Origin of the sequence: Agrobacterium sp. P15N1-A (genome assembly GCF_044626815.1) — a bacterium.
GTDB classification, from domain to species: domain Bacteria; phylum Pseudomonadota; class Alphaproteobacteria; order Rhizobiales; family Rhizobiaceae; genus Agrobacterium; species Agrobacterium leguminum.
The window spans coordinates 505,143-726,502 of sequence record NZ_JBIUPF010000001.1 but is presented as its reverse complement, the minus strand read 5'-3'; the positions used below and the strand labels follow the sequence as shown (position 1 = coordinate 726,502).

229 protein-coding genes, 1 tRNA gene and 1 riboswitch (2 of these 231 cut by a window edge) are annotated in these 221,360 nt (G+C 61.2%); of the genes, 134 read left to right on the top strand and 96 right to left on the bottom strand.

Annotation, left to right across the window (positions count from 1 at the left end):
- Positions 1 to 72: the 3' portion of a YafY family protein gene (locus tag ACIK7D_RS03595; protein WP_059753971.1), read on the top strand. It extends 636 nt beyond the left edge of the window; only the last 72 of its 708 coding nucleotides appear in the window; its start codon lies off the left edge, out of view; its stop codon occupies positions 70 to 72.
- A 48-nt stretch (positions 73 to 120) separates the two neighbouring features.
- On the top strand, positions 121 to 489 hold the full coding sequence (locus ACIK7D_RS03590; protein WP_020813099.1) for a VOC family protein: 369 nt from the start codon (positions 121 to 123) through the stop codon (positions 487 to 489).
- A 2-nt stretch (positions 490 to 491) separates the two neighbouring features.
- Here the strand turns inward: ACIK7D_RS03590 and tam are convergent, their stop codons facing one another.
- Positions 492 to 1,262 carry a trans-aconitate 2-methyltransferase gene (tam, locus tag ACIK7D_RS03585; RefSeq protein WP_400155642.1) on the bottom strand — a complete coding sequence of 257 codons (771 nt, stop codon included), beginning with the start codon at positions 1,260 to 1,262 and terminating at the stop codon, positions 492 to 494.
- 338 nt (positions 1,263 to 1,600) lie between these two features.
- On the opposite strand from tam, the gene ACIK7D_RS03580 reads away from it, so the two are divergent.
- Together ACIK7D_RS03580 and ACIK7D_RS03575 are read left to right on the top strand one after the other, a co-directional pair.
- Positions 1,601 to 2,482 carry a branched-chain amino acid aminotransferase gene (locus ACIK7D_RS03580; protein ID WP_065654247.1) on the top strand — a complete coding sequence of 294 codons (882 nt, stop codon included), beginning with the start codon at positions 1,601 to 1,603 and terminating at the stop codon, positions 2,480 to 2,482.
- 172 nt (positions 2,483 to 2,654) lie between these two features.
- Entirely contained in the window at positions 2,655 to 5,021 is a 2,367-nt protein-coding gene (locus ACIK7D_RS03575) for a methyl-accepting chemotaxis protein (protein WP_400155641.1), read from the top strand.
- 227 nt (positions 5,022 to 5,248) lie between these two features.
- Here ACIK7D_RS03575 and ACIK7D_RS03570 read toward each other — a convergent pair whose 3' ends face one another.
- Positions 5,249 to 6,136: a LysR family transcriptional regulator gene (locus ACIK7D_RS03570; RefSeq protein WP_400155640.1), complete on the bottom strand. Its 888-nt coding sequence runs from the start codon at positions 6,134 to 6,136 to the stop codon at positions 5,249 to 5,251.
- Positions 6,137 to 6,232: 96 nt separating this feature from the next.
- Here ACIK7D_RS03570 and ACIK7D_RS03565 point away from each other — a divergent pair, with 96 nt between their 5' ends.
- Positions 6,233 to 6,775 (top strand): GNAT family N-acetyltransferase, encoded by a 543-nt coding sequence (locus ACIK7D_RS03565; RefSeq protein ID WP_400155639.1) that lies wholly within the window; start codon positions 6,233 to 6,235, stop codon positions 6,773 to 6,775.
- A gap of 4 nt (positions 6,776 to 6,779) precedes the next feature.
- Here ACIK7D_RS03565 and ACIK7D_RS03560 read toward each other — a convergent pair whose 3' ends face one another.
- Entirely contained in the window at positions 6,780 to 7,142 is a 363-nt protein-coding gene (locus ACIK7D_RS03560) for a hypothetical protein (protein WP_162936705.1), read from the bottom strand.
- A gap of 220 nt (positions 7,143 to 7,362) precedes the next feature.
- Here ACIK7D_RS03560 and ACIK7D_RS03555 point away from each other — a divergent pair, with 220 nt between their 5' ends.
- Complete coding sequence (locus ACIK7D_RS03555; RefSeq protein WP_003522258.1) at positions 7,363 to 7,965, top strand: superoxide dismutase; 603 nt, start codon at positions 7,363 to 7,365, stop codon at positions 7,963 to 7,965.
- A 129-nt stretch (positions 7,966 to 8,094) separates the two neighbouring features.
- Complete coding sequence (locus ACIK7D_RS03550; RefSeq protein WP_400155638.1) at positions 8,095 to 8,940, top strand: metallophosphoesterase; 846 nt, start codon at positions 8,095 to 8,097, stop codon at positions 8,938 to 8,940.
- Here ACIK7D_RS03550 and ACIK7D_RS03545 read toward each other — a convergent pair.
- Entirely contained in the window at positions 8,929 to 9,639 is a 711-nt protein-coding gene (locus ACIK7D_RS03545) for a helix-turn-helix transcriptional regulator (protein ID WP_400155637.1), read from the bottom strand. The two genes, ACIK7D_RS03550 and ACIK7D_RS03545, sit on opposite strands and share 12 nt — an antisense overlap.
- A 133-nt stretch (positions 9,640 to 9,772) precedes the next feature.
- Between ACIK7D_RS03545 and ACIK7D_RS03540 the strand changes: the two genes are divergently transcribed.
- The 6 genes from ACIK7D_RS03540 to ACIK7D_RS03515 all read left to right on the top strand — a co-directional run bounded on the left by ACIK7D_RS03540 (position 9,773) and on the right by ACIK7D_RS03515 (position 13,772).
- Positions 9,773 to 10,402: a LysE family translocator gene (locus ACIK7D_RS03540; RefSeq protein WP_400155636.1), complete on the top strand. Its 630-nt coding sequence runs from the start codon at positions 9,773 to 9,775 to the stop codon at positions 10,400 to 10,402.
- Positions 10,403 to 10,520: 118 nt separating this feature from the next.
- Positions 10,521 to 10,955, top strand: coding sequence for a c-type cytochrome (locus tag ACIK7D_RS03535; RefSeq protein WP_400155635.1), 435 nt, complete (start codon positions 10,521 to 10,523; stop codon positions 10,953 to 10,955).
- Between the two features lie 90 nt (positions 10,956 to 11,045).
- Entirely contained in the window at positions 11,046 to 11,966 is a 921-nt protein-coding gene (locus ACIK7D_RS03530) for a cytochrome c (protein WP_262534948.1), read from the top strand.
- Positions 11,967 to 12,151: 185 nt separating this feature from the next.
- A riboswitch (cobalamin riboswitch) is annotated at positions 12,152 to 12,388 on the top strand.
- Between the two features lie 160 nt (positions 12,389 to 12,548).
- Entirely contained in the window at positions 12,549 to 12,731 is a 183-nt protein-coding gene (locus tag ACIK7D_RS03525) for a CbtB domain-containing protein (protein WP_003522264.1), read from the top strand.
- Positions 12,732 to 12,742: 11 nt separating this feature from the next.
- Entirely contained in the window at positions 12,743 to 13,453 is a 711-nt protein-coding gene (locus tag ACIK7D_RS03520) for a CbtA family protein (RefSeq protein WP_174022224.1), read from the top strand.
- Between the two features lie 4 nt (positions 13,454 to 13,457).
- Complete coding sequence (locus tag ACIK7D_RS03515; RefSeq protein WP_127756191.1) at positions 13,458 to 13,772, top strand: hypothetical protein; 315 nt, start codon at positions 13,458 to 13,460, stop codon at positions 13,770 to 13,772.
- 162 nt (positions 13,773 to 13,934) lie between these two features.
- Here ACIK7D_RS03515 and ACIK7D_RS03510 read toward each other — a convergent pair whose 3' ends face one another.
- The 4 genes from ACIK7D_RS03510 to ACIK7D_RS03495 all read right to left on the bottom strand — a co-directional run bounded on the left by ACIK7D_RS03510 (position 13,935) and on the right by ACIK7D_RS03495 (position 16,103).
- Positions 13,935 to 14,501: a type 1 glutamine amidotransferase family protein gene (locus tag ACIK7D_RS03510; protein ID WP_400155634.1), complete on the bottom strand. Its 567-nt coding sequence runs from the start codon at positions 14,499 to 14,501 to the stop codon at positions 13,935 to 13,937.
- Between the two features lie 21 nt (positions 14,502 to 14,522).
- Complete coding sequence (locus tag ACIK7D_RS03505; protein WP_003509304.1) at positions 14,523 to 15,011, bottom strand: GNAT family N-acetyltransferase; 489 nt, start codon at positions 15,009 to 15,011, stop codon at positions 14,523 to 14,525.
- Between the two features lie 204 nt (positions 15,012 to 15,215).
- Positions 15,216 to 15,629: a helix-turn-helix domain-containing protein gene (locus ACIK7D_RS03500; RefSeq protein ID WP_003522268.1), complete on the bottom strand. Its 414-nt coding sequence runs from the start codon at positions 15,627 to 15,629 to the stop codon at positions 15,216 to 15,218.
- Between the two features lie 111 nt (positions 15,630 to 15,740).
- Positions 15,741 to 16,103, bottom strand: a complete 363-nt coding sequence (locus tag ACIK7D_RS03495; RefSeq protein WP_400155633.1) for a hypothetical protein — start codon at positions 16,101 to 16,103, stop codon at positions 15,741 to 15,743.
- Positions 16,104 to 16,230: 127 nt separating this feature from the next.
- Here ACIK7D_RS03495 and dmeR point away from each other — a divergent pair, with 127 nt between their 5' ends.
- Together dmeR and dmeF are read left to right on the top strand one after the other, a co-directional pair.
- Positions 16,231 to 16,503, top strand: coding sequence for a Ni(II)/Co(II)-sensing transcriptional repressor DmeR (dmeR, locus tag ACIK7D_RS03490; protein WP_400155632.1), 273 nt, complete (start codon positions 16,231 to 16,233; stop codon positions 16,501 to 16,503).
- A 20-nt stretch (positions 16,504 to 16,523) separates the two neighbouring features.
- Positions 16,524 to 17,549 (top strand): CDF family Co(II)/Ni(II) efflux transporter DmeF, encoded by a 1,026-nt coding sequence (gene dmeF, locus ACIK7D_RS03485; RefSeq protein ID WP_400155631.1) that lies wholly within the window; start codon positions 16,524 to 16,526, stop codon positions 17,547 to 17,549.
- A 10-nt stretch (positions 17,550 to 17,559) separates the two neighbouring features.
- On the opposite strand, the gene ACIK7D_RS03480 is transcribed toward dmeF, so the two are convergent.
- The 5 genes from ACIK7D_RS03480 to ACIK7D_RS03460 all read right to left on the bottom strand — a co-directional run bounded on the left by ACIK7D_RS03480 (position 17,560) and on the right by ACIK7D_RS03460 (position 24,061).
- Positions 17,560 to 17,847 carry a hypothetical protein gene (locus tag ACIK7D_RS03480; protein ID WP_003522271.1) on the bottom strand — a complete coding sequence of 96 codons (288 nt, stop codon included), beginning with the start codon at positions 17,845 to 17,847 and terminating at the stop codon, positions 17,560 to 17,562.
- A gap of 355 nt (positions 17,848 to 18,202) precedes the next feature.
- Positions 18,203 to 19,309 carry a glycine betaine/L-proline ABC transporter ATP-binding protein gene (locus tag ACIK7D_RS03475; RefSeq protein ID WP_400155630.1) on the bottom strand — a complete coding sequence of 369 codons (1,107 nt, stop codon included), beginning with the start codon at positions 19,307 to 19,309 and terminating at the stop codon, positions 18,203 to 18,205.
- Complete coding sequence (locus tag ACIK7D_RS03470; RefSeq protein ID WP_400155629.1) at positions 19,302 to 20,210, bottom strand: ABC transporter permease; 909 nt, start codon at positions 20,208 to 20,210, stop codon at positions 19,302 to 19,304. Before ACIK7D_RS03470 ends, ACIK7D_RS03475 begins: the two co-directional genes overlap by 8 nt.
- A 243-nt stretch (positions 20,211 to 20,453) precedes the next feature.
- Positions 20,454 to 21,464: an ABC transporter substrate-binding protein gene (locus tag ACIK7D_RS03465; protein ID WP_400155628.1), complete on the bottom strand. Its 1,011-nt coding sequence runs from the start codon at positions 21,462 to 21,464 to the stop codon at positions 20,454 to 20,456.
- 497 nt (positions 21,465 to 21,961) lie between these two features.
- Positions 21,962 to 24,061 (bottom strand): S9 family peptidase, encoded by a 2,100-nt coding sequence (locus tag ACIK7D_RS03460; RefSeq protein ID WP_400155627.1) that lies wholly within the window; start codon positions 24,059 to 24,061, stop codon positions 21,962 to 21,964.
- Positions 24,062 to 24,285: 224 nt separating this feature from the next.
- Here ACIK7D_RS03460 and ACIK7D_RS03455 point away from each other — a divergent pair, with 224 nt between their 5' ends.
- From ACIK7D_RS03455 to ACIK7D_RS03440, 4 genes are all read left to right on the top strand, one after another.
- Positions 24,286 to 24,687: a DUF930 domain-containing protein gene (locus tag ACIK7D_RS03455; protein ID WP_400155626.1), complete on the top strand. Its 402-nt coding sequence runs from the start codon at positions 24,286 to 24,288 to the stop codon at positions 24,685 to 24,687.
- A gap of 105 nt (positions 24,688 to 24,792) precedes the next feature.
- The gene (locus ACIK7D_RS03450) at positions 24,793 to 25,701 is read left to right on the top strand and encodes a dihydrodipicolinate synthase family protein (protein WP_400155625.1); all 909 of its coding nucleotides are present in this window, start codon (positions 24,793 to 24,795) and stop codon (positions 25,699 to 25,701) included.
- Between the two features lie 50 nt (positions 25,702 to 25,751).
- On the top strand, positions 25,752 to 26,477 hold the full coding sequence (locus ACIK7D_RS03445) for a polysaccharide deacetylase family protein (protein ID WP_400155624.1): 726 nt from the start codon (positions 25,752 to 25,754) through the stop codon (positions 26,475 to 26,477).
- Between the two features lie 249 nt (positions 26,478 to 26,726).
- Complete coding sequence (locus tag ACIK7D_RS03440; protein ID WP_137452211.1) at positions 26,727 to 27,806, top strand: bifunctional transcriptional activator/DNA repair enzyme AdaA; 1,080 nt, start codon at positions 26,727 to 26,729, stop codon at positions 27,804 to 27,806.
- An 88-nt stretch (positions 27,807 to 27,894) separates the two neighbouring features.
- On the opposite strand, the gene ACIK7D_RS03435 is transcribed toward ACIK7D_RS03440, so the two are convergent.
- Positions 27,895 to 29,091, bottom strand: coding sequence for an AI-2E family transporter (locus ACIK7D_RS03435; protein WP_080817409.1), 1,197 nt, complete (start codon positions 29,089 to 29,091; stop codon positions 27,895 to 27,897).
- 86 nt (positions 29,092 to 29,177) lie between these two features.
- Positions 29,178 to 30,038 carry a VOC family protein gene (locus ACIK7D_RS03430; RefSeq protein WP_400155623.1) on the bottom strand — a complete coding sequence of 287 codons (861 nt, stop codon included), beginning with the start codon at positions 30,036 to 30,038 and terminating at the stop codon, positions 29,178 to 29,180.
- Between ACIK7D_RS03430 and ACIK7D_RS03425 the strand changes: the two genes are divergently transcribed.
- The 5 genes from ACIK7D_RS03425 (at position 30,021) to ACIK7D_RS03405 (ending at position 32,709) form a co-directional block, all read left to right on the top strand.
- Complete coding sequence (locus tag ACIK7D_RS03425) at positions 30,021 to 30,269, top strand: hypothetical protein (RefSeq protein WP_400155622.1); 249 nt, start codon at positions 30,021 to 30,023, stop codon at positions 30,267 to 30,269. The two genes, ACIK7D_RS03430 and ACIK7D_RS03425, sit on opposite strands and share 18 nt — an antisense overlap.
- Before the next feature lie 47 nt (positions 30,270 to 30,316).
- On the top strand, positions 30,317 to 30,727 hold the full coding sequence (locus tag ACIK7D_RS03420) for a universal stress protein (protein ID WP_003522284.1): 411 nt from the start codon (positions 30,317 to 30,319) through the stop codon (positions 30,725 to 30,727).
- A gap of 61 nt (positions 30,728 to 30,788) precedes the next feature.
- On the top strand, positions 30,789 to 31,109 hold the full coding sequence (locus ACIK7D_RS03415; protein WP_035260908.1) for a TraR/DksA C4-type zinc finger protein: 321 nt from the start codon (positions 30,789 to 30,791) through the stop codon (positions 31,107 to 31,109).
- A gap of 318 nt (positions 31,110 to 31,427) precedes the next feature.
- Positions 31,428 to 32,096 carry a hemolysin III family protein gene (locus ACIK7D_RS03410; RefSeq protein WP_400155621.1) on the top strand — a complete coding sequence of 223 codons (669 nt, stop codon included), beginning with the start codon at positions 31,428 to 31,430 and terminating at the stop codon, positions 32,094 to 32,096.
- A gap of 115 nt (positions 32,097 to 32,211) precedes the next feature.
- The gene (locus tag ACIK7D_RS03405; RefSeq protein ID WP_080852484.1) at positions 32,212 to 32,709 is read left to right on the top strand and encodes a GNAT family N-acetyltransferase; all 498 of its coding nucleotides are present in this window, start codon (positions 32,212 to 32,214) and stop codon (positions 32,707 to 32,709) included.
- A gap of 187 nt (positions 32,710 to 32,896) precedes the next feature.
- On the opposite strand, the gene msrB is transcribed toward ACIK7D_RS03405, so the two are convergent.
- Complete coding sequence (gene msrB, locus ACIK7D_RS03400; protein ID WP_400155620.1) at positions 32,897 to 33,304, bottom strand: peptide-methionine (R)-S-oxide reductase MsrB; 408 nt, start codon at positions 33,302 to 33,304, stop codon at positions 32,897 to 32,899.
- Between the two features lie 201 nt (positions 33,305 to 33,505).
- Here msrB and ACIK7D_RS03395 point away from each other — a divergent pair, with 201 nt between their 5' ends.
- From ACIK7D_RS03395 to ACIK7D_RS03350, 10 genes are all read left to right on the top strand, one after another.
- On the top strand, positions 33,506 to 35,875 hold the full coding sequence (locus ACIK7D_RS03395) for a putative monovalent cation/H+ antiporter subunit A (RefSeq protein ID WP_400155619.1): 2,370 nt from the start codon (positions 33,506 to 33,508) through the stop codon (positions 35,873 to 35,875).
- The gene (locus ACIK7D_RS03390) at positions 35,872 to 36,291 is read left to right on the top strand and encodes a Na(+)/H(+) antiporter subunit B (protein WP_400155618.1); all 420 of its coding nucleotides are present in this window, start codon (positions 35,872 to 35,874) and stop codon (positions 36,289 to 36,291) included. Before ACIK7D_RS03395 ends, ACIK7D_RS03390 begins: the two co-directional genes overlap by 4 nt.
- The gene (locus tag ACIK7D_RS03385) at positions 36,291 to 36,668 is read left to right on the top strand and encodes a Na+/H+ antiporter subunit C (protein WP_003512021.1); all 378 of its coding nucleotides are present in this window, start codon (positions 36,291 to 36,293) and stop codon (positions 36,666 to 36,668) included. The genes ACIK7D_RS03390 and ACIK7D_RS03385 overlap by 1 nt, the downstream gene beginning before the upstream one ends.
- A 19-nt stretch (positions 36,669 to 36,687) precedes the next feature.
- Positions 36,688 to 38,265 carry a Na+/H+ antiporter subunit D gene (locus tag ACIK7D_RS03380; protein ID WP_400155617.1) on the top strand — a complete coding sequence of 526 codons (1,578 nt, stop codon included), beginning with the start codon at positions 36,688 to 36,690 and terminating at the stop codon, positions 38,263 to 38,265.
- Complete coding sequence (locus ACIK7D_RS03375) at positions 38,262 to 38,741, top strand: Na+/H+ antiporter subunit E (protein WP_137003092.1); 480 nt, start codon at positions 38,262 to 38,264, stop codon at positions 38,739 to 38,741. Before ACIK7D_RS03380 ends, ACIK7D_RS03375 begins: the two co-directional genes overlap by 4 nt.
- The gene (locus ACIK7D_RS03370) at positions 38,738 to 39,124 is read left to right on the top strand and encodes a cation:proton antiporter (RefSeq protein WP_080817403.1); all 387 of its coding nucleotides are present in this window, start codon (positions 38,738 to 38,740) and stop codon (positions 39,122 to 39,124) included. Before ACIK7D_RS03375 ends, ACIK7D_RS03370 begins: the two co-directional genes overlap by 4 nt.
- Positions 39,121 to 39,453 (top strand): monovalent cation/H(+) antiporter subunit G, encoded by a 333-nt coding sequence (gene mnhG / locus ACIK7D_RS03365; protein WP_059753870.1) that lies wholly within the window; start codon positions 39,121 to 39,123, stop codon positions 39,451 to 39,453. The genes ACIK7D_RS03370 and mnhG overlap by 4 nt, the downstream gene beginning before the upstream one ends.
- Before the next feature lie 433 nt (positions 39,454 to 39,886).
- Positions 39,887 to 40,315: a MucR family transcriptional regulator Ros gene (gene ros / locus ACIK7D_RS03360; RefSeq protein ID WP_400155616.1), complete on the top strand. Its 429-nt coding sequence runs from the start codon at positions 39,887 to 39,889 to the stop codon at positions 40,313 to 40,315.
- 391 nt (positions 40,316 to 40,706) lie between these two features.
- The gene (locus ACIK7D_RS03355) at positions 40,707 to 41,129 is read left to right on the top strand and encodes a helix-turn-helix domain-containing protein (protein WP_269314487.1); all 423 of its coding nucleotides are present in this window, start codon (positions 40,707 to 40,709) and stop codon (positions 41,127 to 41,129) included.
- Positions 41,122 to 41,949, top strand: coding sequence for a DUF6456 domain-containing protein (locus ACIK7D_RS03350; RefSeq protein ID WP_400155615.1), 828 nt, complete (start codon positions 41,122 to 41,124; stop codon positions 41,947 to 41,949). The genes ACIK7D_RS03355 and ACIK7D_RS03350 overlap by 8 nt, the downstream gene beginning before the upstream one ends.
- Before the next feature lie 3 nt (positions 41,950 to 41,952).
- Here ACIK7D_RS03350 and ACIK7D_RS03345 read toward each other — a convergent pair whose 3' ends face one another.
- Positions 41,953 to 42,369, bottom strand: coding sequence for a SufE family protein (locus ACIK7D_RS03345; RefSeq protein WP_080817400.1), 417 nt, complete (start codon positions 42,367 to 42,369; stop codon positions 41,953 to 41,955).
- Positions 42,370 to 42,551: 182 nt separating this feature from the next.
- Positions 42,552 to 42,977 (bottom strand): DUF5330 domain-containing protein, encoded by a 426-nt coding sequence (locus ACIK7D_RS03340; RefSeq protein ID WP_400155614.1) that lies wholly within the window; start codon positions 42,975 to 42,977, stop codon positions 42,552 to 42,554.
- A gap of 488 nt (positions 42,978 to 43,465) precedes the next feature.
- Between ACIK7D_RS03340 and ACIK7D_RS03335 the strand changes: the two genes are divergently transcribed.
- From ACIK7D_RS03335 to ACIK7D_RS03325, 3 genes are all read left to right on the top strand, one after another.
- Positions 43,466 to 44,998, top strand: coding sequence for a HAMP domain-containing sensor histidine kinase (locus ACIK7D_RS03335; RefSeq protein WP_269314490.1), 1,533 nt, complete (start codon positions 43,466 to 43,468; stop codon positions 44,996 to 44,998).
- On the top strand, positions 44,970 to 45,869 hold the full coding sequence (locus tag ACIK7D_RS03330; RefSeq protein ID WP_400155613.1) for a peptidoglycan-binding protein: 900 nt from the start codon (positions 44,970 to 44,972) through the stop codon (positions 45,867 to 45,869). The genes ACIK7D_RS03335 and ACIK7D_RS03330 overlap by 29 nt, the downstream gene beginning before the upstream one ends.
- A 259-nt stretch (positions 45,870 to 46,128) precedes the next feature.
- A complete protein-coding gene (locus tag ACIK7D_RS03325) occupies positions 46,129 to 46,482 on the top strand; it encodes a DUF1491 family protein (protein WP_080817396.1) in 354 nt (117 codons plus the stop codon).
- 56 nt (positions 46,483 to 46,538) lie between these two features.
- Here ACIK7D_RS03325 and ACIK7D_RS03320 read toward each other — a convergent pair whose 3' ends face one another.
- On the bottom strand, positions 46,539 to 47,474 hold the full coding sequence (locus ACIK7D_RS03320; protein WP_400156007.1) for a DUF2336 domain-containing protein: 936 nt from the start codon (positions 47,472 to 47,474) through the stop codon (positions 46,539 to 46,541).
- A gap of 561 nt (positions 47,475 to 48,035) precedes the next feature.
- On the opposite strand from ACIK7D_RS03320, the gene ACIK7D_RS03315 reads away from it, so the two are divergent.
- The gene (locus ACIK7D_RS03315; protein WP_035261156.1) at positions 48,036 to 48,224 is read left to right on the top strand and encodes a hypothetical protein; all 189 of its coding nucleotides are present in this window, start codon (positions 48,036 to 48,038) and stop codon (positions 48,222 to 48,224) included.
- Positions 48,225 to 48,243: 19 nt separating this feature from the next.
- Here the strand turns inward: ACIK7D_RS03315 and ACIK7D_RS03310 are convergent, their stop codons facing one another.
- Complete coding sequence (locus ACIK7D_RS03310; RefSeq protein ID WP_080817394.1) at positions 48,244 to 48,792, bottom strand: DUF1254 domain-containing protein; 549 nt, start codon at positions 48,790 to 48,792, stop codon at positions 48,244 to 48,246.
- A complete protein-coding gene (locus tag ACIK7D_RS03305) occupies positions 48,785 to 49,372 on the bottom strand; it encodes a DUF1214 domain-containing protein (protein ID WP_003522305.1) in 588 nt (195 codons plus the stop codon). The genes ACIK7D_RS03310 and ACIK7D_RS03305 overlap by 8 nt, the downstream gene beginning before the upstream one ends.
- 111 nt (positions 49,373 to 49,483) lie before the next feature.
- On the opposite strand from ACIK7D_RS03305, the gene ACIK7D_RS03300 reads away from it, so the two are divergent.
- On the top strand, positions 49,484 to 50,872 hold the full coding sequence (locus tag ACIK7D_RS03300) for a M20 family metallopeptidase (RefSeq protein ID WP_400155612.1): 1,389 nt from the start codon (positions 49,484 to 49,486) through the stop codon (positions 50,870 to 50,872).
- Here the strand turns inward: ACIK7D_RS03300 and ACIK7D_RS03295 are convergent.
- Positions 50,869 to 51,477, bottom strand: coding sequence for a LysE/ArgO family amino acid transporter (locus tag ACIK7D_RS03295; protein ID WP_080817392.1), 609 nt, complete (start codon positions 51,475 to 51,477; stop codon positions 50,869 to 50,871). The two genes, ACIK7D_RS03300 and ACIK7D_RS03295, sit on opposite strands and share 4 nt — an antisense overlap.
- 377 nt (positions 51,478 to 51,854) lie before the next feature.
- Between ACIK7D_RS03295 and ACIK7D_RS03290 the strand changes: the two genes are divergently transcribed.
- Positions 51,855 to 52,754 carry a LysR family transcriptional regulator ArgP gene (locus ACIK7D_RS03290; RefSeq protein WP_400155611.1) on the top strand — a complete coding sequence of 300 codons (900 nt, stop codon included), beginning with the start codon at positions 51,855 to 51,857 and terminating at the stop codon, positions 52,752 to 52,754.
- A 228-nt stretch (positions 52,755 to 52,982) separates the two neighbouring features.
- Here ACIK7D_RS03290 and ACIK7D_RS03285 read toward each other — a convergent pair whose 3' ends face one another.
- The gene (locus ACIK7D_RS03285) at positions 52,983 to 55,175 is read right to left on the bottom strand and encodes a transglycosylase domain-containing protein (RefSeq protein ID WP_080817389.1); all 2,193 of its coding nucleotides are present in this window, start codon (positions 55,173 to 55,175) and stop codon (positions 52,983 to 52,985) included.
- A 267-nt stretch (positions 55,176 to 55,442) separates the two neighbouring features.
- Here ACIK7D_RS03285 and ACIK7D_RS03280 point away from each other — a divergent pair, with 267 nt between their 5' ends.
- The 9 genes from ACIK7D_RS03280 to ACIK7D_RS03240 all read left to right on the top strand — a co-directional run bounded on the left by ACIK7D_RS03280 (position 55,443) and on the right by ACIK7D_RS03240 (position 61,918).
- Positions 55,443 to 55,922 carry a YcgN family cysteine cluster protein gene (locus ACIK7D_RS03280; RefSeq protein ID WP_065654208.1) on the top strand — a complete coding sequence of 160 codons (480 nt, stop codon included), beginning with the start codon at positions 55,443 to 55,445 and terminating at the stop codon, positions 55,920 to 55,922.
- 170 nt (positions 55,923 to 56,092) lie between these two features.
- The gene (gene blaOXA, locus ACIK7D_RS03275) at positions 56,093 to 56,917 is read left to right on the top strand and encodes a class D beta-lactamase (protein WP_400155610.1); all 825 of its coding nucleotides are present in this window, start codon (positions 56,093 to 56,095) and stop codon (positions 56,915 to 56,917) included.
- 357 nt (positions 56,918 to 57,274) lie between these two features.
- Entirely contained in the window at positions 57,275 to 59,857 is a 2,583-nt protein-coding gene (locus ACIK7D_RS03270; protein WP_400155609.1) for a heavy metal translocating P-type ATPase, read from the top strand.
- Entirely contained in the window at positions 59,854 to 60,276 is a 423-nt protein-coding gene (gene cueR / locus ACIK7D_RS03265; protein WP_127758198.1) for a Cu(I)-responsive transcriptional regulator, read from the top strand. The genes ACIK7D_RS03270 and cueR overlap by 4 nt, the downstream gene beginning before the upstream one ends.
- Before the next feature lie 53 nt (positions 60,277 to 60,329).
- Positions 60,330 to 60,530 carry a heavy-metal-associated domain-containing protein gene (locus tag ACIK7D_RS03260; protein ID WP_400155608.1) on the top strand — a complete coding sequence of 67 codons (201 nt, stop codon included), beginning with the start codon at positions 60,330 to 60,332 and terminating at the stop codon, positions 60,528 to 60,530.
- Positions 60,531 to 60,598: 68 nt separating this feature from the next.
- Positions 60,599 to 60,865, top strand: coding sequence for an AbrB/MazE/SpoVT family DNA-binding domain-containing protein (locus ACIK7D_RS03255; protein ID WP_059753836.1), 267 nt, complete (start codon positions 60,599 to 60,601; stop codon positions 60,863 to 60,865).
- Positions 60,865 to 61,224, top strand: coding sequence for a type II toxin-antitoxin system PemK/MazF family toxin (locus tag ACIK7D_RS03250; protein ID WP_400155607.1), 360 nt, complete (start codon positions 60,865 to 60,867; stop codon positions 61,222 to 61,224). Before ACIK7D_RS03255 ends, ACIK7D_RS03250 begins: the two co-directional genes overlap by 1 nt.
- A 69-nt stretch (positions 61,225 to 61,293) precedes the next feature.
- The gene (locus tag ACIK7D_RS03245) at positions 61,294 to 61,563 is read left to right on the top strand and encodes a type II toxin-antitoxin system ParD family antitoxin (protein ID WP_262534972.1); all 270 of its coding nucleotides are present in this window, start codon (positions 61,294 to 61,296) and stop codon (positions 61,561 to 61,563) included.
- Positions 61,553 to 61,918, top strand: coding sequence for a type II toxin-antitoxin system RelE/ParE family toxin (locus ACIK7D_RS03240; RefSeq protein ID WP_127758203.1), 366 nt, complete (start codon positions 61,553 to 61,555; stop codon positions 61,916 to 61,918). Before ACIK7D_RS03245 ends, ACIK7D_RS03240 begins: the two co-directional genes overlap by 11 nt.
- Here ACIK7D_RS03240 and ACIK7D_RS03235 read toward each other — a convergent pair.
- Positions 61,915 to 62,163: a hypothetical protein gene (locus tag ACIK7D_RS03235; protein WP_080817381.1), complete on the bottom strand. Its 249-nt coding sequence runs from the start codon at positions 62,161 to 62,163 to the stop codon at positions 61,915 to 61,917. The two genes, ACIK7D_RS03240 and ACIK7D_RS03235, sit on opposite strands and share 4 nt — an antisense overlap.
- Before the next feature lie 191 nt (positions 62,164 to 62,354).
- On the opposite strand from ACIK7D_RS03235, the gene ACIK7D_RS03230 reads away from it, so the two are divergent.
- Complete coding sequence (locus ACIK7D_RS03230) at positions 62,355 to 63,764, top strand: MFS transporter (RefSeq protein ID WP_400156006.1); 1,410 nt, start codon at positions 62,355 to 62,357, stop codon at positions 63,762 to 63,764.
- Here the strand turns inward: ACIK7D_RS03230 and ACIK7D_RS03225 are convergent.
- A complete protein-coding gene (locus ACIK7D_RS03225) occupies positions 63,755 to 63,928 on the bottom strand; it encodes a hypothetical protein (RefSeq protein WP_127758205.1) in 174 nt (57 codons plus the stop codon). The two genes, ACIK7D_RS03230 and ACIK7D_RS03225, sit on opposite strands and share 10 nt — an antisense overlap.
- 68 nt (positions 63,929 to 63,996) lie before the next feature.
- Complete coding sequence (locus ACIK7D_RS03220; protein ID WP_400155606.1) at positions 63,997 to 65,715, bottom strand: glycoside hydrolase family 32 protein; 1,719 nt, start codon at positions 65,713 to 65,715, stop codon at positions 63,997 to 63,999.
- A 168-nt stretch (positions 65,716 to 65,883) separates the two neighbouring features.
- Here ACIK7D_RS03220 and ACIK7D_RS03215 point away from each other — a divergent pair, with 168 nt between their 5' ends.
- Complete coding sequence (locus ACIK7D_RS03215) at positions 65,884 to 67,344, top strand: YdiU family protein (protein WP_400155605.1); 1,461 nt, start codon at positions 65,884 to 65,886, stop codon at positions 67,342 to 67,344.
- A 92-nt stretch (positions 67,345 to 67,436) separates the two neighbouring features.
- The gene (locus ACIK7D_RS03210) at positions 67,437 to 67,898 is read left to right on the top strand and encodes a hypothetical protein (protein ID WP_400155604.1); all 462 of its coding nucleotides are present in this window, start codon (positions 67,437 to 67,439) and stop codon (positions 67,896 to 67,898) included.
- A 139-nt stretch (positions 67,899 to 68,037) separates the two neighbouring features.
- On the opposite strand, the gene ACIK7D_RS03205 is transcribed toward ACIK7D_RS03210, so the two are convergent.
- Complete coding sequence (locus ACIK7D_RS03205) at positions 68,038 to 69,138, bottom strand: saccharopine dehydrogenase family protein (protein WP_137003121.1); 1,101 nt, start codon at positions 69,136 to 69,138, stop codon at positions 68,038 to 68,040.
- A 142-nt stretch (positions 69,139 to 69,280) separates the two neighbouring features.
- Between ACIK7D_RS03205 and ACIK7D_RS03200 the strand changes: the two genes are divergently transcribed.
- Positions 69,281 to 69,712, top strand: a complete 432-nt coding sequence (locus ACIK7D_RS03200; protein WP_052817598.1) for an Lrp/AsnC family transcriptional regulator — start codon at positions 69,281 to 69,283, stop codon at positions 69,710 to 69,712.
- A gap of 232 nt (positions 69,713 to 69,944) precedes the next feature.
- Here ACIK7D_RS03200 and ACIK7D_RS03195 read toward each other — a convergent pair whose 3' ends face one another.
- Positions 69,945 to 70,313: a winged helix-turn-helix transcriptional regulator gene (locus ACIK7D_RS03195; protein ID WP_400155603.1), complete on the bottom strand. Its 369-nt coding sequence runs from the start codon at positions 70,311 to 70,313 to the stop codon at positions 69,945 to 69,947.
- A gap of 142 nt (positions 70,314 to 70,455) precedes the next feature.
- On the opposite strand from ACIK7D_RS03195, the gene ACIK7D_RS03190 reads away from it, so the two are divergent.
- Positions 70,456 to 71,295, top strand: a complete 840-nt coding sequence (locus ACIK7D_RS03190) for an SDR family oxidoreductase (protein ID WP_400155602.1) — start codon at positions 70,456 to 70,458, stop codon at positions 71,293 to 71,295.
- A 23-nt stretch (positions 71,296 to 71,318) separates the two neighbouring features.
- Here the strand turns inward: ACIK7D_RS03190 and ACIK7D_RS03185 are convergent, their stop codons facing one another.
- Positions 71,319 to 72,959 carry an alpha/beta hydrolase gene (locus tag ACIK7D_RS03185; protein WP_400156005.1) on the bottom strand — a complete coding sequence of 547 codons (1,641 nt, stop codon included), beginning with the start codon at positions 72,957 to 72,959 and terminating at the stop codon, positions 71,319 to 71,321.
- A gap of 446 nt (positions 72,960 to 73,405) precedes the next feature.
- Between ACIK7D_RS03185 and ACIK7D_RS03180 the strand changes: the two genes are divergently transcribed.
- From ACIK7D_RS03180 to ACIK7D_RS03130, 11 genes are all read left to right on the top strand, one after another.
- The gene (locus ACIK7D_RS03180; protein ID WP_400155601.1) at positions 73,406 to 73,933 is read left to right on the top strand and encodes a hypothetical protein; all 528 of its coding nucleotides are present in this window, start codon (positions 73,406 to 73,408) and stop codon (positions 73,931 to 73,933) included.
- Positions 73,930 to 75,189 (top strand): DNA-packaging protein, encoded by a 1,260-nt coding sequence (locus ACIK7D_RS03175; protein ID WP_400155600.1) that lies wholly within the window; start codon positions 73,930 to 73,932, stop codon positions 75,187 to 75,189. Before ACIK7D_RS03180 ends, ACIK7D_RS03175 begins: the two co-directional genes overlap by 4 nt.
- A gap of 568 nt (positions 75,190 to 75,757) precedes the next feature.
- A complete protein-coding gene (locus ACIK7D_RS03170; protein ID WP_400155599.1) occupies positions 75,758 to 76,396 on the top strand; it encodes a hypothetical protein in 639 nt (212 codons plus the stop codon).
- Positions 76,397 to 76,454: 58 nt separating this feature from the next.
- Positions 76,455 to 76,763 carry a Dabb family protein gene (locus tag ACIK7D_RS03165; RefSeq protein WP_003522330.1) on the top strand — a complete coding sequence of 103 codons (309 nt, stop codon included), beginning with the start codon at positions 76,455 to 76,457 and terminating at the stop codon, positions 76,761 to 76,763.
- Between the two features lie 254 nt (positions 76,764 to 77,017).
- Entirely contained in the window at positions 77,018 to 78,184 is a 1,167-nt protein-coding gene (locus ACIK7D_RS03160) for a phage portal protein (protein ID WP_400155598.1), read from the top strand.
- A gap of 196 nt (positions 78,185 to 78,380) precedes the next feature.
- On the top strand, positions 78,381 to 78,701 hold the full coding sequence (locus tag ACIK7D_RS03155) for a DUF6107 family protein (RefSeq protein WP_400155597.1): 321 nt from the start codon (positions 78,381 to 78,383) through the stop codon (positions 78,699 to 78,701).
- Between the two features lie 28 nt (positions 78,702 to 78,729).
- Complete coding sequence (locus ACIK7D_RS03150) at positions 78,730 to 79,302, top strand: HK97 family phage prohead protease (protein ID WP_400155596.1); 573 nt, start codon at positions 78,730 to 78,732, stop codon at positions 79,300 to 79,302.
- A 30-nt stretch (positions 79,303 to 79,332) separates the two neighbouring features.
- The gene (locus ACIK7D_RS03145) at positions 79,333 to 80,601 is read left to right on the top strand and encodes a phage major capsid protein (protein ID WP_400155595.1); all 1,269 of its coding nucleotides are present in this window, start codon (positions 79,333 to 79,335) and stop codon (positions 80,599 to 80,601) included.
- Positions 80,602 to 80,791: 190 nt separating this feature from the next.
- Positions 80,792 to 81,361: a head-tail connector protein gene (locus ACIK7D_RS03140; protein ID WP_400155594.1), complete on the top strand. Its 570-nt coding sequence runs from the start codon at positions 80,792 to 80,794 to the stop codon at positions 81,359 to 81,361.
- 3 nt (positions 81,362 to 81,364) lie between these two features.
- A complete protein-coding gene (locus ACIK7D_RS03135) occupies positions 81,365 to 81,700 on the top strand; it encodes a phage head closure protein (protein ID WP_020808625.1) in 336 nt (111 codons plus the stop codon).
- Positions 81,697 to 82,092: a DUF3168 domain-containing protein gene (locus ACIK7D_RS03130; RefSeq protein ID WP_400155593.1), complete on the top strand. Its 396-nt coding sequence runs from the start codon at positions 81,697 to 81,699 to the stop codon at positions 82,090 to 82,092. The genes ACIK7D_RS03135 and ACIK7D_RS03130 overlap by 4 nt, the downstream gene beginning before the upstream one ends.
- Positions 82,093 to 82,099: 7 nt before the next feature.
- Here ACIK7D_RS03130 and ACIK7D_RS03125 read toward each other — a convergent pair whose 3' ends face one another.
- The gene (locus tag ACIK7D_RS03125; protein ID WP_400155592.1) at positions 82,100 to 83,299 is read right to left on the bottom strand and encodes an MFS transporter; all 1,200 of its coding nucleotides are present in this window, start codon (positions 83,297 to 83,299) and stop codon (positions 82,100 to 82,102) included.
- A gap of 90 nt (positions 83,300 to 83,389) precedes the next feature.
- Between ACIK7D_RS03125 and ACIK7D_RS03120 the strand changes: the two genes are divergently transcribed.
- The 21 genes from ACIK7D_RS03120 to ACIK7D_RS03020 all read left to right on the top strand — a co-directional run bounded on the left by ACIK7D_RS03120 (position 83,390) and on the right by ACIK7D_RS03020 (position 103,256).
- Positions 83,390 to 83,797 carry a phage major tail protein, TP901-1 family gene (locus ACIK7D_RS03120; RefSeq protein ID WP_262534987.1) on the top strand — a complete coding sequence of 136 codons (408 nt, stop codon included), beginning with the start codon at positions 83,390 to 83,392 and terminating at the stop codon, positions 83,795 to 83,797.
- Positions 83,797 to 84,156, top strand: coding sequence for a gene transfer agent family protein (locus tag ACIK7D_RS03115; RefSeq protein WP_137003136.1), 360 nt, complete (start codon positions 83,797 to 83,799; stop codon positions 84,154 to 84,156). The genes ACIK7D_RS03120 and ACIK7D_RS03115 overlap by 1 nt, the downstream gene beginning before the upstream one ends.
- A complete protein-coding gene (locus tag ACIK7D_RS03110; RefSeq protein WP_080817366.1) occupies positions 84,153 to 84,362 on the top strand; it encodes a rcc01693 family protein in 210 nt (69 codons plus the stop codon). The genes ACIK7D_RS03115 and ACIK7D_RS03110 overlap by 4 nt, the downstream gene beginning before the upstream one ends.
- 70 nt (positions 84,363 to 84,432) lie before the next feature.
- Positions 84,433 to 85,014 carry a phage tail tape measure protein gene (locus ACIK7D_RS03105; protein WP_400155591.1) on the top strand — a complete coding sequence of 194 codons (582 nt, stop codon included), beginning with the start codon at positions 84,433 to 84,435 and terminating at the stop codon, positions 85,012 to 85,014.
- Between the two features lie 42 nt (positions 85,015 to 85,056).
- Entirely contained in the window at positions 85,057 to 85,695 is a 639-nt protein-coding gene (locus tag ACIK7D_RS03100) for a TIGR02217 family protein (RefSeq protein ID WP_080817364.1), read from the top strand.
- On the top strand, positions 85,692 to 86,576 hold the full coding sequence (locus ACIK7D_RS03095) for a DUF2163 domain-containing protein (protein WP_400155590.1): 885 nt from the start codon (positions 85,692 to 85,694) through the stop codon (positions 86,574 to 86,576). Before ACIK7D_RS03100 ends, ACIK7D_RS03095 begins: the two co-directional genes overlap by 4 nt.
- On the top strand, positions 86,573 to 87,007 hold the full coding sequence (locus ACIK7D_RS03090; RefSeq protein ID WP_400155589.1) for an NlpC/P60 family protein: 435 nt from the start codon (positions 86,573 to 86,575) through the stop codon (positions 87,005 to 87,007). The genes ACIK7D_RS03095 and ACIK7D_RS03090 overlap by 4 nt, the downstream gene beginning before the upstream one ends.
- A 15-nt stretch (positions 87,008 to 87,022) precedes the next feature.
- The gene (locus ACIK7D_RS03085) at positions 87,023 to 90,832 is read left to right on the top strand and encodes a glycoside hydrolase/phage tail family protein (RefSeq protein WP_400155588.1); all 3,810 of its coding nucleotides are present in this window, start codon (positions 87,023 to 87,025) and stop codon (positions 90,830 to 90,832) included.
- A 34-nt stretch (positions 90,833 to 90,866) separates the two neighbouring features.
- Positions 90,867 to 91,073 carry a hypothetical protein gene (locus tag ACIK7D_RS03080; RefSeq protein ID WP_400155587.1) on the top strand — a complete coding sequence of 69 codons (207 nt, stop codon included), beginning with the start codon at positions 90,867 to 90,869 and terminating at the stop codon, positions 91,071 to 91,073.
- A 137-nt stretch (positions 91,074 to 91,210) separates the two neighbouring features.
- Positions 91,211 to 91,465, top strand: a complete 255-nt coding sequence (locus tag ACIK7D_RS03075) for a hypothetical protein (protein ID WP_003497070.1) — start codon at positions 91,211 to 91,213, stop codon at positions 91,463 to 91,465.
- Between the two features lie 94 nt (positions 91,466 to 91,559).
- A complete protein-coding gene (locus ACIK7D_RS03070; protein WP_003509815.1) occupies positions 91,560 to 92,231 on the top strand; it encodes a response regulator transcription factor in 672 nt (223 codons plus the stop codon).
- Positions 92,221 to 93,621 carry a HAMP domain-containing sensor histidine kinase gene (locus ACIK7D_RS03065; protein WP_003521230.1) on the top strand — a complete coding sequence of 467 codons (1,401 nt, stop codon included), beginning with the start codon at positions 92,221 to 92,223 and terminating at the stop codon, positions 93,619 to 93,621. The genes ACIK7D_RS03070 and ACIK7D_RS03065 overlap by 11 nt, the downstream gene beginning before the upstream one ends.
- Positions 93,622 to 93,726: 105 nt before the next feature.
- Positions 93,727 to 94,155, top strand: a complete 429-nt coding sequence (locus ACIK7D_RS03060) for a membrane protein (protein WP_031233367.1) — start codon at positions 93,727 to 93,729, stop codon at positions 94,153 to 94,155.
- A gap of 160 nt (positions 94,156 to 94,315) precedes the next feature.
- Positions 94,316 to 95,479, top strand: a complete 1,164-nt coding sequence (ccmI, locus tag ACIK7D_RS03055) for a c-type cytochrome biogenesis protein CcmI (protein ID WP_400155586.1) — start codon at positions 94,316 to 94,318, stop codon at positions 95,477 to 95,479.
- Positions 95,476 to 95,988 (top strand): cytochrome c maturation protein CcmE, encoded by a 513-nt coding sequence (ccmE, locus tag ACIK7D_RS03050; RefSeq protein ID WP_020808640.1) that lies wholly within the window; start codon positions 95,476 to 95,478, stop codon positions 95,986 to 95,988. Before ccmI ends, ccmE begins: the two co-directional genes overlap by 4 nt.
- Positions 95,985 to 97,976, top strand: a complete 1,992-nt coding sequence (locus ACIK7D_RS03045; protein ID WP_400155585.1) for a heme lyase CcmF/NrfE family subunit — start codon at positions 95,985 to 95,987, stop codon at positions 97,974 to 97,976. The genes ccmE and ACIK7D_RS03045 overlap by 4 nt, the downstream gene beginning before the upstream one ends.
- A 26-nt stretch (positions 97,977 to 98,002) precedes the next feature.
- The gene (locus ACIK7D_RS03040) at positions 98,003 to 98,470 is read left to right on the top strand and encodes a cytochrome c-type biogenesis protein CcmH (protein ID WP_400156004.1); all 468 of its coding nucleotides are present in this window, start codon (positions 98,003 to 98,005) and stop codon (positions 98,468 to 98,470) included.
- A 156-nt stretch (positions 98,471 to 98,626) separates the two neighbouring features.
- Positions 98,627 to 100,180, top strand: a complete 1,554-nt coding sequence (locus tag ACIK7D_RS03035) for a Do family serine endopeptidase (RefSeq protein ID WP_080817358.1) — start codon at positions 98,627 to 98,629, stop codon at positions 100,178 to 100,180.
- 300 nt (positions 100,181 to 100,480) lie between these two features.
- Positions 100,481 to 101,239 (top strand): response regulator transcription factor, encoded by a 759-nt coding sequence (locus ACIK7D_RS03030; RefSeq protein WP_269314511.1) that lies wholly within the window; start codon positions 100,481 to 100,483, stop codon positions 101,237 to 101,239.
- Positions 101,240 to 101,248: 9 nt separating this feature from the next.
- Positions 101,249 to 102,658: a sensor histidine kinase gene (locus ACIK7D_RS03025; RefSeq protein ID WP_400156003.1), complete on the top strand. Its 1,410-nt coding sequence runs from the start codon at positions 101,249 to 101,251 to the stop codon at positions 102,656 to 102,658.
- A 172-nt stretch (positions 102,659 to 102,830) separates the two neighbouring features.
- Positions 102,831 to 103,256, top strand: coding sequence for a thiol-disulfide oxidoreductase DCC family protein (locus tag ACIK7D_RS03020; RefSeq protein WP_137003153.1), 426 nt, complete (start codon positions 102,831 to 102,833; stop codon positions 103,254 to 103,256).
- 117 nt (positions 103,257 to 103,373) lie between these two features.
- On the opposite strand, the gene ACIK7D_RS03015 is transcribed toward ACIK7D_RS03020, so the two are convergent.
- A complete protein-coding gene (locus ACIK7D_RS03015; protein WP_400155584.1) occupies positions 103,374 to 104,237 on the bottom strand; it encodes a MipA/OmpV family protein in 864 nt (287 codons plus the stop codon).
- A 287-nt stretch (positions 104,238 to 104,524) separates the two neighbouring features.
- Here ACIK7D_RS03015 and ACIK7D_RS03010 point away from each other — a divergent pair, with 287 nt between their 5' ends.
- On the top strand, positions 104,525 to 107,494 hold the full coding sequence (locus ACIK7D_RS03010) for a bifunctional [glutamine synthetase] adenylyltransferase/[glutamine synthetase]-adenylyl-L-tyrosine phosphorylase (RefSeq protein ID WP_400155583.1): 2,970 nt from the start codon (positions 104,525 to 104,527) through the stop codon (positions 107,492 to 107,494).
- A 215-nt stretch (positions 107,495 to 107,709) separates the two neighbouring features.
- Here ACIK7D_RS03010 and ACIK7D_RS03005 read toward each other — a convergent pair whose 3' ends face one another.
- From ACIK7D_RS03005 to pepN, 3 genes are all read right to left on the bottom strand, one after another.
- Positions 107,710 to 110,046, bottom strand: coding sequence for a PAS domain-containing sensor histidine kinase (locus ACIK7D_RS03005; protein ID WP_174023923.1), 2,337 nt, complete (start codon positions 110,044 to 110,046; stop codon positions 107,710 to 107,712).
- A gap of 237 nt (positions 110,047 to 110,283) precedes the next feature.
- The gene (locus ACIK7D_RS03000) at positions 110,284 to 110,604 is read right to left on the bottom strand and encodes a carboxymuconolactone decarboxylase family protein (protein ID WP_080818773.1); all 321 of its coding nucleotides are present in this window, start codon (positions 110,602 to 110,604) and stop codon (positions 110,284 to 110,286) included.
- Positions 110,605 to 110,734: 130 nt separating this feature from the next.
- Positions 110,735 to 113,383, bottom strand: a complete 2,649-nt coding sequence (gene pepN, locus ACIK7D_RS02995; RefSeq protein WP_400155582.1) for an aminopeptidase N — start codon at positions 113,381 to 113,383, stop codon at positions 110,735 to 110,737.
- A gap of 440 nt (positions 113,384 to 113,823) precedes the next feature.
- On the opposite strand from pepN, the gene ACIK7D_RS02990 reads away from it, so the two are divergent.
- Positions 113,824 to 114,759 carry a DMT family transporter gene (locus ACIK7D_RS02990; RefSeq protein WP_080817349.1) on the top strand — a complete coding sequence of 312 codons (936 nt, stop codon included), beginning with the start codon at positions 113,824 to 113,826 and terminating at the stop codon, positions 114,757 to 114,759.
- A 428-nt stretch (positions 114,760 to 115,187) separates the two neighbouring features.
- On the opposite strand, the gene ACIK7D_RS02985 is transcribed toward ACIK7D_RS02990, so the two are convergent.
- From ACIK7D_RS02985 to ACIK7D_RS02975, 3 genes are all read right to left on the bottom strand, one after another.
- Positions 115,188 to 115,379 carry a hypothetical protein gene (locus tag ACIK7D_RS02985; RefSeq protein WP_003509784.1) on the bottom strand — a complete coding sequence of 64 codons (192 nt, stop codon included), beginning with the start codon at positions 115,377 to 115,379 and terminating at the stop codon, positions 115,188 to 115,190.
- 151 nt (positions 115,380 to 115,530) lie between these two features.
- Positions 115,531 to 116,442 carry a uracil-DNA glycosylase family protein gene (locus tag ACIK7D_RS02980; protein ID WP_400155581.1) on the bottom strand — a complete coding sequence of 304 codons (912 nt, stop codon included), beginning with the start codon at positions 116,440 to 116,442 and terminating at the stop codon, positions 115,531 to 115,533.
- 43 nt (positions 116,443 to 116,485) lie between these two features.
- Positions 116,486 to 117,784, bottom strand: a complete 1,299-nt coding sequence (locus tag ACIK7D_RS02975; RefSeq protein WP_080818772.1) for an Hsp70 family protein — start codon at positions 117,782 to 117,784, stop codon at positions 116,486 to 116,488.
- 407 nt (positions 117,785 to 118,191) lie between these two features.
- Between ACIK7D_RS02975 and ACIK7D_RS02970 the strand changes: the two genes are divergently transcribed.
- Positions 118,192 to 119,169: a diguanylate cyclase domain-containing protein gene (locus ACIK7D_RS02970; RefSeq protein ID WP_400155580.1), complete on the top strand. Its 978-nt coding sequence runs from the start codon at positions 118,192 to 118,194 to the stop codon at positions 119,167 to 119,169.
- 18 nt (positions 119,170 to 119,187) lie between these two features.
- On the opposite strand, the gene ACIK7D_RS02965 is transcribed toward ACIK7D_RS02970, so the two are convergent.
- Positions 119,188 to 119,976 (bottom strand): SDR family oxidoreductase, encoded by a 789-nt coding sequence (locus ACIK7D_RS02965; RefSeq protein ID WP_142846221.1) that lies wholly within the window; start codon positions 119,974 to 119,976, stop codon positions 119,188 to 119,190.
- Positions 119,977 to 120,157: 181 nt separating this feature from the next.
- Here ACIK7D_RS02965 and ACIK7D_RS02960 point away from each other — a divergent pair, with 181 nt between their 5' ends.
- Positions 120,158 to 121,078: a cation diffusion facilitator family transporter gene (locus ACIK7D_RS02960; protein WP_003524087.1), complete on the top strand. Its 921-nt coding sequence runs from the start codon at positions 120,158 to 120,160 to the stop codon at positions 121,076 to 121,078.
- Positions 121,079 to 121,136: 58 nt separating this feature from the next.
- Here the strand turns inward: ACIK7D_RS02960 and ACIK7D_RS02955 are convergent, their stop codons facing one another.
- Positions 121,137 to 121,910 carry a hypothetical protein gene (locus ACIK7D_RS02955; protein WP_400155579.1) on the bottom strand — a complete coding sequence of 258 codons (774 nt, stop codon included), beginning with the start codon at positions 121,908 to 121,910 and terminating at the stop codon, positions 121,137 to 121,139.
- Positions 121,911 to 122,290: 380 nt separating this feature from the next.
- Here ACIK7D_RS02955 and ACIK7D_RS02950 point away from each other — a divergent pair, with 380 nt between their 5' ends.
- The 3 genes from ACIK7D_RS02950 to ACIK7D_RS02940 all read left to right on the top strand — a co-directional run bounded on the left by ACIK7D_RS02950 (position 122,291) and on the right by ACIK7D_RS02940 (position 126,315).
- Entirely contained in the window at positions 122,291 to 123,004 is a 714-nt protein-coding gene (locus tag ACIK7D_RS02950) for a DNA helicase (protein WP_400155578.1), read from the top strand.
- A gap of 450 nt (positions 123,005 to 123,454) precedes the next feature.
- Positions 123,455 to 125,119 carry an electron transfer flavoprotein-ubiquinone oxidoreductase gene (locus ACIK7D_RS02945; protein WP_262535011.1) on the top strand — a complete coding sequence of 555 codons (1,665 nt, stop codon included), beginning with the start codon at positions 123,455 to 123,457 and terminating at the stop codon, positions 125,117 to 125,119.
- 455 nt (positions 125,120 to 125,574) lie between these two features.
- Positions 125,575 to 126,315, top strand: a complete 741-nt coding sequence (locus ACIK7D_RS02940) for a pentapeptide repeat-containing protein (protein WP_400155577.1) — start codon at positions 125,575 to 125,577, stop codon at positions 126,313 to 126,315.
- Positions 126,316 to 126,402: 87 nt separating this feature from the next.
- Here ACIK7D_RS02940 and ACIK7D_RS02935 read toward each other — a convergent pair whose 3' ends face one another.
- Positions 126,403 to 127,419, bottom strand: a complete 1,017-nt coding sequence (locus tag ACIK7D_RS02935; protein ID WP_400155576.1) for a zinc-binding alcohol dehydrogenase family protein — start codon at positions 127,417 to 127,419, stop codon at positions 126,403 to 126,405.
- A 103-nt stretch (positions 127,420 to 127,522) separates the two neighbouring features.
- Between ACIK7D_RS02935 and ACIK7D_RS02930 the strand changes: the two genes are divergently transcribed.
- Complete coding sequence (locus tag ACIK7D_RS02930) at positions 127,523 to 127,912, top strand: helix-turn-helix domain-containing protein (RefSeq protein ID WP_078054238.1); 390 nt, start codon at positions 127,523 to 127,525, stop codon at positions 127,910 to 127,912.
- Positions 127,913 to 128,032: 120 nt separating this feature from the next.
- A complete protein-coding gene (locus ACIK7D_RS02925; RefSeq protein ID WP_137003171.1) occupies positions 128,033 to 128,869 on the top strand; it encodes an undecaprenyl-diphosphate phosphatase in 837 nt (278 codons plus the stop codon).
- 231 nt (positions 128,870 to 129,100) lie between these two features.
- Here ACIK7D_RS02925 and mgtE read toward each other — a convergent pair whose 3' ends face one another.
- Together mgtE and ACIK7D_RS02915 are read right to left on the bottom strand one after the other, a co-directional pair.
- Positions 129,101 to 130,477 carry a magnesium transporter gene (mgtE, locus tag ACIK7D_RS02920; RefSeq protein WP_400155575.1) on the bottom strand — a complete coding sequence of 459 codons (1,377 nt, stop codon included), beginning with the start codon at positions 130,475 to 130,477 and terminating at the stop codon, positions 129,101 to 129,103.
- Positions 130,478 to 130,724: 247 nt separating this feature from the next.
- Complete coding sequence (locus ACIK7D_RS02915) at positions 130,725 to 131,969, bottom strand: MFS transporter (RefSeq protein ID WP_400155574.1); 1,245 nt, start codon at positions 131,967 to 131,969, stop codon at positions 130,725 to 130,727.
- A gap of 235 nt (positions 131,970 to 132,204) precedes the next feature.
- On the opposite strand from ACIK7D_RS02915, the gene ACIK7D_RS02910 reads away from it, so the two are divergent.
- From ACIK7D_RS02910 to ACIK7D_RS02900, 3 genes are all read left to right on the top strand, one after another.
- On the top strand, positions 132,205 to 133,122 hold the full coding sequence (locus tag ACIK7D_RS02910; RefSeq protein ID WP_080817338.1) for a diacylglycerol kinase family protein: 918 nt from the start codon (positions 132,205 to 132,207) through the stop codon (positions 133,120 to 133,122).
- A 275-nt stretch (positions 133,123 to 133,397) separates the two neighbouring features.
- Positions 133,398 to 134,774, top strand: coding sequence for an aspartate aminotransferase family protein (locus ACIK7D_RS02905; protein WP_164865559.1), 1,377 nt, complete (start codon positions 133,398 to 133,400; stop codon positions 134,772 to 134,774).
- Positions 134,775 to 134,833: 59 nt separating this feature from the next.
- Positions 134,834 to 135,304 (top strand): OsmC family protein, encoded by a 471-nt coding sequence (locus ACIK7D_RS02900; protein WP_080817336.1) that lies wholly within the window; start codon positions 134,834 to 134,836, stop codon positions 135,302 to 135,304.
- A gap of 3 nt (positions 135,305 to 135,307) precedes the next feature.
- On the opposite strand, the gene ACIK7D_RS02895 is transcribed toward ACIK7D_RS02900, so the two are convergent.
- The 7 genes from ACIK7D_RS02895 to ACIK7D_RS02865 form a co-directional block, all read right to left on the bottom strand.
- Positions 135,308 to 135,697 carry a PIN domain nuclease gene (locus ACIK7D_RS02895; RefSeq protein ID WP_400155573.1) on the bottom strand — a complete coding sequence of 130 codons (390 nt, stop codon included), beginning with the start codon at positions 135,695 to 135,697 and terminating at the stop codon, positions 135,308 to 135,310.
- Complete coding sequence (locus ACIK7D_RS02890) at positions 135,694 to 135,924, bottom strand: type II toxin-antitoxin system VapB family antitoxin (protein ID WP_080818769.1); 231 nt, start codon at positions 135,922 to 135,924, stop codon at positions 135,694 to 135,696. Before ACIK7D_RS02890 ends, ACIK7D_RS02895 begins: the two co-directional genes overlap by 4 nt.
- Positions 135,925 to 135,990: 66 nt before the next feature.
- Positions 135,991 to 137,496 (bottom strand): AMP nucleosidase, encoded by a 1,506-nt coding sequence (amn, locus tag ACIK7D_RS02885; protein WP_400155572.1) that lies wholly within the window; start codon positions 137,494 to 137,496, stop codon positions 135,991 to 135,993.
- A gap of 105 nt (positions 137,497 to 137,601) precedes the next feature.
- Positions 137,602 to 137,775 carry a hypothetical protein gene (locus ACIK7D_RS02880; protein ID WP_003509979.1) on the bottom strand — a complete coding sequence of 58 codons (174 nt, stop codon included), beginning with the start codon at positions 137,773 to 137,775 and terminating at the stop codon, positions 137,602 to 137,604.
- A 10-nt stretch (positions 137,776 to 137,785) separates the two neighbouring features.
- Entirely contained in the window at positions 137,786 to 137,968 is a 183-nt protein-coding gene (locus ACIK7D_RS02875) for a hypothetical protein (RefSeq protein WP_020809511.1), read from the bottom strand.
- A gap of 158 nt (positions 137,969 to 138,126) precedes the next feature.
- On the bottom strand, positions 138,127 to 138,723 hold the full coding sequence (locus ACIK7D_RS02870; protein WP_400155571.1) for a hypothetical protein: 597 nt from the start codon (positions 138,721 to 138,723) through the stop codon (positions 138,127 to 138,129).
- A gap of 162 nt (positions 138,724 to 138,885) precedes the next feature.
- Positions 138,886 to 139,224, bottom strand: coding sequence for a DUF2147 domain-containing protein (locus ACIK7D_RS02865; protein WP_080817333.1), 339 nt, complete (start codon positions 139,222 to 139,224; stop codon positions 138,886 to 138,888).
- 601 nt (positions 139,225 to 139,825) lie between these two features.
- On the opposite strand from ACIK7D_RS02865, the gene ACIK7D_RS02860 reads away from it, so the two are divergent.
- A complete protein-coding gene (locus tag ACIK7D_RS02860; protein ID WP_003524109.1) occupies positions 139,826 to 140,089 on the top strand; it encodes a sel1 repeat family protein in 264 nt (87 codons plus the stop codon).
- Between the two features lie 434 nt (positions 140,090 to 140,523).
- Here the strand turns inward: ACIK7D_RS02860 and ACIK7D_RS02855 are convergent, their stop codons facing one another.
- Together ACIK7D_RS02855 and ACIK7D_RS02850 are read right to left on the bottom strand one after the other, a co-directional pair.
- A complete protein-coding gene (locus ACIK7D_RS02855; RefSeq protein WP_400155570.1) occupies positions 140,524 to 141,636 on the bottom strand; it encodes a pyridoxal phosphate-dependent aminotransferase in 1,113 nt (370 codons plus the stop codon).
- Positions 141,637 to 141,792: 156 nt separating this feature from the next.
- On the bottom strand, positions 141,793 to 142,140 hold the full coding sequence (locus tag ACIK7D_RS02850) for a hypothetical protein (RefSeq protein WP_035240153.1): 348 nt from the start codon (positions 142,138 to 142,140) through the stop codon (positions 141,793 to 141,795).
- Positions 142,141 to 142,446: 306 nt separating this feature from the next.
- On the opposite strand from ACIK7D_RS02850, the gene ACIK7D_RS02845 reads away from it, so the two are divergent.
- Complete coding sequence (locus tag ACIK7D_RS02845) at positions 142,447 to 143,664, top strand: NAD(P)/FAD-dependent oxidoreductase (protein WP_400155569.1); 1,218 nt, start codon at positions 142,447 to 142,449, stop codon at positions 143,662 to 143,664.
- Positions 143,665 to 143,671: 7 nt separating this feature from the next.
- Positions 143,672 to 144,472 carry an aldolase/citrate lyase family protein gene (locus ACIK7D_RS02840; protein ID WP_400155568.1) on the top strand — a complete coding sequence of 267 codons (801 nt, stop codon included), beginning with the start codon at positions 143,672 to 143,674 and terminating at the stop codon, positions 144,470 to 144,472.
- A 1-nt stretch (position 144,473) separates the two neighbouring features.
- Here the strand turns inward: ACIK7D_RS02840 and ACIK7D_RS02835 are convergent, their stop codons facing one another.
- Both ACIK7D_RS02835 and ACIK7D_RS02830 read right to left on the bottom strand, forming a co-directional pair.
- Positions 144,474 to 144,650 carry a hypothetical protein gene (locus tag ACIK7D_RS02835; RefSeq protein ID WP_162936695.1) on the bottom strand — a complete coding sequence of 59 codons (177 nt, stop codon included), beginning with the start codon at positions 144,648 to 144,650 and terminating at the stop codon, positions 144,474 to 144,476.
- Between the two features lie 89 nt (positions 144,651 to 144,739).
- Complete coding sequence (locus ACIK7D_RS02830) at positions 144,740 to 145,081, bottom strand: hypothetical protein (RefSeq protein ID WP_003509967.1); 342 nt, start codon at positions 145,079 to 145,081, stop codon at positions 144,740 to 144,742.
- Between the two features lie 162 nt (positions 145,082 to 145,243).
- Here ACIK7D_RS02830 and ACIK7D_RS02825 point away from each other — a divergent pair.
- The 4 genes from ACIK7D_RS02825 to ACIK7D_RS02810 all read left to right on the top strand — a co-directional run bounded on the left by ACIK7D_RS02825 (position 145,244) and on the right by ACIK7D_RS02810 (position 149,355).
- Positions 145,244 to 145,334, top strand: a tRNA-Ser gene (locus tag ACIK7D_RS02825).
- A gap of 363 nt (positions 145,335 to 145,697) precedes the next feature.
- Positions 145,698 to 146,006 (top strand): hypothetical protein, encoded by a 309-nt coding sequence (locus ACIK7D_RS02820; RefSeq protein WP_400155567.1) that lies wholly within the window; start codon positions 145,698 to 145,700, stop codon positions 146,004 to 146,006.
- Positions 146,007 to 146,691: 685 nt separating this feature from the next.
- Positions 146,692 to 147,714 (top strand): porin, encoded by a 1,023-nt coding sequence (locus tag ACIK7D_RS02815; protein WP_080817327.1) that lies wholly within the window; start codon positions 146,692 to 146,694, stop codon positions 147,712 to 147,714.
- 597 nt (positions 147,715 to 148,311) lie between these two features.
- Positions 148,312 to 149,355 carry a porin gene (locus ACIK7D_RS02810; protein WP_080817326.1) on the top strand — a complete coding sequence of 348 codons (1,044 nt, stop codon included), beginning with the start codon at positions 148,312 to 148,314 and terminating at the stop codon, positions 149,353 to 149,355.
- Between the two features lie 177 nt (positions 149,356 to 149,532).
- Here the strand turns inward: ACIK7D_RS02810 and ACIK7D_RS02805 are convergent, their stop codons facing one another.
- Positions 149,533 to 151,605, bottom strand: a complete 2,073-nt coding sequence (locus tag ACIK7D_RS02805; protein ID WP_400155566.1) for a lytic transglycosylase domain-containing protein — start codon at positions 151,603 to 151,605, stop codon at positions 149,533 to 149,535.
- A gap of 465 nt (positions 151,606 to 152,070) precedes the next feature.
- Here ACIK7D_RS02805 and dapA point away from each other — a divergent pair, with 465 nt between their 5' ends.
- Together dapA and smpB are read left to right on the top strand one after the other, a co-directional pair.
- Positions 152,071 to 152,955 (top strand): 4-hydroxy-tetrahydrodipicolinate synthase, encoded by an 885-nt coding sequence (gene dapA, locus ACIK7D_RS02800; RefSeq protein WP_003524121.1) that lies wholly within the window; start codon positions 152,071 to 152,073, stop codon positions 152,953 to 152,955.
- Between the two features lie 161 nt (positions 152,956 to 153,116).
- Positions 153,117 to 153,599: an SsrA-binding protein SmpB gene (gene smpB / locus ACIK7D_RS02795; protein ID WP_003524122.1), complete on the top strand. Its 483-nt coding sequence runs from the start codon at positions 153,117 to 153,119 to the stop codon at positions 153,597 to 153,599.
- Positions 153,600 to 153,793: 194 nt separating this feature from the next.
- Here smpB and ACIK7D_RS02790 read toward each other — a convergent pair whose 3' ends face one another.
- A complete protein-coding gene (locus tag ACIK7D_RS02790; RefSeq protein WP_400155565.1) occupies positions 153,794 to 155,293 on the bottom strand; it encodes a methyl-accepting chemotaxis protein in 1,500 nt (499 codons plus the stop codon).
- A 217-nt stretch (positions 155,294 to 155,510) separates the two neighbouring features.
- Positions 155,511 to 156,080 (bottom strand): NYN domain-containing protein, encoded by a 570-nt coding sequence (locus tag ACIK7D_RS02785; RefSeq protein WP_003521125.1) that lies wholly within the window; start codon positions 156,078 to 156,080, stop codon positions 155,511 to 155,513.
- A gap of 392 nt (positions 156,081 to 156,472) precedes the next feature.
- Between ACIK7D_RS02785 and rpoZ the strand changes: the two genes are divergently transcribed.
- From rpoZ to recO, 11 genes are all read left to right on the top strand, one after another.
- A complete protein-coding gene (gene rpoZ / locus ACIK7D_RS02780) occupies positions 156,473 to 156,862 on the top strand; it encodes a DNA-directed RNA polymerase subunit omega (protein WP_003521126.1) in 390 nt (129 codons plus the stop codon).
- A 132-nt stretch (positions 156,863 to 156,994) separates the two neighbouring features.
- The gene (locus tag ACIK7D_RS02775; protein WP_003521127.1) at positions 156,995 to 159,229 is read left to right on the top strand and encodes a bifunctional (p)ppGpp synthetase/guanosine-3',5'-bis(diphosphate) 3'-pyrophosphohydrolase; all 2,235 of its coding nucleotides are present in this window, start codon (positions 156,995 to 156,997) and stop codon (positions 159,227 to 159,229) included.
- 197 nt (positions 159,230 to 159,426) lie between these two features.
- Positions 159,427 to 159,573: a DUF3563 domain-containing protein gene (locus ACIK7D_RS02770; RefSeq protein ID WP_162180472.1), complete on the top strand. Its 147-nt coding sequence runs from the start codon at positions 159,427 to 159,429 to the stop codon at positions 159,571 to 159,573.
- A gap of 443 nt (positions 159,574 to 160,016) precedes the next feature.
- A complete protein-coding gene (locus ACIK7D_RS02765) occupies positions 160,017 to 160,580 on the top strand; it encodes a DUF2062 domain-containing protein (protein WP_080817323.1) in 564 nt (187 codons plus the stop codon).
- Between the two features lie 120 nt (positions 160,581 to 160,700).
- Complete coding sequence (gene acpS / locus ACIK7D_RS02760) at positions 160,701 to 161,105, top strand: holo-ACP synthase (protein WP_003521129.1); 405 nt, start codon at positions 160,701 to 160,703, stop codon at positions 161,103 to 161,105.
- A gap of 208 nt (positions 161,106 to 161,313) precedes the next feature.
- Positions 161,314 to 162,060 (top strand): signal peptidase I, encoded by a 747-nt coding sequence (gene lepB / locus ACIK7D_RS02755; RefSeq protein ID WP_003496938.1) that lies wholly within the window; start codon positions 161,314 to 161,316, stop codon positions 162,058 to 162,060.
- The gene (gene rnc, locus ACIK7D_RS02750) at positions 162,057 to 162,776 is read left to right on the top strand and encodes a ribonuclease III (RefSeq protein WP_078054122.1); all 720 of its coding nucleotides are present in this window, start codon (positions 162,057 to 162,059) and stop codon (positions 162,774 to 162,776) included. The genes lepB and rnc overlap by 4 nt, the downstream gene beginning before the upstream one ends.
- Before the next feature lie 77 nt (positions 162,777 to 162,853).
- Entirely contained in the window at positions 162,854 to 163,804 is a 951-nt protein-coding gene (era, locus tag ACIK7D_RS02745) for a GTPase Era (protein ID WP_162936692.1), read from the top strand.
- 258 nt (positions 163,805 to 164,062) lie between these two features.
- Positions 164,063 to 164,815, top strand: a complete 753-nt coding sequence (locus tag ACIK7D_RS02740; RefSeq protein WP_080817321.1) for a Crp/Fnr family transcriptional regulator — start codon at positions 164,063 to 164,065, stop codon at positions 164,813 to 164,815.
- A 138-nt stretch (positions 164,816 to 164,953) separates the two neighbouring features.
- The gene (locus ACIK7D_RS02735; protein WP_080817320.1) at positions 164,954 to 165,331 is read left to right on the top strand and encodes a response regulator; all 378 of its coding nucleotides are present in this window, start codon (positions 164,954 to 164,956) and stop codon (positions 165,329 to 165,331) included.
- Positions 165,332 to 165,400: 69 nt separating this feature from the next.
- Positions 165,401 to 166,180, top strand: a complete 780-nt coding sequence (gene recO / locus ACIK7D_RS02730) for a DNA repair protein RecO (RefSeq protein ID WP_400155564.1) — start codon at positions 165,401 to 165,403, stop codon at positions 166,178 to 166,180.
- On the opposite strand, the gene ACIK7D_RS02725 is transcribed toward recO, so the two are convergent.
- Positions 166,181 to 167,395 carry an MFS transporter gene (locus ACIK7D_RS02725; RefSeq protein WP_162934057.1) on the bottom strand — a complete coding sequence of 405 codons (1,215 nt, stop codon included), beginning with the start codon at positions 167,393 to 167,395 and terminating at the stop codon, positions 166,181 to 166,183. It lies immediately after the preceding gene.
- A 180-nt stretch (positions 167,396 to 167,575) separates the two neighbouring features.
- On the opposite strand from ACIK7D_RS02725, the gene ACIK7D_RS02720 reads away from it, so the two are divergent.
- Positions 167,576 to 168,310 (top strand): class I SAM-dependent methyltransferase, encoded by a 735-nt coding sequence (locus ACIK7D_RS02720; RefSeq protein ID WP_400155563.1) that lies wholly within the window; start codon positions 167,576 to 167,578, stop codon positions 168,308 to 168,310.
- 113 nt (positions 168,311 to 168,423) lie between these two features.
- On the opposite strand, the gene ACIK7D_RS02715 is transcribed toward ACIK7D_RS02720, so the two are convergent.
- From ACIK7D_RS02715 to ACIK7D_RS02700, 4 genes are all read right to left on the bottom strand, one after another.
- A complete protein-coding gene (locus ACIK7D_RS02715) occupies positions 168,424 to 169,266 on the bottom strand; it encodes an MOSC domain-containing protein (RefSeq protein WP_400155562.1) in 843 nt (280 codons plus the stop codon).
- Between the two features lie 11 nt (positions 169,267 to 169,277).
- Entirely contained in the window at positions 169,278 to 169,922 is a 645-nt protein-coding gene (locus ACIK7D_RS02710) for an HD domain-containing protein (RefSeq protein ID WP_400155561.1), read from the bottom strand.
- Positions 169,919 to 172,699, bottom strand: a complete 2,781-nt coding sequence (locus tag ACIK7D_RS02705) for a DUF2339 domain-containing protein (RefSeq protein ID WP_400155560.1) — start codon at positions 172,697 to 172,699, stop codon at positions 169,919 to 169,921. The genes ACIK7D_RS02710 and ACIK7D_RS02705 overlap by 4 nt, the downstream gene beginning before the upstream one ends.
- A 196-nt stretch (positions 172,700 to 172,895) precedes the next feature.
- Positions 172,896 to 174,455 (bottom strand): VOC family protein, encoded by a 1,560-nt coding sequence (locus ACIK7D_RS02700; protein WP_400155559.1) that lies wholly within the window; start codon positions 174,453 to 174,455, stop codon positions 172,896 to 172,898.
- Positions 174,456 to 174,745: 290 nt separating this feature from the next.
- Here ACIK7D_RS02700 and ACIK7D_RS02695 point away from each other — a divergent pair, with 290 nt between their 5' ends.
- From ACIK7D_RS02695 to ACIK7D_RS02685, 3 genes are all read left to right on the top strand, one after another.
- Positions 174,746 to 175,789, top strand: a complete 1,044-nt coding sequence (locus ACIK7D_RS02695; protein WP_400155558.1) for an ABC transporter substrate-binding protein — start codon at positions 174,746 to 174,748, stop codon at positions 175,787 to 175,789.
- A 208-nt stretch (positions 175,790 to 175,997) separates the two neighbouring features.
- On the top strand, positions 175,998 to 176,786 hold the full coding sequence (locus tag ACIK7D_RS02690; protein ID WP_162936689.1) for an ABC transporter ATP-binding protein: 789 nt from the start codon (positions 175,998 to 176,000) through the stop codon (positions 176,784 to 176,786).
- Complete coding sequence (locus ACIK7D_RS02685) at positions 176,783 to 177,601, top strand: ABC transporter permease (protein WP_400155557.1); 819 nt, start codon at positions 176,783 to 176,785, stop codon at positions 177,599 to 177,601. The genes ACIK7D_RS02690 and ACIK7D_RS02685 overlap by 4 nt, the downstream gene beginning before the upstream one ends.
- 52 nt (positions 177,602 to 177,653) lie before the next feature.
- Here ACIK7D_RS02685 and ACIK7D_RS02680 read toward each other — a convergent pair whose 3' ends face one another.
- From ACIK7D_RS02680 to ACIK7D_RS02640, 9 genes are all read right to left on the bottom strand, one after another.
- On the bottom strand, positions 177,654 to 178,340 hold the full coding sequence (locus ACIK7D_RS02680; protein ID WP_400155556.1) for a metal-binding protein ZinT: 687 nt from the start codon (positions 178,338 to 178,340) through the stop codon (positions 177,654 to 177,656).
- A gap of 166 nt (positions 178,341 to 178,506) precedes the next feature.
- Positions 178,507 to 179,331, bottom strand: coding sequence for a mechanosensitive ion channel family protein (locus tag ACIK7D_RS02675; RefSeq protein WP_400155555.1), 825 nt, complete (start codon positions 179,329 to 179,331; stop codon positions 178,507 to 178,509).
- 74 nt (positions 179,332 to 179,405) lie between these two features.
- Positions 179,406 to 179,924, bottom strand: a complete 519-nt coding sequence (locus ACIK7D_RS02670; RefSeq protein WP_137003213.1) for a tyrosine phosphatase family protein — start codon at positions 179,922 to 179,924, stop codon at positions 179,406 to 179,408.
- Entirely contained in the window at positions 179,921 to 180,544 is a 624-nt protein-coding gene (locus tag ACIK7D_RS02665) for a YfbR-like 5'-deoxynucleotidase (protein ID WP_400155554.1), read from the bottom strand. Before ACIK7D_RS02665 ends, ACIK7D_RS02670 begins: the two co-directional genes overlap by 4 nt.
- 2 nt (positions 180,545 to 180,546) lie before the next feature.
- Entirely contained in the window at positions 180,547 to 181,395 is an 849-nt protein-coding gene (locus ACIK7D_RS02660; RefSeq protein ID WP_400155553.1) for a YgfZ/GcvT domain-containing protein, read from the bottom strand.
- A gap of 122 nt (positions 181,396 to 181,517) precedes the next feature.
- Entirely contained in the window at positions 181,518 to 182,285 is a 768-nt protein-coding gene (locus ACIK7D_RS02655) for a hypothetical protein (protein ID WP_269314546.1), read from the bottom strand.
- Positions 182,286 to 182,299: 14 nt separating this feature from the next.
- Entirely contained in the window at positions 182,300 to 182,557 is a 258-nt protein-coding gene (locus ACIK7D_RS02650; RefSeq protein WP_003501987.1) for a hypothetical protein, read from the bottom strand.
- 105 nt (positions 182,558 to 182,662) lie between these two features.
- Positions 182,663 to 183,100 (bottom strand): TIGR02301 family protein, encoded by a 438-nt coding sequence (locus tag ACIK7D_RS02645; RefSeq protein ID WP_400155552.1) that lies wholly within the window; start codon positions 183,098 to 183,100, stop codon positions 182,663 to 182,665.
- A 113-nt stretch (positions 183,101 to 183,213) separates the two neighbouring features.
- The gene (locus ACIK7D_RS02640) at positions 183,214 to 183,630 is read right to left on the bottom strand and encodes an NUDIX hydrolase (protein ID WP_127757629.1); all 417 of its coding nucleotides are present in this window, start codon (positions 183,628 to 183,630) and stop codon (positions 183,214 to 183,216) included.
- Positions 183,631 to 183,762: 132 nt separating this feature from the next.
- Between ACIK7D_RS02640 and ACIK7D_RS02635 the strand changes: the two genes are divergently transcribed.
- A complete protein-coding gene (locus ACIK7D_RS02635; RefSeq protein WP_400155551.1) occupies positions 183,763 to 184,086 on the top strand; it encodes a YnfA family protein in 324 nt (107 codons plus the stop codon).
- Between the two features lie 10 nt (positions 184,087 to 184,096).
- Positions 184,097 to 184,861, top strand: coding sequence for an SOS response-associated peptidase (locus tag ACIK7D_RS02630; RefSeq protein ID WP_400155550.1), 765 nt, complete (start codon positions 184,097 to 184,099; stop codon positions 184,859 to 184,861).
- A gap of 15 nt (positions 184,862 to 184,876) precedes the next feature.
- Here ACIK7D_RS02630 and ACIK7D_RS02625 read toward each other — a convergent pair whose 3' ends face one another.
- The 6 genes from ACIK7D_RS02625 to ACIK7D_RS02600 all read right to left on the bottom strand — a co-directional run bounded on the left by ACIK7D_RS02625 (position 184,877) and on the right by ACIK7D_RS02600 (position 192,723).
- Positions 184,877 to 186,169, bottom strand: a complete 1,293-nt coding sequence (locus ACIK7D_RS02625; RefSeq protein WP_400155549.1) for a diguanylate cyclase — start codon at positions 186,167 to 186,169, stop codon at positions 184,877 to 184,879.
- A 389-nt stretch (positions 186,170 to 186,558) separates the two neighbouring features.
- Positions 186,559 to 186,690, bottom strand: a complete 132-nt coding sequence (locus tag ACIK7D_RS02620; protein WP_003496883.1) for a hypothetical protein — start codon at positions 186,688 to 186,690, stop codon at positions 186,559 to 186,561.
- A 174-nt stretch (positions 186,691 to 186,864) separates the two neighbouring features.
- The gene (pssA, locus tag ACIK7D_RS02615; protein WP_035237101.1) at positions 186,865 to 187,734 is read right to left on the bottom strand and encodes a CDP-diacylglycerol--serine O-phosphatidyltransferase; all 870 of its coding nucleotides are present in this window, start codon (positions 187,732 to 187,734) and stop codon (positions 186,865 to 186,867) included.
- A 22-nt stretch (positions 187,735 to 187,756) separates the two neighbouring features.
- Complete coding sequence (locus tag ACIK7D_RS02610; protein WP_003520681.1) at positions 187,757 to 188,455, bottom strand: phosphatidylserine decarboxylase; 699 nt, start codon at positions 188,453 to 188,455, stop codon at positions 187,757 to 187,759.
- 264 nt (positions 188,456 to 188,719) lie between these two features.
- Positions 188,720 to 190,606: an ABCB family ABC transporter ATP-binding protein/permease gene (locus tag ACIK7D_RS02605; RefSeq protein WP_400155548.1), complete on the bottom strand. Its 1,887-nt coding sequence runs from the start codon at positions 190,604 to 190,606 to the stop codon at positions 188,720 to 188,722.
- 110 nt (positions 190,607 to 190,716) lie between these two features.
- Positions 190,717 to 192,723: a LysM peptidoglycan-binding domain-containing protein gene (locus ACIK7D_RS02600; RefSeq protein WP_400155547.1), complete on the bottom strand. Its 2,007-nt coding sequence runs from the start codon at positions 192,721 to 192,723 to the stop codon at positions 190,717 to 190,719.
- 155 nt (positions 192,724 to 192,878) lie between these two features.
- Here ACIK7D_RS02600 and ACIK7D_RS02595 point away from each other — a divergent pair, with 155 nt between their 5' ends.
- Both ACIK7D_RS02595 and ACIK7D_RS02590 read left to right on the top strand, forming a co-directional pair.
- A complete protein-coding gene (locus tag ACIK7D_RS02595; RefSeq protein WP_400155546.1) occupies positions 192,879 to 193,499 on the top strand; it encodes a TIGR00730 family Rossman fold protein in 621 nt (206 codons plus the stop codon).
- A 188-nt stretch (positions 193,500 to 193,687) separates the two neighbouring features.
- Positions 193,688 to 195,448: a peptidoglycan D,D-transpeptidase FtsI family protein gene (locus ACIK7D_RS02590; RefSeq protein ID WP_400155545.1), complete on the top strand. Its 1,761-nt coding sequence runs from the start codon at positions 193,688 to 193,690 to the stop codon at positions 195,446 to 195,448.
- A 54-nt stretch (positions 195,449 to 195,502) separates the two neighbouring features.
- Here ACIK7D_RS02590 and rarD read toward each other — a convergent pair whose 3' ends face one another.
- The 14 genes from rarD to alr form a co-directional block, all read right to left on the bottom strand.
- On the bottom strand, positions 195,503 to 196,411 hold the full coding sequence (gene rarD / locus ACIK7D_RS02585; RefSeq protein ID WP_149146662.1) for an EamA family transporter RarD: 909 nt from the start codon (positions 196,409 to 196,411) through the stop codon (positions 195,503 to 195,505).
- A gap of 216 nt (positions 196,412 to 196,627) precedes the next feature.
- A complete protein-coding gene (gene pip, locus ACIK7D_RS02580) occupies positions 196,628 to 197,584 on the bottom strand; it encodes a prolyl aminopeptidase (protein WP_400155544.1) in 957 nt (318 codons plus the stop codon).
- Complete coding sequence (locus ACIK7D_RS02575) at positions 197,581 to 198,066, bottom strand: GFA family protein (RefSeq protein WP_400155543.1); 486 nt, start codon at positions 198,064 to 198,066, stop codon at positions 197,581 to 197,583. The genes pip and ACIK7D_RS02575 overlap by 4 nt, the downstream gene beginning before the upstream one ends.
- On the bottom strand, positions 198,063 to 198,527 hold the full coding sequence (locus tag ACIK7D_RS02570) for a GFA family protein (protein WP_400155542.1): 465 nt from the start codon (positions 198,525 to 198,527) through the stop codon (positions 198,063 to 198,065). Before ACIK7D_RS02570 ends, ACIK7D_RS02575 begins: the two co-directional genes overlap by 4 nt.
- The gene (locus ACIK7D_RS02565; RefSeq protein WP_400155541.1) at positions 198,527 to 199,000 is read right to left on the bottom strand and encodes a GFA family protein; all 474 of its coding nucleotides are present in this window, start codon (positions 198,998 to 199,000) and stop codon (positions 198,527 to 198,529) included. Before ACIK7D_RS02565 ends, ACIK7D_RS02570 begins: the two co-directional genes overlap by 1 nt.
- The gene (locus tag ACIK7D_RS02560) at positions 198,997 to 199,305 is read right to left on the bottom strand and encodes an endonuclease domain-containing protein (RefSeq protein ID WP_400155540.1); all 309 of its coding nucleotides are present in this window, start codon (positions 199,303 to 199,305) and stop codon (positions 198,997 to 198,999) included. The genes ACIK7D_RS02565 and ACIK7D_RS02560 overlap by 4 nt, the downstream gene beginning before the upstream one ends.
- A gap of 315 nt (positions 199,306 to 199,620) precedes the next feature.
- Positions 199,621 to 201,006 carry a cysteine--tRNA ligase gene (cysS, locus tag ACIK7D_RS02555; RefSeq protein WP_127757619.1) on the bottom strand — a complete coding sequence of 462 codons (1,386 nt, stop codon included), beginning with the start codon at positions 201,004 to 201,006 and terminating at the stop codon, positions 199,621 to 199,623.
- Between the two features lie 217 nt (positions 201,007 to 201,223).
- Positions 201,224 to 201,982 carry an SDR family NAD(P)-dependent oxidoreductase gene (locus tag ACIK7D_RS02550; protein WP_262535071.1) on the bottom strand — a complete coding sequence of 253 codons (759 nt, stop codon included), beginning with the start codon at positions 201,980 to 201,982 and terminating at the stop codon, positions 201,224 to 201,226.
- A 146-nt stretch (positions 201,983 to 202,128) separates the two neighbouring features.
- Entirely contained in the window at positions 202,129 to 203,637 is a 1,509-nt protein-coding gene (gene purF, locus ACIK7D_RS02545; protein ID WP_003520704.1) for an amidophosphoribosyltransferase, read from the bottom strand.
- Positions 203,638 to 203,776: 139 nt separating this feature from the next.
- Complete coding sequence (locus tag ACIK7D_RS02540; protein ID WP_035261832.1) at positions 203,777 to 204,364, bottom strand: CvpA family protein; 588 nt, start codon at positions 204,362 to 204,364, stop codon at positions 203,777 to 203,779.
- Positions 204,365 to 204,453: 89 nt separating this feature from the next.
- Entirely contained in the window at positions 204,454 to 205,860 is a 1,407-nt protein-coding gene (gene radA / locus ACIK7D_RS02535) for a DNA repair protein RadA (RefSeq protein ID WP_003520708.1), read from the bottom strand.
- A gap of 6 nt (positions 205,861 to 205,866) precedes the next feature.
- On the bottom strand, positions 205,867 to 206,157 hold the full coding sequence (locus ACIK7D_RS02530) for a type II toxin-antitoxin system RelE/ParE family toxin (RefSeq protein WP_142169811.1): 291 nt from the start codon (positions 206,155 to 206,157) through the stop codon (positions 205,867 to 205,869).
- Positions 206,114 to 206,425, bottom strand: coding sequence for a type II toxin-antitoxin system ParD family antitoxin (locus tag ACIK7D_RS02525; RefSeq protein ID WP_020810635.1), 312 nt, complete (start codon positions 206,423 to 206,425; stop codon positions 206,114 to 206,116). The genes ACIK7D_RS02530 and ACIK7D_RS02525 overlap by 44 nt, the downstream gene beginning before the upstream one ends.
- Positions 206,426 to 206,490: 65 nt before the next feature.
- A complete protein-coding gene (alr, locus tag ACIK7D_RS02520; RefSeq protein WP_400155539.1) occupies positions 206,491 to 207,666 on the bottom strand; it encodes an alanine racemase in 1,176 nt (391 codons plus the stop codon).
- Positions 207,667 to 207,752: 86 nt separating this feature from the next.
- On the opposite strand from alr, the gene ACIK7D_RS02515 reads away from it, so the two are divergent.
- From ACIK7D_RS02515 to ACIK7D_RS02500, 4 genes are all read left to right on the top strand, one after another.
- Positions 207,753 to 208,610 (top strand): AraC family transcriptional regulator, encoded by an 858-nt coding sequence (locus ACIK7D_RS02515; RefSeq protein WP_065654096.1) that lies wholly within the window; start codon positions 207,753 to 207,755, stop codon positions 208,608 to 208,610.
- A gap of 137 nt (positions 208,611 to 208,747) precedes the next feature.
- Complete coding sequence (locus tag ACIK7D_RS02510; RefSeq protein WP_080817287.1) at positions 208,748 to 209,452, top strand: AzlC family ABC transporter permease; 705 nt, start codon at positions 208,748 to 208,750, stop codon at positions 209,450 to 209,452.
- The gene (locus ACIK7D_RS02505) at positions 209,449 to 209,751 is read left to right on the top strand and encodes an AzlD family protein (RefSeq protein WP_127757615.1); all 303 of its coding nucleotides are present in this window, start codon (positions 209,449 to 209,451) and stop codon (positions 209,749 to 209,751) included. The genes ACIK7D_RS02510 and ACIK7D_RS02505 overlap by 4 nt, the downstream gene beginning before the upstream one ends.
- A 188-nt stretch (positions 209,752 to 209,939) precedes the next feature.
- Positions 209,940 to 211,634, top strand: a complete 1,695-nt coding sequence (locus tag ACIK7D_RS02500; RefSeq protein ID WP_400155538.1) for an ABC transporter ATP-binding protein — start codon at positions 209,940 to 209,942, stop codon at positions 211,632 to 211,634.
- A gap of 64 nt (positions 211,635 to 211,698) precedes the next feature.
- Here the strand turns inward: ACIK7D_RS02500 and ACIK7D_RS02495 are convergent, their stop codons facing one another.
- Positions 211,699 to 213,195: a replicative DNA helicase gene (locus tag ACIK7D_RS02495; RefSeq protein WP_400155537.1), complete on the bottom strand. Its 1,497-nt coding sequence runs from the start codon at positions 213,193 to 213,195 to the stop codon at positions 211,699 to 211,701.
- A 312-nt stretch (positions 213,196 to 213,507) separates the two neighbouring features.
- Here ACIK7D_RS02495 and ACIK7D_RS02490 point away from each other — a divergent pair, with 312 nt between their 5' ends.
- Genes ACIK7D_RS02490 through ACIK7D_RS02480 form a run of 3 tightly spaced genes read left to right on the top strand, consistent with a single transcriptional unit; the run spans position 213,508 to position 216,795 of the window.
- Positions 213,508 to 213,963, top strand: a complete 456-nt coding sequence (locus ACIK7D_RS02490) for a MarR family winged helix-turn-helix transcriptional regulator (RefSeq protein ID WP_400155536.1) — start codon at positions 213,508 to 213,510, stop codon at positions 213,961 to 213,963.
- Entirely contained in the window at positions 213,960 to 215,708 is a 1,749-nt protein-coding gene (locus ACIK7D_RS02485; protein WP_400155535.1) for an MFS transporter, read from the top strand. Before ACIK7D_RS02490 ends, ACIK7D_RS02485 begins: the two co-directional genes overlap by 4 nt.
- A gap of 19 nt (positions 215,709 to 215,727) precedes the next feature.
- On the top strand, positions 215,728 to 216,795 hold the full coding sequence (locus ACIK7D_RS02480; protein WP_400155534.1) for an HlyD family secretion protein: 1,068 nt from the start codon (positions 215,728 to 215,730) through the stop codon (positions 216,793 to 216,795).
- A 258-nt stretch (positions 216,796 to 217,053) separates the two neighbouring features.
- Here ACIK7D_RS02480 and rplI read toward each other — a convergent pair whose 3' ends face one another.
- The 5 genes from rplI to ACIK7D_RS02455 all read right to left on the bottom strand — a co-directional run bounded on the left by rplI (position 217,054) and on the right by ACIK7D_RS02455 (position 220,869).
- The gene (gene rplI / locus ACIK7D_RS02475; RefSeq protein WP_003520720.1) at positions 217,054 to 217,629 is read right to left on the bottom strand and encodes a 50S ribosomal protein L9; all 576 of its coding nucleotides are present in this window, start codon (positions 217,627 to 217,629) and stop codon (positions 217,054 to 217,056) included.
- A 14-nt stretch (positions 217,630 to 217,643) separates the two neighbouring features.
- On the bottom strand, positions 217,644 to 218,618 hold the full coding sequence (locus ACIK7D_RS02470; protein ID WP_080852341.1) for a DUF2232 domain-containing protein: 975 nt from the start codon (positions 218,616 to 218,618) through the stop codon (positions 217,644 to 217,646).
- A gap of 187 nt (positions 218,619 to 218,805) precedes the next feature.
- A complete protein-coding gene (gene rpsR, locus ACIK7D_RS02465) occupies positions 218,806 to 219,054 on the bottom strand; it encodes a 30S ribosomal protein S18 (protein ID WP_003502063.1) in 249 nt (82 codons plus the stop codon).
- Positions 219,055 to 219,070: 16 nt separating this feature from the next.
- A complete protein-coding gene (gene rpsF / locus ACIK7D_RS02460; RefSeq protein ID WP_003520723.1) occupies positions 219,071 to 219,532 on the bottom strand; it encodes a 30S ribosomal protein S6 in 462 nt (153 codons plus the stop codon).
- A gap of 293 nt (positions 219,533 to 219,825) precedes the next feature.
- On the bottom strand, positions 219,826 to 220,869 hold the full coding sequence (locus tag ACIK7D_RS02455) for an aldo/keto reductase (RefSeq protein WP_400155533.1): 1,044 nt from the start codon (positions 220,867 to 220,869) through the stop codon (positions 219,826 to 219,828).
- A gap of 224 nt (positions 220,870 to 221,093) precedes the next feature.
- On the opposite strand from ACIK7D_RS02455, the gene fabD reads away from it, so the two are divergent.
- Positions 221,094 to 221,360, top strand: the 5' portion of a protein-coding gene (gene fabD, locus ACIK7D_RS02450; RefSeq protein WP_137452112.1) for an ACP S-malonyltransferase. The gene runs 678 nt beyond the window's last position; 267 of the gene's 945 nt are visible here — the first part of the coding sequence; its start codon is at positions 221,094 to 221,096; the stop codon falls past the right edge of the window.

Below are 221,360 nucleotides of genomic sequence, written 5' to 3'. Positions count from 1 at the left end.
CGCCAGGCGCTGCTGAAAGAATGGCGCGAAAGGGAAAAACAGCGGCGGCGGCATCATGCTGACAAAAACTGACAACAGCGGGGTCTAGAAACCGTTCATCCGCAACACAGGAGAACAGCCATGACCCACCCCGATTTCACCATCCTTTACGTCGACAACCCGCCGGCCAGCACCGAATTTTACAAGGCGCTGCTGGGCGCGGAGCCGGTCGAAGCCTCGCCGACATTCTCGCTCTTCGTGCTTCAGAACGGCATGAAGCTCGGCCTCTGGTCGCGACATACCGTGGAGCCGAAGGCATCCGTTACGGGCGGCGGCGGCGAGCTTGCCTTCCGCGTTGAAAACGATGCGCGGGTGGACGAGATTTTTGCGGATTGGAAGGCGAAGGGCATCGACATGCTGCAGCAGCCGGCGGGCATGGAATTCGGCTACACCTTTACCGCCGCCGACCCCGACAACCACCGCCTCAGGGTCTATGCTTTCGCGGGCTGAAGCTACTTCTTCACCGCCACCACAAAAAGGCGGGGAAAGCGCAGAAGCAGGCGGCCGTCCGCCATCGGCGGATAGGCCACCCTGATGCGCCGCGTATAGTCGGCGAGGAAGGCTTCGCGGTTTTCCTCGCCGGCGGCGGTGAGATAGGGACGCAGCCCCGTGCCCTTGACCCATTCGACGATGCTTTCCGCATCCTTCATCGGATGATTATAGATGGTGTGCCACACATCCACCCGCGCGGATTTCGGCACCAGCGCATCGAAATAATCCGAAGGCGCGGGCAGGGGTTTGCGGCGCAGCCTGCCATCTGCAAACGTGTCCTTCCAGGAACCGTTCGCTCCGGTTTCCTCCATGGCGCGATGCGTCGGCTCCTGCAGATTGTCGGGCATCTGCACGGCCAGAACGCCGCCGCTTTCCAGCTGGTCCATCAGTTGCGAAAGAACGTTGAGATGATCCGGCACCCATTGGAATACGGCATTGGCATAAAGCAGGTCTGCCTTCTGCGCCGGCTTCCACTGGGAAAGATCGGCCTTGCCGAAGCGCGTGGTCGGCAGCCGGTCCGCCGCCTTTTCCAGCATGTCGTCATCGCTGTCGATGCCAGTAATGACATTGACGCCGTAACGGTCGGTCAGAAGCTCGGTGGAATTGCCGGGGCCGCAGCCGAGGTCATAGCCGTTCAGCACCCGCTCCAGCGGCACCTGCGCCAGAAGATCCCGTGCGGGACGCGTCCGCTCGTCTTCGAATTTCAGATATTGGTGGGCGGACCATGCCATGATTTTCCTCCTGCAGACTGCCGTCAGATCGCCAGCATCGCATGGGGCAAATCACGCCGCCATCATCCGACGCATGAATTATTGTGATGAATCTATTCATCAACCTTTTGTTTCACCTCATAAAACGTGCTTGCGGGGCCGTCGCTTTGTTATTTTCCATCAAATTCAGAAATCGCTGCAATTAAAACTTGACCTCGTCAGGGGAGAGGCATTCACTCCGGCCGATTTCCAGCACATGCCCCGTTGAGAGCGCGCAGCACTCTTCATCCGGCAATGCATCAGAACAAAAAAGACGGAGCGTTTTTACCGAATGAAAACGCTTGAGACAGGAGACCATCATGAGCGTCGATACCGCACCCCGATCAACCACCTGGACCTATGTTGACGGTCAATGGCTGCCCGGCAATCCGCCGCTCATCGGCCCGACCTCGCATGCCATGTGGCTGGCCTCCACGGTGTTCGACGGTGCGCGCTGGTTCGATGGCGTGGCGCCCGATCTCGATCTGCACTGCCAGCGAGTCAATCGCTCCGCCGTCAATATGGGCATGAAGCCAACCATGACGGCCGAGGAGATCGAGTCCCTGGCACTCGAAGGCGTCAAGAAATTCGACGGCAAGATGGCGATCTACATCAAGCCCATGTATTGGGCCGAACACGGCATGCCCGGCAGCGTCGTGGCGCCCGATGCCAGCTCCACCCGGTTTGCGCTTTGCCTTTTCGAAGCGCCGATGGATGCCGGCAAGCCGCTGACGCTCACCGTCTCGCCGCTGCGCCGCCCTTCGCCGGAAACCGCCATGACCGACGCCAAGGCCGGCAGCCTTTACCCCAACAGCGGCCGCGCCATTCTGGAAGCGCGCTCGCGCGGCTTCGACAATGCCCTGATGCGCGACATGAACGGCAATGTCGCCGAATCCGCTTCGGCCAACATCTTCATGGTCAAGGACGGGGTCGTCCTTACCCCGGTTCCGAACCGCACTTTTCTTGCCGGCATCACCCGTTCGCGCGTGATCGGCCTTCTGCGCCAGGCCGGTTTCGACGTGCGGGAAGCAACGCTTTCGGTCGAGGATTTCCGCGAGGCCGATGAAATCTTCTGCTCCGGCAATTATTCCAAGGTTTCGCCCGTCGTGAAGCTCGATGATCGCGAATTGCAGGCAGGCCCCGTCGCCCGCAAGGCGCTCGATCTCTATATGGACTGGGCGCGTCTCGGCGCGGACGTTTAAGGTCGGGTAAAACCCATAGTTTCAAAAGGCCGCGGCAGGCTCATCCCTGCCGCGGCCTTTTGTTTTTAACTGCATTATTTCCCCATAAAAATTCAGGGGGAATTTAATCCAATTTTAGAGGACCACAGGCTAGCTTGCGGCATTACCGATCCGGGCTAGTGGGGGCCGCCAAATGTCTTTCAGCATACGCAATATACTTGTGGGATTTTTTCTGCTCGTCGGCATCGCGCTGGCAGGCTTCGTGGGCAACGGCATGTTGCAGTCCGTGCAGCGTGCCCGCAGTTTTTCGGAGGTGGCGCAGCTCGTTTCGCTGGACAGGCTGCTTTTCAACGCCTTGCTGAATTTTCGCAGTGAACGCGGCAACAGCGCCTCGGCGCTGACGGTCGATCCGGCGAAGACGGCCAACACCATCGCCAGCGTGCAGGCGTCGCGCCAGAAGGTGGATGCCGCCATGGGCGCCTTTCTCGAACAGTCCGCCGCGCTCGATCAGGCTGGCCTCAAGGCTCCGCTTGCCCGCGTGAAGGATATCTACACGCAATTCCTGGAGCTGCGTAAAAAGGTTGACGCCAACGTCACCCTGCCGCTCGACCGTCGTGAAAACGGGCTGGACAAGACCGTGCTGACGCTCGGTCAGGATTTCCTGACGGCGCTCGAAGCGGGATCGACGGCGGTGGAAGGTGAGGTTCGCTCGCTGGACCAGAGCCTGACCGGCCTCATCCAGTTGCGGTCCTATGGCTGGTCGGCGCGTGCGCTGGGCGGCAGCGCCACCGTTGTCATCAATGCGGTCGTGGCCCAGCAGCGGCCGCTGACCCCGCAGGAAACCCAGCAGCTTGGCAATTTCGATGCCGGCGCGGCCTTTGCCTGGAAAGCCACCGGCGACCTCGTCGCGCATGAATCGACGCCGAAGGCGCTGAAAGACATCTATGCCGTTGCCGACAGGACCTATTTCAAGGGTGATTTCGTCACGCAGCGCGCAAAGCTGATCGACGATCTGAACAATGGCCGCACGCCTGCCTTCACCATCGATACATGGCGCAATACGGTCACCGAAAGCCTCGATACGGTCGCGAAAATCGCCTCCGAAGCGATGGATGTTCTCAACGCCAATGCCGAAAAGGCCAGACAGGACGCCTTTATCGGCGCGATGATCTATCTCGCCGCATTCATCCTCACACTTGGCGTCTGCATTCTCTGCCTTGCCGTCATCGTCGGCCGCGTCACCCGTCCCATCAGCCGCCTGACCAAGGCGATGATGGAATTGTCCACCGGCAACCTGACCATCGATGTGCCCGGCGCAAAACGCGGCGACGAGATCGGCGAGATGGCCCGCGCCGTGGAAATTTTCCGCGAAGCGGCCATCCGCAACCGGCAGCTTGAGGACGAAGCCGTCGGCAGCCGCGAGCAGGCCGAGCGCGACCGTATCGAGCTGCAGCAGCGCGCCGAGGCGGAGGCGGAAGAGCGTCTCAATCAGGCCACGGGGTCGCTGGCTGGCGGTCTTCGCCGGCTGGCCTCCGGTGATATGGTCTGCGAGATCGCCACGCCGTTTTCGCCGCAATTCGAGACGCTGCGGCACGATTTCAATAGTTCCGTGCACCAGCTGCGCGAAGCGCTCACCAGCGTCGGCCAGTCCGTGCAGACCGTGAACGGCGGCGCTCACGAGGTGTCGTCGGCATCCGACGATCTTTCCCGCCGTACCGAACAGCAGGCCGCTTCTCTCGAAGAAACCGCCGCGGCGCTGGAAGAGATCACCGCCAATGTTTCCGCCACCTCCAAACGGGCGAGCGATGCGCGCGACACGGTGCGCGAGGCAAGGACAAAGGCCGATCTTTCCGGCAAGGTGGTGCGCGATGCCGTCGCCGCCATGGAGCGCATCGAACATTCCTCGCGCCAGATCGGCCAGATCATCGGCGTCATCGACGAAATCGCCTTCCAGACAAACCTTCTGGCGCTGAATGCCGGCGTCGAGGCGGCAAGGGCGGGCGATGCGGGCAAGGGCTTCGCCGTCGTCGCGCAGGAAGTGCGCGAACTGGCGCAGCGCTCCGCCAACGCCGCCAAGGAAATCAAGCAGCTCATCACCGCGTCAGCCGTTGCGGTGGGTGAGGGCGTGAAACTGGTGGCCGATACCGGCGTCGGCCTTTCCGAGATCGAGCAGCTGGTGCTTTCGGTCAACACCCATATGGATGCCATCGCCACGGCGGCGCAGGAGCAGTCGGCCGGTCTTTCCGAGGTTAACACCGCCGTCAACCATATGGATCAGGCCACGCAGCAGAATGCCGCCATGGTCGAGGAAATGAATGCGGCCGGTGCGGGGCTTGCACAGGAATGCACCAACCTCCACGCCCTGCTTGCGCAATTCCAGCTCGGCCAGCAGACCTCGGCATTGCGGGAGACGGCACGGCATATGCAGCGCGCCGCAAGTCCGGTCCCCGCGCCCGCCGCACCGGTCGCACCGGTCGCACCGGCGCCGAAGGCTCGCCCCGTCGCCGTACGCGGCAATGCGGCGCTGGCCGCGAAGGGGGATGAGTGGACGGAGTTTTGAGAACGAACCTCGTGGACTGAACGTGTGGGTGGAGGCTTGGTTATGGGCTCCGTCACCCCGGACTGGATCCGGGGTCCAGCGCGATCAAGTCCTTGATCGCGAAAGACTCTCTTCACGGCGCAGACGCGCCGTGGCTGGATGCCGGATCCAGTCCGGCATGACGGAGGAGAGAGTACGGTTCCTTGTCGTCAACAAGTCGAAGCCCGCCCTCGCAACCGGCGCGAGCTTCACCTTTTCCCCACATCCGGCAGCGCAGCGGCAAGCGCCCGCAGCGGCGCGGTCATGTGTTTGTCGCGCCGCATCGCCAGCGCGATCCGCCGTTCAAGCGGCGGTGCGAGCGAGCGCCATTCGAGCCCGGATGCCGCGCCTTCATGCTCCATCGCCATGCGCGGCACGATGGCAAGGCCAAGGCCTGCACCTGCGAGCTTCTTGATCGCCTCGACGCTGCCCAGTTCCATGGCGGGCTGCACGGTGCGGCCGCTCGCCGAAAACCATTGATCCACCAGCCGGCGCGTATTGCCGCCCTCGTAAAGCAGCAGCGGCCGCGCCGAAAGCGTCTCGGCGTTGAGCGCCGTTGTGTCAGAGACGGAGCCTTGCGGGAAAACCGCGACCAGCTCGTCGAGATGGATGTCGCTGATATCGAGGCTACGGCCGCTGGCGGGCAGGGCCACCACCGCCGCATCGATGGTATTGGCCTCCAGAAGCCGGAGGATATCGTGGGTATTGCCGGTCTGCACGACGATCTCGATGCCAGGCATGGCCTGCCGGATTTTTCCCAGCACCGGCGGCAGCAGATAGATGCAGGCGGTGGCGCCCGTGCCGATGCGCAGGCGTCCCGTCACCCCGCTGCGATGCGGCGCAACGGTATCGATGGCATGCGCCACTTCTTCCGCAATCCTTCTTGAATGGATGAGAAAATCGCGCCCCGCCGCCGTCGGCTGCGCGCGCCTGCCGACCCTTTCGATCAGCCGCACGCCGAGCTGTTTTTCAAGCAGCCTTATATGCAGGCTGATGGCCGGCTGCGTCAGCCCGGCCTTGTCAGCGGCGGCGGAAAAACTGCCGAGATCGGCCACATCCATGAAGCTGCGCAGCTGCCGCAGGTCGAGGTCCATCATCAAAGAAAACCTTATCGTTTGTATAAGACAGATAACCTTTATTTTGGATGCGCCGCAATGCACAATGACAGCGTGAATGATCCGCAGGACAAGAGAATGACCCTTTCCACCGTTTCCAGCCTTACCATCCGCCCTTGCGAAGAGGCGGATATTCCAGCCATTGCCGAAATCTACCGGGACGCCGTGCTGCACGGCCGCGCGAGCTTCGAGATCGATCCGCCAAGCGTGGAGACGATGGCCGAGCGCCGCCGCCTTCTGGTGGAGGGTAATTACCCCTACCTCGTCGCCGAATGCGATGGAAAGATAGCCGGATATGCCTATGCCGGCGCCTATCGCCCGCGCCCGGCATATGGCGCGGCGGTGGAGAATTCCGTTTATATCGATCCGGCCATGAAGGGCATGGGCATCGGCCGCAAGCTGCTCGATGCGTTGATAGAGGCGGCGACGGCGCGCGGCTTCCGGCAGATGATCGCCGTCATCGGCGATTCGGCCAACGCCGCCTCGATCGGCGTGCACCGCGCCGCCGGTTTCGAACATGTCGGCACCTTCAAATCCATCGGCTGGAAACATGGCCACTGGCTGGATACGGTGCTGATGCAGCGTGCGCTGGGCGAGGGTGACACCACACCGCGCTTTTGAACGATCAGGGCTTGGTGGAGCCGGGGATTTCCACCTTCAGCGTATCGCCGGCAAGCTCGCTGCCCAGCTCCACGGCCTTGGTCTTCTTGTCGTAGACGCAGATATGGCTGACGGTGGCATCCGCGCCCCCACTCTTCCCGGTGAGTTTCGCCTTGCCGGTGAGGATGGCGAGGCCGTAATTCTCGCTGCCGACCGGATCGACCACGGCCTTCGCGTCCTCGATCATGTCTTTGGCGCCGGCAAGGCAGGCCGTCTGCACATCCGCCACGAACTCCTTCCAGGCATCGTCCGACGATGCGGCGGCAGGCAAGGTGAGCGACGAGAAGGCCGCAAGGAGGAGGATGGAGCGGGGGATCGGACGGGTCATGGAATTTCCTTCCTGCAATCTCGGTAAAAGCGAACCGATAGGGTGGAAAACGGTACGCCAGGGTTGTGAAACAAATGTGGTGGCGGCCGCAAGGAGAGGAATTTTCTCTTTTGTCGGAACATTTTGATATTTCGCAGGTTGCCCAAACAGAGGTTCGCTCCTATGGTCCGCTCACACGGTTTCTAGGAGCGGTAACCCGCTGCAAAAAGGAGTAAAAACCATGGCCTTCGAACTTCCCGAACTCCCCTACGACTACGACGCGCTTGCACCCTACATGTCGCGCGAGACGCTCGAGTTCCATCACGACAAGCACCACAAGGCATATGTCGACAACGGCAACAAGCTGGCGGCCGAAGCAGGTCTTTCCGACCTGTCGCTCGAAGAAGTCGTGAAGAAGTCCTTTGGCACCAATGCCGGTCTCTTCAACAATGCGGCCCAGCATTACAACCACGTCCATTTCTGGAAGTGGATGAAGAAGGGCGGCGGCGGCAACAAGCTGCCGGGCAAGCTCGAGCAGGCATTCGCCTCCGATCTCGGCGGTTACGACAAGTTCAAGGCCGATTTCATCGCTGCCGGCACCACGCAGTTCGGCTCCGGCTGGGCATGGCTCTCCGTCAAGAACGGCAAGCTTGAAATCTCCAAGACCCCGAACGGCGAAAACCCGCTGGTTCATGGCGCCGATCCCATCCTCGGCGTCGACGTCTGGGAACACTCCTACTACATCGACTACCGCAACCTGCGTCCGAAGTACCTCGAGGCCTTCGTCGACAACCTCATCAACTGGGACTACGTCCTGGAGCGTTACGAAGCCGCCGCCAAGTAAGGCTTGCGGAACGGATTTTTCGAACACCCGGCCTCTGTGCCGGGTGTTCTGCTTTTGTGATATGGCGATACGGCCTGTCGGGTTTTATTGTCACAAGCCTGTCATCCGCCGGGTTTATCGCGGCGCATCATGACTGAAAAAACCACGCCTCTCTTCTCCTTCGGCATTGTCGCCGATCCCCAATATGCCGATGCCGATCCGCGCCCCGAGATGGGTCGTTATTATGCCGAGAGCCCGAAAAAGCTCGCAGACGCGATCGACGCCTTCAACCGCGAGGAGCTGGCCTTCGTGGTGACGCTCGGCGATATCATCGATCGCGGCTTCGACAATTTCGATGCGATCCTTGCCGTTTACGACGGGCTTCGCCACCGCTCGGTCCTGCTGCCGGGCAATCACGATTTCGCCGTCGCCGCCGAGCATTTGCCGGCTATCCACGCCCGCCTCGGCATGTCCGCCCCCTGGCATGATTTTTCCATCGGCGACATCCGCTTCGTCGTGCTTGACGGCAACGAGGTCAGCCTTTTCGCCCCGCCGCCCGGCGATCCGCGTCGGGCGCTTGCAGCAGACCGGCTGAAGCGCCTGGCGGATGCCGGTGCAATCAATGCGCAGGACTGGAACGCCTCGCTCAGCGACGAGCAGTTCGAATGGCTGCGGGCCGTTCTGCAAAAGGCGGATGCGGCAGGCGAAAAAGTGATCGTTCTCTGCCACTATCCTGTCTATCCCGAAAACGCCCACAATATGTGGGACGCGCCGCGCATTCTAGAACTTCTCGGCTCCCACCGCTCGGTCGTCGCGTGGTTCAACGGCCATAATCACGAGGGCAATTACGGCCTATTGGGCAATACCCACTTCGTGAATTTCAAGGGCATGGTCGATACGCCCGACCAGAACACCTTCGCCATCGCCGATGTCTTTGCTGACAGAATCGTCATTCGCGGTTTCGGGCGGGAGGAGGATCGCCTTTTACGGCTGTGAGTAGGGGATTGGCGGCTGGTTGCTCTGCCAGCCGCTCATCCATAATTGCCGCAGCTTCTCGCCTTCCAGCTTGAAGAAGCTGCCGGTCGTTTCGCAGCCCAGCACCCGGTCCGAGCGGAAATTGCGGATCGCCTGCCGCAATTCGCACCAGGCGACGATATTCACCGTCTCCGAATAATAGATCACCGCAATCGGCCGAACCCACCGCTGCGTTTCCGCGCCGGCTTCATCGCGATAGGTGATCTCCAGCTTCTCCTCGTCGCGCACCGCCCGCCTGACCGTCGCAAGATCGACGCTGGCGGGGGAGGGGGCGATGCTGCCCCAGGCGTGCAGGGCATTGGCGGAGAGGGTTTTCGACAGGGGTTCGGGCAGGGATGCGGCGATCTTGTCGCTGACCTGCCTTGCCGCCTGCCGCAACTCGCTATCGCCGGTACGCGCGACCATGGCGAGAGCCAGCACGATCGCCTCCGTCTCTTCGATGGAAAACATCAGTGGCGGCAGGTTGAAGCCGGGACGCAGGATGTAACCCACGCCGCGTTCCCCTTCGATGGGCACGCGCATGGTCTGAAGCGCTGCTATGTCGCGATAGACGGAGCGCACCGTCACTTCCAGCGCCTCGGCAATCGTCTGCGCGGTGACAGGCCTGCGCGCCACCCGCAGGATCTGGATGATCTCGAACAGTCTCGACGCCTTGCGCATTGCCGTTTTCCCGGTGGATTTCCCCACGCAACTGACACAACGCTGTCAGTTGGCTTTTCCTATAAACGAAAAAACACATTGAGAAACATGGGATTTCCCGAATGTGTCGTGAACCGTTTTGGGAGATACTGACATGAGTTACGCCGAAAATCTCTGGCTTTTCTTTCTGGTCCTGTTCGGCATCATCATCCTGCCGGGCATGGATATGCTGTTCGTGCTGGCAAGCGCGCTGACGGGCGGCAAGAGAACGGGTCTTTCCGCCGCAAGCGGCATGAGCGCCGGCGGCATCGTGCATTCGCTTTACGGCGCCCTGGGCGTCGGCATGCTTGCCGCCTGGATGCCGTCGCTGTTCCTGCCGCTTCTGGTTTTCGGCGCCGCCTATATGATCTGGATCGGCATCGGCCTGATGCGCAGCGCGATTGTCGTGAACGGCGATGAGGCGCGGGCGAGCGCTTCGGTCAGAAAGGCCTTCTGGCGGGCGGTGCTGACCTGCCTTTCCAATCCGAAGGCCTATCTGTTCATGATGGCGATCTATCCGCAATTTCTCAAACCGGCCTATGGTCCGATCTGGATGCAGGGGCTGGTGATGGGCGCGATGGTGGCGGTCACGCAGTTCACGGTCTATGGCGCGCTGGCGCTGACGGCGGATAAAAGCCGGGCATGGCTGGTTTCTTCGCCCGCCGCCACGATCTTCATCGGCCGCGCCGCCGGTTTCATGCTGATTGCCGCAGCGCTTCTCACACTGTGGGAGGCCCTGTCTTAGGCTTCTGTTTTCACGATGGAATTCACCGCAATGTGACTTCTTTTCGCCATCCGGAAAGGGCATCCTCGCGCCGTTCCATCAAGCGTCCGGTGTCCCGGCCGGAATCAAGGAGAGTTGCATGAAACTGAAAACCATCACCGCGGCCATGCTGTTCGGCTGTCTTTGCGCCGGAGCGGTCTACGCTGCCGGCGAAGTCGAAAAACGTGAAGGCATGATGAAGCAGATCGGTGGGGCCATGGGTTCGCTCGCCGCCATCTCCAAGGGCGAAAAGCCCTTTGACGCCGATACCGTCAAGACTGCCGTAACCACCATCGGCACCAATGCGAAGGCTTTCCCGGACCAGTTCCCCGCCGGCACCGAGACCGGCAGTGCGGCGGCCCCCGCCATCTGGGAAAATTTCGACGACTTCAAGGCCAAGGCCGCCAAGCTCGGCACGGATGCGGACATGGTTCTCGCCAATCTCCCCACCGATCAGGCGGGCGTCGCGACCGCCATGAAGACGCTCGGCGCCGATTGCGGCGCCTGCCACCAGACCTATCGTCTGAAGAAATAATCGCAGCACTTTGGAAACGCCGCTTCCCGGCGGCGTTTTCTCAGGCACGAAAGACATCTGACCGGGTCAGGTGAGAATGGGGAGAGGGGCATGTCCTCCATCTGGACGAAACTCGCGGGCGGAGCCGTCGTCGCGGCCATTGCGGGCTACGGCATATTCGCCTGGGTTACGGCGCCTGAGCGGCAGGCGCCCAGCCACTGGGTCAGCCTGGGCGAACCGGATCTGGCCAATGGCGAAACGCTGTTCTGGGCGGGCGGCTGCGCAAGCTGTCATGCCGCGCCCGATGCGAAAGGCGAGGCGCTATTGACGCTTTCGGGCGGGCAGGCGCTGAAAAGCCCGTTCGGCACCTTCCATGTCCCCAATATTTCTTCCGATCCGCAGCATGGCATCGGCGGCTGGACGCTGGCGGAATTCGGCGATGCGATGACGCGCGGTGTGGGCAGGAACGGCGAGCATCTCTACCCGTCCTTTCCCTATGCCTCCTATGCCCGCATGACGCAGAAGGACATCAACGATCTCTTCGGTTATCTGAAAGCCCTGCCGGCCAGCCAGAACGATGCGCCGGATCACGAGTTGCCGTTCCCCTTCAATCTGCGCATGGCGCTGGGCGGCTGGAAATTCCTTTACTTCGACCCCTCGGCGCGGCCCCGCGTGGAGCTTGCCAATGCCAATGCCGAATTGCTGCGCGGCCAATATCTGGTGGAAGGGCCGGGCCATTGCGGCGAATGCCACACGCCGCGCAACGCGCTTGGCGGTTTCGTGAAAGACAAGTGGCTGGCCGGCGGGCCCAACCCGGAAGGCGAGGGCCGTATTCCCGACATCACCCCCGGCTCGCAAAGCATCGGCAGCTGGGCCGAGGCCGATATTGCCAGCTATCTGGAAAACGGATTTACCCCGGAATTCGACAGCGTCGGCGGCTCCATGGTCAAGGTGCAGCAGAACATGGCGCATCTGACGGCCGAAGACCGCGATGCGATTGCCGCCTATCTGAAGGCCATACCGTCGCGGTAACCCTCAGCCGTCATGCCGGACTGGATCCGGCATCCAGCCACGGCGCGTCTGCGCCGTGAGAAGAGTCTCTCGAGATCAAGGACTTGATCGCGCTGGACCCCGGATCTAGTCCGGGGTGACGGAGGTGGAGGCGACGGCGTGCAGTTCGAAATCAGGCCCACCATTGACTCCCGCCGCCGCCCATCGGATAACAATCCTGTGATGGTTCCTTCCGGGCGTTCCGGAAGGTGAAAAGGGAACACGATAGGGAGAAATCCTCATTCGTGGCTGCCCCCGCAACTGTGAGCGGAGAGCCTGAAACGAAATGCCACTGGCAAGCCATCTCGCCGGGAACTGAAGGTTTCCAGAGAGGGTGACGCCGGGAAGGTGTTTCAGGTTTTGACCCGTAAGCCAGGAGACCTGCCATCGCGGAAATATCCATGCCGGCGGGGTGTCCGGAAGAGCGGAATTTCAGGGTGGCGGGATCGACGCCTCCCTGTGTCAGTCTCGTATCCCCGTGGTGAAGTGTATTGTAGCGGCTCGACGGCCCTTTGCCGTCCGGCCGCGTCCAAAGGCGCGGGGTCGCGCCGGAGAGGGGTCACCATGTCCATCAACCAGAATACGGCCAACGCCGCCGTTTCCGCAAAAACAACCAGCTTTGCGCAATCGCTGACGGCGATCGTGCTTGGCCTGTTCGTTGTCGGTTTTGTCGGCTTTTCCCATGTGGAAGCCGTTCACAATGCCGCGCATGACACGCGTCATGCCAACGCCTTCCCCTGCCATTGAGGGGAAACGGCATGTCGTCTTTTCGCAATATCGTCTTTACTGCCGTTCTCGTCGGCATCGTCAGTGGTTTCGCCGTCTCGGCCATGCAGGCTTTTGGCACCACGCCGCTCATTCTTCAGGCGGAAACCTATGAAAGCGCGGGCGAAGCGCCCCACAGCCATGATGCGCCGGCGCCCGGTGCTGCCGTTCCCGCCCATGAGCACAATGACGAGGCCTGGGCTCCGGCCGATGGCTTCGAGCGCACCGCCTATACGGTTGCCGCCAATGTACTGACCGCCATCGGTTATGCGCTGGTGCTGACCGGCCTCATTTCGCTGCGTGGCACGAATGGCGGCTGGCGTGAAGGCCTTCTCTGGGGCGTTGCCGGTTTTGCCGCCGTCATGCTGGCCCCGATGATCGGCCTGCCGCCGGAACTGCCGGGCAGCCCTGCCGCCGCACTTGAGGCGCGGCAGATCTGGTGGCTCTCGACGGTTGCCGCAACCGCGGGCGGCATTGCGCTGATCGCCTTCCGCCGCGAACCCTGGGCCATCGTATTGGCGCTGGTGCTGATCGTCGCGCCGCATGTGGTCGGCGCACCCCTGCCGCCGGAAGGCGAACATGCGCTGGCGCCGCTGCCGCTGGAGCGTCAGTTCATCGTCGCCGCCACCATCACGAGCTTCGTTTTCTGGGCTTTGCTTGGAACATTGAGCGCGTTTTTCCTGAAGCGCTTCCAGTCGGCTTGAGACTATGCAGGACGCAGCGGAATGGAGTGAGGAACTCGATGCGCTGCGTTTTGCCGTTCCCGGTCACGGCGCTTTCTGCGCCGTGCACCGTCTTGCCTTCAAGGCTGTCCTTGGGGCGGCCCCGGATCGGGAGGCGGCTCTCGCCTGTTTTCATGAACACGAGGCCGCTTTTATCGCTGCGGCGCTCAGCAAGATAAAACGCTCGAATTTACCCGCCGGCCGCAGCCTGCATCTGAACAGCCGCGATATTCGCCGTGCGATTGCCGGGGAGGGCGAGGAGCCAGCGGCGCGCATATGCCGGGTGCTGGATCGGCGATAGTCCTCGCTGTTTTCACCGCCGTCATCCCGGCCTTGAGCCGGGATCCAGCCAGCCCAAGTCCTTGGGCTGAAAGGACTCTTTTCGCCGCGCAAACGCGTGCCGGCTGGATTCCGGCTCAAGGCCGGAATGACGGTGAGTGCAAACAACCGAGACGGCTATGCCTCAGCGATGCTCCGCCGCAAAAACCTGAAGTTCCGCCTCGGCTTCCGGACCAAAGAGGCCGAGGTGTTTCAGGATTTCCACAGCGAAACTGACCGGCGCGCTGCCGGCGGCCGTGATGATGCCGCGATCGCTGACCGCTTTCGGCTGGTCGCGGTAAAGCGCCTCGCCGCTATAGACGGCATAAGCCTTGTGGGACGCCAGCGAATTGCCGGTATGGGCGACATCGTTCAGGACGCCCGTGCCGCCGAGCGCGCTTGCCGCCGCGCAGATGCCGGCAACCAGCCGGTCCCTGTCGCGAAACCGGTGCACCAGCCCGCCAAGATCGACAGCGGTTCCCTTTTCCCAGCTCAAGCCGCCGGGAATGATCAGCGCGTCGATGCCGGCCGGATCAAGCGCACCATAGGACGTGTCAGGCGTCACGGTCAGCCCGCCCATGGACGTCACCGGCCCGCCATCAGGGGTAGCGTAGACGATCTCGACGCCGAGATAGCTGCGGGCTGCGGCAGCAAGCAGCGCCGGTTCCCAGTCCGCAAAATCCTGCGCCAGCGCAATGGCGATCCGTGTCATGGCCGTCTCCGTGGTTTTTAATCAGGCGATGGACTGCATGTAGCGCATGCCGGTAACCGGCCGGGGCGCGAAATCCATGTTTTCGTAGAAACGATGCGCCGCCACATTGCCGGTCGTGGCGCTGACGGAAAGATAGTCGCAGCCGAGGCGCTTGGCGATATCGCGGGCGCGGGAAACCAGATGCTGGCCGGTGCCATGGCCGCGATGCCCGTCGCGCACGAAGAGATGATGCAGTTCAAGCCCGCGCCGGCCTTCCTGCGCCCTGTAGAGCGGCAGAAGCAGGGCGTAACCGATCAGCGCGCCATCGGCTTCGGCGACCAGCCCATGCACCCAGGGCAGCGGGCCGAACAGGTCGCGTTCCAGTTTCGCCGGCGTAATCGCCGCCGCATCGCCGTGGTAGGAGGCAAGCAGGGTGATCATCTCGTTGAGCTCGGGCAAATCCGTCTTGCGTGCGCCACGAATGATGACGACGGGCGGTCTTTCCAGTGTAAGGGAGCTATCTTCGGTCATTTTTTCGGTCCTTTGGTCTTATCGGTGCCGTCAGGACGCTTGAGAAACAACAAAGCCGCCTGACGGCGGCTTGTTGACAATATGATCTGTCGAGCCGCCCTTAGAGGTAGGCCCAAAAGTACGAGCAGGAGATGGGTGCGCGTTCGTTGATCATGGGACATGCAATGCGCCCGAATCCGCAATCTGTCAAGCCCGGTTTTCCGATCAATGTTCACCCTCGCACATGCCGTGATTGGAAAGCGCGCGGATGACGTAGCAATCCTCTATCGAATGGCCGTGGCAATGGGAGACGATGCGCTCCAGCTCGTGCTCCAGCTTCTTCAGGCTGGCGATCTTTTCGCGCACATGGGCGAGGTGTTCGGCGGCGATGCGGTCCGCGCCTTCGCAGGGCATCTGCCGGTGCTGGCTAAGCGCGATCAGTTCGCGGATGGCGTCGATGTTCAGCCCGAGATCGCGCGCATGGCGGATGAAGGCCAGCCTTTCGAGGTCGGTCTTTTCGTAACGGCGCTGGTTGCCGTCCGAACGGTCGGCTTCGCGGATGAGGCCCATCTGCTCGTAATAACGGATAGTCGGCACCTTGACGCCGGTGCGTTTGGACAGTTCACCGATGGACAGCATCTTTTTCTCCATATCTCGGGTGCAGCGACGGCAGAACGGGCGGCTCCACCGGTCCGGTGCAATGCTCTAGTCTCTAGAGATATGGCTTTTCAGCCTGCCGTTCAATGGGTCTCAGGCGGCTTCATCCACACCAAGCGCCTGGGCGAGCGCCTTGAGGACATCGTTCTCGATGCTGGATGCGGTTTCCGGCTGTGCCGATGCGGCGATGTCGCCCATGTCCAGAGCGGGTGCGGTCGTCATGGAAGCGCCGCTGTCGAGGTTCCACAGCGCTGCGGCAAGGCCGGTGGAAACGCTGGTAGCGGCAGGCGCGACGGCCGTGGCGGTGCTTTCGACGCTCGAAATGGTGCGATGCGCGGCGCGCGTCAGCTCCAGCAGGGCTTCGGTGGTGGAGTGGGTTTCCTTGCCCTTTGCCGGCTCAAGGCTCCGGATCGGAGTGGGATGATAGCTGCTGATGGTTGCTGCAATAGTCGTCATGACTGAGTCCCCTAAGTTTCATGGGGTATTTTTAATGGCCGAAACATTCGCGAGGATTGCGTCGCGCGGGGCTTGAACGGAAAAACTTGCTTATATAGTATACCCCCCTATAGTATATGAGGTGCCCATGTCCCATACGATCCGCAACAAGGAGAAGCTTCTCGCCCGCATCCGCCGCCTGAAAGGGCAGATGGAGGCGGTGGAGCGCGCACTGGACGTTGCCAAGCCCTGCGGCGAGGTGCTGCAATTGCTCGCTTCGGTGCGCGGCGCGCTTTCCGGCCTGACCGGGGAGGTGATGCAGGAGCATCTGCACGAGCATGTGGTGCATGCCGAAAACGAAGACGAGCGGGCGCGGGCGGCGGAAGAGCTGGCCCAGGTGCTGAAGACCTACATCCGGTAAAATCGAACAGGATTAGCGACATGACGACGACATCCGAACACCGTGCAGCAGCCGGTCACGACCATGTTTTCCTTGGCCAGAACCATGAGCGCAATGAAAGGCGCGTCTGGATGGTCATCGCGCTGACCGCGGCCATGATGGTGGCGGAAATCGTTGCCGGCCACTGGTATGGCTCCATGGCGCTGACGGCGGATGGCTGGCACATGTCCACCCATGCCGGCGCGATGCTGATTTCGGCGCTCGCCTATCTTTATGCCCGCCGCGAGGCGCGCAATCCGCGCTTCACCTTCGGCACCGGCAAGTTCGGCGATCTGGCGGGTTTTGCCAGCGCCATCGTACTGGCGGTGGTGGCGCTGCTGATTGCCGTCGAAAGCGCGATGCGCCTCGTCAATCCCGTCGAAATCGATTTCAACCAGGCGATCCTCGTCGCCATCATCGGCCTTGCCGTCAATCTCCTCAGCGCCGTGCTTTTGAAGGATGACCATCACCACGATCATGGACATGGGCATGGACATGGACATGGCCACGGTTCGCATGCCCATCACGGCCATGGCAGCCACGCCCATCACAATCACGGCTCCCATGCCGGTCACCACGCGGACCACGGCGCAAAGGGCGGCCGGGACAATAATCTGCGTGCGGCCTATCTGCATGTGCTGGCGGATGCGCTGACTTCGGTTCTCGCCATCGTCGCGCTGCTGCTCGGCAAGTGGAACGGCTGGTCGTTTCTTGATCCGGCCATGGGCATCGTTGGCGGTCTGGTCATCGCCCGCTGGTCATGGGGGCTGATCCGCTCTACGGCGACGACCCTGCTCGACGCGCTGCCGCCGACGGAGGATTTGCCGCAGGAAATCCGTGAAAGCGTGGAGACGGAAGAGGATCGCATCACCGACCTGCATGTCTGGCAGGTAGGGCCGGGGCATCACGCCGCCATCGTGGCGATCCATTCGCAGGCGCCGAAAGCGCCGGCTTTCTACAAGCAGAAACTTGCCGCCATACATGAACTCTCGCATGTGACGGTGGAAGTGAGCCCAGCAAGGGCCTGATTGGAATCGCCTATTCGGTATATTCCGAATAGGCGCTGCGCACCCATTCCACCTCGGCTTCCGCCTTGTCCTCGGGGGAAGCCGCGGCCGTATCCTGATAAGCGGGCGCGCTGCCATTGCCGACGGCCCACAGAACATTGGCCAGCGACTGGGAAAGAATGGTGCTGGAAACGGTGGGGTTGCCGGGGCCGCGTTTTACCGCCTGCTCCTCCGGCGCGCTTTGAGCGCTGCCAGCTTTTTCGATGTCGCGGATGCGACCCTGATAGTTATATCCGCCAATATTGCTTTCGATCTGCATGTCGGTGATTCCGCGTTCAAAAGTTAACGAATGGTTAACGGCGGCGACTTGTCCGAAACTTGCGCTTGCTGCGCTGCAGCGACTGCCGAGGGTTGACAGCCGGCGAAGTAGTGCTTCGTTTTTGCATGGGGAGCAGAACTGCACAGGGTGCTTGTTCTTGCGGCGTCATGCCGCTGGCGCCAAAGGCACGCCATTTCCCGTCATTCCGGCCTTGAGCCGGAATCCAGCCGACGCGCGTCTGCGCGGCGAGAGAGTCCTTTCAGCCCAAGGACTTGGGCTGGCTGGATACCGGCTCAAGGCCGGTATGACGGAAAGAGGATATCTCGCGGACGCGGTCAATCCGTCCGGTGCCGGATTACGCCGTTTCCTTCTCTACCGGCACAACCGTTTCCTGGAGCTTCTCCGGCTCCTCTGCCGCCTTCACCTCCGCCTCAACCTCCTGCGGCGCGGGTGTCACCATCGCAGCCACCAGCGTATCGAGGCCGATGCTGCCGACGGGCTTGCCGTCCTCGTCCACCACATGCGCGGTGGTCTCGTTGGCTTCCGACATGTCGCGGGCGATTGTTTCCAGCGTCGCGGTTTCCGGCACGGGCATGCCCTCGGGACGGCTTTCCAGCGGCTCCATCACCGTGGTCGCCTGCAGCACGCGGCCGCGATTGACGTCGCGCACGAACTCGGTGACGTAACCATCGGCCGGGGAGAGAATGATGCTCTGGCCGTCGCCCTGCTGCACCACTTCGCCGTCCTTCAGAATGGCGATGTGGTCGCCCAGCCGCAAAGCCTCGTCCAGATCATGGGTGATGAACACGACGGTCTTCTTCAGCTCCTGCTGCAGATCGAGCAGCATGGTCTGCATATCGACACGGATCAGCGGATCGAGCGCCGAATAGGCCTCGTCCATCAGCAGAATATCGGCGTCATTGGCAAGCGCGCGGGCAAGGCCCACCCGCTGCTGCATGCCGCCGGAAAGCTGGTTCGGATAATAATCCTCGTAACCGGCAAGGCCGACACGCTCCAGCCAGTAACGGCCCTTTTCCTCGCTCTTGCTGCGCGGCACGCCCTGGATGTCGAGGCCGTAGACGCTGTTTTCCAGCACCGTGCGATGCGGCAGCAGCCCGAATTTCTGGAACACCATTGCCGTCTTGAGACGGCGGAATTTCCTGAGCGCCGAGGTGCTCATGCCGCAAATATCCTCGCCGTCATAGAGAACCTCGCCGGCGGTCGGGTCGATCAGCCGGTTGATGTGGCGGATGAGCGTCGACTTGCCGGAGCCGGAAAGGCCCATGACGACGGTGATCTTGCCGCCCGGCATGGTGATATTGATGTTGTTGAGGCCAAGCACGTGGTTGTGTTTGTCGTTCAGCTCCACCTTGTCCATGCCGGACCGCACCGCTTCGAGATATTTCTCGGGATGCTTGCCGAAGATCTTGTAAAGATTCTTGATTTCGATGCTTTTAGCCATGGGAGACCTCGCGGTATTTCTGCAGGCGCTTGCCAAAAGCCTGGCTCGCCCGGTCGAACATGATGGCGATGGCGACCAGAGCGAAACCGTTCAGGAAGCCCACCGTGAAGAACTGGTTGTTGATGGCCTGCAGCACGTTCTTGCCGAGCCCACCGACACCGACCATGGAGGCGACGACGACCATGGCGAGCGCCATCATGATGGTCTGGTTGATGCCGGTCATGATGGTGGGCAGTGCCAGCGGCAGCTGCACGTTGAACAGCTTCTGGCCATTGGAGGAGCCGAAGGCATCGGCCGCCTCAAGCACTTCCCGGTCCACAAGGCGAATGCCGAGGCTGGTGAGCCGGATGACCGGCGGAATGGCATAGATCACCACTGCGATCAGGCCCGGAACCTTGCCGATGCCGAAAATCACCACCACGGGGATGAGATAAACGAAGCTGGGCAGGGTCTGCATCACGTCGAGCACGGGATTGATGAGGCGTTGCAGGCGTTCGGAACGACCCATCAGGATGCCGAGCGGCAGGCCGATGACGATGGCGATCAGGGTGGCGATGGCGACGATGGACAGCGTCGTCATGGCGTCCCGCCAGAGGCCGACCGCGCCGATCATCAGCAGGGCGAGCGCCGTGCCGCCGGTAATCCTGAAGCTGCGACCGGCCAGATGCACGATGGCGAGAATGATGAGGAGCGTGATGATCCACGGCGTCTGGATGAACAGCCGCTCCGAGGAATTGAGGAAGAGCTGCAGCGGATGCACGACGACATCGATCGCATCGCCGTAATTGCGCACGATGTCGCGAAAACCATCGTCGATGGTCTTGCGTGCCACACGCATCGTGGAGTTGTCGATTGCCGGGAACTTGCAGAGCATGTCCGGCAGGTAATTGCAGAGGGCCATTATTGTTGTTTTCCCTTTAGGTTTTGGGGATGGGTGGTTGGAGGTTGGAGTGCGCGGGCACCCCCCTCTGTCCTGCCGGACATCTCCCCCTCAAGGGGGGAGATCGATCTGCGGCAAGGTCTCGCCCATCTCTATGGTTGAGGATGAAGCGGCGAAAGCGCGCCCAGCTGATCTCCCCCCTTGAGGGGGAGATGCCCGTCAGGGCAGAGGGGGGTAAGCGGCTTGCGCCAACCCCACCTGCAATCACATCGAAGCCTTGATCTTCTCCGCCACCTCGGCCGGAACCCACTTCGTCCAGATTTCTTCATGGTTCTCGAGGAAATATTCCGCGCCATCCTCGTTGGTGCCCTGGTTCTCATCCATCCAGGCAAGGATTTCGGCGACCATCTTGTTGTCCCAGTTGCGGGCCTTGATGTAGTCCATCGTCACCCCGGCCTTGCCTTCGAAATCCTTGGTGATGACGGTAAAGACATCGGCCACCGGATAGGCGTTGACCTTGGGATCGGCGCAATCGACCTTGGCCGTGCACTCGTCGAAATGGGCGCGGTCGAGTTCGACGCCGTCATCCAGCTTCACCATCTCGTATTTGCCGAGAATGGCGGTGGGCGACCAGTAATAGCCGAGCCAGCCCTGCTTCTTTTCGAAGGCATTGGCGATCGAGCCGTCAAGGCCGGCGGCAGAGCCGGTGTCGACCAAGGTAAAGCCCTTTTTGTCGCCTTCGCGTGCCTTGTAGAGATTGGTGGTGGTCACCTGGCAGTTCCAGCCGGAGGGGCAATTGTGCACGGCGCCCTTGCTGGCGTCCTCCGGGGCGGGGAAGAGCTCGGGATGTTTCAGCGCATCCTCGACGGTCTTGATATCGGGGTGTTCATCGGCGATGAATTTCGGGATCCACCAGCCTTCGATACCGCCTTCGGAAAGAATTTTCGATGCTTCGATCATGCGACCGTCCTTGACGGCGGCGTCGAGCGGCTCGCGCACGGCATTCACCCACAATTCGGGCGCCATGTCCGGTTGGCCCTTTTCGTTCATGGAGGCGAAGGTCGGCATGGTATCGCCGCTGACGACATTGACCGTGCAGTCATAGCCGTTTTCCATGATGAACTTGTCGACGTAAGCCGCGACACCGGCGGATGCCCAGTTCATTTCGGCGATGGAGATGCTGCCGCACTCTTCGGCGGCATTGGCGGAACTTGCTGCACCGGCAGCGATGATAAAGCCCGTTACGAGAATGGTCGAGGCGAGGAGTTTCTTCATGTGTAAGACCCCCAAGTCTGATGCAGTGTTTTCAATTGGCAAAGCGGGAGCACTGCAAAGCCCGGATTGCCAAGGGCGAACTGACATGGCGCATGGAAAAGCCGAAAAAAAACCGGCGTCAAGAATATCCGCAAGACGTGCTGCAGGATTGCCGCGAGAAACGCGGCGGAAAGGCGCATGAATATGTCAACGACCGGCATAATACGGCCAAAAAGTGATATTGCAACGCAAAATGGCGCATCGCAGCCATGCGTTCGATTTTAGGAACATTTTTTCAGGTGGCGTAATACATGAAATATATTTGAGATTTACTCAATTCTATTATGATTTTTAGTAAAACGAAATAAAAATCCACGCACCAGCAAAGTGAAATTAAAGGAAAAGCAGGCGATGCATTTTTGTGGAAAAAATATTCAGAAAGAGGTTTTTTGAAGGTATTTTCATACTGTTTTGGCTCGGGCGGCGGCTCCGTCGCCGCCCGTTTCGCAATCAAGGCCTCACACGGCGTCCTTGCCGGCCACCTTCAGCGCGAAGGCATATTCGAAGGCGATTTCTTCCAGCCGCTGGAAACGGCCGGACTTGCCGCCATGGCCGGCGGCCATGTTGGTCTTGAGCAGGATCGGCGCTTCCCCCGTCGTCTTTTCGCGCAGCTTCGCGACCCATTTGGTCGGCTCCCAATAGGTCACACGCGGGTCGGTGAGGCCGGAAAGCGCCAGCAGCGGTGGATAGGGTTTTTCGCTGACATTGTCATAGGGGCTGTAGGCAGCGATCCAGCCATATTCCTCTGCCGATTCCAGCGGATTGCCCCATTCCGGCCATTCCGGCGGGGTCAGCGGCAGCGTGTCGTCAAGCATGGTGGTCAGCACGTCGACGAAGGGAACAGCGGCGATGATGCCGGCGAATTTCTCCGGCGCCATATTGGCGACAGCCCCCATCAGCATGCCGCCGGCCGAGCCGCCTTCGGCGATGATGCGGTCATAGGAGGTGAAACCCTCCTGAACCAGATGATCGGCAGCGGCGATGAAGTCCTTGAAGGTGTTCTGTTTGTCTTCCATCTTGCCGGTTTCGTACCATTCGAAACCCTTGTCCTTGCCGCCGCGAATATGGGCGATGGCATAGATGAAACCACGGTCGGCGAGCGACAGCGTGGTGGTGGAGAAGGAGGCGGGAATGGTGATGCCGTAAGCGCCATAACCATAAAGCAGGCAGGGGGCGGAACCGTTAAGCGCCACATCCTTGCGGTAAAGCAGCGAGACCGGCACCAGCTCGCCGTCATGGGCAGGAGCCATGATGCGGCGCGTGATGTAATCATCAGGATTGTGGCCCGAGGGTACTTCCTGCGTCTTCAGAAGCGTCCGCTCGCGCGTCACCATGTCGTAATCGAACAGCTGGCTCGGCGTCGTCATCGAGGAATAGGAAAAGCGGATGACGTCGGTGTCATATTCCGCTGCGCCATGCAGGCCAAGCGAATAGGCTTCCTCGGCAAAGGCGATGGAATGTTCCTCGCCCGTGCGACGATCGCGGATGACGATGCGCGGCAGGCCGTCGCGGCGCTCAAGCCAGATCAGGTGACGGGCATAGGCATCGACGGAAAGAATGAGACGGCCCGGCTCATGCGGGACGATCTCTTTCCAGTTCTCTTTGCCCGGTGCTGTGACCGGCGCTTCCACGATGCGGAAATCCTTGGCGTCGCCGTCATTGGTGAGGATGAAGAAGACATCGCCGCCTTCGCACATCGAATATTCGATGCCCTCTTCGCGCTCTGCCACGATAGCAGGCTCGGCCGTCAGGTCGCTGGTGGAGAGAAGGCGATATTCGCTGGTCTCATGGTCATGAATGTCGATGAAGATGAAATCGTCGAGAACCGACGCGCCGACGCCCATGAAGAAGCCGGGATCCTTTTCCTCATAGACCAGACGGTCTGCCGATTGCGGCTGGCCGATAATATGGTGGAAGACCTTGGAGGGACGGTGGTTCTCGTCCTGCAGCGTATAAAAGAAGCTCTTGCCATCAGGCGCCCAGGCCCCGCCGCCGCCGGTGTTTTCCACGACATCTGCAAGATCTTCGCCGGTTTCGAGGTTGCGGATGCGCAGCGTGAAATATTCCGAGCCCTTGTCGTCGTAACCCCAGATGCCGTGGCTGTGGTCGGAGGACTGGTCGAGGCCGGCAAGCCGGAAATAATCCTTGCCCTCGGCCTCCTTGTCACCATCAAGCAGCACATGTTTTTCGCCGCCGCCGCGCGGGGTGCGGAAATAATGCGGCTGCTCGCCGCCGGTCACGAACAATGTCCCGTAAGCATAAGGCCCGTCATTGACGGGCACGGAGGAATCATCCTGCTTGATGCGGCCCTTCATTTCCTCGAACAGCTTTTCCTGAAGCGCCTTGGTGTCACCCATCGCCGCTTCCATATAGGCGTTTTCCGCCTCCAGATGGGCGCGGATCGACGGGTCGAGCAGGGTAGGGTCCTTGAACATGGCCTGCCAGTTATCGGCCCGGAACCATGCGTAATCGTCGGTGCGGGTAATGCCGTGGTGCGTATCCTGAACGGGCCGTTTTTCGGCGGTCGGAGCGGCGGGCAGGTTCTTGAAAATCGGCAAGGGAAACTCGCTTTCGTATGAAGAATTCTTGGGCGGCACCAAGATGTAGAGCGGGGCTTGCGGCCGATCAAGTTTCAAATCTCCACAGGCGGAATGCGGCTTGGGCACAATTTCGTCAGCTTTCGATCACATTTTGGCAATATCCGGCAAATCAGCGATGATGGATGCAGGCCGCCCGGCCTGCCGCCTACCACAAGAACAAACGAAAAAACTGACAGGATCCCATGCGAAAGCTTCTTCCCGCTGCCCTTTCTACCTTTTTCCTTGGCTTGCAGGCCTTTACTCCCGCTTTCGCGATCGACGCCAGCGTCATGCGGCAGCTGAATGCGCTTGCCCCGGAAGAGCGCCTGGAACAGCGTTGCGATATCGAGGCGATGGAGAGGATAGCGACGGAACAGAAGGGCATGCGGCCGGACAAGGTCATCGCTTATACCTTCGGTGATCCGGAAGTTGGCAAGAACTCCATCAAGGCGCCGGGCGCGGTCTTTAGAAGTTCCGGCGAATGGTACAAGCTCAAATACAAGTGCCAGCTGAAGAGCGACAGCCTCAGCATCCAGTCCTTCGATTACCGCGTTGGCGACCGGATTCCCGAGGAGCAGTGGAAGAAGTTGTATCTTTATGACTAAGCAAGGATTTTTTCGGTTGCGGGCAGGGGTTTAGCCGCCGCTTTTCTTGCCGCTCCGCCACCGGCTCTGTAACCCTGACTTCCGATCGAAGTGAGGGACATAAACATGGCGAGACGATTCAAGGGGCTTTCTGCTTTTCCGATCACGCCGGCCGATGAGGCCGGGCGGGTGGACACGCAGGCGTTCTCCGCGCTGATCGAGCGGCTGGATGCGGCGGCGGTCGATTCCGTCGGCGTTCTCGGCAGCACCGGCATCTATATGTATCTCACGCGGGAAGAGAGAGGCCGCGCCATCGAGGCGGCAGCCGCCATCCTCAAGGGCAAGCGCATATTGATGGCCGGCGTCGGCGCATTGCGCACCGATGAGGCGGTGGCGCTGGCCAGGGATGCGGAAGCCGCCGGCGCCGATGCCCTGTTGCTGGCACCCGTCTCCTACACGCCGCTGACGCAGGAAGAGGCCTATCACCATTTCGCCGCCGTGGCGGGCGCGACGGCCCTGCCGCTTGCCATCTACAACAACCCGACGACGACGCGCTTTACCTTCAGCGACGAGCTTCTGGTGCGGCTTGCCTATATCCCCAATATCCGCGCCATCAAGATGCCGCTGCCGGCCGATTCCGATTATGCCGGTGAGCTCGCGCGGCTGAGACCGAAGCTGTCGGATGATTTCGCCATCGGGTACAGCGGTGACTGGGGCTGCGCCGACGCCACGCTTGCCGGCGGCGACACCTGGTACAGTGTGGTTGCCGGCCTGCTGCCGGTTCCAGCCCTGCAATTGATGCGGGCGGCTCAGGCCAAGAATGCGGAAGAGGTCAAACGGCTCGCCGCGGCCTTCCAGCCGCTCTGGGCGCTGTTTAAGGAATTCGGCAGCATCCGCGTGGTTTACGCCGCCGCCAATATCCTGTCGCTGACCGTGAGCGAACCGCCTCGGCCGATCCTGCCGCTCACCAGCGCCGAACGCCAGCGGGTAGAAGAGGCGCTGGAGGCGCTGTCCGGGCTGGAAACCGCGCCTTAATTCGGGCGCTTTGCGGGCGGATTGCCACCTCTCACACTCCGGAACATAAAATGCTGCGTCGCCTCTTCATCGCCACCCTGTTTTTCTGCGCCTCTTCCGCCGCATTCGCGGGAACCGGCCTTGTCGAGCCGACGTTGAAGATGACGCCGCAGCATGACGGCAAGGTGCGGGTGGCGATGACGCTGGATGCCTGCATGGGCAAGACCGATCACCGCATTCTCGATACGCTGGTGAAGGAGCGCATTCCGGCAACGATCTTCGTCACCGCCCGCTGGCTAAAACACAATGGCGAAGCGCTTGCCGTGCTCATGGCGCATCCGGATCTGTTCGAGATCGAAAACCACGGCGAAAACCATGTGCCGGCAGTGGACAAGCCGGTTTCCATCTACGGCATCGCCGCCGCCGGTTCGGAAGCGGCGGTCGAGCAGGAAGTGGAGGGCGGCCGCCAGGCCATCGTCGCCGCCACCGGCCTGCAACCGCAATGGTTCCGTGGTGCGACGGCCAAATATACCAATTCGTCGATGTCCACCATCAACCGGCTCGGCATGCGGGTGGCCGGTTATTCCGTCAATGGCGATGGCGGCTCGCTGCTGGGTGCGGCCGCGACGGCGAAACACATCGCCTCGGCAAAAGATGGCGACGTCATCATCTCCCACATCAACCAGCCCACCCATGAGGCGGGCGAAGGCGTGGTGAAAGGCCTTCTGGCGCTGAAAGCCCGCGGCGTCATCTTCGCCCGGCTGGACGACCCGTCCTTTGCCCCGCCGGGGAACTGACCCGCAAGGTTGTCGCCCGTTTCTTCTCCCCGCCGGGGAGAAGATGCCCGAAGGGCAGATGAGGGGGCAAGCTTCCCGCATCTCTCCACCGTCGCCCCCTCATCCGGCGCTGCGCGCCACCGGCGGGGAGAAGAAATATGCCGCACCGGCTTGGCCAAACGGCGCGGACGAAACGAGCCGACAACATCCCCCACATCCACGCCCGTTTTTCGGCGGCACCGGCCAAAAAATTGCGCTAGCATCCTCCCCATGATGCTGTTCAAACGCCCCGACACCGAAACGCTCTATTCCGCCCTTGTGAACAAGGACCCCGCCTATGAGGGCGTGGCCTATGTGTGTGTGACGTCGACGAAGATTTTCTGCCGCTTCACCTGCACGGCGCGAAAGCCGAAGATCGAGAACTGCCGGTTCCGCGAGACCATCGCCGAATGTCTGGAGGCCGGTTTCCGTCCCTGCAAACGCTGCAAGCCGATGCTGTCCTATGGCTCGGCCGATGAGACCGTGACGTCGCTGCTGACGGCGCTGGAAAACGAACCGGCGCGGCGCTGGCGCGAGGAGGATGTGGTGGCGATGGGCCATGATCCTTCCACCGTGCGCCGCACCTTCAAGCGCCGTTTCGGCATGAGCTTTCTGGAAATCGCCAGATTGCGGCGGGTGGGCGGCGCGGCGGAAAGCCTCGCTTCCGGCGAAGCGGTTATCGGTGCGCAGATCGATGCCGGTTACGAATCCGGCAGTGGTTTCCGCGCCGCCATCAACCAGTTCTTCGGCTCTTCGCCCGCCGCCATGAAAGGCAAGGGTTTTTTGAAGGGCGACTGGATCGATACGCCGATCGGCCCGATGCTCGCCGTCGCCGACGATCATGCCCTGCATCTCCTCGAATTCGCCGACCGGCCGGCGCTTCCGGCCGAGCTGAAGCGGCTGAAGACGCGCACCGGCGCGGATATGGTGCTCGGCCGGACGGCCGTGACCGGCCAGATCGAAGCGGAACTCAGGGCCTATTTCGCCGGGCATTCGGCCGCCTTTGAAACCCGGCTTGCCGGCCATGGCACGCCCTTCGAGCGCGATGTCTGGCGCAACCTGCGGGAAATTCCGGCGGGTGAGATCGTCAGCTATTCCTCGCTCGCAACCGCCATGGACAGGTCATCCGCCGTGCGCGCAGTGGCCCGCGCCAATGGCGCGAACCAGATTGCGATTGTCGTGCCGTGCCACCGTGTACTGGGCGCGGATGGCAGCCTGACCGGCTATGGCGGCGGGCTGTGGCGGAAGAAATGGCTGATCGAGCACGAGCGCCGCATGGCGAGTGCGCAGGGAATGCCGCTCGCTTCCTGAGCGGCCCGGCTGCTGGTTTTCAGGAGGTTGTCGATTGACGCTGGCGCGTGGGGTTTACCCCCCTCTGCCCTGCCGTTGAAGCCGGTGCTTAATCCGGCAATTTGGGCACCACCCGGCGCGACGGAAACAACTCCCGAGTCACCGTCATGGCGATCAGCGACAGCGGCAGGGCGAGCATCGCCCCGGCAGCCCCCCACATCCACGTCCAGAAGATGATCATCACGAAGACGAGGAAGGGGTTTATCTCCATGTTGCGGCCCACCACCGCCGGAAAGGCGAGGTTTTCCATCAACAGGTGAATGGTGAAGAAGATCGCCGCCGGCAGGAGCGCCAGGACGATGTTGTCATGGGTGATGATGCCCGCCACCGTCAGCGAAATCGTCATGGCGGTGATGCCGAGAAACGGCACGAAGCTGGAGAGGAAGGCGAACAGCCCCCACAGAAGCGGCATGGCCAGTCCGCCGAAATAGGCGATGACCACCATCGTCACGCCAAGCCCGGCATAGATCAGCGCCGCCGTGGCGAAATAGGTGCCGAGCACCTCTTCCACCGAACCGATGATGCGGATGGTGCGCAGCCGCTGGTGGCGGGCCGGAAAGGCCATGATGATCGCCTTGCGCAGCCGCAGCCGGCTATAGAGAAACATCAGCAGTGCGGCGAGGAAGATCAGGCCCTGAATGACCGCGGGGGTGACGTTGGCGCCGAGCAGCGAGATGATTTCGCCGCTGCGGGAAATCAGCGATTCCATCGACATCGATCCCATGCTGAAACTCGCCGCCGAAATATTCAGCCATCTGAGGCTTTGCAGATAGGGCAGGAAACGGTCGATGCTGCGCTCCACCAGCGCCGGGCCCTCCGAAGCAAGGAGCGAGAGCGGTTCGGTGAGTGAATTGATGACGAAGAACATCACCGCCGCCACGAGGCTCGAAAGAATGAGCGCGACGCCAAAACCGGGAATGCCGTAGGAACCGAGCTTTTCGGCGGCGATGCCGAGGATCATGCCCACCACGATGGCCATAACCACCGGAATGAGGATGAGCGACAATTCATGGATGACCGCCATCAGCATGATGAGGAATATGCCGATCACCGACCAGGCGACGACGACATCCAGCGCTTCGCGGCCAAGCGGCTGCTGGCTGCGCGCATCGTCACGCCGTGAGCCGGAAGCCGGCACTTCCAGCGGGTCCGCTCTTGTTGCTAGAGCGGTTGCGGCCGTCGTGCCGGCGGTTGCCGCGGTATTGACCAAGCTGCCGGTCTTGTCCGGCCTGGCATTTTCATTCATCGAACGGTCCCCCAATAAGGGGACAAACGTTCGAAAAATGTGGCGGTTCCGGGGCGGCAGAAATTTCTGCCGCCGCTTTTTTGTGTTTATGTGGAAAGCTTTAGGCCGATCCCCCACGGATCTTTGAGGACAATGCCGTCACTTTGCCGTTCGGTGGCGATTTCCAGCCGGTCGAGGGCGGCAATCGCCGTCTCAAGCGCGGCCGGCTCGTTGAAGGTCAGCGAATAGCCGGAAAGGCCGGTCATATTGTCCTTGCGGGCCGCAGCACCCCGGCTGTTCCAGATATTGGCGGCGACGTGGTGGTGATAGGCCCCGGAACCGAAGAAGCTCGCGCCGGGATAACGCGCCATGATCTTCAGTCCCAGCACATCCTGATAAAATTCATCCGCCTGCGGAATGTTGCCGACCTGCAGGTGGATATGGCCGATGGCTGTTCCTTCCGCCGCCCCGGTAAAGGCCGTCTTCGGCGCGCTGTCGTAAAGCGCCTGAAGGTTGAGGCCGAGGGTGGCCATCTCCACCGTGCCGTCCTGCTGGTAGGTCCATTCATCCGGCGAACGGTCGCGATAGACTTCGATGCCGTTGCCTTCCGGGTCGGCAAGATAGATCGCCTCGCTGACCAGATGGTCGGACGCGCCCTGAAACTGGACATTGTTATGGGCGGCATGCGCCAGCCAATGGGCCAGATCGTTCCGGCTCGGCATCAGGAAGGCGGTGTGGAACAGGCCCGCCGCGTTGCGCGGCGCGCGTTCCGCCGTGCCGGAGGTGGAAAGCGTGAGCAGCGGCTGGCCGCCGACCCCAAGCACTTCACCGCTCGGGTTCTTTTCAAGAACCGTAAGACCGATGATCTTCTGATAAAAATCCGAAACGCGCGGCAGATCGTGAACGACGAGATGCGCCTGGCCGACATAGGCCGGCCGCGTCAGGGCGAATTGTTTGATTTCACTCATCATGATCTCCATATTGAATCCGAAGCGCCCTGGGGCGGATCGGTCGCCGAAACCATCGGCCGACGCCGCTTTGCGGCGTTTGTCGAAGGCGAATATGGGCTGGTTTCGTCGTTCAGCAAAGATCGTCGTCTGGCGATTGACTGTCCACTATTCGTTGACAATGCCCCGTTCCGGCCCGGCTCCGGCTTTGACTTCGATCAAGGCGAAGGCCGTGCCGAAGGGGAAATATAAGCCTAGCCCGACACGCTAAACGGCGGATCAAACCAAAGGAGACAGCCATGTACAAGAAGATCATCGTACCGGTAGACCTCAGCGCCACCGACAAGGGGGAAAAGATTCTCGAAAAGGCCAAGGCGCTTCTGGATCCTGATGGCGAGATCGTTCTCATCAATGTTGTCGAGGAACTGCCGGGCTATATGGCGATCGATCTGCCTGTCGACCTGATCGAAAATGCCATCAAGGACGCCAAGACCAAACTTTCGGACATCAAGACCAGGGCCGGTTTCAAGGGCAGCCAGGAAATCAGAAGCGGCGCGCCCGCGCGTGAAATCATCGCCGCCGCCGAGGAACACAAGGCCGACCTCATCATCATCGCGTCGCACACGCCGGATTTCAGCAATTATTTCATCGGCGCCACCGCCGACCGCGTGGTGCGCCACGCCAAATGCTCGGTGCTGGTGGACCGATAAAAGCCTGACGTTTTAGGGTTGCGGGCGGGTTTTCCGCCCGTACCGGCTGGAGGAAAAAAACATGAATGTCGAAAGTTACGAGAAAATCCTGCGTGACCGCCAGCGCGAGCTTTATCGCCGCCTGCACAAAATCGAGGCCGATTTCGAAGAGCCTCGCAATCCCGATGACGAGGATCGCGCCACCGAACGCAGCAATGACGAGGTGCTGGACGAACTGGGGCAGGTGGGGCAGGACGAGCTGCGCGCCATCGACGCAGCCCTCGACCGTATCGCCAGCGGCACCTTCGGCACCTGCGTCAAATGCGGCAAGCGGATTTCGGAGGATCGGTTGAAGGCGGTGCCCTATACGCCGTTTTGCCAGGAATGCGCTGCGGCGTTGTGAGGGCAGGGGAAAGCGTGACTGGGTTTCTTCTCCCCGCCGGGGAGAAGGTGGCCCGAAGGGCCGGATGAGGGGGCAAGCTCTCCGAACACATCTACCCTTGCTCTCTCATCCCGCTGCCGCGGACTTTTCCCCGCCGGGGAGAAGAAACAAGCGTCTACCGCTTACTCCACAGGCAATTGTTCTGGCCGAAGGGCAGCCTGCACCTCTCCTTTCGCAACAGTCTCGAACGCAATTTGATTGCCGTTAACCGGGCGCTGTCTTGTTCCTGTCTAATATTGTCTCCATGCTTTGAGGAAAGCACGCAGACGGGATTGGACTATGAGCGATTTATGGCGGTTCGGGCGCCAGTATGATTTTCACGAGATTGTCGCCGATGGCATCGTCCACGGTGTCGGCATCGTGTTTGCCCTTATCGGCTCCACGGCGCTGATCTTTTACGCGATGGTCTGGGGGACGCTCAGCGCGATCGCCGCCGCGTGGATTTACGGTCTCGGCCTCGTCGCCTGTCTTTCCGTGTCTTTCACCTACAATATCTGGCCGCACTCGAACGTAAAATGGTTCCTGCGCCGGCTGGATCATTCGGCGATCTTCATCCTCATCGCCGCCACCTATACGCCCTTTCTGATGCGCGGCATCCACGATCCGCTGATTGCGGCCATGCTGGGGCTGATCTGGCTTGCGGCGCTGTGCGGCATCCTGCTCAAATGCCTGTTCCCCGGCCGTTACGACCGGGTTGCCATCGGCCTTTATCTCGCCATGGGCTGGAGCGGCGTCATGGTGGTCGGGCCGCTGTCGGCGCATCTCGCCCCCGTCACGCTCTGGCTGATCGTCGCCGGCGGCGTCATCTATTCGCTCGGCGTCATCTTCCATGTCTGGGAAAAACTGCGCTTCCAGAATGCCATCTGGCACGCTTTCGTGGTCGCCGCCGCCGCCGTTCATTATTTCGCCGTGGTCACCTCCTTCAGCCTCGTGCCGCTGGCATCCTGAAGAATGCGCCCCGATGGCGGATGGGTACTGGACAGCCATTCGCATCATCGCCTAATCCTCGTGCAGATGGCGGCCGAAAATACCGCCGCTGCAAGCAGGAAAAGGGTGAACGACAATGAGCGTGCAACTGCGCGACGCGACCGTGGACGATCTCTCCGGCATCATGGAGATTTACAATGATGCGGTGCTGAACACGACCGCGATCTGGAATGACGTGCTGGTCGATCTGGAAAACCGCAAGGAATGGTTCGCCGCCCGCAAATCACGCGGCTTTCCGGTCATCGTCGCAATCCTCGACGGTAAGGTCGCAGGTTATGCTTCCTATGGCGACTGGCGCGCTTTCGACGGTTATCGCCACACCCGCGAACATTCGGTCTATGTGCATAAGGATGCGCGCGGCCACGGTATCGGCAAAAAGCTGATGCAGGCGTTGATCGATCATGCCTCGGGCAACGACGTGCATGTGCTGATCGCCGCCATCGAGGCGGAAAACACTGCCTCCATCCGCCTGCATGAAAGCCTCGGTTTCAGGGTCGTCGGCCGGTTTTCGGAAGTCGGCACCAAGTTCGGCCGCTGGCTGGATTTGACGTGTATGGAGCTGAAATTAGGTTAAGCCAAGAAGCTCAAGTCACCTTTTTATCGAGCGAGTGCCACGAGTCTCTTCTCCCCGCCGGGGAGAAGGTCGCGGCAGCGGGATAAGGGGGCAAGCTCTCCGAAATCCCGCAACGTCGCCCCCTCATCCGACCCTTCGGGCCACCTTCTCCCCGGCGGGGAGAAGACATTCGCGGCTCTTTTGCCAGTCAAATCGGCTCGAACACCATCGAATGGCCGTTGATGCAGTAACGCAGGCCGGTGGGCTTCGGGCCGTCCGGGAAGACGTGGCCGAGATGGCCGCCGCAATTGGCGCAGCGGATTTCCGTGCGCACCATGCCGTAGCTGGCGTCGCGATGTTCCGTCACGGCGCCCGGCTTTACCGGCTCGAAATAGCTCGGCCATCCGCAGCCGGCATCGAATTTCGTATCCGAGAGGAACAGCGGCTCGTCGCAGGCCGCACAGCGATAGAGGCCGTGCTGGAATGTATCCCAATAGGGCCCGGTGAAGGCGCGCTCGGTGCCGTGTTCGCGCAGGATGCGATATTGCTCCGGCGTCAGCTGCTCACGCCATTCGGCATCGGTCTTGTTGACTTTGGGGGATGTCAGATCGCTCATGGAATGATCCTTTCTGTTCTCGCCTCAAATAGTCATCGCCGCCGCCGATTGAAAGGGGCGACGCCTCATAACGCGTTCGTTATGGGTCGGGAGTGTCGATTTGGGTTGAGATGGCTTTGTCTATGCCTTAACTGGAAAAATCGATTTTAAAGAACGCCATTCATTGGCGCGCAGGGGTGGGGGACATCCCGGGAGATGTGAATGACATCCGATGTCACGCCGCTGACATTCCTGTCGCTGTTTCTGCCGTTTCTGGCAGCGCTTGCCGCACCCGTCCTGGTTAAAAGGTTCGGTCACAATGCGGCGTGGGTCCTGGCGATTGCGCCTGCTCTCGCTTTTGCGCATTTTGCATTGATGCTGCCGGATATCGCGGCAGGCGGGGTGGTGACCGGCGGTTATGCCTGGGTGCCGAGCTTCAATCTCAGCTTCTCCTGGTTCATCGACGGCCTGTCGCTGACCTTTGCGCTGCTGATCACCGGCATCGGCCTGCTGATCGTGCTTTATGCGGGCGGTTATATGAAAGGCCACCCGCAGCAGGGCCGGTTCCTGTCCTTCCTGCTGCTCTTCATGGGGGCGATGCTGGGCGTTGTGGTTTCCGACAGCCTGCTGATGCTGTTCGTTTTCTGGGAGCTCACCTCCATCACCTCCTTTCTGCTGATCGGCTTCGACCATGAGCGCGCCGCCTCGCGCCGCGCCGCGCTGCAGGCGCTGGTGGTGACGGGCGGCGGCGGTCTGCTGCTGCTCGCCGGGCTGATTTTCATCTGGGATATCAGCGGCATGACGCAACTGTCGATGTTGGTGCGCGGCGGCGATGTCTTGCGCGACAGCCCGTTTTATCTGGCCGCGCTGCTTCTTGTTCTCGGCGGCGCCTTCACCAAATCGGCGCAGTTTCCCTTCCATTTCTGGCTGCCCAACGCCATGGAAGCGCCAACGCCGGTGTCCGCCTATCTGCATTCGGCAACCATGGTGAAGGCCGGCGTCTATCTTCTGATGCGGCTCAACCCGGTTCTCGGCGATACCGCCGCCTGGCAGATCCTGCTGCCATTCTTCGGCGGGCTGACCATGCTCACCGGCGCGCTGCTGGCCGTGCGCCAGACCGATCTCAAGCTGATGCTCGCCTATACGACGGTGTCGTCGCTCGGCCTGCTGGTCATGCTGACGGGTTTCGGCTCCGACCATGCCATCGAGGCGGCGGTGCTTTATCTGGTGGCGCATTCGCTGTTCAAGGGCGCGCTGTTCATGGTCGCCGGCATCATCGACCATGAGACCGGCACCCGCGACGTGACGAAGCTCGGCGGCCTGCGAAAAGCCATGCCGATCACCTTCGCGGCGGCGCTGGCGGCTGCGATTTCCATGGCCGGCCTGCCGCCTTTCTTCGGTTTTCTCGCCAAGGAAGAGATTTATTACGCGCTGGCGCATGGCAATCCGCGTGCCGTGCTGTTCACCGGCATCGCCATCCTCGGCAACGGACTGATGTTTGCCGTCGCTTTTGCGGTGGCGCTGAAACCCTTCCTCGGCAAGCCGGTGAAGACCCCGAAACACGCGCATGAAGGTCCGCTGCTGCTCTGGCTCGGCCCGGCGCTTCTGGCGCTGAAGGGGCTGACGATTGCGCTCTTTTCCGGCATCGCGCATTTCTACATCTCCACCCCGATGGCGAGCGCCATTGCCGGCGAGGCGCGCCCGGTGGAAATCTCGCTCATTCCCCATATCGGCGTGCCGCTCGGCCTGTCGCTGCTCACCATCGCGCTCGGCATCGTCCTTTATACGCAGCTTTCCGCCGTCCGTGGACTGATCGACCGCACCTTCAAGGCGCTGGGGGCGGGGCCGGACAGGGGCTTTGACGTGTTCATCGACATGCTGGTGAAAGTCTCGTTCCACATCACCCGGCTCATTCAGCCGGGCAGGCTGGAATTTTACGTTACCGCCACCTTCGCCGTCATCGCCGCCGTACTTCTGGTGCCGCTGTTCCTTTATGGCGAATTGCCGTCCATGCCGTCCTGGCCGCGCGATATGCCGGTCCATGAGCTGACTTTCATCGCCATTGCCGTGGCGGGGCTCATCGCAGTGCTGACGGCGTCGAGCCGGCTCACCGCCATCATCGCGCTCGGCATTCAGGGCTTTGCGGTGGCGGTCATCTTCCTGCTCTTCGGCGCGCCCGATCTGTCCTTCACGCAATTCATGGTCGAGACGCTGTCGGTGGTCATTCTGACGCTGGTGATGACGCGGCTTCGCCTGTCGCCTTCAGACCATCGCGGCCTTGGCCAGAAGCTGCTGGACAGCACCATCGCCATCGCCTGCGGAACCGGCTTTGCTTTGTTCCTGATGCGCGCGACGCAGGCGAGCTTCGACAACCGCCTGACGGACTTCTACAACACCTATTCCAAGGTCATCGCCCACGGCGCCAATGTGGTCAACGTCATCATCGTCGACTTCCGCGGCACGGATACGCTCGGTGAAATCGCGGTGGTGATGATAACGGGTCTTGCCATTCTCGCGCTGATCCGCATCCGCCCGGCCGCCGCCGTCAAGGGATCGGCCAAAACCGCGAAGAAGAAAGGAGCACGGGCATGAACACGCTCATTCTGCGCACCGTCGCCCCTGTCGTCACCAGCCTCATGGTGCTGTTTTCCATCTTCGTGCTGCTGCGCGGCCATAACGAGCCGGGTGGCGGCTTCATCGGCGGCCTGATCGCCGTCTCGGCGCTGGCGATCTATGGCATCGCGTATGGCGTCACCGCAGTCAGGCGCGCCATCATGTTTCATCCGCTCGCCATCGCCGGGGCGGGGCTGCTGCTGTCCATGTTTTCCGGCCTCGTTTCCATCGCCGCCGGCGTGCCCTTCATGACCGGGCTCTGGGTCTATCCGAGCCTGTTCGGCGTCGAAATACCGCTCTCCACCGTCATGTCCTTCGATATCGGTGTCTATCTCGTCGTGGTCGGCGCCATCACCTCCATTGCGCTGGCGCTGGAAGAAAGGGAAAGCGACTGATGGAAGCGGTCTTCTCCATTCTCGTCGGCATCTTCTTTTCGGTGGCGATCTATCTCATGCTGTCGCGCCACAGCATCCGCATGCTGCTCGGCATCGCCATTCTCGGCAATGCGGTGAACCTTCTGCTGTTCACGGCGGGCAGGCTGACGCGCGAAGTGCCGCCGATCATTCCGCCCGGCATGGATGCGCTGCCCGCCGGTGCGGCCAATCCGCTGCCGCAGGCGCTCATCCTCACGGCCATCGTCATTTCCTTTTCCTTCTTCTGTTTCCTTCTGGTGCTGACCTGGCGTGCGTTTCAGGAACTGCAGACCGACGATACGGACGAAATGCGCACCGCAGAACCCGCAGGCGAGCCCTTGCCGCCGCTCGGTTATTGAGCGGCGAGGCTGAGACACCATGGCATCTTCCACCACTTCCGCAGTCACCGATCTTTCCGCAGCGCTCGTCACGACGCCCGTGCCGCTCACCGACTGGCTGATCATTCTCCCCATCGCGCTCTGCATTGGCGTAGGCGCGGTGCTGATGATGATGCGCCATGCCATCCGTCACCACGCGGCCGTCGCCATCGCGACGCTGTTCCTGCTGGTGCTGCTCGATGCCGCGCTTTTGTGGAAGGTCGCCACTGATGGCCCCTTCACCATGGTCATGGGCCGCTGGCTGCCGCCCTTCGGCATTGCCTTTACCGCCGACCTGACGGGCGCGCTGCTGTCGCTTGCCGCCGCCATCGTCGCACTTGCGGGCGCCATCCATGCCGGCGCGGATATCGACGCCAGCGGCAGGCGATACGGTTTTTATCCCTTCCTGATGCTTTTGATGGCCGGTGTCACCGGCGCTTTCCTGACCGGTGACATCTTCAACCTCTATGTCTGGTTCGAGGTGCTGCTGATCTCGTCCTTCGGCCTGATCGTGCTCGGCTCGACGCGCGAGCAGATCGACGGCGCGCTGAAATACGCCATTCTGAACCTCATCGGCACAACGCTGTTTTTGATCACGGTCGGTTATCTCTACGCCATCTTCGGCACGCTCAACATGGCCGATATCGCCCAGAAGGCGACAGCGCTGCGGGAGACCGCGCCGCTGATGACGCTTGCGAGCCTGTTCGCGCTCGCCTTCGCCATGAAGGCCGCAGCCTTCCCGGTGAACTTCTGGCTGCCCGCTTCCTATCACACCCCACGCATCGTCGTTTCCGCCCTGTTCGGCGGCTTGCTCACCAAGGTCGGCATCTATTCGCTGCTGCGTGTCATGGTCATGCTGTTTCCGGTCGAGCGGGAAGAACTCAGCATCGTCATCGCCATCTCGGCGGCGTTGACCATGGTGCTCGGGGCCATGGGCGCGCTCGCCCAGAACGATATCCGCCGCATGCTCGGCTATATCGTCATATCGGGCATCGGCTACATGATGGCCGGCATCGCCATCGGCACGCCGTCGGGTGTCACCGGCGCCATTTTTTACGCGCTGCATTCGATGGTGCTGATGACGGCGCTTTATCTCGCCGCCGGCCATGCGGCCCGCCTCGGCGGCGGTTTCAGCCTCACCTCGCTCAGAGGCCTTTATCAGCAGGCTCCGTGGTTTTCGGCGCTGGCACTGGCGCTGTTTTTCGCCGGTTCCGGCCTGCCGCCCTTTTCCGGCTTCTGGCCGAAGGCGGTGCTGGTCAAGTCGGCGATCGATATCGGCGCCTGGTGGCTCGCCGGCGCCATCCTCGCCTCCGGCTTCATCGCCACCATCGCTTTCGGGCGGATCTTCCTGCTGTGCTTCTGGCGTCCGGTGGCCGCATCCCCCGGTCAGCCCTCCATGCCGCAGGCGTCGTCCCCGGCCGCGCCGTCTTTCGCGCCGCTGGTGGGGCTCACGGTGCTGGTGGTATTCTTCGGCCTGTTTCCGGAAAGCCTGCTCAATCTCAGCCAGCAGGCGGCCGCAGGCCTCGCCAATCCGCAGGCCTATATCCAGTCGGTCTTTACCGAAGGGGGCAAGCCATGAGCCTCTATCTCGTACAGTTGCTTTTCGTTGCCGTATGGCTCGCCGTGACGGGCAGCGTCACGCTCGCGAACATCATTTTCGCCCTTGTCGTTTCGACGCTGGCGCTCGGCATCATCCGCCACCAGCTTCCGGGCGGACGTAACCACTGGCTCAGGCTTGCCCGCGTGCTGTCGCTGGTGCTGCTGTTCTTCAAGGAGCTGGCGCTCTCGGCATGGAAGGTCGCCGTGCTGGTGACGCGGCCGAAGCTCGACGTGCAGCCCGGCATTTTCGCCTATCCGCTGACGGTGACGACGGATTTCGAGATCACGCTGCTCGCCAATCTCATCACGCTTACGCCCGGCACGCTGTCGGTCGATGTTTCGGCGGACAGGAAAACGCTTTACGTGCACGCGATCGACTGCAGCGATATCGAGGCCACGAAAAACGACATCCGCAACGGCTTTGAAAGAAAGATCATGGAGGCGTTTCAGATATGACGCCGGAACAGATAGTTTCATTTGCAACTATACTTGCAACGGTTGTTCTGTCGGCCGCCTTTTTGCTGACAGTATATCGCGTCGTCGTCGGCCCCACCTTGCCGGACCGTATCGTTGCGCTCGACATGCTGGTGGGCATCGCCATCGGCTTCATCGCAGTCATCGCCATCCGCACCGGCTTCAATCTTTACGTCGATATTGCGATTGCGCTCGGTCTGGTCGGGTTTCTGGCAACGGTGGCCTTCGCCCGCTTCGTGCTGTCGCGCGGCCCGGACGGCCGGCGCAGGCCGGCGGCGGTTCTCGATGGCGAAAGGGCATCTGAAGCCATTGAAAAAAATATGGAAAAAGGTGTCGCCAACAGAAAAGGAAAGGGCAGACGATGATGGCTTGGATCGTGGCTATTCTGGTTGCGGCGCTGTTGATCTCAGGCGCCATTTTCTCGCTGATCGCGGCAATCGGCCTCAATCGGCTGCCGGATGTCTATACCCGCATGCATGCGGCTTCCAAGGCGGGAACGGTGGGGTCCGGCCTGCTGCTTCTGGCTGTCGGCATCCATTCCATGGAAATATCGACGCTGGCGCGGGCGCTGGCCGGTTTCTTTTTCTTTGTCCTTACCGCGCCGGTCTCGGCACATCTTCTTGCCATGGCCGCTCACAAGGCAGGTTATCCGCTTGCCGTTAAATCGGTAGTTGATGACATCAAGAAAATTTGAAGTTGAAAATCCCCCTAATAATTGGGGGTATTCATTTTCAATTACTACTTGGCATAGTATTTTATTACCCGTAATTTTTTGTATTCCGATTAGACTGTTTTGAACTGAAAAATTCACAATAGGAATTTGACTTTTGCTGTTTTGCTGTTATCCAAATTAAGTGTAAAGTTGCTAATCGCGATTTGCATCTAGCCTCTTCATAGTCGGCATAGGCATTTTATTAATGTCTAATCTATGGCCCATCGGACCATTGCTGCCCATGTCGCGGGCCATAAGTTGAATCTCGGACCAATTCGTTTCCGGTTTTCGCTCGAAATCTAGGGGTAGGTTTCATGTTGGTTTCAACAAGGCGAAGGTGGGGCACCGGGTAACTTCACATCGCTCGATGCGGCGTTCGCCCGCGTCAGGGGATCAATAAACAGGAGATACTTAAATGACGGAAACTGCATACGGTAACGCCCAGGATCTGCTGGTCGAACTGACTGCGGATATTGTGGCTGCCTATGTTAGCAACCACGTCGTTCCGGTAACTGAGCTTCCCGGCCTTATTTCGGATGTTCACACGGCACTCAGCGGAACATCGGCACCGACATCGGTGGCGGTCAATGTCGAAAAGCAGAAGCCTGCCGTCTCCGTCCGCAAGTCGGTTCAGGATGACCACATCGTCTGTTTGGAATGTGGCGGTTCGTTCAAGTCGCTCAAGCGGCATCTCACGACCCATCACAGCATGACGCCGGAAGAATATCGCGAAAAATGGGACCTGCCGGTCGACTATCCGATGGTTGCGCCCGCCTATGCCGAAGCCCGCTCGCGGCTCGCCAAGGAAATGGGTCTCGGTCAGCGCCGCAAGGCCAGCCGTTGATTTAAAGACGGTCCGGCTGCTGCCCTGGCAGATAGCCGGAAGTCGCAATACAATACGGCCGGTCCTTCGACCGGCCGATTTCGTTTCTGGGGTTCGAAGACCTCACCTCCGTCCTGCCTGCCCATATCCGGCATCCGGCTACGGCGCGTCTGCGCCGTGAGATGGGTCTTTCGCGATCGAGAACTGCATCGCACCAGACCCGCGAGCCGTTCCCTCGACAGACTTTTTATGTCGCGCAAAATTTCGATTGAGGAAAAAAATCCTTTATCGCACACATCAATTCTGCAAAAATAAAGCCGTATCAATCGCATAATCTTCCCTGTCAAATTTGCGCTTCCCCACGATTGCTCTTAGGTGTATGAATTAATTCCTATTCGTAGAGGAGTTGCATATGCCGTCGGATACTGTGTTTCTGCCTGCCGCCGCGCGGCCTTGTGCGCGGGTCGGTGATCGTCCCTTTCGTCATTGGCCGTCTGCGGCCGGGCGGGATGAGATTTCCCGTCTTTGCCGTCTGGTACGGCAGCTCACCGGCGAGATGGTGCAATTGACGGGCGACCGAACGCTGGTGCGCCGCGACAGCCGGCGCATGGAATGCCACATCCGCCAGATCGCCATGTATGTGTGCCATGTGCAGCTCGGCATTCCCATGTCGGATATCGGGCCGTGTTTCGGCCGGGACAGGACGACGGTGGGCCATGCCTGCCAGGTGGTGGAGGACCGGCGCGACGAACCGGCATTCGACGAGTTCGTCGCCGTGCTGGAGCGGCTCACCGGCAGTATCTTCAACGCGATGAAAGGCGCCCGGGATGAGTGAGGAAAAAAGCATCCCGGTTGCCTCCCCGAACCCTGATCTCCTGCGGCTGCTGCGTTGCATCGCCGCGGGCGCGGCCGAGATGTCGCAGGAGGGCGGCGATATCGTCCTGCGCCGGCCGCGGGCAGGCCACACGGCGCTGCGGTTTCCGGCCGCGACGGTGCGGTTCGCCATTTCCTCCGGGCTGGTCGAGCAGCGGGACAACACCCTTTCTGCCGCACCGCCGCTCGCCTCCTGCTTGAAACGTGCAATGGCAAAAGACCGGGACGAGGTTTTTCAGGAACAGCACCGGCATATGCAGACGGTTATTGTGGATGTCGGCGATGCGAAGCAGCAGGCCCGGCGCAATCTCAACACCTCTCCCCTGACCGGCCTTGCAAGGCTGAAGGAACGGGACGGTGCGGCGTTTTTCCCGGCGGATGCTCTGGAGGCAGGCGAACGTCTCGCCGCCGATTTTCATCGCGGCCATCTTAACCCGAAGGTAACGGCGACATGGGAGCCGAGAATAGCGAACCGCACAAAAGGGGAGGCGGGAGGTGCGCTCGATCTCACCGAGGCGGCAATGGCCGCAAGAACGCGGTTTTCCCGCGCGGCCGATGCGATGGGGCCTGAACTGTCGGGCGTCGCCATCGATATCTGCTGCTTCGAAAAGGGGCTGGAGACGGTGGAGCGCGAAAGGCAATGGCCGGCGCGGTCGGCAAAACTGCTGCTGCGAGCAGCGCTGCTGGCGCTTGCCCGCCATTATGCGCCGCCTGCGGCCCGCGCCGGCAGGAAGGAACACCATTGGGGCGACGCAGATTATCGCCCGTCGATGACGAGGTGAAGGTCAGGCGGCCAGCAGCCGGGCTTCCTCGCGGATGCGCTTGATCATGGAGCGCAGGCCGTTGGCGCGCTGCGAAGACAGATGCTCCACCAGCCCGATCCTGTCGAATACCTCGATGGCGTCGAGACCGGCGATTTCGGAGGCTCTCTTGCCGGAATAGACGGCGAGCACGATGGCGACGAGGCCGCGCACGATATGTGCATCCGAATCGCCTTCGAAGGTCAGGAGAGGGTCTTCCGCACCATCGCTATGGCTGACGAGCCAGACCTGGCTTGCGCAGCCATGCACCTTGTTCTCGGCCGTGCGCTTGTCTTCCGGCAGGTCGGGAAGCGCCTTGCCGAGTTCGATGACATAACGATAACGATCCTCCCAGTCGTCGAGGAAGGCGAAGTCGTCAAGGATCGTTTCGAGAGAGGCCATTTGCGCGCCGTATCATCCATTATTGCAGGTCTTTGCTAGGATATAGGCGAAGTGCGGCCGGTTTTGAACCATAGGCCATGAAAAAGCCCACGGAAAACAGGTTTTCGTGGGCAAGTTTGGCAGGCAGTCGGCGGGCGGAAATCTCCGCTCGCAAAAAAGTGCGGCGCGGTGGCCGGCATAGATCAGGGGGCCGGGCGCTTCTGCGGCAGGGGAATGACGGTGCCGGTCTTCAGCATGTCGGCATCCTTCGGAAATTCGACGCTGACGACCGGGGCTTCGGCCAGTTTTTCGGTCTCGGCCGCAAGTTCAGCGGCGGGGGCGGGCTTGTCACTGGAGGCAAGCTGCTTGTCCAGCAGTTCATAGGCCACCTTTGCGCCTTCCTTTGCCCGCTCGCCGAGCGCATGGAAGGTTTCGGCGCCCTTGACGCAGACATCGGGCTTTTCAATGCAGATGGCGCTGACATAACGATAGGCTTCACCGGCGGCCGAAACGGCGCTGGGAATATCGAAGGCCGAAGGTTCCTTGGCCGGATCGTTGCTGCTGCCGAAATAGGACAGCGCCACCAGCACCAGCGAAAACCAGAATGTTCCCTTGATCAGAAACCACATTGTCAGACTACCCTGCCAGATGATCTTTGTTTTCTAAAGCCCCGCCCGGTTTCGGGTCATCGGCCTTTGTCCCGTTTTTCGGGCTTGTGAAGAAGCTACACGCGACCGGCGAACAGCCGATTGCAAAAAGCGGCGCAATTTAATTCAAATTGCATCTATTCTCCTCGTATCGGGACGCCTGCCACCAATTCATTCGCATTTTAACAGTCCATGTTAAGCATAATTGCGACAGAGGCCGCGCGTTCCGGGGCAAAGCGGCGCAAAGCCTTGCCACAAAAGTTAACGCGATGGCAAAAATGAAGCGAAATCCGTCGCTTACCCGTCATTAACCATGATTGGCAAAGCTTCGAAGAAATGCCCCGTAATGGGACTGCGAGGCATTTGAGGGGCCTTTGAGGCCATTCTTTTTATCCATTCCTTAAGCCGCCGCCTTCTATTGTCGGAGCCGTTAGAACCGCCTCAGGGATTCGGTGTTGGTATTGCGTAATATGAGAGAAAAAGCGGTCGCATTGGTCGACCATGCCGCAGGCAGATGGCTTGCGCGCATGGAAGAGGACGCCGAAAGGCGCGCCGGAACCGTTGCGCGCCTGCGCCGGCTGATCGCCTTCAGCACGGTCGGACTTCTGGTGGTACCAGCCCTCTTCAGCCTCGTCTTCAGCCCCGCCATCGCGCTGCCCATCGGCGCTGCCCTGGTGCTGGCGCTGTTTCTGGCCGCCGCAGCATTGCTGATTGCCTTTTCGCGTCCCGCGCGCGGTGCCTCCTCCTTTTCCGCCGCGTCTGGCGATAACGACCTGATCGCCGCTTCGCAGGTGCCGGGCCTTGTGCTCATGATCGGTGAAACCGGCTTCGTCGAACACGTCTCCGGCCGCGATCTTATGACCTTCCCTGCCGATCTGCAGGCCAGCAAGGGTCATTCCCTCGTTGAATATGTCTATGTCTCGGACCGTATCGAACTGATGCAGGCTTTCGACCTGCTGCGGCAGGGCGAGGACAGGGCAACCGCCGAACTTCGCTTCGAGACCGGTGCAAAGTCGCGTCAGGCGCAGTTCATGCATGCGCGTATCGAGATGACGGCGATCCGCAGCGCCAGTGGCCGGCTGCGCCGTATCGTCGCCCAGCTTTCCGATATCACCGAGATGGAACGCCTGCGCCGCGATGTCGCCCGCAAGGCGGCCGAGGCGGAATCGGCCAATGATGCGAAATCGCGCTTTCTCGCCGCCGTCAGCCACGAGTTGCGCACGCCGCTCAATGCCGTCCTCGGTTTTTCCGATATTCTCGCCGGCGAATATTTCGGCCGGCTGGAGAACGACCGCCAGCGGGAATATGTCGGCCTGATCCGCCAGTCCGGCGCGCATCTTCTCTCTGTCGTCAACACCATGCTCGATATGAGCAAGCTGGAAGCCGGCCGTTACGAGCTGATGATGGAAAGCTTCCCGATTGCCGAGACCATCTCGTCCTGCGAGGCCATGCTCGGCCTGCAGGCGAAGGAAAAAGGCCTGACTTTGACCAGCCGCATCCAGCGCGGTATCGGCGAAATCTCGGCCGATCAGCGCGCTATCCGGCAGGTTCTCATCAATCTTGCCGGCAATGCCATAAAATTCACCGATGCCGGTGGTGTGGTGTCGATCGACGCCGCGCGTGAGGGCGCGATGCTGAAGCTGACGGTGAGCGATACCGGCATCGGCATCGCTTCCGACAAGATCGAGCTCCTGGGCCAGCCTTTTATGCAGGTTCAGAATGAATATACCCGTCGCTATGAGGGCACGGGTCTGGGATTGTCCCTGGTCAAGGGGCTTGTGGCACTGCATGGCGGCACTTTCGCCATCGCCAGCAAGCCCGGCGAGGGAACGGTCGTAACGATCACCCTGCCTGCCGACGGTTCCGGCATGGCGGGTGAGGGCCAAAGCGCCGAAGCCGAAAGCATGGTGGAATTTCCGCCGCGCATCCGGCAGCTCGGCGATATGGCTGCAATGATGAAAAAGGATGGTGACGATGGCCCCGCGAAAGCGAAAATCGCCTAAGAAAACAACGGCCCAGATTGGCGCCGGGATTGTTTCCTTGGTGGTTTCGGCCATCGGGCGCGAAATCCTGCGCCATCCGAAACTGGTCGGCAGCTGCGGCGCCTTCGCGGTCGTCTTCGGTTTTGTCGCCGCCAATGCGCTCTGGTATCAGCCGGGCGTGCACCCGTCGCCCTTCCTGCGCACGCGCGATGCGGAAAACCCGAACGGCATTGCCGGTTATCGCCCGGCCGAACCGCTCGGCACGCAGGGCAATGTCACCACCTTCCGCATAGAACGACCGGCGGAGCCGCAAAACGCGCAGCAGCCGGCGGCCGAAACGCCGGTGCAACCCGTTGCCGAAAGCCAGAAACCGCAGCAGATCGTTGCCGATATTCAGGCCGAACTGAAGAAGCGCGGGCTTTACGAAGGCGAGGCGGATGGCCGCATGGGCCCGCGCACCGCCGCCGCCATCATGTTCTTTGAAGAAACGCTCGGCATGGAACAGACCGGCGAGCCGACGACCCGCGTGCTGGCGGCGCTGCGGATAGACGGCGCGACGGTTGCCGCGATACCCAGGGATCGGCCTGCCGATACCAGCGGCGGCGTCGAGATCGACCCGGTTGCAGCCGCCATCCGCAAGGCGGAAGCGCCGCGCCCGAAGGCCGAACCGGCCTCCCTCAACAGTGCGGCCAAACCGGCGAGCCGCGATTTGATCGCCAAGATCCAGCAGGGGCTGATCAATATCGCCTATGCGGACGTGAAGGTGGACGGCGTGGCCGGCCAGCAGACCCGCAACGCCATCCGCGCCTTTGAGAAACACTATCGCCTGCCGGAAACCGGTGAGCCGAGCGAGGCCGTGCTGAAGAAGCTGAAGTCGATCGGGGCGCTTTAGATTTTGACAGCGGCTGAGGTGCGTGGGGCTTACCCCCCTCTGCCCTGCCGGGCATCTCCCCCTCAAGGGGGGAGATCGGCAAGAGGCCCTCTCATCACTTCATTTTAAAGCGTCGAGATGGGCGAGACCTTGCCACAGATCGATCCCCCCCCCCTTGAGGGGGAGATGCCCGGCAGGGCAGAGGGGGGTAAGCCCCACGCACCTCAGCCGTCCAAAAATCCACAACAGCACGCCCACCATTTCCATTCGAAAGCACCCCATGCGCCTCAAATCCGAAATGTTCGTCTCAGCCCTCATCCGCCGCGTCTTCGCCGCCGGCGGATTTGCGGCTGTCGAAAAGAAGGGGGCGGAAGAGGCGGGGGCGATTTTCATTCGTCAGCGCCTGCGCGATGGCCGCGAAAATCTCTACGGACCCGCGCCGCAGAGCTTTGCCGATGACGAGGAAGTCCGCGCCGAGCGCCGTTTCGAAACGCGTCTTGCCGGTGCGGATGGCGAGGAAAGCGCTGCTCTTCTTGAGAGGGAACGACGCTTCGACAGCGACCTGTGGGTGGTGGAGATCGAAACCGACGAGATCGGGACCCTGCTGACGCTGGTGGATCAGCCCAAGGCCTAGAATCGTCCGGCAATGGCCCGCTTCTTCAATCCGTGCAGATGCAAGGCCAGCCGCGCTTACCCTTGCGTCCCGGTTCTCTGCGCAGCCGGTGCGCTGCGGCCCGGCCGTTCGCGGCCATGCGTATAGCTGTCGGCCCGCCGCCAGCTTTCCAGCCGCTCTTCGCATTCCACGATGTCGAGACGGTCGAGCAGGGCTTCGGCACGGCTCATATCGCCTTCGGCGGCGGAAAGATGCGGATAGAAGCATTGCAGCACGAAAGCCGCCTCGGAAAATTCCATGCCAAGGCCGGTCAGCGTCGTTGCAAGCTGCGCGCCTGATATATCGAGCATGATGCGCTCCGACAGCCAGTAGCTGGAGGAGAGAGAATCCGCCAGCGCCACCGCGAATTGCCGGGCATTGCGCTCGCGGGCGAAACGCACCAGCAGCGCTTCCTGCACCTCGCTCAGGCGGCGAAGGCCGAGAACGTCGCTTTCCGGGCGGTTGAGGTGATGCGCCATCTGCTTGATGCGCTGGCGCATTTCCTCTTCGAGTGCGGAAGCGGCGGCGATGTTGTCCGTCTTTTCTTCCGCTTTCGGCTCTTCGGGGCTTTCCGCCGCCTGCGGTTCGGCAGCCGCCGTCTCTTCATCCGGCCGCTTCAGATCTTCGGCGTGACGCAGCCCGACAAGCGCATCGATGACGGTGGGGGAGAGGTCTTCGCGCCGCACGATGGCGCGCGCATGCGCCGCCCCTTGCGTGCGGGCAATGGTGATCAGCGTGTCGTCATCGAGGCATTTGGAGGAGATGAGGAAGGGCGCTGCAAGCGAAATCGGCTGGCAGGCGATGAAGAAGGCGACAGCCGAAGGCACGCTCGGATGCTGGGAGAGCGCGGCGATGGCCTCCCGCTTGGCTTCGTCAGTGGAAGCGATGAAAAGCGGCATGAAAAGTTCGGCGAACTGCCGAAGGTCCGTTTTTGACGGATGGGAGACATTCTCGAAATTCGTCACGGTGGCCATCAGCACCACATCTTTCTTCCTCACGGCTCTTGGCCTCTCAAGTTCTCGAAACCGGTCGGTCAACGCACTACCCAACAAACGCAAACACAATATCGGCTCAAAATAGAGCAAATGCGTTGACGTCCTGTTAACTATGGGGGGTAGCAAGAGAGAATCCGCCTCTATCAACAAGGAAATTTTAAAACCTTGATGACGGACGAAATGCCGTGGAACTTTACCGCATCGCCTTTGTTTTCAAGGGGTGCGGCTCCGGCCGGAATAAGTTGGGGTCCGGCAATTAGGGTTAACGGATCATTAACCTCTGTCTGTTTGTAATTTCATGGGCAGTATTAGGATTCCATGTTATTCTTATCGACGGAATAAATACAAAAATGGCATGCGAAGCCTGAATCTGCGCACGATCCCCTTATAAGAATCGCTTTGGATTTTTGGATCGTGCGAAAACCAGTCTGTGGACTGGCCTATGCGCAATGTGATGGTGATGAAATTCCCGACGCAAGACGAGGCTTGCGCGGTTCCCATGGGCAACATTGACAATCATGTCCCGAAGAGGAGATGAGCATGGCAGAGATTATTCCAATCGGCGACGCCCGACGAAGCCTGCGCCCCGCCGGCGCGGTGGCAACGGTGATCGGCCCGGCGAAAGTCGTGCTGTTTACCGGCGTGCGCTATGAAAAACGCGATACCGAGCCGACCGGCAAAGTCGCGCGCAAGGGCAAATCCGCAGCGGAAACCGCCCTCAAATCCTGACTACAGAGAATAACCGACGTTATTTCCACGCCGTCGGCTGGCATTTCGCCTCGTTCAGGAACCGTTCCGCCTCTTCGCCGAAACTCGGCTGCGGCACCATGGTTCGCAACACCACATACCCTTCCGTCTGATCCGATTCCGCCAGAATGGCCTGCGAAAGCGCGGGCGGCTGCGCCTTGCGGATGGCGGCGATCTGCACCGCATCCGCCACCAGAATATCCATCACCCCGCCGGCGGACGTGCGGTCATTCATGCTGAACACCTCGTTCGAGGCCTTGTCGTAAACCGCGACCGACCAGAAGGGCACGGCTCCGATGGCGCTGAGCCTGACCGGCTTGTCCTCGATATCGAAGGTGCAGACCGCGACCCGCATGAAGGGATCGCCGCTGCCAAGCGTCTTTTTCTCCGTTGTCTCTTCGAGCAGATGAAACTGATGCGGCTTTCCCTCCGCCACCGCGCGCGTATAGGCGTCGCGATTGCTGAAATGCGGTATCGCCAGAAGAATGATGACATGCAGCACGGCGGCGGCGACGAGACCGGTGAGAATGGCGAGCAGGACCCTAAGCATTGCCACACCCCAGCTTGCGGATTTGCGGCATGGAGATGTCGATCAGGCCGGAACTGCCCGCGACGGGCGTGTCGAGCAGGGTCATGACCAGCCTGAAGGTCTGGCCCTGCGGCACCGACAGCCAGTTATAGGTTTGGGCGTCAGCGGCGATGGTGATGTCGATGCCGCCATCGGCGCTGCGCAAAAGCGTGCGGGAATTCAGCGCGAAGGGCCGCCCCGCATCCTCCGCCAGCACATTGCCCTGCTGGTCGGCGGTGTAGATCGTCCAGAAACGTGCGGGCGGCACGGCGCCGGCCAGCCGGTATCGGCACTCGCCGCTCAGGCGTTGTCCATCGCTGTCGACGGAGGCGGTAAAAGCCAGCCCTTCCGCGGTTCCGTAAAGCAGCTTGCCGGCGTCGGCGCGGTGCGATTTGGCGTAAGGATCGGCCTCGATCGTCTGCGCTTCGGGAAACGCATCCCAGGAGCCGATGCGGATCGATCCAAAGCCGGATGTCGCCTCAAGGGCTGCCAGCGTCGCGGCAATACCGCCGCCAAAGGCGATCAGAAGGGCGATGCCGACAAGGAATGGAACTCGGAACACGCTGTTTTCCCGTTTATGAACAGGTCGAGGACTATCACTGATTCCCTGTTTGGAAAATGGCGCGGCTTGTTTAGTCTCCGTGAAAATGATCACAACCGGGGATATTCCATCATGTCGAGACAATCCGCAATCGACCGTGCCGCCGCCTGTTTCGACGATGGCAGCTTCGAGCGGGATTTGTCCCGACGCGTTTTGCGACGGACCGAAAGCCAGAATGAAGAGCAGGGCGAGGAGCTGACGCTGTATCTGGAACAGGAAATGCTGCCCGCTTTCGCCGCCATGGGTTTCTCCTGCACCATCCTGCGTGACCCGACGGCGGATTTGCCGTTTCTGATCGCCGAGCGTTTCGAGGGCGACACGTTGCCGACCGTGCTGGGATACGGCCACGGGGATGTGGTGCGCGGTCAGGACGAGGGCTGGGCCGAGGGGCTTTCGCCCTTTGTGATGTCTGAGCGCAATGGCAGGTGGTATGGGCGCGGCACCGCCGATAACAAAGGGCAGCATTCGGTCAATATGGCGGCGCTGAAAGCCGTGCTCGAGACACGCGGCAGGCTTGGTTTCAACGCCAAATATCTGATCGAGATGGGCGAGGAGAGGGGCTCCCCCGGCCTGAGGGAGATTTGCCGGAACCATGGCGAGCGGCTGAAAGCCGATCTTCTGATCGCCTCCGATGGCCCGCGCCTGAATGCGGAACGGCCGACGGTTTTTCTCGGCGCGCGGGGCGGCATCACCTTCGATCTGGTGATCGAGGCGCGTGAGGGCGGCCATCATTCCGGCAATTGGGGTGGGGCGCTCTCCAATCCCGGCGTGCAACTGGCCCATGCCGTCGCAAGCCTCGTCGGCCCGACCGGCCAGATCCGCGTGCCGGAACTGGTGCCGGATGAATTGCCGAAAGCGGTGCGTGAGGCCCTTGCCGATTGTGAAATCGATGGCGGGCCGGACGGCCCGAAGATCGATCCGGACTGGGGCGAGCCCGGCCTTTCCACCGCCGAGCGGGTTTTCGGCTGGTGTGCGCTGGAAGTGCTGGCTTTCGAGACCGGCAATCCGCGTGCGCCGGTCAACGCCATTCCGCCACGGGCATGGGCGCGGCTGCAATTGCGCTTCGTGGTCGGCATCGATCCGGAAGCGGTTTTGCCCGCCGTGCGGCGTCACCTCGACCGGCAGGGTTTCGCCATGGTGGAAATCGCGCCTGCCGGCGACGAGATTTTCCGCGCCACCCGGCTCGATCCGCAGGATCCATGGGTGGATTTCACGCTGCGCTCCATTGCCCGCACAACGGGCAGAAAACCGGCGCTTCTGCCCAATCTCGGCGGTTCGCTGCCCAACGATATCTTTGCCGATATCCTCAAACTGCGCACCATCTGGGTGCCGCATTCCTATCCCGGCTGCTCGCAGCATGCGCCGAATGAACATCTGCCGAAGGAGATCGCCCGCGAGGCGCTTACCCTTATGGCCGGGCTCTATTGGGATATCGGAGAGGGGGATACGCCGCCGCTTTAGGCGCCCATGACGAGCTTGAAGGCGATGGCCCACATGGTGACGGCGATGACGCCTTCAAGAATGCGCCAGGCGGAAGGCTTTTCGAAGATCGGCCGCAGCCAGCGCGCGCCGTAACCCAGTGAAAAGAAGAACAGCAGGGAGCCGGTGGCCGCGCCCGCCGCGAAGGTTTTTTCGAAGCCGGGAAACTGCGTGGAAATGGTGCCCAGCAGCACGACGGTATCGAGATAGACATGCGGATTGAGAAAGGTCAGCGCGAGGCAGATGGCCAGCGTCTGCCACAGGCTCGCCTCCTGCCGCTCCGCCACGGAAAGCGCCTCGGAGGAGCGCAGCGCCGAATGCAGGCTTTTGGCGCCATACCAGATGAGGAAGGCGGCCCCCGCATAACGCATGATGGGATCGAGCGCCGGCATGACGGCGCTGATCCGCTGAAAACCGAAAACCCCGACGGTGATCAGCAGCGCATCGGCAATGGCGCAGGTGGCGCAGACGGCAAACACATGCGAGCGCGCCAGCCCCTGCTTCAGAACGAAGGCATTCTGCGCGCCGATGGCGACGATGAGGCTGAGGCCCATCGTCAGGCCGGTGAAGAAGATCTGGATGTCCATGCGCGTCGCGGCCCCTGCCTCTGTCCATTGTGGAATGGCCGAAGGCGTTGCTTCCGGACCGAGTGCTTGGATATTTCCGCCAGATAGTTTAATCCAGTTAAATAAACTGAATCCAGATAAGCTGAGCTAATGTACCGTAACGCTATTCCACGGACGGATATCATGAGCGCTTTCCTCACCTCCGCCCTCATTCCTGTGCTTGTCACAGGAATCCAGCCGACGCGCGTCTGCGCGGCGAGAGAGTCCCTCCAGCCCAAGGACTTGGGCTTGCTGGATTCCTGGGACAAGCACAGGAATGAGGGCGGGGAGGACCAGCGCCGATGGTTGAAGTCCTCATATGCGCTGTGTCAAAATCAGCTTTCACATCGAGTATCGTAATGCTCGATTACCCTTCAATGCGGGCCGTGGCGCTCGTTGCTCAAACCGGCAGTTTCGAAAAGGCGGCGCAGGTGCTGTGCGTCACGCCGTCGGCCGTCTCCCAGCGCATCAAGCAACTGGAGGAGCGGCTGGGCGTGGTGCTGATCGTGCGCGGCAGCCCCTGCGTGGCGACGGAAAAGGGCGAATGGCTGTGCCGTCACATGGATCATGTCGGCATGCTGGAAAACGAATTGTTCCGACAGCTTCCGGCGCTGGCGGAAGCGGGTGCTGCGCAGGAGCGCGTGACGCTCAACATCGCCACAAACGCCGACAGTCTCGGCACATGGTTTCTGGATGCGGTTTCGAAATTCACTGGCGGCAGCGACTATCTCGTCAATATTGCGGTGGACGATCAGGACCACACGGTGGAATGGCTGCGCGGCGGCAGGGTGCTTGCCGCCGTCACCGCCCATGCCAAGCCCGTACAGGGCTGCCGGGTCCTGGCCCTCGGCGTGCTGCGCTATCACGCCACCGCCAGCCCGGATTTCATGGCCCGCCATTTCGCCGGGGGTGTCACACCCGCCGCCCTTGCCCGCGCGCCAGGACTCACCTTCAACCAGAAGGACAGGCTGCAGGCGAGCTGGGTCAGGAAGGTGCTGGGCGAGGATATCGCTTATCCCACCCACTGGCTGCCTTCGACGGACGGTTTCGTGAAGGCGAGCCTTTCCGGCATGGGCTGGGGGCTCAACCCGGTGCAGCTTGTGGGGGATCACCTCAAGACGGGCAGGCTGGTGGAGGTCGTTCCCGGCACGCCGCTCGATATTCCGCTTTACTGGCAGGTCAACCGGCTCGCGGCGGAGCGGCTTGGGGTGTTGACGTCGCATGTGGTGGAGACGGCGAGGGGGGTGTTGTTGCGCTAAGTTGCAAACGGTGGCGACGGAGTGCTTGGCTTACCCCCCTCTGCCCTGCCGGGCATCTCCCCCTCAAGGGGGGAGATCGATCTGCGGCGAAGTTTCGCCCATCTCAAGGTTAGAGAATGAAGTGGCGGGAGGGCCACCAGCCGATCTCCCCCCTTGAGGGGGAGATGCCCGGCAGGGCAGAGGGGGGTGCGCTCCGAACTCCGAAAGCACCCTTTCCCACGCCACACCTCACCGCCGCGCCGCATCCTCCGCGCCTTCCCGCAACGATGCGTCCGCCACCTTCTGCGTCGTCACACTCAAGGCCGAAGCGTCCTTCATCTTCTTGGCGATGGAGCGGATCACACGCGTTGCCTCGGCCGAGAGCGAGCGCGGGCGGGTGAGCGCCGGCAAAGCGGGTGTGCTGGTGGCAGCGGCCGCCACTTCCGCCGAAGGCTGCGGGCGCGCGCCTGTCGGCAGCGGGTTCTGGATGCCGGGAATGGGGCGCAGCTCCATGCCCTGATGAGCGTAGTCCATCAGCCGCTTGAAGGCCATGGCGGGAAGCGCGCCGCCGGTCATGTTGTTCATCGGCGTGAAATCGTCGTTCCCGAACCAGACGGCCGTGGTGTAATTGCCGGTGAAACCCACATACCAGGCGTCGCGATAGGCCTGCGAGGTGCCGGTCTTGCCGCCGGAAACGATGCCGTTGTCCAGCGCGCCGCGCCGGGCCGTGCCCATGACCGGGATGGTCACCAGCATCTGGTTCATCTTCGAATTGGCGTCTTCGGAAAGCACCCGTTTGGCGGGCGCTTCGTTGTGGCTGAAGTCGTAGAGAACATTGCCCTCGTAATCCAGCACCTGCTCGATGCCGTGGCGGCGAGACTGCATGCCGTCAGCCGGGAAAACGGCATAGGCGGTGGCCTGATCGAGAACCGTCACTTCCGATGTGCCGAGCGGAATGGTCTTGTCGCTGCGCAGCGGCGTGGCGACACCCATGGCCTTGGCGGTATCGACGATGACCTGCGTGCCGAGCACATCCTTGGCGAGGCGCACAGGCACGGTGTTGTAGGATTTGGCGAGCGCCATCTGCAGCGTCACCTTGCCGGCATAGGAGCGGCCGTAATTCTGCGGCGACCAGCCGCGCCAGGTCACCGGCGCGTCGGAGATCAGCGTCTCCGGCTTCATGCCCTTTTCCATGGCGGCCGAGTAGGTATAGACCTTGAAGGAGGAGCCCGGCTGGCGCAGCGCCGCCGTGGCGCGGTTGAACTGGCTTTCGCCATAGTCGCGCCCGCCGACCATGGCGCGCACGCCGCCGCCGTTTTCGATCATCACCATCGCGCCCTGCTTGACGCGATAACCTTCGCCATATTCGCGCAGGCCCATTTCCATCGCCTGTTCGGCCGCCTGCTGCAGGCCGGTATCGATGGTGGTGCGCACGACGACGGTGTGGTCCTTGAACTTGCCCTCGGCGGCCAGCCGCTGCACTTCGTCGAAAGCCCAGTCGAGGAAATAATCCGGCGCCTTCACATCGGCGCGGTCGATGACGGTGGCCGGGTTGCGCCGCGCGCCGATCACCTGGCCCTCGGTCATCAACCCGCTCTGCACCAGGTTGGAAAGTACGGTGTTGGCGCGGGCGCGCGCCGCCGGCAGGTTGACATGCGGCGCATATTTGGCCGGCGCCTTGAACAGGCCGGCCAGAATGGCGGATTCGGCCAGCGTCACATCGGTCAGGTTCTTGCCGAAATAAAATTGCGCCGCCGCCGCCGCGCCGAAGGTGCCGCCGCCCATATAGGCGCGGTCGAGATAAAGGCTGAGGATTTCCTTCTTCGACATGTTGGTCTCGAGCCACAGCGCGAGGAAGGCTTCCTTGATCTTGCGCTCCAGCGAGCGCTCATTGGTGAGGAACAGGTTCTTGGCGAGCTGCTGCGTCAGCGTCGAACCGCCCTGCACCACGCCGCCGGCGCGGGCGTTTTCGCTCATGGCGCGGGCAAGGCCGATGAAATCGATGCCGAAATGGTCGAAGAAGCGCCGGTCCTCGGTCGCCAGCACCGCCTTGATGAAATGATCCGGCATCTGGTCGATCGGGACGGAATCCTCATGAATGATGCCGCGATGGCCGATGGTGTTGCCGTAGCGATCAAGGAAGGTCACGGCGAAATCGCCGCGATAGCGCCAGTCCTTCTTGGTTTCCTCGAAGGCGGGCATGGCGAGCGCCAGGAGCACGACGGACCCTGCCGTTCCGAAGGTCAGCGCGTCGCAGGTGAGGTTGACGAGGAGCTTCTTCCAGCCACGCACATGCAGCTTGCGCGAGGCGATGGTGACGTCTTCCCAGAAATCCACCAGCCTTGCCGCAGCCGTCCACAGGCCGGAGTCGATGAAGCTATCGATCCGGAGCAGGATGTGCCGTTTTTTACGGCCTTTTTTATCGTCTTTTTCTTCCTGCACCTGGCGATGTTTTCCTGTTCAACGCAACGCTGCCATCGATATGTCTGCCTGATATTCTACGCTTCAACCCATTCCCGACGCAAAACCGTGGCATGGTTATGTCGGAAGTGCTTGACGCGGCGGCCTTTCGCGGGCCAATGACCCCTCTGCCGCCTGCCAATATGCTAAAATATCGTACAAACCAGCCCTTGGCGATACGATATAAAGGATTAGGGACCGGTTAAACACTCCCGTCCAAGAGATCAAAATGAAACGGAAATGTTAACGATGAATGACGCGCCGTTCTGGAAAACCAAATCACTCACGGAGATGACCGGCGAGGAATGGGAAAGCCTGTGCGACGGCTGCGGCCTGTGCTGTCTGAACAAGCTGGAGGACTGGGACACCGGCGAAGTGGTGTTCACCTCGGTGCGCTGCGTGCTGCTTGACGGTGAAAGCTGTCGATGCTCCGATTACGAAAACCGCCGCGCCACCGTGCCGGACTGTATCCAGCTCGACCTGAAGAAGGTGCATGAGATCGGCTGGCTGCCGCCCACCTGCGCCTATGCGCTGGTGCGCGACGGCAAGGATCTCTACTGGTGGCACTATCTCGTTTCCGGCGATACGGAAACGGTGCATCAGGCCGGCATTTCCGCCCGCGGCCGCACCGTCAGCGAGGCCGATGTGGATGTTGACGACTTCGAGGATTATGTGGTCGACTGGCCCCTGACAGTGGGTGAGAGGGCAGGCGAAAAGGAACGGATGTGACGGAAAACGTCGATTTTCGTTTTGGTCCTATTCCTGCCCCATCGTTCCCTTAAGGCAGTGTCGCCCGAAAGCGTGTCACGGTTTCGGGTTACGACTTGTCTGAAATCAAAGACAGCTTCCGGCCATTCCGGCAAATGATCCGCAAAAGCGGACGAGGGACATCAAAACGCATGCGCTACCGGCTGCCCGCCATCGTTCTTTCATGCCTCGCCCTTCCGGGGCTCCTGCCGTTTTCCGCTGACGCCCAGCAACAGCCCCAGGCCTTCGAATGCACGCTGGTCACCTCCATCGAGACCGGCGCCATCATCAACCAGCAGGGCGCCTGCGACCAGCGCGTGGCTCCGGCCTCCACCTTCAAGGTGCCGCTGGCGCTGATCGGTTACGACGCCGGCATTCTTCAGGATGAAAAGACGCCCGCCTGGGACTGGAAACCCGGCACGGAGGCGCGCGCCTCCGACCGCAAGACGGTCGATCCGACCATATGGGAGCAGGATTCGGTGCTGTGGTATTCGCGTGAAATCACCCGCCGCCTCGGCCCGGAAAAATTCGCCGCCTATGTGAAGCGCCTCGGTTACGGCAATGCCGATGTTTCCGGCGAGCCGGGCAAGAATAACGGGCTCACCCATTCCTGGCTCGGATCGTCGCTGACGGTTTCGCCGGTGGAACAGGTCGGCTTCCTCCGCCGCCTTCTGGCCGGCAATCTGCCGGTCTCGCGCGATGCGCAGGCGAAGACCAGGGCAATCGTGCCGGTCTTCGATGCGCCCGAAAGTTGGGCGGTGCACGGCAAGACCGGCACCGGCTACATGCGCGACGAAAAGGGCAATCCCGACCGCAACCGCCCCTTCGGCTGGTTCATCGGCTGGGCGGAACGCGAAGGCCAGCACATCGTCTTCGCAAGGCTGCGCGTTTCCGACAAACCGTCCGACGAGCCGCTCGGCCCCGCCGTGCGCGATGCCTTCCTGCGCGATATTCCCCGGCTGGCCGTGCACCGGTAGCCGCACGCATCTAATAAAAGCGTAGTTTTGCGACGTGCTCCTTCCCTCATCCCTGTGCTTGTCACAGGGATCCAGCCAGCCCAAGTCCTTGGGCTGAAAGAACTCTCCCCGCCGCGCAGACGCGCGTCGACTGGATTCCTGTGACAAGCACAGGAATGAGGGTGATATCTTGGCGCATGGAAATGTGAACGCTGTGGACCGAGATAGCGCGGTCAGTAGGTATCCGTCAGATTGCCGCGCAGGCGCCGACAGCAAGCCCGGCCGCACTCACGATTGTGTGTTCAACAAAAAGTTTCCGCTTCCCTTGACCTTCCCATCATGGGAATCTCTACATAGGGTCTCGAAAGGGGATTTCCCATGAACGAGACAGTCAAACACGCCCATCGACATGAACCGGTTTCCATTCCCGTGGAAGGCATGACCTGCGCTTCCTGCGTGCGGCGGGTGGAAACGGCTGCGGCCAAGGTGCCGGGTGTCATGTCGAGTTCCGTGAACTTCGCCACGAAGAAGCTCACCGTCGAGCCGGCCGAGGGTTTTTCGGCCAGAACGCTTGGCGCCGCCATCAAGAAGGTCGGTTACGATATCGCGCCGGAGCGTCACGAATTTGCGGTGGAAGACCTGCGGGGCGAGGCTGAGGCCGAGCGGCTGAAGGCCGTTCTGGAAGCGGTCGCCACTACAATCGCCGTCAAGGTCGACGCTGCCTCCGGCAAGGCCTCCGTGGAAACGATTGGCGGCCGGCGCGAACGGGATGCGCTTGTGGAAACGGCAAAGCTTGCCGGGTTCGCGCTGAAGACGCCGAAACCGCACGACCATTCCGCCCATAACGGTCACAGCCAGCACCACGGACATCATCCGGGCCACGGCCAGATGGCGGCGGGCGAGGCCGGCGGCCATGACCATATGCAGCATGCGGGCGAAGAGGGCGCGCTCAAACGCGACCTGACGATTGCCGCGATCCTGACCGCGCCGCTTTTCGTGCTGGAAATGGGTGGCCATCTCTATGAGCCGATGCATCACTGGCTGATGGGCATCATCGACACGCAGAACCTCTATTACATCTATTTCGCGCTGGCGACGGCGGTGATTTTCGGGCCGGGCCTGCGTTTCCTCAAGACCGGTTTCCCGGCCCTGCTGCGCGGCGCGCCGGAAATGAACTCGCTGGTGGCGCTGGGCGTCACGGCCGCCTATCTCTATTCGGTGGTGGCGACCTTCGCGCCCGACCTGCTGCCGCAAGAGGCGCAATTCGTCTATTATGAGGCGGCCACCGTCATCGTCACGCTGATCCTGACCGGGCGGCTTCTCGAAGCCCGCGCCAGCGGACGCACTGGAGACGCCATCCGCAAGCTGATGAGCCTGCAGGCGAAGACCGCCCGGGTGGAGCGCGACGGCGCTACCATCGATATTTCCCCCGAAGACCTCGTGGCCGGCGATATCGTCGTTATCCGTCCCGGCGAAAGGCTGGCGGTGGATGGCGAAGTCGTCGAAGGCTCGTCCTATGTCGATGAATCGATGATCTCCGGCGAGCCGGTGCCGGTGGAAAAGACGGTCGGCGCAACGGTCGTCGGCGGCACCATCAACAAGACCGGCGCTTTCAAGTTCAAGGCGACCAAGGTCGGCGCGGATACCATGCTGTCGCAGATCATCCGCATGGTGGAGGAGGCTCAAGGATCCAAGCTTCCCATTCAGCTGCTGGTCGACCGCGTCACCGCGCTCTTCGTACCGGTTGTCATCGCCATTGCGGTGCTGACCTTCATCGTCTGGGCGATCTTCGGCCCCGAGCCTGCCTATACATTCGCGCTGGTCAATGCGGTGGCGGTGCTCATCATCGCCTGCCCCTGCGCCATGGGTCTCGCCACGCCGACATCCATCATGGTCGGCACCGGCCGGGCGGCGGAGCTGGGCGTGCTGTTCCGCAAGGGACAGGCGCTGCAGGAGCTGCGCTCGGCGCAGATCGTCGTGGTCGACAAGACGGGCACTGTCACCAAGGGCCGCCCGGAACTGACCGATCTGGTGGTTGCGGAAGGGTTTGCCGATAACGAGGTGCTGGCGCTGGTCGCCGCCGTCGAGGGCCGTTCGGAACATCCGATTGCCGAAGCCATCGTCCGGGCTGCGGAAGAAAAGAAGGTTGCGACCCCTGCAGGACTCGAACCCGCGACCGTCGAAAACTTCGAAAGCGTGACGGGTTATGGCATCGCCGCCACCGTCAACGGTCGCAGGGTCGAAGTCGGCGCGGATCGTTACATGGCCAAACTCGGCCATTCCGTGGATATCTTCGCTGAGGCCGCCGCAAAGCTGGGTGACGAGGGCAAGACGCCGCTCTATGCCGCCATCGACGGCAGGCTGGCGGCCGCGATTGCCGTCGCCGATCCGCTGAAACCGTCAAGTGTCACCGCCATCAGGGCGTTGCAGGCGATGGGCATCGAAGTGGCGATGGTGACGGGCGACAATGAACGCACGGCGAATGCAATCGCCCGACAGGTCGGCATTTCCCGTGTGGTGGCTGAAGTGCTGCCCGAGGGCAAGGTGAAGGCGATCCACGAGATGCGCGCGGGCGGCAAGGTGCTGGCCTTCGTGGGTGACGGCATCAACGATGCGCCGGCGCTGGCTGAAGCCGATATCGGCATCGCCGTCGGCACCGGCACGGATGTCGCCATTGAAAGCGCCGATGTGGTGCTGGTCGGCGGCGATCTTCTCGGTGCGGTCAACGCTATCGAGATGAGCCGGGCGACCATCCGCAACATCAAGGAAAACCTGTTCTGGGCTTTCGGTTACAATGTGGCGTTGATACCTGTTGCGGCGGGCGTGCTTTATCCCGCCTTCGGCATCACGCTATCGCCGATGATCGGCGCGGGCGCCATGGCGCTGTCCAGCGTCTTCGTTCTCGCCAATGCGCTGCGGTTGAAACGGGCGAAGGTGGCCCATCGGGAGGTGACGTCATGAATATCGGCCAGGCATCGGAAGCATCGGGTGTTTCCGCCAAGATGATCCGTTATTACGAGCAGATCGGCCTCATCACGCCGGCCGCCCGCACCGGCAATAATTACCGGGTTTATGGCGAGCAGGACGTGCACAATCTGCGCTTTATCAAGCGGGCGCGCACGCTTGGTTTTTCGCTGGAAGAAACCGAGACGCTGCTGAAACTCTGGCAGGACAAGAGCCGTGAGAGTTCGGCGGTGAAGGAAATCGCGCTCGTCCACATCGCCGATCTCGAGCAGAAGATCGCCGAGATGAAGAGCATGGTGAAGACGCTCTCCCATCTCGCCCATTGCTGCGGCGGCGACCACCGGCCCGACTGCCCCATCCTCGACGATCTCGCGGGCGCAGATAAGGCCGACGCCAGGCACGCGCGAACCCACTGACCTTTAATGACAGCCGGCACGACAATATCGCGACCGGCGATAAGGAGAAAACCATGAGTGCAACCACCTTCCTCATTCCGGACATGACCTGCGGCCATTGCGAAAAGACGCTGCGCGGTGCTCTCACGGAGGCTCTTCCCGGCGCATCCATCAGCATCGACCTTGATGCCCACAGGCTGATCGTCACGGGCGACGCCGCAACCGCGGAAGCGGCGATACGCCAAGCCGGTTATTCGCCGGAACGGGCGGGTTGAGAGACGGCTTCCGTTTGCACAGGTTCCAAAATGTGCTACATATGTTGCACAAAATGGAGCGTAAACGGATGACCGTAACGACGAGAATAAGACGTCAGGGCGGTGCGGCGGTGATGACCATCCCGCCCGCTCTTTTGAAGATGCTGGGGCTGGAAATCGGTGAGCAATTGACGCTCGAGGTCGACAACGGCGCGCTGGTCGCCAGCCCGGTTCGGCAGGAAAAGAAGCGCTTCACGCTTGCCGAACTGCTGGAGGGTGCGGATGAAGTCGCCGCCCTCAATGCCAGCGCGCGGGAGTGGGACGAAGCGCCGCCAGTTGGCAAAGAAGCCCTTTGATGGTCCGTAGCCAGGTTCCAAAACGTGGCGACGTTTATCTGGTCGACGTCAATCCTGTCATCGGCAGCGAAATCAGGGACGAGCATCGTTGTATCGTCATCACGCCCAGAGAAATCAATGCGGTTGGACCGTGCCTTGTCGTTCCCGTGACGACGGGCGGAGTATTCACACGCAGGGCAGGGCTTGCCGTCAACATATCGGGCCACAGGACAACGGGTGTCGCACTAAGCAATCAGGTGAGAAGCATGGACATTGTTGCCCGTGTCGCCCAGAAGAAAGCGAAATATATCGAAACCCTTGACGATGCGACGATCGACGAAATCGCCGGACGTGTCATCAGCATGATCGATCCCGCCTGAGAACGCCCATTGGAATAATGGGCGAAATATGCTACTGAGTAGCATCTCTTTTGAACCGGGATAGCCACAATGTCCGTCAAGGCGTCAGTTTCCATCTCCGATCAACAGGACAGCTTCGCGCGAAGGCTGGTGGAGGAAGGGCGTTATGCCAGCCTCAGTGCCGTCGTCCAGCGTGGGCTGGAACTGCTGCGGCAGGAAACGGAACTGAAGGACGCCGAACTTGCCGCGCTTCGCGATTTGCTGGTCGAGCGCGGGCAGGGCGACTTCGTCTCCGTGGAAGACGGCAAAGAAAGAACGGCAGAGATGATCGCAGCCAAGAAGGCCGGCTATGGCCTTTAGGGTCCTGCGTTCGACACAGACGGATCAGGACCTCGGCCTCATTCTCGACCATCTCATCCAGTCCTATCTCGACCTTGGCGACGCCTTGCCGGGCGCTTTCGCGCGCGCTGCGCGACGTGTGGGGTCAATCGAGGCGGATATGGAAGCGCTTCACAAAGCGCCTTTTCAGGGCACATTATTGCCCGAAATATTGCCCGGCCTTCGCCGGGTGACGAAAAATCAGGCTGTCTTTTATTTCGATGTCGATGAGGGTGAAAAGACCGTGCGTATTCTTGCGGTCTTTTTCGGCGGGCAGGATCATCTGCGCCATATGCTCACGCGCCTCGTGTCCCGTCGCGCCCTGAATCTTCCCTAAACCTCGTCGAAAGTCCCGCCTTCCCGCGAAGGGTTGCGGTCGATCACTCTTTCCTCGGCATCGTCGGGCAGGGCCTCGTCGCTTTCCTGATAGGGATCGTCCTCGCTCTCTGCCTCTTCTTCCTCGATTTCCTGTTCGATGGATTGCGGAATTTCTCCCTTGGCGGGAAGGGCGTCGATATCGAGATCGAGCAGGTCCTCGTCCATGGCGTCTTCGTTGCGGGGCAGGATTTTTTCGCGGTCCATGACGGTGTCCTTTCTGTCCGTTCATTCGACAAACGGCCCGGAGGCGCGAAGGGTTCCTGCCGCCGTTGAATTCCGTCGCTGAATTCCGTCAGGCCGGATTGCGTGAAAAAGCCGTCTTGACCTCAATGGCGCTTGAGGTTCTAGTTTGCCCGCCGTATCGCAAGAATGGAAAGGATACGGCTTTGTCGAGTATGGAAATGACGGAGAAAAACGGCTGGAGCGAATTGCTGAGCGGGGCGAATCTCTCGCTTCTGACCGTCATCTCCTCCGGTATCGGCCTGCACGCTTTCAACCAGTTCGCGGTGGTGACGGCCTTGCCCGTGGCCGTCAACGAAATTGGCGGCGCTGCTTTCTATAGCTGGGCCTATAGTCTCTATTTCGTCGGTTCCGTGGCGGGCGGCGTCACCGCCGTCCTGTTTCGCGAGCGTTTTGGCGCACGCGTCGTTTTGCTTCTCTGCTGCCTGATCTTTTCTTTCGGTTCGGTCCTCTCGGCAATCGCCGGCGACTTTTTGTGGGTCGTCGTCGGCCGCGCCCTGCAGGGTCTGGCCGACGGGCTGATCGTCGCCGTTTGCTACAGCCTCATTCCCGCCGGTTTCCGCTCCGGCCTTCTGCCGAAGGTCTTCGCCATCGAGGCGGCGATCTGGGCAGTCGCCTCCTTCATCGGCCCGCTGACCGGCGGTTTCGCCACCGAACACATCTCCTGGCGCGCCACCTTCCTCTTGTCGGCGCCGCTGATCCTGCTGCTTCTGGCCTATACCGCCATTGCCGTCTCCGCCGAGCGGCCGGTGGCGGCGACGCGTAAACCGCTGGTGCCGCTGCTTCTGTGTCTTGTCGGCGCATTGGCGTTTTCCGCGCCTTCCGCCTTCGAGGATGCAAGCCTGCGCGCCCTTTCCCTGCTGGTGGGCGCGGCGCTGCTGTGGGCCTCGCTGCGCGCGGGCACCCGGCCTTCAATCGGTCTTTTCCCCAAGGAATCCTTTCGGCTGAAGACGGTGCTCGGCAGCGGTTTCTGGGTGCTGTTCCTGATGTCCTATGCCCATGCGCTGGGCAGCGTCTATCTCGCTTATGTCGCCATCAATCTCTGGCGGCATGAACCGACCTTTGCCGGTTTCATCGTGGTGACGATGCCGCTTGCCTGGAGCTTCGTGGCGATGCTGATCGGCAGCCTGCGTTCTGCCCGCCTTCGGGAGATTTGCCTGCATTACGGTCCTTACCAGATGGTGCCGGGCTGCGCGCTGCTGGGGCTCGGGCTGGCAACCGGCAACTGGGGAGAAATGCTCGTGGGGCAAATTCTGATCGGCTCCGCCTTCGGCATGTCATGGGCCGGCATCAGCCAGGCCGCCATGGAGGCCGCACCGGAGGAGGAACGCAAGATGACGGGTGCGCTTTTGCCGACGGTCGCGACCCTGGGCGCCGCCGCCGGTGCCGGCGCCAGCGGCACCGTTGCCGCTGCCACCGATCTGGTGGGGCGGATCGAGCGGGCGGATGTGACGATGCCGATGGTTTATCTCTATGGGCTGGGTGTGGTCGTATCGCTGCTGGCGATCATGACCGCCAGCGGGTTGCGGGGCGAAAGGCGGCTCTTCCGCCACCGTCAGGACTGAGTGGTGGCGATGGCGATCGCCGCCAGGTAAACGACGAAGGCCATGATCGCGATCGCACCGATAATGATGACGATGCCCTTGCCGGCGCGTTTTTTCTCGGCCTTGTTTTCATTGGCTTCGGTCGGAAACAGGATCGGATCGCTGGTGTCGCGGATTTTGGTCATGCCGTTTCTCCTTATCCGTGGAATGGGCGGTTTCGGTCTATCAACCGCCCAATCCGCCAAAAGGTTCCTCACGGTTTCAGCGCCCAGCTGGTGGCATGCACCACCGCGCCGGGGGCGGCCTTCAGCAGCGCCGAGCGCACCGGTTCGAAACCTTCGAGGCGCTTGGTGCCCACATATCGGCCACGATTGGCGAAGACTTCGATGGAGCCGTAATCGAGAAAGATGCGGATGCGCGAGGCCCTTGCGCCCCTGGCGATATAATGCGGCGAGGGGCCGTCACGCCCGTCCTCGTGGCGGATCCACAGCCCCGTTTCATCGGAAACGACGCCCAGCTCGACCGCCGGATGGTCGAGCACCAGTTCGAAGGGCGCGCCGGGCGAGGCAAGCTCGAACAATATTTCCACCGCCCCGTTGATGAAGGTGATGCGTTCGCCGGCGGCAAGCCGCGTGCGGTCGAGAATATGGCTGCGCAGGCTTTCCGCCGCGCCGATGGGCGGGGTCAGAAGCTCGCCGTTCACATAATGAATCCGGCGCGGCAGCGTCATGGAGGTGGGGAAATCGATCTCCGGATTGGCATCCGCCCAATTGGCCAGCCAGCCCATGCCGATGATGCTGTCGCCATCCAGAAAGGCCTGGAAGGCGTAATTGTCGGTGCCGAAATCCAGCTCCTGCCCGAATTCCTTGGTGAAGGCCTTGCCGTCAAACCAGCCGACATCGGCCATGGTCAGGTTCTTGCGGCCGGTTTCCGGGTCCTCCGAGTGCATCAGCCCGTAAATCAATACCCAGCGGGTGGAGCGGGCATTGGCGGGGCCGTCGAGCGGCAGCAGGCAGGGGCATTCGATGGCCGTGGTTTTATAGCGCGTTTCCACCCACAGCTTGCCCACATAGGTCCAGCCCGATGCGGCGGTGGGGTCCAGCGTCTCGTAGAGCAGGATGACGCCGCCGCCGTCGCTCTGGCTGCCGAGCACCATTTTCCACAGGCCGTCGGGACCGCGAAAGACGTAAGGATCGCGGAAATCCGGCGTCAGCCCCTGTCCGTCCGGACGAGTGCCGAGAATGACCTCCGCCTGCCCGGCCATGATGAGATCGGAGGAGGTGGCGGTCAGCTGTATCTGCTGCTCGGGAATGCGATCCTGCACCTGCTCGGTGAAAAAGACGCGGATGCCCGTTCCTTCAACCAGCGGAATGGTGGAACCGGAATAAGCGCCGCCGCGCTTGTCCGGCCGCGTCGTCAGATCCTCGGAAGGGAAAAGGAAGATCGGCAGGTGCCGCCAGCGCAGATAATCCGACGAGACGGCATGGCCCCAATGCATGGTGTTCCAGCGCAGCCCGTGCGAATAATGCTGATAGAACAGATGCGGCCGCCCCTCGAAACGTCCGAAACCGTTGGGGTCGTTCATCCAGCCGAAGGGCGGGCGGAAGTGATAGCTGCCGGGAAGTTCGGGTGCGGCATTGTCCGGCTTGGTATGGACGACGGTGATGCCGGTTTCGAGCACATCCGACGCCGTGAACCAGTAGATGACGGAAACGGCGGTCGTGACCGTGTCGTAACTCAGCTCCACGTGGCCGCCGCCGAAAACCTGATAGATTCGAAAACCGAACTCTTCCGTGTTGACGCTTGAAACCTCAGCGAATTTTCCGTTCTGATTGGAAAAGGAGACGGCACCGGGCTCGGCATCTTTCTTCGCTTTCAGCCAGACATGGAAGGTGGCGTTGACGGGCAGATCGGTATGAATGGTGCGGATGGCGCTTTCCGGTTCGGCGGTTACGGCTTCAACGACGGTCATTGCTTTTCCTTTCCTTCGGCATTCTGCGGGTCAAGCATAGGAACGATGATGGCGCGGGAAAGTTCATTGCGCAAAATTGAATGAAGCGATGGAGGAGGTTGGGCATTTATCACTCGCATCCGCCGCCTTCCGGCCCCATATAGGGGCAAAGCAGGGAGTTTATCCGTGATGAAATTCGACAATTCCTATGCCCGCCTGCCGGAACGGTTCAGCGCCGCCGTGCTGCCGACGCCGGTGAAGGCGCCGCGGCTCATCGCCTTCAATCGTGGGCTCGCCGATGAACTCCTTCTCGATGTGGCCGGCCTTGACGATGAAAGGCTGGCGGCGATCTTTTCCGGCAATGTCGTGCCGCAGGGGGCCGAGCCGCTGGCCATGGCCTATGCCGGCCACCAGTTCGGCGGTTTCGTGCCGCAGCTGGGCGATGGCCGCGCCATTCTGCTGGGCGAGGTGATCGACAGGAACGGCAAACGCCGTGATATCCAGCTTAAGGGCTCCGGCCCGACGCCGTTTTCGCGCCGGGGAGACGGGCGCGCGGCCCTTGGCCCGGTGCTGCGCGAATATATCGTGTCGGAGGCGATGTTTGCGCTCGGCATTCCCGCCACACGGGCGCTGGCGGCCGTCCTTTCCGGCGAAAGGGTGCAGCGCGAAGTCGGTCTGCCGGGCGGTGTTTTCACCCGCGTTGCCGCAAGCCATATCCGTGTCGGCACCTTCCAGTTCTTCGCCGCCCGCGAGGATGATGAGGCGATCAGGAACCTTGCGGACTATGTGATCGACCGTCACTATCCCGAGGCGAAAGGCGCTGATAATCCTTACCTCGCCCTGCTGCAAGGCATAGCGCAACGGCAATGCGACCTCATCGCCCGCTGGATGATGGTGGGCTTCATTCATGGTGTGATGAATACCGACAATATGGCGGTGTCAGGCGAAACCATCGATTTCGGCCCCTGCGCCTTCCTTGACGAATATCACCCCAACAAGGTCTTCTCCTCCATCGATGCGCAGGGCCGTTACGCCTTCAACAACCAGCCGGGCATTGCGCAATGGAACATTGCAAGGCTGGCGGAATGCCTGCTGCCGCTGCTCGATCCGCAGGTGGAGAAAGCCGCCGAACTCGCCAATGCCGTTCTCGCCGATTTCGCCGCCGCCTTTCCCAAACGCTGGCTTTCCGGCATGCGCGAAAAGCTTGGCCTGACGGCGGAGGAAGAGGGCGACATCGATCTGGTGCAGGCGCTGCTGGCGCTGATGCAGGCATCGGAGGCGGATTATACGCTGACCTTCCGGCGTCTTTCCCATGCGGCCAATGGCGATGCCGAACCGTTTCGCGGCATGTTCATCGATATTGCGGGGGCGGACGAATTTCTGGCGCGCTGGCGGGAAAGAGCCGGTCGCGAGGCGATTTCCGGTTCCCAACGATCAGCGGCGATGCTGGCCGCCAATCCGGCCATCATCCCCCGCAACCATCGCATCGAGGAACTGATAGAGGCAGCGGTGGAAGAGGGGGATTTCGAGCCCTTCCACGCCATGCTGACGGCGATTGCAACGCCCTTCGATGAACGGCCGGACAATTTCGTCTATATGCAGCCGCCGATGAGCCATGAACGGGTCTTCAGGACGTTTTGCGGGACGTAAGCGAAAGACTGATCCGTCGCGCCGGAGCGAGCGTGCAAGTCTCGAGATATCAGGCGAGCCAGGCGGTAAACTCACGAGGGAAGCCACGACGAATGAATGACGCATCAAAGCTTGTTTGCCTGCTTGGTCTGACCATGACGTTTGCGTCGCCAAACCTGGCGGCTGCGGATCCCGGCCATGGCGAACTGACTGTCTTGATGACGGCCGAAAATGGGGCGCTTACGCTCCAATACCACGAGCCGGGCAAGGGTCTTGAAGGGGATCCTTCAACGCAATGCGCCATCGGCGACAAAATCACGTTGCCTGCGGGCGGGGTCGTGAATCTGCAATTCATCTCGGCAGATGTGCCTTACAGTTTCGAGATAGCAGGTTACGTGGAGAAGCTGGATATTGTGCCCGGTCTCGTGAGCTACAGCGAGATTGTCACGCCCGCCGAAGCCGGGCAGGTCAGCGCCGTGCTGCAAACGCACGCAGAGGGTTCGAAAAAGGTCGTGGCGGTGCGCTTCCGTTCAGATTTGAACGCCTTCGACAGCCGCATGTTCTGCGCGCCCTAGCGCATTGCAGTGAACTGCGGAGAACCGTTGTTGGTCAGTGGTGCCCGATCTGGCATCTCATCTGCCCCTCGGGCCATCTTCTCCCAAGCGGGGGAGAAGACATGCGCGGCGACGCCGCGCCCCGATGGATACCCTTGAATTACCCTACCTTTGCCAGCGGCTCATGCGAGCCATAATACCGGCCAAACCGGTTTTCGAGGAATTTCGGCAGGGCCACTTCCTCCTGCCGCACGAAGCCCTTTTGCGGCAGGGCGCCTTCGGCGAGCAGATCGAGAACCGTGCAGATGCCGGCGGCGGTGGTGATCTGGATGGCGCTCATCATCCGGCCGGAAACCGGGCCGGCATAGACCTTGTTGGCATAGGTTTCCTGCAGGAAACGGCCGTTGCGGGTGCCGCAGACGGTGACGAAGACGATGACCACATCCTGCATGGTGCCGGGCAGGGCGTTTTCGAACAGGTCCTTCAGCACATCGCGGCGATTGCGCAGGTTGAGGTCGTTCAGAAGCGCCTTCATGATCGCGACATGGCCGGGATAACGGATGGTGCGGTAATTCATCGTGCGCACCTTGCCTTCCAGCGTGGCGCAGAGCGTGCCGAGACCGCCCGAGGTGTTGAACGCCTCATAGGTAACGCCGTCGAGCGAAAATTCCTCACGTTCTTCAAGGGCAGGAACGGCGGTAAGGCGGCCTTCGACGATCGCTTCGCAGGGCTCGATATATTCGTTGATCAGCCCGTCCGTGCTCCAGGTGAGGTTGTAGTTGAGCGCATTGGACGGATATTGCGGCAGCGCGCCGACGCGCATCCTCACGCTGTCCAGCTTGTCGAACTTGGCGGCAAGATCGGCGGCAACGATGGAGATGAAGCCGGGGGCAAGGCCGCATTGCGGAATGAGTGCCGTCCCGGCCGTTTCTGCCAAGGCCTTGACCTTGCGGGTGGATTCGACGTCTTCGGTGAGATCGAGATAATGCGTGCCGACGGTAACGGCCGCTTCGGCAATGCCTGCCGTCAGGTGGAAGGGGGCGGCGGAAAGCACGGCGAATTTGCCTTTCAGCAGTGCTTCCAGAGCGGGACGGTCGGTGATGTCGACGATTTCGGTGTCGACCCGTTCATGCGCCGGCACATTGGCCAGCTGATCGGCCGAACGGTCTGCGACGGTGATGCGATAATCGCCGGTGGCGGCCAGCATCCAGGCGATGGCCGAACCGATATTGCCCGCGCCGATGACGACAATGTTTTTCATTTTTGTTCCCCGCAGTGAATGCAAATGTGTCAGCGCAGATGCGCCTCGAGAACAGAATGCCAGTTTTTATTGACGATTCGCAGCTTCACTATGTGCGGATAGCGGGTTAATATTAGGCAATAAGACGACAGGATTGGTCACTATGACGATTGCCGACAAGGACCGGGCGCTGCTCGCCCTGCTTTCCGAAAATGCCCGCATGCCGGTGGCGGAACTGGCGCGCAAACTCGGCCTTTCGCGCACCACGGTGCAGGCCCGTATCGAGCGGCTGGAGGCGGACGGGGTGATCGCGGGTTATGGCCTCAGGCTTTCGGAAAGCTATCTTTCCGGGCTGGTGCGCGCCCATGTGCTGATTACCATCGCACCGAAGGCGCTGCCCGGCGTCACGGCGGCGCTTGCCGCCATCAAGGAGGTGACGACACTGCATTCGGTGAGCGGCACCTTCGACCTCATCGCCATTCTGGCCGCGCCTTCGATCCTCGATCTCGACCGTTTGATCGACCGGATCGGCGCGCTTGACGGCGTGGAGCGCACGCTGTCATCGATCATTCTGTCGACGCGGATTTCGCGGTAGGAGCGTTTGAGGGAGTGGAAGATACGCAAAACCCACTTCCGTCATGCCGGACTTGATCCGGCATCCAGCCGCCGCGCGTCTGCGCGGCGAACAGAGTCTTTTCAGCCCAAGGACTTCGGCTGGCTGGATACCGGATCAAGTCCGGTATGACGGAAGCGATGGTCTGCGAAACGAAACAACAAAGGAGCTTGCCGCTCCCATGTTTCTTTCGCTACGCGAGAGCGAAGACCATCTAAACCACCGCCCGCTCATCATAAGCCCTCTGCGCCGCCATCACCGCGTCGATATTTCCCTCCGCCCAATGGGCAAGCGCCGCCACCGTGTCGGTCAGGGTCCGCCCCAGCGGTGTCAGCGAATATTTGACCGTCACGGGTACGGTCGGGAACACCTGCCTCGAAATCAGCCCATCGCGCTCGAGCTTCTTGAGCGTCTGCGACAGGACCTTCTGCGAAATGCCTTTGATCTCCCGCCGCAGCAGATTGAAGCGCACCGCTTCCACCCGCAGCCGGTCGAGGATCAGCAGCGCCCATTTGTCGGCGATCCTGTCCAGCACCATGCGGGTGGGGCAGCGGTCTTCATAGACGTCATAGATACGTTCCATGGGTTTGTTCCGTCGTTTCAGGGCCATGCCGGTTTCCGCAAGGAAACCAGATAACCGAAAAGTGCTCTCTTTTCATGATTTCGCAAACGCAGTACCTGTGTTTTCGAAACATGGTTTCCATTAGATACTACGGAGATTTGAGATGACAGGCAAGATACTCGTAATCGGTTCCACCGGCACCATCGGCACGCCGCTGGTGAAGGCGCTGCTTTCCAAGGGCGAAAGCGTGAAGGCCGCCTCGCGCAGCGGCAACGCCACGGGCGGCGCGGAAGGCGTGCGTTTCGATTATATCGACGCATCGACTTATGCGGATGCCTTCGACGGCGTTGACCGTCTGTTCCTCATTCTGGCGGGCGGACGGCTGGATGCCATCGACGCGCTGACGCCCGTTGTCGAGGAGGCGGCGCGCCGCAAAGTGAAGATCGTGTTCCTCAGCGTCCTCGGCGTCGATGCCGATGATTCCATCCCCTATCGCCAGATCGAGCTGAAGATCATCGCTTCGGGCACGCCTTACGTCATTCTGCGCCCTAACTGGTTTGCCGATAATTTCCACAGCTACTGGAAGGCCGGCATCGACCACGGCCAGATCGCCGTGCCGGCCGGCGAGGGCAAGTCGAGCTTCATCGATGTGCGCGATATCGCCGACAGCGCTGCCGCAGCCCTGACTTCTGACGCCTTTAACGGCAAGGCTTTCAACCTGACGGGTCCGAAGGCCTTCGGTTACGGCGAAGCGGCCGCGCTGATAGCGCGGGCGATCGGCAAGCCGGTGTCCTACGCTGCCGTTTCGGACGAGGTCTTTATCGGCATCCTCACCGGTGCGGGCGTGCCGCAGGACTATGCCTCGTTCCTCGCCTCGATCTTTTATCCCGTGCGCGAAGGCTGGACAGCGGTGGTGACCGGCGATGTCGAGACGCTGACCGGCCATGCGCCGCGTTCACTGGAGACCTATATCGCCGACAATCTGGACCGGCTGAAGGGCTGAGGCTCAAAGCGAGCCCGCCGCGCTCACGCCGGATCGGTGGAGCCGCGGCGGGCCTTGAAGAACATCTTCAGCCGCTGGATATCCTCCGCGTTCCAGCCGCTTGGTGCAGTTACTTCCGTCCATGCATCGATATAATGTTCCGGCGCATAGACGTGGCCGTAACCGATGGGCGCGGTGGCGGCGGCGGCGACATCGAGGCCGAGCTGCAGCAGCGTCACCACCGGGAACCAGCGGAAGGATGTGGAAACGTCGGGCCCGTGATGCGCCATCCATTGCGGCCGCCGGTAAAGCGAGGCGGCCTCGAAGAAGGTGATCGGGTCGCTGGCATATTGCAGATAGACGATCCGCATCGGGCCCCATTCCGCATCGGGCATATGGGCGGTGGTATATTGGTTGGCGAAGCGGATGACGGAGGAAGCGCGGAAACGCGGCAGCCATTCCGGCGTGCCCTTCACCCGGCCATTGGTGGCCATGCGCCATGTCGGGCTGGAAAAGGGCGGACCGCTCCACAGCGCACCCTGGAACGGGTCGGAGAGCACATCGTAAAGATCCGAGGATTTCTGCGAGTTGAGCGAACCGAGGCTGAGGCCATGCAGGTAAAGCTTCGGCCGCGTTTCCTTCGGCAGCGTGGTCCAGTAGCCATAGACGGCCTCGAACAGGGCGCGCGCCGTCTCGACGCCGTAATCCGGCTCCGTCAGCAGCGCGATCCAGCTGGAGAGATAGGAATATTGCACGGCGACGCTGGCGATATCGCCATCATGCAGATATTCGACCGTATCGAGCGCTTCCGGGTCGATCCAGCCGGTGCCGGTGGGAATGACCACCAGAAGCACCTTGCGCTCGAAACCGCCGACCCGTTTCAGCTCCTCCAGCGCCAAGGCCGCTCTTTCTTCCGGCGTCGAAGCCGAGTTGAGGCCCGCATATACCCTGAGCGGCTCCTTGGCCGGGCGATGGGTGAAGGCGGATATCTCTGCGCTCGCCGGGCCTTCGGCGACGAATTCACGCCCGCGTCGGCCGAGCGATTCCCATGTCATCAGCGAAGCGCTGCTGCCGGTCTTGAGCGCATCTGACGGGCGCGGCACGTCGGGTTCGATCAGCGCATCCACCTGTTTCAGCGAGGAATCGGCAAATCTGAGGCCGATATCGAAGATCAGCCCATTGAGCAGCATCCATGAGAGGATGATTGCCACCGCGATGCCCAGCACATTGGCAAGGCGGCGCGGCAGGAAATGGCGGCTGCGCGCGGCAAAGAACCGGCGGATAAGCTGAAACAGCCGGCCGGCGCCGATGAGGATGGCGGCGACCAGCACCGCAAGGCCGCCAGTCTTGGTGGGATGGGCGCTCGGCAGCGGATCGAGCTCCATCAGCACGCGGATGGAATTCTGCCAGTCCTTCGCCTGCCACAAAAACGCGATGGCCGTGATGGCGGCGGCAAGCGCGATGAGAAAACGAACGCCGCGCGCGTTGTGGCGGGAGGGTTCGGGCAGCTCCAGATAGGCCCAGATGGCGTGCAAAGCGACACCGATCAGATAACCGATGGCGAAGGAAAAGCCGCACAGCACGCCCTGCATCAGCCAGGTGCGCGGCAGGAGCGAAGGCGTGAGCGAAGCGCAGAACAGAATAGTGCCGAAGACGATGCCGGTTGCCGAAAGACCTGCAAACAACCGCTCAACCCATTGTTTCACCAACTTGACTCGCCCCTTGTGCTCACCGCCTGGTGCTGAGTGTAATATGTGACGGACGAGGGTGCAAATCCTGCGATCAGGATAAAAATCACAAAGATAGGAAAATAATCCTTTACAGCGTGACGGTGGTTTGATAGTGTTTGGCTACAGTCGGAGATTTGCGGCTGAACGGCAATGGTTGTCCTTGGGATTGCCCGTGGCGCTTTCTTCACCACCTCATTCCTGTGCTTGTCACAGGAATCCAGCCAGCCCAAGTCTTTGGGCTGAAAGAAAGTCCCTCCGTCGCGCAGACGCGCGCCGACTGGATTCCTGTGACATCCTCGGGCTTGTTCCGGGGAACAGGAATGAGGGCGAGTGAGGTGCATGCAAAGGTGCCTTGTTCCCACGCTCCTCTTTATTTGTTCTTTCTCTCGCAGGCCAATCCCATGACAATGTCCAGCAATTGCGATCCGGCGCTCTACGGCGTCTGGCCGGAAACGCCCGCCTATGCGGGTGACGACATGCCGGGAGCCGCGCCGGAGACGAAGTCTCGCGCCGACAGGCTGGCCGCCGAAGATGCGGCGCGCAACGGCAGCCTACGGCAATTGCTGAACGAGCTGACGGAGGAGATGCGCGAGCAGTTCTGCCTGTACCGCAATCTCCGGCAGGCAAGCGAAGCGGCCTTTCTGGCGACGGGGGAAGACGCTTCGGGCAAGCTGGCGCGCGCCGATGTGAAGGCCGCGACGGACCAGCTTTCGCTGATCGTGCGCACGCTGGAGCGGATCGACGCCCTGCAACGGGTGCTGGCGGAGGAGAGGGAAGCTCTTTTTAGCGAAGACGAAACCGAGGCCGGGGATTACGAAGCGGCGGTGGCGCATTTCCTCGACCGCATCGACGAATTGGCTGAACAGAAATGCCGTGCGAAGATGGAGGCCGATCCCGCCCGCAGCCCATCCGCAGAAGCCGACACATGACGGATATGTCGACCGGACCCCATCTGGAGGCGCAGGTCTTCAACCTCCTGCGCGACTGGCGTTTCATCGGCAACCTGCCGCAGCAGCCGCCGGAGGGCGACTGGCGGACATGGCTGCTGATCGGCGGGCGCGGTTCCGGCAAGACGCGTGCCGGGGCGGAATGGGTGCATCGTGTCGCATCCGCCGGCAAGCAGTCGGATTTGCGCATCGCGCTCGTGGCCGAAACGCTGGGCGACGCCCGCGAGGTGATGATCGACGGCATTTCCGGCATCTGCCGTATTGCCCGCCGCCATCGCCCCGCCTTCGAGGTTTCGCGCCGGCGGCTCCTGTGGCCCAACGGCGCGATGGCGCAAGTGTTTTCCTCGGAAGACCCGGAAAGCCTGCGCGGCCCGCAATTCCACATGGCCTGGGCGGATGAGCTGGGCAAATGGAAATATCCGCAGGAAACCTGGGATATGCTGCAATTCGGCCTGCGTCTGGGTGAAATGCCCCGGCAATTGGTGACCACGACACCGCGACCCATTCCGCTTTTAAAGGCGCTTCTCGCCGATCCGACGACACGGGTGGCGCGGATGCCGACCGCCATGAATGCGCGCAATCTGTCCCCCGGTTTTCTGAAAGCCATGCAGGACCGCTATGGCGGCACCCGGCTGGGGCGTCAGGAAATCGGCGGTGAATTGATCGACGAGCGCGAGGGCGCGCTGTGGAAACGCGCCGATCTGGAAGCGATAATCGAAGCGGCGCATGAGCCGCTCGCGCGGATCGTGGTGGCGGTAGACCCGCCCGCCGGCGTCGGTGAACATTCCTGCTGCGGCATTGTCGTGGCGGGGCTCGGCATGTCCGGGCGTCTTAACGTGCTTGCGGATTGTTCGGTGGAAGGCGAAACGCCGGCCGGCTGGGCCCGCGCCGTGGTCGCCGCCTTTCGTCGCCACGAGGCGGACCGGGTGGTGGCGGAGGTCAATCAGGGCGGCGAGATGGTGCGCGCCATGCTGCAGAGCGTCGACGCCAACCTGCCGCTGACGCTGGTGCGGGCGAGCCGCGGCAAATTCACCCGCGCCGAGCCGGTCGCCGCACTCTATGAGCAGGGCAGGGTGCGCCACGCCGCGCGGTTTGAAAAGCTGGAAGACCAGATGACGGATTTCGGGCCGGATGGTCTTTCGTCGGGGCGCTCGCCGGATCGGCTGGATGCGCTCGTCTGGGCGATAACCGCGCTGACGACGATGGTGGTGAGTGAACCGAAGGTGCGGGGGATGTAACTTCGTGGGTGATTGGCTCAGGCGAATGCATGCCAATTGCAGGCCGAGCGGATACCGCCTGTTTCTTCTCCCCGCCGGGGAGAAGGTGGCGCGCAGCGCCGGATGAGGGGGCCACGGTCAAGATGTGCTGGGAGAGTAGACAGATGCGGAGAGCTTGCCCCTCATCTGACCCTTCGGGCCATCTTCTCCCCGGCGGGGAGAAGAAAAGCCGAGGCACCGTCAACGCCCGATTTCGGGCGTCTGGCGGATATTATTTCTTCGGGGATTGCGCCGGTTTCGGCTGGGAGCCGGTTTCACGCATCTGGCGCCACTCGTTTTCGAGACGGTCATAAACGGTCTGGGGGATTGTCGCTGTCATGGTGGCATTCCTCCTTGAATGGTTAACGCTGCGGGATTGCGCGGTGAATGGAGTTAGCGCGCTAAGGTTCCGGAATTCAAGGAATTTTTTACCCCAAAACCCCGGCGGGCGGATTAAAATCGATTAAGGTTTTTTCAAATCGATTTAGTTCCGGCGGCCTGCATGTGGAAAAACCGGGCGTCGTATCGCCCATCATTTTCAGGAGCCATCATGGCCTATGACGAGGCGCGATTCTTCGCGTCGGCGCGGATTTCCATTTTCGGCGGTCGCCTGCGCGCGGCCCAGCTTGCCGGCACGAAAACGATGCTGGCAGGGTTCGAAAAGTCGATGCCGGGCGGCGATCCGCGCTGGCTCGCCTATATGCTGGCGACGGCCTTTCACGAGACGGCGGCGACCATGCAGCCCGTGCGCGAGACATTGGCGGCAAGCGATGCCGAGGCGATGGCAAGGCTCGACCGCGCCTTTGCGGCGGGCAGGCTGCCCATGGTGCGCAAGCCCTATTGGCGGCCGGATACGGAGGGTAAGAGCTGGCTGGGGCGCGGCTTCGTGCAGCTGACGCATCGGCGCAATTACGAGGCCATGTCGGCGCTAACGGGCGTCGATCTCCTGGAGCGGCCCGAGCGCGCCATGGAGGCGGAGGTGGCCACCGCGATCCTGATCCAGGGCATGGCGGGCGGCGGCTTCACCGGCCGCAGGCTCGCCGATTTCTTCAGCGACAGGCGCGAGGATTGGGACGGCGCCCGCGCCATCATCAATGGCAGCGACCGGGCGCGGCTGGTGGGCGGTTACGGGCGCGCATTTCATCACGCGCTTGTCGCCGCGCGGATTGAACCCGGGCGGGCCAGATGATAACCCGTTACCCGGTGCCGAAAAGGCCGCCTTTTAAGTTTGCATGACAGGTGACACCGTGATCCGCCATATCGTCTTTTTCACCGTTCCCGAGGAAAACCGCGACGCCGTGCGCAGGGGGCTTTCGGGCCTCACCGCGATACCGCATTCGCTGAAGCTGGAAATCGGCGAGAACGTGAAGAAGGACCAATGGGGCAACTCGGTCGATTTCATCGTTTATGGCGAGTTCGAAAACGAGGCGGCGCTGGCCGCTTACAAGGCCGACCCAGCTTATGATCTTTCGACCCGCACGGTAAAGCCGCTGCGCGAGACCCGCGTTGCCGCCGATTTCGACAGCGATACGGCGGTGAAAGCGCCGATCCGGTAACGAGCCGTTTCGGCAGCGAAAGTGACGTGCATCCGCACGTAGTCTGCTGAGAACGGGAGAAAGCCTTTCCTCCGTCGTAGGTGCTGAGGCCCTGTACCCTCATTCCTGTGCTCGTCACAGGAATCCAGTCGACGCGCGTCTGCGCGGCGGAGGGAGTCTTTTCTGCCCAAGGACTTGGGCTGACTGGATCCCTGTGACAGGCACAGGGATGAGGGCATCGGCGCCTGAGCCGCCATCAAAACAAGGACAACTCCATGCGATTTCCTTTCTCCCTGCCGTGGCTGCGCCCGGCGGATGGCAGAGCCGTGCCTGAAAGCCGGAAAATGGCCGATGGCTTCATGGCGGTTGCCGTGCAGGGCGGGCAGGCCTTCTGGTCGGGCCGGTCCTATGCCGCACTTGCCCGCGAGGGCTTCATGAAGAACCCGGTCGCGCACCGGGCCGCCCGCATGGTGGCGGAGACCTCGGCTTCCGTCAGCTGGCTGCTTTATGATGGCGAAGAGGAACTCGCCGATCATCCGCTCCTGGCGCTGCTTTTAAAACCGGGCGCCCATATGGGCGGGCCTGATTTTTTCGAGGCGCTTTATGGTCACCTCATGCTCGCCGGAAATGCCTATATCGAGCCGTTGACGGTGGGCGGGCGGCTGCGCGAGCTGCATCTGCTGCGGCCCGACAGGGTGAGCATCGTCGAGGGGCCGGATGGCTGGCCGGTGGCCTATGATTACCGTGCCGAGGGCCGCGCCTCCCGGCGCATCGCCGCCGAGCGCGACGGGCTGGGGCTGCTGCATCTGAAACTCTTCCATCCGCTGGATGACCGGGCGGGTTTTGCGCCGCTCGCCTCCGCAGGGGCCGCGCTCGATCTGCACAATGCCGCAAGCCAGTGGAACAAGCGCCTGCTCGACAATTCCGCCCGGCCATCCGGCGCGCTGGTCTACCAGCCGAAGGAGGGCGGCAATCTCTCCACCGAACAATATGAGCGGCTGAAGCGCGAGCTGGAGGAAGGCTATCAGGGGGCGATGAATGCCGGCCGGCCGCTGCTGCTGGAAGGCGGGCTGGACTGGAAGGCCATGGGTCTTTCGCCGCGCGACATGGATTTTCTGGAGGCCCGCAACGGGGCGGCGCGCGATATCGCGCTTTCGCTCGGCGTGCCGCCGATGCTGATCGGCATTCCCGGCGACAATACCTATGCCAATTACCAGGAGGCGAACCGCGCCTTTTATCGTTTGACCGTCCTGCCGCTGGTTTATCGCACGGCGGCAAGGCTCTGCGGCTGGCTTTCCCCGGTCTTCGGCTCTGGGCTGAGGCTCGAACCCGATCTCGACAAAATTGCCGGGCTTGCCGGCGAGCGCGATGCGCTCTGGTCCCGCATTGGCGCGGCCTCGTTCCTGAGCGACGAGGAAAAGCGCGAAGCGGTCGGCTACTGAGAAGAAAGAACGGCGCTCTCGAAACGGGCGGCGTCAGCTGAATCATTTTCTGAAGAAGCGGAATCTCCCTGTGAGGTCTTCCGTCCAAGCGATTCCGAAGATTCGCAAAATCACCCGGCGCAGGCGCGCAAAAAACGCCTGCGTGCGACGCGGCGCGTCCGCCCGATGCCAACATCCTAGAACGGAATGATTACCCATGTCTGAATTCGCCAATGAGGCCGGCATCTGGGCCGCCCGCATCACCGGCGCCGTGGCGGGCGCGGGTGTGTCGCTCGTTTATCTGCTGCCGAGAAGCAAACGCGAGGCCGCGAGCCGTTTCATCACCGGCGTTTCCTGCGGCATGATCTTCGGCGGGCCTATCGGCCTGTGGATCGTGCAGCAGCTCGATATCGCCGGCGCGCTTTCGGGCCGGGAAATCATGGTGGCGGGTTCCGCCGCCGCCAGCATGGGCGCGTGGTGGGGGCTGGGCGTGCTGGTGCGCATCGCCGACCGTTACGGCGCGCGCCCGCGCGCCTGACACTTCCTTCACATTGCAGGAGTTTTCCATGCACGTTTATCGCGGGCCGCGTCCCGCCACGCGCAAATTCGCCAATCTGGAACTGCGCGGCATTGCCAGCGATGGCACCTTTTCCGGTTATGCCAGCGTTTTCGGCGAGGTTGATCTCGGTCAGGATGTCATTGAGCGCGGCGCTTTCCGCCGCTCCATCGAGGAGCGGGGTGCAGCCGGCATCCGCATGCTCTACCAGCACGATCCGGCCGAGCCCATCGGCGCCTGGCGCACCATCCGCGAGGACGAGCGCGGCCTTTATGTCGAGGGCGTTCTCGCCCCCGGCGTCGCCCGCTCCCGCGAGGTGCATTCGCTGATGAAGACCGGGGCGCTTGACGGGCTGTCCATCGGCTTTCGCACCGTACGTTCCGGCAAGGCGGCCAGCCAAGGTGTCCGGCGCATCCTGGAGGCCGATCTGTGGGAAATCTCGGTCGTGACCTGCCCGATGCTGCCCTCGGCGCGCGTTTCCGACGTCAAGCATGCCCGCTTCTTCCGCGACCGCGAAACTGAACTGGTGCGCAGCATGCGCCGGGCGGCCCGCTCGCTGTTCTACACGACTTTCAAACGCTGACCCCAGGTCAATCACCAGCAAGGAAACGACATGACAGACCAGATGACGAAACCGACCCCGATGACCGTCGCGCCGCAGGTGAAGGCCGTGCCCGACACGGTGACAGCGGCCTTCGACGAGTTCATGGAGGCCTTCGAGGCCTTTCGCGAGACCAACGACCAGCGGCTTGCCGATATCGAACGCAAGATGGGCGCGGATGTCGTGACGCGCGACAAGCTCGACCGCATCGACAGGGCGCTCGACGACAACCGCCGGATCATGGACGATCTGGCGCTCAAGAAAGCGCGTCCCGCGCTTGGCCGCAAGGATGCGCTTTCCCACGATGCCGAAGAGCACAAGGCTGCTTTCGAGGCCTATATCCGTCGCGGCGAGGAGGGCGCGCTGCGCGATCTGGAGGCCAAGGCTTTTGCCGGTTCGACCGGTGCCGATGGCGGTTTTCTGCTGCCGAACGAGACGGATGGCGAAATCGGCCGGCGCATGACGGCGATTTCGCCGATCCGTGCGCTGGCGACCGTCCGGCAGGTTTCCGCCGCCGTACTGAAAAAACCCTTTTCGCCCGGCGGCATGACAACCGGCTGGGTCTCCGAGACGGCAGCGCGCCCGCAGACGGCAACGCCGCAGCTTGCCGAGCTTTCCTTCCCCACGATGGAGCTTTACGCCATGCCGGCGGCGACACAGGGCCTGCTGGATGATGCGGCAGTCGATATCGAAGCCTGGATCGCTTCCGAAGTGGATATCGCTTTCGCCGAACAGGAGGCCGCCGCCTTCATCGCCGGCGATGGCGTCAACAAACCCAGGGGTTTCCTTTCCTATACCGCCGTCGCCAATGATGGCTGGAGCTGGGGCAATATCGGTTATGTCGCAACCGGCGTTTCGGCCGGTTTCGCCTCCGCCGGGCCGATGGATGTACTGCTCGATGCCGTTTATGCGCTGAAAGCCGGCCACCGCCAGAACGGAACCTTCCTGATGAACCGCAAGACGCAAGGGGCGCTGCGCCGCTTCAAGGATACCAGCGGCGCCTATCTGTGGCACCCGCCCGCCGCTGCCGGCCAGCCGGCCTCGCTGATGGGCTTTCCCGTGACGGAGGCGGAGGACATGCCGAATGTGGCGGCCAACAGCTTCGCCATCGCTTTTGGCGATTTCCGCGCCGGTTACCTCGTCGTCGACCGTACCGGGGTGCGCATCCTGCGCGATCCCTATTCGGCCAAACCCTACGTGCTGTTCTACACCACCAAACGTGTGGGCGGCGGCGTGCAGAATTTCGAGGCGATCAAGCTGGTGAAATTCGGAGTGAATTGACCGCAGACCTTGCGGCCCTTTCTTCTCCCCGCCGGGGAGAAGAAAGGGCCGAAGGGGCAGATGAGGGGGCAAGCTCTCCGAACACATCTACCCTTGCCCCCTCATCCCGCTGCCGCGGACTTCTCCCCTCGAGGAGAAGAAACAAGCGGTACCCGCTCGCTAATGCGATTACCTTCCTTCCGGAGACCCCATGACCTATGCCCTCATTCATCCGCCGCAGGCGGAGCCGCTGACGCTTGCCGAGGTGAAGGCGCATCTGCGTCTCGACAGCGGCGATGAGGACGCGCTTCTTGCCGCGCTCATCCGCACCGCCCGCGAGCATCTGGAACGCACGACTGGACTTTGCCTCATCCGCCAGACCTGGCGGCTTTATCTCGACCGGTGGCCTGAGAACGGCGTGATTCCGATTGGCAGGACACCGGTGCAAGCCATCGAAACTATACTGGTTTTTGACGGTGAGGGGCGCTCGGCGGATATCACCGCCGGGGAAAAATTGCTCGATGGCGCGGCGCGTCCGGCAAGGCTGTGGCTGCGCGATCTTCCCGCGCCCGGACGGGCGATGAACGGCATCGAGATCGATTTCATTGCTGGCTATGGCGAAGCGGGAACGGATGTGCCCGACACGCTGAAACGCGCCATGCTAGTGCATGTGGCGCAGATGTTCGCCTTTCGCGGCGCGGTCGCCACGGAAAACCAGCCCGCCGCTATTCCCGCCGGCTACGAGCGGCTGGTGGCGCCGTTCTGCCGTCTGGGGCTTTGAGACATGAACCTTGTTTTTCTCGATCCCGGCAAGTTGACGGCGCGGCTGGAACTGGACGTGCGGACCGAAACGCCGGACGGGCAGGGCGGTGCTGCGGAAAGTTGGAATTTCCTGCGCTCGCTCTGGGCTGCGATCGAACCTGTTTCGGAGGCATCGCATGAACGGGCCTCGGCCGAGGGCGTGACGATCACCCACCGTGTTTGGCTGGCTTACCGCGGCGACATCGCTGCCGGCATGCGCTTTCGCAAGGGCCGCCGCATTCTGGCGATCCGGGCGGTGATGGACCCAGATGAGACCCGCCGCTTCATTGTCTGCCGCTGCGAGGAGGAAAGCCGATGAGCGCCGCAAACCTGCTTCTGCAGGCAATTTTCGCAAGGCTCGGCAGCGATGTCGCGCTGACAGCACTCATCCCCGGCGGCATCGTCGACCGGCTTCTGCCGCGCGCGATTTTGCCGTGCATCGTTATCGACGATCTCGAAAGCCGGGACTATTCGACGGCGACGGAAAAGGCCGAGGAGCATTTCCTGTCGCTGCGGATATGGAGCGACGCCAATGGCCGCAGGGGTGCCGGCGAAATCGTCGACTGGGTGAAGATCCTGCTCGATGATGCCGCGCTGCCGATTGCCGGCGTTTCTCTCGTCAATCTGCATCTTCTTTCCAGCCGCTCGCGGCGCGAGGCGAAGACACGGAATTTCATCGCGGAAATGCGCTTCAGGGCGGTGACGGAGTAGCGCCGTTTCAGGAACCATGCCTGCGCACGGTTTTCCACAGAACGATCAGCAGCAGAAACGAAATGCCGATCAGCACGGAGGCGATGGTGAGCATGGCGGATACGCCCCCGCGATCGAGCGCCAGGGTGAAGATGACCGGCGCCACGGCAATGGCGAGGTTCTGCGGCAGGGAGATGCGCGCGGCCTGAAGCCCATATTCTTCCGGCGAGAACACAGCCAGCGGCAACACGGCCCGGCTGACGGTGAGCACGCCGGCGCCAAAGCCGAAGAAAACGATGAAACCGATGAAGGCAGGCATGGCCGGGGCAAAAAAGAGCAACAGCAGCAGGGAAAAGAGCAGCAGACAGAAGCCGATCATGGCGGTGAGGAAGGGATTTCCGTGCTTCCCGAGCAGGAAATCCAGCCCGCGCGCCGTAATCGCAAGGACGCTGCGTGCGGATGCCAGTTGCACCGCAAGCGATTGCGTCGCGCCGGCCTGAACCAGAAGCAGCGGCAGGAGCGGTGAGAGGCCGAAGGTCGTGAACGCGCTGATCGTCGTCATGGCGGCCAGCAGCACGAAGGCGCGCCGCGTATCGACCTGTGAGGGCGACATCGTCGTCTCTTCTTTCGGCTTTGCCTCTTTTCGGGCCGGCCGGCCAGGAAGCACGAAAAGATAGAGCGGCAGCAGGATGAAGATTTGCAGACAGGCATAAGCGGCAAGCGTGCCGCGCCAGCCGAGATGCTGATCGGCGAGCGTCGTGACCGGCAGGAAAACCGCCGCCGAAAGCCCGGTGAACAGCATCAGCAGCGTCAGCAGCCGGCCGCTTTCCGCGCCCACGCGTTCCACCACGGCCGCATGGGCCGCCGTCGTCAGGCCGCAGGTGGCGGCAAAACCCATCACGGCCCAGCCGAAGAGATAGCTCATCGCCCCGCCCGCAAAGGCGAGCACGGCAAAGCCGGCCGCGAAGAACACCGAACCGGCCGCCAGCACCGGTGCCGCGCCGTGGCGCACCAGCATTCGTCCAAGCAGCGGGCCGCACAGGGCGCTGATGGTCATCATGATCGTGAGGCCGGCGAAAACCACGCCGTTGGTTATGGCCAGTTCCTTGCCGATCCGTGGCCCGAGGACGGCCAGCATATCGAAACCGCTACCCCAGCTGACGATCTGCCCGACCGCAAGCACGCCGATAAGGCGCGCGCGAGACGTCAGGGGGGAAGCGTCGGACATGGTGAGATCGCGGGGTGCGAGGTGCAGGAACGCTTTTGGTAGCAGGCCCGTCGCGACCCCGCAACATCAATCGAGGTGAAAGGAAACAACATGGTGGCGCAGAAGGGCAAGGACCTGCTGCTGAAGATCGACAATGCCGGTTCCTACGCAACCGTTGCGGGGCTGAGGACAAAGCGGCTGGCCTTCAATGCGCAGGCGGTCGATGTGACGGACGCCGAAAGCGCGGGGCGCTGGCGGGAGCTTCTTGCCGGCGCCGGCGTGCAGCGGGCATCGCTCACGGCCTCTGGCATCTTCAAGGATCAGGCAAGCGATGCGCTGGTGCGCGGCGCATTTTTTGCGGGCAGCATTCCCGGCTGGCAGATTGTCATTCCCGGTTTTGGCATCGTTACCGGGCCGTTCCAGATCGTGGCGCTTGAATATTCCGGCCGTCACGATGGCGAGGTGCAATTCGAGATCGCGCTGGAATCGGCCGGTCTTCTCACATTCGGAGCGCAGTGATGGCTGAGCGTTTGCGTTACGGGCGGGCGAACCGCCATCGCGGCGAGATCGAGGCGCTGATCGACGGCGAAAGGCGCGTTCTCTGCCTGACGCTCGGGGCTCTCGCCGAACTCGAAACCGCTTTTGCAGCCGACGACCTCACCGCGCTCGCCGAACGTTTCGCGAGCGGCCGCATGAAGGCGGTCGACATGGTAAGGGTGATCGGCGCGGGCCTGCGCGGCGCGGGCAATGTCTTTTCCGATGAGGATGTGGCCGCCGCCACGGTGGAAGGCGGCATTGCCGGCCATGCCGCCATCGTCGCCGATCTTCTGACCGCCACCTTCGGCGGCCTGAAAGGCGAGACGCCGCCGGACCCTTGAGCGCCGCAGCAGGCGAAACGACGCCGCGCCCGTTCCCCTGGGAGGCGGTGATCCATGCAGGCTTCTGCCTGCTGCGGCTCTCCTCCGAAACCTTCTGGCGGCTGACCCCGCGGGAATTCTTCGCGATGACGGGCGGAAACGCCGTTCCCCGCGGCCCCGACCGTCAGGCGATGGAAGCGATGATGCGGCGGTTTCCGGATGGGTGAGTTGGTCCCCTAAAACGATCAAGCATTTCAAAAATTTATGGTTCCGATTTGAATCAGAAAGGCAAGCGCGATGGCGGGCGAAGGATCGATGGCGGAGAACCGGGAAGAGGCGGAGGCGCTGTCCGAGGTGATGGGCGATCTCGAACGCCGGTCCGAGCGGTTCGGCGCGGCCCTGACCTCGGCCCTGCAGGCGGCGACGGCGGGCGGCAGGGGGCTGGACGATGTGTTGCGTGGGTTGGGGCAGCGGCTGTCCGGCCTCGCACTCTCGGCCGGTCTGAAACCGCTTGAGGGCATGATCGGTAATGCTGTCAGCGGGCTGTTGAACGGCGGCGGTTCGCTGTTCGCTTTTGCCGATGGCGGTGTGCCGGGACGCAGCATCACGCCCTTTGCCGATGGCGGCGTCGTTTCCAGCCCCGCCTTTTTTCCAATGGGCGGCGGGCTTGGCCTGATGGGCGAGGCGGGGGCGGAAGCGATCCTGCCGCTGAAGCGCGGTTCGGATGGCGCTCTCGGCGTTGCCGCGCCGTCCGGCGGAGGCGGGGCGCAGATCGTTTTTAACGTGACGGCGACGGATGCTGCGAGCTTTCGGAAAAGCGAAGGCCAGATCGCCGCCATGCTGGCGCGCAGCGTCGGGCGGGGCCAGCGCGGATTGTGACGCACGTTTCAAGACCATCGAAAAGAATCCAGGAACAACGACATGGCGGCATTTCATGAAGTGCGGTTTCCGCTGCGGCTCGCGCTCGGGGTGAGCGGCGGGCCGGTGCGGCGGACTGACATCGTCAACCTGTCCAATGGCCGCGAAAGTCGCAATCAGCGCTGGAGGAACGCCAGACGCAGCTATGACGCCGGATCCGGCATCCGCTCCGTCGCCGATCTTTATGAGGTGCTCGCCTTTTTCGAGGCGCGGCGCGGCGAACTTTACGGCTTTCGTTTTCGCGATCCGGTGGATTTCAAATCCTGCCCGCCGGGGGAGACGCCCGCCGCGACCGATCAGAGGATCGGCACCGGCGACGGAGTGACGGCCCGTTTTCAGTTGCTGAAGACCTATGCCGATGCGGGCGGCTCCTTCGTGCGGCGGATCGAGAAACCGGCCGAAGGCTCGGTCATGGTTTCGGTCGAGGGGGTGAAGGTCGAAGCGGTTGATGTGGCGGTCGATCATGTAACCGGCATGATCGTGTTCCGTACGGGGCGGGTGCCGCCCGCCGGCGCCGCGATCCGCGCCGGTTTTGAATTCGACGTGCCGGTCCGCTTCGGGATCGACCGTATCGACGTGAACCTGACCGCTTTCGAGGCGGGCCGCATTCCCTCCATTCCACTGATGGAAATCCTGCCATGAAAACCATTCCCGCCGCCCTTGCCGAGCATCTCGGGCAAGATGCGACGACGACATGCCATTGCTGGAAGGTGACACTGAAGGACGGTGCGGTGATTGGTTTTACCGATCATGACGAGGCGATATCGTTTGCCGGCACCTCCTACCTTGCCGCCAGCGGTTTCGCTGCCAGCGATAACGACGGCGAAACGGGGCTGGGCGCAGGCGCCGGGGAGGTGGCCGGCGGTTTTTCAAGCGAGGCGATTGCGGAAGGCGATCTGGCCGCCGGGCGTTTCGATGGCGCGAGGGTGGAGCTTTTCCTCGTCAACTGGCAGGCGCCTGACCAGCATGTGCTGCTGAACAGGCGTGAAATTGGCGAGGTGACGCGGGCCGGCGGGGCGTTTCGCGCCGAGCTGCGCAGTCTTGCCCATCGCCTCGGCCAGCCGCAGGGCAGGGTCTATGGGCGGCGCTGCGACGCCGCCCTTGGCGACAGGCGTTGCAGTGTCGATCTGGCGCGCTTTACCGGGCATGGCAGCGTGGCGGCGGTGGACGCCTCGGGCTGCCTGCTCGTCTCCGGGCTCGATGCCTTTGCCGATGGTTTTTTCAGCCGGGGAAAGCTGCGTTTTCTGACCGGCCCGCTCGCCGGCAAGGGGTTTGATCTCGACGGGCAGGAGCGGCGTGACGGCGGGGTGCTTCTGTCCTTCTGGCTGCCGCCGGAACAGCCGCCTTTGCCGGGAGATAGGTTTTCCGTCACCGCCGGCTGCGACAAGAGTTTTTCCACCTGCCGGGCAAAATTCGCCAATCATCTGAATTTCCGGGGCTTTCCGCATCTGCCGGGGGCGGATTTCGCCTATTCCTATGCGAGCGGCGGCGAGAGCCATGACGGCGGGGCGCTGTTTTCATGAGCGATCCCGGTGAAAGAGTGCTGGCGCTCGCCGAAGGCTGGATCGGCACGCCCTATCGGCATCAGGCCTCGTTGAAGGGTGTCGGCTGCGATTGCCTCGGCCTCATTCGCGGCATCTGGCGGGACCTTTACGGCCACGAACCGGAATTGCCGCCGCCCTATGCGCCCGATTGGGCCGAACGCGGTGGTGAGGACCGGCTGATGGCGGCGGCAAAACGCCATTTTCCGGCGGTGTCGGGCCTGGAAGAGGCAAGGTCGGGAGACCTGCTGCTGTTTCGCTGGCGGGCCGATGCCGCCGCCAAGCATCTGGGCATTCTCGCCGGTCCGCAGCATTTCATCCACGCCTATGAACAGGCGGCGGTGGTGCGTTCGGCGCTGGTGCCGGGCTGGCGGCGGCGCATCGCCGGCGTTTTCCGTTTTCCTGATCCCTGATTTTTCGAGGCAAGAATGGCGACAATCGTTTTTCAGGCAGCGGGCGCGGCACTCGGCGGCATTTTCGGTCCTTTGGGCGCCGTGATCGGCCGGGCGGCCGGGGCGCTGGCGGGCAATGCCATCGACCGCACGCTGCTCTCGAACGGACGAACGGTAACGGGCGCGCGGCTCTCCACGGCACGCATTCCGGGGGCGGATGAGGGAGCGGCGATCAACCGGCTTTACGGCGCAGCACAGATCGGCGGCACGCTGATCTGGGCGACACGTTTCGAAGAAAGGGTGGAGGTGGAGCGGCGCGGCGGCAAGGGCAATCGCGGCCCGAAAGTGGAGACATTTCGGTATTTCGCAAGCTTTGCCATCGGCCTGTGCGAAGGCGAGGCGGCAAGGGTGCGGCGCGTCTGGGCCGATGGGCGGGAACTGGACCTGAGTGCCGTGGAGATGCGCTTTTATCCCGGCAGCGAGACGCAATTGCCCGACCCGCTGATCGAGGCGAAGCAGGGGGCGGGCAATGCGCTGGCCTTTCGCGGGCTGGCCTATGTGGTGTTCGAACGCCTGCCGCTCGACGGTTTCGGCAACCGCATTCCGCTCATGCAGTTCGAAGTGGTGCGGCCGGTCGGCCGGCTGGAAAAATCCATCCGCGCCATCACCGTCATTCCGGGCGCCACCGAGCACGGTTACGCCACTGCGCAGGTTTCCGAAAGGACGGGGATCGGCCAAAGCCGCATCATGAACCGCAACGGCCTGATCGCTTCGACCGACTGGCAGGCGGCAATCGACGAGTTGCTGGATCTGTGCCCCAATCTTGAGAGTGTGGCGCTGGTGGTGAGCTGGTTCGGCACGGATATGCGGGCGGGGGAATGCCGCATTCTGCCGGGCGTGGAAGTGGCCGGCCGGGATGGGGAAACCACGCCATGGTCCGTCGCCGGCCTGTCGCGCGATGAGGCGCATCCTGTCAGCCATCATGGCGGCGGCCCGGCCTATGGCGGCACGCCGAACGACGAAAGCGTGTTGCAGGCGATAGCCGATCTCAGGGCGCGCGGCCTTCGGGTGTGCCTTTACCCCTTCGTGATGATGGATGTTCCCATCGGTAATGGTCTGCCGGACCCCTATGGCAAAGGCGAGCAGGACGCCTATGCCTGGCGCGGGCGCATCACCTGCTTTCCCGCACCCGGCAGGGCCGGCTCTGCTGATCGCAGCGCGGGCGCACGGGCGCAGGTTTCCACCTTCTGCAACCGCGATGAAGGCTATCGCCGCATGGTGCTGCACTATGCGGCGCTGGCGGCCCGGGCGGCCCAGGCTGGGGGAGTGGATGCCTTCCTGATCGGCTCGGAGCTGCGCGGGTTGACAGCGCTCAGGGACGAGAACGATGCCTTTCCCTTTGTCGGGGAATTGCTGCGGCTGGCGGGCGATGTGCGGGCGATATTGGGGCCGGCGGTGAAGCTGACCTATGCGGCGGACTGGAGCGAATATTTCGGCCACCAGCCGGCGGACGGCTCGGGCGACGTGTTCTTCCATCTCGATCCGCTCTGGGCGAGCCCGAATATCGACGCCATCGGTATCGACAACTACATGCCGCTTTCCGACTGGCGCGACGAGGATGCCGCAAACGGCAATCCGGACGGCATGACCGGCCCGGACGATGCCGAAGGTTTCCGCCGCGCCATTACGGCGGGAGAGGGTTTCGACTGGTATTATGCCAGCGATGCGGACCGCGCCGCGCGGCGGCGCACGCCGATTACCGACGGGCTGAAGGGCAAGCCGTGGGTGTTCCGTTACAAGGACTTGCGCAACTGGTGGGGAAACCTCCATTTCGACCGGGTGCGGGGAACAGAGAAAACCACGCCGACGGCATGGACGCCGCGCTCGAAACCCATCTGGTTCACCGAACTCGGCTGCCCGGCGGTGGACAAGAGCGCGACGCGCCCCAATGTCTTTCCCGATCCAAAATCGGCGGAAAACGCCTTTCCCTATTTTTCCCGCCGCAACCGCGCCGACAGCCAGCAGCGACGGTTTCTGGAGGCGCATCTCGACCATTGGGGAAAGGGCGATGCGGCGATGGTCGATGCAAACCGGGTCTATCTGTGGACCTGGGATGCACGGCCTTTCCCTGCCTTTCCGCAGAATGGCGCGGCTTGGAGCGATGGCGGCAACTGGCGCACCGGCCACTGGCTGAACGGTAGGCTGGGAACGGCCACACTTGCCGATACCATCGCCGCCATCCTCACCGATCACGGCTTTTCCGACTTCGATGTTTCCGCGGTCAGCGGCGATCTGGGAGGTTATGTGCAGGGCGACGTGACCTCGGCCCGCAACCTCTTGGAGCCGCTGATGGCGGCGTTTCAGGTGGATGTGGCGGAAGATGGCGGAACACTGCGTTTCCGCTCCCGCAATACGGCGGTCTTGCCGGTGCGGGATATTGCCGTGCTGGCAGATCTGGAGGACGAGCCGCTCTGGTCGGAAAATCGCGGCCATGACAGCGATTTCGCCGCTGAAGCCGTGCTGACGTCTTTCAACCCGGCGCTGGACTACGAGCAGGCAAGCGCAAGGTCCCGCCGCATCGACAATGCCGGTAGCCGGGTGATGCGGCTCGATCTTAACGCTGCCCTGCCTGCGGAAACGGCGGAAGCCGCCGTCGAGGCGTTGTTGCGCGACAACCGGCAGGCGCGGCGCAGCCTGCGCTTTGCTCTGCCGCCTTGCGATATCGCGCTTGAACCGGGTGATTGTATCCGCCTGCCGGAAGGGGCTTTTCCGCAGGCGCCGGCAGGGCGGTTTCTGGTTAGCCGGATCGAGGACGGCGCGGTGCGGCAGGTGGAGGCGCGGGCCTTTTCCGCTGCCTTTCCGGTCTTTGCCGGCGGCGCGGAGGAACGGCGCAGCAGCGGGACAAGCGGAGCCGAAGGTTTCGCGCCCGAAGTGCTGTTTCTCGATCTGCCCTACCATGACGGCACCGCGCCGGAGGATTCGGCGCGGATTGCGGCGCTTGCAAAGCCCTGGCGGCCAATCATCATTTCCGCGTCGCCGGGCAGGGAAGGTTACCGGCAGCGCGTGCTGCTGGACCGGCCGGCGATGATCGGCGCGCTGGCAATGCCGCTGACATCGGGCCCTTCCGGCCGCTTCGACCGGAAAAACATCGTTGTCGTCGATCTGCCCTTCGGCGAGGTATCGTCGGCCGGGGAGCTTTCGGTGCTGAACGGCGAGAACCGTCTCGCCATCAAGGCGGCGAACGGCGTGTGGGAAATCGTCGCCTTTGCAAAGGCCGAGGAAATCGCCGCCGCACGCTGGCGGCTCTCCTCTCTCCTGCGGGGGCTCGCCGGCACGGAAGACGCGCTCGCCGCGGGCGCGCCGAAAGGTGCGCCGGTGGTGGTTCTGGATGCGGCGGTGCAGCCGCTCGGTCTTGCCGCCAGCGAGCGCGGGCGTCGCCTGAACTGGATTGCGGAAGCCGCCGGAATGGCGCGCGCGCCGAGCGGTCCTTTTGCCTTCGAGGGCGGCCTGCGGGCGCTGACACCGCTCGCGCCGGTGCATCTTGCCGCCGAGCGGCGCGGCGACGGCGTTTTCGTCAGGTGGAAACGCCGGGGCCGGGTGGAGGCCGACGGCTGGGATGCGAGCGACATCCCGCTGGACGAGCCTTTCGAGCTTTATCGCATCGAGGTGCTGGACGGCGAGACCGTGCGGCGCATGGCGGAGGTTTCGCAACCCTTCTGGTTTTACCCAGCCGCGGACGAACTCACAGATTTCCCGGCATTGCGGGATCACATTTCCGTGCGTGTCCGAATGCTCGGCCGCGCGGTGCCCCCGGGCGTGGTGGCTGAGGCCACCCTCCCGATCTGACATGTGCCTGAAAAACAACGCAAAGGATGAGACTATGGACAGCACCAAAGCATGGTATCAATCGCGCACGATCTGGGGCGCCCTGGTCGCGGTTTTCGCACCGCTTTTCAGCATCGCCGGCCTTGATCTGCCCGCCGGTCTGCAAGGAGAACTTGCGGACGGGCGGGTGACGGTTGCGGGCGGAATCGGTGGTCTGGTCGCACTTTACGGCCGCCTTTCCGCGACTAGCGCCATTCGCTGACAGCGCCCGCGACCACGCCGTTCCCGCCTTGCGCCCATGCGGCGGGGGCGGCATTCATTTGCCATTCAGACGCTTTGCGCTACATATTCGGTCACAATACGGTTCGAGACGCACCCGGTTTTTTGGAAGTTTGTAGAATGGCATCACCTCTCATCATCGCGACGCTTGCAGCCGGGCTTTCCGGTTTCACGGCGCCCGAGGCTGATCTGCAGGGCCATTACATTCTGGCGGCGAGCGATTGCGGCGCAGCCGTCGCCCGCGTCGTGCGCGAAACCGGCGGTCAGCTGCTTTCGGTCTATCCTTCCGGTGACGGTCAGTCCTGTGTCGTCACCGTTCTCGTCCAGGGCAATGGCGAACGCCCGCGCAAGGTGACGATGCGCGTGCCGATGTAGCTTGCCCGCATCGCCGAAATATCGGAAAACAATCCGACACATTTAGCATGACCGGCGGCGCGCCTGCGGGCCGGGATACAGGAAAGGGCGGACAATGCGTATTCTCGTTGTTGAGGACGATGCCAATCTCAATCGTCAGCTGACCGATGCGCTGAAAGAAGCCGGTTATGTCGTCGATCAGGCATTCGACGGCGAGGAAGGCCATTATCTCGGCGATACCGAGCCCTATGACGCCATCGTTCTCGATATCGGCCTGCCGCAGCTGGACGGCATCACCGTCGTTGAAAAATGGCGTGCGGCCGGCAAGGCCATGCCGGTGCTCATCCTCACCGCCCGCGACCGCTGGAGCGACAAGGTTGCCGGCATCGACGCCGGTGCCGATGATTACGTGACCAAGCCCTTCCATGTGGAAGAAGTGCTTGCCCGCGTGCGCGCGCTTATCCGCCGCGCCGCCGGCCACGCCTCTTCCGAACTGGTGTGCGGACCGGTCCGGCTCGACACCAAATCTTCCAAAGCCACCGTCAACGGCACGACGCTGAAGCTCACCTCGCACGAGTTCCGGCTGCTATCCTATCTCATGCACCACATGGGCGAGGTCGTCTCGCGCACGGAGCTGGTCGAACACATGTACGATCAGGATTTCGACCGCGATTCAAACACCATCGAGGTGTTTGTCGGCCGTCTGCGCAAGAAGCTCGGGGTTGATCTGATCGAGACGATCCGTGGTCTCGGTTACCGGATGCAAGCGCCGGCAGATGCGAAGTAATTCCCTCACCGCCCGCGTTCTGCTGCTCGCCTCGCTCTGGTCGGTGCTGGCGCTGGTGGTGATCGCCGTCGTGATCTCGACGCTTTACCGGCAGGGGGTGGAGCGCAGCTTCACCGATCTTCTGAGGGCGCAGCTTTATAACGTCATCAATTCCGTGACGATTTCCAACGAGAATACGCTGGCCGGCAGCCCGCAGCTCGGCGATCTGCGCTTTTCGCAGCCCGATACCGGCTGGTACTGGGTTGTCGAGCCGCTCGGCAATTTCCAGACCGCGCCACTGGTGTCGTCGTCGCTCGGCGTTTCCACCCTGCCGGTGCCGAGCATTCTCGATGCGCCTTTCGACAACCGCTATGAGCGCTTTTATGCCGTCACCGACGAGGCGGGCAATCAGGTGCGCGTGGCGGAAACCGAAGTCGTGCTGGATGGCGAAGGGCGCGCCGCGCGTTTCCGTGTCTCCGGCAATCTGAACGTCGTTGAAGACGATGTGCGCGATTTCTCCAACAGCCTTTATTTGGCGCTCGCCGTCTTCGGTGTCGGCAGTCTCGTCGTCAACGGCCTTGCCATTCTATACAGTCTGCGGCCGCTCGATCAGGCTCGCGTGGCGCTCGGCAAGATCAGGGGCGGGGAGGCGGAAAGCCTCGAAGGCGAATTCCCGCGTGAAATCCAGCCGCTCGCCAATGAGGTCAATGCGCTGATCGACAGCAATCGCCGCCTCGTGGAGCGCGCCCGCATGCAGGTCGGCAATCTCGCGCATTCGCTGAAGACGCCGATCGCCGTTCTTCTGAACGAGGCCCGCACGCTGGAGCCGCAGCACGGCGATCTGGTGCGGGCGCAGGCCGACGCCATGCAGGCGCAGGTGCAATCCTATCTCTCCCGCGCCCGCATCGCCGCCCAGCGCGGCTCGATCCTTGCCCGCGTGGAAGCGGAGCCGGCGCTGGAACGGCTCGTGCGGGTAATGCGCCGCCTGAACCCCGACAAGCAGTTCGTGCTGAATTTCGAGCAACCCGGCGCGGTGCTCGGCATGGAGCAGCAGGATCTGGAAGAGGTCGTCGGCAATCTTCTCGAAAATGCCGCGCGTTTTGCGCAAACGCGTGTGGTCATCACGCTTGCGACCGGCACGCACCCATCCTCCGATGCGGAAATTGCCCGTCGCTCCTGGGTGGAGCTGACGGTGGAAGACGACGGGCCGGGGCTTGAGCCGGAACAGATCAGCGAAGCGATGAAGCGCGGGCGGCGGCTGGACGAGAGCCGGCCGGGCACGGGCCTCGGATTGTCGATCGTTTCCGAGGTGGTGTCAGAGTACCATGGCCGCTTTTCGCTGTCGCGCAGCGCCATCGGCGGCCTGAAAGCCGATCTGATTTTGCCGGGCCTCTCGAAAGAGCTTGCGTGAGGCAAGAAAAAAGGCAAGAAATTCAATGGCGATATATTAGGTGCAATGCGGTAGGAAAGAGGACAGGGTTTGGTTGACGTGTATGATGGCTGCCGCTCCGTGACAATGCGTTCGCTGGTGTCACGCCCGGCACTTCTCTCGATCCTGTGCGTATCGATGCTGAGCGCCTGCACCACCACGGGCACCCGCCCGGCGGGCGGCGGCCTGTTCGGTCGCTCTGCGCAGCCTTCGACGCCGTTCCTTGCCAATCTGGAAGGCGGCATTGTCGGGCGAAGCGGCGTGCAGCTCGACAGGGGTGACCAGACCAAGGCGCTGGAAGCCGAATACAAGGCGCTGGAAACGGCCCCAGTCGGCACGCCTGTGTCGTGGACCGGCGATGACGCCAAGGGGCAGGTGGTCGCCAATGCGCCCTATCAGGTCGGCAACCAGAATTGCCGGCAATATTCGCACACCCTGACGGTCGACGGACGCGAAACCAGGGCGCGTGGTGCGGCCTGCCGCAATGCCGATGGAAGCTGGTCGCCGCTGACGTAACCAGTTTGACGTAAATCAAGGACACGGGCCTTTTGCGATGACAAGAAAAGGCATGGCGGTGCAGCCGGGAGATGGCCTACGGTGCGGCGTGATGTCTCAAATTCACGTCATCCCCGCGCTTCATGTTTCCATGTGCCGCGCATTCGAGTAATTGAGCCTTATGTTCTGGATTGTCGTTGCGATATTGACGGCGGCTGTCGCCATCGTCCTGATGTACCCGCTGATGCGGAAGACCGAGGCGCCGCAGACGCGCCGCGACGGTGAGGTCGCCGTTTATCGCGATCAGCTCGCCGAACTGGACCGCGAACGCGCCGCCGGCCTCATCGGCGACACCGAGGCGGATTATGCCCGCGCCGAAATCGGCCGCCGGCTTCTCACCGCCGCCGAAGCGGAAGAGCAATCCGGCAAAGAAACCCGGCCGCGCCGGCACAATCTCGCCGCCAGCCTCATTACGGTTCTGTTGCCCGCGCTCGGTCTCTGTCTTTACATCTGGAACGGCAGTCCTGAGGTGCCGGACATGCCGCTCGAGGCGCGTCTTGAAAAGCCCGGCAACGACATGAACCTGCTGGTCGCCCGGGCGGAACGGCATCTGGCGCAGAACCCGGAGGACGGCGCCGGCTGGGATATCCTCGCGCCGATCTATTTCAAGACATTGCGGCTTGGCGATGCCGAGCTTGCCTATCGCAATGCGCTTCGTATTCTGGGACCGAGCCCGGAACGGCTGACGGGCCTTGGCGAAACGCTGGTGGCCGGCAATGACGGCATCGTCATCGAGGCCGCGCGGGATGCGTTTGCGCAGGCCGAAGAGCTGAAGCCCGGCAATCCGCGCGCCCGTTTCTATCTGGCGCTGTCGCTGGAACAGGCCGGCAAGGCCGAGGAAGCGCGCGCCGCCTTCACAGCGCTGGCGGCCGATGCACCGGCCGGTGCGCCGTGGCTGCCGCTGGTGCGCGAACATATAGCCCGGACCGGCGGCGCGGCGACCCCTGCCGCACCCGGCCCGACCGCTGAGGACATGGCGGCGGCAAAAGACATGACGGCGACCGACCGGCAGGCAATGATCGAGGGCATGGTGGCGAGCCTCGACGCCAAGCTGAAGGAAAACCCGGCCGATTTTGAAGGGTGGATGCGTCTCGTTCGCGCCTATTCCGTGCTGAAGAACGAAGCCAAGGCCGGAGAAGCGCTGCGGGCGGGGCTGAGGGCCTTCCCGCCGGAGGGCGAGCAGGGCAGGCAGCTTCTGGCGCTGGCGAAGGAACTGGGCGTTTCGGCCGGACCGATCCGCATGAACGGGCAGCAGGATGCCGCGCCGCAGGGAGTGACGCAATGACCCGCAAACAGAAACGCCTGGCGATCATCGGCGGCGGCATGAGCTTCATCGTTGCAGCCGTGCTGCTGGTAATGTTCGCCTTCGGCCAGTCCATCGCCTATTTCTACATGCCGGCCGATCTGGAGAAGACCCCTGTCAATCCCGGCACCCGCATCCGCCTCGGCGGGCTGGTGGCGGAAGGCTCGATCAAGCGCGGCGAGGGCCGCACGGTGAGCTTCACGGTGACCGACGGTGAAGCGAACGTGCCGGTCAGCTATACCGGCATCCTGCCCGATCTTTTCCGCGAAGGGCAGGGCGTGGTGACCGAAGGCATGTTCGATGCCGCGACCCACGGTTTCGTGGCCGACAGCGTTCTGGCCAAGCACGACGAAAACTACATGCCCAAGGAAGTGGCCGACCGGCTGAAGGACAAGGGCCTGTGGCAGCATGCCGGAGACGGCGAGGAACCAGCCGCCGCAACGCCAGCGGCCAGCGCACCTTCTTCCGACAAGACCGGAGCGACCAGATGATCAACGAGATCGGCCATTATGTTCTGGTTCTGGCGCTCGGTGTGGGGCTGATCGTCTCGACGCTGCCGGTCATCGGCGCGCGCCGCAACGACCGGGCGCTGATGGATGTCGCCTCGCTCGGCTCGGTCCTGATGTTCCTGCTGGTCGCCTTCTCCTTCGCGGCGCTGACGCGGGCTTATGCCGTCTCGGATTTTTCCGTGCGCAATGTCTGGGAAAACTCGCATTCGCTGATGCCGATGATCTACAAGCTGACCGGCGTTTGGGGCAACCACGAAGGCTCCATGCTGCTGTGGCTGCTCATCCTGGTGTTTTTCAGCGCGCTCGTCGCCGCCTTCGGCCGTAACCTGCCGGAAACGCTCAAAGCCAATGTGCTTGCGGTGCAGGCATGGATTTCGGTCGCCTTCCTGCTGTTCATCCTGCTCACCTCCAATCCGTTCCTGCGGCTGGAGCCGGTGCCGGCGGAGGGGCAGGACCTCAATCCCATTCTTCAGGATTTCGGCCTCGCCATCCATCCGCCGCTGCTCTATCTCGGTTATGTCGGCTTTTCCGTCTGCTTCTCCTTTGCCGTTGCGGCGCTGTTGGAAGGACGCATCGACGCCGCCTGGGCGCGCTGGGTGCGGCCATGGACACTCGCCGCATGGACCTTCCTGACCGCCGGCATCTCCATGGGTTCCTACTGGGCCTATTACGAACTCGGCTGGGGCGGCTGGTGGTTCTGGGACCCGGTGGAAAACGCTTCCTTCATGCCATGGCTTGCCGGCACCGCGCTGCTGCATTCGGCGCTCGTCATGGAAAAGCGCGAGGCGCTGAAGATCTGGACCGTGCTTCTGGCGATCATGACCTTTTCGCTGTCGCTGCTCGGCACCTTCCTCGTCCGCTCCGGCGTGCTGACCTCGGTCCATGCTTTCGCCACCGATCCGAGCCGCGGCATCTTCATTCTCGGCATTCTGACCGTCTTCATCGGCGGCGCCTTCGCGTTTTTCGCATGGCGTGCACCTTCCCTGAAGGCCGGCGGCCTGTTTGCGCCGATCTCGCGCGAAGGGTCGCTGGTCCTCAACAACCTCATCCTGACGGTATCGACCGCGACCGTGCTGATCGGCACGCTCTATCCGCTCATTCTGGAAACGCTGACGGGCGAAAAAATTTCGGTCGGTGCGCCTTTCTTCAATCTTACGTTCGGCCTGCTGATGATCCCGATCCTGATCGTCACGCCTTTCGGGCCGATGCTCGCCTGGAAGCGCGGCGATCTTCTCGGAGCCTTCCAGCGGCTTTATGTGGCGGCAGCGCTTGCGGCCCTTGCCGGACTGACGCTCTGGTACATTGAAAATGGCGGTCCGGTGCTGGCCGCACTCGGCATCGCTGCCGGTTTCTGGCTGATCTTCGGCGCTTTCGCCGATCTCTGGTATCGCGCCAATTTCGGCAAGCTCGCCTTCGGTATTGCGTTTCGTCGCCTGAAGGGCCTGCCGCGTTCGGCCTTCGGCACGGCGCTGGCGCATACGGGGCTTGGCATCACCGTACTCGGCATCGTCATCGTCACCACTTTCGAGACCGAGACGGTCTTGGAAATGAAAGAGGGCATGGCGGCGGAAGCGGGCGGTTACAGCCTGACCTTCGATGGCGTCCGCCACGCCGTCGGCCCGAATTTCACCGAAGATCGCGGCCATTTCACCGTGCGCAAGGCGGGGGTGGAGGTGGCCGACGTCTGGTCGTCCAAGCGGCTCTATACCGCGCGGCGCATGCCGACAACGGAAGCCGGCATCCTGACCTTCGGCCTCAGCCAGCTTTATGTTTCGCTGGGTGACCCCATGGCCGATGGCGGCATGGTGGTGCGCATCTGGTGGAAACCCTTCATCCTGTGCATCTGGGGCGGCACGCTGTTCATGATGGCGGGCGGTTTCATCTCGCTCTCGGACAGGCGTTTGCGGGTCGGAGCGCCGAATCGCAAGGCGAAACCGGTGCGGGCTGCAATGCCGGAGGCGGCGGAATGAGTGTGGCCTTGTTCTGGGGAACAGGAATGAGGGAGAGGGTGGCAAGGCTTGCTCTTCTTCTCACCCTCATCTTCGCTGCAGCCTCTCCGGCCTTCGCCTTCAATCCGGATGAAGTCCTCAAAGACCCCGTGCTGGAGCAGCGCGCCCGCAATCTCACGTCTCAGCTCCGCTGCATGGTCTGCCAGAACCAGTCCATCGATGACAGCAATGCCGAACTGGCGCGCGACCTGCGGGTTCTGGTGCGCGAACGGCTGGTCGAGGGCGACAGCGACAAGGCCGTCATCGATTATGTCGTGTCGCGTTATGGCGAGTTCGTGCTCCTGAAACCGCGCCTCAGCCTGCGCACCGTGCTTTTGTGGGGTGCGCCCATCGGTCTCACCCTTGCGGGAATTTTCGCCGTCTTTATCTTTTCGCGCCGCCGCGCAAGTCAGGAACAGCCGCAGAAACTGAGCGCGGACGAAGAGATGAGAATTCGCAATCTCATTGAAAAATAACCGGTTTTCATTTTTCTCCCCGGTTCTTTTTCAACATTACGGATTTTTCATTCGTCAGACACTTCGCCGTAAGGTGTCGCCTCCTATATCTTCATCATCCACCGCTTCTCCCCCGGTCAAACGGGCTCCAGTCTGAATGAAGAAAGAAGGTACACCATGTCTCATTCGCAAAAAGGCCATTCCTCGCTGAAGACGGCTTTGAAGGCCACGACCGTTGGCGGCCTTGCGGCGCTGATGCTTTCCACCGGCATCGCCGCACCGATCCTCCATTCGTTTGCCGCCCCCGTCGAGGTGAATGCGCCGCAGGTTCCGAGCTTCGCCAATGTGGTCGATGCGGTGTCGCCCGCCGTCGTCTCCGTTCGCGTGCAGTCGAACGTACAGCCCGCTTCCGATGATAGCAGCAATTTCTCCTTCAATTTCGGCGGCCGTGGCCTCGACCAGCTTCCGGACGACCATCCGCTGAAGCGCTTCTTCAAGGAATTCGGCGGCCCCAATCAGGACCGCTCCGACCGTGGCCCGAACCGCCACCGTGACGGCAAGGGTCCGCTGCGCCCCGTCGCTCAGGGCTCCGGCTTCTTCATTTCCGAAGACGGTTACATCGTCACCAACAACCACGTCGTCGATGACGGCTCCGCCTATACGATCGTGATGAATGACGGCACCGAACTCGAAGCCAAGCTCGTCGGCCGCGATCCGCGCACCGATCTGGCACTGCTGAAGGTCGATGTGAACCGCAAGTTCACCTATGTCAAATTTGCCGATGACAGCAAGATCCGCGTCGGTGACTGGGTCGTCGCCGTCGGCAACCCCTTCGGTCTCGGCGGTACGGTGACCTCGGGCATCATCTCCGCCCGTGGCCGCGATATCGGCTCCGGCCCCTATGACGACTACCTGCAGATCGACGCTGCCGTGAACCGTGGCAACTCCGGTGGCCCCGCTTTCAACCTCAACGGCGAAGTCGTCGGCATCAACACCGCCATCTTCTCGCCTTCCGGCGGCAATGTCGGCATCGCCTTCGCCATTCCGGCCTCGGTCGCCAAGGACGTGATCGCCGACCTGCAGAAGGACGGTAAGGTCGAACGCGGCTGGCTCGGCGTGCAGATCCAGCCCGTCAGCAAGGATATCGCTGAATCGCTCGGCCTTTCCGAAGCCAGCGGCGCGCTCGTCGTTTCGCCGCAGGCCGGCTCGCCGGGCGACAAGGCCGGTATCAAGCAGGGCGACATCATCACCGCCGTCAATGGCGAGCCCGTCAAGGATGCCCGCGACCTGTCGCGCCGCATCGGCGGCATGGCGCCCAACACCAAGGTTGAAATCTCGCTGTGGCGTGGCGGCAAGTCGCAGCCTGTCACGGTGACGCTCGGCGATCTCGCCAGCGACGATGCTTCCAAGGCGACACCGAGCCAGAACGACGACAAGGGCGGCCAGTCCTCCAGCGAGAAGGTGCTCTCCAGCCTCGGCCTGACGGTTGCGCCCGCCGATGACGGCAATGGCCTTGCCATCACCGATGTCGACCCCGACAGCGATGCCGCTGCCCGTGGCCTGAAGACGGGTGAGAAGATCACCTCGGTCAACAACCAGCAGGTGGCCTCCGCCGCCGATATCGAGAAGATCCTCGAACAGGCCAAGAAGGACGGACGCTCCAAGGCGCTGTTCCAGATCCAGACGGACGATGGCAGCCGCTTCATCGCTCTGGATATCGACCAGGGTTGATAACTCGAATGGCGATGCCGGTTCTTTCGGGAGCCGGCGTCGCATCCCGCTCCTGAGACGGGCGGCTGGGTACGGCAGGGCGTTGCGGCCCTTTTCTTCTCCCCGGCGGGGAGAAGGTGGCCCGAAGGGTCGGATGAGGGGGTAACCTCCCGGTAAATCTCTGGCCTTGCCCCTTCATCCCGCTGCCGCGACCTTCTCCCCGGGCGGGGAGAAGAAACAAGCGGCGCCCGCCTGATCCATAGGCGATTGTTCCGCCTGGAAGCGCGATGGTGCTCAAGGCCGATCTTCGGAGGAAATTCCATGGAAAACAAGGTTCAGGAAGTCTCTCCCGCATCTGTTTCCGGTTGTGCGGAAAAGGGCGAGGGCGCTATTGTCCCGCACATGAAGATTCTTGTCATTGAAGACGACCTCGAGGCTGCGGCCTATATGACCAAGGCGTTCCGCGAAGCCGGGATCGTCGCCGACCATGCGAGCGACGGTGAGAGCGGCCTGTTCATGGGCTGCGAGAACGCTTACGACGTGATGGTGATCGACCGCATGTTGCCGCGCCGCGACGGACTTTCCGTCATCAGCGAGCTGCGCCGCCGCGGCATCGAGACGCCGGTTCTGATCCTTTCCGCGCTGGGGCAGGTGGATGACCGCGTCACCGGCCTGCGCGCCGGCGGTGACGATTATCTGCCGAAACCCTATGCCTTTTCCGAATTGCTCGCCCGCATCGAGGTACTGGGCCGCCGAAAGGGCAAGCCCGAGCAGGACATGATCTACCGGGTCGGCGATCTCGAACTCGACCGGCTCTCCCACGATGTCCGCCGGGGCGGCAAGGAAATCCTGCTGCAGCCGCGCGAATTCCGCCTGCTCGAATATCTGATGAAGAATGCCGGTCAGGTCGTGACCCGTACCATGCTTCTGGAAAATGTCTGGGACTATCATTTCGACCCGCAGACCAATGTCATCGACGTGCATGTCTCCCGCCTGCGCTCGAAGATCGAGAAGGATTTCGAGAAGCCGCTGCTGAAGACCATTCGCGGCGCTGGCTACATGATGAAGGACGAGGGCTGATTGGCGAAAATGGCCCGCCTCAGAATAGTGTTCCGGTCGACAGCGGTGCGCCTTTCGGCGCTCTATATCCTGCTGTTTGCGCTCTGCGCCGCCTTCCTGGTCTTCTATGTCACCGCCCTTTCCGAACGGCTGCTGAACCAGCAGACGCGTGACGCCGTCTTGCAGGAAGTTTCGGATGTGCAGCGCATCTATAATCGCGGCGGCATCAACCCGCTGCTGCGGATGATGGAACGCCGCGCCCGCCAGCCCGGGGCGAGCCTTTACGTCATCGCCGGGCCGAATGGCGAAATCCTTGCCGGCAACGTCGCTTCGGTGCAGCCGGGCGTTTTCGACAAGGAAGGCTGGACCGGTTTTCCTTTCCGTTACGAGCGTTACTCCGAAAGCGGCGACAGCGTGCAGCATCTGGCCACCGCCAATGTCTTCATGCTGGACAATGGCCTGCGCATCCTGATCGGCCGCGACCTCGGCGAACCCACCAAGTTCCGGGCGCTGGTGCGCAATGCGCTGATGGTGGCGCTCGCCATCATGGGCGGCGGCGCGCTGCTCATCTGGTTCGGCATCGGCCGCAACGCGCTGAAACGCATCGACCGCATGTCGGCGGCGACCAAGAAGATCATGGCCGGCGACCTTTCGCAGCGCCTGCCGCAGGGCCGCTCCGGCGACGAATTCGACCGCCTGTCCGGCTCGCTCAACGCCATGCTCGGCCGTATCGAAAAGCTGAATGAAGGCCTGCGGCAGGTCTCCGACAATATCGCCCATGATCTGAAGACGCCGCTGACGCGGCTGCGCAACAAGGCCGCCGCAGCCCTTGACGACAATGACGAGACGAAACGGCGCGCAGCGCTTGAAGGCATCATCGCCGAATCCGACCAGCTTATCCGCACCTTCAACGCGCTGCTGATGATTTCCCGCGTCGAGGCAGGCTCAATTGCCGCCGAAATGACCGATGTGGATGTCTCGGCGATTGCCGCCGACAGCGCCGAACTCTACGAGCCGGTGGCCGAGGATGCGGGGCTTGCGCTGGAGGCCGAAATAGAGGCCGACCTTTCGGTAAAGGGCAACCGCGAGCTGATCGGCCAGGCGCTCTCCAACCTCATCGACAACGCCATGAAATATGCCTGCGAGGGCGAAGGCGACAAAAAGCTCGTTGTGCGTCTGGCAAGGCAGCCGGAGGCCATCGTGCTCTCCGTCGCCGATAACGGCCCCGGCATTCCCGCCGACAAACGCGGCGAGGTGCTGAAACGCTTCGTCAGGCTGGATGAAAGCCGCTCAAAACCCGGAACCGGGCTCGGCCTGTCGCTGGTGGAGGCCGTGATGGAGCTGCATGGCGGATCGCTGATGCTGGCGGACACGGATGCCACAAATACCGGCTGCCCGGGGCTGACCGTTTCGATGGTGTTTCCCGTCTCGAAGGCTTAGGCATTGCGGCTGGCGATGACGTTCACCAGGATTTGTGCGCAAAGTATTCTTCATCCGGAAAATGACTGTTTTCAAGATTGTATTGCAGGATGATCTGAAGAATAGTCCGATTGATTGACTGCAATGGCTCTGTTCGGAAATCGCGTGCGATGGACGAAAGGATGTGTGACGGGTGGCAGCTACGGTTCCCTTGACCGACGACGGGCACGGCCCGATCATTCTGTTCGATGCGGAATGTGTGCTGTGCTCCGTGAATGCGCAATTCGTGCTGCGGCATGACAGGGCCGGACATTTCCGCCTCGCATCCATGCAGGGCGATATCGGCGCGGAGATTTACCGACGTTGCGGCATGGACCCGAAAGATCCGGTCAGCATGCTGGTCGTGGAGGGCGGTAGGGTGCGGCAGGACAGCGATGCCGTGCTTAGCATATATGAAGCGCTGGGCATGCCCTGGCGGCTGATCACCATATTACGCATCGTTCCCGCATTCCTGCGCGATCCCGTTTATCGCTTTGTCGCCCGCAATCGCTACCGCTGGTTCGGAAAACGCGAGGAATGCTGGGTGGCGCCGCCGGAATACCGGGACAGGATACTCTAAGCATCGCGGCCCCGATGAAACGCCTTGCGGCGTTTCATCGGGTGAGGAGGCGTGAGGGCAGGGACGCCTCTCCTCAGGCGCGCGCATCCGTCGCCGCACGTCGCTCCTGCTCGTAGCTCAGAACGTATAAGCGACGCCCACCATCGCAAACGGCTGAATATCCTTCTTCGACAGGGGGCTGTCCTTGGCATCGCCCAGCAGGAAACCGACGCCGCCGGTGCCCGTGATCGACCAGTTCTCAGTCATAAGGTAAGTGACGGAGGCGCTGGCGTCGACGCGCTTGAAGCCCGATTTCGCGTCGAAGCGGCGCAGGCCCGAGCGGGCGGACTGGGCCGAGGTGACGCCGAAATAGGATTTCATGTGCTTGTCGTCCGCCCAGGTGGCGGAGAGGTCGGCGCCCAGGACAAACTGGTCAACCTTGTGCGAGACGCTGGCGCCGACGGTCGCGGTCAGGCCTTCGCTGCCGTCGATGGTCTTGTCCACCTTGGCGTAGATTTCGAAGGGGTCCGCGCCATAGGCGATGACGCCGCCGACCACGCCGGCCGCCTTGATATCGCCCATTCCGCGCAGGTTTTTCCTGTCGTCCTTTTCCTTGCGCCCGGCTTCCCAGCCGCCCTTTACACCCAGCCTGAAGCCGTTGTGGTTCAAGAGGTTGACGGTGACGCCGCTGAAATCGATGCTCAGTGTATCTCCATACGCGACGGAAACCAGCGGCACGGCGCCTGCTTCCAGCTTGTCCGAACCCTCATATTTCGGGGCGTAGGCAGCACCGACACCGAGCGTAATCTTCCAGTCGCTGGAGCTGCTGTAGCGGGCATTGTCGAAATTGCCCTGCGGATCGGCCACCCGGTCCGATTTGCCGATATCGGCGGCAAAAACGGGTGTGCAGACGGCCTGCGCCATGGGCAGCGCCGTCAGGCAAAGGGCCATCGCGCGCAGGTTCTTTTGCAATTTCGCTGTAAAAATCTGTTTCATGATCATATCCGTTGCAACACCGAGCGTTGGAAAACCGGGGAGTCGGGTTTCGTTGAGGCTGACGCTACGCGGGCACAATTGCGGAGACATTACGGGGTACGGCGCTTTGGAAAACATCGCCATCGGCGGTTTTATGATCGCAAAGCGGCCTGCATTTGTTACAACGCCAGATGCATGCGCCGGGAGGATTCTAAGAGGTGCGGCGGCAGGGATGTTTCGGGTGCGGCGCATCCGGTCCTGAAAGCCGCATGTCAGGGAACGGCGATAGGATAGTCGTAAGAGGGAGAGACACAGTGACGAAACGGGAAACCGCCGAAAGGCGGCTGAGCGAGGTTCTGCCGGGCGTGATCCGCCCCTATACGCAGACGGAACTGAAATCCGTTCTTTCGACGCTGAAGGATATCGGCAAAAGCGAGCCGGCGGTGGCCGCGCTGCTTGCCGGGGAAAGCCTGCTGAAGGATTTTATCGCCGCGGCCTTCACGCTGTCCCCCTATCTGCGTGACATGGCGTCTGCGGATGAGGGGCTTTTGTCGCTGGCGATGTCGAAACCGCTCGAGCCGCTGCTGGCGGGTCTCGTCCATGAGGCGCGCGATTGCTGGAAGCCGGGCGAAGAAGGCGGGGTGCCGAGCGAAAACGAGGTGATGTCGCGGCTGAGGGTAGCCAAGCGGCGGCTCTCTTTCATCGCAGCACTTGCCGATCTGGCGCGCATCTTCACCGCGGGCGATACGACACGCTGGCTGAGCGACATGGCGGATGCATCGCTTTCCGCCGCCATCGATCACCTGCTGCTATCAGCCCATGAGAGCGGCAAGCTGAAGCTGAAGAATGTCGCAGCCCCAAGCGACGGGTCGGGCCTCATCGTGCTCGGCATGGGCAAGCTCGGCGCGCGCGAACTGAACTATTCTTCCGATATCGACGCGGTGGTGTTCTTCGAACCCTCAGCCGGCATCATGGACGATCCCTATGATGCGACGGAGAATTTCGGCCGGATGATGCGCCGTCTCGTGCGCATCATGCAGGAGCGCACGGCCGATGGTTACGTCTTCCGCACCGATCTGCGGCTGCGGCCCGATCCCGGCTCGACGCCGCTCGCCATCCCCGTGGAAGCAGCGCTGCTTTATTATGAGGGCAGGGGCCAGAACTGGGAACGCGCCGCCTATATCAAGGCGCGGCCGGTAGCCGGCGATATCAAGGCGGGTGAGAATTTCCTGCGCGAGCTGACGCCCTTCATCTTCCGCAAATATCTCGATTACGCGGCGATTGCCGATATTCACTCCATCAAGCGGCAGATCCACGCCCATAAGGGCCATGGCGCGATTGCGGTGAAGGGCCACAATGTCAAGCTCGGGCGCGGCGGCATCCGCGAGATCGAATTCTTCGCGCAGACGCAGCAGCTTATCGCCGGCGGCCGCATGCCGGCGCTCAGGGTGCGCGCAACGCAGGAGGCGCTTGCGGCGCTGACCGAGGCGAAATGGATCGACGCCGAAACGCGCGACAGCCTGACGGAGGCCTATTGGTTCCTGCGCGAAGTGGAGCACCGCATCCAGATGGTGCGCGACGAGCAGACCCATGTGCTGCCCGACACCGAAGCCGAACTGAAGCGCATCGCCTTCATGCTCGGTTTCGAGGACACCAAAGCCTTTTCGGAAAAGCTGGAACAGGTGCTGCGGCTGGTGGAGCGGCGTTATTCGGCGCTGTTCGAGCAGGAGGTGAAGCTGTCAGGCGAGGCCGGCAATCTGGTCTTCACCGGCCAGAAGGACGATCCCGATACGTTAAAAACGCTCTCCACCCTCGGCTTCGAGCGGCCGGAGGATATTTCCCGCGTCATCCGCACCTGGCACAATGGCCGTTACCGGGCAACGCAATCGGTGGAGGCGCGCGAGCGGCTGACGGAGCTGACGCCGGACCTGCTCAGGGCCTTCGGTGAAAGTAAGCGGGCCGATGAGGCGCTGCTGCGTTTCGACAATTTCCTCTCCGGTCTGCCGGCCGGCATCCAGCTCTTTTCGCTGCTCGGCAACAACCCGGCGCTGCTCGACCTGCTGGTAACGATCATGTCGTCCGCACCGCGCCTTGCCGAAATCATCGCCGCCCGTCCGCATGTCTTCGACGGCATGCTTGACCCGGCATTGATGAGCGACGTACCGACGCGCGACTATCTCGCCCACCGTATGGGAAGCTTTCTCTCCAATGCCCGGCATTATGAGGATATTCTCGACCGGCTGCGCATTTTCGCCGCCGAACAGCGCTTCCTGATCGGCGTGCGGCTGCTGACCGGCGCAATCCGCGGCGAGGTGGCCGCCCGCGCTTTCACCCATCTTGCCGATCTTGTCATCGAGGCGGCGCTGAATGCGGTTCTGGCGGAGATGGAAGCGGCGCATGGGCTTTATCCCGGCGGGCGCGTGGCTGTCATGGGCATGGGCAAGCTCGGCTCCTTCGAGCTGACCGCCGGTTCGGATGTCGATCTTATCCTGCTCTACGACTACGACGATGCCGCCCATGAATCGACCGGCGCAAAACCGCTCGATGTCGTGCGTTATTTCACCCGCGTCACGCAAAGGCTGATTGCCGCGCTTTCCGCGCCGACGGCGGAGGGCGTGCTTTACGAAGTGGACATGCGGCTTCGCCCCTCCGGCAACAAGGGCCCGGTGGCGACCCGCATTTCCGCCTTTGAGAAATACCAGCGCGAGGAGGCCTGGACCTGGGAGCACATGGCGCTATCGCGCGCCCGCCTCATCTGCGGCGATGCCTCGCTGACGGAGGACGCGCGACGCATCATCGCCTCCATCCTGTCGCAAAAGCGCGATGTGGCCAAGGTCTCGGCCGATGTGCTGGAGATGCGCAGCCTGATCGAGCAGGAGAAGCCGCCGGAAAACAACTGGGATTTCAAGCTCATCAATGGCGGGCTGATCGATCTGGAATTCATCGCCCAATATCTGGCGCTGGTGGGGCCGGTGAAGGGGCTTGCGGTGCACGAACCGGGGCGCAACACGGCCGAGGCGCTGCAGGCGCTCGCTGCCCCGGTGATGGAGCGCCAAGCCTTTGATGATTGCATGGCGGCGATGGCGCTCTACACTGAAATCTCACAAATCGTGCGGCTGTGCATCGATGGCGCCTTCAACCCGAAGGAAGCGCCGGCGGGCCTCACCGATCTCGTTTGCCGGGCGGGGGACTGCCCTGACATTCCGACACTGGAGGGAGAGGTGAAGCGGCTGGCGAAAGCGGTGCGGAAGGCGTTTTTGGGGACGGTGAAGAATGGTGGGTGAGGCGATACCCCCCTCTGCCCTGCCGGGCATCTCCCCCTCAAGGGGGGAGATCGATTTGCGGCACTCTTCAGCCCATCTTTAACGTTGCGAATGAGCGAGCGTTAGCTCCCAGCTGATCTCCCCCCTTGAGGGGGAGATGCCCGGCAGGGCAGAGGGGGGTACTGCGCGCTCGGCCATTACTTTATTGCAGGACAGTCAGCGCATCCGACGCCAACTCAATGCACCGTCCCACAGCACCCCGCCGCATGCGGAATGATGATCGTCACCACCGTCCCACGGCCCTCACACGAGCGTATCTTCATCGTCCCGCCATGCAGCTTGACGAGCGAGCGGGAAATCGCAAGCCCGAGGCCGGAGCCGCCCTGGCTCTTGGCATATTGGCTCTGCACCTGTTCGAAAGGCTGGCCGATCTTGTTGAGCGCCTGGGCGGGAATGCCGATGCCGGTGTCTGCGATGGTGAGGATCATCGCGGCCTGATGCACATGGGTGCGCAGCGCGATGCGGCCGCCATCGCCGGTGAATTTCACGGCGTTGGAGAGCAGGTTGAGCATGATCTGCTTCATGGCGCGGCGGTCGCCCTGCATGGTCAGCCCGGCGCAGACCTTCTGCTGCACGGTGATGTTTTTCTGTTCAGCCTGAATGGCGGTCAGCCGCAGCGTCTCTTCGATCAGCGGCGCGAGATCGATGGTCTCGCGGTTGATGCGCATATGGCCCGCCTCGATCTTCGACATGTCGAGAATATCGTTGATGACGTTGAGCAGGTGTTTGCCGCTGTCGTGAATATCGCGGGCATATTCGGAATATTTCGGCGAGCCGACCGGTCCGAACATCTCGTTTTGCAGGATGTCGGAAAAGCCGAGGATGGCATTGAGCGGCGTGCGCAGCTCATGGCTCATATTGGCGAGGAATTCGGATTTCGCCCGGTTGGCGGCCTGCGCGCGTTCTTTTTCGGCGAGATAATTGGCGTTGGCGTCGGAAAGCTCGGTCTTCTGCCGTTCCAGCTTGTGCTGCGAGGCGGAGAGATCGCCGATGGTGGCCATCAGCCGGCGCTCGGAATCGCGCAGCCGTTCCTGATGGCGCTTCAGAAGGGTAATATCGGTGCCGACCGAGACGAGACCGCCATCGCGGGTGCGGCGTTCGTTGATCTGCAGCCAGCGGTCATCGGCAAGCTGCACTTCCGTGGTGCGCGACAGGCCGGACTGGTCCGGATCGGCAACGCGACGTTCAACGACGGGGCGAGCGGCTGCGGCATGGACGGTGCTTTTTTCCGTGCCTGCCACCAGCACGCTGTCCGGCAGACCATAGGCCTTCTGGTAATGGGTGTTGCACATCACCAGACGGTCGTTCTTGTCCCACAGGACGAAGGCTTCCGAGGTGGATTCGATGGCGTCGGCAAGGCGCTGGTCGGCTTCGGCGTAGCGTTGCGCAAGGCGGTGCTGTTCGGTGACATCCATGGCGATGCCGATGACGCGCGGGCCGTTATTGGTGCGGATGACCTGGGCGCGGGCGCGCAGCCAGACATAATGGCCCCTGGCATGGCGCATGCGGAAAATCTGATCGATCTGGCGCAGATTGCCGCAGCCGACGGCGCGGGCAAGCTCATAGAGGTTGCCGTCTTCGGAATGCATCATCCGGGCGGCGTCGGAAAAGGAAAGCGGTGCGGCCTTCGGCGGCAGCCCGAGAATTTCGTAAAGCGAACCGGACCAGAACATGCGCCGGGTGGAAAGATCGAAATCCCACAAGCCGCAGCGGCCGCGCGACAGCGCCGTTTCCACCCGCAGGTTGGATTCCGCGAAGATATCGTCGGCGTCGCGGGCGCGTTTCACCTGCATGTAATAGGCATAAAGCACGACCAGCAGGATCGAGGAGATGCCGGCAAACAGCGTCACATTCATGGCGATTTCGCTGCGCCAGAAGGAACGGATCGGCTGCAGCGAGCGGGCCGCGATCACCATCGCGCCATCGTCGCCGAAGGGGATCATCGTTGCATAATGCTGCTGGCCGTCAATATTGGTTTCGATGGTGCCGGGTGCGCCGGGGAAACGCTGCACGATGGCGATTTCGGGAAGCAAAGCCGGCAGCGACGTGCCGATATAAAGCATCGCTTCCTTACCAGCGCCGGCGAAAATGCGGCCATTGCTGCCCGAAAGAAGCACCATGGTACCGTCGGCAAGGCTGCCCGACGGCAGCGCCGCGACGAGGTTGGCTTCGGCGCGGGCGCGATCCTGCGCGGTGAAAACGGTATCGTTGTTGAGAAGGGCTGCTTTGGCCGTCAGCGCCGTCAGCGCCGTGGAATGGCGGGCGGCCTCTTCCATGCGGCTATATTCGGCGACGATGCCCAGCATGCGCGAGGCCGCGACGACGACGAGGAAGGCGAGGATGAGAATGGGAATGAGACGTTTCAGCAGGGTCTCGACCTGCGGCATCGGGCGGTCGGAGCCATTCATCAAACCCATCAGGTCGCTGGAAAGCCTTTCGCCCCAGGCCGCAAGATCAGAAAATTTGGCATACGGCCGCTCATCGCCCGCAGTCGCCCGCCGCACGTTCGTCATTGTCCCGCCTTCAAGATGTCCCCAGTGATTCGAAGCGCCGCCGCTCGAATATGACTAGTGAATCAAATGCGATTCGCCGTGTCCAGAGGCAAAAGTTAAAAGAAATTTAACCCCTTGAACCGACTCCGTATTTTTTCGGGACGGTCTGTTTCCGCTTTGGCGAAGGCGGGAATTATGAACGAAATCAGTGAGCCGGCAATCCGATCCGGTTGTTGCGGAACGCGGGAGAAACAGGCTTCATGCTCCGTCGAAGGCGTCAAGAGCGGGGCCAAGCGCGCTGATCACGCCATTGCCCGCCGCCGGAAGACCGGTCAGCACCGCGCTGATGATATCGTCGCGGCTTGCGCCCCGTACCTTGGCTTCCATCACGTGAAAGGCGAGGCCGCTTTCCAGACGCAGGGCGGCAAGAATGCCGATATAGATCAGGCTCTGTGTCTTCACATCGAGCGTGGACGCCGCCCCGAGACCCTGCACGGCCTGAAACCATGCCGCCTTGTGGGCCGGAGCATCGGTCATGAAGCGCTGAAACGAAGCGCTGGTCTTGGACATGTCCGTCATCTGAAATTCCTTTCCGGTCTCTTCAGCCGTTCCCGGCCTCTCGCGAACCATCATGTCGCGCAACGCAATACGCCGCCTTGATGGTGATCAAGACGGCGTATCGGCATTATCCGGAGTTTTGGCGGGGCGGTCAGCCCTTCAGGATGCGCCCGACGATGTCGCTCACATCCGTCGACAGCCCCTTGGCGTCGGCGATCGTCGAAAGCGCCGCCTTGGCGTGTTCGGCGCGGCTTGCCTCCAGCGATCGCCAGGAGCGCATGGATGTGAGAATGCGGGCGGCAAGCTGCGGATTGCGCTTGTCGATGGCGATGATCTGTTCCGCCAGGAACCGGTAGGCGGCGCCATCGGCACGGTGGAAGCCGGTGGGGTTGGCAAAGGCAAGCGTGCCGACGAGCGAGCGTACCCGGTTCGGGTTGGTGGCGATGAAATGTTTCGATTTCATCAGCGTCTTGATCCGGTCGAGCGCACCGTCGCCCGGAATGGCGGCCTGCAGCGAGAACCACTTGTCGAGCACCAGAGCATTGTCGGCAAAGCGCGTTTCGAAGGCGGCAAGCGCTTCCTTTGTTTCCGTGCTTTCCGGGAAACGCTGGGTCAGCACGCTGAGCGCATGCGCAAGATCGGTCATGTTGGTGGCGTCAGCAAAAGCCTTCGCCGCGCGGGCCGGCGTTTCCTCGGCAAAGGCGAGGAAGGTCAGCGCACCGTTGCGCAGCGAACGGCGTCCCGCACTTGCCGCATCCGGGCTATAGGCCTCGCCGTCAGCCGTGCTGTCGGCAAGCCGCCGCAGCGTTTCGAGCCCGGCCGTCGCAATGGCCTTGATGGTGGCGTTGCGCGCCTTGTGGATGGCGTCCGGATCGTTGTCGCCGCCCATTTCGCGAGCGATATCCGTTTCGCTCGGCAAGGCCAGCGCCTGCGCCCGGAAGGCGGGCTCAAGTGCGTCGTTGCCGATGATTTCGATGAGCGTTGCGGTCAGCTCCGCATCCGTTTGAACGTCCTTGCCATTCTGCACAGCCTTGGTGGCGGCAATCAGAGCCGGCAGGGCAAGATCGGTCAGCGCCTGGAAGCGCGCGAACATATCCGTCTCATGCCGGGCGATCTGCACCAGATCGGCCGCATTCTGTTCGAAATCCAGATTGATCGGCGCCGAGAAGCTGCGGTTTATCGACAGCACCGGCCGCGAGGAAATGCCGGAGAAGGAGAAGGTCTGGTTGCGTTCGGTCAGGTGCAGCACGCCGTCGCGATAGTCGCCGCCTTCGACGGCCTGTGGTTCGGCGATCTGGCCGTTATCGAGGATCAGCGCCAGCGACAGCGGAATATGACGCGGCTGTTTCACCGGCTGGCCGGGTGTCGGCGCGGTCGTCTGTTCCAGAGTGAGCTTGAATGTGGACTTGCCCGCATCATAAGCCGAGGAGACGGAGACGAGCGGCGTGCCCGCTTCGGTGTACCACAGCGAAAACTGCGAAAGGTCACGGCCGCTGGCGTCAGCGAAGCTCCTGACGAAATCCTCGACGGTTGCGGCTTCGCCGTCATGGCGCTCGAAATAGAGGTCCATGCCCTTCTTGAAGTCGTCCGCGCCGAGGATCGTGGCGATCATGCGGGTGACTTCGGCACCCTTTTCATAAACGGTCGTCGTGTAGAAATTGTTGATTTCGCGATAGGTGTCGGGGCGCGGCGGATGGGCCAGCGGGCCGGAATCCTCGGGAAACTGCTCCGATTTCAGGTGACGCACATCGGCAATGCGCTTGACCGGGCGCGAGCGCATGTCGGCGGAAAATTCCTGGTCGCGATAAACCGTCAGGCCTTCCTTCAGGCAGAGCTGGAACCAGTCGCGGCAGGTGATGCGGTTGCCCGTCCAGTTGTGGAAATATTCATGCGCGATGATGCGCTCGATATTGGCGTAATCCGCGTCGGAGGCGGTTTCCGGGTCGGCCAGCACGAATTTGTCGTTGAAGACGTTGAGACCCTTGTTCTCCATCGCCCCCATGTTGAAATCGGATACGGCGACGATCATGAAAATATCGAGGTCGTATTCGCGGCCGAAGCGCTCTTCGTCCCATTTCATCGAACGCTTCAGCGCGTCCATGGCATAGGCCGCACGCGGCTCCTTGCCATGCTCGACGTAAATCTTCAGCGCCACATCGCGGCCGGACATGGTGGTGAATGTGTCTTCGACCACGCCGAGATCGCCGGCGACAAGCGCGAAGAGATAGCTGGGCTTCGGATGCGGATCGAACCATGCCGCGAAGTGGCGGCCTTCATCGTAATTGCCGCCGCCGAGGAAATTGCCGTTCGAGAGCAGCAGGGGATTGTCTTCCTTCGCCGCGATGATCGTCACCGTATAGGGCGCCAGAACATCCGGCCGGTCGGGGAAATAGGTGATACGGCGGAAACCTTCCGCCTCGCATTGGGTGCAATAGACGCCATTGGTGCGATAAAGCCCCATCAGCTGCGTATTGACCTGCGGATTGATGTAATTGGTGACGCAGATTTCGAAGGGCGCCTCCGCCGGCAGGTCGCGGATGGTCAGGCTCTCCGGCGTCGCCTCATATTGACCGGCGGGAAGTTCCACCTGGTCGAGCAGCAGGCTGGAAAGCTTCAGCTCGTCGCCATCGAGAACCAGCGGCGCCTGCCGCTCAGCACCTTCGCGCCGGTGAAAGATCAGACGGGCTTCGACCTTGGTATTCTTGGGGTCGAGTTCGAAGGTGAGATCCACCCGCTCCAGAACGAAATCGGTGGGGCGGTAATCTGCCAGGTGAACGATCTGGCCCGTGTCTGTTCGCATGACTGTCCCTGAATAACTTTGCGTGGTCTTCCCGGCATCATGTCGTCATAAGGCCCGGATGTAAAATGGGTAGAATATTCGTCACGTTCATGTGCGCGTCGGAGGACGTTCTGTCCCGCCATGGAAGGCTTTGCCGGCCATGCAGACAATCCTCCCGCCGCCGGACCTGTGGACCATGGCAGCAAATGTTGAACGATTGCTGAAATTATATTTTATTTTCTTCAAATTTTAGCGCGCGTCGCTTTTGGTTTGCATCACTTCCGCAGCCGCGAAAACAATCCTTCCCCAAATCGACGGAATTCACGGGTAAATCACATTTTTTGTTGTAAAGCGCCGGAGGAATGCTCTAGCCTTGCATAAATCCAATTCCCCTGCGTCGTCCTCCCCGCATGAAAAATCTCTCGATGGCGTGTTTGCGCAGCCGATATGAGTAGTTGCCAATGAACGCCGAACCGATGAATCCCTTTCGCGGGATTAGCCTGAAGCTGATTTCGGTCGGCTTTTTTCTTGTCATGCAGACCTGTATCAAGGCCGCAGGCGATGTGCCTGCCGGCCAGATCACCTTCTTCCGCTCCGCTTTCGCCATTCTTCCGATTGTCGTCTATTTGGCGTGGCTGCATGCGCTGACCAGCGCCCTGCACACCAATAATCTTTTCGGCCATTTCAAGCGCGGGTTTCTGGGCATCCTGTCCATGGCCTGCGGCTTTTACGGGCTGACCATGCTGCCGCTGCCGGAATTCATCGCCATCGGTTATGCCTCGCCGCTTCTCGCCGTCGTTTTTGCCGCCGTCATCCTGCATGAAAAGGTGCGCATCTATCGCTGGAGCGCGGTATTCGTCGGCATGACGGGGGTGCTGGTGATTCTCTGGCCGAAGATGACGCTTCTGAGGGAAGGCGGTTTTGCCGCGGGTGAGGGGCTGGGGGCCATTGCCGTGTTGTGCGGTGCGGCGCTCGGCGGTCTGGCGATGATCCAGGTGCGGCAACTGGTGGAGACGGAAAAGACGCCGACCATCGTGCTCTATTTTTCGCTCACCGCCACGCTGCTGTCGCTCGTCAGCGTGCCTTTCGGCTGGAGCGCGCTGAGCATGACGCAAGCCATGCTGCTGATCACCAGCGGCATTTGCGGCGGCGTTGCGCAAATCTTCCTGACGGAGAGTTATCGGCACGCCGAAGTCTCGGTCATCGCGCCCTTCGAATACAGCTCCATTATCTTCGGAATCGCGGTTTCCTACATTCTGTTCGGAGATATTCCCACGATGACGATGCTGATCGGCACGGCGATCGTTATCCTCGCCGGCATCTTCATCATCTTTCGCGAGCATCAACTGGGTCTGGCAAGACGGGCGGCGCGCAAGGCCTCGACGCCGCAAGGGTGACGGAACCCAAATCTACGCGTCTTGCCCGTTTCCAGGACAAGCGCGCGGCATTCTCAACCACCGAATTTCACGAAAGATGCTTCTCCTCCGTCATCCCGGCCTTGAGCCGGGATCCAGCCGACGCGCGTCTGGGCGGCGAGAAGAGTCTTTTCAGCCCAAGGACTTGGGCTGGCTGGATTCCGGCTCAAGGCCGGAATGACGGATTGGATGACGCATGGTGGAAGACAAGATTGAGAGTGCCGTTTTTCGTCTCAACCGGCGTTAACGGAAGAAGGACGGCTGGGCACGCACTACAACCTTGTGACTCGGTTCAAGACTTCGTCGCAGCCCTTCGAAAAAAACCACAAAAGCAAAAGGCGCCTTCCCGAAGAAAGACGCCAGCGCGCAATCATATCTGTGGACCAGCGCTAGACTGGCCTGAGTGCTTCTCAGCGCTCGCGGAAATCCGCGAAGACTGCCGAGGGACGCGTCACGCGGACCTGCTGCATGGCAGCGCGTGCGGTCATCTGTTCGTTTGCGGCTGCGCCGAAACGATGGTAGCCCTGACTGGAGCGAGGGCCGAGGCCCGCCAGGCGGAGCGTTTCAAAGCCGGAATGTACCGGACGGAAGCGAGTGGTCATTGCCTTGGTTCCTTAAACCTATTCCTCCCAAGACATGGGGCCTATATCGCAGCGCAGCATGGATTCGGCAAGTTGAGCAAATGCGCCGCTGTTATGCGCATTGTGCATGGCTTTTTTCATAATTCATTTACATTGAGCAAGAATAAGGCAATCAGCCTTCGACAATCCTTGCCTGAAAAGCCAATAAATCCTGCCATGCCAATGACTTGCTGGCCGGCGCATTCAAAAGTTCCTGCGGATGCAGGCTGGCCAAAGCCGGCAAAATCAGGTGTCCGGCTGCGACATCACGCCACTGTCCGCGCAGCGTATGGATCGTGCCGGTGCCGCCAAAGAAGAAACGTGCGGTAAAGTTGCCGAGAAGCAACAGGTGTTTCGGCTCCGCAAGGGCGATCTGACGCTCGATGAAGGGGCGGCAGATATCCATTTCGGCCTGAGTCGGCGGGCGGTTGCCCGGCGGCCGCCAGGGCACGACATTGCCAAGCATGATGGTGCCGCGTCCAAGGCCGATTGCCGAAAGCATACGGTCGAGCAAAAGCCCGGTTTTGCCGGCAAATGGCAGGCCTTCGCGGTCGTCATCGGCATCCGGCATCGGGCCGATGACCATGATGGCGGATGAGGGATCGCCTTCGGTGAAGATCGTGCTGCGCGCGCTGTTCTTGAGATTGCAGCCGCTGAACCCTTCCAGCGCGGTTTTCAGCTCGGTAAGCGACCTTGCGCTTTCGGCGGCAAAACGCGCTGCTGCCACGGCCTGTTCGTCCGGCATCGCAACATTCTGCTGAACCGCGGGGGCGGGTGGAGCGCCGCGTGTCGGCGTCTGGCGTTTCGGCTGCTGCTGCGGCGAGTGTTGAGGTGTATCGCCGCCACGTTCCATCGGCCGCTGGCTTGGCTGGCGCGCGGCTGCGCCCGCCTCCTGTCCCTGCATCGGCCGGGCCGGGCGGGCGGCGGCAAATTCGGCGAAACGATCGACCGGGGTCTCTTCCAGCAGCCAGTCCACGCCCGCATCCGCATGGAAATGCAGGAGGGCGGCGAGTTCGGCCGGGGAGAGGTCGTGAGCGGCGATCATGGTCGGAAATTACCCCATGTTCCCCGCCCGGGAAACCCGCAAATCACACTGTCCAGCGCTGAATGTCGCCGCTTTCGCCGATCATGGCCAGACCATGGGCAATCGAGAGCAACTCGCCGCCGCTTTCGATGCGGTCGGCGTCGAAACGGCGGGTGAAAAGCTCCCGAACCGCCGGCACGAAGGAGGTGCCGCCGGTCAGGAACACCTTATCGATGGCTTCGGGCGCGACTTTCGTCTTTTCCAGAACCTCGTCGAGCGCTTCTTCTATCTTGGCGAGGTCTTCGGCGATCCAGTTGTTGAAATCGCTGCGCTTTACCATCTTGCGGCCGGCCTTGCCCAACGGCGCGAAGTTGAATTCCGCTTCTTCCGCCGAGGAGAGCGCCATCTTGGTGGCGGAAATCGCCTGATAGAGCGGGTAACCCTCGTCATGTTCGACCAGATCGATGAAGAGTTCGAGCTTTTCCGGCTCCAGCGCCGAGCGCACCAGCGATTTGAGGTCGGTGAATTCCTTCGAGGTCTTGAAGATCGACAGCTGGTTCCAGCGGCCGAAATTCACGTAATAGCCGGAGGGCACGTCCAGCACCTTGTCGAAGCTCTTGAACTTGCTGCCCTTGCCGATTTCCGGCGAGACCAGATTGTCGATCATGCGGAAGTCGAAATGATCGCCCGCCACGCCGACGCCGGAATGGCCGATGGGGGTGGCGGAGAGCTTGCCGGCATGGGTCTCGAAGCGGATCAGCGAATAGTCCGTCGTGCCGCCGCCGAAATCCGCCACCAGCACATTGGCGTCCTTCTTCAGGCTCTGGGCGAAATAATAGGCGGCCGCCACCGGCTCGTAGACATAGTGGATTTCCGGGAATCCGGCGCGGGTGAGCGCCTCGTTGTAACGGGCGAGCGCCAGCGTTTCATCCGGATTGCTGCCGGCGAAACGCACCGGCCGGCCGGCGATGACGGTGGAGACGTCCCCCGGCCATTCCTCGCCCGCATAGGCTTTCAGCTTGCGCAGGAACACGTCCATCAGATCTTCGAAGCTCTGGCGCTTGGCGAAGATCAGCGTGCCCTGAAACAGCGGCGAGGCCGCGAATGTCTTGATCGATTGCAGGAAACGGCAGTCGCCGGCATTGTCGATGAATTGCCGGATGGCGGCATGGCCGGCTTCCACATGCAGGGCGGCCGCACCAAGGCCGGCATCCTTCATGAAGGAGAGCGCCGTGCGCATGCTGTCATCCGTGCCCGCGCTGCTGGTGAAGCGCATGGAACGGCTGGCGCCGCCCGTGTCGGAAAGAGCCATGACCGTGTTGGTCGTGCCGAAATCGAGGCCGAGAGCCCGCTTTTGCGTCATCGCCATATCCTTGTAGCCGATAGAAACACCCGCCCGGCCTGAAAGGCGGCCCGGCGTGAAAATAAGGGATGCCTTTGGCACCCCGATGTCAGAGGAGGGCGGTTGATTGCACAGGCCCGATGGAATGGCAAGCTTTTCCCCACCGTTTATCGCAGATTGACGGCTGCGTCTGCCGGGTAGGGAAGATGGTAAACGATCTGCCTGCGCACTCGTGAAAGAGCGCGGCAGTTTTTTGACAATGTTCTTAGGGGTTTGCGGCTATGCTGGTAACGAAGCCGCTGCCGTGGAACAGCGCTATGGCGGCCGGCGCGCATGCATTGTTTTTTGTACTGGCGGAGCTCGACGATAAGGGTTTAACTCAACGCTCCCTTCGGTTTTGCCTGCCGCTTTGTCATCTGGAAAATTCAATGTCCCGCAAGACGACCGGTCCCAACTTCGACAATGTATCGCCGGACCATCCCGGCCTCGTTCGGGGCGATGCCGGCGTTTTCAACCGTCAGCTCATGAACCTTCTTGAGGCATCGCAGCAGGGCTATGCGCTGTTCGATGGCGAGGACAGGCTGTGTTTTGCGAATGCGGCCTTCCGCAAGGCGCTGGATGTCGCGCCGGATGAATTTCCAAGCTGGGTCGAGTTGATGCGCAGCGGCTACGGCAACTCCACCGGCACCGCAATCGAGACCTCCGACTTCGAAGTCTGGTTGCGTTCCGCAAGGACGAGGCGCGGCAAGCTGCCCTTCCGCACCATCGAGACCAGCCTCAATGACGGGCGCTGGATATTGACGACGGAAACGACTTTGCCGGGCGGCTGGATGCTGTGTGTCATCACCGATATTTCCGAACTCGGCATAGAGCTTCGCGACCTCAGGCAGGAGCGCGACAGCGCGCTGAAATCCGCCCTCAGCGACGAGTTGACGGGTCTCGGCAATCGCCGTTACGTGATGGACAATCTGGGCCACAGCCTCGGCCCCCACAAGGCGCAGGCGCTGGCACTGGTGCTGCTCGATATCGATCATTTCAAGAGTATCAATGATCGCTTCGGCCATGCATCGGGCGACAGGGTGCTGAAACATTTCGCCGAAAAACTATGCGCCGCCGCCGGCCGCGACGATCTCATCGGGCGTATCGGCGGCGAGGAGTTTCTGCTGGGGCTGAGCGGCGCGCGAATGCACAACGCCGAAAGCGTCGTCGAAGCCCTGTTTGCGTCGCTGCGGGAGGCCTCGCCGCTCGAACAGGTCCCGGATTTCCGTTACACCTGTTCGGCGGGCATTGCCTTCGTGCGCCCGGGCGATTGCGCCGAGGAAGCCCTGCGTCGGGCGGATACGGCGCTTTATCGGGCCAAGAATACGGGGCGCAACCGCTTCGTCATCCACGATGCGCCCGTTTGATAACGCGCCGTCGCGGCCTTAATTCGACTTCGCCGCGCCGCCATCTACCCTGAGCATCGTGCCGGTGATGTAGCTTGCCGGAACCGAGCAGAGGAAAGCGCCGGCGGCGGCGAATTCCTCCACCGTGCCGAGGCGGCCGGCCGGAATGCTCTTGACGGAAGCCTCGCGAATTTCCTCGACGCTTTTGCCCAGACGCTTGGCGTTGGCGCCATCGAGTTCATCGATGCGGTCGGTGTGGATACGGCCGGGCAGCAGCAGGTTGGAGGTGATGCCGAAGGAGGCCACTTCGGAGGACAGCGTCTTGCTCCAGCCGACCAGTGCGCCACGCAGCGTATTGGACAGCGCCAGATTGGCGATCGGCTCGAACACGCCGGAGGAGGCGACGGTCAGGATGCGGCCGAAACCCTGTTCCTTCATCTGCGGCAGCAGCGCATTGGTAAGCGTGATGACGCGCAGCACCATCGACTGGAAGAAGGTATCCAGCTTGTCGGCCGTCATCTCCTGCGCAAGGCCTGGCGTCGGGCCGCCGGTATTGTTGACGAGAATATCGATGCCGCCGAGCTTTTCCCTGACGGCCTGAACCATGGCCTCGACGAAATTGTCCTCGGCCAGATCGCCCCAGACCCAGTCGGCCTTGCCCTTGCCAAGCGCATTGATCGCCTTGCAATTCGCCTCCAGCTTCTCGCCGCTTCTGCCGACAAGAAGGACATGTGCGCCTTCCTTCGCCAGCGCGGTGGCAATGCCCAGCCCAAGGCCGCGAGAGGAGGCGAGAACGAGGGCGCGCTTGCCGGAAATGCCGAGATCCATGGGTTTTGTCCTGTCTTGTGAGTGCTCAATGTGCTGTTTATAGAGCATTTCCAGGAAATGTGGACCCCGGTTTTCCGTCTGGAATGCTACAAAACAAAGAGTTAGAGCGTTTTCTCGATTCGAGGAAAAGAGAAGGCGCTCCAGCAAGGCGGCGTCCGGTTTTGAAGGTGAAATACACGTCATGACAGAACAATCCCTGCTCAAATTCTCCATTGCCGTCACGGTTCTGCTGGCGCTCTTCGGCATCGGCGCAGGCCTGTTCTCCGGCTCCTTCGCCGTGGTTTTCGATGGTGTCTATGCGCTGACGGATGCTTTCATGACGGTGCTGGCGCTGCTTGTCGCGCGGCTGATCGCCGCTTCCGCCGCGCCCAAACCCGGCGGCCGGCTGGTGGAGCGTTTCACCATGGGCTTCTGGCATCTGGAGCCGATGGTGCTCGGGCTTAACGGCACGCTCCTGATGGGGGCGGCGATCTACGCCCTCATCAATGCCGTGGACAGCCTGATGGATGGCGGCAGATCGATCGAGTTCGATTACGCCATCGTCGTCACCTTCGTCAGCTTCGCCGTTTCGCTCGCCATGGCATGGTTCGTCAAACGGCAGAACCGCCGGCTGAAATCCGCCTTCGTGGCGCTTGACGCCAAAAGCTGGCTGATGAGCGCGCTCCTGAGCATGGCCCTCTTCGTCGCCTTCGCCGTGGGCTATGGGCTCACGGGAACGGCGCAGGCGTGGCTCGCACCCTATATCGACCCGGCCGTGCTGGCACTGGTCTGCCTCGTCATCATCCCCATGCCGCTCGGCAATGTGAAACAGGCGCTCGCGGACATTCTTCTGGTGACCCCGCTGGAGTTCAAGCAGCATGTGGACCGGGTGGCGGCCGAGACGGTGGAGAAATTCGGCTTCTCCTCGCACTATTCCTATGTCGCCCGCGTTGGCCGCGGCCGTCAGATCGAACTCTTCTTCATCGTGCCGAAAAACTGGCCGCCCCGGCGTCTGGAGGAATGGGACGCAATCCGCGACGAGATCGGCGATGCGCTGGGCGGCGAGGGGAGCGACCGCTGGCTGACGATCGTGTTCACGACGGATGAGGAATGGGCGGTTTGAGCCGGCAGGTCTGAGGGGCGGGCTTGCAGTCCCTTTGCGTCAACCGGGTATCGAACGGCTACCGATCCATGGCGCAAAGCCCGTCGCAATTCTGGTTCATGAAGAGCGATTTCAACGCCTGCGCCTTGTCGCGTTCAAGCCCGGACAGTTCCGGCAAAATCGTGTCGATCTGGGTGGCCATGGCGGTTCGGTCGGCGAGGGAGGTCGCGGCGACCACGGGAATGGCGCTGGCATTAAGGGCGTTCAGCAAAATAAGCCGGTTCTCGGATCGCAAATTCGGGGAGCGCAGCATAAGGGTCAGTCCGGTAAACTGCTCCATGATGCCAAGGCGCATCTGGCGCAGGCCATCGCGGCGCGCCTTGTTCATCTGATCGGCAGGAAGCACGGCGATAAAATCGGTAATCGCCTCCAGCTGAGCCGCATGGACATGCAATAGATAGGCTCCGGCGCGTGCGATTTCGTCCTGATATTTGAACGTATTTGCCGCTGTGTCCGGCAGACTGCCGTTCTGTGGGGTAAACAGTGCATAGGTTTTAAGAACGGCGCCCGCATTCGCGCCGATGGCGATGAGCGCTGGAACATCGGCGGACCGGTATGGCTGTCTGCCCAGGGTTCCCTCCACATTCCAGAGCCGGTCCAGCACCTTCGCATGAGCGGGGTTGGACAATCGCGGTAAATCCCCCTGCGCGCGCGTTTCCCGCGCGAGCGTGTCGAGGCCCTGAAATGCTGCGGCCGATTCGTTTTGATTGGCGGAAGAGACATCGGCCTTTGCCACCAAGGGCATCGCGCCAAACCACGACAATAGCAGCAGCGCGGGAATCAATCGCTTCAAGGTGGCGTTCTCCTCAATTGAACGAACGTTCTTTTTTCACGGTGCATGACAGGTTTTATGGTGGCCGCAATTCGAGCGCAACATCAGGTAGCAATTCCGCCTGCTGCCGGTCGGTTATAGTGGCTTGTTTTGCCGCTAAAGAAGTTCGACAAGGCGTCCTCTTTGCGAGGACAGGATCCGGTAACTGCGATGTGGCGAATGGCTTGCGCCCCTTGCTGCGAATCGCGCAACCCGCTAGCTTTCAACCACAGGCTGGACCCAAGCCTCCCCCCTCCTTTCGGGAAAGCATCGCACATGCAGGGTGACGCCAAATCATCGAACCATCTGTTCGAGCATCGCATAAGGAGGGGTTGCGTTTCGGCTCGCAATGGAGGTCTTTGATGAAACTTTCTGCACCGATATTTCAGCTTAAACGCCGTGCAAAGCTCATGGCGCGAAACAATGATGTTCCGCTGAATGAAGCGCTGGATCAGATCGCGCAACAAGAGGGCTTTGCAAGGTGGAGCATGCTGTCGTCCCGGATGTCTTCCGGGCCACTTTCCGAAACGGTACTTTCCCGTCTCGATGCCGGCGACCTGTTATTGCTCGCTGGCCGGCCGGGGCAGGGCAAGACCATGCTTGGTCTTCAGCTTCTGATCGATGCGGCCCGGGACGGCCGCAAGGCGTTTCTGTTTACGTTGGAATTGACCGAAAAACAGGCGGGAAAATATCTCCAATCGCTTGAAAAGGAGACTGACGGCTTCGCCAACCAAGTTCAGATTGTCACTTCCGATGAAATTAGTGCGGACTACATCATCGATCGGATGTCGGGGTCGCGACCGGGAACAGTCGCGGTGATCGACTATCTCCAGGCGCTTGATCAGCAGCGGAGCAAGCCCGCTCTTTCCGAGCAGCTACGAGCACTCGGTGATTTTGCGCGACGGTCGGGTTGCGTTCTGGGCTTCATTTCGCAAATCGACAGATCGTTCGATCCGGAAAGCAAGCGGCTTCCCGACATCCGCGATATTCGCCTTCCGAACTTCGTCGATCTCGGTCTTTTTAACAGGGCGTGCTTCCTCCACGACGGCGAAGGGCAGCTTCAGGACGTCGCCTGATTGCCTGCCGCGGCTTGATTGGTCGCGGCAGTCACTCTCCTGAAATCTGGTTTCGGCATAGCGCGGACACGTACGTGAAACCGCGTGAGAAGACGACGGAAAACGCCACGCAGCTGCGGAAATAGGGCCGCCACAACCTTCCCGCCGTCACTACCTTCTTCAGTATTCCGACTTTAACAACCCTTGACGCCAATGCCCGTCACTCCTATTCTTTAATTTACGTGAACGTAAAAGTAATACATCAATCATCAGGTTGTCTGACAATTGACTGGCGTGCGACATGTTTTGCCGCTATAGAAGCTCGACAAAGGCGTCCTGCTTTGCGAAGACAGGCGCTGGTTGGATGCGGTGTCGCGGATGGTTTTTTGACCGGCGCAGGCGATGCGCCGGGAATGCCGGAAAACGGATATAACAACAGCCGGATGGGACCGGCGATGCGGAGAGGATGAGATGACGGAAGCGATGGAACTGCCCGAACGCGAAGCGATGGAATTCGACGTTGTGATCGTTGGCGCGGGTCCCGCGGGCCTTGCCGCCGCGATCCGTCTGAAGCAGGTGGAGCCGGAGCTTTCGGTTGTCGTTCTCGAAAAGGGCGCCGAAGTCGGTGCGCATATTCTCTCCGGCGCCGTGGTCGATCCCATCGGGATAGACAGGCTGCTGCCCGGCTGGCGCGAAGAGGAGGGGCATCCCTTCAAGACCGAGGTCAAGGACGACCAGTTCCTGTTCTTAGGCCCGGCCGGCTCCATCCGCCTGCCGAATTTCATGATGCCGCCGCTGATGAACAATCACGGCAATTACATCGTCTCGCTCGGGCTGGTCTGTCGCTGGCTGGCGGAAAAGGCGGAAGGGCTCGGCGTCGAGATCTATCCGGGCTTTGCCGCAACGGAAGTGCTCTATAACGATGAGGGTGCGGTGATCGGTGTCGCCACCGGCGATATGGGCATCGAGAAGAACGGCGAGCCGGGCCCGAACTTCACCCGCGGCATGGAGCTGCACGGAAAATATGTGCTGATCGGCGAGGGCGTGCGCGGTTCGCTCGCCAAGCAGCTGATTTCCAAATTCGACCTGTCCCGGGATCGCGAGCCGCAGAAATTCGGCATCGGCATCAAGGAACTCTGGCAGGTCAAGCCGGAGAAGCACAAACAGGGTCTCGTGCAACATTCCTTCGGCTGGCCGCTCGGTTTCAAGACCGGCGGCGGTTCCTTCCTCTATCATCTCGAAGATAACCTCGTCGCCGTCGGCTTCGTGGTGCATCTCAACTACAAGAACCCCTATCTTTATCCCTTCGAGGAATTCCAGCGCTTCAAGACGCATCCGGCGATCCGCGAGACCTTCGAGGGCGGCAAGCGCATTTCCTATGGCGCGCGCGCCATCACCGAAGGCGGCTACCAGTCGGTGCCGAAGCTGACCTTCCCCGGCGGCGCGCTGATCGGCTGTTCCGCCGGTTTCGTCAATGTGCCGCGCATCAAGGGCAGCCACAATGCGGTGCTGTCGGGCATGCTGGCGGCGGAGAAGATCGCCGCGGCGATTTCCGCCGGCCGCGCCCATGACGAGGTGGCGGAGATCGAGGCCGAATGGCGCGACGGCGATATCGGCAAGGATCTGAAGCGGGTCAGAAACGTCAAACCGCTGTGGTCGAAGTTCGGCACGCTTATCGGTGTCGGTCTCGGCGGTCTCGACATGTGGACCAACCAGCTCTTCGGCTTCTCCTTTTTCGGCACGCTGAAGCACGGCAAGACGGATGCGGAGAGCCTCGAGCCGGCCTCGAAACACAAGCCGATCGCCTATCCGAAACCGGATGGCGTGTTGACCTTCGATCGGCTGTCATCGGTGTTCCTGTCCTCCACCAACCATGAGGAAGACCAGCCGGTGCATCTTCAGGTGAAGGACATGGCGCTGCAAAAATCGTCCGAGCACGACGTCTTTGCCGGACCTTCGACGCGTTATTGTCCAGCCGGCGTTTACGAATGGGTGGAGAAGGACGGCGAAGAAGTCTACGTCATCAACGCCCAGAACTGCGTGCACTGCAAGACCTGCGATATCAAGGACCCGAACCGGAACATCAACTGGGTGCCGCCGCAGGGCGGCGAGGGGCCGGTTTACGCCAATATGTGATGGCGATTACGGCCGAAGCCCTCTCCTCCGTCATGCTCGGGCCTGTCCCCGAGCATCTGCAATGGATTGATTTTACGATACGTGGATAGATCTTCGGGACAGGCCCGAGGATGACGTCGAGCGTGGCAAGACCGCTCGCAAGCACTCTGAGCCATTGTGTCATGCGGCCGAGAGTGATGGCATTTGCGGAACGGGCAGACCTCTGATCGAAGGACTCATTTCCCACGATGCAGACGCCGTGACTGGATGCCGGATTTAGTCCGGCATGGCGGAAGAGCAGCGTCCACCGCCCGTCTCCCCGTCAGTATTTGTGGATTGCTCTTCGATTTCTTACATATAGGATGTTGGGGTGTTGCATGGTCGCGTGGCCCGTGGATTGTGGTTCAGCGATGCGGTAACGCCTTGAACGTGCATATGGTCCTAGGTGTCGTCGCCCGACGACAGGGAGTGAAAGAATGTCCGGCTTTCAAAGGCTGAATATCGTGCGGAAGACAGGGTTTGTTGCCGGTGTGGCGACGCTTGCGATGATTGCCGTTTCTTTCAGCGGCGGTCCGCTGGTGGCCGCAAGCTGCCGTACCGACGCCATGGCCGGCATCGACTGGCGCGAATGCAACAAGCGCCTGCTGATGCTGGGCGGCAGCAATCTCGATTCGGCAATGCTTTATGGCACGGATTTCACCTATACCGACCTGCGCGGTTCGTCTCTGAAGGGCGCCAATCTCGAGAAGGCCAAGCTTATCCGCACGGCCCTTGGCGAGGCGAACCTGCAGGGCGCCAATCTGACCAAGGTGGAAGCCTATCGCAGCGATTTTTCCGCCGCCGACGCCACCAACGCCAAATTCGTCAATGCTGAAATGCAGCGGACCAAATTCGAAAACACCAAGCTGGATGGCACGGATTTCACCAAGGCCGAACTCGGCCGCGCCGATTTCGAGGGCGCGACGCTGAACGGCTCGAAATTCTCGCTGACCAATCTGTCACGCGCCCGTTTCGGCGGCGCCAAGCTCGGCGGCCCGGTGGATTTCACCAGCGCATTCCTGCTTCTGACGAGGATCGAAGGGCTAGATCTTTCCATGGCCACCGGCCTTGATCAGAAGCAGATCGACATTGCCTGCGGCGACGCCACGACCAAATTGCCGAACGGCCTCACCGCGCCGGCCTCCTGGCCGTGCCCGGAAGATCCGGACGACGATTGACCGGAATAGCCGCGCGGTTTTGCGCCCGGCCCAAACATCTCCATAAGCGGAAGAGAAGCGTCCGCGATGCGGACGCTTCACCGGCGATCAGAAGCCCGAAAGCACGATCTTGCCCTTGGCCCTGTTGCTCTCGATCAGCGCATGCGCCTTGATGAGATTTGCGGCATTGATGGTGCCGAAAACCTCGGTCAGCGTCGTCTTGATCTTGCCGGCATCGACAAGCCCGGCCACATGGTTCAGCAGCCTGTGCTGCTCGATCATGTCAGGCGTCTGGAAGACGGCGCGGGCGAACATCATTTCCCAATGGATCGATACGCATTTGCGCTTGAAGGCCATGACGTCGAAACCGCCGGCCGGATCGTCGATCAGCGCGAAACGGCCCTGCGGCGCGATGGTCGCCACGCTGTCGGCGGCATGAATGTCGCTATGGGTGGTGGAGAAGACAAAGCCCGGCGCACCGAGCCCAAGCGCTTCCACCTGCGGGGCGATCGGCTTGCTGTGATCGATGACGTGATGCGCGCCGAGTTCCTTCACCCACGCAATCGTCTCGGGCCGTGAAGCGGTGGCAATGACGGTGAGATCGGTCAGCGCCCGCAGAAGCTGGACGGCGATGGAGCCGACGCCGCCGGCGCCGCCGATGACCAGAATGGCGTTGGCCGCGCCCGGAACCGGCTCCTTCACCCGCAGCCGGTCGAACAGCGTCTCGTAAGCGGTGATGGCGGTCAGCGGCAGCGCGGCTGCCTCCTCGAAATTCAGGGACTTCGGCTTTGCACCGACGATGCGTTCATCGACCAGATGGAACTCGCTGTTGGAGCCGGGGCGGTTGATGACACCGGCGTAAAACACCTCGTCGCCCGGTTTGAACAAGGAGACCTTGTCGCCGACGGCCTTCACCACGCCCGCCGCATCGAAGCCGAGCACGCGCGGTTCGTCGTTTTCAGGCGACTGGTTGCGGCGCACCTTGGTATCGACGGGGTTCACCGAAACGGCCTTCACTTCCACCAGAATATCATGCCCTTTCGCTTCCGGCTGGGGCAGGTCGATATCGACGAGGGCGTCTTTCACGGTGATGGGCTGGCTGGTCCTGTAACCGATGGCGCGCATGAACAGTCTCCTTTGCTTGTTTGCGTGCCTCTTACTTGATACATATGAACACCAATCGCAAGAATGCACATTTTGTGATGATACATACAAAAAGGATACTGTGATGTCGCGACCGCGCGCCAAGCTCACTGGCAACTTTCCCGGCTGCCCGGTGGAATCGGCCTTGAGTTTCCTCGATGGCAAATGGAAGGGCGTGATCCTCTATCATCTCATCAACGAGGGCACGCTGCGCTTCAACGAACTGCGCCGCCATATTCCGAGCGTCACCCAGCGCATGCTGACGAAGCAGCTGCGCGAACTGGAAGAGGCCGGCCTGATTTCCCGCACCGTTTTCCCGGTGGTGCCGCCGCGCGTGGATTATGCGCTGACGCCGCTCGGCGAGACGATGATACCGGTGATTTCGGCGCTGAAAAGCTGGGGCGACGCCCATGTCGTGTGCAGGAACGGCGCGAAATATACCCGCCTTCCCGAGGCGAAGGAAAAGGCCGCCTGAAAAATCACGGGTAAAAGCGCACCCCTTCGCACGCCTTTTTCATGGTGCGATGCAACATGTATTTGCCCCGATTGATGCATAATGCTGCGATCTCGATTCGCAGCAGGGACATCAGGACACATGAGCATCGGTTGGTTGGAGGCCGCATTTCTCGGCTTTTTGCAAGGGCTTACGGAATTTCTTCCGATTTCTTCAAGCGCGCATCTCAGGATCGCCGGGGAGTTCCTGCCCTCCGGCGCGGATCCGGGAGCCGCCTTCACCGCGATTACGCAGATCGGCACCGAAGCGGCCGTGCTGGTCTATTTCTGGTCGGATATCATGCGCATTGCCATCGCCTGGCTCCGGCAGAACTTCCGCCTCGGCGAGTATAACAAGGCCGATGCCCGGCTCGGCTGGCTCATCATCATCGGTTCCGTGCCGATCGTCTTTCTTGGCCTGTTCTTCAAGGACGCCATCGAGCACTCGCTGCGCAACCTTTACATCACCGCCGTAATGCTGATTGTCTTCGGCATCGTTCTCGGCGTTGCCGATAAAATCGGTGAGAAGCGTTACAAGCTGAACCAGCTTATATGGCGCGATGGCATCCTGTTCGGTTTCGCGCAGGCCATGGCGCTCATCCCCGGCGTTTCGCGCTCGGGCGGCACCATCAGCGCCGGCCTGCTTTTAGGCTATACCCGCGAGGCGGCAGCGCGTTATTCGTTCCTGCTCGCCGTTCCCGCCGTCTTCGGCTCCGGTTTCTACCAGCTCTTCAAGAGCATCGGCGAGGACAATCCGGTCGGCTGGGGCCCGACGGGGCTCGCGACCCTGATCGCCTTCGTGGTCGGTTATGCGGTGATCGTCGTGTTCCTCAAGCTCGTCTCCACCAAAAGCTACATGCCCTTCGTCTGGTACCGCGTCGTCATCGGCGTCATTCTGCTGGGCTTGCTGGGAACGGGCGTCATCAGCGCCGGCGGGTGAGGGGCGTTCTCCCAGAAACCATGTTTTTGGAAGAGTTGCATCATCCGCACACCGTCACCCCGGACTTGATCCGGGGTCCAGTGCGATCAAGTCCTTGATCGCAAAAGAGTCTTTTCACGCCGCAGACGCGTCGTGGCTGGATGCCGGATCAAGTCCGGCATGACGGAGGAGAGGTTGTTACATGCCCTTAAAAGCTGAAGGCCCGCTCTTTCGAACGGGCCTTTTGTCTTTTCAAAGCAATGTGCCGCTCAAGATCACCAGCGCCACCGAGAAGTAGATGACCAGGCCGCTGACATCTACCAGCGTGGCGACGAAGGGGGCAGAGGCGCTGGCGGGATCGAGCCGCAGGCGCTGCAGCACGAAGGGCAGCATGGAGCCGGCGAGCGAACCGAAGGTGACGATGCCGACGAGGGCCGCGAAGACGGTTGCCCCCACCAGCAGCCAGTGCTCGCCATAATCGTAAAACCCGGCCTGCTGCCAGAGGCTCAGACGCAGGAAACCGATGGCGCCCAGAATGCAGCCGAGCGTCAGGCCCGTCGGGATTTCCCGAAGCAGCACCCGCCACCAGTCGGAAAGCTTCAACTCGCCGAGCGCCAGCGCCCGGATGATGAGCGAGGTAGCTTGCGAACCGGAGTTGCCGCCCGAAGACATGATGAGCGGAATGAACAGCGTCAGCACCACGGCCTTTTCCAGCTCGCCTTCGAAATGCTGCATGGCGCTGGCCGTCAGCATTTCGCCGAGGAAGAGTGCTGCGAGCCAGCCGGCGCGCTTGCGGATCATGTCCGGAAAGCCAATCGTCATGTAGGGCTTGCCGAGCGCCTCCATACCACCGAACTTGTGGGCGTCTTCCGTTGTGTCGGCGATCATGGTGTCGATCACGTCGTCAACAGTGACGATGCCGAGAATATGCGAGCGGTCATCGACGACGGGCAGCGCCAGAAGGTCGTGCTTGCGGATCAGCCGGGCGACATCTTCCTGCGACATCAGGGGGCTGGCGCAGACGATGCCTTCCTTCGATGCGACGGAGAGGATGGACGCACTGGCTTCGCCGGTCAGCAGGCGGCGCAGCGTCACAACGGTGGAAAGCGTTCCGTCCTGCGCCAGCACATAGATGGCATAGACCGTTTCACGCGACCGCTCGACGACGCGGATGTGCGAAAGGGTCTGTTCCACCGTCCAATTGTCCGGCACGCTGACGAATTCCGTGGTCATGATCGAGCCGGCAGTACGCGGCGGATAACCCATCAGGTGCTGGATGGAGAGTGCCGTCGTGCGGTCCAGCCGGGAAAACAGCTTTGCGCGCGGCTCTTCGGCCATTTCCGCCATGACGTCGGCAACGCGGTCGTCAGACATCAGATTGACGAGGCGGGCGGCCTGTTCGACAGGAATATGGGCGATGATGGCGGCGGCGCCATGCAGTTCCGGCCGGTCGAGAATGGCGACGGCCTTTGCCTGCGGCATGGCGAGCAGGGCGGTTGCGGCATCGGCGACATCCAGCGTGTTGAGGTGCTCGACGCGTTCGGCAATGGTGGTGGAGGAACCGGCGTTTCCGCTACGAAGAAGACGTGCGGCCTTGCTGGCCCTCTGGGAGAGGTTGTGGAAGTTCATGATTGCTCACCTTTCCGTCGATCGCCGATAACGGCGAACGCGGTGGTGAGCCGACAGCGGTCGGATCAGTTCACGTTCGCCGGTCTCGGCAAAGGCAATCGACTGCTACTGTCGCTAGACATCTAATGATGCTCCGTTGAAATCCGCGCCGTGCTGATTGGCCTGCGCGTAAGGCCGTGTTGCGCCTGAAACAGAAAAGAGTCAAGCGCCCGATTGTGAAATTTCCGTAAGCTGCGATAGGGCCGGCTCAGGCCGCCTTTTCGCGCCGTTCGACGGTGACGGAAACAAGGAAAACGCCAAGTCCGAGAAGGGAAAGAACCGCGCCGACATAACCGTTGGAGGCGTAACCGAAACCCATGGCGATGACGAGGCCGCCGAGCCAGGCACCGAGCGCATTGGCGATGTTGAAGGCGGAATGGTTGGAGGCGGCGGCCAGCGTCTGCGCATCCTGCGCCACATCCATCAGCCGCGTCTGCACGGCCGGACAGGCGGCGAAACCGCAGCCGATCAGGAACACGCAGAGGCAGAGCATGAAGGGATTATCCGCCGTCATGCCGAACACGGTCATGACAAGCACGTTGAAGGCGAGCATGCCGCCAATCGTGCCGTTGAGCGAGATATCGGCCAGCCGCGAGCCGACCACATTGCCGACATTCATGCCGATGCCGAATAGCGCCAGCACCATGGAGACGGTGGAAACCGGCATCATCGCCACATCAGTGGTGGTCTTGGCGATATAGCTGAACACCGAGAACATGCCGCCGAAACCGACCGACGCGATGGCAAGCGTCAGCCACACCTGCACGCGGCGGAAAGCGCCGAGTTCGCGCCACACGCTGGCGCCTTCCTCCACCCTGTCACGCGGCTGGAAGAACCAGAGCAGGGCCACCGTCAAAAGCGCGATGCCGCCGACCAGCATGAAGGCCGCGCGCCAGGAAAGCAGCTGGCCGAAGAAGGTGGCGAGCGGCGTGCCGAGCAGGGTGGCGATGGTGAGGCCGAGCATGACGCGGCCAACGGCGCGGGCGCGCTTATGGATCGGCGCCATGGAGGCCGCCACCAGTGCCGCAACCCCGAAATAGGCTCCATGCGGCAGGCCGGTGATGAAGCGCAGAACGGTGAAGCTCAGGAAATCCGGTGCGACGGCGCTCAGGATATTACCGGCCGCAAAAAGCCCCATCAGGCCGAGAAGCAATGTGCGGCGCGTCATACGCGCGGCAAGAACCGCGATGATCGGCGCGCCGATGACGACGCCGAGCGCATAGGCGGTAATGACATAACCAGCCTGCGGAACGGTGACGCCATAGGTCGTGGCGACGTCAGGCAACAGGCCCATGATGGCGAATTCGCCGGTGCCGATGCCGAAGCCGCCGGCGGCAAGCGCCAGTTCGATGAGCGCGATGGCAAGCGGGGAGAGGGCCACGGCAGGGGCGGTCGTGTAAACGGTTTCATTCTCCGCGCCAGGGCGGGCTTCGGAAATATTCGACTGGCTCATCGTGACCTGAAAAGCGGGAAGGGCCCACAGAAAAAAGGGCAAGACCGTATGGGAGCGGTCTGCCCTGACTGGAGATGCGCGGTCATGAAAATGACCTTAAGTGATCCCTAACATGAAATGATGCGTTGCGGTAGAGCGATTCTCGGCAAAAGAGCATCTTCACGCGATGGTGTTCGGAACCCTATATAGGGTCAGGCATTTACGCGCGGCTGCCTTACTGAATCGGGTTGGAAACATGAAGCTCATTGCAATTTTCAATCGTGACGGCGGCACGTTTCGCACCACTGACATGGAGGCCTATTGCGACCATGCCCGCGAGGTCTTCACCCGCGCCGGCCACGCCATCGATTGCCGTCTGGTCTCCGGAAAGGATATCGTCGAGGAAATGGAGCGCGCCGCCGATGAGCCGGGCATTGAAGGCATCATTGCCGGCGGCGGCGATGGCACGATTTCCGCAGCAGCCGCCATCGCCTGGAAACACGGCATCGCGCTCGGCATCGTTCCGGCCGGCACAATGAACCTGTTCTCCCGCTCGCTGAAGCTGCCGCTCGATATTCGCCAGGTGCTGGAAACGCTGGCGAATGGCGAGATTGCCAGTGTCGACATCGCCAGCGCCAATGGTCGTATCTTTGTCCATCAGTTTTCCGCGGGCCTGCATTCGCGCATGGTACGCTATCGCAACAATCTGGCTTTTGCTTCCCGGCTCGGCAAGATCAAGGCGAGCATCCGCGCCGCCATCAGCGTCATCCTCAACCCGCCGGTCTTCGAGGTGCAATATACCGTCAACGGCAAAACGCAGCACCGAAAGGTCTCGGCGATTTCCGTTTCCAATAATGAATTCGGCCAGAATTCGCTGCTGGTGGCGGATAATGTCTCGGGCGGTCATCTTGGTTTCTATCTCACCGATCCGCTGCGTCCGTCCGGTGTTGCAAGGCTTGCCTTCGACATTCTGCGCGGCAGGCTGAAGGAAAACGCCGCCGTGACCGCCATGACCGTGACGGATGTGGAGTTGCATTTCCCGAAGAAACGCCATGACCTGCGCTGCGTCATCGATGGCGAATTGCTGCCGATGGAGCGGGACGTGGCGCTGGAGGTTCACGCCGGCGAATTGAAGGTGCTGGTGGGGCGGTCGTTTTTCGCACAGCGCAACTGACCGCGAATTGGCGGTTGCCGCTTGTTTCTTCTCCCCGCCGGGGAGAAGTCCGCGGCAGCGGGATGAGGGGCAAGCTCTCCGCCTATCTCCGCGCTTGCCCCCTCATCCGGCCCTTCGGGTCACCTTCTCCCCGGTGGGGAGAAGAAACCAGGCCGCCTCCGCTTGTCCAAGCCGCCCCCTAAAAAACGCCAGTCTTGCCAAACCGAGGCCGCCCGGCCATGTTCGGCAGGTGCGGTGGCGTGAGCGCCGTCGCCTTTATGGGAGTGCGATCTGTCATGAATGAAATCTCCAAGCCGATGTCCAATCTCGCCGCCATCGATGCCGCCCATCACCTCCACCCCTTTTCCGACATGGGCAAGCTGAATGCCGCCGGCACCCGCATCATCGAGCGTGCCGAAGGGGTGTTCATCTATGACAGCACCGGCAAGAAATATCTCGACGCCTTTGCCGGCCTCTGGTGCGTGAATATCGGTTACGGACGCCGCGAGATCGCCGATGTCGTGCAGCGCCAGATGAACGAGCTGCCCTATTACAACGCCTTTTTCGGCACCACCACGCCGCCCGCGACGCTTCTGGCGCAGAAGATCGCGTCGCGCGCCGGGCCGAAGATGAACCATGTCTTCTTTACCAATTCCGGGTCGGAAGCGACCGATACCTGGTTCCGCATGGCGCGCGTCTACTGGAAAGCGCTCGGCCATCCGACGAAGACCAGGGTAATCGCAAGACGCAACGGCTATCACGGCTCGACGGTCGCCGGCGCTTCGCTTGGCGGCATGAAATGGATGCACGAGCAGGGCAACCTGCCGATCGAGGGCGTGGCCCATATCGGCCAGCCCTATTGGTATGCCGAGGGCGGCGATCTTTCGCCGGCCGAATTCGGCCTGAAGGTGGCGCGCGAACTGGAAGCGAAGATCGATGAACTCGGCGAGGAAAATGTCGCCGCTTTCGTGGCCGAACCCATTCAGGGTGCGGGGGGTGTTATCGTGCCGCCGGAGACCTACTGGCCGGAAATCGCCCGCATCTGCAAGGCGCGCAACATCCTGCTCGTCTCCGATGAGGTGATCTGCGGTTTCGGCCGTCTCGGTTCCTGGTTCGGTTATCAGCATTTCGGCGTGGAGCCGGATTTTGCGCCTGTCGCCAAGGGCCTGTCTTCCGGTTACCTGCCGATTGGCGGCGTCATCGTCTCGGATCGGGTGGCGGAGGTGATGTTGTCTGAGGTCGGTGACTTCAACCACGGTTTCACCTATTCCGGCCATCCCGTCTGCGCCGCCGCCGCCCTGGAAAACCTCCGCATCATCGAGGAGGAGGGACTGGTGGAACGGGTGCGCGACGATATCGGCCCTTATTTTTCCGAGGGCTGGAAAAGCCTGACGGATCACGAACTGGTCGGCGAGGCGGTGAATGTCGGCCTGATGGGTGGCCTGCAGATGACGGCCGACAAGGCGACGCGCCGGCGTTTCGCCAAGCCGGACGACATCGGAACCGCCGTGCGCAACCATTGCCTGGCAAACGGCCTTGTGATGCGCGCCACCGGCGACCGCATGCTGGCCTCACCGGCGCTGACGATCAGCCGCTCGGAAGTGGATGAGATCATGGAAACGCTGCGCAAGGGGCTCGACCACCTGCGCGATACGCGGGAGCATTTCCAGTAAAAGTGCGTAGCGGTTTTACGTCCGGAAAATGCGACGAAAAACTCTTAGGGAGGACTAAAATGGCAGGACAGGAACATCATTACGCCGTTCAGGTGAAATGGACGGGCAATCGCGGCAAGGGGACTTCGGGCTATCGCGACTATGAACGCGACTATACGATTTCCACGGCGGGAAAGGCTGACATAGCCGGCTCCTCCGACCCCGCCTTCCGCGGCGATCCCGCCCGCTGGAACCCGGAAGATCTGCTGGTCGCCTCGCTCTCGGCCTGCCACAAGCTGTGGTACCTCCATTTCTGCTCGGTCAACGGCATCATCGTTGAAGACTATGTCGACAATGCTGAGGGCACGCTGGTGATGGAGAAGGATGGCGCGGGGCAATTCAGCGAAGTGGTGCTGAAACCGGTCATCACCATTTCGAAAGGCGATCCGGCCAGAGCGGATGAGCTGCACCATGATGCACACGAGAAATGCTTCATCGCACGCTCGGTGAATTTTCCCATCCGCGTGGAGGGGACGGTGAAGGTGGTTTGAGGCTCACGCCAGTCGCAGACCGAGATGATCGGCCATCGGCTGAAAGTCTCGGTCGTTTTGCAACAGCTTTTGCCCGTGCTCGATACAGTAGGTACCGATAATGAGGTCGTTGCTTTTTCTGATCGTATAGCCGCGCTCCCGCAGGAAGCGGTAATTGGCGGCGGCTTTGATGGCGAGCTGGGGCGACATCATCGCGACGCAGGGAAATTCGCCCAGCATCTGCTCAAGGCGGCGCGCATGATGACCGTCACGCGCGCCTCTAAGCACCTCAAGAAGAATGATATCGCCGATCAGAATTTCGCCCTGCGCCATTAAGGCGCGAAACTTGGCGGAGAGGGTAGGCGCGTCTTTTCGAATAAATGAAATCCAGGCAGAGCTATCTGCTACGATCATTTGGCTTTCTTCACATCCCAGTCCGTCTCAGCATCCCAATCCGTCCGCATCTCGTCCAGATCACCTTCCCAGCCCATGCCCTCCAACGCATCGAGGGCGCGCATCTGACGATGAATGCGCACCAGATCGCGCAACGCCTTTTCCACTGTCGCCTTTTTTGTCGAAAGACCGGTGATTTCCATCGCCTCGGCAAGCAAGGCGTCATCTAGTTCAATGTTGGTGCGCATCGAAAAATCCTTGGTGTATCGATTTTCGAAACGATACACCAACGACGCTTTCCGCGATATCTGTTTTTACTGGAACGCCGTCTCGTAAAAGCTTCGAAGCTTGCGCGAATGCAGCGTTTCCGTCGGCATGGCGGCAAGCTTCTGCACGGCGCGGATGCCGATCTGCAAATGCTGCGCGACCTGGGTGCGGTAAAACTCCGTCGCCATGCCCGGCAGCTTCAATTCACCATGCAGCGGCTTGTCGGAGACGCAGAGCAGGGTGCCGTAGGGCACGCGGAAGCGGAAGCCATTGGCGGCGATGGTGGCCGATTCCATGTCGAGCGCTATGGCGCGCGATTGCGACAGGCGCTTGACGGGGCCGGCCTGATCGCGAAGTTCCCAGTTGCGGTTGTCGATGGTGGCGACGGTGCCGGTGCGCATGATGCGCTTCAGCTCGAAGCCCTCGTAGCCGGTGACTTCCGCAACAGCACCTTCCAGCGCCAGCTGCACTTCGGCAAGCGCCGGGATCGGCACCCAGACCGGCAGGTCGTCATCCAGAACGTGGTCCTCACGCACATAGGCGTGCGCCAGAACATAATCGCCAAGCCGCTGGCTGTTGCGCAGGCCGGCGCAATGGCCAACCATCAGCCAGGCATGCGGGCGCAGCACGGCGATGTGGTCGGTGATCGTCTTGGCGTTGGAGGGGCCGACGCCGATATTGACGAGCGTGATGCCGGCATGGCCCTTCTTCTTCAGGTGATAGGCGGGCATCTGCGGCAGGCGCGCGAGCACGGCATCCGTTTCCGGCTTGTCGCAACCGGCAGGGGTGACGATATTGCCCGGCTCCACGAAAGCCGTGTAACCCTCGCCGCCATTCTTCATCAACTGCCGCGCCCATGCGGCGAATTCATCGATATAGAACTGGTAGTTGGTGAACAGCACGAAGTTCTGGAAATGGCTGGCGCTGGTTGCCGTATAGTGGCTGAGGCGGGCCAGCGAATAATCGATGCGCTGCGCGGTAAAGGGGGCGAGCGGCGCGGGTTCGCCCGGCACCTGGTCATATTCGCCATTGGCGATGAGATCGTCGGTATTGTTGAGGTCGGGCGTATCGAAGAGATCGCGCAGCGGCACGTCGGACAGCGAGGAGGCAGCCGCCGCCTCGACATAGGCGCCTTCGCCGAAAGCGAAATGCAGCGGAATGGGCGTGGCCGATTCCGACACCGTGACCGGAACGCCGTGGTTCTTCATCAGAAGCCCCAGCTGTTCCTTGAGGTAATGGCGGAAAAGCTCCGGCCGGGTGATGGTCGTCGTGTAAACGCCGGGGGCGGTGACATGGCCGTAGGAGAGACGCGAATCGACATGGCCGAAGGTGGCGGTCTCAAGGCTGACCTGCGGGTAACAGGCGCGGTAACGGCCGGCAATCGGCGCGCCCTTGGCAAGTTCGGTGAAGGAATCGATCAGGAACGCCGTATTGCGTTCGTAAAGCGCGATCAAAGCCGCCACAGCTTGTTTCGGGTCCGTGAAGGACTGCGGCGCGAAAGGCTCGGGGCTGATGAAGGTGAGGGGCGGAATCGTTCGTTTTGCTATTGTCATGGCCCATTATAAGAGGCCAATTTCGACAGGCAAGCGACAGAAATACGAAGAAACTGAAAAGAAACGCAAAAAGGCAGTTCGAATAACAGCGGGTCGGCAGAAATTTCAGCCGAGCGCGCCACGCTGCAGGCTCATCAAAAGCACGAAGCCGGCGCCCTTGGAGGCGGGGCGGGGATCGGCCTTGTAAACCGCAAGTCCGGCGACCGGACCGAGAAAGATCGAGGCCATCAGCACCAGCCGCAGCGCGGAAAACAGGCCGTTGGAAAAACTCGTCGTCATCGGCCTGTCCTCACAATACGACGGGGCAATTGGCGGCGGGCGACGGACTGTGCTGGCAGGCGATTGCCGCGCCGGCATTCACCCGCTGGAAACTGCGGTTCGGATTAACGACGAGCGAGGCGAAGGACATGGCGAAGATCGCCATGAGAAACGCGAAGATTGCCAGTCGGCTGATCAGCTTTGCCATGTCCATTCCCCTTATTGGAGTTGATGGACAGAGTTTTGCCACACTCGGACTGAACGGACCCTGAGACCCCGGTTCATATGGCATTCAGGGATGTTAACGGGCGGTGACATGACAGATTGATGCCGCAATGCCGCCGGGCATCTCGCGGGCCACCCGCTTTTCGATCAGGACAGAGGGGCTTCCGCATGTGCCGCAAGATCGGTCACCAGGGTCTCGAATGCCTGAAGCTCAGTCACATCGACAACCGGCACGCGGTGCTCCTGCGCGGATGCCAGCATGTCCGTGTTTTCCCGCAACGAACGCTCGATGAAGGCGTCGATGATCTGCCGTTTCTCAGCCGTTGCATCTTCATAGCGGGCGTGAGAGCGCATTCTCTCGAGAAGAAAATCATTGCCGGCATGAAGAAAGACACCGGCGACCGTGCCGCCAAGCAGGGGCGAAATGAATTCTGGCCGCAGGGCCGCGCCCTCGAAGATTGTGGGAGTGCCGATGGCCGACCTGCTGTGGATCATCGTGCGGATCAGCGGCCAGATGTTCTGATGATGTATCTTCAGGAACCAGTGGATCGTTTCCGCCGAGAGCCGTGCGTAATATTCTTCCACCGGTGCCGGAATGGCCGGCCATGGCCTTCCCGGATGGCGGGCGAGGCTGTCGGTCGATATTGCCTCGCAGCGCAGCCTTTCGCTCAGCAGGCCGGCAAGGGTGCTTTTGCCGACATGCGAGGTGCCCGCAATCAGGATTGTCGAAAGGGTGGGGCGCATGCGTCGCTCTCGTTGGTGTTGGGCGCAACGATACATCAACGGATATATGGCTTCCATGCGGCGTGCGTCCGCAGTCTCAGGCGAAATCCCTGGGCGGTGCACCGCGCCGTCAGGCGGGAGACCGCAGGCGGCAGGACAGAAGCCCGCCCGCCGCCCTGTCGATTAAAGCCGCGTCCAGGTCTGCGATTTGCACAGAACCTTCAGCACGCAGCCCTTCATGCTCAGCGAGTTGCCGGAAACGGTGCCGGAGCCGCTATAGGTCTTGTCATTGGCGGGATCGGTGATTTCACCCGAATAGCTGTTTCCCTTGCCGGAAAGCTTGCCGATCTGTTTTCCGGCGTGTTTGCCGGTCTTCAGCGTCACGCAGAAAGCGCCGCCGCAGGGGCCGATCACGGCGGTTTCGCCACTGGCGGTCTTCCAGTTGCCCTCGATTGCCTCGGCGGCAACGGCAAGGTTGCCGCTCAGCATGAGGGCGGCGGCAATCGTCATTATACGCTTCATAAAATTCCTCCCGAAATTCGCGCAGGCTTTCTCGAGCCGGCGGCTCAAAGACGCGATTGCGCAGATCAAACCCTTTTGGCGTGCGAATGCGCCATCTCTGGCCCAAGCCGCCTGCGGCGCAACGATTGCTCCTTGCACCGCGCTATCCTGTGCCCGTTTCATCCTCATGACGGGCAGGGCGGATAGTATTTGACGTTCACGTAAAAGGAAACAGAAATTTGCGGCCCCGGCGCGGCATTTGCAGCGGCGGGATGAGCGAAAGAGGGGGGAATTCGAAAATCGCTGTTTTGATCGTGGTGAAGGAAGGGTTTAAATCCAATTCTAAACTTTTCGTAAAATTCGCCGCAAAGTCCTTAATTTCCGCGGCTCGTGATATTTAACGAAAACCCAATTTTACCAATCGTTTGCAGTTTGTTTGCGGCCCATTAATCATGCCTTTTAAGCGACCGTTGAAGGCCCCGTGGCATAGTGAACTCATCAAAAGCGCAGGGAAAACCTGCCGGACGAAAGGACAAAAAAGCCGCAAAAGACGGCAGGTCCGGACGATGGCCTCGACAAGAAGGCGAATGATGAAACAGGCAGAAGGACAGGGATTAAAACAATGGCACGCTTTGAAATTCGCGATATCGAAATGGCTGCCGGTGGCGAAACCCGCGCCGACACTCTTTGCAATCTCGGCCTGGTCTATGCGACCGGCCGGGGCTGCAAGGTGGACCTGATCGCCGCCCATAAATGGCTCAACATCGCCGCGATCCGCGGATCGGAAAGAGCCGCTTCGCTGCGCGCCGATCTCGCCCGCAACATGACGAAATCGGAACTGGCCGAAGCGCTGCGCGCCGCCCGCGACTGGATGACGATGCACTGATCGACCCAGCCATTATTGAGATTGCCGGTCCGGTTCCCTCCAGTCCCGATGACCGGCGCAAAGGAAAGTAAACCCGAAGGGGAACGCGGCGAGGGCTTTGAAAAGGGCTTTTGCGCTGACACATCAAACCGCGACCGGCAGGAACAAGGCCGGCGCGGTTTTCTTATGTTTGGCGATGTCTCTTCGCCGGAAAACGATTCGCGGGCAGGGGCTTGCGGGGGGACGTTGAATCGCATTCGCATCACCCTGTCATGAGGATGAAACCGCCACGGCAGGCATGACAGGTGCGGTTTTCGAATCGCTTCCTTCTTCCGTCATGCCGGACCTGATCCGGCATCCAGCCACGCCGCGTTTGCGGCGTGAAAGGGTCTTTCGCGATCAAGGGCTTGATCGCGCTGGATTCCGGCTCAAGGCCGGAATGACGGCACTCAATATCAGCCCAGCGCCTTGATGACCTTGGGCAGCGCCTGTCCGAACAGATCGAGCTTGTCACCCGGCCCCACGCTCACGCGAATGCAGCGGTTGAGCGGCGCGACGCCCGGCATGCGGATGAAGACGCCATGTTCCATCAGCCCATCGACGATGGCGCGGGCATAAGCCCCGTCGCGGTGGCAATCGATGGTGACGAAATTGGTGGCGGAGGGGAGCGGTGAAAGGCCGTTATTGCGCGCGATTGCCGAAATCCGCTCACGGGCGTCGGAAATTTTACCAACGACTTCATGCAGATAGGCCTGATCTTTCAGGGCCGCCAAAGCGCCGGCGACCGAAATGCGCGCCATGCCGAAATGGTTGCGGATCTTGTCGAAGGCTTCGACATTGCCGAGCGTGCCGATGGCGTAACCCACGCGCGCACCCGCCAGCCCATAGGCTTTCGAGAAGGTGCGCATGCGCAGGATGTTCGGCTGGCCGATCAGCGCGTCGATGGCCGGCACGGCGCTGGCCGGCGCGGTTTCGCAATAGGCCTCATCCAGAATGAGCAGGCAGGTTTCCGGCAATGCGCGGGCAAAGGCGACGACTTCGCTCGCTTCCCACCAGCTTCCCATCGGATTGTCGGGATTGGCGAAATAAACGAGCGGCGCATTTTCCCGGATGACGAGATCGAGAAGCCCGTCAAGGTCTTCGTGATCGTCGACATAGGGCGTGGTCACGAGTTTCCCGCCAAAACCGTTCACATGGTAATTGAAGGTGGGGTAGCCGCCAAAAGAGGTGACGACAGGCGTGCCCGGCTCGACGATCAGCCGGGCGATCTCGCCCAGCAGCCCATCGACGCCGCTGCCGATGGCGATATTGCCGCGTGCAACGCCATGGTGGATGGCAAGCGCTTCCTTCAACTCGTAATTTTCCGGATCGCTGTACATCCATGTCTCCGCCGCCGCATCGCGCATGGCCAGAAGCACGGAAGGGGCGGGGCCGAAGCCGCTCTCATTGGCGCCGATACGCGCTTCAACCTTCAGGCCACGGTTGCGCTCGATGGCCTCCGGGCCGACGAAGGGAACGGTTGAGGGAAGCGAAGCGGCAAGCGGCGTGAGGCGGGAAAAGGCTGACATTGGCTGAGAGTTCCGGTACCTGTGTTTAAAACCCGGCTCACAATAGGTGCAAAAAAACCGGACGCAAGGCGCAGCCGGTTGCGGCACGACTGTTTTGGAACAGAATTTTACGTCCCGGCGAGGAGACGGAAAAGCCATCGGCCTGTCATGTCGGGGTCACGCGTTGGTCTCGAAGCTCAGGCGTCGCACATGGTGCAGGAACTCCGCATCGATCAGCATGTTGAAGCCGATCGTCACTTTTTCCTCTTCGCGGCGGATCAGCGTGCAGCCGATCTCGTCGCGGATACCGAGAATTTCCAGATAGAAATTGGCCGGCATTTCCAGATCGGGGCTGACATCCAGTTCCGCGCCGTAAAGGGAAATGGTCCGCACCAGGCAGCGCATGGTGTCCTTGGCGCTGAGATGATGCCCGATGAAGGTGATCTTGCCGGGCCGGTCGATCTGAAATTTCTCGTACATCTCGTCCTGGGGGACGTTCTGACGGGGATCCATATGCAAAGCCATGACAACCTCCCGGATTGCCTCTTTTGATGCCGATTTTAACGCCGCTTCCTTGCCAGGGCATGAAGGAAATGCGCGCAATTGTCTGTTCTCTGTCTCGATCTCGACCAATCTTCCCTTCGGAAGCCGATGTTTCCGCTATGGAAATGCGTTCGGCCCCATCCGGTTTCAGCCTGTGCTGATACTGCGTCACGCTTGCACGGGGCTGGTGTTGACTGGGGCCGTACTTGGCGTTACGCCTGAGCCTTGCAATATCGCATCGCGAGGCCCGGCAGGACCGGCGCTTCGTGATTCTTCTGGGAGTGGACTGTGACGGGAAGGCTGGTAATCGTCGGGGCGGGGCAGGCCGCTTTCGCGCTGGCGTCGAAGCTTCGGGCGCTGAAGGACGAGCGCCCCATCACCATCGTCGGTTCCGAGGATGCCTATCCCTACCAGCGGCCGCCGCTCTCCAAAAAATACCTTCTCGGCGAGATGAGCTTCGACCGGCTGATGTTCCGTCCGGAGGAATGGTACGCCGAAAACAATGTCGATATCCGGCTTTCCACCTGGGTGGAGGAGATAGACCGCGCCGCCAAATCCCTGCGCATGCAGGACGGCAGCACGTTTTCCTATGACAGGCTGGTGCTGGCGACCGGGGCGGCTCCCCGCCTGCTGCCCGCCAGTATCGGCGGCGATCTGGAAGGCGTCCTGACCGTTCGCGACAAGCGCGATGCCGACCGGCTTGTGGAGGAGATGAAGCCGGGCCGCAGGCTGCTGGTGATCGGCGGCGGTTATATCGGTCTCGAAGCAGCGGCCGTCGCCCGCAAGCTCGGCCTCGAAGTGACCTTGATCGAAATGGCTGACCGCATTCTCCAGCGTGTGGCGGCGAAGGAAACCGCCGATATCATGCGCGGCATCCATCAGGCCCACGGCGTTTCCATTCGCGAAAAGACCGGCCTTGTGCGCCTTGTCGGCATGGATGGCCGGGTGGCCGCAGCCGAACTCTCCGACGGCTCGACGCTGGATGTGGACTTTGTGATTGTCGGCATCGGCGTCACGCCGAATGATCGCCTCGCTCGCGAATCGGGCCTTGATGTCGGCAATGGCATCGTGGTGGACGACCATACCCGCACCTCCGACAGCGCCATTCATGCGGTGGGCGATTGCGCGCTGCTGCCGTGGCGCGGCCAGCACGTGCGTCTCGAATCGGTACAGAATGCTGTCGATCAGGCCGAGGCGGCCGCTGCCGTGCTTACCGGGGCTGAAGCCGCCTATGATCCGAAGCCATGGTTCTGGTCGGATCAATATGACGCCAAGCTGCAGATCGCCGGCTTCAACCTGGGTTACGACGAGACGATGCTGAGGCAGGGTGCGCGTGAGGGCAGCTGGTCCGTCTGGTATTTCCGCGAGGGGCGATTCGTGGCGGTGGATGCCGTCAACGATGCCAAGGCCTATGTCGCGGGCAAGAAACTGCTCGATACCGGCGCCGAGCCGGATCGCGCCATCCTGGCGGATGCTTCCGCCGATCTGAAATTACTGCTTTCCTGAGGACATCATGCCTGCTCCCGAAAACCGTTTCAAAACCGCCATCCATGCCGGCAAGCCGCAGATCGGCCTCTGGCTCGATATGGGCGAGGCCATCACGGCGGAAATCGCCGGTACGGCGGGGTTCGACTGGCTGGTGATCGACGGTGAGCATGGGCCGAACGATCTGCGCAGCATCATCGACCAGCTGCGCGCCCTTGCCACATCGCCTGCCGAACCGGTGGTGCGCGTGCCGGTCGGTGAAAGCTGGATGATCAAGCAGCTTCTGGATGCGGGTGCGCGCACGCTTCTCGTGCCGATGGTCGATTCGGCTGATCAGGCGAGGGATCTGGTCAGCGCCATGCATTATCCGCCGCGCGGCATTCGCGGCATGGGTGCTGCCGTTGCCCGTGCTTCCGCCTTCAACACGATAACCGACTATGCCGACAGCGCCTCGGACAGCGTCTGCCTGCTGGTGCAGGCCGAAACGCGGGCGGCGATCAACGATCTCGACAATATTCTTGCGGTGGAGGGTGTAGACGGCGTCTTCATCGGCCCGGCGGATCTGGCCGCAGATATGGGTTATCTCGGCAGGATAGACGAGCCGGAAGTGCAGGCGGTGATCGAGGCGGCGATCGTCAAGATCGTCAAGGCGGGCAAGGCCGCCGGCATTCTCACCTTCAATGAAACCTATAATCGCCGCTATCTCGAACTCGGCGCGTCCTTCGTGGCCGTCGGTGCGGATGTTACCGAATTCGCCAGCACCCTGCGTGCGCTCTCGGCCCGTTACAAGGGCGGAGCAGCGCCTGCACCATCCCGGTCCGGCTATTAATTCAGTCGTCGTTGCTGGCGTTCAGCTTTTCCGGCGGAATGCCTTCTTCGCCGGAGGCGAGATAACCGGTGTTGATAAGGGCGGCGCGAATGATACGCTGGATGGCCTCATCCCTGTCTATGCCGTGATCCCTTGCAAAATCCGACAAAGCCGTTTCAAGATCGTCGCTGAACCGCATATCCGCCCCCATTCATCACATTTCAAACCAATACGGAAAGGCAAGGCAGGATTGACCCGCCTTGCCTCAATTTTAAGTCCATGCGGCGATTAGCGCCAGCGATAAAGGCTGCTGTTCGACGAGTTCTGCTGCGTGCTTGTGCCGACCGCATAACCGATGGCAAAACCGAGTGCGCCAACGATCGTCAGCAGGGAGGTCGCCGTGCCGGGATTTTCCTTGACGGCTTCCACGACATTCTGGCCCTGGGCGCGGACATTATGCGCGGCCTTGCGAACGCGCCCGCGCGCCTCATCCAGAAATTCGGACGCATCCTCGCTCACCCCTTCCGCGCGGGCGGAGACGGATTTGGAGAGGGATGCGATCTGCGAACGCAGCTCCGCAATCTGGTTTTCGATCGTGTCTTCGACAACATTCAGTTTGGTCTGAGCCATTAGAACACCTCTTTTGTTACCGAAGGCAGAACGTGTCGGCTTTAAAGAAGTTCCCGAATTGCCCGCAAAGTTTCGCCTGGTGATGTTCAGCCAACAGGTTTTTGTGCTTCTTGGCGAAAAAGCCTTGCAATCATTTTTTTTACGCAATAATCAGGCCGCACCGGAGAGGTGGCCGAGTGGTCGAAGGCGCTCCCCTGCTAAGGGAGTATACGTCAAAAGCGTATCGTGGGTTCGAATCCCATCCTCTCCGCCATCAGTTTCTGCTGAGATTTATATGAGAAGCAGAACAAGCGCTGGCTTCTTTATCCATTTCATACCCATTGCAGGCAAAATGGCTGTGAACCTTAGCGGATCGCGGCATTACCTGGCCATCGTCGGTTGCCTCTTGCCTGGCGGCTCATCCCCTTCTGCTGACATTCATTGAGCGTCGGGATTGAGCCGGTGCCATTAAATCGCGGGCGCAGCAATATTCCTGGAGAACGACTCGGGCGGCCGCCTGATCGATCACGCATATTTTAGGAATTCGGTCGGGTCTTTTGCGTGGATCGTCACGGATGCATCTCGTTCTTTGAAAAACAGCGCCTATCTAGATTCTCAGCCAGACGAAGGAGATTTAATGATCGACGAATACGGCCCCTACGTGCAGATGGGCACGCTTGCAGAGCAGATGGCCTCCCACTACCAGATGGACGCGAATCTTGAGCTGGGGTCGCACCTGTCGCATTACATGGAAGAGGTTGAGATCAACATATCTGCCGACAGCTTTGATCATGTTGGGTTCATGAGCAAGATTCGCGCGCGACTGACAATGACACTGGCAAAAACCGCCGCGCCTCGGCGTCGAGAGTTCCTGCAAGCTGTGGTAGTCGCGCTTCAGGAGCGTATCGATCGATATTCACTCAACGTGGTTCTGGACGGCAACTAGGTGCTGCCACCGGACGAGCGCCCGAGGGGCCTGGCAACCATCATGTCCAGTAACGGCGTTCTTCTACCGCGCGACGATAGTTCAGTGTGCCGGCATTAAACATCTTTGTGATTCTCGATGTCGAGCGAGTTCGCAAGTTCGTGCCTGCAAACGTGCGTCGTGTCAGTAAGCGCAGCCCGCCCGAAGGCAAATCAGTTTGTCCAGCCGCCGGATGTCCGGCCGCTCGAATCGTTGGCCGGTGAATCAGTCTTGAGCGGGGTGGTGTTATCTCGTTTTCCCCATGCGTATCGGTTACGGGCTTCGCGACAGGGTCGATTGAAGCAAAAAAATCCCGGGATCCAAGACCGGCCGAGTAGGGAATGGCCGAAAAAGCCGGTAGTTTAGAAAGACCTTGTTAACCTCGCTAACTAACGGATTTTCAAGAAAATTCTTAACGCATTGTAAAAGCGGCAATCGGCCGCCTGCGCACTGTGTGTTGTTTCCGCAACAAACCGAAATGAAGCATATACGTAAATGCTATTTATCGGATGTTGGCGATTGCAAGCGGCGAAACCTTTTGTATTTTCACCACCAGAAGCGAGGCGGTGGATCGTTTGGCTTCTAAGAACACGGGAATGGGGCAGGGAATGCTGTCCTTCAGCGAAAGTACCCAGACCCACTTAAAAACTTTGACTGGAGGTCAACCATGAACATCAAGAGCCTTCTGATCGGCTCCGCTGCGGCTCTCGCAGCAGTATCCGGCGCTCACGCTGCCGACGCTATCGTCGCTGCTGAGCCTGAGCCCCTGGAATACGTTCGCGTTTGCGACGCTTTCGGCACCGGCTTCTTCTACATCCCCGGCACCGAAACCTGCCTGAAGTTCGGCGGTTACATCCGTTTCCAGACGAACATCGGCCGTGATGAATTCAACTCGGGCCGTGGTACGTCCGACTGGGATTCCTTCACCCGTGCACAGTTCGAAGTTGACACCCGTACCGACACTGAACTCGGTGCTCTGCGTGGCTTCATCGGCTTCCGCGGCAACGCTGACAACGGCTCGTCCTCTTCTTCTGGCGTTCACGTTGACCAGGCCTTCATCGAACTCGGCGGCCTGAAGGTCGGTAAGTTCTACAGCTGGTGGGACGATAGCCTCTCTGGCGAGGCCGACGTTCTCTCCACCAACGCTCTCTTCAACTCGATCCGTTACACCTACGACGCAGGTTCCTTCTGGGCAGGCGTTTCGGTTGACGAACTCGAAGGCATCACTGTTGGTTGGGACGAGCCCGACAACAACGTTGGCGTTGCTCTCGGCGCTGGCGCCAAGCTCGGCGCGGCTTCCTTCCAGCTCATCGGCGGCTACGACACCGACCGCGAAGAAGGCGCTGTTCGCCTGATCGCAACGGCTGACGTAGGTCCTGGCACCCTCGGCCTGGCAGGCGTATGGGCTTCCGGCCCGAACGCTTACTACACCGAGTCTGAGTGGGCGATTGCTGGTGAATACGCCATCAAGGCAACCGACAAGCTGACGATCACCCCCGGTGCACAGTACTTCGGCAACTACTACGCCGGCGGTGCTGACTTCACCAACGACGACGCTTGGCAGGCCGGTGTGACGGTTGACTACAAGATCACGCAGGGCCTCTCCATGAAGGTTGCTGCTAACTACCTCGACGTCGACAACGTTGACGAAGAGTGGAACGGCTTCATCCGTCTGCAGCGTTCGTTCTAATCTGATCTGACATTGTCAGTGATGGAAGCCCGGCTTTTAAGCCGGGCTTTTTTCGTTATGACGATTTTAGAATGTGGATGTTGGGCTCAAGCGATCGACCGTCAATTGATGATATCGTTTAGACAACACTTATGCGCTTCGCAGAATGGGGTTCATCGCGATTCAGATTCGCCGAATCGCTTTGTGCTTGTCACCGATAGCCACGCCAGATCAATCGGAATTGCGGGCGGCCAGATTGCAACATGATCGATTCTGCGACGTGGCAGATCAGCTTTTGGACAATTTCCTGCGTCCTGATTATGGTCAAATTCTCTAATGGCATTTCTCTTGCTTTTGGATGAGGACTGAACTCATCAGCTAAGCCCCTGAAATAGATCGGAAATTAACTATTCGGTAATGAATCTGGTGGGGTAGGTTAGAATTGTAGCTATTTCGCAACAATGAAAAACTAAGGACACCTTACTGTCTTCCTTTCGTCATGATTGCGATTGCCGATCCGTCCGGTTTTGGCTCTAATCAGATTCATAAGCGGCACGCATTCACAAGTGCTTTCCCACCTGCTGCTTAGAAGATTAAGCGTTTGACTGGAGGTCAACCATGAACATCAAGAGCCTTCTCATCGGCTCCGCTGCAGCTCTCGCAGCAGTATCCGGCGCACAGGCCGCTGACGCTATCGTCGCTGCCGAGCCCGAGCCCCTGGAATATGTTCGCGTCTGCGACGCTTTCGGCACCGGCTTCTTCTACATCCCCGGCACCGAAACCTGCCTGAAGTTCGGCGGTTACATCCGTTTCCAGACCAACTTTGGTCGTGACGCGTCCGGCACGTCCGACTGGGATTCGTTCACGCGCGCCCAGTTCGAAGTTGACACCCGCACCGACACCGAACTCGGTGCTCTGCGTGGTTTCATCGGCTTCCGCGGCAATGCTGACAGCGGCAGCGCGTTCGGCGACGGCGACAACGATAGTGGCTCCGGCGTTCACGTCGATCAGGCCTTCATCGAACTCGGCGGCCTGAAGGTCGGTAAGTTCTACAGCTGGTGGGATGACGATCTGAACGGCGAAACTGACATTCTGTCGACCAACACCCTGTTCAACTCGATCAAGTACACCTACGACGCAGGTTCTTTCCAGGCTGCGCTGTCGGTTGACGAACTGGAAGGCCAGTATGGTCAGTTCCAGTATGAAGCTGACAACAACGTTGGTATCGGCGGCATGATCGGCGCTAAGTTTGGCGCTGTTACGGCTAACCTGATCGCCAGCTACGACTTCGATGCAGAAAACGTTGCGATCCGCGGTATGCTGTTCGCAGATATCGGTCCGGGCACCTTCGGTCTTGCTGGTGTGTGGGCTTCTGGCGACAACGCTTACTACGCAAAGTCTGAATGGGCTGTTGCCGTTGAGTACGCGATCAAGGCAACCGATCGCCTGACGCTTACCCCCGGCTTTGAATACCTCGGCACCTTGGACGTCAACCCTGCTGACGGCGACTTTGTTGGCGACCGCGACGCTTGGACTGCTGGTCTGACGGTTGACTACAAGATCACCGAAGGTTTGGCCACCAAGATCACCGCCAACTACTACGACGAAGACGGTGCGGACGACGAAGTCACCGGTTTCGTTCGCCTTCAGCGTTCGTTCTAATCTGATCTGACACAAGTCAGTGATGGAAACCCCGGCAGAAATGCCGGGGTTTTTCGTTTGACGGCTTTTGGGCGCGCCGAAGCCTTAATTCCGACGCGGAAAGCAAAAAAAAGCACCGGGCGAACCGATGCTTGAAAGTTTTAAAAGCGATCAGCGGCTGGCGGAAGAATACCGCCTTTACCCCGCACGCCCATGGCGCAGGTCGTCAACGATATCGGCCTGCTGCCCGAGCCTCGTCTTGTAGACCTGATAATTCTCCATCACCCGCTGCACGTAATTGCGGGTTTCGGGGAAGGGGATGCGCTCGATCCAGTCGACCACCTCGTCGATCGGCTTGCCGCGCGGGTCGCCATAGCGGGCGATCCATTCCGGCACGCGCTTGGGCCCGGCATTATAGGCGATGAAGGTGAGGATATAGGAGCCGCCGAAACTGTCGATCTGCTCACCGAGATAATGCGCGCCGAGCGTGGCGTTGTAGCCCGCATCTGTGGTCAGCCGAGCCTGAGTGTAGGGCAGGCCATGGCGTCCAGCCACGCCCTTGGCGGTTCCAGGCAGCAGTTGCAGCAGGCCGCGCGCATTGGCGGCGGAGACGGCGGCCGGGTTGAAAGCGCTTTCCTGCCGGGCAATTGCATAGGCAAGCGCCTTGCCGGAGCCGGCTATATTGGCGCTGGCGGGAATGACGCCGAGCGGATAGGCGAGTGCGGCCGCATCGATGCCGCGGCTGAAAGCCGTCTTGCCGATTTGCAGCGAGACCTGATGATTGCCGTTGCCCTCCGCCCGCGCCGCCAGAATGGCAAGTTCGCCGGGGCTGTCGAGTTGTTCCGCCAGCGAACGATAAAGGCTGTCGGCCCGCCAGCCGTAACCGGCTGCTTCCAGCCGGTCGATGGCGCGCACGGCTTCGCGGCCGGCGAAACGTTCGCGGTCGCCGCTGCTGGGGCTCGGATAGGTGACATTCAGTGTCTTGGCGCCGATTCGCGCAGCGGCGAGCTGACCGTAAAACGTGCCGGGATGAGCGGCGGCTTTGGTGAAGAAGTCGCGGGCATCCCCCGGTCCGCCGGCTTCCGCCGCCCGCCCGAGCCAATAATAGGCGCGCGACGCCGAAAGCGGCCGGTTCGAGGTCTGAAGCAGCGTGTTGAAGTGGCGCGAAGCCGTGGCCGGATCGCGCAGCGCTCTTAGCGCATACCAGCCGGCGTGGAATTCCGCATCGGCAACATCGACGGCGGAGGTGGCCGAATGATTGGCGACGATGCGATAGGCTTCGGCGAAATCGCCGAGATCGGCGACGCCACGCGCAATGATGCGCCGCTCGTTCCACCATTCGCCCGGATTGACGAGCTTGGCCGTTTCCTTCGGGGCCTGCCGCAAAAGCACGGCGGCTTCGGGATATTTCTGCTGGTTGCGCAGGTTTTCCACCCGCGCGAAAAGATAGGCGGGGTCGCTGCGCCAGGAGGCATCGACCTTGCCGATGAGCGCAGTCGCAGTGGTGGATCGCTGCAGCACGGCTGCCCAGGCATTGTAAAGCGACTGCGCCTTGCCGAGATCGCCGAAACGCTTCGCCTGACCGATGCGGCTGCGATACATCAGATAATCCATGCGCGCTTTATGATCGGCGGGGGTGAGATAGGTGGGAAACTCGGCAAGCACACGGTCTTCCATGTCCTTGTCCATGCCTTCGCTGACCCAGAGCTGGCGAATGAGACGCTGCGATTCCGCACCCTTGCCCGAGGAGGCGAGCGCCTTGGCGAGCACCACGCTGCCTTCCGCGGTTTCCGGCCGGCTATTGCCGAAGGCGGCAAGCACCTGCGACGCCGGCGGATCTTCTCGGTAAAGCGCTTTTTCGGAATTGGCGCGCAGCGTGGCAGCGCCCGGCCAGCCGGAGAGCTCGCGCTGCGCGGCGGCGATTTCGGCGGAGGCGACGTCCTTCTGGCCGGAAACGGCGATTGCCCAGGTAAGGATATGGCGGTCGAGACTGCCGGTCGGCATGGTGTTGCGCAACGCAATCGCGCGGGCCGCATCGCGGCTGGAAAGCGCGTCGAGACCGGCCTTCAACTGGCTTGTATCGTCGGGGCGGTCGAGGCGCGGTATGGCGCCGGTGATCTCGGGCGAGGCCGGCATGAAGGCCGGAACGGTCGGCGCATTCGGCTTGACATAGGGAAGGGGGGCCGCACCTTCCGGCAGCGGCCCGGCCAATGCGTTCCAAACGGTTGCGGCAAGGCCCGCCGCCATCAATCCCCAGACTGTCTTTTTCATGCCGTTCTTCATCGTGTAACGGAGTTGCCGACTTTCTTCCAGAGCACGTCCTGTTAAACGGAATCGTTCGACATGCTCTGGCTCATTGTTTTTCCGCATTTTCCGGACGTAAAACCGCTACGCACTTTTACTGGAAATGCTCTAATATCGCTACATTGCAGCGGGATTGCCGAAAACGGTCTGATGTCCCACCCGGAAATCTTGGGATTTCAGGCTTAATGAAATGTTAATCGCCGCCCTGCAATTCAATCAACTTTTATTCACCGGCCCGAGAGCTACGTTTCTTTTCGGCGGCTGCTTTTTCTGCTCGCCGATCACGGCCCGGAGACTGTCACACTTCCGACAATTTCGGACAAAATAGGCTTCCTTTGCGCTTGTCGGCGCCAAGGGCTGGCACTAATGTGTGCCGGTTTTAACCATCGAATGCGGCCGAAGCATGAACCGGCTCGGCGCCAGGAGCTTTGCATGTTCAAGGGATCAATTCCCGCCCTCATTACCCCGTTCACGGACAATGGCGCCGTGGACGAACAGGCATTTGCCGCCCATGTGGAATGGCAGATCGCCGAAGGCAGCAACGGACTTGTGCCCGTGGGCACGACGGGGGAATCTCCAACCCTCTCCCACGACGAGCACAAACGTGTCGTCGAGCTGTGCATCGAGGTAGCGGCGAAACGGGTTCCGGTCATTGCGGGCGCTGGCTCCAACAATACCGATGAGGCGATCGAGCTTGCACTGCACGCGCAGGAAGCCGGCGCGGATGCGCTCTTGGTTGTCACTCCTTATTATAACAAGCCGACCCAGAAGGGTCTGTTCGCGCACTTCTCGGCCGTTGCCGAAGCGGTGAAGCTGCCTATCGTTATCTACAATATCCCGCCGCGTTCGGTGGTGGATATGTCGCCGGAAACCATGGGTGCCCTGGTCAAGGCGCACAGGAACATCGTCGGCGTCAAGGATGCGACCGGCAAGATCGACCGCGTTTCCGAACAGCGCATTTCCTGCGGCAAGGATTTCATCCAGCTTTCGGGTGAGGATGGCACGGCGCTCGGTTTCAACGCCCATGGTGGCGTCGGCTGCATTTCCGTCACCGCCAATGTCGCGCCGCGCCTCTGTTCGGAGTTCCAGGCGGCGATGCTCGCCGGTGATTATGCCAAGGCGCTGGATTATCAGGATCGCCTGATGCCGCTGCACAAGGCGATCTTCATGGAGCCCGGCGTCTGCGGCACCAAATATGCGCTGTCGAAGACGCGCGGCGGCAATCGCCGGGTCCGCTCGCCCTTGATGAGTACGCTGGAACCGGCAACGGAGGCGGCCATCGATGCGGCGCTGAAACACGCCGGCCTGATGAACTGAGACGGGTCCGAAAGCGTTTAAGGCGCGCCATGAACCGCTTCGCAACAGAAGCCGTTCGGCGCGCCTTTTCTTTTCGCGGCGACAACATTAAATAGGGGTTCGAAAACCGCTCTCGGCGGTAAGCCGAAGGCGCAATAAGAAAAACAAGGGATTGAAATATCATGGCCCCCAAAGGCAGCCAGCGCGTGGTGAACAAGATCGTTGCGGAAAACCGCAAGGCTCGCTTCAACTACGAAATCATCGACACCTATGAGGCAGGGCTCGTGCTGACCGGCACCGAGGTCAAGTCGCTGCGCGAAGGCAAGGCGAATATCGCCGAATCCTACGCGTCTGACGAGGGCGATGAAATCTGGCTCATCAATTCCCACCTGCCGGAATATCTGCAGGCCAACCGCTTCAACCACGAGCCGCGCCGTCGCCGCAAGCTGCTCCTGAGCAAGCGCGAGATCAACCGCCTGCGCGCCGGCATCAACCGTGAAGGCATGACGCTGGTGCCCTTGAAGATCTATTTCAACGACAGGGGCCGCGCGAAGCTTGAGCTGGCGCTCGCCAAGGGCAAGAAGCTGCACGACAAGCGCGAGACGGAGAAGGAACGCGACTGGAACCGGCAGAAATCGCGGTTGCTGAAGGGTGGCAATGCCTGAGCGGCAGGAAATTTAGCGGCGTAGAGGGTGGCGGCCTTTCGCCACTTGTTCTTCCGTCATGCCGGACTTGATCCAACATCCAGCCATGGCGCGTCTGCGCCGTGGAAAGAGTCCTTTCAGCCCAAGGACTTGGGCTGGCTGGATCCCGGCTCAAGGCCGGGATGACGGGAGTGTGTTGCTGCCCGCCGTGCCCGTCACGCCGCCCGGTACGTCCGCTCCACATGCGCCTTCGTCGTCGAAACGCTGAACCGGCTGACAAGCGCCGCCAGATTGGCGCTGACATCGCTCAGATTATGCGTCGCCGCATTCGTCTCTTCCACCATAGCCGCATTCTTCTGGGTCAGGTTGTCCATGCTGTTGATGGCGGCATTGATTTCCTGAATGCCGACGGACTGTTCCTGCGCCGCCTTGGTCAGCGAGGCGATATGTTCCTGGATGTGATCCACCTTGTTGCCGATCGTATTCAGGGATTCGCCCGTCTTGTTGACCAGCGAAACACCCTGCATCACGTCTTCGGAAGACTTGGCGATCAGCGTCTTGATTTCCTTCGCGGCGGTGGCGGAGCGCTGTGCGAGTTCACGCACTTCCTGGGCGACGACGGCGAACCCCTTGCCGGCCTCGCCGGCGCGCGCGGCCTCGACGCCGGCATTCAGCGCCAGAAGATTGGTCTGGAACGAAATCTCGTCGATGACGGAGATGATCTGGGTGATCTTCTGCGATGAGTCCTCGATGGCCCCCATTGCTTTCACCGCTTCCGTCACCACATCGCGCGAGCGCGCGGCTTCAACGGCCGAGCTTTCGACAATGGCCTTGGCCTCCTCGGATCGCTGCGCCGACAATTTGGAAATGGTGGTGATTTCCTCGACGGCGGCGGCGGTTTCTTCAAGGGCGGCGGCCTGCTGCTCCGTGCGGTGGGCCATATCGTCGGTCGCGGAAGTCAGCTCGCGCGTATTGCCGGAAATCTTGTTCGCTTCTTCGACGATCTGCGCAAATGCGCCGGAGAGATTGCCGACCGCAGCGTTGAAATTGGCGACAAGCCCTTCGAATTGCGGTGCGGTCTTTTCGCCGATGCTGGAGGTGAGGTCGCCATTGGCCAGCCTGTCGAGGGCGTTGTTGAGCAGTGCGAGAACGTGTTCCTGTTCCTTCTTCATCTGCGCCTGCTCGGCTTCCACCTTCTGCCGCTCGGCGGCCAGCACGTCGAGATAGACGGAAATCGAATAATCCATGTCGAGAAGGGCGGCCTTGATGGTGGCCGACAAGGCGTCCTTCACCTTCTTGGCCTTCTTTTCCATGAAAAAGCCCTTCAACTCGGACTCGACCAGGGCCTTGACGATGCCGTCGAGCATCAGGGCATAACCGCCGATGTACCATCTCGGCTCCAGCCCCAGTCTCGCATGGGTGCGGCCGATGGCGGTTACGGCGTCGGTATAATCCGCATTGAATGTGCCGGAAGCGATCCTTGCCCAGTGTTTGAGCTGCATGCCCTTGGCGTGCTGCACATGCGCGTCGTTGGCGAAAAATTTCGCCGTCTCCGGCACTGAGCGAACCTTCGCATAAAAACGATCCAGAGATGCATCGAGAGAGCCGGTGATGACGCCCTTCATGTCTGAAAGATTTTGCCGCTGCTCGTGGCCGAGCCCCAGAAAATTCAGTCTTTCATCGAGCTGTCGGTCGGTTTTTGTCTGGCCATGCATGTCTAGTCATCCTGCTTTGACACCCAAATCACGTCGCTGGTGTCGTTGCGTGATTTAGACACGTCTAAAATTAACCAAGATATAATTTCGACCGGCCGGATTTGATGGTTGTTAATTCAAAGGGGAATTTTTGCCCTGCCGACAGGGTGTCAAACAAAAACGCGCCCGTCTTTGCGACGGGCGCGTTTCTGAAATATCAGCCATGCGAAAGCCGGGATCAGATCGTTTCCGGGCTTTCGGCGTGCCGGGCAGGGCGCTCGTTCGGGTCGCGCCCGATCTCGGCCTTCAGCGTCATCAGATCGATGAAGTGATCGGCCTGGCGGCGCAGGTCATCGGCGATCATGGCGGGCTGCGTGGCCATGGTGGAAACCACGGAAACCTTGCGGCCCTTGCGCTGCAGCGCGTCCACCAGCGTGGTGAAATCGCCGTCGCCGGAGAAGAGCACCAGATGATCGACCGTCTCGGACTGTTCCATGGCATCGACTGCCAGTTCGATATCCATGTTGCCCTTGATCTTGCGGCGGCCGAGAGCGTCGGTGAATTCCTTCGCCGGCTTCGTCACGACCTTGTAGCCGTTATAATCCAGCCAGTCGATCAGCGGGCGGATCGAGGAATATTCCTGATCTTCGATGAGCGCGGTGTAATAATAGGCGCGCAGCAGATATCCACGCTTTTGAAACGCCTTCAGGAGCTTGCGGTAGTCGATATCGAATCCCAGGCTTTTCGATGCTGCATAAAGATTGGCTCCGTCTATGAAGAGCGCAATTTTCTCCCGTGGATCGAACATTCCATCCCATTCCTTTTTTTGGAAAGGCCATTATCTGGCTTTTATATCCGGTCGATAACGCAAAAAAACATGTCGTATCAACGAGCTTTGCGTATCGCCGTTGCGTTTTAAGTAAGCTACCTTCCCCCTTATTCCAAGACAATTCTTCTAGACATTTTGTTCATCAGACGCCAAAGGTGGGCAATAAGGTGCCAAAAGACGCCAAAGACAGGAAAAACTTGAATTCCGCGGCCAATGGCTGTATCGGAAGCTGGAAAGCATCGTCGCGAGAAATCTTGAATGTTTTTCGCAAGGCACGAAGCGCAGATTCAATAGGTTAGAGCAACCCTTGTGCACCCCGAACATCGCACGGCGCTCTGATCCACGACATTACGACCCGCAAAGGACAGGCAATGGCCCGCGTCACAGTTGAAGATTGCATTGATAAAGTAGACAACCGTTTCGAGCTGGTGCTTCTCGCCAGCCACCGTGCGCGCCAGATTTCTCAGGGCTCTTCCATCACGGTTGACCGCGACAACGACAAGAACCCGGTTGTGGCGCTGCGCGAAATCGCCGACGAGACGCTGTCGCCTGACGACCTGAAGGAAGACCTGATCCATTCGCTGCAGAAGCATGTGGAAGTGGACGAGCCCGAGCCCGATCCGGTCACGCTTGCCGCTGCCGCTGCCGACAGCGAGGAAGACGACCAGCCGGAAACCGTTACTTTCGACCAGATGTCGGAAGAAGAACTGCTGGCCGGCATCGAAGGCCTTGTGCCGCCGGAAAAAAATGACGATTATTGATAGGATTTTATGATGCCTTTGGCAGGCGGCGGTTACCGTCTGTCAATAGTTGCCGTCATAATCTGATCCCTATTGATGCAGCATTGTGCGCCGACCCTCAGGTTGGCGCGCTTTCTTTTTGTGGAATATCGCATGATGCGGCAATACGAACTCGTCGAGCGGGTTCAAAAATATAAACCGGATGCGAATGAGGCCCTGCTGAACAAGGCCTATGTTTACGCCATGCAGAAACACGGCCAGCAGAAGCGGGCCAATGGCGACCCCTATATTTCGCATCCGCTCGAAGTTGCCGCGATCCTCACCGAAATGCATCTCGACGAATCGACCATCGCGGTGGCGTTGCTGCACGATACGATCGAGGACACCACCGCCACCCGCGCTGAAATCGACGAGCTGTTCGGCGAGGATATCGGCCGGCTGGTGGAGGGGCTGACCAAGCTCAAGAAGCTCGACCTCGTTACCCGCAAGGCCAAGCAGGCGGAAAACCTGCGCAAGCTACTGCTCGCGATTTCCGACGACGTGCGCGTTCTCCTGGTGAAGCTCGCCGACCGCCTGCACAATATGCGCACCATGGAATATATGCCGGCCGACAAGCGCAGCCGCATTTCCGAAGAAACCATGGAAATCTATGCGCCGCTCGCCGGCCGCATGGGCATGCAGGATATGCGCGACGAGCTGGAGGACTTGTCCTTCCGCTATCTCAACCCGGAAGCCTACGAGACGGTGACCAACCGCCTTCAGGAGCTGGAAACGCGCAATGAAGGGCTGATCAAGAAGATCGAGGACGAGTTGCGCGAGCTTCTCGTGGCGAACGGCCTCATCGGGGCCAACGTCAAAGGGCGTCAGAAGAAGCCCTATTCGGTGTTCCGCAAGATGCAGTCGAAGTCGCTCTCCTTCGAGCAGCTTTCCGATGTTTACGGTTTCCGCATTCTGGTGGACGACATTCCCTCCTGCTACCGGGCGCTGGGCATAGTGCACACCCGCTGGCGCGTGGTGCCGGGCCGCTTCAAGGATTACATCTCCACCCCGAAGCAGAACGATTATCGCTCCATCCACACCACCATCGTCGGCCCGTCGCGCCAGCGTATCGAGCTGCAGATCCGCACCAAGCGCATGCATGAGATCGCCGAATTCGGCATCGCCGCCCATGCGCTTTACAAGGATGGCGAGAACGGGGAGGGCGATCTGCTCTCGCCGGAGAGCAACGCCTATTCCTGGCTGCGCCACACCATCGAATCGCTGGCCGAAGGCGACAGCCCGGAAGAGTTCCTCGAGCATACCAAGCTCGAACTCTTCCAGGATCAGGTGTTCTGCTTCACGCCCAAGGGCAAGCTGATTGCGCTTCCGCGCGGCGCGACGCCCATCGATTTCGCCTATGCGGTTCACACCAATATCGGTGACACCACGGTTGGCGCGAAGATCAACGGCCGGATCATGCCGCTCGTCACCCGTCTCAACAACGGCGACGAGGTGGAGATCATCCGCTCCGGCGTGCAGGTGCCGCCGGCCGCTTGGGAAGAGGTGGTGGTGACCGGCAAGGCCCGCTCGGCCATCCGCCGCGCCACCCGCATGGCCATTCGCAAGCAATATTCCGGCCTCGGTTACCGTATTCTGGAACGCACCTTCGAGCGCGCCGGCAAGGCCTTCTCGCGGGAAGCCCTGAAGCCCGTGCTGCATCGCCTGGCGCAGAAGGATGTCGAAGACGCCATCGCCGCCGTCGGTCGCGGTGAGGTTTCCTCACTCGATGTGCTGCGTGCGGTCTATCCGGATTATCAGGATGAGCGCGTCACGGTGAAGATGACCGGCGACGATGGCTGGTTCAACATGCGCAGCGCCTCCGGCATGGTCTTCAAGATCCCCGGCAAGTCGCGTTCGGTGCTTGAGGACGATGGCGCGGCCGAAATGCTGGATGGACCGGACCCGCTGCCGATCCGTGGCCTTTCCGGCAATGTCGACGTGCATTTCGGTGCCGCCGGCGCCGTTCCGGGTGACCGCATCGTCGGCATCATGGAAAAAGGCAAGGGCATCACCATCTATCCCATTCAGGCGCCGGCGCTGCAACGCTTCGACGATGAACCGGAGCGCTGGATCGATGTCCGCTGGGATCTCGATGAGGCGAACAAGTCGCGCTTCATGGCGCGGGTGATGATCAATGCGCTGAACGAGCCGGGCACGCTCGCCTCGGTGGCGCAGTCGATTGCAACGCTGGACGTCAATATTCGCGGCCTCAACATGGTGCGCATCGGCACGGATTTCTCCGAGCTGGCGCTGGATGTCGAAGTCTGGGATCTCAGGCAGCTGAACCAGCTTCTGTCGCAGCTCAAGGATCTCGATTGCGTCTCGACCGTGACGCGTGCCTTCGATTGAGGCATTTTTGATCCTTTGCAAATACTAAAAGACCGCTGTTATGCGTTTCGTGCATGGCAGCGGCCTTTTCCTGTCTCTGGTGGTGGAGGCGGTTTACGACTATTTTCTTCTCAGAAATTGAAGAGAAGGAAACGCGGCGTGCCGGTGGATGAACACCGATGAGAAACGCCAGTTCCAAACCGAAAGGACCGAAAATCATGTTTACTCCGCTTCGCAAGATCGCCCGCGCCGTTCGTGGCAAGACCACCCAGGAACGCGAATTCGAATATCTCAGCGCTTCCGTGTCGAATGTCGACCTGGAATTCCGCCAGCGCGAAATCGACCGCGGCCTGTTCCGCCGGTAATGCACTCAGCGCATGGCAGCCCGTCGCCATGCGTATGAGACTCGGGGGTGCGCGGCCGTTTGTTGGCGCGCTCGCCCCTGTATCTTGCAAAACTATGTGAATGCGCGCTTCAAGCGGTTGTCCCAAACTGGTTGACCAATACGCCGCAAAAAATCCCGGTTCAGTCCCCTGTCGCAATAGACGACACTAAATTGGGACTGATATCGAAGGCTCGCTATTCACTGTATTCGTGACATCCCGAGTCCGTCATGCCGGACTTGATCCGGCATCCAGCCAGCCCAAGTCCTTGGGCTGGAAAGAGTCTTCTCGCCGCGCAGACGCACGTCGGCTGGATTCCGGCTCAAGGCCGGAATGACGGAAGCGGAGAATACACCTGCAAAAGAAATCCCTGCGTCATCTATGATGCTCTTGGCGCGGCCGGGGGGATGAAATAGACTGCCCCCATGCCGTTTCGCCGCCGTGAACCCGTTGGTTTTTCAGAGAAGATTCGCGACCTCTTCTGGCCGCGCACGGGCTTTTCCCGTTCGTTGCGCTATATGAAGCTGCGCCTTCTGCGGCTTTCCGCCTCTCCGCATTCGGTTGCCGCCGGTGTCGCTCTCGGTGTCGGCGTGGCGTGGACGCCGTTTCTCGGCGTTCATATCATCATCGCCATGGCGCTCGGTTTTCTCATGCGCGTCAATCTCGTGGCGGCGGCGCTCGGCACCACCTTCGCCAATCCACTGACATTTCCCTTCATCTGGGCATCCACCTGGGAGCTGGGGCACTTCATCCTCGGCCGGCAAAAGACGGAAAGTGCGGCGCACGTGGATTTCGTGGCGCTGTTCAGCCATCTCGAATTCCGGCAGATATGGACGCCGGTGCTGGAACCCATGACCATCGGCGCGCTGCTTCCTGCCGTTATCAGCGCGGTCATCGCCTATATCGCCGTTTATGGTCTCATCAGCGGTTTCCAGCGCCGCAAGATGGAAAATCTCGCGCATCGCGCCGCCAACAAGAATGCTTCCTAGAGCGGGATGGCGAAAAGTGTGAGCGGTTTTCGCCTGAAATCCCGCTCCAACTATGTAACGAGATCAAAACGATTTCAGGTCTATGCGACCTGAAATCGTTTTGATCGAGGAGATGCTGAAATGATCATTGGATTGGGTAGCGACCTGATCGACATCCGCCGCGTTGAAAAATCGATCGAACGTTTCGGCGAGCGCTTCACCCATCGCTGTTTCACCGATATCGAGCGCGCCAAATCCGATGGCCGCAAGAACCGCGCGGCTTCCTATGCCAAGCGTTTCGCCGCCAAGGAAGCCTGTTCCAAGGCGCTGGGGACCGGCCTTGCGAACGGCGTTTTCTGGAAGGATATGGGCGTCGTCAATCTGCCGGGCGGCAAGCCGACCATGGTGTTGACCAATGGGGCAGGGGAAAGGCTGGCGGCGCTGCTGCCCGCCGGCCACCGCGCCAATATTCACCTGACGATCACGGACGATTTTCCTTACGCTCAGGCATTTGTGATTATCGAGGCGCTTCCCGTGAACGGGTAAGACCCGGTGAAGCCGCATTGGCGTCCTATTTGCGGACGTGTCACAGAAGCGCTTCCCTTCGGGCTGGAAAGGTTCTAGAGAAGTCGCAGAAATATGAAAGCGTTGCCGGCTGCGTGAAACCGCTTCACCCGCCGCAGGCGCGACAAACAACGGCCCGGAAGCCTTCGTGAAGCCGAAGAAGCCGGGAAACAATCAGGCAGGTCTTTAAGTGTCGGAAAAAGCTGAAAAGAAGCAGAACGCCCTCTGGGAGAACGTCAAGGTCATCATTCAGGCGCTGCTGCTGGCCATGGTCATCCGCACCGTGCTGTTTCAGCCCTTCACGATCCCGTCCGGCTCGATGATGCCGACGCTTCTGGTTGGCGACTATCTTTTCGTCAACAAGTTCTCCTACGGCTATTCGAAATATTCGCTGCCTTTCTCGCCGAACCTGTTTTCGGGCCGTATTCTGGAATTCAGCAAGCCCAAGCGCGGCGATGTCGTGGTCTTCCGCCTGCCGCCCAATCCTGAAGTCGATTACATCAAGCGTCTCGTCGGCCTGCCGGGCGACCGCATCCAGGTGACCAACGGCGTGCTGTTCATCAACGGTCAGCCGGTGCCGAAGCAGCCCGATGGCACCTTCACCTCCGATTACCGCGCCGATCCGGGCGCCAATGTGCCGGTCTTCCGTGAAACGCTGGATAACGGCGTCACCTACGATACGCTCGATCAGTCGCCCGACTCGCGTGGCGACAACACCCGCGAATTCGTGGTGCCGGAAGGCCATTATTTCATGATGGGCGACAATCGCGACAATTCGCTCGACAGCCGTTTCGATGTCGGTTTCGTGCCGGAAGAAAACCTGATCGGCCGCGCCAGCGTCATCTTCTTCTCGCTGGGCAATGACACGCCGTTCAGCCGCATTTGGGAATGGCCAGCCAACATGCGTTGGGACCGCCTCTTCAAGGTTGTGGAATGAGCAAGACCAAGCCGCTTTCGGCGGACGAGATTTCGCGTCTGGAAGCGTTGATCGGATATGAATTCAAGGAAAAGGCCCGGCTGGACCGGGCCTTGACCCATGCCAGCGCCCGCTCGGCAGCGGCCGGCAATTACGAGCGGCTGGAATTTTTAGGCGACCGTGTTCTCGGCCTCTGTGTCGCCGAATTGCTGTTCTCCACCTTCCGCAACGCCACCGAAGGCGAGCTTTCGGTTCGTCTGAACCAGCTCGTCAGCGCCGAATCCTGCGCCGCGATCGGCGACGAGATGGGCCTGCATAATTTCATCCGCACCGGATCCGACGTGAAGAAGCTGACAGGCAAGGCGATGCTGAACGTGCGCGCCGATGTCGTCGAAAGCCTTATCGCCACCATCTATCTGGATGGCGGGCTGGAAGCCTCGCGCAAATTCATTCTGAAATATTGGCAGGGCCGCGCAACAAGCGTGGATGCCGGGCGACGCGACGCCAAGACCGAGTTGCAGGAATGGGCGCATGCCAGATTTGCGGTGACGCCCTCTTACCGGGTTGACGATCGCTCCGGACCGGATCACGATCCCCGCTTTACGGTGACTGTCGAAATTCCCGGCGTGAAGCCGGAAACCGGCGTCGAGCGCTCCAAGCGCGCGGCCGAACAGGTGGCGGCAACAAGATTGCTGGAACGCGAAGGCGTCTGGCAGAAGACCTCCACCCGGAACTGAGCGCCCGGCGAACCGGGTGCTGAACATCGAGCGCATGGCGGACCCTTTGGCCGCATGTTGAATACCTCTGACCTTGAATGGATATCATGACCGATCACGAAAACCCCGCCATGACTGGCGAAGATGCCGCCCTTCCGACCCGCTCCGGCTTTGTCGCCCTCATCGGCCCCACAAATGCCGGCAAGTCGACGCTGGTGAACCGGCTGGTGGGCGCCAAGGTTTCGATCGTCAGCCACAAGGTGCAGACGACGCGCGCGGTGATGCGAGGCATCGCCATTCACGACAACGCCCAGATCGTTTTCATGGACACGCCCGGCATCTTCAAGCCGCGCCGCCGGCTGGACCGCGCCATGGTCACCTCCGCCTGGGGCGGCGCGAAGGACGCGGACCTCATCCTGCTGCTGATCGACAGCGAACGCGGCCTGAAGGGCGATGCGGAGACCATCCTCGAAGGTCTGAAGGATGTCCCGCAGAAGAAAATCCTCTGCCTCAACAAGATCGATCAGGTGAAGCGCGAAGACCTTCTGAAACTCGCCGCCGCCGCCAATGAAACGGTCGCCTTCGATCGCACCTTCATGATCTCGGCGACCAACGGTTCGGGTTGCGAGGACCTGATGAACTATCTGGCCGCCGAACTGCCGGAAGGCCCGTGGTATTATCCGGAAGACCAGATTTCCGATCTGCCGATGCGCCAGCTCGCTGCCGAAATCACCCGAGAAAAACTGTTCCTGCGCCTGCATCAGGAGCTTCCCTACGCTTCGCATGTCGAGACCGAAAAATGGGAAGAACGCAAGGACGGCTCCGTGCGCATCGAGCAGGTGATCTATGTCGAGCGCGACAGCCAGAAGAAGATCGCGCTCGGCAAGAACGGCGATGCGATCAAGGCCATCTCCACCGCCTCGCGCAAGGAGCTGTCGGAAATCCTCGAACAGCCGGTGCATCTCTTCCTGTTCGTCAAGGTGCGCGAGAACTGGGGCGACGACCCCGAGCGCTTCCGTGAAATGGGACTTGAGTTCCCGCGGGGGTAACGCGCAGGCGCGATATGCGCGGCGCGAAACCACACCCGCTTCCGTCTTCCGGCCTTGAGCCGGAATGACGGGCGTGAAATGTCGCGAACCAACGCGAACGTCGAGATTGCCCAAGCCCTTCGCTTTTGTGTGTTCGAGGCGGGGCGCGACGCAATCCTTGAACGAACTGAATATCTTCACCCACCATCGGGAACCGAATACGTTCGGGCGGGTTGTTCCAAAACAATTGGGCGCAACCTTTTTCGATGACGGATATTCATGTCGCCAAAAAAACCGAACGGAATTTCCACCACCCCGTGCCAGCAATGTCCCCTGCGCGACCTGCCGCATTTTCGGGATTTTTCCTCTTCCGAGCTGGATTTCGTCTCGCGTTTCAAGACGGGGGAACTTGCGGTGGAAAGCGGCTCCGTCATCCTGATGGAGGGCTCGCACAGCGCCCATCTTTACACCGTTTTGCAGGGCTGGGCTTTCCGTTACAAGACGCTGGAGGACGGCCGGCGGCAAATCCTCAACTATGTCATGCCCGGCGATCTCGTCGGTCTTCAGGGCACGGTGATGGGGGAAATGCAGCATTCGGTGGAGGCGCTGTCGCCGGTAACGCTATGCGTTTTCGAGCGCTCCCGCCTCAACAACCTCTTCACGGATCATCCGACGCTTGCCTATGACCTGACGTGGATCGCGGCGAGCGAGGAACGCATGCTCGACAGCCATCTCCTCAGCATCGGGCGGCGCACGGCGCTGGAGCGCGCTGCCTATCTGATAGTTTTCCTCTACAGCAAGGCAAAGGCGGTCAACCTCATAAGGGGGGAAACGCCGATCCCGGTCACCCAGCAGCATGTGGCCGACACACTCGGCCTTTCCATCGTTCACACCAACAAGACCTTGAGAAAGCTGGTCGATCGCGGCCTCATCCGCTGGACGGACAAGGGCTGTCTGGTGCTGGACGATGCCGGCTTGAGCAATCTGGCGGGTTGGGAAAGCGATGAAAAGCGGCAAAGACCCTTCATCTGATCTTCCTTTGACATGTCTTTTTTAAATGACGGTGGAGCCGTAATTTGCGACTCCTGTCGTGATATCTCACGGGAGAATCGTGTCGGAGACCGCAGCTTCGAGCCGTGCGGTCCTATTTTTTTAGGAAGAAGAAAACATATGGTGCCACAACGGGTTATCATCGTTGAGGATGAATATCTGGTGGCGCTCGATGTCGAAGCGGTTCTCCAGTCCATGGGGGTGGAATCCGTTGCCATCGCCACCACGCTTGCGCAGGCGAGGCAGGCCGTCGAAGAGGGCGGCGCCGATTGCGTGCTTCTCGATGTCAGCCTGACCGATGGCAAGAGTTACGATTTCGCGCGCGGGCTGCGCGATGCGGGCATTCCCTTCGGTTTCGTCAGCGGTTATGGCGACACGACGGGTTTTCCGGATGATCTCATGCACGCGCCATTGCTCGGCAAGCCCTTCGGGGAAAACGAAATTGTCGATTTCGTTCTCAACCTCGTCGGCGTGGTCGACGATGCCGTAAAAGAATAACGTTTTGCCGCCAGATCGGGTATGATCGGGCCTGAATCGAAATCCTGAATCGAAATTCGGACGCGTTTCATGCAGTGGCAGGAAGAGGCAATCATTCTCGGCGTCAAACGCCATGGCGAGACGAGTGTCATCGCCGAGGTGATGACCCCTTCGCGTGGCCGCCATCTGGGGCTGGTGCGTTCCGGCCGTTCCCGCAGCATGCAGCCGGTGCTACAGGCAGGCAACCGGGTTGATGTGATCTGGCGGGCGCGCCTTCACGATCATCTGGGTGAATTCCGCATCGAGCCGCTGCAATTGCGCGCTGCGCAGCTGATGGAAACGGCAACCGCCGTTTATGGCGTGCAGGCCATGGGCGCCTTGCTCAGGCTTCTGCCGGAGCGCGATCCGCACCCGCATCTCTATCAGGCGCTGGATATCATTCTCGACAATCTGCATGACCCCGTCGATGCCGGGGAGTTATTCGTGCGCTTCGAACTGGCGGTGCTGAACGAACTCGGTTTCGGGCTCGATCTTAGCGAATGCGCGGCGACGGGGCTGCGCACCGACCTCATCTATGTATCGCCGAAAACGGGCAGGGCGGTTTGCCGCACGGCAGGTGCGCCCTATGCGGAGCGGATGCTGTCGCTTCCGGCTTTCTTAAGCGAAGGCCAGTCGAAGGCCGCCGATCCTGACAGCCTTGCAGCGGCTTTCCGCCTCACCGCCCATTTCCTCAACCGGCATGTCTACGATCCGCGTGGGCTCAACGAAAACGCCGCCCGCGACGGTTTCGTGCAGGCGGCGCTGAAGGCGCTTGAGCGCAGGGCGACGGAGGGCCGGTCGAGGCCGCCCGCCCTCGATAAGGCTGTCTGACTAGGCCATTGCAGGCCGCGGAGCCGGCCGTTCCTGAATGGGCCAATGCACGATGGCCGCGAAAATCCCCATGCCGACGCCCAGCCACCAGACGAGATCATAGGAACCCAGCCTGTCGTAAAGGAAGCCGCCGAGCCAGACGCCGAGGAACGAGCCGATCTGGTGCGACAGGAACACGACGCCGCCGAGCATGCCGAGATGGCGCGTGCCGAACATGATCGCCACCAGCGCATTGGTCGGCGGCACGGTAGAAAGCCAGAGAATGCCCATCACGGCCGCAAAGATGATGACCGAAAGCGGCGATTGCGGCAGAAGCAGGAAAGCGGTGACAGCAACCGAACGGGCGAGATAGATATAGGCCAGCAGATAGGGTTTCGAATAACGCTGGGCGATGACGCCGGCGGCAAGCGACCCGATGATGTTGAAGAAGCCGATCAGCGCCATGGCGATGACGGCGTAGCGCGGTTCGATGCCGATATCGCCGAGATAGGCCGGGAAATGCGCGGTGATGAAGGCCACCTGAAAACCGCAGACGAAAAAGCCCGTGGTCAAAAGCAGGTAGCTTTTATGGCCGAGCGCCTCCTTCAGCGCTTCGCCCGCCGTCTGCTGGAACTGTGCCTGCGACTGGCTGCCGGAAGAGGAATTGCCGCGCATCGGAAAGGCGAGCAGCGGCACGAGCATCATCATCGCTGCAAGCCAGACGAGGCTGTCCGACCAGCCATAGGTGGAAATCAGGCCCTGGCTGATCGGCGCGAACAGGAACATGCCGGCCGAACCCGCCGCGGTGCCGATGCCGAAGGCAAGCGAACGCTGCTGCGGCGTGACATGGCGCGCAAAGGCCGAAAGGATGACGCTGAAGGAGCCGGCGGCAATGCCGAGCCCGACGAGAACGCCGCCGCCGAAATGCAGCCAGAAGGGCGAGGTGCCGAAGGACATGCAGATGAGGCCGGCGGCATAGAGCAGGCCGGAAAGCACGAGCACGCGGCCCGTGCCGTATTTATCGGCGATGGCGCCGAAGAAGGGCTGGCCGAGACCCCAGAACAGGTTCTGCAGGGCCATGGCGAGACCGAAGGTGGAACGGTCCCAGCCGGTATCGGCGAGCATCGGCAGCTGGAAAAAGCCCATGGCCGAACGGGGCCCGAAGGTCATGACCGCAATCAGCGAGCCGGCGGCGATAATCAGCCAGGGCATGGTCTGGCGTGTGGCTTGCGACATGAATATTCCCCCATCGCGGCGCCTCGCCCCCCAAAAAGAGGGACATGGCTTGCCGCGGATTCCGCTACGGTGGGATGAATATTATCTTTTGTCAGCCGGTCCCACTAGCGACTTTTCTTGACGGCCACTATTCATGGGATTGATGGAATGCCCCACATGCCGGCCACCGGAGAGACGACGATGAAACAGAATATCTACGACGATCCCGGGTTTTTCGAGCGCTACAGCGCCATGCCGCGCTCCGTGGAAGGTCTGCGTCAGGCCGGCGAGTGGCACGAATTGCGCGCCATGCTGCCGGACCTGAAAGGCACGGATTTTCTCGATCTCGGCTGTGGTTTCGGCTGGCATTGCCGTTATGCCGCAGAGCAGGGGGCGGCCCATATCGTTGGCGTCGATCTGTCGGAGAATATGCTGCGCCGGGCCGCCGAGATAAATGGCGGGCCCGGCATCGAATACTGTCGCGCCGCTATCGAAGACATCGATTTTCCGCAGGAAAGTTTCGATGTGGTGCTGAGTTCTCTCGCCCTGCATTACGTCCGCGATCTCGACGGGGCATTCGCAAAGATTTTCGCCGTGCTGAAATCCGGCGGCGATTTCATCTTTTCCATCGAACATCCCGTTTTCACGGCGCTGGAAAAACAGGACTGGTTTTATGGCGAGGATGGCGAAATCCTGCACTGGCCGCTCGATAATTATCAAAGCGAGGGCGTGCGCCACTCCAACTGGATGGCGGACGATGTGGTCAAATATCACCGCACGGTGTCAGGCATTCTCAACGGTCTCCTGGCCGCCGGATTCGTTTTGAAGCGGCTGGCGGAACCGAGGCCTGATCCAGCCCTGATGGCCGAGCGGCCGGAACTCAGGCACGAAGATCGCCGCCCGATTTTCCTGATCGTCGGGGCGCGCAAGCCGTGAGGTGATGAACCCTCCGTCTACTCATTCCTGTGACGAGCGCAGGGTGAGGGAGAGAGGGTGCGCCATCCTAAACATTGCACCGTGGCTATGTTCGGTTGACGTGAACCAGTAACTTACCGCCGCTTGATCGCCCAGCCTTCCGGCCTTTCCTCGATCACCTTCGCCACATCGCCAACCGACAGCCTGCCTTCACCACGCGGCGTCACGTTCCAGCCGAACAGCGGGCCGGGCACGCGCCGGTCGCCGGACATGCGGATGCGGCCCATGGCTTTCATGGGGGAGGGCACATCGCGGGAACCGGTCGTCTGGTCCTGCGTGGTCATGATGCAGCGGGCGCAGGGTTTTACGAGATCGAAACGAATGCCGCCGATCTCGATGGCCGCCCAGCGGTCCTCGGCCCATGGCTCGTCCGTATCAAGCACGATATTGGGCCGGAACCGCTCCATGCCGACCGCGTCCTCGCCATTGGCGCGCATATTGTCGTTCAGCGCGGCAAGCGAGGCGGTGGTGGTGACGAGAATCTGGTAACCGTCCGCAAAGGTGACGGGCGTTTCGTTGCCGGTCCATTCGAGGCTTGCAATGCGTTTCGAGGCGTCGTCGAAGAACACCAGCTTCACCTCGCGCCCCAGCCATGCCGAAAGCGTGTCGTTGGTCTCGCCATCGGCGATATTGGCGCTGACGATCGATTTCCACACCGCCACATCCATGCGCTCTCCGGAAGGTCTTGCGAGAACCTCGCCGTCCGCTTCCCGCGAAAGCAGCATACCGTCATCCTCATGCCGGGCCAGAACCGTGGCGATGGCCGGCAATTCGCGCTGGGTGATGAAATGGCCGGTGGGATCGATGAGCATGGCGCGACGGTCGCCCGGCAGGCCTTCGGCCGAAACAATGCTTTCGGAGAGGGGAATGCCGCGCGCGCTTTTCAGCGGATAGATGTTGAGTTCGGTCACGCGCATCTCGGGTCTCCTCAAATCTCGTCGAGAAACAGGTCCAGCACCTGTTTCAGCCGCTCATGGCGGGCCTTGGCCATCTGCCGGCCCGTCTCGGTGCGAAAGCCGTCGGCCAGCTTGAACAGCTTGGTTTCGAAATGGTCGATGGCAAAGGCGCGGTCGTCAAGCGGCCGCTCCTTCGCCAGCGGGTCGACCGGGTCGTAAAGCGCCGAGCCCATGCGTCCGGCAATATAAAAGCAGCGCGCCGCCCCCACCATACCGATGGCGTCCAGCCGGTCGGCGTCCTGAAGGATTTTCGCCTCCAGCGTCTGCGGCTCGATATTGGCGGAAAAGCTGTGGGTGGTGATGGCATGGGCGGTGGCGTCGATATCCTGCCGTTGCCAGCCGAGCGCCTCGAGAATACCTGCGGCTTTTTCCGCCGCGAGCCGTGAGGCCTGAGCGCGGAGCGGCGAGTTCTTCTCCACCGCCACGCAATCATGCAACAGCACGCTGGCGGCCAGCACGGTGCCATCGCCGCCTTCGCCCGCATGGATGCGCATGGCGTTGCGGAAGACGCGGTGAATATGGGCAAGATCATGCGAGCCGTCGCCCGTATCGGCGGCGTGCGGTATCAAATCCTGCGCAAGCGCCGCATAGGGCGCGAAAGCCTCGGCCGCGATCATGCCTGCGGCTTCCGGGTGAGGATTTTCTGGTAGAACAGGCCGATGCCGATCAGCACCGCGCCGAGTCCGATGAAGGACAGGGCTCTCAGCACGCCTTCAAGGTTGCTCATGTCGATCAGGAAGGCCTTGGCGACGGAGATCAGCACGAAGGCGGCCGATGCCAGACGCAGGCTGCGGGCATTAAAGCGCGATCCCAGCATCAGCAGCAACACGCCGATCAGCAGCCAGACCACCGAATAGCTGTAGGTCTCGCCCTGCATAAAACCCTTCCAGTCGGCAATGTTTTCGCCCTGCCAGAAACGGCGCACAGAAAGCGTCGCCCAGGCAAAGCCGAGTGCCGCACCTGCCACCGCCAGCATGCTGACATAGGGCGGCGGACGTTTTCCGCGCGCATAATAGGCAAGGCCGCCATAGGCGAGCGCCGGCAACAGGTAACCGATCAGGAGCAGGTTGAGGAATGGGATGCGGCCGGTATTTTCGCCGGTGAAATAGGGGTTGAGCGTGAAGAAATGCATCGTCAGCACGTTGATGACGGCAATCACGCCGGCAATCATCGAGCCGTAACGGAAGACGGGGCTGGGGCTCTTCAGGTCCAGCGTCATCAAGACGCCCGAGAAGCCGATGGTTAGCAGCGTATAGATCGACTGTTCGCCAAGCGTCGGCACGCTGTCATCCAGCGTGCCGCCATTCATCGCGTGGCGGATGAGGATGGCGACGGCGAGAAGCCCCATGACGCTGGCAATCGCCTGCAGGAAGTTCTTCGCCCTGACCCCCGGCCAGTCGCGCAGCAGCCAGGCCGAGGCGACGGCCAGCAGTGCGGGAATGCCGTAACCCGGCAGAAGCGCGTTGAAGACCGGCGTGGTGCCGAGGTTCTGCGGCCCGACAATGGTGGGTTCCCAGGCGATGCGGCCGAGAACGGCAACGCTTGCCACCGCCATCACCCAGGGCAGCACATCCCAGTTGCGGTACCGGCTTGCCAGCACATAGATGAAACCGATGACGGAGAGCAGCATGGTCGTCGCAAGCCCCTCCGTCAGCGTGTGCAGGCAAAGCGCGAAGGCGGCAAAGGAGCCGAGCACGAGGATGTTCAGCGGCTTGCGATAGGCCTCGTTGTTCTGCCGGTGCAGCCACTCGGCGCCTGCAAGCAACACCAGTCCGAGGCCGAGGCCATAGGCGGCGTGCAGCCAGTCGCGGCCGAGATTGCCGAAAAGGACAAAGCTCGTCGTGCCGATCCAGACCGGGAACAGTGCGATGAGGAACGCCCACAACTTCGCGAAGCTTTGGTCTGCCGGACCTTTTCTTTTGATGAAAGAAAATCCGCACAGCACCAGAATGGCGCCAAATGAAAGGCTCGCGGCGATGTTCGGGCTCGTGCCGATACTCACGGGTGGCAAAGTAACCACGGCGCTTCCATCGAGTAACGGATCGAAGCCGAAAAACCGTTGCCCGAGGAGCGAGATGCCGGTCTGTGCGGTCAGGGCCGCGAAAATTGCCGGCCAGACGGCAAAATGGCGGCTCGCACCGAGTGCAGCGAGCGCGGCAAGGAGTGCTATCATCGCGAATGCGGGATGGATACTCACCCCACCGCTGGAAAGTAGGATGGCGACTGCCGGTAGTGCAGCGGCAAGCGATACGGTGAGACTGATCGCCAGGGACGGCCTCGCAAAAAGGTGTATCAGCCGCATCGCGGTCGTTTCGGCTTTTGCCTCTTCCAGCGCGTAGATTTCGCGGTTGGTTTTATCAAACGTATCTCCCGGCCAAAGCCAGATCGTCCCGGCAATCATGAGGAGCAGGGAAAGAACGACAGGCTCGACATTCACCGTTTCGGAAAAGCCGATATATCCCAGCGCCCAGAGGCCGAGGCCGGCATTGGCGAGAGAGGGAACCACGGTCCAGCCCTGCCTGCGCGCCGCCGCCGCCGTTGCCAGCCAGGAGATGGTGAGGAACAGGAAGAGCGCCCAGATATTCGGCGTTTCGGTGGAAATCAGTGCCGGCGTCAGCATCGAACCGAGAAGGCCGAGACCGGCCAGCGCCTGTCCGTGCAGCAGCGAAAGCCCGATGGTGGCGAAGGCGACGAGCCCGAGCAGGCCAAAAGCCGTGCCGGGGCCGATATAGCCATAAATGCCATAGGCAGCATAAACCACGCCGAACAGCGTCAAGGCGCCGGCCGCCGTCAGCACGCCCGGTATCATGGCGTTAGAATAGGTGGCGGCGATGCCCGGCACCGCCTTGCGGCGGACAGCCTCGCCGGCAATCCCGAGGACGAGGCCGAAAATGGCGGCGAGAGACAGCCTGACCGCCGGGCTGAGCAGCCCCGATTCGATCGAATATTTGACGAGGAAAATACCGCCAAGCGCCAGCGCCAGCCCACCGGCCCAAACGGCCCAACGCGCGCCGAGCAGGCTTTCGAAGCTTTCCTTCGTTGCCGGTGCGGATGCCGTATCGCTCGCAGGAGCGGAGGCTGCTTCCTCGCGGACGGCGTCTTCCGCCTGCGCCATGGCGGCGGCTTCCTGCGGTTCGGAGGCGTATTCAGCCTGGAAGGCTGCGTCTTCCGCAGGTGTCCTGCTTTCCTCTTCCGCCTCGAAATCCGGTTTTGCCGTGGATTCCGTGCTCTCCGCCTGCGCCGCCACAGGCGCCGTCACGCCCGCAGCCATCAGCCGCTTGAGACTGAGAACTTCCCGTTCCAGCGACTTGATTCGACTTGAATTGCGGATGCTCGCGACCAGCGTGTAGATGAAGGCCGCGACGAGGGCGAGGATAAACAGCGGGATTTCCAAACGGACTCTCCAATTACGAAGCTGTTTTTAAAGCCCTTTTGGTGAATTTATGCAAGGCCCGGTTGATGACGGATGCGGCTGGCGAGGGAGTAAGCCGCTTGTTTCTTCTCCCCGCCGTCCGCGGCAGCTGGATGAGGGGGCAAGCTCTCAGTTTATCGCTGCGTCGCCCCCTCGGCTCATGCGTATCGCTCGAAAATCAGGAGGCAGCCGCCAGCCAGTGCCGTGCCGTTTCGATATCGGCAAGCCCGAGCTCATGCCCGTCCTCGACCGTTTCCATTTCGGCTCTTGCACCGCTCGCCGCCAGCCGGCCCTGCAATTTGTGCGCCTTGTCGAGATATTTGTCCCGTTCTCCCGCCACAAGCAGGACATTGCGGCCGGAAAGATCGGTCTGCGGCCATGTTTCCAGAACCGGCATCGGGCGATAGAGCAGGGCGTCTCCGGCAAGTTCGGGATAAAGCGCGGCAAAGGCCGCGTAGAAATTTGCGCCATTGGAATGGCCGATAAACCGCAGTTTCGAACGGTCGAGACCATAGGACCGTATCGCTCCCTCCACGAAGTCGGCGAAGGCTTCCGCTTCCGAGGCGATATCCTTCTGGTCGAAGCTGAAATCGGGATAACGGCGGAACCAGCGGGCGATGTCTTCCTCCGTGCTGCGGCCGCGCACGCCGAGAAGGGTGGCGCGCGGCGCTGCCCGGTGCGCCAGCGGCATCAGGCTCGTTTCGCTGCCGCCGGAACCGTGCAGCAGGATGATGGTGCTGCCATCCGGCTCCTCGGGCGTATAGAAACGGTGCACGAAGGGCAGGTCGCGATAGACGATGCGCTCTTCGCCCGGCATCGCAAATTGCGGCAGGGCGACACGCACATCCGCCTCGTCCTTCATGAAGAGCGGTGGGATGAACAGTTTTTCCCCGAGCGATTCCAACGGTTCGTCCACTGTCATGCCCGGCCCGTCGGTCGCCATTTCGATCAGCACGCCGCCCGGTTCGCGGACATAAAGCGAGTGGAAATATTTGCGGTCGTGGGCGTTGGTGGTGCTGGAATTCAGAGATTTCAGCCCCGTGTGAACCTCGTTCAGCTCGTCCATGTCCTTCGCCCGGAAGGCGATGTGATCGACGGTGCCGGTGCCCGGCGCGCTCGACCAGAAGCCGGTTGCGTCGCGCACATCGATAATGTCGCCGCTTTCGGAAACGAGCCGGCGGATTGCGCCCGCCTGGCTTTCCTGCCGGTAACCGAAATGTTTCTCCAGAAACGCCACGGTTTCTTCCGGCACTTCGCTCAGCACCGTCGCGCCATAGATTCGGCGAATGGCGTCCTCCGCGGAAATATCATCCGTCACATGCGGCGTCGCATCGGCAAAGGCATGCGTGCCGACCAGCTTGACGATCAGGCCGTCGGGATCCTTCAGCCGGATGACCGGAGCGCCGAACTCATCGGAGGGGCCTTCCGCCCGGATGCCGAATTTCAGCGCCCGCGTCAGCCAGAAGCCGATGGCGGCGGGATCGATGGCCACGGAAATCTCCAGCGTCTGGCCATAACCGACACGGCCCTGGCCGCCATCTTCCCAGACGAGAAAGGTGAGCAGCGAGCCGGGCGAGGCGATATCGTCGCCATAAAGCAGGTGTAGCTGCATGGCGTCTTCGAAACCGGCCGTGCGCTTGGCCAGCCTCAAGCCCAGAAAGCCGGCGTAAAAATCCACATTCGCCTGCACCTTCCGGGTAATCATGGTGATGTGGTGTATGCCCAGTGCAGAATTCATCTTGCCGTCCCGCTGTTTCGCCTGCTGTTCGTGGCCCTATTTGTCGCACGCTGCCCCTGATCCGCAACCCCGGCAAATGAGAACGCTGTGTTCTCTGCGTGAACGATCCCGCTTTCGCTTCGTTGCATGCGCGATGGGCAAAATGCCGGCTTTTTGCCTGCCTTGTGCGTGTTTGTGCATATAAAATAAGCATACAAAATAACGGCTATTTTGTATGCAATTTTATCTTGCCTTGAGGGCTGGAATTGGGTCTTATGCAACCAATCCAACAAAACCATCAGGGGGAATAGATGATTTTACCGCGCAGGTTGTTGACCAGGGCTCTGGCCATTGCCGCCATCGGTGTAGCCGCTGGTTTTTCGCTGCCGGTCGTCGAGGCGCGGGCCGAGACGCCGGTGAAATTCACGCTCGACTGGAAGTTCGAAGGCCCCGCCGCCGGTTTCCTGCTGGCGCTCGACAAGGGTTACTTCAAGGCTGAAGGCCTCGATGTCACCATTGATAGCGGCAACGGCTCGGTGGAAGCCATTCCGCGCGTGGCGACCGGCGCCTACCAGATGGGTTTCGGCGACATCAACTCGGTGATGAAGTTCCTCGACGAGGATCCGAGCCAGAAGATCAAGGCCGTTTATATGGTCTATGAGCGCCCGACCTTTGCCGTGGTGGGCCGCAAGTCGCTCGGTGTCACCGGCGATCCGAAGTCGCTGGAAGGCAAGAAGCTCGGCGCGCCGCCCCCGGATGGCGCCTTTGCGCAATGGCCCGCCTTCAAGCAGGTGGCGGGTCTCGATGACAGCAAGATCAAGATCGAATCGACCGGTTTTCCGGTGCGGGAACCCATGCTCGCCAAGGGCGATGTCGACGCTGTTTTCGGCTTTGCCTTTTCGGTGATCCTCAACCTCAAGAAACAGGGCATCGCCGATGACGATATCTCGACCATCCTGATGGCCGAGCACGGCTTGAATCTCTATGGCAATGCGGTGCTGGTAAACACTGATTTCGCAGAGAAAAACCCGGATGCCGTGAAGGGGTTCCTGAAAGCGCTGGCCAAGGGCTTCGCCGATTCCGTCAAAAACCCCGAAGAGGGTGTGGCGGCCGTGCTCAAGCGCAACGAGACGCTCGACAGCGCCATCGAGCTTGAACGCCTCAACATGGCCAATAGCATGAATATCAGGACGCCCTATGTGGTGGAAAACGGCATGGGCGTCGTCGATCCGGCCCGGCTCGCGGCCTCGCTGGAGACGCTCAAGGTGTCCATGGGCCTGAAGGGCAACGTCAAGGCGGAGCAGGTGTTCGACGCGACTTATCTGCCGGCCAAGGAAGAACGCATGCTTCCGTAATGGACGAAGTGAGCGGGTGCGGCATGCTTCTTCTCCCCGCCGGGGAGAAGTCCGCGGCAGCGGGACGAGGGGGCAAGCTCTCGGTCTATCGCTGGCGCTGCCCCCTCATCCGACCCTTCGGGCCACCTTCTCCCCGGCGGGGAGAAGAAACAAGCCGCAACGCTGCAGGGTTCAACCGCCCGATCAGCAACTTAAAACGGGAACAGCAATGTCACATCTCGTGGAAATAGACAGTGTGGACATGCGCTATGGCGGCTCCGCCGGCACGCTGGCCGTATCCGGCCTGAACCTGACGGTCGACAAGGGCGAATTCGCGGCCGTGGTCGGACCCTCCGGCTGCGGCAAGTCGACCCTGATGAAGCTGGTGACGGGGCTGCACATTCCGCAGAAGGGCAATGTCATCGTTGCCGGGCGGCAGGTCACGGAGCCGGTCTCCATCGTCGGCATGGCGTTTCAGAACCCGACGATGCTGCCCTGGCGCACCACGCTTGAGAACATCCTGCTGCCGCTGGAGATCGTCGAGAAACATCGCCGGCGCCTGCGCGCCCACAAGGCGGAATATGTCGCGAAAGCCGAGCGTCTCCTGGAAATCGTCGGCCTGAAGGGTTTTGGTTCGAAGTATCCGTGGCAGCTTTCCGGCGGCATGCAGCAGCGCGCCAATCTTTGCCGGGCCTTGATCCACGAACCGGAACTGCTGATGCTGGACGAGCCTTTCGGCGCGCTCGATGCCTTCACCCGCGAGGAATTATGGTGCGTCATCCGCGACCTGCACGCCGCGCAGCGCGTCACCATCATCCTCGTGACCCATGATCTGCGTGAGGCGACATTTCTGGCCGACAAGATTTTCGTGATGAGCGCAAGGCCGGGCCGGGTGCTGGCGGAACACCGCGTGCCGTTTGCCCGCCCGCGCCAGCTCGATATCATGTATGACAAGGGTTTCAACGACATGGTGCAGGCACTGCATGGCGAGATCGCGCAGGCGAGGGTGGCGGCATGAGCGCGATCATGGAAGGCACCGTTGCGGCCGAGCCGCGCAAGCCGCTGATTGCCCGCGTCAACTGGGTGAAAGCCGCCCCATGGCTTTATACGCTGGCGCTTTTCCTGCTGTGGGAACTGTTGGTCTACGCGCTGAAAATGCCGCCCACCATTCTGCCGTCACCGGTAAGGGTCGGACAGGCCATCGTGCAATATTGGTCGCCGATCTGGAAGAATTCGCTGCAGACGCTTTATACCACGACGCTGGGTTTCGCCATTGCGGTGGCCGCCGGTCTCGCCATCGGCCTTTTCATCGGCTGGTCCAAAACCATCTATGCCGGGCTTTATCCGCTGATGATCGGCTTCAACGCCATCCCGAAAGTGGCGCTGGTGCCGATCCTCGTCATCTGGTTCGGCATCGGCACGGTCCCTGCCGTGTTGACCGCCTTCCTGATCTCTTTCTTCCCCATCGTCGTCAACGTCGCGACCGGGCTTGCCACCATAGAGCCGGAAACGGAAGATGTGCTGCGGGCGCTAGGCGCAAAGAAAATGGACATCATGCTGAAGGTCGGCATTCCGCGCTCCATGCCCTATTTCTTCGGCTCGCTGAAAATCGCCATCACGCTCGCCTTCGTCGGCTCGGTCGTGTCGGAAACCGTTGCCTCCAATTACGGCCTCGGCAACATGATGAGTTCGGCGCAGAGCCAGTTCAATGTGCCGCTCGTCTTTGCCGGCCTCTTGATGCTCGCGGTGGAAGGCATCGCCATGTATGCGATCATGGCCTGGCTTGAAAAGCGCATGACCGGCTGGGCGCATCGCTCCACCATGGGGCAATAAGGAAGGCAGCACGGGCATGACGAATATGCCCGTGCCGGAATGTCGTGCGAAGTTAATGCGCCGCCATTTCTTCCACAATATCGCCGCCGTCCATCAGGAACGGGTAATAGGTCGGCCAATTGGTCACTTCGTCCAGCAATGCCTTGCGGTCGTTGCCCCAGTAGAGATGGTAATGGCCCGCCTTGACCGGGGCGATGGAGTGATCGCTGAACTGGATGAATTGCGGTGCGGCCTCATCTCCGCCGGTTTTCTTGAAGATGTAGCGGACACCGCGATTGCCCTTCTTGTAGGTCAGGATTTCATGGCCATCGCTGACATAGGTGCCTTCAGCGGGCTTGCCGTCCTTATAAAACGCCACGCTGTCGCTCTTGATGACGATGCGGTTCACATCGGTCTTGTAGCCGACTTCGTAATAAGCGCGGTATTCGGCGGCGGTCTTATCGCCGTGGGCCGCCTTTTCGGCCATGACGGAATCGAGTGAGCCGTTCAGCAGGTAGGGATAGACCGACTGCCAGTCGCCTTCCCAGTCGGAAAGCGTGCGCGTCTTCACCTGCGCATCCTCGAAATAACCCTTGTAGATCTGCTTTTCAGCCTCGGTCATCTGGTGGCCGTGATCGTGCCCATGATCGTGGCTGTGGGCTGCGGATTTGTCGCCACCGGCAGCAATTGCAGCGGTCGCCGCCAGCAGCATGGAACCAAGTGCGACTGCGCCGGTGACGCGGGTGAGTATCTTCTGCATTGTTTCGGCCCTCTCATATCGACAAAGATAGTTACGTAATAACATTACATAACGACCTATAGAGGCCGTATTCACGGGATGCAAGTGTGCGCTCCAATGTGACGCAACGAAAAAGCGCGATGGCTGTTGCAGCCACCGCGCTTGAAAAAAGGGGAGACGTGAGGTCTCAGGCCGGCTGGGCGGCGCTCACTTCCGCCTTGCGCTCGTCGAAGGCGAGTTTCATGGCTTTCGTCACATCGCGGGTCGTCGCGAAATAAGTGTCGCTGCGCACCCAGTAGCGCAATTTGACGGTGGCGCTGTCGGCGCTGACCGAATCGACGAAGGTGACCGGGGCGGGGTCCAGCAAAACCCGGCTCTCCGAACGCACGACTTTCATCAGCATATCCTGTGCGGCCGCCAGATCCTCGTCATTCTTGACCGTCAGGCTCAGTTCGTGACGGCGCGAGGGAAAGCGGCTGTAATTGGTGATCGGCACGTTCCAGAGCGTGGAGTTGGGCGCGAGACGGTAAAGTCCGTCGCTGGTCTTCAGCTCGGTCGCAAACAGCCCGATCTCGATCACCGTCCCGCTGACCGTGCTGGTCTCGATATATTCGCCGACGCGGAAGGGGCGCAGCACCAGAAGCATGATGCCGGCGGCAATATTCTGCAGCGTGCCCTGCAGCGCAAGGCCGATGGCCAGACCGGCGGCGCCAAGGGCGGCCAGAATGGAGGCCGTCTGCACCCCGAACTGGCCAAGCACCATGACCAGCACCAGAATGAGAACCACATAGCGGATGGCGCCGGCGAAGAAACCGGCGAGTGTCGCATCGAAACCGCGAATGCGCGACAGGCCCTGAAATGCCCAGCGTTGCAGGAAGGTGGCGGCCAGCCAGCCGATGATCAGCAGCAGAAGCGCACCGACTACCGAGAAGGAATATTGCACCGCAAGCGCGCTTGCCTGCTGCAACGCCGCCTGCGATGCGACGATGATATCCGTTGCCTGTTGTTCCATGAATTATCCTGTGATTTTCATTGTTCTTCAGGGTTGGTAACGACTGGACGCCGTGAGGGTTCCGCCAAACGGCCTCAGCCGCCAAGCGGCAGCACGAAGGGCACGTTACCATCTGTATCCGCGCCCCTGCCGATTTTTTTGATCGCCGCCACCAGCCTGCCATCGCGCCCGAGCAGACGGTCGCCGATGGCGATGATGCGGGCATTGGGCGTGGCATAGGGCGAGACGGCGCGCAGGCGCAGCGCAAGTTCCATCTCATCCTGATCCGGATAAAGGCTGAGCGCGGCGATGACGGCGGCGGCGGGTGAGCGGGAGACGCCCATCCAGCAATGGATGAGCAGCGGCGCGGACTGGTCCCATTGCCGGGCGAAATCGATCAGCTTCAGCACATGTGCATCGTCAGGCGCGATGAGATCGGCGGTGCCCTTGAATGCGATGTCGTTCATGGCAAGCGTCAGATGCCGGTCCGCGGCAATGACGGCGGGGCGGTGAAAGGACTGCTCTTTGGCGATCAGCGTCACCATTTCGCGGGCCTTGTGTTTAACGGCCATCTCTGCGATCCGCGATAGCGGCGATACGACAATGGCCGTCATGTCGCGCTCCCCGTCTTGACCGCACGCAGCGCCTCGATGGCTTCGAAACGTTCGATGAACTGCTTTTGGGCTTCGGTTGAGGGCAGGGGCGTCATGTCGAACATGTCGCGGGTAATGCCGCGCGGCAGACCGAAGAATTTCTGCGCCTCGGCGGTGGAAAAACCGGCAAGCTCCGTCGCCTCGAAAAAGGCGGCGACCGTATCGGCCTTCTTGATGCGGTCCTTCAAGTCTCGCGATGCATGCGGCGGCAGGCCGAAACGAAGATGCACGGCGGCTTCCAGCCGTTTTTCCACGGTCTTGTAACCACCGCCGACCACGGATTTGAACGGTGAGATCATGTCGCCGATGACATATTCCGGCGCATCGTGCAGAAGCGCCATCTGCATGTCATCAGGCGTCGCACCTGTGCACATGCGGCAGAAGATGGTTTCGACGATGAGGCAATGCTGGGCGACGGAAAAGGCGTGGTCGCCGCGCGTCTGGCCGTTCCAGCGGGCAACGCGGGCAAGGCCATGGGCGATATCGGCGATTTCCACATCGAGCGGCGAAGGGTCGAGCAGATCGAGCCGCCGGCCGGACAGCATGCGCTGCCAGGCGCGCGGGCTTTTTGCAGCAGCCACTCTCAGTCCTCCGCCCGCGCCGCCGGATCGGCCGCCGGGAAGGAAAGGCCGCTCCAGGCCGGTAGGGCCACGGTCACGGGAGCAGTCTCCGCCAGAAGCGGCGTGCCGGATGCGAGCGCATCGGCAATGCGGTCGATCCGAACGATGGCAAGCGCCCTGTCGCCGCAAACGGTTCCGAGCGTGCCGACCGGTTTTCCATCGGCGGTAATCTCCGTCCCACTGGCGGGAAGCGCGCCTTCGGCCGAAACTGTGACGACGCGGCGTCTTGCCGTGCCGCGATGTTTCATGCGCGAGACGACTTCCTGACCGACGAAGCAGCCCTTCTTAAAGGAAACGCCGTCATTCACATCCATCAGCACATCATGGGGAAAAGCATCCTGCAGCGCATAATCGCGGCCGGATTCGGCAATGCCGTGCTCGATACGGAGCGCATCATAGGCCGCGATGTCGCCGGATGCGGATGCGCCCGATATACGGTAAAGATCGATGCCAGCCTTGCCGAAACGGCCATCCCGGATGCCCGCCGCTGCGGTAGTCTCGTTCCAGAAAACACTCACGCCTTCGACCGTCTCGGCTTTGAGATCGACCGGTGCGCGCAGCTTGTACATGGTCAGGCGGCGCAGCAGCGCGTCCTGTTCGGCAGCGCCCGTTTCGATAAGATAATCGCCACCATCGCGCCAGATCAGGAAATCAAACAGAATCTTGCCCTGCGGCGTCAGAAGGGCTGCGGCCCGTGCTTCGCCTTGCGGCAGGTTTTCAACATCTGCGGTGATGAGGTTGTTCAGAAATTCCTCGGCGCCGGTGCCGGAAACCCGGATCAGGCGGCGGTCGGCAAGAAGGGCGGAAGGCATGGCGTCACCGTTCGGTTCGTCGAGACTCTGTGATCTCCGGCAAAAAGCAGATGCGCTTTGCCGGAATGCTCATTCCGCACAGTTAGGATTTTTGCCAGAGAACGGCAAGCACCGCGATGCGATCAATCGCCGGCGGTGAAGAACTTCCACTTGCCATCGGGCGAAATGCCGACCCGGTAGAAGCTGTAATTGCCATATTCCTGCATGTCCGCCAGATCGCCCGCCGTGATGATGCGCAGAAGCTCCACCTTTTCCGGCGCAGTCAGCGTATTCAGCGGCTTTCCGGCGAAATAGGGGAAAACATAGGCTTCGTCAGGCGTGCCGGCATCGATATGGGCATAACCGGTCGATAGCAGATCGATGATGATCGCCAGAACTTCCAGCCCGTCAGGATCGCCGGAATAGCTTTTCAGCGCCGCAATCGGGTCTTCGCCGTCATTGCCGTCGATGCGGAATTCCTTCTGGCCGGCGGCGATGAAGGGCCGCAGCTTTTCGATATCGCCGGAGGCGGCGGCTTCGATGATCTGCTGGCGCAGCTTGCGCACGGGTTCCGGCGCCTTGGAAATGTCGTGCTCGATCACGACTGACATTTCAGGCGTGTTGTCGGGCTTGGTGGATTGCTGGTTTGCCTGATTGGCGGAACGGTCCACCAGAGGGTCGGGCAGGGGAATGCCTTCCGAATCGCCTTCGATCTCGTCCGGCTCGGCAGGCTGGGCCTGCTGCGGCTCACTGCCATTTTCGGCCTTCGGTTCGCTTTCGGTGTTCTGCGCCGGCTTCAGTTCGGAAAGGGCAAAGGCGCGGCCTGGCATGCCAATCGGCCCGGCGGTCAGGGCAAGCAGGATGGACAGCAGGGCGGAAGAGCGCAAAAGCCCCTTGCTCAGGCAAGACATGATAGACCCCGGCTTTACTGTATTACCCGCTGCGGCGAAAATTCGCCCTGAAGCATGCGCTGGCGCAGCGATTCCAGCATTGCTTCAGCGCCGGCCTCGCCATGGATACGGATGGTTTCGCGCATGGCCAGAGCGATGGCGGCATCGGCGATGATCTCCGGCTCGATGCCGTCGGCCATGCCGTCAGCCCATGCCTCGTTCTGGTGTTCCAGAGCGACCTGCATCTTTTCATGCACGATCATATCGTCGATTTCGTTACGGCTTGTCTGCATCTTTCATCCTCGACAGGGCGGGCAAGTCCTTACCACCCTGTTAACAACACTAGCAGCCTTTTATCAAAACGGCACGGCCTGCGGCGAAAAGAGGTTAATAAACCTTTAATTTCCGAACCTGGACGCGATTTCCTGCGCGAGTGTTGCCCCTTCGTTACGGTAGTTCTCTTCTGCCATGATGGCGGCGCGTGTGCAACTGGTGTGGATGGCCGCAAAAGAGCGATATCCACGGTTGAATGCAGCCGTCATGCGCTGACGTCGTTCAGGTTCACTGGCCGTGTCCGCAGCCAGAAGATCGCTCATCGATCTGCGCCAGTCCTCCGGTCCGGAAGAAGGGCACAGGGTTCTGAGATATTGCACCGCGCCCAGTATCTCCGACAGCCGTGCGAGCTTGTCGTCATAAGGGGCCGGTTTGGGCGGCGCGGCTTCCGCCGGACGCACCTCGGAACCGGGTTTTGAAGGTTGCGCATAAGCGATGCCCTCATGCCCGGCAGTGGCAAGCATTGTCAGAAAAAGAGACAGGAAGATGGTTGGCCGTATCAAAATTCTATTCTGCCCCACACATACTCGTGAACTATTGGCTCGTGAACTGTTGGCTCGTGACCATCCGGCGGGCGGATCAGCCCTAGATAATAGCGATTCTGGCTGGCTGGCAATCATGCAAGCAGGCGTTCGGCACATTCGACGACGCTTTCCGGCGCCGGCAGAAGGCGGATTTCCGCCAATGTGTACCAGCCCGCATCCGCCGCATCGTCGCCGACAGTCACGAGCGGATCGGCATCCGTTTCCACCGTAAAGACTGACAGGAAATAGTGGCTCGTCAGCACCCCTTCGGCGTTGCGGGAGGGAAGATCGTATGTCGCGAAAAGCTGCGGCCTGCGCGCCACGATGCCGGTTTCCTCGTGCAATTCGCGCAGCGCCGTTTCGGCCGGCGTTTCGCCGTCTTCGCCGCGACCGCCCGGAAAGGCGAACATGTCCTTGGAGGGCGGGTTGATGCGGCGCACGAGAAGCAGCCGGTCGCCATTCCTGACAATGGCGGAGGAGGCGGGGCGGGGCTTGATACGGAGGGTCATGAATGGTTTCGCTTGTTTCGGCCGTTGCCGGCCTGTCTATAGTGGTACGTGGCTCGGAAAAATCGATTCCGGTTTCCGTGCCGATGCTTATAGTCCGGAACGGGCGCGATTGTGCATGTTAAAGACGGTGGAATGAAGGTCTATCTTATCTATGTCCTGGCGGCTCTTGCCGAAATTGCCGGCTGCTTTTCCTTCTGGGCCTGGCTGAAACTCGGCAAGACCGGGTGGATATTGCTGCCCGGCATGGTGGCGCTGGCGGCTTTCGCGTGGCTTCTGACGCTGGTTCCGACAGAGGCGGCGGGCAGGGCCTATGCCGCCTATGGCGGGATTTACATTGCTGCTTCGCTCTTCTGGCTCTGGGGCGTGGAAGGGCATGCGCCGGACCGGTGGGACATTGCCGGCGGCGCCATCTGCCTTGCCGGCACCGCCATCATCCTGTTCGGACCAAGGGGTTGAGGAGAAAAGCATGTGCGGACGTTTCGTGCTGAAGGCGACGCCCGAGGAGATCGCCGATTATCTCGATCTGATCGGCCTTGAGGATTTTCCCGCCCGTTTCAACATCGCGCCGACGCAGCCCATTCTGGTCGTGATGGAGGGGGAGCGGCAGGAGCGCGGCAGCAACCTGCCCAATCGCCGGGCCGTGCTGGTGCGCTGGGGTTTTCTGCCGGGCTGGGTGAAGGACCCGAAGGATTTTCCGCTGCTCATCAATGCGCGGTCGGAAACCGCCATCGGCAAGGCCTCCTTCCGCGCCGCCATGCGCCATCGCCGCGTGCTGGTGCCCGCTACCGGCTTTTACGAATGGCGACGCCCGCCGAAGGAGGAGGGCGGCGGCAAACCGCAGCCTTACTTCATCCGTCCGAAAAGCGGCGGCATCGTCGCCTTCGCCGGTCTCATGGAAACCTGGTCTTCCGCCGATGGCTCGGAGGTCGATACCGGCGCGATCCTCACCACCGCCGCCAATGCCGCGATCGGCCGTATTCACGACCGCATGCCTGTTGTCATCGCGCCCGAGGATTTCAGCCGCTGGCTGGATTGCAAGACCCAGGAGCCGCGCGAGGTCGCCGATCTGATGCGGCCGGTTCAGGATGATTTTTTCGAGATGATCCCGGTATCGGACAAGGTGAACAAGGTCGCCAATGTCGGCGCGGATCTCATCGAACCGGTGCCGGAAAGCGCGCCGCTGGCGAAGATCAAGCCGGCAAAAGACGAAGGGCAGATGTCGTTGTTTTGACGGAACCCGAGAGAATCAGCCGTTCCGCCCGATCTTCTGCAGGCCTTCCTGGATCATGATGTCGGAATAGACGCGGTTACGGCCATTCGCCTTGGCGAGATAGAGCAGCTGATCCGCGGCATTCAGCTGGTTGTCGAAGGGTTCGCCCTTTTCGATCTCCACGACGCCGAGCGAAATCGTCAGGGCGAGGCTGCTGCCGCTCAGCTGCCGGCCGTTCTTTTCCACCTGTCCGCGCAGCTCCTCGCAGAACTGATAGGCGGCGCGCGCATCCAGCCCGCGCAGGAACACGGCAAATTCCTCGCCGCCGAGGCGGGCGGGAATGTGGCGCTGCTCGCCGCACATGTCATGCAGCAGTTCTGCCAGTTTCTTCAGCGCCCTGTCGCCGGCATCGTGGCCCAGCGTGTCGTTGATCTTCTTGAAATGGTCGATGTCGAGAATGGCGACGGCGCCGCTCTCGTCATTGTCGTTGATGACATCCATCAGCGCCCGCGTGCGCTCGAAGAAGGAGCGGCGGTTCGGCAGGCCGGTGAGGTGGTCCCGTTCGGCCAGTTCACGCAGGCGTTTAAGCTGCTTCAACGTCTCGATATTGTTATCGATGCGGCATTGCAATTCTTCCGGCACGAAGGGGCGGTAGACGAAATCAGAAGCGCCAGCCTTCAGGAAACTTGCCGAAAGCAACCGGTCTGTGGAGGACGATATGCCGATCACCCGCAAATCTTCGGATGAGCGGCTGTCGCGAATGCGGCGCGTCAGCTCATAACCGTCCATGTCGGGCATATGATAGTCGGTGATGACAAGCTGGATCGTCGGATCCTGCGACAGAATTTCCAGCGCCTGCTTGCCCGAATGGGCCTCGCTGACCCTGAAATTCTGCCGCTCCAGAATTTCCACGAGACCGGAACGCGCCGTACGCACATCATCGACCACCAGGACCGAAAAAAGCTTGTTGCTCAAAATCCGCTGGACGGTTCTGACCACCGCATCGACGGTGCGGTGGCCGTCCTTGACAATGTAATCGATGATCTTCTTTTCGGCGTAGCGCTTGCGCGCCTCCTCATCCACCGTGGCGGTGAAAACGATGGCCGGCACCTTGCGCTCGGATAAAAGTGCGAGAATCTCGCCCTTCGGCGCATCGGGCAGGTTGAGGCCCGTCAGCGCCAGCGTGAAATTATGGGCCTGCATGAGGGTATCGGCCGCGGCCATGCTGTCGCAATGGACGACCTCGGCTTCCGTTTCTTCCGAAAGCCGCGTCTTCAGCAGCATGGAAAGAGCAACGGAATCTTCAATCAGAAGGATTTTATCCTGCATGGCCGTCCCAAGCCCCCCTGGCCTGTCTTCACAATCTTCCCTCAACGCCGAATATTCGTCATCCGCGTGTCTGCGGATTCGAAAACCGGCTTATGCATTGTTGTGGAAAAAAATGCGGAATAGAAAAGTTCTTTTGTATTCACTAATCTATACGTCGGTGTTCGTATAGCCTTCTTGTGGAAGGCGAGCTTTTTACTACACTTTCGTTGCAGCTTCGTTACAGAAGGCTGCCGATTTTATGAATGACTGACGCTCTGCCGTTTAGCGGCAGTGCTTGAAACAAAAACGGCGCCCGGAAAAGGCGCCGCGTGATTGTCGATTTTCCGCCGGGAACGTTCCGTTTTCCGGACAGTCCGCAAAATCCGAAAAATCAAAAAAAGCGAATATTTTCAGGCGGTTTTGGCGGCAGGCTTGCGCTTCAGCATCAGGGCCGCGGCCGCAACGGCCTTCAGTCCGAGCGGGCGGTAGTGGCTGTTGAGGTCGGGCTTCGCCTGCGGCTGCGCCTTCGTCTCGTTCGTCATTTCTCTCTCTCTCCACAATTCACGCCAATCGCCGTTGCGATGCGTGTGAGCCACTTCTTTCGCGGCTAATCTTGACGGATTCGAGGCGAAGAAAAACGAAGCCGGCTTTTCAGGCTGCGACATTTTGCGTCACATCCTGCACCGGCTTGTGCGAGAAAAAATAAACCTGCGGTTTTAAATGCCGCGATCGAGGCCGTTGCCGCCATTGGCGTCGTCATGCACGTCTTCCTCGATGGTCAGCGTGCCGTAGCGACGATGCCAGAGACGGGCGCTGATGGGAATGAAGACGAGATAGGCGGCAACGGTCAGAACCAGAACTTCCCATGTGAAGCTCATCAGCATCGCTACATAGAGCACAACGACGAGGATCATCGGCAGCACCAGATCGCGGCGAATGCGGCTGGTGCCCGATTTTCCCGACCAGACCGGCAGGCGGCTGATGAGGAGATAACCGATCAGCACGGTATAGGCGGCGGCGACATAGGCGAAGGGCTTGTCCGGCTCGACGCCGAGGAAGCCGAGATAAACCGGCAGCAGCACCAGCATGGCGCCCATCGGGGCGGGAACGCCCACGAAGAACTCATTCTGCCAGGGCGCCTTCACCGGCCGCTCGATCATGACGTTGAAACGCGCCAGACGCAGACCGGCGGCAATGACGTAAATGAGGGCGGCGATCCAGCCGATGGAGCGCGCCTGGTCGAGAAGGTAGGCATAGACCACCAGCGCAGGGGCGACGCCGAAATTGACGATATCGGCCAGCGAATCCATCTGCTCGCCGAATTTGGATGTCGCTTTCATCATGCGGGCGATGCGCCCGTCTATGCCGTCGAGGAAGGCGGCAAGCAGCACCATGCCGACGGCCAGCTCGAAGCGGCCCTCGATGGCGAGACGCACGCCGCTCAGGCCCGCACAGATGGCCAGAACGGTGATGAGATTGGGAACGACGAGGCGAAAGGGAATTTCCCTCAGTCGCGGTCCACGGCCGCTGTCGCTGCGGCCCTCCGGTTTGCCGTTCTGTTGCGGCTCGGCGATCGGCGTTTCCATGCGCATGCCCTTCCTGTTTCCGTCAGCCGCGGCGGCTGACGACCGGACCCTTGGCGGAGCCGAATTCGGCAAGCACGGTTTCACCGGCAATCGCCGTCTGACCGACCGATACACGCGGCTCGAAACCTGCGGGAAGGAAGATATCGAGGCGCGAACCGAAACGGATGAGACCGAAACGCTCACCGGCATCGACTGGTTCATTCGGCTTTACCCAGCAGACGATGCGGCGTGCAACCATGCCGGCGATCTGCACCACGCCGACCTTGCCGTGCGACGTCTCGATGACGAGGCCGTTGCGCTCATTGTCTTCGGAAGCCTTGTCCACTTCGGCATTGAGGAAGAGGCCGGGACGATAGGCGACATTGACGATACGGCCGCGTACCGGCGAACGGTTCACATGGCAGTTGAACACGTTCATGAACACCGAGATGCGCACCAGCGGCTCCTTGCCGAGTTCCAGCTCCAGCGGCGGAACGACGCTCTGCACGGCGGAAACCTTGCCATCGGCCGGGCTGATGATGAGGTCGTCATCCTGCGGGGTGACGCGCTCGGGATCGCGGAAGAAATAGGCGCACCACGCCGTCAGCACGAGGCCGACCCAGAACAGCGGTTCGGCGATCCAGCCGAGCACCAGCGATGCGACGAAGAAGGCCGCCACAAAGACATAACCTTCCTTGTGGATCGGTACGATGGTGTTGCGAATGGTGTCGAACAGATTCATGAGATTCCTTGCTCCGGTTTTCGTCTGTCGCGTCTATATGTGGTCGTGATACGACACGATCCAAACGGCAATGCGACAAATTTTGCCTGATGCATATCGTGTGAAAAGGGTTCACGCGATATGCATCAGGTCTTTATTTGTGCATGTCGTTATCCCGAAACCGCTCTCACACTTTCGGACGACATGCATGCTGGTTACAGCCAAAAGGGCCGCCCGGCAATGGTGGGGTTCGCACGTCGGCCCTGTTACCCCGGGGTACAGCCATCAATGGGCGGGTTCCCCGCGGTCGATGACACCCAGATCGTCGGTTTCGCGGACATGGCGCAGCATTTCCTCCGCCCGGATCGCCTCGCGCTGGCGGCTCCACATCGAAGCGTAGAGGCCGTTCTGCCCCATCAGCGAGCTATGCGTGCCGCGTTCGGCGATCTGCCCTTCCTTCAATACGATGATCTCATCCGCGCCGATGACGGTGGAAAGGCGGTGGGCGATAACCAGTGTCGTGCGGTTCTTCGAGACGATGTCGAGCGCGCTCTGGATTTCCTGTTCCGTATGCGTGTCGAGCGCCGAGGTGGCCTCGTCGAGAATGAGGATCGGCGGCGCCTTGAGGATCGTGCGGGCAATCGCCACGCGCTGTTTTTCCCCGCCGGAAAGCTTCAGGCCGCGTTCACCCACCATGGTGGCATAACCTTCCGGCAGCTTGCCGATGAAGGCGCTGATCTGCGCCGCATCCGCCGCAGCCCTCAGTTCCCCGTCTGTGGCCGAGGGGCGGCCATAACGGATGTTGTAGGCGAGCGTGTCGTTGAAAAGCACCGTATCCTGCGGCACCATGCCGATCACCGAGCGCAGGCTCTTTTGCGTCACATCGCGAATATCCTGCCCGTCGACGGTAACTGAGCCTTCCTGAATATCGTAGAAACGATAAAGCAGCCGCGAGATCGTCGATTTTCCCGCACCCGAAGGGCCGACGATGGCCACCGTCTTGCCGGCCGGCACGTCGAAGGAAACGCCCTTCAGGATTGGTCTTTCGGGGTCATAGGCGAAATGCACGTCGCGGAAGGAGATCGCGCCCGGTCCGGCTGCGAGCGGCTGTGCATCCGGCCTGTCGGTGACTTCCGCCTCCACCTCCAGAAGATCGAACATCTGTTCGATGTCGGTCAGGCCCTGGCGGATTTCGCGATAGACGAAACCGATGAAGTTGAGCGGCACCGAAAGCTGCAGCAGCAACGCATTGACGAAGACGAAATCGCCGATGGTCTGTTCGCCGCGCTGAACGGCAAGCGCCGACATCACCATCATGACGGTGGAGCCGATGCCGAAGATCACACCCTGGCCGAAGTTCAGCCAGCCGAGCGAGGTCCAGATGGAGATCGCCGATTTTTCGTAACGCTCCATGGCGACGTCGAAACGCCGCGCTTCCATCTCCTCATTGCCGAAATATTTGACGGTTTCGAAATTCAGAAGCGAGTCGATCGCCTTGGTATTGGCGTCGGTGTCGCTGTCGTTCATGGCCCGGCGAATGCCGATACGCCAGTTGCTGGCCCGCACGGTGAACCAGATATAGGCCCAGACCGCGATGACCGTGACGAGCACATAGGAAAAACCGTAAGAGGCCCAGAAGATGATCGCCGTCAGCAGGAATTCGATGAAGGTCGGCGCGGTGTTGAGAATGGTGAAGCGGACAATGGTTTCGATGCCCTTGGTGCCGCGCTCGATGACCCGCGACAGCCCGCCGGTCTTGCGCTCCAGATGGAACCGCAAAGAAAGCCGGTGCATGTGCACGAAGGTCCTGTAGGCAAGCTGACGCACCGCATGCTGGCCGACGCTGGCGAAAAGCGAATCGCGCAGCTGGTTGAGCCCCACCTGTATCAGCCGCGTCAGATTATAGGCGATCACCAGCGCGACGGCGCCGAGCAGGAATGCGGGAACGAGCCCGGCCATGTCCAGCCGGCCGTTCAGCGCATCGGTCGCCCATTTGAAGAAATAGGGTACGGAGATCAGCACCAGCTTGGCGACGACGAGGTATACGGTGGCCCAGATCACCCGCATCTTCAGGTCCCAGCGTCCCTCCGGCCACATATAGGGCCAGAGATTGATCAGCGTCTGGGTGGGATTGCTGGAATCCGCCGAAATGGTTTTTTTCTTCGTGGCCATCATTCGCTCCGGTCACTGCCGGAAGCCGACAGCAGGGCGGCGGCTTTGGTCAAGCCGCCGCGCGTGTCACAGATAGGGTCGTTGCGGGTTCACCGCAACGCTTCAAATGCTCAGGAGCCGCTCTTCAGCCGCTTGCGGTGAAGTTCTTCCGCATTCGGCAGCGCCTCTTTCGGCACGCCGAAAATCTGGCCGGGCTCGATCAGATCGGGGTTTTTGATCTGGTCTTCGTTGGCAAGGTAGATCGTGGTGTAACGCACGCCCTGACCATAAACGCGACGGGAAATCTGCCACAGCGTATCGCCACGACGGATGATGACGCTGTTCTGGCTTTCGGCCAGCGGCGCCTGCTCGAAGGTCTGTGGGCCGGCGGGCGCCTGTGGCGCGGGAGCGGCGGGTGCCGTGATGTGGAGTTCCGCCAACCGGCTTGCCAGCGAGGCGATACCCTTGCCGATTGCCGCCACATCGTTCGGCCATGCTTCAACCGATGTCAGCAACTGGCGCGCCTTGGCGGTGATATCGCCCGCAAAGGCGGTGAAGGCGGGCTCGGTCGCGGCTGCGGTGCGGAATTCCGAAAGCGACTTGAGGCCGATGACGACGGCGGAGCGGCCGGCAATGGCCTGATCGAGCGCCGGCGTGGCCTGATCCTTGTAGAGATTGGAAAGAATGCCGAAGGCCTTGGCGACATCGGTGCGCAGCTTTTCGAAAGCGGCGCGGTCGCTTGCCGTGCTCTGGTTTTCGGCCGGCGCTGCGGTCGCGGTCGCTGACGACGAAGCGGACGGCGTCTGCATGGCGACGGTTGCCTGATCGGTCTGCGGCCGCTCGAAGGGAACGCGCACGCGCACCTTGACGGCGCCGTCGGCATTCAGTTCCTCGACGGTGATGATGTGGCTGCCGACACTAAGATCGACATCGCCTTCGACGACGAAATGACCGGAGGCTTCCGTGATGCTCTTGCCGATTTCCCTGTCATCGACCAGCGCGCGCACCGTCGAACCGGCGGGCGCGGAACCCGCGACGAAAATCTTCGATCCCTCGAACTCGACGGCGGTGACCTGAACGCTCGACGTCAGCGGAGCCGCGGCGGACGGAGCCGCAGTACCGGCAAGCGGCGCGGAAGCGGTGTTGGCGCTGGTTTCGGACGTCGTCGCAGGCTGTTGCGATGGCGCGGCTTGCGGCTGAAGCGCCGGAGGAGCCGCCTCCGGCATGGCCAGCACGCGGCTTGCCTTGCCGGGCTTGGAAACCATGGCCAGAAGCTCGCCCGTCTTGCCGTCAGGCACGGAAACCGTTGCCACTTCTTCCGATTGCGTCGCCTTGCCGTCGGCATCGGTCGAACGCAGCACCAGCTCGTGATCGCCCGGGGGAAGCGGATTGTCGAAAACGGCGGCGAAGTCGCCGGTGCCGTCGATGGTCGTCTGGGCGACCACCTTGCCATTGCTCAAGATTTCGAGCTTTGCGCCGGGCTGTGCCTTGCCGGCAATCACGGCCGAACCGTCCGGCTCGACGCGCAGCACGTCGAAAGTCGGCGTGGCGGCAGACGATTGTGCCGCATCGGAGGGTGCTGCGGCCGGTTTTGCCGGTTCGGGCGCACCATCGTCGGTGCCGGCGAAAACGCCTGCCAGACGACGCACCTGTGCCGCCGCCGCCGCCGCATTGTCGGGCAGGCCGCGCAGGAACGCCGTGGTGCGCTCGGCAGCCGTGCGGGCGGTGGTGATGAGCCGCGACGTCGTTTCGTCCAGCGACTCTGGAATTTCAATATTCGTCAGTTCCTTGAGCGAGGTCTCGACCTTCTTGCGCGCCGCCGCGAAATCGGCGTCGGAGGGAACCTTGCTATCGGCGAAAAGCGTCGTCAGATCCTTGATCGACTGGGTTGCGGAAGCCGCCCGCCGCCCGACCTTGTCGGCGATATTGGCGGTTTCCTCGGCGGCGTCGGAGAGAATGTCGCCCGCCTTGTCGGCGCCCATTTCAACGCTGTTCTTCACGGCGTTGCCGGCTTCGTTGATGGCGTCGCCGATCGGTTTGCCGTCGTTTGAAATCCGCGGCAGGACGAAAAAGATCATGAGCAGGGACGCAACGCCCAGCACGATCAGCGCCAGCAAACCGGCCTTATTGTTTTTCATCCTGATGCTCCGGGTATTTCAAGCTTTTCACACGAGTTGAGATTGCTAGCGTCTTACCTTCTCCCAGACAAGCGGCGAGTGGCCAAAAGGCCATATTTGCAAGGGATTTCCCAAATTTTCTTGACGTGCCGCATCGCACATAGTTCCTTCCCTTCATGACGGACAAAAATACAGCGATTCGATCCATCTGCGTTTATTGCGGCTCCCAGCCCGGACGTGATCCGGCCCATATGGAAGCGGGCCGCGCGCTTGGGAAATCCATTGCCGAAAACGGCATTCGCCTCGTCTATGGCGGCGGCACCAAGGGCATCATGGGCGCGGTTGCCAGCGGCGTTCTTTCCAATGGCGGCGAAGTGACCGGCATCATACCGGAATTTCTGGTCGATATGGAGGCGACGCGCCATTCTCTCGGACAATTGAACGAGCTTGTCATCACCAAGGACATGCATGAGCGCAAACATATGATGTTCGAGCGCTCCGATGCCTTCGTGACATTGCCGGGCGGTGTCGGCACGCTTGAGGAGATCGTCGAGATCATGACCTGGGCGCAGCTCGGCCGCCATGCCAAGCCGATGGTCTTCGCCAATATCAACGGTTTCTGGAACCCGATGCTGGAACTGGTGCAGCACATGCGCGACCAGGGTTTCATCCACCGCGCTCACCTTCTCAACCCGCTCGTCATCGACGAGGTGAAGGATATCGTGCCCGCCATCATCGACCAGGCGCTCGCGCAGCAGAACCCGGAAGGCGATCCTTCGGTGATTTCCCGCCTCTAGGTCTGCCGTTTGTTAACGGCCGCCCGGGCGGCTCGTTACAATTTTAAGTGTATATTAATACAGATTTAACGGCGGCATCGCTCCGCCCTCTCTTTTCATGGCCCCGCGACTGATCCTGTGCCAGCCTCAATAAGGCGTTGGTGTCGCGGAATTCGTTTCGCCGCCATGAGAGTGGGTGTCATCGGGAAATGATTGCTTTTGTGGTGCGGCTCAAAAGCCGGGCGCATTTTATTGTTCAGAGAAATTCCGCGCGGGGCAGGGAGGCGCTCCTCGGTTCCGCCGCCCGCCGCAGGGTCGATGCGCGCATGAGGCTCGGCATCGTGATCGCCGTCTTCGCTGTCATCTATGGCGTCGTCGCCGCGCGTCTCGTCCAATATGGTCTTGCCGAACCGGTGGCGACCGCATGGATCAATACCGGCGCCAACGCCGTCGCCTCCCGGCCGGATATTGTCGATCGCAACGGCACGCTTCTGGCGACCGATCTCAACATGGTCTCGCTTTATGCGGATCCGCGCCGGATCGTCGATCCGGATGAGGTGGTGGAGAAACTCGCGACCGTTATTCCCAATCTCGACTGGCGTGAAACGCACCGCCGGTTGCGTTCGGATACCGGCTTTCAATGGCTGCGACGCCAGCTGACGCCCCGGCAGCAGGCGGATATTCTCAATCTCGGCATACCGGGCATCGGCTTCCGGCCGGAAAAGCGAAGGTTTTATCCGGGTGGTCCCACCGCTTCGCATATTATCGGCCACGTCAATGTCGACAATCAGGGGCTTGCCGGCATGGAGCGTTACCTCGACCAGCAGGGTCTGGCCGATCTTCGCGCTGTGGGTCTTGCCAGCGACGCACCGCTGGAGCCGGTGCGTCTCTCCATCGATCTGAGGGTGCAGAACATCGTCCGCGAAGTGGTCGTGAAGGCGAAAAGCGCCTATCAGGCCGAAGCGGCAGGCTCTGTGATCCTCGATGTTGAGACAGGCGAGGTGCTGGCCATGGCCTCCGTGCCGGATTACGATCCGAACGAACCTTCCCGCACCCTTGCCGATGGCAGCATAGACAAGGAGTACGAAAAGGGCTGGTTCAACCGGATGAGCAACGCCACCTTCGAGATGGGATCCACCTTCAAGAGCTTCACCCTCGCCATGGGGCTGGATGCCGGGGCGATCACGCTGGGTTCGGTGGTGGATGCGTCGCGGCCGATCCGCATGGGCGGCTTCACCATCAAGGATTTCAAGGGCCGGAACCGGCCGCTCTCCATTCCGGAAGTGTTTCAATATTCATCGAATATCGGCACGGCGGCGGTGGCCGACAGGGTCGGCGTCGAAGGCCATCAGCAGTTCCTGACGAAGCTCGGGCTTCTCACCCGGATGGACACGGAAATGCCGGGCGTTGCCACGCCCACCCAGCCGAGAAACTGGAAGAAGATCAATTCCGTCACCATCTCCTTCGGCCACGGCGTCGCCACCACCCCGTTGCAGACGGCGGTGGCGGCTGCCGCGCTGATCAATGGCGGCAACCTGATTTCGCCGACCTTCCTGCCACGTTCGAAAGAGGCCGCCGCATCGCTCGCGCGCACCGTCATCAACGACAGGACGAGCGCCGATATGCGTTACCTGTTCAATTGGAACGGCATCAAGGGTTCCGGCCGTGGCGCGCAGGTGGAAGGATTTCATGTTGGCGGCAAGACCGGAACCGCCGACAAAGTGATCAATGGCCGTTACGCCAAGGATATCAATTTCAACGCCTTCGTGGCCGGTTTTCCCATGCACAAGCCCAAATATGTCGTGCTGACGATGATCGACGCCCCGAGAACCGGCGTGAACGGCGGGCGCACGGCGGCCTCCACCGCAGCCCCCATGACCCGCGAAATCATCGCCCAGACGGCGGGCCTTCTCGGGGTCAAACCGCGTTTCGGTTACGATGCCAACCCGCAATTGCTGGTGGATTATTGACGCCACCTCTCCTCATTCCCGTGATGAGCAAAGGAATGAGGGAAGCAGCCCGGATTAGCGCTTGAGCCGCAGCAGGCTGGAGCCGGTATAGATCGCCAGCGCCACCCAGATCATCGCAAAGGCCGCCATGCGCACCATGTCGAACGGCTCCTTGAAGATGAAGATGGCGATGAGGAAGATCATCGTCGGCGCGATATATTGCATGATGCCGATGGTTGACAGCCGCAGCAGTTTCGCGCCATTGCCATAGAGGATGAGCGGAACGGCCGTAATGAGCCCGCTTGCCGCCAGAAGCCAGGTATCGGCGGAATTGCCGCCCATGAAATGCGCCTGTCCGCTGAAGGCAAGCCAGATCATCACCAGCACGGCGGGAATGGACAGAAGCATGACTTCCAGCAGGAAGCCCTGCGTCGCGCCAATCGGCAAAGTTTTGCGGAAAAAGGCGTAAAAACCCCAGGACACGGTGAGTGCGATGGACACCCAGGGCAGGCTGCCCGCATGCCAGGTGAGGATGGCCACCGCCAGCGCCACGAGGCCGATGGCGGCGATCTGGGCCGGATAGAGCTTTTCCTTGAGGAGAACCGCACCGAGGAAAATGCTGAACAGCGGATTGATGAAATAGCCAAGCGCGGCATCGAGCGCGCGGCCTGCGCCGATCGCCCAGATATAGACGCCCCAGTTGATGCTGATGAGGATGGCCGTCAGGCTGGCCATGGCCAGCATCTTCGGGGTTCTGAGCGCGGTTCTGATTTCCGCCGTGCGTCCGAGCGCAATCAGCACGACAGCCGCAATCGGCACCGACCAGACGACGCGATGGACGATGACCTCGATCGGCGAAATATGCGCAACCGCCTTCATGTAAAAGGGAAGGAACCCCCAGAGCAGATAAGCGGAAAGCGCGAAAGCGAAACCGCGCGCGCTGTCGCCGCCCTCCTGGGCCGGGAGCGATTTGTCGAGTGCCATGGGGAGTACCGCCAATTGTTCGGATGGGGATTTATAACGGATCGCCACAGCAGCGGCCAATTCATTTCCGTGAAGGGTTCATGAGAAAAACTGCATGAATAAAAGGCGCGCTGCCCTTGAAATGGGCGGCCCCGCGACGGGAGGAAATGATCCGCGCAGGAAGCCCTGCGTGAATCATTGTCTTATCCGTCCGTTACAAGGCGCTGAAAGGACTGGTTATTTCCCGGCGAAACGGTCGTTGGCGCGAATTAGTCGGTCAAGAATGCCCGGCTCGCTCATCGCATGTCCGGCCGCCTCGATGATGTGGAAATCCGCCTTCGGCCAGGCCTTGGCCAGCTGCCAGGCATATTTCAGCGGGCAGGGCATGTCATAACGTCCATGCACGATGACGCCGGGGATATCCCGGAGTTTGCCGGCGTCTCGCAGCAATTGCTCTTCCTCCAGCCAGCCGCTATTGACGAAGAAGTGGTTCTCGATGCGGGCGAAAGCGATGGCGTATTTGTCCTCGCCAAAATCCTCGATCCGGTCGGGATCGCTGACGAGCGAGATGGTCGCCCCTTCCCACTGGCTCCATGCCTTGGCGCATTCGAGCTTCTTCGCCTCGTCGGTGCCGGTGAGATAGCGGTTATAAGCCTGCATCATCTCGCCGCGTTCGGCTTGCGGGATGGGCGCGATGAATTTTTCCCACTGATCCGGATACATTTCGGAAACGCCGAACTGGTAATACCAGTCCAGTTCCGGTCTTGTGACGGTATAAATGCCGCGCAGAACCAGCTCGCTGACACGCTCGGGATGGGTCTCGGCATAGGCGAGCGCCAGCGTCGAGCCCCAGGAGCCGCCGAAAACCAGCCATTTTTCGAAACCGCAGAGTTCGCGCAGCCTTTCGATATCGGCAACCAGATGCCATGTGGTGTTGGCTTCAAGCTCCGCATGCGGCGTGGAGCGACCGCAGCCACGCTGATCGAACAGGATGACGTCGTAGAGTGCGGGATCGAAGACACGGCGATGCGTGGGATTGACGCCACCGCCGGGGCCGCCATGCAGGAAAACCGCCGGTTTTCCACCCCGTGTGCCCACCCGTTCCCAATAGATCGTGTGGCCGTCGCCGACATCGAGCATGCCGGTCTCGAAAGGTTCGATCTCGGGGTAAAGGCCGCGCAATTCTTCGGTCATGGGTCATCATCCTTCGCTGGCCATTCGGCCGTATCATGGTCCGGGTGCTGGTAATTGTTCACCCGAGGGGGAGGGCTATCCGTTGCAGGTTCCGGCTCGACCGGCAAGCCATCGAGTGCGCCGAACCAGTGCATTTTGCCGGTGAGATTGGATTGCGCCTCGGGCCTTACCCGCTGCGGCTCGTCCAGCGAACCGAGGGCGATATTGATGAAACCGGCGCCCGGCATGTCGTAGAACAGCGGCGTGCCGCATCGGCCGCAGAAGCCGCGACGCACGTGATCGGAGGACTGGAACCACGCTGCTTCGCCGCGGGTCATTTCAAACTGCGTAAGCGCGCTTGCGGCAAGCGGCATGAAATAATTGCCCGATGCCTTCTGGCACATGCGGCAATGGCATAGATGCGGATAACGAAGACCGCCCCCTATCCGATAACGCACCGCGCCGCATTGGCATCCGCCGCTGAAACCCTCTGCTCCGCTCATGCGCGACCGTCTTCCGGCGGCCAGACCTGCGTGTCGTGATCCGGGTGCTGATAGGAGGTGATCTCCGCCTCGTCCACGCCCTGTCCCACGGTCGGCTTGCCGAACAGCTGCTCGATCCACGGCATCCGCTTGTGGAAATTGACCTGCACCTGCGGTTCGATCAGCTCGGGCTCATCGAAAGCGCCGATGGCGATCTCCACGCCGCCGGGATAATGATAGGTCAGCGGCGTGCCGCATTTGTTGCAGAAACCGCGATGGATTTTTGCCGAGGAGCGGAAGAGGGCAGGCTGGCCGCGCGTCCAGGTCAGATGCGCCTGATCGGCGCTGACCAGCGCGCCGAAGAAATTGCCGAAATGTTTCTGGCACATGCGGCAATGGCAGATGGAGGCCCGGCCGAGCTTGCCCGCATGGAGACGCACGGCGCCGCACTGGCAGCCGCCGGAAAATCCCGCTTCGCTCATCATCTGTTCTCCGGTGGCCAGTTTTCGGTGTCGTGGTCGGGATGCTGGTAGGAAACCAGATCTGCGAGATAGTCCACCTGCGTCAGGTCGTCCTCGGTGGCAACGGCAGGCAGCGTGTGAAGCGTGTCGACGAAATCGATCTTGCGCTCCACGCCCCACTGAATGGTTGGTGGCAGCGCGGCCGGATTGTCAAAAGCCCCGGCCGCCACCGCCACACCGTCAGGCGCCTCATAGGTGAGCGGCGTTCCGCATTCGGGGCAGAAACCGCGCTTAACGACGCTGGAGGACTGGAAACGTTTCGGCTCTCCCCGGGTCCATTCAAACTCCACGCCGCGCACCGAAACCAGTGGCGCGTAATAGGCCCCGAAAGCCTTCTGGCACATGCGGCAATGGCAGATGGAACTGTCTTTCAGTTCACCGATAGCGCGAAAACGGATCGCGCCGCACTGGCATCCGCCTGTATATGTCGTCATGGTCGGTCCTCCTTCACCGTTCGGATAATGTGGAGACAGACATTGTCTATGTCTCTGAGGATATCCTCGTTCCAGAAACGGAGGACTGTCCAGCCGAGTTCCTCAAACGTGCGTGTTCTCTCTTGGTCATAGGCTGCCGCAGCGTCGTCCGTGTGCTGAAACCCGTCCAGTTCGACAATGATCTTATGCGAGGGGCAAGCGAAATCAACGATATATCCGGCAACCGGCAGCTGGCGTCTGAAAGCCATACCTTCAAGACGATGAGCGCGGACGGCGTTCCAGAACTTCAGTTCTGCATCGGTCATGGCCTTTCGCATCTGCCGGGCATGTGACCGATGTTGAGGATTGACCTTGGCGTGGGGCACGGGATGCTCGCGGCTTGATGGGATGCCGCGAGATTGGAGCATGGCGTGGTCGAAAGCAAGGGCGTGTCGTGGGGCTTACCCCCCTCTGCCCTGCCGGGCATCTCCCCCTCAAGGGGGGAGATCAACAGGAGGCGCTACCTCAACTTCACCCTTAAGCGTTGAGATGGTCAAGGCCGAGCCACAGATCGATCTCCCCCCTTGAGGGGGAGATGCCCGGCAGGGCAGAGGGGGTAAGCCCCAAGCCGAAGCAGCAAATTACCGCTTCAACTCCCACGTCGTCGTCCGCTCGCCCGTCTCCTTGTCCTTGCCATCCTTCAGCTGAATGCCCTTCTCCGAAAGCTCGTCGCGAACACGATCCGCCTCCGCAAAGTTCTTCGCCTTCAACATTTCCAGACGCAATTGCACCAGCGCATCGACAGCCGAAACGATGGCCTCATCCATTTCCGCCTTCTTCGGCAGGACACCCAGCAGGGCGGCGCTGGCCGCAAAGGCGGGCAGCCTGGATGGGTCCAGATTGGCGGCGTGGGCCAGCGCATGCAGCGCCTGCACGGCGGCAACCGTGTTGAGATCGTCGGCAAGCGCTTCGAGCACGGTTTCATCCGGTGCAGCATCGGATGCTTCCGCCGCCGGCCACTTGGCGAGCAGACGTTCGGCCTCTTCCAGACGCTTCACGGAAAAATCGATCGGCTCGCGATAATGCGTCATCAGCATGGCAAGGCGCAGAACCTCGCCCGGCCATTTCCGGCCGCCGAATTTCTCCGTGTGCAGCAATTCGTAGATCGTCACGAAGTTGCCCTCGGACTTCGACATCTTGCGGCCTTCCACCTGCACGAAGCCGTTATGCATCCACACATTGGCCATGACATGCGTGCCGTTGGCGCAGCGCGATTGCGCGATTTCGTTCTCATGGTGCGGGAAAATGAGGTCGAGCCCGCCGCCATGAATATCGAAGACCTCGCCGAGATATCGGCCGGACATGGCCGAGCATTCGATGTGCCAGCCCGGACGGCCGCGACCCCAGGGGCTTTCCCAGCCCGGCTCATTGTCCGAGGACAGTTTCCACAGCACGAAATCGCCGGGGTTCTTCTTGTGGGCTTCCACCGCCACGCGCGCGCCCGCCTGCTGCTCGTCCAGCGGTCGCTTGGAAAGCTGGCCATAATCGGCCATCGAGCGGGTATCAAACAACACCTCTCCGCCAGCCGTATAGGCATGGCCGCGGGCGATCAGCTTCTCGATGAGGTCGATCATCTCCGCGATGTAGTCGGTGGCGCGCGGTTCGACGGTCGGCGGAAGGCAGCCGAGCGTGGCCACATCCTCATGGAACTGGTCTGCGGTCTTTTTCGTCACCGCGTGAATGGCGTCATTCAGCGGCAGATGCGGATAATCCCTCAGCGCCCGCGCGTTGATCTTGTCGTCGAGATCCGTGATGTTGCGGGCATAGGTCACATGGGTCTCGCCATAGACGTGGCGCAGCAGCCGGTAGAGAACATCAAACACGATGACCGGGCGCGCATTGCCGATATGGGCAAAATCATAGACCGTCGGACCGCATACATACATGCGCACATTGTCAGCGTCGATCGGCGCAAATTCCGCTTTTTCGCGTGTGAGTGTATTGTGAAATTTCAGGCGCAAGGACATGCGGCAGTTCCCTAAAGGCAGAATATTATCCTGGCCGGAACGTTTATCTTTCTTGACCTTGCGGGAGACGAAAACGATCTGGCCGGTGGCGAACCAGCAAAAAAAATCTCAGCAGCAGGTGCAGATCATCGTTCTCATGTCTTGCTTTATGGCGCGGCGGTGCGGCCCGGTCAAGAGCAACCGTGGTGGCCGCACCGCCGCTCCGAGCGGAAAATATTCACTCCGGCTGGCGGTAATCCACGAATTTTCCCTCGCGCACGAGGAAGAGTTTGCCGGTTTCGGTCAGATCGGGCGAGGCGAGCGGAAGAATGGCTGCAGCCACCTCTGACGGATGCGGCACGGTGGCCGGGTCTTCGCCGGGCATGGCCTGCGCACGCATCGCCGTGCGTGTCGCACCGGGATTGATGCTGTTGACGCGAAGCGCGCTCTTCTGCGTTTCCGCTGCCCAGGTGCGGGCCAGCGCTTCGACTGCCGCCTTGGAGGTGGAATAGACACCCCAGAAGGGGCGACAGCTATGGGCGGCGCCCGAAGACAGGATCAGTGCGCGGCCGGCATCCGATTTCAGAAGCAGCGGCTCGACCGAACGGATCAGCCGCCAGGTGGCGGTGACGTTGATGTTCATGACCCTTTCGAAGACTTTCGCCTCGATATGGCCAACCGGCGAGATGACGCCGAGAACGCCGGCATTGGCAACCAGAATATCGAGCTTGCCCCAGCGCTCGAAGATATTCGCGCCCAGCGCATCGATGGCTTTCATGTCGGAGAGATCGAAGGGAACCAGCGTCGCCGTGCCGCCGACAGCCTTGATGGCGTCGTCCAGCTCCTCAAGGCCGCCCACCGTGCGGGCGCAGGCGATGACATGCGCGCCGGCCCTGGCGAGTTCCAGCGCCGTGAAATAGCCGATGCCGCGCGAAGCGCCGGTAACGAGAGCGATGCGGCCCTTGAGATTGATGGTCCCCTTCAGATCGATAGTCATTGTCTCCCCCGAAATGATTGCGCTTCCTTCTACGAAGCGCCGCTGGCCTTTCGCAAGCGATCATATCGTCGCATGCGAGGGCCTGAACAAAAGGCAAGAAAAAAGCGGCCACCGGAAGCCGGATGGGCCGCTTTGTGTAAGGCGTATCAGCCGTTGCTAGCCAGCATGGAAATCTTGCTGCCCATCGCCTCGCCATTCTGGTCGAGAAGGCGGGTCGGATAGTCGCCGGTGAAATAATGGTCGGTAAATTGCGGACGGGCCGGGTTGCGGTTTTCGCCGCCCACCGCACGGTAAAGCCCGTCGATGGACAGGAAGGCCAGCGAATCGGCACCGATATATTTCGCCATCGCCTCGACATCGGCGTATTGGTTGGCGAGCAGCTTGTCTGCGTCCGGCGTGTCGATGCCGTAGAAATCCGGATGGAAGATCATCGGGCTGGCGACGCGGATATGAACTTCCTTGGCGCCCGCCTCGCGGATCATCTGCACGATCTTCACCGAGGTCGTGCCGCGCACGATGGAATCGTCCACCAGCACCACACGCTTGCCTTCGATCATCGCCCGGTTGGCCGAATGCTTCAGCTTGACGCCGAAAGCGCGAATCTGCTGTGTCGGCTCGATGAAGGTGCGGCCGACATAATGGTTGCGGATGATGCCGTATTCGAAAGGAATACCGCTTTCCTGCGCAAAACCGAGTGCTGCCGGCGTGCCGCCATCGGGAACCGGAACCACCACATCGGCTTCCAGCGGTGCTTCCTTGGCAAGGTTCATGCCCATGTTCTTGCGCGTCGTGTAGACGTTGCGGCCGCCGACGACGGAATCGGGACGGGCGAAATAGACATATTCGAACAGGCAGAGACGCTCCGGCTGCGGCTTCGAAGGCTTGCGCGCATCGATGGTGATCGAACCGTCCGGCTGGATTTCGCAGATGATGACTTCGCCGTTTTCAACGTCGCGGACGAACTTCGCACCGATGATGTCGAGAGCGCAGGTTTCCGAGCAGAAGATCGGCTTGCCATCAAGCTCGCCCATGACCAGCGGGCGGATGCCGATAGGATCGCGGGCGGCGATCAGCTTGGTGCGCGTCATCGCCAGCATCGAATAACCGCCTTCCATCTGGCGGATGGCGTCGATGAAGCGATCGGCGGTGGAGGAGTGGCGCGAGCGGGCGATGAGGTGCAGCACGACTTCGGTATCCGACGTCGACTGACAGATGGCGCCGGTGGCGATGATCTGGCGGCGAAGCGTCAGGCCATTGGTGAAATTGCCGTTATGGGCAATGGAAATGCCGCCTTCTTCCAGCTCGGCAAACAGCGGCTGCACGTTGCGCATCGCCACTTCGCCTGTCGTCGAATAACGGGTGTGGCCAATGGCGATGGAGCCGGGCAGGCGGGCAAGAGTTGCCGGATCGGTATAATGATCGCCGACGAGGCCCATATGGCGTTCCTGATGGAAGCGTTTGCCATCGAAGGAGACGATGCCCGCCGCTTCCTGGCCGCGATGCTGAAGCGCATGCAGGCCGAGAGCGGTCAGCGCCGAGGCGTCGGCATGGCCGAGAATGCCGAACACGCCGCATTCTTCATGCAGCGTGTCGCCGTCGATCTCTTCCTTGAAAGTGGCCCCAGGGAACGGGGAATGCGAAAGCGGCTCAATCATCCGGCTTGCCCTTGCTCTCTACCGAGAAAAAAAGAAAGACCTCTCCGGTGAGTATTTCCCCCGGTCGGTCCGTCTGTGTCGTGCTTGATATTTAGCACAAATAGCGCGCCTTGCATGCATTGCAAGGCGCGACACTGTGTCAATTATTCGTTGCCGGCGGATTTGTTGCCGGCACATCTTCCGCAGGCGCCTGCGTGGCTGCCGGCTCCTGTGGTTTTCCGAGGATGCGGGCGCGGATCTGCGGCTCGATATCGTCGGGCAGAACCGCTTCCAGCTTGCCCACCAGCCCATCGAGGAAGGGCTTGGACTTCGCCTGTGTGACCCATTCCGGCTGCGTCTTCACATCCACCAGCCAGTTCCAGAAGGCGACCGCGACGACCAAAAGCAGAATGCCGCGCGCCGCGCCGAACAGGAAACCGAGCGTGCGATCCAGCGCGCCGATGCGGCTGTCGATGATGAAATCGGCTATGCGCGAGGTGATGAAGGAAATCACGATCAGCGAAACGAGGAAAACCACGCCCGCCGAACCGGCAATGGCGATCTTGTCGTCATCGGTATAGTTGCGCGCATAGGGCAGCAGGACCGGATAGAGATAATAGGCGGCGGCGACCGAACCGCCCCAGCTCGCAATCGACAGAATCTCGCGTGAAAAACCGCGCACCATTGCAAGAAGGGCGGAGAAAAGAACAACGGCGATGACGATGCCGTCGAAAATTGTAATGGGCATATACCAACTCCGGAGGTGCGACGCCTTGTCAGACGCTGCCTTGCCAATTTTGCGATCCTCTTACACCACTGTTTCCCTTGGCGAAAGGATCAATATTCGTCGTCCTCAACCTGTTTGAACCGGTTGCCGGAGCCGGCGATGCGGGCCACGAGGTCCGGAAGGCTTTCGATTTCCGTCCAGCGCCCCTTGCCGCCTTTCGGCAATTCAGCCGAAGCAGAAGGCAGAAGTGCGGCGGAAAAGCCGAGTTTTTCAGCTTCTTTCAATCGCTGGCCCGTATGCGAGACCGGCCGCACCGCGCCCGACAGGCTGATTTCGCCGAAATAAACACAATCGGCGGGCAGGGCAAGACCGGCAAGCGAGGAAACGAGCGCCGAGGCAATCGCCATATCGGCGGCCGGTTCGGAAATACGGTAGCCGCCCGCGACATTCAGATAGACATCATGCTGGCCGAGCTTCACGCCGCAATGGGCCTCCAGTACGGCCAGAATCATGGCGAGGCGGGAACTGTCCCAGCCGACCACGGCGCGACGCGGCGTACCCAGCGAAGTGGCGGCGACCAGCGCCTGCACCTCGACAAGCACGGGCCGCGTGCCCTCGATGCCGGCAAAAACCGCAGCACCCGGCGACTTTTCGTTGCGCTCGCCGAGAAACAGTTCGGAGGGGTTGGAGACTTCCCGTAGACCGCGATCCGACATTTCGAAAACGCCGATTTCATCGGTCGGCCCGAAGCGATTCTTGACGGTGCGCAGGATGCGATGGTGATGTCCCCGGTCGCCTTCGAAATAAAGCACGGCATCGACCATGTGCTCGACCACGCGCGGACCGGCGATCTGGCCTTCCTTGGTGACGTGGCCGACCAGCACCATGGTCGCGCCCGTCTGTTTGGCAAACCGGATCATCGCCTGCACACCGGTGCGCACCTGCGTCACCGTGCCGGGGGCGGAATCGGCCGTATCGCTCCACAGTGTCTGGATGGAATCGATGATGACGAGATCGGGTCGCTTGCCTTCGGAAATCGTCGCCAGAATATCCTCGACATTGGTTTCCGCCGCCAGCAGCACATCGGTTTCCGCAGCCCCGAGACGCTGCGCGCGCAGACGCACCTGCGCCACCGCCTCTTCGCCCGAGACATAGATGATGCGATGCCCGCGCCGCGAAAGGGCCGCTGCGGCCTGCATGAGGAGCGTCGACTTGCCGATGCCCGGATCACCGCCGATCAGAACCGCCGAACCGCGCACGAAACCGCCGCCGGTCGCCCGGTCGAGTTCGCTGATACCGGTCGGGATACGCGGCGCCTCTTCGATTTCACCGGAAAGCGAGGTGAGCGTGACGGGCCGGCCCTTCTTGGGCGTCTTGCCCGGCCCGGAGCCGATGCCGCCCATCGGGTCTTCCTCGACGATGGTATTCCATTCGCCGCAGCCTTCGCATTTTCCCGCCCAGCGGGTGTGAACCGTGCCGCAGTTCTGGCACACGAATTGGGTCTTGGCTTTGGCCATTTTGTGTCAGTTTTCTTCTTGTTTGAAATGGTCGGCGGAGATGTCTTGGTGGCCGTGAAGCACGCGCAGCACATACATTTTATTATCATCGACAATGAAATAGATGCATCGCTCACGATAAGGGAAAGCCCGCAAATTCGGCGCGAAACTGCGAGGTACGCCCGTTATCCCATATCGCGCCAGCGAGATCATTTTGCCGTTGATGTCGTCTAGAAAGCGTCTGGCGGCAACGGGATTGAATTGGGCAATGTAATTATGATCGGCCAGAAGATCGTTCAGCGCCTGTGCGGTGACCACTAGACGCCTTCGCTTCATTCTGCTCCTCCGCCAGCTTCATAATATGTGCGGTAAAATCGTCTGCACTGGAGAACTCCATAACCCGGCCAGCCTCCACATCATCAAGCCCTTCCTGAATCAGTCGTTGAAGCTCTACAAGCTTGCCTTCCCTGCTGCCCAGCAAACGCAGACCAGCTGAGACGACCGAATCCGCGTCCTTAAAGACGCCCGCCGCCACCTGCTCCTCGATGAACTTCTCGTCCTGCTCGCTCAAATGGATTTCGGGCATTTCGATCTCCTTTTGTTCTCTTCTAGCACAGGTCGCCGCAGCTTTCCAAGGGCTAAAGGCGCGGCTCAGTCGTCGGCCATCAGATATTGCCGTTCGTAACGCAGGCCAAGCCCCGTCAGCATCTCGTAGCCGATGGTGCCGGCCGCCCGCGCGGTCTCGTCGACAGGCACATTGGGACCGAAAAGCTCGATATAGTCGCCGGCACGGATGGCATTGGCCGGAACATCCGTCACGTCGAAAATGGTGAGGTCCATGGTCACGCGGCCGGCTACCGGCACCCTGTGGCCGTTGACGACGCCATAGGCGCCGCCATGGCCCATTTCGCGCAGCGGAATGCCGGAACCGGAAAGCGAACGCTGATATCCATCCGCATAACCCACGGAAGCGATGGCAAGGCGGCTGGCGCGCTTCAGCAGGAAAGTGCCGCCGTAACTCACGGTCTGGCCTTCGCCCGCTTCGCGAATCTGGATGATCCGCGCTTCGGCTGTGGCGACGGGCCGCATCGGGTTCGCCATGCCGTTGACCGCTTCGCCGCCATAAAGGGCGATGCCGGGGCGAGTGAGATCGAAATGATAGTCCGAGCCGAGGAAGATACCGGCGGAAGCCGACAGGCTCGATTCGATGCCTTCGAAAGCAGCGCTAACCTTTCGGAATGATTCGAGCTGGACCCTGTTCATCGGCGAGGAGGGTGTGTCGGCGCAGGCGAGGTGCGACAGCACCAGAACCGGGTCGAAACTTGCCGGCCGCGTCACGTCGTCAGCCAGAAACAGCGCGTCGTCGAGGGGCAGACCGAGGCGGTTGAAGCCCGTATCCACATGCAGCGCGCAGGGGTGATCGCCCCGCTCGGCAACCGTCGCCATCCAGAAGGAAAGCTGCTCCTCGGAGGCCAGAACCGGCACCAGATCATTGTCGAAAACCTGGCGTTCCTGGCCCTGCCAGATGCCTGACAGCACGAAGATACGCGCTTCCGGGGCATAGGAACGCAGGGTCGCACCCTCGGCCACCGTCGCCACGAAGAAATCTCGCGCGCCGGCATGGTAAAGCGTCGCCCCGCAATCCTCGATACCGAGACCATAGGCATCGGCCTTGACGACCGCCGCCGTCCGCGCCTTGCCGGACCGCCTCTTCATGTCACGCCAATTATCGGCGAGCGCGCCGAGATCGACGGTCAGCCTCAGCGGTGCGTGCTCGAAAATGTCGGTTTCGTTTTCGGGAAAGCTGTCTTCGAAGTCGTCTGTCATGCCATGCGTCCGGTTGATCTTGAACCGGTTTGGACCCTAGCACTTTTGTTCAAGACGGTAAGGATCGAATGTTTTAAACTCACGCTATGCACAATGTTTCGCAGGAACAGGCCATAGATGTCATGCCGATTGCGACGACGGAAACCACCCGTTTCTGGCGCGACAGGCGTTTTGGCGGCATGGAGTGCCTGAGCGCGACTTTTCTGACCCATGAATATTCGCCGCATGCGCATGATACCTTCTCGATCGGCGCCATCGAAAGCGGTTCGCAGATTTCCACCATTCAGGGCACCACCGAGCAGACGGGGCCGGGGCATCTTTATCTCATCAACCCGGATGAGGTTCACGATGGCGCACCGGGCGGCGGCGGTTATCGCTATCGGATGATCTATCCCGATATCGTCTTGCTGCGCGATATTATCGAGGATGTGACGGGCAGGGCCTTTCACGGCACGCCGTCTTTTCCAAGATTTCTGCCGCGCGATCCACAGATGGCGGCCGCCTTCCAGATGGCGCATCGGCGGCTGGAGGAGAAATCCGGCGCTCTGGAGGCGGATGAGGGCATGTTCTCGGTTCTCGCCGCCCTGTTCGGCAGGCACGGCAGCGCCATTATCCTGCCCGTCGAAACACGGGAGAAAACGGCGGTTTATACCGCTCGCGACTATCTTTCCGACAATTACGAGACCGATATCGGCCTGGAGGAACTGGCCTCCATCGCCGGTCTCAGCCGTGCGCACCTCATTCGCGCTTTCAGGAAAGAGTTTCACATCACCCCGCATGCCTATCTGACGGATGTGCGCATCCGCAGGGCGCGCCGGCTTCTGCGCGCCGGCGAGATGCCGGCCGAGGTAGCGGCAATGTGCGGTTTTGCCGACCAGGCGCATTTCACCCGGCATTTCAAGGCCCGCACCGGTGTCACACCGGGGCAGTTCCGGGTGGCCTGAGTTCAAAGCCCGCATTTCCGTTCGGAAATGCGACAAAAGAAAAGCGACGCTTCAGCAGAAAACCGCCTGACATCACTTTCGTTCAAGACCGAAGGATGTCGCAAGCGTAATCCCTCTCTTTCGAAAGGGAGAATGCGATGTCGATATCGGGAAAAGGCGCGGAATTCAGTGCGGGACTGCGGGCCGCCGCGCCATTGCTGGTTGCCATGGTGCCGATTGGCGTGGTCTTCGGTGCGGTCGCCATCGGCAAGGGCCTGTCGCCGCTCGAAGCCTCGTTGATGTCGCTGCTGGTCTTTGCCGGAGGTTCGCAATTCGTGGCGATGGATTTATGGACGCATCCGGCAAGCTGGAGCGCACTCGGCTTTGCGGCGCTGCTGGTCAATCTGCGCCATGTGCTGATGAGCGCCTCCATCGCCGGCAAGCTGGAGGATTTCAGGGGCTGGCGCAAATATGCCGCCATGCTGGTGCTGACGGATGAATCCTGGGCATTGTCCGAATTCCGCGTCATCGCCGGCAGGCTGACGGCGGCCTTTTTCACCGGTGCTGCGCTGTCGATCTATCTCGTCTGGAACCTCGCAACCCTTGCCGGCGCGCTGCTCGGCTCGGTGGTGGGGGATATGTCGGTCATCGGTCTGGATTTCGCCTTTCCCGCCGTCTTCATCGTGCTGCTCATGGGGTTCTGGAAGGGCAGGGAAACCGGCTTCGTGCTTCTGGCAAGCGCCGCCGCCGCCTGTCTCACCCACGCACTGGTTCCCGGCGCCTGGTATATCGCCGCCGGCGCGCTGGCGGGTCTCGCCGTCGCCGCCTTCGGCCACGAGGAACAGGCGGAGCAGCCGGCATGACGCTCGACCCGAATACGCTGCTGACAATTCTTGCCATGATGGCGGCAACCGTCGCCACGCGCCTTGGCGGCCTGTTGCTGGTCACTCATTTTACGCTGACACCGCGCCTGAAAAAGGCGCTCGGCGTGGTGCCGCCCGCCGTCCTGATGGCCGTGGTGACGCCGACGGCGCTCGCCAGCGGACCGGCGGAAACCATCGCCTGCGCGGTAACCGCCATCGCGGCGCTGCGCCTCAGCCTTCTGCCGGCCGCAACGCTCGGTGTTGCTGCCGTGGCGCTGCTGCGCGGAATCGGATTGTGAGGCAATCCGGTCAAACCGTTGAAAAGATTCCGTCCTTGGGAGCAGAACGGGCGGGACAGGGCGAAAACCCGTTCCATGCGCAATATTGAATGTGAACTGAAGACGATAGTCCGGACTTGAGCAAGCGCTTCCCAGCCGTTATCCAATGCCTGCCGTATCTTTCAAGCAGCGCCGGGCGGGAGAGAGTGATGACAGGCAATCGCGAAGTTGCATTCGGACCGCTTTCCCGAATCTATGCCGAAGACCTGAAGACGTCATGGCCGTCCATCACCTTTTTGCTGCTGACGATCCTGCTCGGGTCTGTTCTCGCCACCGCCGGGCCTTACGTGTTTTCCCGCCTGATCGACGATCTGCCGGATGCGCCGCTACAATGGATGCTCGGTTTTTCGCTCTATGCCGGCCTGACGGCGCTGGCGACGGGTATTCAGCGCTCCACGCAATATATGTCGGTCATCCATTCGGAGCGGCTGGAATATGTCGCGACCACGCGCTTCTTCGAGCGCATCGTCCATAAAAGACCGTCGTTCTTCAACGATCACAACCCGGCGGAAATTCAGGCTGCGCAGACAAGGGGCGCTTCGGCCGCCTCGGCGATCATGCAGATCGGCCTTATTTATTTCGTGCCGGGCATCGCCACGTTCCTGTTCAGCACCCTGTTGCTGGGAACGGTCCTCAGTGCGGATCTGGTCGCCATCGTCGTCGTTTACGGCGCGGCCTTCATTGCGCTCACGCTCGCTTCGAACCGCCTGACCACGCCTTTTCTGGAAAAGGCCATCGAAGCCGGGCAGGAGAATGCCGGTTTTGTCGGAAACGCCATCGGCATGATCGAGCCTTTGCGGCACACGGGCAGCACGGCGTGGATGAAGCGTCGCTTTGCGGATAATGCGGGCTCTATCTATCATAACTGGCGGCTTTATTCCCTGCGCCGGATCGGCTTCGTCTTCACCATCTCGCTGGCACTCGCCATGCAGATGGTCATCGGCTTTTATCTCCTGTTGCCGCGTTACGAGGCGGGAGCCCTGTCGATAGGCGATATCGTTCTCTTCAACACGCTTCTGCTTCAGCTCAACATGCCTTTTGAACTGATCGGGCAATCGATCAGCGAGGCGGTCCGATCCTTCGCCCACTTCGCGCCCTATGCCCGCATGTGGAATGCGCCGGAAGAGGAGGAACCGCCCCATGCCAACCCGCTGCAACTATCGGGCAAAGCGATAGAATTCGACGATGTGGGTTTTCGTTATGAAAACGGTCGCGGCGTCGAAGGCGTTTCTTTCACTGCAACGCCGGGGCGTCTGACCTTCATTACCGGCGAGACGGGTTCCGGCAAATCGACACTCTTCCGGCTTCTGCAGAAAACCATGGCGCCGCAATCGGGTCGTATCACCATCGACGGCACCGATCTGACCGCAATCGGTCGGGACGACTGGTTTGCCGTTGCCGGCATCGTTCCGCAGGAGGTGCAATTGCTGAACGATACGTTGCGCAGCAATGTCGTGCTCGGGCGGGTGCTGGATGAGGAAAAACTGCGCCGCTCGGCCGAGCGCGCCGCCATACTCGACAGGATAGAGGCGATGCCGGAGGGGTTCGATACGATTGTCGGGGAAAGGGGCCTGAAGCTTTCCGGTGGCGAGCGTCAGCGGGTTGCCATTGCCCGTGCGCTTTACGGTGAACCGTCCATTCTGCTGCTCGATGAGGCAAGCTCGGCGCTGGACGAGGAGACGGAGCGGGAAATCATGGACCAGTTAAGACGGGTCGACAGCGATATCACCATCATCGCCATCACCCACCGCCAGAGCAGCATCCGCGCCGGCGATCAGGTCATTGCATTGCCGAGCGGTACAATCGATGAATCGGCGTCTGAGGTGTCAGTCCCAAGCCATTGAAAAGATTCCGCCCCATCCTGAAGCAGGACGGGGCGTTTTTATCGATAGCCGGCGTTGCTGCGCCTCAATGTTCTTCGTACTGGCTGAAGCTCGGATCGGCCAGATCGGTAAAGCGGGTGAATTCGGACTGGAAGGCGAGCTTCACCGTGCCGGTCGGTCCGTGACGCTGCTTGGCGATGATGACGTCGGCCGTGCCTTTCACCTTGTCGAACAGGGCTTCCCATTCGGCATATTTGGGATCGGAAATATCGCGCGGCTCCATGTTCTTGACGTAATATTCCTCGCGGAACACGAAAAGCACCACGTCGGCGTCCTGCTCGATGGAGCCGGATTCACGCAGGTCGGAAAGCTGGGGGCGTTTGTCTTCGCGGCTTTCCACCGCACGGGAGAGCTGTGACAGCGCGATGATCGGAACGTTTAGTTCCTTGCCGAGCGCTTTCAGACCCGTGGTGATCTGGGTGATTTCCTGCACGCGGTTTTCGCCGCTCTTGCCGGAGCCGGTCATCAGCTGAACGTAGTCGACCACCAGAACATCGAGGCCGCGCTGGCGCTTCAGGCGGCGGGCGCGGGCGGAAAGCTGGGCAATCGAGATACCACCGGTCTGGTCGATATAAAGCGGCACCTTCTGCATCATCTGGGAGCAGGCGACGAGCTTTTCGAAATCGGCCTCGGTAATGTCACCGCGGCGGATTTTCGAGGAAGACACTTCGGTCTGCTCGGAAATGATACGGGTGGCGAGCTGTTCGGACGACATTTCGAGCGAGTAGAAGCCGACGACGCCGCCGTTTTTCGCCTTGTACGACCCGTCCGGCTGCACTTCCTGCTCATAGGATGCGGCGATATTGTAGGCGATGTTGGTCGCAAGCGAGGTCTTGCCCATACCCGGACGACCGGCAAGCACGATAAGGTCGGAACGCTGCAAACCGCCCATGCGGGCGTCGAGCGAATGAATGCCGGTGGAAATGCCGGAGAGATTGCCGTCGCGTTCGAAGGCGGCGCCCGCCATGTCGATCGCCAGCGCTACTGCATCGTTGAACGACTGGAAACCGCCATCGTAACGACCGGTTTCCGCCAGTTCGAACAGGCGGCGTTCGGTGTCTTCGATCTGTGCCTGCGGCGGCATGTCGAGCGGCGCGTCATAGGCGATGTTGACGACATCCTCGCCGATCTGGATCAGCGCGCGGCGCAGCGCCAGATCGTAGATCGCGCGGCCGTAATCTTCCGCGTTGATGATCGATACGGCTTCCGCCGCCAGACGTGCGAGATACTGCGCCACCGTCAGATCGCCGATCTTGTCGTCGGCGGGCAGGAAGGTCTTGATCGTCACCGGATTGGCGGTCTTGCCCATGCGGATGATATCGCCCGCCACCTCGAAAATCTTGCGGTGCAGCGGTTCGTAAAGATGCACGGGCTTCAGAAAGTCCGACACGCGGTAATAGGCGTCGTTATTGACGAGGATGGCGCCGAGCAGCGCCTGTTCGGCCTCGATGTTGTTCGGCGCTTCGCGGTAGTGCAGTTCCGCCGGTTGCGCGGGGGTGATCTTTCTCACAGCGTCGTTCATGGTTTGCGCGATCTCCCTTTGCCTTTGTCCTTGAACCTCGGGTTTGGCTTCCTGGGGCATGGCAGTCAATGATAATGTTGCAACACTCTATGGCAGGCTGACGTCCGCTCTGCGAAGCTCGATCACTTCTTCAGTTGTCCCCAGCAATCCACAGGCGGGTTGGGGACAAGGTGCCGGATCCCTCCGGCAAGGTGATTCGCTGCCATGAGTTTATCGCATGGCAGACCCGGCGTGAAAGAAACTTGAAAATCGTCAGTCTTACGAATAAATAGGCAGAAAATAAGTAGTGTGCTAATTATAAGGCTTGCTGACATGTCCCGCGAGACCGACAAGGAACAGCTTCTGGATGAAGTCTCCGCCTTCACCCGCAAACTGCGCGCGTTTTTCGATGCGCGGGTGGGGGAGGGCGGGCTGACGCTTGCACGGGCGCGCGCTCTTTTTGCGCTCTCGCGTCGTGGACCGCTGACGCAGACCGAGCTTGCCGAGGAAATGGAAATCGAAACGCCGACGCTGGTGCGGGTGCTCGATGGCATGGAGAAACAGAACCTCATCGAACGCCGTTCCGATGAGAACGACCGCCGCGCCAAACGCATCCACATGACGGCGGAAGGGGAAAAAACCTCCGAGACGGTGCAGGCGATGGCGAAATCGCTGCGCTCCGAGATTGCCGCCGATATTTCCTCACAGGAACTGGCCATGGCGCTTGATGTCATGCGCCGGCTTTCGGCCAATCTGCAAAATCTGGCGGCGGGGAGGGCGCAATCGTGAGCACCCTCATACCGCAAACCGCTGACAAGGCCGTTTCCCAGGATGCCGAAGGGACCGCCAAACCCGCCGACCTTCCGGAAGAGGCAGCGACGCCGATGAGCGCTTCCGGCACGGGCGAAGCCGTGTCGGAACCTGCCGCCGCCGCCGCACCTCAGCTCGTTGAGCGGCCGCTCTGGCTGCGGCTGTGTTTCATCTTCGCTGGCCTGTCGTTCTTCATCACGCAAGGCCTCGGCATGAACCTCGTCATGGCCAATATCTACCAGTTGCAGGGCGAGTTTTCCGCCACCGTGGCCGAGGTCGCCTGGCTCTCCGCAGCCTATATGGCGCCCTATGCCACCTTTTCCATCGCGCTGTTCAAGGTCCGGGCGCAATATGGCCTGCGGCCCTTTGCCGAAGTTTCGATTATCGTGTTTGTCGTCGCTTCCTGTCTCAACCTGTTCGTGACAGACCTGCATTCGGCAATCGTTATCCGTTTTGTCAGTGGCATGGCAGCCGCACCGATCTCGTCGCTCGGCTTTCTCTATATTCTGGAGGCCTTTCCGCCTGCGCGGAAATTCTCGCTCGGTTTCAGCATAGCGCTGACCGGTACGTTGCTGTCGGCGCCGCTCGCGCGCATCGTCTCGCCATCCCTCTTGGAAATCGACGGCTGGAATGCGCTCTATTCCATGGAAGTGGGATTCGCGCTGATCGCTTTCGCCATGATCTATGTGCTGAAAGTCACCCCGCCGCCGCGCGCGAAAGTTATCGAGCGCATGGATATTCTGAGCTATCTTCTGTTTGCGGGTGGTCTCGGCTGTCTGGCGGTCATGCTCACGCTCGGCCGGTTCTACTGGTGGTTCGAAACCTGGTGGCTGGGCGTCCTTCTGGCGACGTCGATCGCACTTCTGACCCTCATGGCTTTCATCGAATTGCCGCGCAAGAACCCGCTGCTAGACCTGCGCTGGATTTTCTCGAAAACCAACCTGCACATTATTGCGGTCCTGCTCGTCTACCGTGCGGTTTCCTCCGAGCAATCTTCAACGGCGGTCAGCTTCTACCAGCAACTTGGCCTGCTGAACGAGCAGACGACGACACTTTATGCACTTGTGCTGTTGGCGACTATTCTCGGCGGTGCGGCCTGTGCGTGGCTGATGCTCACGAAATACGTCGATACCGCCCACGTGATTGCGCTGGCGCTGATCGCCGCCGGTTCGTTCATGGATAGCCAGTCCAACAATCTGACGCGGCCGGGTGAGATGTATCTCAGCCAGATGATGATTGCCTTTGGCGCGGCCATGTTCCTGCCGCCCGTCATGGCCAAGGGTTTTGCCGCCGCTCTGGCCCGGGGTGCGCCCTATCTGGTGAATTTCATTACCATCTTCCTGTTCACCCAGATCACCGGTTCGATGTTGATGACCGGCCTGCTCGGCAGTTTCGTGACGCTGCGGGAGAAATTCCACTCCAATATTCTGGTGGAAAATATCCTGCTCACCAATCCCGTGGTCGCCCAGCGCGTCTCGCAGCTTTCCGGCGCTTACAGCCATGTCATCACCGATCCGGCGTTGCTGAAGGCCGAGGGGCTGTCGCTGCTTGGCCAGCAGGTCAGCAGGGAGGCCTATGTGCTTGCCTATAATGACACGTTCCTGCTGATTTCCGTCGTCTCTGCGCTGGCGCTGGCCACGCTTTTGATCCACCTTGCATGGCTGCGCATCCGCCCTTTCCTTTTCCGGGAAGAAATCGATGCCGCACCGGCACCACAGTCTTGAACATTCCAAGAGTGACAAAATGCTGAAGAAGTTTTTTACCCCCGTTTCCATTCTCGTGCTGCTCGGCGGTCTCGCTGGCGTGGCGCTGGTGCTTTACGCCTGGCGGCTGCCGCCGTTCCTTTCCACCGTCGAAATGACCGACAACGCCTTCGTGCGTGGTTATGTCACGACGATGAGCCCGCAGGTGAGCGGCTATGTGGTGGACGTGCCGGTGAAGGACTATCAGGAGGTCAAGCAGGGTGCGCTGCTGGCGAAGATCGATGACCGCATCTACCGCCAGAAGCAGGCGCAGGCGGAAGCAACGCTCGATACGCAGAAGGCGGCACTCGATAATTCCCGCCAGCAGGAAAATGCGGCCAATGCCAATATTCTTTCCAGCCAGGCGGCGGTTGACAGCGCGCAGGCCTCGCTGAAACAGGCGCAGCTCGCATCCGACCGTCAGGATAATCTCATCAAGAGCGGTGTGGGAACCTCCAGCCTCCAGGAAGAGGCCCATGCCGCGCTCGAAAAGGCGCGGGCGTCGCTCTCGCAGGCCAAGGCGGCGCTTGAGGTTTCGCGGCAGGATCTACAAACCATCATCGTCAACCGCAGCTCGCTGCAGGCGGCCGTCGCCAACGCTGAAGCGGCGGTCGAACTTGCCCGGATCGACCTTGCCAATACCGAAATCCACGCGCCCGTGGATGGCAGGCTCGGCGAAGTCGGCGTCCGAACCGGCCAATATGTCACCGCCGGAACGCAACTGATGGCCGTGGTGCCGCATGACGTCTGGGTTATCGCCAATTTCAAGGAAACTCAGCTTGCGGGCATGCAGGTCGGCCAGCCGGTGACGATCGCCGTGGATGCGCTGCATCGCCGCAAGCTTACCGGCCATGTGGAACGGTTCTCTCCCGCCACCGGCTCGGAATTCGCCGTCATCAAGCCGGATAATGCGACGGGCAATTTCGTAAAGATCGCCCAGCGCCTCGGCGTGCGTATCGCGATCGATGCCGATCAGCCGCTGGCGGCGGATCTGTCGCCCGGCATGTCGGTGGTGGTGCATGTGGATAAGAGCGTGGCGCCCGAGGGGGCGCAGACGGCGGAGAAGTAGTCGGGCGTGGAGTTTGCCGAGAGGCACCCCCCTCTGTCCTGCCGGACATCTCCCCCTCACGGGGGGAGATCGGCAAGGCGGGCCTGCATCGCCAAAATCGCAACGTTGAGGTGGTCGAACGGTAGCCACGATTCGATCTCCCCCCTTGAGGGGGAGATGCCCGGCAGGGCAGAGGGGGGTATCTCTCCGCGAACTCAACCCAACAAAAAACCCCGGATGTCGCCATCCGGGGTTTTCCTTTGACCGTTAAGCCAAATCTTATTCGTCGTCGCCGTCGCGATCGGCTTCCGGATCGAAGAAGTCTTCCGGACGCAGCGCGTCTTCGTCAACGCCGTAGATGGCGTCAGCGGAGGTGAGGCTTTCGCCCTTGGCCTGACGCTCTGCTTCTTCAGCCGAACGGGCAACGTTCAGCTCAACCTGCAGCTCGACTTCGGCATGCAGGTGAAGGGTAACGTTGTGCAGGCCGATGGTCTTGATCGGCGTGTTCAGTTCAACCTGGTTACGGCCGATGTTGAAGCCTTCTGCGCCGAGGATTTCAACGACGTCGCGAGCGGCGACAGAGCCGTAGAGCTGGCCGGTTTCGCCAGCCGAACGGACGACGATGAAGGACTTGCCTTCCAGAGCCTCGGCAACCTTCTGGGCTTCCGACTTGCGCTCGAGGTTACGGGCTTCGAGCGTTGCGCGCTCGGTTTCGAAACGTGCCTTGTTGGCAGCGTTGGCGCGCAGCGCCTTGCCCTGGGGCAGCAGGAAGTTACGGGCGTAGCCGTCGCGAACCTTTACGGTTTCGCCCATCTGGCCGAGCTTGTTGATGCGTTCGAGAAGAATGACGTCCATCTTCTTGATCCTTTCTATGGTTTGGTTTCGTTCGTATTGTCGGTTTTCCGCGTCGGAGTAAGAGAGATCGTGCTGCGCACGTCGCTCAGGCCGAACACGAGAATGATGAACAGCGGAAAGACAAAGACCGCCGAGAGATATGCGAGGATAAGAACCGGCAGCCGCCAGTCCTTGCCGCGGGCGCGCTTGTGCAGCGAGGCGTAACCCGCCATCAGGAAGCCCGCGCCGAAGGTGCCGCAGATGACCGCGCCGACCATGGCGGCGACGCCGCCGAGGAACATGGCGACGATGCCGGCCAGAAAGATGAAGATGGCGTTGCGGTGCATGCGCAGCGCTGAGGCGATGTCCTCGCGCGGGCGAAGGCCCTTGCCGAAGGAGCCGACCAGCCGGGTCGCGAAATAATAGGCCGCAAACAGCAGGATGACCCACAGGCCGCCCTGCACGATCGGCAGCATCAGCACCAGCAGCGATTTCGTCTGGGCGAGCGCCTCTGCATTGGGTTCGAACAGCGGCTCACGGTTCTGCACCGAGGTCATCATGATATCGACCATGCGGGCGACCAGATCGGGGCCGTAACCGATCATCCAGCCGAGAATGACAACGGCGATGGAGACCAGAATGCACAGGTGCAGGACGATGCCGGAGAGCGGATACCAGGCGAGAAGATCGTCCGGGCCGCCGAGTTCGGAAGCCGGGCGCGCCAGATTGGCGAGATGCGAAAGCCAGCCCGCCGGGATCAGCGTGAAGATCGCGATGGTCAGCGCAAACAGCGGCGACATGACGAGAGCGCCGATGATGGCCGTGGTGATGATCGCGACGATGGCGGCGCGATTGCCCCAGCCCATGCCTGCGATCAGGATCGGCATGGCGGAACCGGCATAGAGCAGGAAGGAAAAGGACGACTGTGCCGTTGCGCCAAGCGTCAAAAACGCGGCGCATATGCCGGCGAGAACGCCGGTGATCAGCACTGTCTGGTTCAACTTTTGCACTTCGCTGTCCTGCTGAAACGAAAGCAGTTAGAGGATCGCTCCTTGGAGCCTCATCCCCAACATGGGTTTTATGGTATCGATCCGCGCCCAACGCGGAAGGATTTGAACTCGCAACCTACTGATTAAAAGTCAGTTGCTTCAAAGGAGAAAACGAGGCCGCGCCAAGACGCAGCCTCGCTTCAATTCATTACGCTACGACGTAGGGCAGCAGGCCGAGGAAGCGGGCGCGCTTGATCGCCTGGGCGAGTTCGCGCTGCTTCTTCTGGGAAACGGCCGTGATGCGGGACGGAACGATCTTGCCGCGCTCGGAAATGTAGCGCTGCAGCAGACGAACGTCCTTGTAGTCGATCTTCGGAGCGTTGGCGCCGGAGAAGGGGCACGTCTTGCGACGGCGGTGGAACGGGCGGCGTGCCTGGGAAGAGGATGCGTCAGCCATTGGTCAAAACTCCTTCTTATGCACGGTCTTCGCGCGGACGGCGCGGACGGTCTTCGCGGTCGCCGAAGCCACCTTCACGCGGTGCGCGCGGGCCACGATCTTCACGCGGGCCACGGTCCGGACGGTCGCCATCGCGGCGCGGACGGTCGTCACGGTCGCGCTTCTGCATCATCGCGGACGGGCCTTCTTCGTGGGCTTCGACGGCGATGGTCATGTAGCGAAGAACGTCTTCGTTGATGCGCATCTGGCGCTCGACTTCATGGATGGCGGCCGCCGGAGCGTCGATGTCCATGAGAGCGTAGTGAGCCTTGCGGTTCTTCTTGATGCGGTAGGTGAGGGACTTCAGACCCCAGTTCTCGATGCGTCCGACTTTGCCGCCGAACGATTCGATAACGCCCTTGTACTGCTCGACAAGTGCGTCGACCTGCTGGGCAGAAATATCCTGCCGGGCAAGGAAGATGTGTTCGTAAAGAGCCATTTAAGCTTTGCCTTTCTTGCGTTTCGTCCTTCACCCGGCAACGGCGCTAAGCCTCAACGACTGCTCTTGGGTGAGGCGGGTAAGGCCTTGAAGCAAGAAAAGCGTTGTTCGAGACGGTCGAGAGCGGAGACACGGGAGGCCGGAAAAACCTTATGGTTCCTGCTGTTCCGTTACCGGAACCAGCCCTCCGTTCAGCCACCAGCCAATTGGACCGGGTGTTGTGAACAGCGCGCTTATACGCAGTTTTGCCCGGAATGCAAGGGCAAGCGGTGAAAAAGCGCGCCGTAGAGCCGTCAGATCGCCATCGGATATTGGCGATGGATCGCCGCAATCCCTTTTAGTACCTCTTCCGACAACGTCACATCCGCAGCCGCAATATCCACCTTCAACTGTTCCATCGTCGTTGCGCCGATGATGGCCGAAGCCATGAAGGGACGTGTCAGGCAGAAGGCGATGGCGAGCTTTGCCGGATCGATGCCATGCTGGGCGGCAAGCTCCAGATAGGCCTTGACCGGCGCTTCCTGAAGCGGCTGCAGACGGCCGCCGAGGTCCCTGTTGATGGTGCCGCGCGATCCCGCCGGGCGCGCGCCGTTCTGGTATTTGCCGGTCAGCAGCCCTGCCGCCAGCGGCGAATAGGCGAGCAGGCCGACATCCTCGTGATGGGCGACTTCCGCCATGTCGAGGTCGAAGCTGCGGTAGAGCAGGTTATATTCGTTCTGGATCGTGGCGACGCGCGGCAGGCCGTTGGCCTCGGCGATGTCGATATATTTCTGCGTGCCCCAGGCGCTCTCGTTGGAAAGGCCGATGGCGCGGATCTTGCCGGCCTTCACCAGTTCGCCAAGCGTTTCGAGCTTTTCGGTGATTTCGGTGAGTGTGCGCTGCTTTTCCTGGCCGGAAGCATCGAAGCTCCAGACGCCGCGGAAATGATAGGTGCCGCGGTTCGGCCAGTGAATCTGGTAGAGGTCGATGTAATCGGTCTTCAGGCGCTTGAGGCTGGTATCCACCGCCTCGCGGATGGCGGCAGCGTCGATATCGCGACCGCCGCGAATATAATCGCGTCCCGAACCGGCGACCTTGGTGGCGAGCACGACCTGATCGCGCTTGCCGGTCTTTTCGAACCATGTGCCGATATAATCTTCCGTTCGGCCCTGGGTCTCGGCGGAAACGGGGGTGGTGGGGTAAAGTTCTGCCGTATCGAAGAAATTGACGCCGTTTTCAACGGCGTAATCCATCTGCGCATGCGCGTCGGCTTCGGTGTTCTGCGTGCCCCACGTCATCGTGCCGAGGCAGATTTCAGACACGGAAATATCCGTGCGGCCCAATAGTCTCTGTTTCATGGAAATGTCCCGGTGCTTGGCCAGATAGTTTGGAAGGTGGTGTGAAAGTAATGGGGAATTGCCGCAGTGCAAGAAAAAATATGATGAAAAGAAAGGGGAAAACAGGACGGCAAAACCCCTGACATGGGCCTGCCATGGGGCTTCAAGCCTTGACTTCGCTGGCGGGAATGTGAATGGAAGTCCGAAAGAATAAAGGCAAGGCCAGACAAGAAGGACGACATCCCATGGGTATTGCATTCACATTTCCCGGACAGGGAAGCCAGGCCGTCGGCATGGGCAAGGAGCTGGCGGATACCTATCCGGAAGCGCGCGCCGTATTTCAGGAAGTCGACGAGGCGCTCGACCAGAAGCTTTCCGATATCATGTGGAACGGCCCGGAAGAGACGCTGACGCTGACCGCCAACGCCCAGCCGGCCCTCATGGCGGTGTCCATGGCGGTCATGCGGATTCTCGAAGCGCGCGGTTTCAAGCTGTCCGATACGGTTTCTTAT

Coding starts and splice junctions, on each gene's coding strand:
- ACIK7D_RS02850 (WP_035240153.1), bottom strand. CDS start 142,140: ATGGCTTTGCATATGGATCCCCGTCAGAACGTCCCCCAGGACGAGATG.
- ccmE (WP_020808640.1), top strand. CDS start 95,476: ATGACCCGCAAACAGAAACGCCTGGCGATCATCGGCGGCGGCATGAGC.
- ACIK7D_RS02810 (WP_080817326.1), top strand. CDS start 148,312: ATGAACATCAAGAGCCTTCTCATCGGCTCCGCTGCAGCTCTCGCAGCA.
- ACIK7D_RS03295 (WP_080817392.1), bottom strand. CDS start 51,477: ATGGACATCCAGATCTTCTTCACCGGCCTGACGATGGGCCTCAGCCTC.
- ACIK7D_RS03025 (WP_400156003.1), top strand. CDS start 101,249: ATGGCCCGCCTCAGAATAGTGTTCCGGTCGACAGCGGTGCGCCTTTCG.
- ACIK7D_RS03335 (WP_269314490.1), top strand. CDS start 43,466: ATGAGAGAAAAAGCGGTCGCATTGGTCGACCATGCCGCAGGCAGATGG.
- rnc (WP_078054122.1), top strand. CDS start 162,057: ATGAGCAAGACCAAGCCGCTTTCGGCGGACGAGATTTCGCGTCTGGAA.
- ACIK7D_RS02690 (WP_162936689.1), top strand. CDS start 175,998: ATGTCACATCTCGTGGAAATAGACAGTGTGGACATGCGCTATGGCGGC.
- ACIK7D_RS02950 (WP_400155578.1), top strand. CDS start 122,291: ATGAAACTTTCTGCACCGATATTTCAGCTTAAACGCCGTGCAAAGCTC.
- ACIK7D_RS02805 (WP_400155566.1), bottom strand. CDS start 151,605: ATGAAAAAGACAGTCTGGGGATTGATGGCGGCGGGCCTTGCCGCAACC.
- ACIK7D_RS03410 (WP_400155621.1), top strand. CDS start 31,428: ATGAGCGATTTATGGCGGTTCGGGCGCCAGTATGATTTTCACGAGATT.
- ACIK7D_RS02790 (WP_400155565.1), bottom strand. CDS start 155,293: ATGCATGGCCAGACAAAAACCGACCGACAGCTCGATGAAAGACTGAAT.
- ACIK7D_RS02930 (WP_078054238.1), top strand. CDS start 127,523: ATGTCGCGACCGCGCGCCAAGCTCACTGGCAACTTTCCCGGCTGCCCG.
- ACIK7D_RS03395 (WP_400155619.1), top strand. CDS start 33,506: ATGACATCCGATGTCACGCCGCTGACATTCCTGTCGCTGTTTCTGCCG.
- ACIK7D_RS03170 (WP_400155599.1), top strand. CDS start 75,758: ATGGCCTATGACGAGGCGCGATTCTTCGCGTCGGCGCGGATTTCCATT.
- ACIK7D_RS03380 (WP_400155617.1), top strand. CDS start 36,688: ATGGCATCTTCCACCACTTCCGCAGTCACCGATCTTTCCGCAGCGCTC.
- ACIK7D_RS03445 (WP_400155624.1), top strand. CDS start 25,752: ATGCTGCGTCGCCTCTTCATCGCCACCCTGTTTTTCTGCGCCTCTTCC.
- ACIK7D_RS02570 (WP_400155542.1), bottom strand. CDS start 198,527: ATGAGCGAAGCGGGATTTTCCGGCGGCTGCCAGTGCGGCGCCGTGCGT.
- ACIK7D_RS02575 (WP_400155543.1), bottom strand. CDS start 198,066: ATGAGCGGAGCAGAGGGTTTCAGCGGCGGATGCCAATGCGGCGCGGTG.
- ACIK7D_RS03220 (WP_400155606.1), bottom strand. CDS start 65,715: ATGACCGTCGTTGAAGCCGTAACCGCCGAACCGGAAAGCGCCATCCGC.
- ACIK7D_RS03240 (WP_127758203.1), top strand. CDS start 61,553: ATGGCCTTTAGGGTCCTGCGTTCGACACAGACGGATCAGGACCTCGGC.
- ACIK7D_RS02670 (WP_137003213.1), bottom strand. CDS start 179,924: ATGACGGCCATTGTCGTATCGCCGCTATCGCGGATCGCAGAGATGGCC.
- smpB (WP_003524122.1), top strand. CDS start 153,117: ATGGCCCCCAAAGGCAGCCAGCGCGTGGTGAACAAGATCGTTGCGGAA.
- ACIK7D_RS03550 (WP_400155638.1), top strand. CDS start 8,095: ATGACTGAAAAAACCACGCCTCTCTTCTCCTTCGGCATTGTCGCCGAT.
- ACIK7D_RS03095 (WP_400155590.1), top strand. CDS start 85,692: ATGAAAACCATTCCCGCCGCCCTTGCCGAGCATCTCGGGCAAGATGCG.
- ACIK7D_RS03255 (WP_059753836.1), top strand. CDS start 60,599: ATGACCGTAACGACGAGAATAAGACGTCAGGGCGGTGCGGCGGTGATG.
- ACIK7D_RS02565 (WP_400155541.1), bottom strand. CDS start 199,000: ATGACGACATATACAGGCGGATGCCAGTGCGGCGCGATCCGTTTTCGC.
- ACIK7D_RS03325 (WP_080817396.1), top strand. CDS start 46,129: ATGCGCCTCAAATCCGAAATGTTCGTCTCAGCCCTCATCCGCCGCGTC.
- ACIK7D_RS02505 (WP_127757615.1), top strand. CDS start 209,449: ATGACGCTCGACCCGAATACGCTGCTGACAATTCTTGCCATGATGGCG.
- rpoZ (WP_003521126.1), top strand. CDS start 156,473: ATGGCCCGCGTCACAGTTGAAGATTGCATTGATAAAGTAGACAACCGT.
- ACIK7D_RS02605 (WP_400155548.1), bottom strand. CDS start 190,606: ATGGCCACGAAGAAAAAAACCATTTCGGCGGATTCCAGCAATCCCACC.
- ACIK7D_RS02830 (WP_003509967.1), bottom strand. CDS start 145,081: ATGGCTCAGACCAAACTGAATGTTGTCGAAGACACGATCGAAAACCAG.
- ACIK7D_RS02735 (WP_080817320.1), top strand. CDS start 164,954: ATGGTGCCACAACGGGTTATCATCGTTGAGGATGAATATCTGGTGGCG.
- ACIK7D_RS02895 (WP_400155573.1), bottom strand. CDS start 135,697: ATGATCGTAGCAGATAGCTCTGCCTGGATTTCATTTATTCGAAAAGAC.
- ACIK7D_RS02625 (WP_400155549.1), bottom strand. CDS start 186,169: ATGCAGGATAAAATCCTTCTGATTGAAGATTCCGTTGCTCTTTCCATG.
- ACIK7D_RS02960 (WP_003524087.1), top strand. CDS start 120,158: ATGACAGAACAATCCCTGCTCAAATTCTCCATTGCCGTCACGGTTCTG.
- ACIK7D_RS02815 (WP_080817327.1), top strand. CDS start 146,692: ATGAACATCAAGAGCCTTCTGATCGGCTCCGCTGCGGCTCTCGCAGCA.
- ACIK7D_RS03125 (WP_400155592.1), bottom strand. CDS start 83,299: ATGTCCGACGCTTCCCCCCTGACGTCTCGCGCGCGCCTTATCGGCGTG.
- ACIK7D_RS03565 (WP_400155639.1), top strand. CDS start 6,233: ATGACCCTTTCCACCGTTTCCAGCCTTACCATCCGCCCTTGCGAAGAG.
- ACIK7D_RS03570 (WP_400155640.1), bottom strand. CDS start 6,136: ATGATGGACCTCGACCTGCGGCAGCTGCGCAGCTTCATGGATGTGGCC.
- ACIK7D_RS02595 (WP_400155546.1), top strand. CDS start 192,879: ATGACGGACAAAAATACAGCGATTCGATCCATCTGCGTTTATTGCGGC.
- pssA (WP_035237101.1), bottom strand. CDS start 187,734: ATGGAAACGCCGATCGCCGAGCCGCAACAGAACGGCAAACCGGAGGGC.
- ACIK7D_RS02935 (WP_400155576.1), bottom strand. CDS start 127,419: ATGCGCGCCATCGGTTACAGGACCAGCCAGCCCATCACCGTGAAAGAC.
- ACIK7D_RS03075 (WP_003497070.1), top strand. CDS start 91,211: ATGGCATCACCTCTCATCATCGCGACGCTTGCAGCCGGGCTTTCCGGT.
- ACIK7D_RS03355 (WP_269314487.1), top strand. CDS start 40,707: ATGCCGTCGGATACTGTGTTTCTGCCTGCCGCCGCGCGGCCTTGTGCG.
- ACIK7D_RS03225 (WP_127758205.1), bottom strand. CDS start 63,928: ATGACCAAAATCCGCGACACCAGCGATCCGATCCTGTTTCCGACCGAA.
- ACIK7D_RS03015 (WP_400155584.1), bottom strand. CDS start 104,237: ATGATCATGAAACAGATTTTTACAGCGAAATTGCAAAAGAACCTGCGC.
- ACIK7D_RS02945 (WP_262535011.1), top strand. CDS start 123,455: ATGACGGAAGCGATGGAACTGCCCGAACGCGAAGCGATGGAATTCGAC.
- ACIK7D_RS03560 (WP_162936705.1), bottom strand. CDS start 7,142: ATGACCCGTCCGATCCCCCGCTCCATCCTCCTCCTTGCGGCCTTCTCG.
- rplI (WP_003520720.1), bottom strand. CDS start 217,629: ATGGACGTCATTCTTCTCGAACGCATCAACAAGCTCGGCCAGATGGGC.
- ACIK7D_RS02540 (WP_035261832.1), bottom strand. CDS start 204,364: ATGCCCATTACAATTTTCGACGGCATCGTCATCGCCGTTGTTCTTTTC.
- ACIK7D_RS03330 (WP_400155613.1), top strand. CDS start 44,970: ATGGCCCCGCGAAAGCGAAAATCGCCTAAGAAAACAACGGCCCAGATT.
- ACIK7D_RS02970 (WP_400155580.1), top strand. CDS start 118,192: ATGTCCCGCAAGACGACCGGTCCCAACTTCGACAATGTATCGCCGGAC.
- ACIK7D_RS03545 (WP_400155637.1), bottom strand. CDS start 9,639: ATGCGCAAGGCGTCGAGACTGTTCGAGATCATCCAGATCCTGCGGGTG.
- ACIK7D_RS03120 (WP_262534987.1), top strand. CDS start 83,390: ATGGTGGCGCAGAAGGGCAAGGACCTGCTGCTGAAGATCGACAATGCC.
- ACIK7D_RS03205 (WP_137003121.1), bottom strand. CDS start 69,138: ATGAAAAACATTGTCGTCATCGGCGCGGGCAATATCGGTTCGGCCATC.
- ACIK7D_RS02785 (WP_003521125.1), bottom strand. CDS start 156,080: ATGTTCGATCCACGGGAGAAAATTGCGCTCTTCATAGACGGAGCCAAT.
- ACIK7D_RS03160 (WP_400155598.1), top strand. CDS start 77,018: ATGCGATTTCCTTTCTCCCTGCCGTGGCTGCGCCCGGCGGATGGCAGA.
- ACIK7D_RS03270 (WP_400155609.1), top strand. CDS start 57,275: ATGAACGAGACAGTCAAACACGCCCATCGACATGAACCGGTTTCCATT.
- pip (WP_400155544.1), bottom strand. CDS start 197,584: ATGACCGAAGAATTGCGCGGCCTTTACCCCGAGATCGAACCTTTCGAG.
- ACIK7D_RS02855 (WP_400155570.1), bottom strand. CDS start 141,636: ATGTCAGCCTTTTCCCGCCTCACGCCGCTTGCCGCTTCGCTTCCCTCA.
- ACIK7D_RS03180 (WP_400155601.1), top strand. CDS start 73,406: ATGACAATGTCCAGCAATTGCGATCCGGCGCTCTACGGCGTCTGGCCG.
- ACIK7D_RS02525 (WP_020810635.1), bottom strand. CDS start 206,425: ATGCCCGAAATCCATTTGAGCGAGCAGGACGAGAAGTTCATCGAGGAG.
- ACIK7D_RS02840 (WP_400155568.1), top strand. CDS start 143,672: ATGCCTGCTCCCGAAAACCGTTTCAAAACCGCCATCCATGCCGGCAAG.
- ACIK7D_RS02905 (WP_164865559.1), top strand. CDS start 133,398: ATGAATGAAATCTCCAAGCCGATGTCCAATCTCGCCGCCATCGATGCC.
- ACIK7D_RS03040 (WP_400156004.1), top strand. CDS start 98,003: ATGAGGGAGAGGGTGGCAAGGCTTGCTCTTCTTCTCACCCTCATCTTC.
- cysS (WP_127757619.1), bottom strand. CDS start 201,006: ATGTCCTTGCGCCTGAAATTTCACAATACACTCACACGCGAAAAAGCG.
- rarD (WP_149146662.1), bottom strand. CDS start 196,411: ATGGCACTCGACAAATCGCTCCCGGCCCAGGAGGGCGGCGACAGCGCG.
- ACIK7D_RS02510 (WP_080817287.1), top strand. CDS start 208,748: ATGTCGATATCGGGAAAAGGCGCGGAATTCAGTGCGGGACTGCGGGCC.
- ACIK7D_RS03455 (WP_400155626.1), top strand. CDS start 24,286: ATGCGAAAGCTTCTTCCCGCTGCCCTTTCTACCTTTTTCCTTGGCTTG.
- ACIK7D_RS02590 (WP_400155545.1), top strand. CDS start 193,688: ATGATTGCTTTTGTGGTGCGGCTCAAAAGCCGGGCGCATTTTATTGTT.
- ACIK7D_RS03115 (WP_137003136.1), top strand. CDS start 83,797: ATGGCTGAGCGTTTGCGTTACGGGCGGGCGAACCGCCATCGCGGCGAG.
- ACIK7D_RS03475 (WP_400155630.1), bottom strand. CDS start 19,309: ATGGCTAAAAGCATCGAAATCAAGAATCTTTACAAGATCTTCGGCAAG.
- rpsF (WP_003520723.1), bottom strand. CDS start 219,532: ATGGCTCTTTACGAACACATCTTCCTTGCCCGGCAGGATATTTCTGCC.
- ros (WP_400155616.1), top strand. CDS start 39,887: ATGACGGAAACTGCATACGGTAACGCCCAGGATCTGCTGGTCGAACTG.
- ACIK7D_RS03030 (WP_269314511.1), top strand. CDS start 100,481: ATGGAAAACAAGGTTCAGGAAGTCTCTCCCGCATCTGTTTCCGGTTGT.
- ACIK7D_RS03280 (WP_065654208.1), top strand. CDS start 55,443: ATGAATGACGCGCCGTTCTGGAAAACCAAATCACTCACGGAGATGACC.
- ACIK7D_RS03135 (WP_020808625.1), top strand. CDS start 81,365: ATGAACCTTGTTTTTCTCGATCCCGGCAAGTTGACGGCGCGGCTGGAA.
- radA (WP_003520708.1), bottom strand. CDS start 205,860: ATGGCCAAAGCCAAGACCCAATTCGTGTGCCAGAACTGCGGCACGGTT.
- ACIK7D_RS02715 (WP_400155562.1), bottom strand. CDS start 169,266: ATGCGCGTGACCGAACTCAACATCTATCCGCTGAAAAGCGCGCGCGGC.
- ACIK7D_RS03440 (WP_137452211.1), top strand. CDS start 26,727: ATGATGCTGTTCAAACGCCCCGACACCGAAACGCTCTATTCCGCCCTT.
- ACIK7D_RS03470 (WP_400155629.1), bottom strand. CDS start 20,210: ATGGCCCTCTGCAATTACCTGCCGGACATGCTCTGCAAGTTCCCGGCA.
- ACIK7D_RS02980 (WP_400155581.1), bottom strand. CDS start 116,442: ATGATCGCCGCTCACGACCTCTCCCCGGCCGAACTCGCCGCCCTCCTG.
- ACIK7D_RS02910 (WP_080817338.1), top strand. CDS start 132,205: ATGAAGCTCATTGCAATTTTCAATCGTGACGGCGGCACGTTTCGCACC.
- ACIK7D_RS03530 (WP_262534948.1), top strand. CDS start 11,046: ATGTCCTCCATCTGGACGAAACTCGCGGGCGGAGCCGTCGTCGCGGCC.
- mgtE (WP_400155575.1), bottom strand. CDS start 130,477: ATGAACTTCCACAACCTCTCCCAGAGGGCCAGCAAGGCCGCACGTCTT.
- ACIK7D_RS03130 (WP_400155593.1), top strand. CDS start 81,697: ATGAGCGCCGCAAACCTGCTTCTGCAGGCAATTTTCGCAAGGCTCGGC.
- ACIK7D_RS03190 (WP_400155602.1), top strand. CDS start 70,456: ATGACAGGCAAGATACTCGTAATCGGTTCCACCGGCACCATCGGCACG.
- ACIK7D_RS02740 (WP_080817321.1), top strand. CDS start 164,063: ATGTCGCCAAAAAAACCGAACGGAATTTCCACCACCCCGTGCCAGCAA.
- ACIK7D_RS03505 (WP_003509304.1), bottom strand. CDS start 15,011: ATGACCGAAGATAGCTCCCTTACACTGGAAAGACCGCCCGTCGTCATC.
- ACIK7D_RS02975 (WP_080818772.1), bottom strand. CDS start 117,784: ATGACGCAAAAGCGGGCTCTCGGCCTCGATTTCGGCACGACCAACACG.
- ACIK7D_RS03085 (WP_400155588.1), top strand. CDS start 87,023: ATGGCGACAATCGTTTTTCAGGCAGCGGGCGCGGCACTCGGCGGCATT.
- ACIK7D_RS02865 (WP_080817333.1), bottom strand. CDS start 139,224: ATGAAGCGTATAATGACGATTGCCGCCGCCCTCATGCTGAGCGGCAAC.
- ACIK7D_RS03150 (WP_400155596.1), top strand. CDS start 78,730: ATGCACGTTTATCGCGGGCCGCGTCCCGCCACGCGCAAATTCGCCAAT.
- ACIK7D_RS03590 (WP_020813099.1), top strand. CDS start 121: ATGACCCACCCCGATTTCACCATCCTTTACGTCGACAACCCGCCGGCC.
- ACIK7D_RS03500 (WP_003522268.1), bottom strand. CDS start 15,629: ATGCTGTCCATCGGTGAACTGTCCAAACGCACCGGCGTCAAGGTGCCG.
- ACIK7D_RS03035 (WP_080817358.1), top strand. CDS start 98,627: ATGTCTCATTCGCAAAAAGGCCATTCCTCGCTGAAGACGGCTTTGAAG.
- ACIK7D_RS03415 (WP_035260908.1), top strand. CDS start 30,789: ATGAATGTCGAAAGTTACGAGAAAATCCTGCGTGACCGCCAGCGCGAG.
- ACIK7D_RS03315 (WP_035261156.1), top strand. CDS start 48,036: ATGGCAGAGATTATTCCAATCGGCGACGCCCGACGAAGCCTGCGCCCC.
- ACIK7D_RS02835 (WP_162936695.1), bottom strand. CDS start 144,650: ATGCGGTTCAGCGACGATCTTGAAACGGCTTTGTCGGATTTTGCAAGG.
- amn (WP_400155572.1), bottom strand. CDS start 137,496: ATGACAATAGCAAAACGAACGATTCCGCCCCTCACCTTCATCAGCCCC.
- ACIK7D_RS03200 (WP_052817598.1), top strand. CDS start 69,281: ATGACGATTGCCGACAAGGACCGGGCGCTGCTCGCCCTGCTTTCCGAA.
- ACIK7D_RS03540 (WP_400155636.1), top strand. CDS start 9,773: ATGAGTTACGCCGAAAATCTCTGGCTTTTCTTTCTGGTCCTGTTCGGC.
- ACIK7D_RS02725 (WP_162934057.1), bottom strand. CDS start 167,395: ATGTCGCAAGCCACACGCCAGACCATGCCCTGGCTGATTATCGCCGCC.
- ACIK7D_RS03510 (WP_400155634.1), bottom strand. CDS start 14,501: ATGACACGGATCGCCATTGCGCTGGCGCAGGATTTTGCGGACTGGGAA.
- ACIK7D_RS03145 (WP_400155595.1), top strand. CDS start 79,333: ATGACAGACCAGATGACGAAACCGACCCCGATGACCGTCGCGCCGCAG.
- ACIK7D_RS03370 (WP_080817403.1), top strand. CDS start 38,738: ATGACGCCGGAACAGATAGTTTCATTTGCAACTATACTTGCAACGGTT.
- ACIK7D_RS03155 (WP_400155597.1), top strand. CDS start 78,381: ATGTCTGAATTCGCCAATGAGGCCGGCATCTGGGCCGCCCGCATCACC.
- ACIK7D_RS03090 (WP_400155589.1), top strand. CDS start 86,573: ATGAGCGATCCCGGTGAAAGAGTGCTGGCGCTCGCCGAAGGCTGGATC.
- ACIK7D_RS02900 (WP_080817336.1), top strand. CDS start 134,834: ATGGCAGGACAGGAACATCATTACGCCGTTCAGGTGAAATGGACGGGC.
- msrB (WP_400155620.1), bottom strand. CDS start 33,304: ATGAGCGATCTGACATCCCCCAAAGTCAACAAGACCGATGCCGAATGG.
- ACIK7D_RS02870 (WP_400155571.1), bottom strand. CDS start 138,723: ATGCGCCCCACCCTTTCGACAATCCTGATTGCGGGCACCTCGCATGTC.
- ACIK7D_RS03235 (WP_080817381.1), bottom strand. CDS start 62,163: ATGGACCGCGAAAAAATCCTGCCCCGCAACGAAGACGCCATGGACGAG.
- ACIK7D_RS03100 (WP_080817364.1), top strand. CDS start 85,057: ATGGCGGCATTTCATGAAGTGCGGTTTCCGCTGCGGCTCGCGCTCGGG.
- ACIK7D_RS02655 (WP_269314546.1), bottom strand. CDS start 182,285: ATGTCTTGCCTGAGCAAGGGGCTTTTGCGCTCTTCCGCCCTGCTGTCC.
- ACIK7D_RS03230 (WP_400156006.1), top strand. CDS start 62,355: ATGGAAATGACGGAGAAAAACGGCTGGAGCGAATTGCTGAGCGGGGCG.
- ACIK7D_RS02620 (WP_003496883.1), bottom strand. CDS start 186,690: ATGACGAACGAGACGAAGGCGCAGCCGCAGGCGAAGCCCGACCTCAAC.
- ACIK7D_RS03515 (WP_127756191.1), top strand. CDS start 13,458: ATGCAGGACGCAGCGGAATGGAGTGAGGAACTCGATGCGCTGCGTTTT.
- ACIK7D_RS02500 (WP_400155538.1), top strand. CDS start 209,940: ATGACAGGCAATCGCGAAGTTGCATTCGGACCGCTTTCCCGAATCTAT.
- ACIK7D_RS02480 (WP_400155534.1), top strand. CDS start 215,728: ATGCTGAAGAAGTTTTTTACCCCCGTTTCCATTCTCGTGCTGCTCGGC.
- ACIK7D_RS03450 (WP_400155625.1), top strand. CDS start 24,793: ATGGCGAGACGATTCAAGGGGCTTTCTGCTTTTCCGATCACGCCGGCC.
- dmeR (WP_400155632.1), top strand. CDS start 16,231: ATGTCCCATACGATCCGCAACAAGGAGAAGCTTCTCGCCCGCATCCGC.
- ACIK7D_RS03045 (WP_400155585.1), top strand. CDS start 95,985: ATGATCAACGAGATCGGCCATTATGTTCTGGTTCTGGCGCTCGGTGTG.
- ACIK7D_RS03480 (WP_003522271.1), bottom strand. CDS start 17,847: ATGCAGATCGAAAGCAATATTGGCGGATATAACTATCAGGGTCGCATC.
- ACIK7D_RS03345 (WP_080817400.1), bottom strand. CDS start 42,369: ATGGCCTCTCTCGAAACGATCCTTGACGACTTCGCCTTCCTCGACGAC.
- ACIK7D_RS03065 (WP_003521230.1), top strand. CDS start 92,221: ATGCGAAGTAATTCCCTCACCGCCCGCGTTCTGCTGCTCGCCTCGCTC.
- ACIK7D_RS02770 (WP_162180472.1), top strand. CDS start 159,427: ATGTTTACTCCGCTTCGCAAGATCGCCCGCGCCGTTCGTGGCAAGACC.
- ACIK7D_RS02965 (WP_142846221.1), bottom strand. CDS start 119,976: ATGGATCTCGGCATTTCCGGCAAGCGCGCCCTCGTTCTCGCCTCCTCT.
- ACIK7D_RS02720 (WP_400155563.1), top strand. CDS start 167,576: ATGAAACAGAATATCTACGACGATCCCGGGTTTTTCGAGCGCTACAGC.
- ACIK7D_RS03290 (WP_400155611.1), top strand. CDS start 51,855: ATGCTCGATTACCCTTCAATGCGGGCCGTGGCGCTCGTTGCTCAAACC.
- ACIK7D_RS03005 (WP_174023923.1), bottom strand. CDS start 110,046: ATGACGAACGTGCGGCGGGCGACTGCGGGCGATGAGCGGCCGTATGCC.
- ACIK7D_RS02650 (WP_003501987.1), bottom strand. CDS start 182,557: ATGCAGACAAGCCGTAACGAAATCGACGATATGATCGTGCATGAAAAG.
- ACIK7D_RS02515 (WP_065654096.1), top strand. CDS start 207,753: ATGCACAATGTTTCGCAGGAACAGGCCATAGATGTCATGCCGATTGCG.
- ACIK7D_RS03535 (WP_400155635.1), top strand. CDS start 10,521: ATGAAACTGAAAACCATCACCGCGGCCATGCTGTTCGGCTGTCTTTGC.
- ACIK7D_RS03495 (WP_400155633.1), bottom strand. CDS start 16,103: ATGACGACTATTGCAGCAACCATCAGCAGCTATCATCCCACTCCGATC.
- ACIK7D_RS02985 (WP_003509784.1), bottom strand. CDS start 115,379: ATGACCACTCGCTTCCGTCCGGTACATTCCGGCTTTGAAACGCTCCGC.
- ACIK7D_RS02880 (WP_003509979.1), bottom strand. CDS start 137,775: ATGACGACGAGTTTTTCCAACGGCCTGTTTTCCGCGCTGCGGCTGGTG.
- ACIK7D_RS02940 (WP_400155577.1), top strand. CDS start 125,575: ATGTCCGGCTTTCAAAGGCTGAATATCGTGCGGAAGACAGGGTTTGTT.
- ACIK7D_RS02875 (WP_020809511.1), bottom strand. CDS start 137,968: ATGGACATGGCAAAGCTGATCAGCCGACTGGCAATCTTCGCGTTTCTC.
- ACIK7D_RS02495 (WP_400155537.1), bottom strand. CDS start 213,195: ATGAACGACGCTGTGAGAAAGATCACCCCCGCGCAACCGGCGGAACTG.
- alr (WP_400155539.1), bottom strand. CDS start 207,666: ATGACAGACGACTTCGAAGACAGCTTTCCCGAAAACGAAACCGACATT.
- ACIK7D_RS02685 (WP_400155557.1), top strand. CDS start 176,783: ATGAGCGCGATCATGGAAGGCACCGTTGCGGCCGAGCCGCGCAAGCCG.
- blaOXA (WP_400155610.1), top strand. CDS start 56,093: ATGCGCTACCGGCTGCCCGCCATCGTTCTTTCATGCCTCGCCCTTCCG.
- ACIK7D_RS03260 (WP_400155608.1), top strand. CDS start 60,330: ATGAGTGCAACCACCTTCCTCATTCCGGACATGACCTGCGGCCATTGC.
- ACIK7D_RS03520 (WP_174022224.1), top strand. CDS start 12,743: ATGTCGTCTTTTCGCAATATCGTCTTTACTGCCGTTCTCGTCGGCATC.
- ACIK7D_RS02455 (WP_400155533.1), bottom strand. CDS start 220,869: ATGAAACAGAGACTATTGGGCCGCACGGATATTTCCGTGTCTGAAATC.
- ACIK7D_RS03465 (WP_400155628.1), bottom strand. CDS start 21,464: ATGAAGAAACTCCTCGCCTCGACCATTCTCGTAACGGGCTTTATCATC.
- acpS (WP_003521129.1), top strand. CDS start 160,701: ATGATCATTGGATTGGGTAGCGACCTGATCGACATCCGCCGCGTTGAA.
- ACIK7D_RS03070 (WP_003509815.1), top strand. CDS start 91,560: ATGCGTATTCTCGTTGTTGAGGACGATGCCAATCTCAATCGTCAGCTG.
- ACIK7D_RS03080 (WP_400155587.1), top strand. CDS start 90,867: ATGGACAGCACCAAAGCATGGTATCAATCGCGCACGATCTGGGGCGCC.
- ACIK7D_RS02765 (WP_080817323.1), top strand. CDS start 160,017: ATGCCGTTTCGCCGCCGTGAACCCGTTGGTTTTTCAGAGAAGATTCGC.
- ACIK7D_RS02600 (WP_400155547.1), bottom strand. CDS start 192,723: ATGAAAAACAATAAGGCCGGTTTGCTGGCGCTGATCGTGCTGGGCGTT.
- pepN (WP_400155582.1), bottom strand. CDS start 113,383: ATGCGAACAGACACGGGCCAGATCGTTCACCTGGCAGATTACCGCCCC.
- purF (WP_003520704.1), bottom strand. CDS start 203,637: ATGATTGAGCCGCTTTCGCATTCCCCGTTCCCTGGGGCCACTTTCAAG.
- ACIK7D_RS02695 (WP_400155558.1), top strand. CDS start 174,746: ATGATTTTACCGCGCAGGTTGTTGACCAGGGCTCTGGCCATTGCCGCC.
- ACIK7D_RS03420 (WP_003522284.1), top strand. CDS start 30,317: ATGTACAAGAAGATCATCGTACCGGTAGACCTCAGCGCCACCGACAAG.
- ACIK7D_RS02635 (WP_400155551.1), top strand. CDS start 183,763: ATGAAGGTCTATCTTATCTATGTCCTGGCGGCTCTTGCCGAAATTGCC.
- ACIK7D_RS02660 (WP_400155553.1), bottom strand. CDS start 181,395: ATGCCTTCCGCCCTTCTTGCCGACCGCCGCCTGATCCGGGTTTCCGGC.
- tam (WP_400155642.1), bottom strand. CDS start 1,262: ATGGCATGGTCCGCCCACCAATATCTGAAATTCGAAGACGAGCGGACG.
- ACIK7D_RS03195 (WP_400155603.1), bottom strand. CDS start 70,313: ATGGAACGTATCTATGACGTCTATGAAGACCGCTGCCCCACCCGCATG.
- ACIK7D_RS02990 (WP_080817349.1), top strand. CDS start 113,824: ATGAACGCCGAACCGATGAATCCCTTTCGCGGGATTAGCCTGAAGCTG.
- ACIK7D_RS03435 (WP_080817409.1), bottom strand. CDS start 29,091: ATGAATGAAAATGCCAGGCCGGACAAGACCGGCAGCTTGGTCAATACC.
- ACIK7D_RS02890 (WP_080818769.1), bottom strand. CDS start 135,924: ATGCGCACCAACATTGAACTAGATGACGCCTTGCTTGCCGAGGCGATG.
- ACIK7D_RS02820 (WP_400155567.1), top strand. CDS start 145,698: ATGATCGACGAATACGGCCCCTACGTGCAGATGGGCACGCTTGCAGAG.
- ACIK7D_RS02490 (WP_400155536.1), top strand. CDS start 213,508: ATGTCCCGCGAGACCGACAAGGAACAGCTTCTGGATGAAGTCTCCGCC.
- ACIK7D_RS03140 (WP_400155594.1), top strand. CDS start 80,792: ATGACCTATGCCCTCATTCATCCGCCGCAGGCGGAGCCGCTGACGCTT.
- ACIK7D_RS03060 (WP_031233367.1), top strand. CDS start 93,727: ATGCGTTCGCTGGTGTCACGCCCGGCACTTCTCTCGATCCTGTGCGTA.
- ACIK7D_RS02550 (WP_262535071.1), bottom strand. CDS start 201,982: ATGACTATCGATCTGAAGGGGACCATCAATCTCAAGGGCCGCATCGCT.
- ACIK7D_RS03340 (WP_400155614.1), bottom strand. CDS start 42,977: ATGTGGTTTCTGATCAAGGGAACATTCTGGTTTTCGCTGGTGCTGGTG.
- ACIK7D_RS02630 (WP_400155550.1), top strand. CDS start 184,097: ATGTGCGGACGTTTCGTGCTGAAGGCGACGCCCGAGGAGATCGCCGAT.
- ACIK7D_RS03175 (WP_400155600.1), top strand. CDS start 73,930: ATGACGGATATGTCGACCGGACCCCATCTGGAGGCGCAGGTCTTCAAC.
- ACIK7D_RS03310 (WP_080817394.1), bottom strand. CDS start 48,792: ATGCTTAGGGTCCTGCTCGCCATTCTCACCGGTCTCGTCGCCGCCGCC.
- mnhG (WP_059753870.1), top strand. CDS start 39,121: ATGATGGCTTGGATCGTGGCTATTCTGGTTGCGGCGCTGTTGATCTCA.
- era (WP_162936692.1), top strand. CDS start 162,854: ATGGATATCATGACCGATCACGAAAACCCCGCCATGACTGGCGAAGAT.
- ACIK7D_RS02710 (WP_400155561.1), bottom strand. CDS start 169,922: ATGATCGCGGCCGAGGCTTTCGCGCCCTATGCGGCGCTTGCGCAGGAT.
- ACIK7D_RS03300 (WP_400155612.1), top strand. CDS start 49,484: ATGTCGAGACAATCCGCAATCGACCGTGCCGCCGCCTGTTTCGACGAT.
- ACIK7D_RS03405 (WP_080852484.1), top strand. CDS start 32,212: ATGAGCGTGCAACTGCGCGACGCGACCGTGGACGATCTCTCCGGCATC.
- ACIK7D_RS03245 (WP_262534972.1), top strand. CDS start 61,294: ATGTCCGTCAAGGCGTCAGTTTCCATCTCCGATCAACAGGACAGCTTC.
- dapA (WP_003524121.1), top strand. CDS start 152,071: ATGTTCAAGGGATCAATTCCCGCCCTCATTACCCCGTTCACGGACAAT.
- ACIK7D_RS03105 (WP_400155591.1), top strand. CDS start 84,433: ATGGCGGGCGAAGGATCGATGGCGGAGAACCGGGAAGAGGCGGAGGCG.
- ACIK7D_RS03210 (WP_400155604.1), top strand. CDS start 67,437: ATGAATGACGCATCAAAGCTTGTTTGCCTGCTTGGTCTGACCATGACG.
- ACIK7D_RS03375 (WP_137003092.1), top strand. CDS start 38,262: ATGAGCCTCTATCTCGTACAGTTGCTTTTCGTTGCCGTATGGCTCGCC.
- ACIK7D_RS03525 (WP_003522264.1), top strand. CDS start 12,549: ATGTCCATCAACCAGAATACGGCCAACGCCGCCGTTTCCGCAAAAACA.
- ACIK7D_RS02700 (WP_400155559.1), bottom strand. CDS start 174,455: ATGAATTCTGCACTGGGCATACACCACATCACCATGATTACCCGGAAG.
- ACIK7D_RS03575 (WP_400155641.1), top strand. CDS start 2,655: ATGTCTTTCAGCATACGCAATATACTTGTGGGATTTTTTCTGCTCGTC.
- ACIK7D_RS03555 (WP_003522258.1), top strand. CDS start 7,363: ATGGCCTTCGAACTTCCCGAACTCCCCTACGACTACGACGCGCTTGCA.
- ACIK7D_RS02675 (WP_400155555.1), bottom strand. CDS start 179,331: ATGGAACAACAGGCAACGGATATCATCGTCGCATCGCAGGCGGCGTTG.
- cueR (WP_127758198.1), top strand. CDS start 59,854: ATGAATATCGGCCAGGCATCGGAAGCATCGGGTGTTTCCGCCAAGATG.
- dmeF (WP_400155631.1), top strand. CDS start 16,524: ATGACGACGACATCCGAACACCGTGCAGCAGCCGGTCACGACCATGTT.
- ACIK7D_RS03390 (WP_400155618.1), top strand. CDS start 35,872: ATGAACACGCTCATTCTGCGCACCGTCGCCCCTGTCGTCACCAGCCTC.
- ACIK7D_RS03000 (WP_080818773.1), bottom strand. CDS start 110,604: ATGACGGACATGTCCAAGACCAGCGCTTCGTTTCAGCGCTTCATGACC.
- ACIK7D_RS02640 (WP_127757629.1), bottom strand. CDS start 183,630: ATGACCCTCCGTATCAAGCCCCGCCCCGCCTCCTCCGCCATTGTCAGG.
- ACIK7D_RS03215 (WP_400155605.1), top strand. CDS start 65,884: ATGAAATTCGACAATTCCTATGCCCGCCTGCCGGAACGGTTCAGCGCC.
- ACIK7D_RS02915 (WP_400155574.1), bottom strand. CDS start 131,969: ATGAGCCAGTCGAATATTTCCGAAGCCCGCCCTGGCGCGGAGAATGAA.
- rpsR (WP_003502063.1), bottom strand. CDS start 219,054: ATGGCTGACGCATCCTCTTCCCAGGCACGCCGCCCGTTCCACCGCCGT.
- ACIK7D_RS02610 (WP_003520681.1), bottom strand. CDS start 188,455: ATGAATCTGTTCGACACCATTCGCAACACCATCGTACCGATCCACAAG.
- ACIK7D_RS03580 (WP_065654247.1), top strand. CDS start 1,601: ATGAGCGTCGATACCGCACCCCGATCAACCACCTGGACCTATGTTGAC.
- ACIK7D_RS03350 (WP_400155615.1), top strand. CDS start 41,122: ATGAGTGAGGAAAAAAGCATCCCGGTTGCCTCCCCGAACCCTGATCTC.
- ACIK7D_RS02925 (WP_137003171.1), top strand. CDS start 128,033: ATGAGCATCGGTTGGTTGGAGGCCGCATTTCTCGGCTTTTTGCAAGGG.
- ccmI (WP_400155586.1), top strand. CDS start 94,316: ATGTTCTGGATTGTCGTTGCGATATTGACGGCGGCTGTCGCCATCGTC.
- recO (WP_400155564.1), top strand. CDS start 165,401: ATGCAGTGGCAGGAAGAGGCAATCATTCTCGGCGTCAAACGCCATGGC.
- ACIK7D_RS02860 (WP_003524109.1), top strand. CDS start 139,826: ATGGCACGCTTTGAAATTCGCGATATCGAAATGGCTGCCGGTGGCGAA.
- ACIK7D_RS03430 (WP_400155623.1), bottom strand. CDS start 30,038: ATGAGTGAAATCAAACAATTCGCCCTGACGCGGCCGGCCTATGTCGGC.
- ACIK7D_RS03320 (WP_400156007.1), bottom strand. CDS start 47,474: ATGGCCACCGTGACGAATTTCGAGAATGTCTCCCATCCGTCAAAAACG.
- ACIK7D_RS03385 (WP_003512021.1), top strand. CDS start 36,291: ATGGAAGCGGTCTTCTCCATTCTCGTCGGCATCTTCTTTTCGGTGGCG.
- ACIK7D_RS02775 (WP_003521127.1), top strand. CDS start 156,995: ATGATGCGGCAATACGAACTCGTCGAGCGGGTTCAAAAATATAAACCG.
- ACIK7D_RS03250 (WP_400155607.1), top strand. CDS start 60,865: ATGGTCCGTAGCCAGGTTCCAAAACGTGGCGACGTTTATCTGGTCGAC.
- ACIK7D_RS02560 (WP_400155540.1), bottom strand. CDS start 199,305: ATGACCGATGCAGAACTGAAGTTCTGGAACGCCGTCCGCGCTCATCGT.
- ACIK7D_RS02680 (WP_400155556.1), bottom strand. CDS start 178,340: ATGCAGAAGATACTCACCCGCGTCACCGGCGCAGTCGCACTTGGTTCC.